This is a genomic window from Streptomyces sp. HUAS TT11, from assembly GCF_051553595.1.
Lineage (GTDB): Bacteria > Actinomycetota > Actinomycetes > Streptomycetales > Streptomycetaceae > Streptomyces.
In genome coordinates, this window is record NZ_CP196184.1 from 3,536,474 (window position 1) to 3,765,156 (window position 228,683).

200 protein-coding genes and 1 pseudogene (2 of these 201 running past the window's edge) are annotated in these 228,683 nt (G+C 71.0%); 85 read left to right on the top strand and 116 right to left on the bottom strand.

Annotated elements, in window-relative coordinates; all coding sequences use genetic code 11:
- A protein-coding gene (locus ACSHXN_RS15770; protein ID WP_355134398.1) for a succinate dehydrogenase/fumarate reductase iron-sulfur subunit crosses the window boundary here: on the top strand, window positions 1–300 show its end. The gene continues 471 nt to the left of window position 1, outside the view; only the last 300 of its 771 coding nucleotides appear in the window; its start codon lies off the left edge, out of view; its stop codon occupies window positions 298–300.
- Window positions 301–348: 48 nt separating this feature from the next.
- On the opposite strand, the gene ACSHXN_RS15775 is transcribed toward ACSHXN_RS15770, so the two are convergent.
- The gene (locus tag ACSHXN_RS15775; RefSeq protein WP_438306468.1) at window positions 349–1,383 is read right to left on the bottom strand and encodes a phosphotransferase family protein; all 1,035 of its coding nucleotides are present in this window, start codon (window positions 1,381–1,383) and stop codon (window positions 349–351) included.
- A 204-nt stretch (window positions 1,384–1,587) separates the two neighbouring features.
- On the opposite strand from ACSHXN_RS15775, the gene ACSHXN_RS15780 reads away from it, so the two are divergent.
- The 3 genes from ACSHXN_RS15780 to ACSHXN_RS15790 all read left to right on the top strand — a co-directional run bounded on the left by ACSHXN_RS15780 (window position 1,588) and on the right by ACSHXN_RS15790 (window position 7,193).
- Window positions 1,588–3,240 carry a TPM domain-containing protein gene (locus tag ACSHXN_RS15780; protein ID WP_355134400.1) on the top strand — a complete coding sequence of 551 codons (1,653 nt, stop codon included), beginning with the start codon at window positions 1,588–1,590 and terminating at the stop codon, window positions 3,238–3,240.
- 210 nt (window positions 3,241–3,450) lie between these two features.
- Window positions 3,451–6,330, top strand: a complete 2,880-nt coding sequence (locus tag ACSHXN_RS15785; protein WP_438303261.1) for a hypothetical protein — start codon at window positions 3,451–3,453, stop codon at window positions 6,328–6,330.
- 71 nt (window positions 6,331–6,401) lie between these two features.
- Window positions 6,402–7,193 carry an immunity 49 family protein gene (locus ACSHXN_RS15790; protein WP_356293374.1) on the top strand — a complete coding sequence of 264 codons (792 nt, stop codon included), beginning with the start codon at window positions 6,402–6,404 and terminating at the stop codon, window positions 7,191–7,193.
- A gap of 314 nt (window positions 7,194–7,507) precedes the next feature.
- Here the strand turns inward: ACSHXN_RS15790 and ACSHXN_RS15795 are convergent, their stop codons facing one another.
- The 6 genes from ACSHXN_RS15795 to ACSHXN_RS15820 form a co-directional block, all read right to left on the bottom strand.
- On the bottom strand, window positions 7,508–10,117 hold the full coding sequence (locus ACSHXN_RS15795; protein WP_355134650.1) for a SpoIIE family protein phosphatase: 2,610 nt from the start codon (window positions 10,115–10,117) through the stop codon (window positions 7,508–7,510).
- A gap of 272 nt (window positions 10,118–10,389) precedes the next feature.
- The gene (locus ACSHXN_RS15800) at window positions 10,390–10,797 is read right to left on the bottom strand and encodes an ATP-binding protein (protein ID WP_355134666.1); all 408 of its coding nucleotides are present in this window, start codon (window positions 10,795–10,797) and stop codon (window positions 10,390–10,392) included.
- 341 nt (window positions 10,798–11,138) lie between these two features.
- Entirely contained in the window at window positions 11,139–11,537 is a 399-nt protein-coding gene (locus tag ACSHXN_RS15805; protein WP_355134648.1) for a (deoxy)nucleoside triphosphate pyrophosphohydrolase, read from the bottom strand.
- Between the two features lie 54 nt (window positions 11,538–11,591).
- Complete coding sequence (locus ACSHXN_RS15810) at window positions 11,592–11,774, bottom strand: SPOR domain-containing protein (protein WP_355134646.1); 183 nt, start codon at window positions 11,772–11,774, stop codon at window positions 11,592–11,594.
- A 316-nt stretch (window positions 11,775–12,090) separates the two neighbouring features.
- The gene (locus ACSHXN_RS15815) at window positions 12,091–12,843 is read right to left on the bottom strand and encodes a GntR family transcriptional regulator (RefSeq protein WP_438303262.1); all 753 of its coding nucleotides are present in this window, start codon (window positions 12,841–12,843) and stop codon (window positions 12,091–12,093) included.
- Between the two features lie 146 nt (window positions 12,844–12,989).
- Window positions 12,990–14,177 (bottom strand): DUF4190 domain-containing protein, encoded by a 1,188-nt coding sequence (locus ACSHXN_RS15820; RefSeq protein ID WP_438303263.1) that lies wholly within the window; start codon window positions 14,175–14,177, stop codon window positions 12,990–12,992.
- Window positions 14,178–14,236: 59 nt separating this feature from the next.
- On the opposite strand from ACSHXN_RS15820, the gene ACSHXN_RS15825 reads away from it, so the two are divergent.
- Together ACSHXN_RS15825 and ACSHXN_RS15830 are read left to right on the top strand one after the other, a co-directional pair.
- Entirely contained in the window at window positions 14,237–15,490 is a 1,254-nt protein-coding gene (locus ACSHXN_RS15825) for a serpin family protein (RefSeq protein WP_356111593.1), read from the top strand.
- Window positions 15,491–15,526: 36 nt separating this feature from the next.
- Window positions 15,527–16,651, top strand: coding sequence for a threonine synthase (locus ACSHXN_RS15830; protein WP_355134640.1), 1,125 nt, complete (start codon window positions 15,527–15,529; stop codon window positions 16,649–16,651).
- Between the two features lie 73 nt (window positions 16,652–16,724).
- Here the strand turns inward: ACSHXN_RS15830 and ACSHXN_RS15835 are convergent, their stop codons facing one another.
- The 6 genes from ACSHXN_RS15835 to ACSHXN_RS15860 form a co-directional block, all read right to left on the bottom strand.
- Window positions 16,725–18,944, bottom strand: coding sequence for a DEAD/DEAH box helicase (locus ACSHXN_RS15835; protein ID WP_438303264.1), 2,220 nt, complete (start codon window positions 18,942–18,944; stop codon window positions 16,725–16,727).
- 72 nt (window positions 18,945–19,016) lie between these two features.
- A complete protein-coding gene (locus tag ACSHXN_RS15840; protein ID WP_438303265.1) occupies window positions 19,017–20,645 on the bottom strand; it encodes a serine/threonine-protein kinase in 1,629 nt (542 codons plus the stop codon).
- A 195-nt stretch (window positions 20,646–20,840) separates the two neighbouring features.
- On the bottom strand, window positions 20,841–22,265 hold the full coding sequence (locus tag ACSHXN_RS15845; protein WP_355134636.1) for an RtcB family protein: 1,425 nt from the start codon (window positions 22,263–22,265) through the stop codon (window positions 20,841–20,843).
- A gap of 75 nt (window positions 22,266–22,340) precedes the next feature.
- On the bottom strand, window positions 22,341–22,772 hold the full coding sequence (locus ACSHXN_RS15850) for a DUF2267 domain-containing protein (protein ID WP_355134634.1): 432 nt from the start codon (window positions 22,770–22,772) through the stop codon (window positions 22,341–22,343).
- Window positions 22,773–23,052: 280 nt separating this feature from the next.
- Window positions 23,053–23,469 (bottom strand): archease, encoded by a 417-nt coding sequence (locus ACSHXN_RS15855; RefSeq protein ID WP_355134633.1) that lies wholly within the window; start codon window positions 23,467–23,469, stop codon window positions 23,053–23,055.
- Window positions 23,470–23,512: 43 nt separating this feature from the next.
- Window positions 23,513–23,809 (bottom strand): hypothetical protein, encoded by a 297-nt coding sequence (locus tag ACSHXN_RS15860; protein WP_355134632.1) that lies wholly within the window; start codon window positions 23,807–23,809, stop codon window positions 23,513–23,515.
- Window positions 23,810–24,078: 269 nt separating this feature from the next.
- Between ACSHXN_RS15860 and ACSHXN_RS15865 the strand changes: the two genes are divergently transcribed.
- From ACSHXN_RS15865 to ACSHXN_RS15880, 4 genes are all read left to right on the top strand, one after another.
- On the top strand, window positions 24,079–24,225 hold the full coding sequence (locus tag ACSHXN_RS15865; protein ID WP_355134631.1) for a hypothetical protein: 147 nt from the start codon (window positions 24,079–24,081) through the stop codon (window positions 24,223–24,225).
- An 8-nt stretch (window positions 24,226–24,233) separates the two neighbouring features.
- Window positions 24,234–26,867 (top strand): amino acid permease, encoded by a 2,634-nt coding sequence (locus ACSHXN_RS15870; RefSeq protein ID WP_438303266.1) that lies wholly within the window; start codon window positions 24,234–24,236, stop codon window positions 26,865–26,867.
- A gap of 134 nt (window positions 26,868–27,001) precedes the next feature.
- Window positions 27,002–27,826: an enoyl-CoA hydratase/isomerase family protein gene (locus ACSHXN_RS15875; protein WP_355134630.1), complete on the top strand. Its 825-nt coding sequence runs from the start codon at window positions 27,002–27,004 to the stop codon at window positions 27,824–27,826.
- A gap of 532 nt (window positions 27,827–28,358) precedes the next feature.
- On the top strand, window positions 28,359–30,539 hold the full coding sequence (locus ACSHXN_RS15880; protein ID WP_361157812.1) for an ATP-binding SpoIIE family protein phosphatase: 2,181 nt from the start codon (window positions 28,359–28,361) through the stop codon (window positions 30,537–30,539).
- Between the two features lie 67 nt (window positions 30,540–30,606).
- Here ACSHXN_RS15880 and fumC read toward each other — a convergent pair whose 3' ends face one another.
- The 5 genes from fumC to ychF form a co-directional block, all read right to left on the bottom strand.
- Complete coding sequence (gene fumC, locus ACSHXN_RS15885; RefSeq protein ID WP_355134627.1) at window positions 30,607–32,091, bottom strand: class II fumarate hydratase; 1,485 nt, start codon at window positions 32,089–32,091, stop codon at window positions 30,607–30,609.
- Complete coding sequence (locus tag ACSHXN_RS15890) at window positions 32,088–33,758, bottom strand: NAD-dependent malic enzyme (RefSeq protein WP_355134625.1); 1,671 nt, start codon at window positions 33,756–33,758, stop codon at window positions 32,088–32,090. Before ACSHXN_RS15890 ends, fumC begins: the two co-directional genes overlap by 4 nt.
- Window positions 33,759–34,718: 960 nt before the next feature.
- The gene (locus ACSHXN_RS15895) at window positions 34,719–35,186 is read right to left on the bottom strand and encodes a hypothetical protein (protein WP_438306469.1); all 468 of its coding nucleotides are present in this window, start codon (window positions 35,184–35,186) and stop codon (window positions 34,719–34,721) included.
- The gene (locus tag ACSHXN_RS15900) at window positions 35,186–35,773 is read right to left on the bottom strand and encodes an ArsR family transcriptional regulator (protein WP_355134621.1); all 588 of its coding nucleotides are present in this window, start codon (window positions 35,771–35,773) and stop codon (window positions 35,186–35,188) included. Before ACSHXN_RS15900 ends, ACSHXN_RS15895 begins: the two co-directional genes overlap by 1 nt.
- A gap of 200 nt (window positions 35,774–35,973) precedes the next feature.
- Window positions 35,974–37,062, bottom strand: coding sequence for a redox-regulated ATPase YchF (gene ychF / locus ACSHXN_RS15905; protein ID WP_355134618.1), 1,089 nt, complete (start codon window positions 37,060–37,062; stop codon window positions 35,974–35,976).
- Window positions 37,063–37,409: 347 nt separating this feature from the next.
- Between ychF and ACSHXN_RS15910 the strand changes: the two genes are divergently transcribed.
- A complete protein-coding gene (locus tag ACSHXN_RS15910) occupies window positions 37,410–37,892 on the top strand; it encodes a DUF6542 domain-containing protein (RefSeq protein ID WP_355134616.1) in 483 nt (160 codons plus the stop codon).
- 49 nt (window positions 37,893–37,941) lie between these two features.
- On the opposite strand, the gene ppgK is transcribed toward ACSHXN_RS15910, so the two are convergent.
- Both ppgK and ACSHXN_RS15920 read right to left on the bottom strand, forming a co-directional pair.
- Complete coding sequence (gene ppgK, locus ACSHXN_RS15915) at window positions 37,942–38,688, bottom strand: polyphosphate--glucose phosphotransferase (RefSeq protein WP_355134614.1); 747 nt, start codon at window positions 38,686–38,688, stop codon at window positions 37,942–37,944.
- Between the two features lie 53 nt (window positions 38,689–38,741).
- On the bottom strand, window positions 38,742–39,746 hold the full coding sequence (locus ACSHXN_RS15920; RefSeq protein ID WP_355134612.1) for a 4-hydroxy-3-methylbut-2-enyl diphosphate reductase: 1,005 nt from the start codon (window positions 39,744–39,746) through the stop codon (window positions 38,742–38,744).
- Window positions 39,747–39,835: 89 nt separating this feature from the next.
- Between ACSHXN_RS15920 and xseA the strand changes: the two genes are divergently transcribed.
- Together xseA and ACSHXN_RS15930 are read left to right on the top strand one after the other, a co-directional pair.
- Window positions 39,836–41,044 carry an exodeoxyribonuclease VII large subunit gene (gene xseA / locus ACSHXN_RS15925; protein WP_355134610.1) on the top strand — a complete coding sequence of 403 codons (1,209 nt, stop codon included), beginning with the start codon at window positions 39,836–39,838 and terminating at the stop codon, window positions 41,042–41,044.
- A gap of 9 nt (window positions 41,045–41,053) precedes the next feature.
- Window positions 41,054–41,299, top strand: coding sequence for an exodeoxyribonuclease VII small subunit (locus tag ACSHXN_RS15930; RefSeq protein ID WP_355134609.1), 246 nt, complete (start codon window positions 41,054–41,056; stop codon window positions 41,297–41,299).
- Between the two features lie 292 nt (window positions 41,300–41,591).
- On the opposite strand, the gene ACSHXN_RS15935 is transcribed toward ACSHXN_RS15930, so the two are convergent.
- Window positions 41,592–42,113, bottom strand: a complete 522-nt coding sequence (locus ACSHXN_RS15935; protein ID WP_355134607.1) for a DUF4245 domain-containing protein — start codon at window positions 42,111–42,113, stop codon at window positions 41,592–41,594.
- Between the two features lie 126 nt (window positions 42,114–42,239).
- Between ACSHXN_RS15935 and glpX the strand changes: the two genes are divergently transcribed.
- Entirely contained in the window at window positions 42,240–43,274 is a 1,035-nt protein-coding gene (gene glpX / locus ACSHXN_RS15940) for a class II fructose-bisphosphatase (protein ID WP_355134605.1), read from the top strand.
- 229 nt (window positions 43,275–43,503) lie between these two features.
- On the opposite strand, the gene ACSHXN_RS15945 is transcribed toward glpX, so the two are convergent.
- Both ACSHXN_RS15945 and ACSHXN_RS15950 read right to left on the bottom strand, forming a co-directional pair.
- The gene (locus ACSHXN_RS15945) at window positions 43,504–43,875 is read right to left on the bottom strand and encodes a WhiB family transcriptional regulator (RefSeq protein WP_355134603.1); all 372 of its coding nucleotides are present in this window, start codon (window positions 43,873–43,875) and stop codon (window positions 43,504–43,506) included.
- Window positions 43,876–44,037: 162 nt separating this feature from the next.
- Entirely contained in the window at window positions 44,038–44,739 is a 702-nt protein-coding gene (locus ACSHXN_RS15950; protein WP_356111584.1) for a DUF1707 SHOCT-like domain-containing protein, read from the bottom strand.
- A gap of 364 nt (window positions 44,740–45,103) precedes the next feature.
- Between ACSHXN_RS15950 and ACSHXN_RS15955 the strand changes: the two genes are divergently transcribed.
- From ACSHXN_RS15955 to ACSHXN_RS15975, 5 genes are all read left to right on the top strand, one after another.
- The gene (locus ACSHXN_RS15955) at window positions 45,104–46,771 is read left to right on the top strand and encodes a fumarate hydratase (RefSeq protein WP_355134599.1); all 1,668 of its coding nucleotides are present in this window, start codon (window positions 45,104–45,106) and stop codon (window positions 46,769–46,771) included.
- 253 nt (window positions 46,772–47,024) lie between these two features.
- The gene (locus tag ACSHXN_RS15960; RefSeq protein ID WP_355134597.1) at window positions 47,025–48,410 is read left to right on the top strand and encodes a class II fumarate hydratase; all 1,386 of its coding nucleotides are present in this window, start codon (window positions 47,025–47,027) and stop codon (window positions 48,408–48,410) included.
- Between the two features lie 82 nt (window positions 48,411–48,492).
- Window positions 48,493–49,185, top strand: a complete 693-nt coding sequence (gene fomD / locus ACSHXN_RS15965; RefSeq protein WP_355134595.1) for a cytidylyl-2-hydroxypropylphosphonate hydrolase — start codon at window positions 48,493–48,495, stop codon at window positions 49,183–49,185.
- 274 nt (window positions 49,186–49,459) lie between these two features.
- The gene (locus ACSHXN_RS15970; protein ID WP_355134593.1) at window positions 49,460–51,577 is read left to right on the top strand and encodes a SpoIIE family protein phosphatase; all 2,118 of its coding nucleotides are present in this window, start codon (window positions 49,460–49,462) and stop codon (window positions 51,575–51,577) included.
- Between the two features lie 143 nt (window positions 51,578–51,720).
- Complete coding sequence (locus tag ACSHXN_RS15975) at window positions 51,721–53,184, top strand: catalase (RefSeq protein ID WP_355134591.1); 1,464 nt, start codon at window positions 51,721–51,723, stop codon at window positions 53,182–53,184.
- A gap of 51 nt (window positions 53,185–53,235) precedes the next feature.
- On the opposite strand, the gene ACSHXN_RS15980 is transcribed toward ACSHXN_RS15975, so the two are convergent.
- On the bottom strand, window positions 53,236–55,575 hold the full coding sequence (locus ACSHXN_RS15980; protein ID WP_356111578.1) for a transglycosylase domain-containing protein: 2,340 nt from the start codon (window positions 55,573–55,575) through the stop codon (window positions 53,236–53,238).
- 238 nt (window positions 55,576–55,813) lie between these two features.
- On the opposite strand from ACSHXN_RS15980, the gene ACSHXN_RS15985 reads away from it, so the two are divergent.
- The 5 genes from ACSHXN_RS15985 to ACSHXN_RS16005 all read left to right on the top strand — a co-directional run bounded on the left by ACSHXN_RS15985 (window position 55,814) and on the right by ACSHXN_RS16005 (window position 60,712).
- Window positions 55,814–56,746, top strand: a complete 933-nt coding sequence (locus tag ACSHXN_RS15985) for an SPFH domain-containing protein (RefSeq protein WP_355134587.1) — start codon at window positions 55,814–55,816, stop codon at window positions 56,744–56,746.
- A complete protein-coding gene (locus ACSHXN_RS15990; protein ID WP_383357765.1) occupies window positions 56,692–56,991 on the top strand; it encodes a hypothetical protein in 300 nt (99 codons plus the stop codon). The genes ACSHXN_RS15985 and ACSHXN_RS15990 overlap by 55 nt, the downstream gene beginning before the upstream one ends.
- Window positions 56,992–57,117: 126 nt before the next feature.
- A complete protein-coding gene (locus ACSHXN_RS15995) occupies window positions 57,118–57,642 on the top strand; it encodes a PadR family transcriptional regulator (RefSeq protein ID WP_355134583.1) in 525 nt (174 codons plus the stop codon).
- Window positions 57,639–58,328 (top strand): ABC transporter ATP-binding protein, encoded by a 690-nt coding sequence (locus tag ACSHXN_RS16000; RefSeq protein WP_355134581.1) that lies wholly within the window; start codon window positions 57,639–57,641, stop codon window positions 58,326–58,328. The genes ACSHXN_RS15995 and ACSHXN_RS16000 overlap by 4 nt, the downstream gene beginning before the upstream one ends.
- Window positions 58,329–58,414: 86 nt before the next feature.
- Window positions 58,415–60,712, top strand: coding sequence for an ABC transporter permease (locus tag ACSHXN_RS16005; RefSeq protein ID WP_438306470.1), 2,298 nt, complete (start codon window positions 58,415–58,417; stop codon window positions 60,710–60,712).
- Between the two features lie 154 nt (window positions 60,713–60,866).
- Here the strand turns inward: ACSHXN_RS16005 and ACSHXN_RS16010 are convergent, their stop codons facing one another.
- Entirely contained in the window at window positions 60,867–61,853 is a 987-nt protein-coding gene (locus ACSHXN_RS16010) for a LysR substrate-binding domain-containing protein (RefSeq protein ID WP_355134579.1), read from the bottom strand.
- Window positions 61,854–62,014: 161 nt separating this feature from the next.
- On the opposite strand from ACSHXN_RS16010, the gene ACSHXN_RS16015 reads away from it, so the two are divergent.
- Both ACSHXN_RS16015 and ACSHXN_RS16020 read left to right on the top strand, forming a co-directional pair.
- Complete coding sequence (locus tag ACSHXN_RS16015) at window positions 62,015–62,569, top strand: peroxiredoxin (protein WP_355134577.1); 555 nt, start codon at window positions 62,015–62,017, stop codon at window positions 62,567–62,569.
- 3 nt (window positions 62,570–62,572) lie between these two features.
- Window positions 62,573–63,106, top strand: a complete 534-nt coding sequence (locus tag ACSHXN_RS16020) for an alkyl hydroperoxide reductase (RefSeq protein WP_059129120.1) — start codon at window positions 62,573–62,575, stop codon at window positions 63,104–63,106.
- Between the two features lie 123 nt (window positions 63,107–63,229).
- On the opposite strand, the gene ACSHXN_RS16025 is transcribed toward ACSHXN_RS16020, so the two are convergent.
- From ACSHXN_RS16025 to ACSHXN_RS16040, 4 genes are all read right to left on the bottom strand, one after another.
- Window positions 63,230–64,546 (bottom strand): AI-2E family transporter, encoded by a 1,317-nt coding sequence (locus ACSHXN_RS16025; protein WP_355134575.1) that lies wholly within the window; start codon window positions 64,544–64,546, stop codon window positions 63,230–63,232.
- Between the two features lie 171 nt (window positions 64,547–64,717).
- Complete coding sequence (locus ACSHXN_RS16030) at window positions 64,718–65,422, bottom strand: lytic transglycosylase domain-containing protein (RefSeq protein ID WP_355134573.1); 705 nt, start codon at window positions 65,420–65,422, stop codon at window positions 64,718–64,720.
- Window positions 65,423–65,824: 402 nt separating this feature from the next.
- On the bottom strand, window positions 65,825–67,150 hold the full coding sequence (locus tag ACSHXN_RS16035) for a PhoH family protein (protein WP_355134571.1): 1,326 nt from the start codon (window positions 67,148–67,150) through the stop codon (window positions 65,825–65,827).
- 349 nt (window positions 67,151–67,499) lie between these two features.
- Window positions 67,500–68,273 (bottom strand): isoprenyl transferase, encoded by a 774-nt coding sequence (locus ACSHXN_RS16040; RefSeq protein ID WP_355134569.1) that lies wholly within the window; start codon window positions 68,271–68,273, stop codon window positions 67,500–67,502.
- 594 nt (window positions 68,274–68,867) lie between these two features.
- Here ACSHXN_RS16040 and ACSHXN_RS16045 point away from each other — a divergent pair.
- Window positions 68,868–69,203 (top strand): DUF192 domain-containing protein, encoded by a 336-nt coding sequence (locus ACSHXN_RS16045; protein WP_355796524.1) that lies wholly within the window; start codon window positions 68,868–68,870, stop codon window positions 69,201–69,203.
- A gap of 212 nt (window positions 69,204–69,415) precedes the next feature.
- On the opposite strand, the gene ACSHXN_RS16050 is transcribed toward ACSHXN_RS16045, so the two are convergent.
- The 16 genes from ACSHXN_RS16050 to ACSHXN_RS16125 all read right to left on the bottom strand — a co-directional run bounded on the left by ACSHXN_RS16050 (window position 69,416) and on the right by ACSHXN_RS16125 (window position 83,048).
- Window positions 69,416–70,186 carry a class I SAM-dependent methyltransferase gene (locus ACSHXN_RS16050; protein ID WP_438303267.1) on the bottom strand — a complete coding sequence of 257 codons (771 nt, stop codon included), beginning with the start codon at window positions 70,184–70,186 and terminating at the stop codon, window positions 69,416–69,418.
- A 106-nt stretch (window positions 70,187–70,292) separates the two neighbouring features.
- The gene (locus tag ACSHXN_RS16055) at window positions 70,293–71,165 is read right to left on the bottom strand and encodes an LLM class flavin-dependent oxidoreductase (RefSeq protein ID WP_438303268.1); all 873 of its coding nucleotides are present in this window, start codon (window positions 71,163–71,165) and stop codon (window positions 70,293–70,295) included.
- 40 nt (window positions 71,166–71,205) lie between these two features.
- The gene (locus ACSHXN_RS16060; RefSeq protein WP_355134561.1) at window positions 71,206–71,781 is read right to left on the bottom strand and encodes a dihydrofolate reductase family protein; all 576 of its coding nucleotides are present in this window, start codon (window positions 71,779–71,781) and stop codon (window positions 71,206–71,208) included.
- A gap of 98 nt (window positions 71,782–71,879) precedes the next feature.
- Entirely contained in the window at window positions 71,880–72,497 is a 618-nt protein-coding gene (locus ACSHXN_RS16065) for an OmpA family protein (protein ID WP_355134559.1), read from the bottom strand.
- A 6-nt stretch (window positions 72,498–72,503) separates the two neighbouring features.
- Entirely contained in the window at window positions 72,504–73,091 is a 588-nt protein-coding gene (locus ACSHXN_RS16070; protein ID WP_355134557.1) for a hypothetical protein, read from the bottom strand.
- Between the two features lie 15 nt (window positions 73,092–73,106).
- Window positions 73,107–73,715, bottom strand: a complete 609-nt coding sequence (locus tag ACSHXN_RS16075; RefSeq protein ID WP_356293424.1) for a pilus assembly protein TadG-related protein — start codon at window positions 73,713–73,715, stop codon at window positions 73,107–73,109.
- Complete coding sequence (locus tag ACSHXN_RS16080; RefSeq protein WP_355134555.1) at window positions 73,712–73,918, bottom strand: hypothetical protein; 207 nt, start codon at window positions 73,916–73,918, stop codon at window positions 73,712–73,714. The genes ACSHXN_RS16075 and ACSHXN_RS16080 overlap by 4 nt, the downstream gene beginning before the upstream one ends.
- A 105-nt stretch (window positions 73,919–74,023) precedes the next feature.
- Complete coding sequence (locus ACSHXN_RS16085) at window positions 74,024–74,788, bottom strand: response regulator transcription factor (protein ID WP_356111564.1); 765 nt, start codon at window positions 74,786–74,788, stop codon at window positions 74,024–74,026.
- Window positions 74,781–76,088 (bottom strand): sensor histidine kinase, encoded by a 1,308-nt coding sequence (locus ACSHXN_RS16090; protein WP_355134551.1) that lies wholly within the window; start codon window positions 76,086–76,088, stop codon window positions 74,781–74,783. The genes ACSHXN_RS16085 and ACSHXN_RS16090 overlap by 8 nt, the downstream gene beginning before the upstream one ends.
- Complete coding sequence (locus tag ACSHXN_RS16095) at window positions 76,085–76,975, bottom strand: DUF5936 domain-containing protein (RefSeq protein WP_355134549.1); 891 nt, start codon at window positions 76,973–76,975, stop codon at window positions 76,085–76,087. Before ACSHXN_RS16095 ends, ACSHXN_RS16090 begins: the two co-directional genes overlap by 4 nt.
- A gap of 10 nt (window positions 76,976–76,985) precedes the next feature.
- Window positions 76,986–77,933 (bottom strand): type II secretion system F family protein, encoded by a 948-nt coding sequence (locus tag ACSHXN_RS16100; protein WP_355796509.1) that lies wholly within the window; start codon window positions 77,931–77,933, stop codon window positions 76,986–76,988.
- Window positions 77,934–77,958: 25 nt separating this feature from the next.
- Entirely contained in the window at window positions 77,959–79,299 is a 1,341-nt protein-coding gene (locus ACSHXN_RS16105) for a CpaF family protein (protein WP_355134545.1), read from the bottom strand.
- 35 nt (window positions 79,300–79,334) lie between these two features.
- Window positions 79,335–79,649, bottom strand: a complete 315-nt coding sequence (locus ACSHXN_RS16110) for a TadE/TadG family type IV pilus assembly protein (RefSeq protein WP_383357717.1) — start codon at window positions 79,647–79,649, stop codon at window positions 79,335–79,337.
- A 74-nt stretch (window positions 79,650–79,723) separates the two neighbouring features.
- The gene (locus ACSHXN_RS16115) at window positions 79,724–81,334 is read right to left on the bottom strand and encodes an AAA family ATPase (protein ID WP_355134541.1); all 1,611 of its coding nucleotides are present in this window, start codon (window positions 81,332–81,334) and stop codon (window positions 79,724–79,726) included.
- A gap of 58 nt (window positions 81,335–81,392) precedes the next feature.
- Window positions 81,393–82,106, bottom strand: coding sequence for a Flp pilus assembly protein CpaB (gene cpaB / locus ACSHXN_RS16120; RefSeq protein ID WP_355134539.1), 714 nt, complete (start codon window positions 82,104–82,106; stop codon window positions 81,393–81,395).
- 81 nt (window positions 82,107–82,187) lie between these two features.
- On the bottom strand, window positions 82,188–83,048 hold the full coding sequence (locus tag ACSHXN_RS16125; RefSeq protein ID WP_438303269.1) for a hypothetical protein: 861 nt from the start codon (window positions 83,046–83,048) through the stop codon (window positions 82,188–82,190).
- A 327-nt stretch (window positions 83,049–83,375) separates the two neighbouring features.
- Here ACSHXN_RS16125 and ACSHXN_RS16130 point away from each other — a divergent pair, with 327 nt between their 5' ends.
- Window positions 83,376–85,076, top strand: a complete 1,701-nt coding sequence (locus ACSHXN_RS16130; RefSeq protein WP_355134535.1) for a chitinase — start codon at window positions 83,376–83,378, stop codon at window positions 85,074–85,076.
- Window positions 85,077–85,147: 71 nt separating this feature from the next.
- Here the strand turns inward: ACSHXN_RS16130 and ACSHXN_RS16135 are convergent, their stop codons facing one another.
- Window positions 85,148–85,537 (bottom strand): hypothetical protein, encoded by a 390-nt coding sequence (locus tag ACSHXN_RS16135; RefSeq protein WP_356111555.1) that lies wholly within the window; start codon window positions 85,535–85,537, stop codon window positions 85,148–85,150.
- A 136-nt stretch (window positions 85,538–85,673) separates the two neighbouring features.
- Here ACSHXN_RS16135 and ACSHXN_RS16140 point away from each other — a divergent pair, with 136 nt between their 5' ends.
- Both ACSHXN_RS16140 and ACSHXN_RS16145 read left to right on the top strand, forming a co-directional pair.
- Window positions 85,674–86,189 (top strand): SigE family RNA polymerase sigma factor, encoded by a 516-nt coding sequence (locus ACSHXN_RS16140; protein WP_438303270.1) that lies wholly within the window; start codon window positions 85,674–85,676, stop codon window positions 86,187–86,189.
- 46 nt (window positions 86,190–86,235) lie between these two features.
- Complete coding sequence (locus ACSHXN_RS16145) at window positions 86,236–87,486, top strand: hypothetical protein (RefSeq protein WP_355134529.1); 1,251 nt, start codon at window positions 86,236–86,238, stop codon at window positions 87,484–87,486.
- 106 nt (window positions 87,487–87,592) lie between these two features.
- Here ACSHXN_RS16145 and ACSHXN_RS16150 read toward each other — a convergent pair whose 3' ends face one another.
- The 5 genes from ACSHXN_RS16150 to ACSHXN_RS16170 form a co-directional block, all read right to left on the bottom strand.
- Window positions 87,593–88,159, bottom strand: coding sequence for a hypothetical protein (locus tag ACSHXN_RS16150; RefSeq protein ID WP_355134527.1), 567 nt, complete (start codon window positions 88,157–88,159; stop codon window positions 87,593–87,595).
- Between the two features lie 68 nt (window positions 88,160–88,227).
- Entirely contained in the window at window positions 88,228–89,709 is a 1,482-nt protein-coding gene (locus ACSHXN_RS16155; RefSeq protein WP_355134525.1) for a GntP family permease, read from the bottom strand.
- 127 nt (window positions 89,710–89,836) lie between these two features.
- The gene (locus tag ACSHXN_RS16160) at window positions 89,837–90,247 is read right to left on the bottom strand and encodes a RidA family protein (protein WP_355134523.1); all 411 of its coding nucleotides are present in this window, start codon (window positions 90,245–90,247) and stop codon (window positions 89,837–89,839) included.
- Window positions 90,244–91,005, bottom strand: coding sequence for an IclR family transcriptional regulator (locus ACSHXN_RS16165; protein WP_355134521.1), 762 nt, complete (start codon window positions 91,003–91,005; stop codon window positions 90,244–90,246). Before ACSHXN_RS16165 ends, ACSHXN_RS16160 begins: the two co-directional genes overlap by 4 nt.
- Window positions 91,002–92,084, bottom strand: a complete 1,083-nt coding sequence (locus ACSHXN_RS16170) for a sugar kinase (RefSeq protein WP_438306471.1) — start codon at window positions 92,082–92,084, stop codon at window positions 91,002–91,004. Before ACSHXN_RS16170 ends, ACSHXN_RS16165 begins: the two co-directional genes overlap by 4 nt.
- Window positions 92,085–92,212: 128 nt before the next feature.
- Between ACSHXN_RS16170 and ACSHXN_RS16175 the strand changes: the two genes are divergently transcribed.
- Entirely contained in the window at window positions 92,213–93,490 is a 1,278-nt protein-coding gene (locus tag ACSHXN_RS16175; RefSeq protein WP_355134519.1) for an amino acid deaminase, read from the top strand.
- A gap of 10 nt (window positions 93,491–93,500) precedes the next feature.
- Window positions 93,501–95,111, top strand: coding sequence for an N-acyl-D-amino-acid deacylase family protein (locus ACSHXN_RS16180; RefSeq protein WP_356111549.1), 1,611 nt, complete (start codon window positions 93,501–93,503; stop codon window positions 95,109–95,111).
- Window positions 95,112–95,129: 18 nt separating this feature from the next.
- Here ACSHXN_RS16180 and ACSHXN_RS16185 read toward each other — a convergent pair whose 3' ends face one another.
- Entirely contained in the window at window positions 95,130–95,996 is an 867-nt protein-coding gene (locus tag ACSHXN_RS16185; RefSeq protein ID WP_356111547.1) for a S1 family peptidase, read from the bottom strand.
- A gap of 401 nt (window positions 95,997–96,397) precedes the next feature.
- Here ACSHXN_RS16185 and ACSHXN_RS16190 point away from each other — a divergent pair, with 401 nt between their 5' ends.
- The 3 genes from ACSHXN_RS16190 to ACSHXN_RS16200 all read left to right on the top strand — a co-directional run bounded on the left by ACSHXN_RS16190 (window position 96,398) and on the right by ACSHXN_RS16200 (window position 98,978).
- Window positions 96,398–97,609 (top strand): pyridoxal phosphate-dependent aminotransferase, encoded by a 1,212-nt coding sequence (locus ACSHXN_RS16190; RefSeq protein ID WP_355134513.1) that lies wholly within the window; start codon window positions 96,398–96,400, stop codon window positions 97,607–97,609.
- A gap of 99 nt (window positions 97,610–97,708) precedes the next feature.
- A complete protein-coding gene (locus ACSHXN_RS16195; RefSeq protein ID WP_355134511.1) occupies window positions 97,709–98,131 on the top strand; it encodes a hypothetical protein in 423 nt (140 codons plus the stop codon).
- Window positions 98,132–98,390: 259 nt separating this feature from the next.
- A complete protein-coding gene (locus tag ACSHXN_RS16200; protein WP_356293404.1) occupies window positions 98,391–98,978 on the top strand; it encodes a tetratricopeptide repeat protein in 588 nt (195 codons plus the stop codon).
- A gap of 302 nt (window positions 98,979–99,280) precedes the next feature.
- On the opposite strand, the gene ACSHXN_RS16205 is transcribed toward ACSHXN_RS16200, so the two are convergent.
- Entirely contained in the window at window positions 99,281–101,104 is a 1,824-nt protein-coding gene (locus ACSHXN_RS16205; RefSeq protein WP_355134507.1) for a phosphoenolpyruvate carboxykinase (GTP), read from the bottom strand.
- Window positions 101,105–101,412: 308 nt separating this feature from the next.
- On the opposite strand from ACSHXN_RS16205, the gene trhA reads away from it, so the two are divergent.
- The 4 genes from trhA (at window position 101,413) to ACSHXN_RS16225 (ending at window position 105,264) form a co-directional block, all read left to right on the top strand.
- Window positions 101,413–102,126: a PAQR family membrane homeostasis protein TrhA gene (trhA, locus tag ACSHXN_RS16210; RefSeq protein ID WP_355134505.1), complete on the top strand. Its 714-nt coding sequence runs from the start codon at window positions 101,413–101,415 to the stop codon at window positions 102,124–102,126.
- Between the two features lie 159 nt (window positions 102,127–102,285).
- Window positions 102,286–103,851: an MFS transporter gene (locus tag ACSHXN_RS16215; RefSeq protein ID WP_355134503.1), complete on the top strand. Its 1,566-nt coding sequence runs from the start codon at window positions 102,286–102,288 to the stop codon at window positions 103,849–103,851.
- Window positions 103,848–104,507, top strand: coding sequence for a TetR/AcrR family transcriptional regulator (locus ACSHXN_RS16220; RefSeq protein ID WP_355134501.1), 660 nt, complete (start codon window positions 103,848–103,850; stop codon window positions 104,505–104,507). Before ACSHXN_RS16215 ends, ACSHXN_RS16220 begins: the two co-directional genes overlap by 4 nt.
- Before the next feature lie 25 nt (window positions 104,508–104,532).
- Window positions 104,533–105,264, top strand: a complete 732-nt coding sequence (locus ACSHXN_RS16225) for a Mut7-C RNAse domain-containing protein (RefSeq protein WP_355134499.1) — start codon at window positions 104,533–104,535, stop codon at window positions 105,262–105,264.
- Here the strand turns inward: ACSHXN_RS16225 and ACSHXN_RS16230 are convergent.
- From ACSHXN_RS16230 to ACSHXN_RS16250, 5 genes are all read right to left on the bottom strand, one after another.
- Window positions 105,261–107,636: a galactose oxidase-like domain-containing protein gene (locus ACSHXN_RS16230; RefSeq protein ID WP_438303271.1), complete on the bottom strand. Its 2,376-nt coding sequence runs from the start codon at window positions 107,634–107,636 to the stop codon at window positions 105,261–105,263. The genes ACSHXN_RS16225 and ACSHXN_RS16230 overlap by 4 nt on opposite strands.
- Before the next feature lie 47 nt (window positions 107,637–107,683).
- Window positions 107,684–108,925 carry a glycosyltransferase family 2 protein gene (locus ACSHXN_RS16235; RefSeq protein ID WP_355796474.1) on the bottom strand — a complete coding sequence of 414 codons (1,242 nt, stop codon included), beginning with the start codon at window positions 108,923–108,925 and terminating at the stop codon, window positions 107,684–107,686.
- Window positions 108,922–110,559 (bottom strand): ArnT family glycosyltransferase, encoded by a 1,638-nt coding sequence (locus tag ACSHXN_RS16240; RefSeq protein WP_438303272.1) that lies wholly within the window; start codon window positions 110,557–110,559, stop codon window positions 108,922–108,924. Before ACSHXN_RS16240 ends, ACSHXN_RS16235 begins: the two co-directional genes overlap by 4 nt.
- Window positions 110,556–111,833, bottom strand: a complete 1,278-nt coding sequence (locus ACSHXN_RS16245; protein ID WP_355134492.1) for a glycosyltransferase — start codon at window positions 111,831–111,833, stop codon at window positions 110,556–110,558. The genes ACSHXN_RS16240 and ACSHXN_RS16245 overlap by 4 nt, the downstream gene beginning before the upstream one ends.
- 193 nt (window positions 111,834–112,026) lie before the next feature.
- Window positions 112,027–114,066 carry a thioredoxin domain-containing protein gene (locus tag ACSHXN_RS16250; protein WP_438303273.1) on the bottom strand — a complete coding sequence of 680 codons (2,040 nt, stop codon included), beginning with the start codon at window positions 114,064–114,066 and terminating at the stop codon, window positions 112,027–112,029.
- A gap of 253 nt (window positions 114,067–114,319) precedes the next feature.
- On the opposite strand from ACSHXN_RS16250, the gene ACSHXN_RS16255 reads away from it, so the two are divergent.
- Window positions 114,320–117,517, top strand: coding sequence for a tetratricopeptide repeat protein (locus tag ACSHXN_RS16255; protein ID WP_356111535.1), 3,198 nt, complete (start codon window positions 114,320–114,322; stop codon window positions 117,515–117,517).
- A 70-nt stretch (window positions 117,518–117,587) separates the two neighbouring features.
- Here ACSHXN_RS16255 and ACSHXN_RS16260 read toward each other — a convergent pair whose 3' ends face one another.
- The gene (locus ACSHXN_RS16260) at window positions 117,588–117,860 is read right to left on the bottom strand and encodes a hypothetical protein (RefSeq protein ID WP_355134486.1); all 273 of its coding nucleotides are present in this window, start codon (window positions 117,858–117,860) and stop codon (window positions 117,588–117,590) included.
- A 12-nt stretch (window positions 117,861–117,872) separates the two neighbouring features.
- Window positions 117,873–118,745, bottom strand: a complete 873-nt coding sequence (mca, locus tag ACSHXN_RS16265) for a mycothiol conjugate amidase Mca (RefSeq protein WP_438303274.1) — start codon at window positions 118,743–118,745, stop codon at window positions 117,873–117,875.
- A gap of 157 nt (window positions 118,746–118,902) precedes the next feature.
- On the opposite strand from mca, the gene ACSHXN_RS16270 reads away from it, so the two are divergent.
- Together ACSHXN_RS16270 and greA are read left to right on the top strand one after the other, a co-directional pair.
- The gene (locus tag ACSHXN_RS16270; RefSeq protein WP_355134484.1) at window positions 118,903–119,301 is read left to right on the top strand and encodes a DUF4307 domain-containing protein; all 399 of its coding nucleotides are present in this window, start codon (window positions 118,903–118,905) and stop codon (window positions 119,299–119,301) included.
- A gap of 168 nt (window positions 119,302–119,469) precedes the next feature.
- On the top strand, window positions 119,470–119,970 hold the full coding sequence (gene greA / locus ACSHXN_RS16275) for a transcription elongation factor GreA (protein ID WP_355134482.1): 501 nt from the start codon (window positions 119,470–119,472) through the stop codon (window positions 119,968–119,970).
- A gap of 89 nt (window positions 119,971–120,059) precedes the next feature.
- Here the strand turns inward: greA and ACSHXN_RS16280 are convergent, their stop codons facing one another.
- The 3 genes from ACSHXN_RS16280 to ilvA form a co-directional block, all read right to left on the bottom strand.
- Window positions 120,060–120,917 (bottom strand): ABC transporter permease, encoded by an 858-nt coding sequence (locus ACSHXN_RS16280; protein WP_438303275.1) that lies wholly within the window; start codon window positions 120,915–120,917, stop codon window positions 120,060–120,062.
- The gene (locus tag ACSHXN_RS16285; protein ID WP_355134478.1) at window positions 120,914–121,924 is read right to left on the bottom strand and encodes an ATP-binding cassette domain-containing protein; all 1,011 of its coding nucleotides are present in this window, start codon (window positions 121,922–121,924) and stop codon (window positions 120,914–120,916) included. Before ACSHXN_RS16285 ends, ACSHXN_RS16280 begins: the two co-directional genes overlap by 4 nt.
- A gap of 194 nt (window positions 121,925–122,118) precedes the next feature.
- Window positions 122,119–123,348 carry a threonine ammonia-lyase gene (gene ilvA, locus ACSHXN_RS16290; protein WP_438303276.1) on the bottom strand — a complete coding sequence of 410 codons (1,230 nt, stop codon included), beginning with the start codon at window positions 123,346–123,348 and terminating at the stop codon, window positions 122,119–122,121.
- Window positions 123,349–123,511: 163 nt separating this feature from the next.
- On the opposite strand from ilvA, the gene ACSHXN_RS16295 reads away from it, so the two are divergent.
- The 3 genes from ACSHXN_RS16295 (at window position 123,512) to ACSHXN_RS16305 (ending at window position 125,043) form a co-directional block, all read left to right on the top strand.
- Window positions 123,512–124,018 carry a MarR family winged helix-turn-helix transcriptional regulator gene (locus ACSHXN_RS16295; RefSeq protein WP_355134654.1) on the top strand — a complete coding sequence of 169 codons (507 nt, stop codon included), beginning with the start codon at window positions 123,512–123,514 and terminating at the stop codon, window positions 124,016–124,018.
- Window positions 124,019–124,223: 205 nt separating this feature from the next.
- Window positions 124,224–124,727: a sigma factor-like helix-turn-helix DNA-binding protein gene (locus ACSHXN_RS16300; protein WP_355134474.1), complete on the top strand. Its 504-nt coding sequence runs from the start codon at window positions 124,224–124,226 to the stop codon at window positions 124,725–124,727.
- Between the two features lie 67 nt (window positions 124,728–124,794).
- Window positions 124,795–125,043 (top strand): hypothetical protein, encoded by a 249-nt coding sequence (locus tag ACSHXN_RS16305; RefSeq protein ID WP_355134472.1) that lies wholly within the window; start codon window positions 124,795–124,797, stop codon window positions 125,041–125,043.
- 10 nt (window positions 125,044–125,053) lie between these two features.
- Here ACSHXN_RS16305 and ACSHXN_RS16310 read toward each other — a convergent pair whose 3' ends face one another.
- Window positions 125,054–126,208, bottom strand: coding sequence for a cystathionine gamma-synthase (locus ACSHXN_RS16310; RefSeq protein ID WP_355134470.1), 1,155 nt, complete (start codon window positions 126,206–126,208; stop codon window positions 125,054–125,056).
- 348 nt (window positions 126,209–126,556) lie between these two features.
- Between ACSHXN_RS16310 and ACSHXN_RS16315 the strand changes: the two genes are divergently transcribed.
- From ACSHXN_RS16315 to ACSHXN_RS16330, 4 genes are all read left to right on the top strand, one after another.
- Entirely contained in the window at window positions 126,557–127,675 is a 1,119-nt protein-coding gene (locus ACSHXN_RS16315; RefSeq protein WP_355134468.1) for a hypothetical protein, read from the top strand.
- Window positions 127,676–127,801: 126 nt separating this feature from the next.
- Window positions 127,802–128,470 carry a peptide-methionine (S)-S-oxide reductase MsrA gene (gene msrA / locus ACSHXN_RS16320; protein WP_356111528.1) on the top strand — a complete coding sequence of 223 codons (669 nt, stop codon included), beginning with the start codon at window positions 127,802–127,804 and terminating at the stop codon, window positions 128,468–128,470.
- Window positions 128,467–129,060 carry a DUF3885 domain-containing protein gene (locus ACSHXN_RS16325; protein ID WP_356111526.1) on the top strand — a complete coding sequence of 198 codons (594 nt, stop codon included), beginning with the start codon at window positions 128,467–128,469 and terminating at the stop codon, window positions 129,058–129,060. Before msrA ends, ACSHXN_RS16325 begins: the two co-directional genes overlap by 4 nt.
- A 334-nt stretch (window positions 129,061–129,394) precedes the next feature.
- The gene (locus ACSHXN_RS16330) at window positions 129,395–129,988 is read left to right on the top strand and encodes a DUF4291 domain-containing protein (protein WP_356111524.1); all 594 of its coding nucleotides are present in this window, start codon (window positions 129,395–129,397) and stop codon (window positions 129,986–129,988) included.
- A gap of 330 nt (window positions 129,989–130,318) precedes the next feature.
- Here ACSHXN_RS16330 and ACSHXN_RS16335 read toward each other — a convergent pair whose 3' ends face one another.
- Window positions 130,319–130,966, bottom strand: coding sequence for an NADPH-dependent F420 reductase (locus tag ACSHXN_RS16335; RefSeq protein ID WP_438303277.1), 648 nt, complete (start codon window positions 130,964–130,966; stop codon window positions 130,319–130,321).
- Window positions 130,967–131,066: 100 nt separating this feature from the next.
- Here ACSHXN_RS16335 and ACSHXN_RS16340 point away from each other — a divergent pair, with 100 nt between their 5' ends.
- A complete protein-coding gene (locus tag ACSHXN_RS16340; protein WP_438303278.1) occupies window positions 131,067–131,444 on the top strand; it encodes a winged helix-turn-helix transcriptional regulator in 378 nt (125 codons plus the stop codon).
- A gap of 264 nt (window positions 131,445–131,708) precedes the next feature.
- The gene (locus ACSHXN_RS16345) at window positions 131,709–131,993 is read left to right on the top strand and encodes a hypothetical protein (RefSeq protein WP_438303279.1); all 285 of its coding nucleotides are present in this window, start codon (window positions 131,709–131,711) and stop codon (window positions 131,991–131,993) included.
- A 215-nt stretch (window positions 131,994–132,208) separates the two neighbouring features.
- Here the strand turns inward: ACSHXN_RS16345 and ACSHXN_RS16350 are convergent, their stop codons facing one another.
- Complete coding sequence (locus ACSHXN_RS16350) at window positions 132,209–132,670, bottom strand: hypothetical protein (protein ID WP_356111520.1); 462 nt, start codon at window positions 132,668–132,670, stop codon at window positions 132,209–132,211.
- Window positions 132,671–132,732: 62 nt separating this feature from the next.
- On the opposite strand from ACSHXN_RS16350, the pseudogene ACSHXN_RS16355 reads away from it, so the two are divergent.
- The 3 genes and pseudogenes from ACSHXN_RS16355 to ACSHXN_RS16365 all read left to right on the top strand — a co-directional run.
- Window positions 132,733–133,189: pseudogene (locus tag ACSHXN_RS16355) on the top strand (DUF4291 family protein); the annotation flags it as partial.
- A gap of 169 nt (window positions 133,190–133,358) precedes the next feature.
- Window positions 133,359–134,240 (top strand): hypothetical protein, encoded by an 882-nt coding sequence (locus ACSHXN_RS16360; RefSeq protein WP_356111518.1) that lies wholly within the window; start codon window positions 133,359–133,361, stop codon window positions 134,238–134,240.
- 168 nt (window positions 134,241–134,408) lie between these two features.
- On the top strand, window positions 134,409–135,515 hold the full coding sequence (locus tag ACSHXN_RS16365; RefSeq protein WP_438303280.1) for a serine hydrolase domain-containing protein: 1,107 nt from the start codon (window positions 134,409–134,411) through the stop codon (window positions 135,513–135,515).
- A gap of 52 nt (window positions 135,516–135,567) precedes the next feature.
- Here the strand turns inward: ACSHXN_RS16365 and ACSHXN_RS16370 are convergent, their stop codons facing one another.
- The 3 genes from ACSHXN_RS16370 to ACSHXN_RS16380 all read right to left on the bottom strand — a co-directional run bounded on the left by ACSHXN_RS16370 (window position 135,568) and on the right by ACSHXN_RS16380 (window position 139,958).
- Window positions 135,568–137,628 carry a restriction endonuclease gene (locus ACSHXN_RS16370; protein ID WP_438303281.1) on the bottom strand — a complete coding sequence of 687 codons (2,061 nt, stop codon included), beginning with the start codon at window positions 137,626–137,628 and terminating at the stop codon, window positions 135,568–135,570.
- Window positions 137,629–138,077: 449 nt separating this feature from the next.
- Window positions 138,078–138,341 (bottom strand): hypothetical protein, encoded by a 264-nt coding sequence (locus ACSHXN_RS16375; protein ID WP_438303282.1) that lies wholly within the window; start codon window positions 138,339–138,341, stop codon window positions 138,078–138,080.
- Between the two features lie 807 nt (window positions 138,342–139,148).
- Window positions 139,149–139,958 carry a helix-turn-helix transcriptional regulator gene (locus ACSHXN_RS16380; RefSeq protein ID WP_356111510.1) on the bottom strand — a complete coding sequence of 270 codons (810 nt, stop codon included), beginning with the start codon at window positions 139,956–139,958 and terminating at the stop codon, window positions 139,149–139,151.
- Between the two features lie 216 nt (window positions 139,959–140,174).
- On the opposite strand from ACSHXN_RS16380, the gene ACSHXN_RS16385 reads away from it, so the two are divergent.
- From ACSHXN_RS16385 to ACSHXN_RS16400, 4 genes are all read left to right on the top strand, one after another.
- Window positions 140,175–140,912 (top strand): SDR family oxidoreductase, encoded by a 738-nt coding sequence (locus ACSHXN_RS16385; RefSeq protein WP_355796438.1) that lies wholly within the window; start codon window positions 140,175–140,177, stop codon window positions 140,910–140,912.
- A gap of 240 nt (window positions 140,913–141,152) precedes the next feature.
- The gene (locus ACSHXN_RS16390) at window positions 141,153–142,427 is read left to right on the top strand and encodes an ATP-binding protein (RefSeq protein ID WP_355134436.1); all 1,275 of its coding nucleotides are present in this window, start codon (window positions 141,153–141,155) and stop codon (window positions 142,425–142,427) included.
- 658 nt (window positions 142,428–143,085) lie between these two features.
- Window positions 143,086–143,265 (top strand): hypothetical protein, encoded by a 180-nt coding sequence (locus tag ACSHXN_RS16395; RefSeq protein ID WP_345552865.1) that lies wholly within the window; start codon window positions 143,086–143,088, stop codon window positions 143,263–143,265.
- A 23-nt stretch (window positions 143,266–143,288) separates the two neighbouring features.
- Window positions 143,289–144,011, top strand: coding sequence for a DUF2637 domain-containing protein (locus tag ACSHXN_RS16400; RefSeq protein ID WP_355134434.1), 723 nt, complete (start codon window positions 143,289–143,291; stop codon window positions 144,009–144,011).
- A 115-nt stretch (window positions 144,012–144,126) separates the two neighbouring features.
- On the opposite strand, the gene ACSHXN_RS16405 is transcribed toward ACSHXN_RS16400, so the two are convergent.
- The 4 genes from ACSHXN_RS16405 to ACSHXN_RS16420 all read right to left on the bottom strand — a co-directional run bounded on the left by ACSHXN_RS16405 (window position 144,127) and on the right by ACSHXN_RS16420 (window position 148,696).
- Window positions 144,127–145,881: a S8 family serine peptidase gene (locus ACSHXN_RS16405; RefSeq protein WP_355134432.1), complete on the bottom strand. Its 1,755-nt coding sequence runs from the start codon at window positions 145,879–145,881 to the stop codon at window positions 144,127–144,129.
- A gap of 111 nt (window positions 145,882–145,992) precedes the next feature.
- On the bottom strand, window positions 145,993–146,418 hold the full coding sequence (locus ACSHXN_RS16410; protein WP_355134430.1) for a hypothetical protein: 426 nt from the start codon (window positions 146,416–146,418) through the stop codon (window positions 145,993–145,995).
- A 637-nt stretch (window positions 146,419–147,055) separates the two neighbouring features.
- A complete protein-coding gene (locus tag ACSHXN_RS16415) occupies window positions 147,056–147,442 on the bottom strand; it encodes a VOC family protein (RefSeq protein ID WP_355134428.1) in 387 nt (128 codons plus the stop codon).
- Window positions 147,443–147,655: 213 nt separating this feature from the next.
- A complete protein-coding gene (locus ACSHXN_RS16420) occupies window positions 147,656–148,696 on the bottom strand; it encodes an NAD(P)-dependent alcohol dehydrogenase (RefSeq protein ID WP_355134426.1) in 1,041 nt (346 codons plus the stop codon).
- A 167-nt stretch (window positions 148,697–148,863) separates the two neighbouring features.
- Between ACSHXN_RS16420 and ACSHXN_RS16425 the strand changes: the two genes are divergently transcribed.
- Window positions 148,864–149,787 (top strand): helix-turn-helix domain-containing protein, encoded by a 924-nt coding sequence (locus tag ACSHXN_RS16425; RefSeq protein ID WP_438303283.1) that lies wholly within the window; start codon window positions 148,864–148,866, stop codon window positions 149,785–149,787.
- Window positions 149,788–149,905: 118 nt separating this feature from the next.
- On the opposite strand, the gene ACSHXN_RS16430 is transcribed toward ACSHXN_RS16425, so the two are convergent.
- The 4 genes from ACSHXN_RS16430 to ACSHXN_RS16445 form a co-directional block, all read right to left on the bottom strand.
- Window positions 149,906–150,589 (bottom strand): ABC transporter ATP-binding protein, encoded by a 684-nt coding sequence (locus tag ACSHXN_RS16430; protein WP_355134422.1) that lies wholly within the window; start codon window positions 150,587–150,589, stop codon window positions 149,906–149,908.
- Between the two features lie 82 nt (window positions 150,590–150,671).
- Complete coding sequence (locus ACSHXN_RS16435) at window positions 150,672–152,159, bottom strand: ABC transporter permease (protein WP_356111506.1); 1,488 nt, start codon at window positions 152,157–152,159, stop codon at window positions 150,672–150,674.
- Window positions 152,160–152,358: 199 nt separating this feature from the next.
- Window positions 152,359–153,606: a L,D-transpeptidase gene (locus tag ACSHXN_RS16440; protein WP_355142367.1), complete on the bottom strand. Its 1,248-nt coding sequence runs from the start codon at window positions 153,604–153,606 to the stop codon at window positions 152,359–152,361.
- Window positions 153,607–153,842: 236 nt separating this feature from the next.
- Window positions 153,843–154,196: a hypothetical protein gene (locus ACSHXN_RS16445; RefSeq protein ID WP_355142369.1), complete on the bottom strand. Its 354-nt coding sequence runs from the start codon at window positions 154,194–154,196 to the stop codon at window positions 153,843–153,845.
- Between the two features lie 110 nt (window positions 154,197–154,306).
- On the opposite strand from ACSHXN_RS16445, the gene ACSHXN_RS16450 reads away from it, so the two are divergent.
- Window positions 154,307–154,624 carry a hypothetical protein gene (locus tag ACSHXN_RS16450; protein WP_355142371.1) on the top strand — a complete coding sequence of 106 codons (318 nt, stop codon included), beginning with the start codon at window positions 154,307–154,309 and terminating at the stop codon, window positions 154,622–154,624.
- A 154-nt stretch (window positions 154,625–154,778) separates the two neighbouring features.
- Here the strand turns inward: ACSHXN_RS16450 and hutH are convergent, their stop codons facing one another.
- The 3 genes from hutH to ACSHXN_RS16465 all read right to left on the bottom strand — a co-directional run bounded on the left by hutH (window position 154,779) and on the right by ACSHXN_RS16465 (window position 158,449).
- A complete protein-coding gene (gene hutH, locus ACSHXN_RS16455) occupies window positions 154,779–156,317 on the bottom strand; it encodes a histidine ammonia-lyase (RefSeq protein ID WP_438306472.1) in 1,539 nt (512 codons plus the stop codon).
- Window positions 156,318–156,400: 83 nt separating this feature from the next.
- Window positions 156,401–157,540: a GGDEF domain-containing protein gene (locus tag ACSHXN_RS16460; RefSeq protein WP_355142373.1), complete on the bottom strand. Its 1,140-nt coding sequence runs from the start codon at window positions 157,538–157,540 to the stop codon at window positions 156,401–156,403.
- Between the two features lie 102 nt (window positions 157,541–157,642).
- The gene (locus tag ACSHXN_RS16465; RefSeq protein WP_059129205.1) at window positions 157,643–158,449 is read right to left on the bottom strand and encodes an enoyl-CoA hydratase/isomerase family protein; all 807 of its coding nucleotides are present in this window, start codon (window positions 158,447–158,449) and stop codon (window positions 157,643–157,645) included.
- 231 nt (window positions 158,450–158,680) lie between these two features.
- On the opposite strand from ACSHXN_RS16465, the gene ACSHXN_RS16470 reads away from it, so the two are divergent.
- Window positions 158,681–159,292, top strand: a complete 612-nt coding sequence (locus ACSHXN_RS16470) for a hypothetical protein (protein ID WP_355142376.1) — start codon at window positions 158,681–158,683, stop codon at window positions 159,290–159,292.
- 53 nt (window positions 159,293–159,345) lie between these two features.
- Here ACSHXN_RS16470 and ACSHXN_RS16475 read toward each other — a convergent pair whose 3' ends face one another.
- Together ACSHXN_RS16475 and ACSHXN_RS16480 are read right to left on the bottom strand one after the other, a co-directional pair.
- Window positions 159,346–160,485 (bottom strand): adenylate/guanylate cyclase domain-containing protein, encoded by a 1,140-nt coding sequence (locus tag ACSHXN_RS16475; RefSeq protein ID WP_355142378.1) that lies wholly within the window; start codon window positions 160,483–160,485, stop codon window positions 159,346–159,348.
- A gap of 154 nt (window positions 160,486–160,639) precedes the next feature.
- Complete coding sequence (locus ACSHXN_RS16480; protein WP_438303284.1) at window positions 160,640–161,533, bottom strand: biotin--[acetyl-CoA-carboxylase] ligase; 894 nt, start codon at window positions 161,531–161,533, stop codon at window positions 160,640–160,642.
- Between the two features lie 146 nt (window positions 161,534–161,679).
- Between ACSHXN_RS16480 and ACSHXN_RS16485 the strand changes: the two genes are divergently transcribed.
- The 4 genes from ACSHXN_RS16485 to ACSHXN_RS16500 all read left to right on the top strand — a co-directional run bounded on the left by ACSHXN_RS16485 (window position 161,680) and on the right by ACSHXN_RS16500 (window position 164,412).
- A complete protein-coding gene (locus ACSHXN_RS16485) occupies window positions 161,680–163,263 on the top strand; it encodes an acyl-CoA carboxylase subunit beta (RefSeq protein ID WP_438303285.1) in 1,584 nt (527 codons plus the stop codon).
- A gap of 36 nt (window positions 163,264–163,299) precedes the next feature.
- Window positions 163,300–163,509 carry an acyl-CoA carboxylase epsilon subunit gene (locus ACSHXN_RS16490; RefSeq protein ID WP_115976141.1) on the top strand — a complete coding sequence of 70 codons (210 nt, stop codon included), beginning with the start codon at window positions 163,300–163,302 and terminating at the stop codon, window positions 163,507–163,509.
- Between the two features lie 131 nt (window positions 163,510–163,640).
- Window positions 163,641–163,769 carry a morphogenic membrane protein MmpB gene (mmpB, locus tag ACSHXN_RS16495; protein ID WP_355136196.1) on the top strand — a complete coding sequence of 43 codons (129 nt, stop codon included), beginning with the start codon at window positions 163,641–163,643 and terminating at the stop codon, window positions 163,767–163,769.
- Window positions 163,770–163,791: 22 nt separating this feature from the next.
- A complete protein-coding gene (locus tag ACSHXN_RS16500; protein WP_355136194.1) occupies window positions 163,792–164,412 on the top strand; it encodes a Maf family protein in 621 nt (206 codons plus the stop codon).
- Between the two features lie 21 nt (window positions 164,413–164,433).
- On the opposite strand, the gene ACSHXN_RS16505 is transcribed toward ACSHXN_RS16500, so the two are convergent.
- On the bottom strand, window positions 164,434–164,934 hold the full coding sequence (locus tag ACSHXN_RS16505) for a hypothetical protein (protein WP_355136192.1): 501 nt from the start codon (window positions 164,932–164,934) through the stop codon (window positions 164,434–164,436).
- A 364-nt stretch (window positions 164,935–165,298) separates the two neighbouring features.
- Between ACSHXN_RS16505 and ACSHXN_RS16510 the strand changes: the two genes are divergently transcribed.
- A complete protein-coding gene (locus tag ACSHXN_RS16510) occupies window positions 165,299–167,071 on the top strand; it encodes an acetyl/propionyl/methylcrotonyl-CoA carboxylase subunit alpha (protein WP_438303286.1) in 1,773 nt (590 codons plus the stop codon).
- 347 nt (window positions 167,072–167,418) lie between these two features.
- Here the strand turns inward: ACSHXN_RS16510 and ACSHXN_RS16515 are convergent, their stop codons facing one another.
- Entirely contained in the window at window positions 167,419–168,378 is a 960-nt protein-coding gene (locus tag ACSHXN_RS16515; RefSeq protein WP_355136188.1) for a DeoR/GlpR family DNA-binding transcription regulator, read from the bottom strand.
- Between the two features lie 189 nt (window positions 168,379–168,567).
- Complete coding sequence (locus ACSHXN_RS16520; RefSeq protein WP_355136186.1) at window positions 168,568–170,016, bottom strand: NAD(P)H-quinone dehydrogenase; 1,449 nt, start codon at window positions 170,014–170,016, stop codon at window positions 168,568–168,570.
- Between the two features lie 96 nt (window positions 170,017–170,112).
- Between ACSHXN_RS16520 and ACSHXN_RS16525 the strand changes: the two genes are divergently transcribed.
- The 4 genes from ACSHXN_RS16525 to ACSHXN_RS16540 all read left to right on the top strand — a co-directional run bounded on the left by ACSHXN_RS16525 (window position 170,113) and on the right by ACSHXN_RS16540 (window position 173,715).
- Window positions 170,113–170,550 carry a gamma-glutamylcyclotransferase gene (locus ACSHXN_RS16525; RefSeq protein ID WP_059128447.1) on the top strand — a complete coding sequence of 146 codons (438 nt, stop codon included), beginning with the start codon at window positions 170,113–170,115 and terminating at the stop codon, window positions 170,548–170,550.
- A gap of 53 nt (window positions 170,551–170,603) precedes the next feature.
- Window positions 170,604–170,882: a type II toxin-antitoxin system RelE family toxin gene (locus ACSHXN_RS16530; protein WP_355136184.1), complete on the top strand. Its 279-nt coding sequence runs from the start codon at window positions 170,604–170,606 to the stop codon at window positions 170,880–170,882.
- Window positions 170,883–171,015: 133 nt separating this feature from the next.
- A complete protein-coding gene (locus ACSHXN_RS16535; protein WP_059128535.1) occupies window positions 171,016–171,840 on the top strand; it encodes a purine-nucleoside phosphorylase in 825 nt (274 codons plus the stop codon).
- Between the two features lie 243 nt (window positions 171,841–172,083).
- Complete coding sequence (locus ACSHXN_RS16540; protein WP_355136182.1) at window positions 172,084–173,715, top strand: phospho-sugar mutase; 1,632 nt, start codon at window positions 172,084–172,086, stop codon at window positions 173,713–173,715.
- 378 nt (window positions 173,716–174,093) lie between these two features.
- Here ACSHXN_RS16540 and ACSHXN_RS16545 read toward each other — a convergent pair whose 3' ends face one another.
- The 11 genes from ACSHXN_RS16545 to ACSHXN_RS16595 form a co-directional block, all read right to left on the bottom strand.
- On the bottom strand, window positions 174,094–175,440 hold the full coding sequence (locus tag ACSHXN_RS16545; RefSeq protein WP_438303287.1) for a hypothetical protein: 1,347 nt from the start codon (window positions 175,438–175,440) through the stop codon (window positions 174,094–174,096).
- A 222-nt stretch (window positions 175,441–175,662) separates the two neighbouring features.
- Complete coding sequence (locus ACSHXN_RS16550; protein WP_438303288.1) at window positions 175,663–176,535, bottom strand: hypothetical protein; 873 nt, start codon at window positions 176,533–176,535, stop codon at window positions 175,663–175,665.
- Window positions 176,536–176,689: 154 nt separating this feature from the next.
- Window positions 176,690–177,577, bottom strand: coding sequence for a phosphate ABC transporter ATP-binding protein PstB (pstB, locus tag ACSHXN_RS16555; RefSeq protein WP_355136176.1), 888 nt, complete (start codon window positions 177,575–177,577; stop codon window positions 176,690–176,692).
- A gap of 21 nt (window positions 177,578–177,598) precedes the next feature.
- Window positions 177,599–178,546: a sortase gene (locus ACSHXN_RS16560; protein WP_356294514.1), complete on the bottom strand. Its 948-nt coding sequence runs from the start codon at window positions 178,544–178,546 to the stop codon at window positions 177,599–177,601.
- An 89-nt stretch (window positions 178,547–178,635) separates the two neighbouring features.
- Window positions 178,636–180,081 carry an Ig-like domain-containing protein gene (locus ACSHXN_RS16565; protein ID WP_438303289.1) on the bottom strand — a complete coding sequence of 482 codons (1,446 nt, stop codon included), beginning with the start codon at window positions 180,079–180,081 and terminating at the stop codon, window positions 178,636–178,638.
- 154 nt (window positions 180,082–180,235) lie between these two features.
- Entirely contained in the window at window positions 180,236–181,261 is a 1,026-nt protein-coding gene (locus ACSHXN_RS16570) for a hypothetical protein (protein ID WP_355136170.1), read from the bottom strand.
- Between the two features lie 170 nt (window positions 181,262–181,431).
- Window positions 181,432–183,909, bottom strand: coding sequence for a hypothetical protein (locus ACSHXN_RS16575; RefSeq protein ID WP_438303290.1), 2,478 nt, complete (start codon window positions 183,907–183,909; stop codon window positions 181,432–181,434).
- 41 nt (window positions 183,910–183,950) lie between these two features.
- Window positions 183,951–185,699, bottom strand: a complete 1,749-nt coding sequence (pstS, locus tag ACSHXN_RS16580) for a phosphate ABC transporter substrate-binding protein PstS (protein ID WP_438303291.1) — start codon at window positions 185,697–185,699, stop codon at window positions 183,951–183,953.
- Window positions 185,696–186,973: a phosphate ABC transporter permease PstA gene (pstA, locus tag ACSHXN_RS16585; RefSeq protein ID WP_355136164.1), complete on the bottom strand. Its 1,278-nt coding sequence runs from the start codon at window positions 186,971–186,973 to the stop codon at window positions 185,696–185,698. Before pstA ends, pstS begins: the two co-directional genes overlap by 4 nt.
- A 14-nt stretch (window positions 186,974–186,987) precedes the next feature.
- Complete coding sequence (gene pstC / locus ACSHXN_RS16590) at window positions 186,988–187,998, bottom strand: phosphate ABC transporter permease subunit PstC (protein ID WP_355136218.1); 1,011 nt, start codon at window positions 187,996–187,998, stop codon at window positions 186,988–186,990.
- Between the two features lie 109 nt (window positions 187,999–188,107).
- Window positions 188,108–188,494 carry a DUF1508 domain-containing protein gene (locus ACSHXN_RS16595; protein ID WP_355136162.1) on the bottom strand — a complete coding sequence of 129 codons (387 nt, stop codon included), beginning with the start codon at window positions 188,492–188,494 and terminating at the stop codon, window positions 188,108–188,110.
- 566 nt (window positions 188,495–189,060) lie between these two features.
- On the opposite strand from ACSHXN_RS16595, the gene ACSHXN_RS16600 reads away from it, so the two are divergent.
- Complete coding sequence (locus ACSHXN_RS16600) at window positions 189,061–189,825, top strand: calcium-binding protein (protein ID WP_356111991.1); 765 nt, start codon at window positions 189,061–189,063, stop codon at window positions 189,823–189,825.
- A gap of 508 nt (window positions 189,826–190,333) precedes the next feature.
- Here ACSHXN_RS16600 and ACSHXN_RS16605 read toward each other — a convergent pair.
- A complete protein-coding gene (locus ACSHXN_RS16605; RefSeq protein WP_355136158.1) occupies window positions 190,334–190,729 on the bottom strand; it encodes a hypothetical protein in 396 nt (131 codons plus the stop codon).
- Between the two features lie 752 nt (window positions 190,730–191,481).
- Here ACSHXN_RS16605 and ACSHXN_RS16610 point away from each other — a divergent pair.
- The gene (locus ACSHXN_RS16610) at window positions 191,482–194,952 is read left to right on the top strand and encodes a phosphodiester glycosidase family protein (protein ID WP_438303292.1); all 3,471 of its coding nucleotides are present in this window, start codon (window positions 191,482–191,484) and stop codon (window positions 194,950–194,952) included.
- Between the two features lie 926 nt (window positions 194,953–195,878).
- Here the strand turns inward: ACSHXN_RS16610 and ACSHXN_RS16615 are convergent.
- Window positions 195,879–196,541, bottom strand: a complete 663-nt coding sequence (locus tag ACSHXN_RS16615) for a PH domain-containing protein (protein WP_438303293.1) — start codon at window positions 196,539–196,541, stop codon at window positions 195,879–195,881.
- Window positions 196,542–196,688: 147 nt separating this feature from the next.
- Between ACSHXN_RS16615 and deoC the strand changes: the two genes are divergently transcribed.
- The 3 genes from deoC to ACSHXN_RS16630 are packed head-to-tail and all read left to right on the top strand — an operon-like array spanning window position 196,689 to window position 200,034.
- A complete protein-coding gene (gene deoC / locus ACSHXN_RS16620) occupies window positions 196,689–197,684 on the top strand; it encodes a deoxyribose-phosphate aldolase (RefSeq protein ID WP_355136216.1) in 996 nt (331 codons plus the stop codon).
- 6 nt (window positions 197,685–197,690) lie between these two features.
- Window positions 197,691–199,121 carry an aldehyde dehydrogenase family protein gene (locus ACSHXN_RS16625; protein ID WP_355136152.1) on the top strand — a complete coding sequence of 477 codons (1,431 nt, stop codon included), beginning with the start codon at window positions 197,691–197,693 and terminating at the stop codon, window positions 199,119–199,121.
- A complete protein-coding gene (locus tag ACSHXN_RS16630; RefSeq protein ID WP_356111985.1) occupies window positions 199,114–200,034 on the top strand; it encodes an aldehyde dehydrogenase family protein in 921 nt (306 codons plus the stop codon). The genes ACSHXN_RS16625 and ACSHXN_RS16630 overlap by 8 nt, the downstream gene beginning before the upstream one ends.
- An 80-nt stretch (window positions 200,035–200,114) precedes the next feature.
- On the opposite strand, the gene ACSHXN_RS16635 is transcribed toward ACSHXN_RS16630, so the two are convergent.
- A complete protein-coding gene (locus ACSHXN_RS16635) occupies window positions 200,115–200,516 on the bottom strand; it encodes a hypothetical protein (RefSeq protein ID WP_355136148.1) in 402 nt (133 codons plus the stop codon).
- Window positions 200,517–200,645: 129 nt separating this feature from the next.
- Between ACSHXN_RS16635 and ACSHXN_RS16640 the strand changes: the two genes are divergently transcribed.
- Window positions 200,646–201,281, top strand: coding sequence for a uridine kinase family protein (locus ACSHXN_RS16640; protein WP_355136146.1), 636 nt, complete (start codon window positions 200,646–200,648; stop codon window positions 201,279–201,281).
- A 184-nt stretch (window positions 201,282–201,465) separates the two neighbouring features.
- Here ACSHXN_RS16640 and ACSHXN_RS16645 read toward each other — a convergent pair whose 3' ends face one another.
- On the bottom strand, window positions 201,466–202,203 hold the full coding sequence (locus ACSHXN_RS16645; protein ID WP_355136144.1) for a SigE family RNA polymerase sigma factor: 738 nt from the start codon (window positions 202,201–202,203) through the stop codon (window positions 201,466–201,468).
- Window positions 202,204–202,465: 262 nt separating this feature from the next.
- On the opposite strand from ACSHXN_RS16645, the gene afsQ1 reads away from it, so the two are divergent.
- The 5 genes from afsQ1 (at window position 202,466) to ACSHXN_RS16670 (ending at window position 206,356) form a co-directional block, all read left to right on the top strand.
- Window positions 202,466–203,143 (top strand): two-component system response regulator AfsQ1, encoded by a 678-nt coding sequence (gene afsQ1, locus ACSHXN_RS16650; protein WP_181923142.1) that lies wholly within the window; start codon window positions 202,466–202,468, stop codon window positions 203,141–203,143.
- Window positions 203,140–204,705, top strand: a complete 1,566-nt coding sequence (locus ACSHXN_RS16655; protein ID WP_356111982.1) for a HAMP domain-containing sensor histidine kinase — start codon at window positions 203,140–203,142, stop codon at window positions 204,703–204,705. Before afsQ1 ends, ACSHXN_RS16655 begins: the two co-directional genes overlap by 4 nt.
- Window positions 204,702–205,316: a hypothetical protein gene (locus ACSHXN_RS16660; RefSeq protein WP_356294530.1), complete on the top strand. Its 615-nt coding sequence runs from the start codon at window positions 204,702–204,704 to the stop codon at window positions 205,314–205,316. Before ACSHXN_RS16655 ends, ACSHXN_RS16660 begins: the two co-directional genes overlap by 4 nt.
- 117 nt (window positions 205,317–205,433) lie before the next feature.
- Window positions 205,434–205,985, top strand: coding sequence for a VanZ family protein (locus tag ACSHXN_RS16665; protein ID WP_355136138.1), 552 nt, complete (start codon window positions 205,434–205,436; stop codon window positions 205,983–205,985).
- Between the two features lie 164 nt (window positions 205,986–206,149).
- Entirely contained in the window at window positions 206,150–206,356 is a 207-nt protein-coding gene (locus ACSHXN_RS16670) for a PspC domain-containing protein (RefSeq protein WP_355136136.1), read from the top strand.
- An 81-nt stretch (window positions 206,357–206,437) separates the two neighbouring features.
- Here ACSHXN_RS16670 and ACSHXN_RS16675 read toward each other — a convergent pair whose 3' ends face one another.
- Both ACSHXN_RS16675 and ACSHXN_RS16680 read right to left on the bottom strand, forming a co-directional pair.
- A complete protein-coding gene (locus tag ACSHXN_RS16675; protein WP_383358097.1) occupies window positions 206,438–206,788 on the bottom strand; it encodes an ATP-binding protein in 351 nt (116 codons plus the stop codon).
- Between the two features lie 129 nt (window positions 206,789–206,917).
- Entirely contained in the window at window positions 206,918–208,072 is a 1,155-nt protein-coding gene (locus ACSHXN_RS16680) for an adenosine deaminase (protein ID WP_355136132.1), read from the bottom strand.
- 113 nt (window positions 208,073–208,185) lie between these two features.
- Between ACSHXN_RS16680 and ACSHXN_RS16685 the strand changes: the two genes are divergently transcribed.
- Window positions 208,186–208,947 (top strand): alpha/beta hydrolase family protein, encoded by a 762-nt coding sequence (locus ACSHXN_RS16685; RefSeq protein ID WP_355136130.1) that lies wholly within the window; start codon window positions 208,186–208,188, stop codon window positions 208,945–208,947.
- Window positions 208,948–209,003: 56 nt separating this feature from the next.
- On the opposite strand, the gene ACSHXN_RS16690 is transcribed toward ACSHXN_RS16685, so the two are convergent.
- Complete coding sequence (locus ACSHXN_RS16690) at window positions 209,004–209,966, bottom strand: LysR family transcriptional regulator (RefSeq protein WP_355136128.1); 963 nt, start codon at window positions 209,964–209,966, stop codon at window positions 209,004–209,006.
- A gap of 63 nt (window positions 209,967–210,029) precedes the next feature.
- Here ACSHXN_RS16690 and ACSHXN_RS16695 point away from each other — a divergent pair, with 63 nt between their 5' ends.
- Complete coding sequence (locus ACSHXN_RS16695) at window positions 210,030–211,286, top strand: MFS transporter (protein ID WP_355136126.1); 1,257 nt, start codon at window positions 210,030–210,032, stop codon at window positions 211,284–211,286.
- Between the two features lie 155 nt (window positions 211,287–211,441).
- Window positions 211,442–212,449: a sigma-70 family RNA polymerase sigma factor gene (locus ACSHXN_RS16700; RefSeq protein ID WP_355136124.1), complete on the top strand. Its 1,008-nt coding sequence runs from the start codon at window positions 211,442–211,444 to the stop codon at window positions 212,447–212,449.
- On the opposite strand, the gene ACSHXN_RS16705 is transcribed toward ACSHXN_RS16700, so the two are convergent.
- The 9 genes from ACSHXN_RS16705 to ACSHXN_RS16745 form a co-directional block, all read right to left on the bottom strand.
- A complete protein-coding gene (locus ACSHXN_RS16705; protein ID WP_355136122.1) occupies window positions 212,342–212,728 on the bottom strand; it encodes an STAS domain-containing protein in 387 nt (128 codons plus the stop codon). The genes ACSHXN_RS16700 and ACSHXN_RS16705 overlap by 108 nt on opposite strands.
- 342 nt (window positions 212,729–213,070) lie before the next feature.
- Window positions 213,071–214,354 (bottom strand): thymidine phosphorylase, encoded by a 1,284-nt coding sequence (locus tag ACSHXN_RS16710; RefSeq protein ID WP_355801236.1) that lies wholly within the window; start codon window positions 214,352–214,354, stop codon window positions 213,071–213,073.
- Window positions 214,355–214,427: 73 nt separating this feature from the next.
- Window positions 214,428–214,829, bottom strand: coding sequence for a cytidine deaminase (locus ACSHXN_RS16715; RefSeq protein WP_383358094.1), 402 nt, complete (start codon window positions 214,827–214,829; stop codon window positions 214,428–214,430).
- Entirely contained in the window at window positions 214,826–216,088 is a 1,263-nt protein-coding gene (locus tag ACSHXN_RS16720) for an ABC transporter permease (protein WP_355136116.1), read from the bottom strand. Before ACSHXN_RS16720 ends, ACSHXN_RS16715 begins: the two co-directional genes overlap by 4 nt.
- Window positions 216,088–217,215, bottom strand: a complete 1,128-nt coding sequence (locus ACSHXN_RS16725; RefSeq protein ID WP_355136114.1) for an ABC transporter permease — start codon at window positions 217,213–217,215, stop codon at window positions 216,088–216,090. The genes ACSHXN_RS16720 and ACSHXN_RS16725 overlap by 1 nt, the downstream gene beginning before the upstream one ends.
- Window positions 217,212–218,873: an ABC transporter ATP-binding protein gene (locus tag ACSHXN_RS16730; protein WP_383358100.1), complete on the bottom strand. Its 1,662-nt coding sequence runs from the start codon at window positions 218,871–218,873 to the stop codon at window positions 217,212–217,214. Before ACSHXN_RS16730 ends, ACSHXN_RS16725 begins: the two co-directional genes overlap by 4 nt.
- 273 nt (window positions 218,874–219,146) lie before the next feature.
- Entirely contained in the window at window positions 219,147–220,193 is a 1,047-nt protein-coding gene (locus ACSHXN_RS16735; RefSeq protein ID WP_355136112.1) for a BMP family lipoprotein, read from the bottom strand.
- Window positions 220,194–220,613: 420 nt separating this feature from the next.
- Complete coding sequence (locus ACSHXN_RS16740; RefSeq protein ID WP_361158350.1) at window positions 220,614–221,645, bottom strand: BMP family lipoprotein; 1,032 nt, start codon at window positions 221,643–221,645, stop codon at window positions 220,614–220,616.
- Between the two features lie 312 nt (window positions 221,646–221,957).
- On the bottom strand, window positions 221,958–223,178 hold the full coding sequence (locus ACSHXN_RS16745; protein WP_355136110.1) for an amidohydrolase: 1,221 nt from the start codon (window positions 223,176–223,178) through the stop codon (window positions 221,958–221,960).
- Window positions 223,179–223,636: 458 nt separating this feature from the next.
- On the opposite strand from ACSHXN_RS16745, the gene ACSHXN_RS16750 reads away from it, so the two are divergent.
- The gene (locus ACSHXN_RS16750; RefSeq protein WP_355136108.1) at window positions 223,637–224,302 is read left to right on the top strand and encodes a class I SAM-dependent DNA methyltransferase; all 666 of its coding nucleotides are present in this window, start codon (window positions 223,637–223,639) and stop codon (window positions 224,300–224,302) included.
- 92 nt (window positions 224,303–224,394) lie between these two features.
- Here ACSHXN_RS16750 and pstB (ACSHXN_RS16755) read toward each other — a convergent pair whose 3' ends face one another.
- The 4 genes from pstB (ACSHXN_RS16755) to ACSHXN_RS16770 form a co-directional block, all read right to left on the bottom strand.
- Window positions 224,395–225,201 carry a phosphate ABC transporter ATP-binding protein PstB gene (gene pstB, locus ACSHXN_RS16755; RefSeq protein WP_355136210.1) on the bottom strand — a complete coding sequence of 269 codons (807 nt, stop codon included), beginning with the start codon at window positions 225,199–225,201 and terminating at the stop codon, window positions 224,395–224,397.
- Between the two features lie 68 nt (window positions 225,202–225,269).
- Entirely contained in the window at window positions 225,270–226,178 is a 909-nt protein-coding gene (locus ACSHXN_RS16760) for a sortase (protein WP_355136106.1), read from the bottom strand.
- A gap of 86 nt (window positions 226,179–226,264) precedes the next feature.
- A complete protein-coding gene (locus ACSHXN_RS16765; RefSeq protein ID WP_355136104.1) occupies window positions 226,265–228,244 on the bottom strand; it encodes an Ig-like domain repeat protein in 1,980 nt (659 codons plus the stop codon).
- A 131-nt stretch (window positions 228,245–228,375) separates the two neighbouring features.
- On the bottom strand, window positions 228,376–228,683 hold the final stretch of the coding sequence (locus ACSHXN_RS16770) for a hypothetical protein (RefSeq protein ID WP_356111973.1). Its footprint extends 2,326 nt past the window's final position; the window shows 308 of its 2,634 coding nt (coding positions 2,327–2,634); the start codon falls outside the window, past its right edge — the gene reads right to left on this strand; it ends in the stop codon at window positions 228,376–228,378.

A 228,683-nucleotide genomic window follows, 5' to 3' on the forward strand; every position in this document is an offset into this window, starting at 1 on the left:
GTGCGCGACCACGAGGAGAACAAGCAGGTCTTCGCGGGCCCCCGGTTCCTGATGCGGATGGCCGAACTGGACATGCACCCGCTCGACGCGGCCGACGACACGGGCCTGGACCGCAAGCGCGCCGCCCAGGACGCACACGGCCTCGGCTACTGCAACATCACCAAGTGCTGCACGGAGGTGTGCCCCGAGGGCATCCACATCACGGACAACGCCCTGATCCCGCTGAAGGAACGTGCGGTGGACCGCAAGTACGACCCGCTGGTGTGGCTGGGGTCGAAGATCAGGAGGCGGTCCTCGTAGCGGACGCCGGACCGTGCGGCCCCGCGACCTCGACGGCCGCGCGGGCCGTCATGGACCCGACGGCCGGGCCCGGCGGAGGCCGATGCCCGGCGGTCGGTCCTCCGGACCGTCCAGCACCCGCCGGAGGTTGTACTCGGCGATCGCCCGCATCGGCCCCCGGTCCTCGAAGTCGCCCTCCAGAAGGCGCAGCGGCCCCGCCACGAGCGACAGGTGCATGGCCAGCCGGTACAGCCGCAGTCGCTCCCCGTCCAGGTCCCGGGGCTTCAGGTCGGCGTGGCGCGGGCCGAGGCGAAGCTCCAGGAACACGTGCTCCCACTCGACGTCGAAGTACATGAGGCCTTCGATGTCGATCAGCACCGGACGGCCTTCGCCGTCCACCAGGACGTGGTCCGGACCGAGTTCGCCGTGGACGAGGCAGTGGCGGGTGCGCGGGGGGACGGCCGCGGCGAGCGCGTGCACGCGGTCCCTGAGCCGTTCCCGTACGGCCGCGACACGGGGCTCACGGTCCGCGGCCTCCTCGATGTGCCGTAGCGCGCGGTCCCGTACGACCGCCTCGCACGAGCCGCCGTACGCGCTGCCGCCGCGGTCGACGACGGCGACCTTGCCGAAGGCGGGGGCGGTGTGGCCGCGCATCGCGTCCAGCGCGCCGGCGAGCTCCGCCAGCGTGGCCGCCGCCGCGTACGGGTCGCGCTCCAGCAGTGCCTCCAGGCTGCCGCCGGGGACGTCCTCGACGACCGCCGCGTCGGCCGGGAGGTGCGTACCGGTGGGGTCGGCGAGCAGCAGGCGGGGCGTGCGGACGCCCACGGCCGCCAGGCGCTCGTACGCCGCGCTGAACAGGCCGAGGCCCGAGGCGTGCGAGAAGGGGTCACGGGGGTCGGCGGCCTGCTCGTCCCAGTAGTCCTCGTCCGGTGACCAGACATAGGCGACCGCGGTGGAGCCGTCGTCGAGGGCCAGGCGGTAGACGCCCTTCCTGCTGCCGCCGCGCAGCCGGCGCACCTCGGTGAGGACACGGCTGCGGCCGAGTGCCGCGCGGGCGAGGGGCGCCAGGTCGTCGCGGCCGAGGGCGGTCCGGGCGGGCTTCATGCGCACGCGCCGGCGCCGTGGCGGACCGGGACCGCCGGGACGGCGCCCGGCGAGATGATGTGCGGCATCACGCCCCCTCGACGTTCTCTCCCGATCATGGCACCGACGTCACGGAGGACCACATGCGTTTCCCGGAGGTTCGGGCATGCCGCATCGGGCGCACCCCGCTCGCGGTGCGGCGCCATCGGCCCTACGCTCCGAACTGTGACGCCGACCCACCGTCGACGCCGGCCGCGCCGGGCCGCCGTGTACCGCGCCGTGCGGAGGGTGCCGGTCGTGTGCGCCATGGTGCTGGTGCCGGCGGTCGTGGTCGCGGTGACCGGGACCGTACGGAACCCCACCTCCGACGCCGACCTGGTGCTCCCGCTGGTCGCCGTGGTCGCCGCCGTCGCCGTGGCGGGGTACGCATCCGTGCGGCGCATACGCCGTACGGCGACCCGCACGACACCGGGTGCGGCCGCCGTCGTTCCGCTGGACGAACTCGACCGCCGGGCACAGCGGTTGCTCGTCCGGACCGACGACTGCGTACGCACGAGCCGGGAGGAACTCGGGGCGGCCGAGGCCCTGTCGGGGAGCGAGGCGGTGCGTATGCCCGCCGAGGCACTGGAGTTCGCCGCAGCGGAACTGGCCCAGGCGTTCCTGGTACGCCGGCGGCTCGACGACGGGGAGGGCCGGGGGCGGGTGCTGCTCGAGGAGATCCTCGCGCGGTGCGAGGAGGCCGGGCTGCGGCTGGACACCGCGGCCGCCGGATTCGACCAGATACGCGCGCTGGAGCGCACCGCGCCCGAGACGCTGGAGCACACCGAGACACGGTTCCGGGAGCTGACGGCGCGGGTCGCAGAGGCGGACGGCACGCTCGCCGGGCTGCGCGAGCGCCGTGCTCTCTCCGCGTATCTGCCGGTGACGGGCCACGACGAGGAGGCGAAGGACCGGCTCGTCTTCGCCACGGCGTGCCTCAACCGGACCCGGCAGGCGCTGGACCGGGGCGGAACGGAGGAGGCGGTGGCCGCCCTGCGGGCGGCCGAGGCGGCCGTCGACCAGGCGGCGCTGCTCCTCGACGGTGTCGCCCGGCTCGCCTCGGACCTGAGCGCCGCGGCGGGGGAACTGCCCTCCGCCCTGGCGGACGCGGAGGCGGATCTGGCGGACGCCCGGACAGGGCTGGGCCAGGGGACGGCCCGAGCGGATCTGCGCGGCCGGATCTCGCACGGGGAGTCGGTGGTGGCGGCGGTGCGGGAGGAGAGGGGCGGCGGGAGTCCCGGCCCGAAGGGCGCGCCGGGCGCCCGTGCGCAGGACGACCCGGTCGACGCCTTGCGCCGGATCGAACAGGTGGCGACGGGGCTGGACCGGGCGCTGCACCGGGTGCCGGACGGGTCGCGCGCGCTTGCGCGGCTCCAGCGGGCCCTGCTCGTCGCCCGCGGCAGCGTGAGGGCCGCGTCGGACCAGGTGACGACCCATCGCGGTGCCGTCCACTGCGAGGCACGGACGTGCCTCGCCGAGGCGGAGCTGCGGCTGCGCGCGGCCGGGAACACCGGGACACCGCCCGTCCCGTCACCCGCCGACGCCCTCGCCGACGCCCGCGAGGCCGATACGCTCGCCCGGCGGGCCCGGCAGCTCGCGGAGCGGGACGTGCGGGCGTACGGGACCCCCTACGCAGAGGGCCTGTGGACGGGCGGCGCCGCACTCGGCGGCATCCTGCTCGACGCCCCTCACCGGACCGCCGACCGGCCCGGCCACCCGGGGGACGGTGGTCCCGCGAGCTACGGCGGACCGGGCACACGGGGGCGGCGTGACGGGGGTGAACTGTTCCGGCCGACACCACCGCAGAGCCCGCCCCCGGACAAGGCGAAAGCGTCCTAGTCGCACGGCACGGCGCGGCAGCCGCCCATGATCCCGAACGTGGCGGAGAGTTGCTGTTTCGGTTCGCCAATCCAGGGAATCACCAAGCGACTTGTGTGATGATGGGCGTTCCGACCGGGTTGGACGAAGTCCCCTGGGACAGCTGCGGGTCGACTGCCCGCGCAGCGCGTTCACAGGGGATGCACGGGGCGATACGGGGGTGCAGTCGGCGTGATCGATCCTGGGCAGATTCCGCAGTTCACGGGTGATCTGGCGCAGTTGGAGAAGGATTACGGTGATCTGAGGTCTGATGCGTCGCATGTGCGGTCGACGGGCCGGGATGTGCATGCGGGGTTTCAGGGGTTGTCGGCGTATTACACGGCTCCGGAGGCGGAGCGGTTGTTCGCGACGACGAAGCCGGTGGCGGAGCGGGCGGAGGGGTTCGCGGGCGATCTGGAGACGGTGTCGTCCGCGTTGTCGTCGTATGCGACGGAGATCCGGCCTTTGGTGGCGAAGCTGGCGCAGTTGAAGGTGGATGCGACGGCGTTCGTGGATTCGGTGGGGGGTGATGACGACTGGGAGTACGACGGGGACAAGGTCGATCGTCACAATCGGATCCGTGATGATGTGACGGCGGCGGTGGCGGCGTTCTGGGCTGCGGAGCGTACGTGTCACAACAAGATCACTGCGTTGTTCGGTGGGACGCAGATGGTGGCGGGGGACGGTTCGGAGCGTAAGGACCAGTACGGGTTCGATGCCGAGGACATGAAGAACGCGAAGCTTCCCTGGGGTGACCCGGTGGAGGAGAGACATCACTGGTACGAGGTCGGCCACTGGGTGAAGTCCTTTGTGTGGGACGGGCTGATCGTGGACGGTGTGTGGGGGACGATCAAGGGTCTGGGCACGCTGGTGGGTTTTGGTGGCTGGGAGGCGATGGGTCAGGCGTGGAAGGGTCTGGCGCAGTTGGCGACCGGTCTGGTGATTTCTTCGATGCCGGGTGCGGGGGTGTTGTTCTGGGCGTTGCCGGATGACAAGTTGCCGTCGTGGTTGCGTGATTCGCGTACGGCGATGAAGGAGACGGGCAAGGCGTTGGTGGCGTGGGACGAGTGGGGGAAGAATCCTGCTCGTGCTGCGGGTGCGGTGACGTTCAATGTGCTGACGACGGTGTTCACCGGTGGTGCGGGTGGTGCGGCGTCGGGTGCGGGCAAGGCGGGTGCGGTCGCGAAGGCGTTGTCGCTGGCGGGCAAGGCGGGCCGGGTCATCGATCCGATGACGTACATCGCCAAGGGTGCCGGTGCGGGTCTGTCGAAGATCGGTGACATCAGCAAGGCGCTGAAGGGCGTCGGCGCCATCGAGATCCCCAAACTCCCCGACAACGCGATCACGCTGCCCGAGGGTGCGCTGAAGCTGCCGGACGGCACCGTGCACCTGCCCGAGGGATCGGTGATCCCATCCGGCGCGGTCGAACTCCCCGACGGCACCTTCCAGTTGCCGCACGATGGGCCGGTACTGCCGGAGGGCAGCATGAAGCTGCCGACCGAGCACGGGGCGCCGGCGCAGTACATGGACCCGCACGGCAACATCCTCGACGAGCACGGCGACGTGCTGCACAGGGCCGACGACGGTCCGGGCGACATCGTGGACCAGCCCGACCTCGGCGACCCGCACGCCGGCTCGGACGTCCCGCACACACCGTCCCCGGTCAAGGAACCGGCCCTGGTCGGCGCCGGCACGCACACCGCGGAACAGGCCGGGCAGCACATCCGCCTGGGCGACAACGCAGGTCATGACCTCGGCGACGTGGGCCGCACCGGCGACCACGCCGCCGTCCACGCCGGCAACGACATCCCCACCGTCCACGCCGGCGGCGAGAACATCCCGACCACACACACCACAGACCACCTCCCCACCGGCCACACACCCGACAACCTCCCCGGAGGACACGCACCCGACAACCTGCCGACCAACAGCCTCGACACCCACACCCCGGCACACACCTCGGACCACGCGACACCCACCACCGCGCACGACCACCTGCCGGGCGGGCACGGCCACGAACCCGGCACCGGTGGCACCGGACACGACCTGCCGGGCGGCGGCACCGACACCCTGCCGGGTCACACCCCGGAAGTGCCGGGTGGCGGCCCCCACGAGCCTCCGTCACCGCACGGTGCGCACCCGGGCGCTGACGACGCGGCACATCGTGCGGAGTACGAGTCCGCCCGCGAGAAGCCCGCCGCCGAGCGGACTCCGGCCGAGCGGGCGGCCATCACCCATGAGCACGTCCGGCTCGCGAACGAGGATCCGGCCTGGCGCGCCGAGCACTACGACAAGTGGGGGTCGGGCAAGCGCAACAACGCGGAAGAACTGGTCGACGGCCAACTCCTGCCCAAGCTCGTCGAGAAGCCGGGCGGAGGCTGGATGGCCGCCCACGATCTGCCGTACGCGAACCCTGAGAAGTTCCGCCTCGACCCCTTGGAGAGGGGCAGGGACACGGTCGCTCCGCATGACCTCCATCACCTCGACGACGTCTCGGCCAAGCGAGTGGCGGGCATGGATCTGGCCAATGCCGAGAGGGCCTATCACGCCAACCCGACGGACGAGGCCGCACATGCGCTTGCCCAGGCGCAGGAGCACTTCGACCATACGGTCGGCGAGGGCGTCTCCAACAACAGCAAGCTGGGTGAAGCCCTCGGCGAGGAGTCCGCACGTCGCCACATGCTCCTGCAGCAGGAGTTCGACGGGTCGCACGAGATAACCGACCTCCCCGAGACGCCCAACGGCTCGAAGAGGTTCGACCAGCTCTGGCGTGACAAGGACGGCCACCTCGTCATCGTCGAGGCGAAGGGCCCCAACGCGCGACTCGACTGGCGCCAGGGCAACGGTGCACAGGACAGCGGCACCATGGTGAAACAGGGAACCATCGAATACGTCCGCACGATCCTTGCCGACATGGACGAGCGAGCCGCCTTCTCTCCGAACGACGCCAAGTACGCCAAGGAGATACGAACGGCCATCAAGAACAAGACGCTGCAGTACGTCCTCGTCCAGGCGACGGAGAACACCGGAAACTATGCTGGGGCCGAGCTCAGGCATTTCAAGATCTTCTAAGGAGAAGCGCGTTGGTCTCGATCATCAGCCGCCCCCCCTTGCCCACGGGGAACGCGGAAGAAGGCCTCGCAGTGCTCCAGGAGAACGCACAGGAGCTGATCGACGGTCTGGAGGAGGACTCCACCGATCTGGGTGACGCCCAGCGCATCACGCTCACCCTGGCGCAGTCGCGCTGCCTGGTGGATCCGCGGGCGGCGAACTACCCCACCTGGGATGCCTGGGTCAACGCGATGCAGGTCGGCTCCGCCGTGTTCGCCGCCGCGACCACGACCGAGGATCATGTGCAGTGCCGTATCGCGCACAAGGACCGCAGTCTTCGGGCCACCGGCCCGCAGTGGTACGTGAACCCGGGCTCCTGGCTCACGGCCTTCTACCTGGCCGTGGTGTGCCGGGAGCGGGACCGGATCACTGCTCTGTGCAACGTGCCCCTCTCCCTGCTGCGGGAGAACGGTTCGCGCTTCCAGGACTACCACTACGCGTGGATCGACACCCTCCAGACCTACTGGCTCGGCGGTCCCGACCTCGGCCCGAAGCTGGTGGCCGCAGTCGACGGCACCGACCCGGAAGCCGTCGCCGATCCGGAGACGGTGGGCAAGCTGCTGTACCCGCCGATGGAGATGTTCCACCGTTTCATCCGCAAGGACCACGCGGGGTTCAACCGGGCCCTCACCAACGCCCTCCAGTGGCACAAGGAGTACTGGAGCGAGGAGAGCCGAGCCCTCCAGGCCTCGGGTCTCGTCGCGCTCGCACCGCTCGCCATCGTCTGCTTCGCCCACGACGCGGGCGTCCCCGTCGAGGTCGAGTCCGAGTACCTGCCCGCCGTCCTCGTCGGACGCAACTGGTGCGGAGAGTTCCCCACGTAAGGCATGACCTCTCGTCTGCTCGGTCCGCCATGAGTTCGGCGCGGACACCGCGACCGCACTCATGGCGCCGATCGTCGAGAGCACCCGAGGGGTACCGGACCGCGAACGGGGCCCGCTCCCCCGGCGGCGGGCAACCGGTCGCCCTCGGCCCGACGCGTCTCGACCGGACGGCGTACGACGTGGGCGTGCCCGTCGAGGTCGGGTCCACGTACCTGTTCCGCGATCGTTCCCGGCCCCGAACCGCGACGGCGGTGCGGGAGAGGTGACGTGCCCTCCCACAACCGGACCGGTACCGCGCGCCGCGACGGACCCGCTCAGAACAGGCTCAGCAACGCCTCCGCGGGATCCGTGAGCCCGTTCTCGCCGTCCGGCAGCGGGAGTTCGAACCACACCGTCTTGCCGCGCGGCGTGCGGCGGGAGCCCCAGGCCGCGGAGAGCAGCCCGACGAGTTGGAGCCCCCGGCCGCCCTCGTCGGTGTCCCGGGCGCGGCGGCGGCGCGGCTGGACCAGTCCCGAGTCCCACACCTCGCACACCAGCGTCCGGTCGAGCAGCAACCGCAGTCTGATCTCCCCCTCGCCGTACCGCAGCGCATTGGTGACCAGCTCGCTGACGAGCAGCTCCGTCGTGTCCACCAGCGGCTCCAGGTCCCAGGCGAGCAGCTGGCCGCGCGCGTACTCCCGGGCCCGCCCCACACTGCGCGGCTCGCGCGGCAGTGTCCAGTCGCCGACCGACTCGGCCGGCAGCCCCTGGACACGTGCCATCAGCAACGCGATGTCGTCCTCGCCGTGGTGGGTGTCGAGGGTGTTGAGGACGTGGTCGCAGACGTCCTCCAGCGGCTGCGAGGGGTCGGTGAGTGCTCCCACGAACGCCTGCAGGCCCTCGTCCAGCGGATGGTCACGGGATTCGACCAGGCCGTCCGTGTAGAGCGCGAGCAGGGCGCCCTCCGGCAGTTCGACCTCCACCTCTTCGAACGGCTCGCCTCCCACGCCCAGCGGCATACCGGGCGGCACGTCCAGCATCAGCGCCGCCTCGCCGGGTTCGACGAGCACCGGAGGCAGATGACCCGCGTTGGCGAAGGTGCAGCGGCGGGTGACGGAGTCGTAGACCGCGTAGACACAGGTGGCCAGGTACACCTCGGACAGGTCAGCCTCGCGGGGCCGGCGGGCGGCGCGGGTGGCCTGCTGGACACCGCCGGGTGCGCCGAGGCCGCGTGCGATCTCGTCCAGCTGGGCGAGGACCTCCGCGGGTTCGAGGTCGAGCTGCGCCAAGGTCCGTACAGCTGTGCGGAGTTCGCCCATGGCGACGGCGGCGCGCAGCCCCCTGCCCATGACGTCGCCCACGACCAGCGCCGTGCGGTGGCCGGGCAGTTCGATGACGTCGAACCAGTCGCCGCCCACCTCGCTGGGGCGCCCGGTCGCCGCGTTGCCCGGCAGATAGCGGCAGGCGATGTCGAGACCGGAGGCCTCCGGGTCGCCCGGTGGCAGCAGGGACCGCTGGAGTATCAACGCCCTTTCGTGCTCGCGCCGGTAGAGCCGGGCGTTGTCGATGCAGACGGCCGCGCGCGCCGCGAGTTCCACCGCGAGCGCCCGGTCGCGTTCCCCGAACGGCTCGCTCCCCTTCGCACGGGAGAACTGGGCGAGGCCCACCACCGTGTCGTGCGCGACCATCGGGACCGCGAGCGTGGACTGGATCAGACCGCCGTCCTCGGCGGGGACGTGCCGGGGGCGCGCCGTGCGCAGGGCGTCCGCACAGGGCGAGTTGAAGGCGTAGTGGAACACGGCCCCGACGGACACGGGCGCGGTCCCGCTGCCGAAGGGGGCGTCCGAGACCGCGCTGGCGAACGCCACGCGGCGCAACTCGGCGCTGCCGTCGGCCAGTCCGGCGGGGGTCTCGTCGCCGACCAGGAGGCCCTGGTACAGGTCGACGGTGGCGAGGTCGCAGAAGCCGGGGACGACCACGTCGAGGAGTTCCCGCGCGGTGGTCTCCAGGTCGAGGGAGTTCCCTATGCGCGCACCGGCCTCGTTCAGCAGGGCGAGGTTGCGGCGGGCCGCGGCGGCCTCACGCGCGGCGGCACGACGGGCGGTGATGTCGGTCCCGAGCCAGGCGACGCCGATGGGGCGGCCGCTGCCGCTGTGCACGCGGTAGAGGTTGACGGACCAGTGCTTGCGCTCGTCGGAGCCCGGGACGAAGCCGGTGATGTGCATGTCCGTGATCGAATCGCCGGTCTTCAGGACCCTTCGCAGGGTCGCGGCGACACGCTCGGCCTCCGGGGACTGCAGATAGTCGTGGACGGAACGGCCTCGGTGGTCGTCCGGGGTGCCGCCGAAGGTGGACGCGAACCGCTGGTTGGCGCGCCGTACCCGCAGGTCGGGGTCGATCAGCAGGAATCCGAAAGGAGATTGACCGAAAATCGACTGCGAGGCGGCAAGGTCGGTCTCGATGCTGCGCAACGTGCGGACGTCGACGATGATGCACACGGCGGCCCGTTCGCCGTGCTCCGTTGTGGTGGGCATCACATAGACCTCGGCCAGGCCCTCGGTCCCCCGCCCGCCGGGCGTGCGGAACGGGATGACGCCGGTCCACTCGCGGCCGTCGAGGATCTCGGCCATCTTGCGCTGCCCGCGCTCGCGCAGCTGCGGCGTGATGAACGCCTCGATGGGGTCCAGTCCGACGGCCCGCTCGGCCGGGATGCCGAAGATGTTCTCCGCCCGCAGACTCCACTGCTCCACGTGCCCGTCGGGGCCGATGGAGAACGAGGCGACCTTGATGTAGTCGTAGATGGAGCCGGGCGGACTGCTCTGCCACATCGCGCCGCCCGCGGCGTCACGCGCCTCGGCGGCCGCGGCCGCATCGACCGCGGCCCCGTCCGTCGCGCCGCCCGACGGGTCCTCGGACTCCGTGGCCTTCGCTGGTATCTCGCTCACGCGAACCGTCCCCTCCAGCTCACCGCGCCCGGCACCGGTCACCGGGGGCGGCTGCCCGCAGTATCCAGCACTACGGTGCCGCACAACACGGTGTTCACGATCACAGGCCGGTCCCGATGCTTTTTGGACCGGCCGGGTCATACTCCCAGTCTTCTAACCAGGTGGTGCCCCCTCGAACCACAGAGATCCCTCACCGTCGGTGGCGCGATCCTGTCGGTCCGTCCGCGCACCGGGCCGCCCCGCCCGCAGCGCACCACCGGAGGAAGCCGCGGTCAACCGGGAACGGCGAGCTCGAACCAGACCGTCTTGCCGGAATTCGCCGGCCGGGTGCCCCAGCGACGCGAGGAGTGCGCGACCAACTGCAGCCCGCGGCCGTCCTCGTCGTCGTGGGCGGCGTCACGCTTCCGGGGCGGATCGGGGAGCGGGTCGGAGACCTCGACGAGCAGACTGGGGGCCGAACCGTCGTTGCGCACCATGCGCACACCTATGGGACCCGCGGCATGCCGCAGGGAGTTGGTCACCAGCTCGCTGACCAGCAGCGCGGCGACGTCCCCGAGCTCGTCGAGCCCCCAGGTGCGCAGCTGGCCCCGGACAACGGCGCGGGCGGTCCGTACCGCACCGGGGTCAGCGGGGAACGTCCACTCGGCGCTGTCGCCTTGAGTGTCGAGCACGCCGATCACTTCCCAGGCCCAAAAGCCCACCCATGTCCGGTTTCGTGGGGTTAATGGGCACATACCCGATATCACTGGCGCCTTACCGCGCACCAGGGCGCACTGTGGCACGATCGGCGTATGGGGCGCCAGCCCCTGGAACACCGCACGCCCCAGCCGCACCGGGACGGCCGGACGGCGGACCGGGATCCCGGTCGCGACCTTCCCGCACGTCGGACGCATGAAATCGGACCTGCGCGCCATCCGGTCCCGTGCACAACAACGGCACAGGCTTTACGGATTCCATACATACGTGCGGACCGCCGCACCGGGATCGAGCGCCCGTCCGGGGCTCGGGCACCCGGACGGGGTCAGTGCCGCTTCCAGACGGCGAGCACGGCGTGGACGGCCGCCACGTCCTGATCGAGCCAGTCCACGTCCCAGACCTCGCCGGGGGTCAGCCAGCGCAGTTCGTCGTGGTCCTCGAGCGGCTCGGGGTCACCCGTGAGGAGATGGGCGAGCCAGACCCGCAGCACGTACCCCGGCTTCAGCGGCCACTCCCCCGGCACCCGCTCGACGGGCTCCGCCGCCACACCCAGTTCCTCGCGCAGCTCACGCACCAGGGCCTGCTCCGGGCTCTCGCCGGGTTCGACCTTGCCGCCGGGCAGTTCCCAGCGTCCGGCGAGCTCGACCGGAGCGCTGCGGCGGGCGGCCAGAAGGCGGCCATCGTCCACCAGGGCGGCTCCGACCACCACGATCGGTTGCGTCATGCGCCGGAGCCTACGGGAGCGAACGGCGCACCGGGCTCCCGGGACGGACCCGCCTCACTTGGTCGCGTTCGGCCCGATGCGCTCGACCCAGTAGAGCTGTTTGTGACCGCGGTCCTCGAGGCTGTCCACGATCTTCTGGGCCTCGGCACGGGTGGCGTACCTGCCCACGCGGTAGCGGTTTCCGTTGTCGTCCTGCCGTATGACGAGCCAGGGAAGAGCGACCGTGCTGTCGTTCATGCCGGCCCTCCACTTCCCGTCCCCGGCGCTCGCCACGCCCCGACCACCAAGGAAACCGCACTGCGCATATGCCCGACCCTACGCCTAACCTTTACTCAGCGAATACGCCTTTTCACAAAGAGGTACGCAACCAGCCACGTCCGAAGCGGCGCGCGCCGTCGAATGCGCCGCCCCATACGCCCTGCGTGCGCGTATGGCGGGTCCCGGTCACGGCAGGGAGAACGGCTGGATTGCAACCGCCGTGAAGACCGGGCGTGTTGGCGGGAGAGGCGACCCGACCGGATGCGGCCGGGCGGGGCTCGAGGGGGTGGGCCCGCTACTTCACGGGCAGGTGGTACGCCACCCGGTAGCGGTCCGCCGGCACGACCACGTCCGCCGTCTCCACCGGGCGGCCCGAGGCGTAGTACGTCCGCTGGACGACGAGCACCACATGGCCGGGGACTCCGCCGAGCGCCAGCAACTCCTCGGCGAGCCCGGGGCGGGCGCCGACCTCCTCGGTGACGTTGTCCACGATCACGTCGATGGCCGCCATGCGCTCGACGACGCCCATACCGCCGAGCGGCCCCTCCTCGGGGAGCATCACGGGGGTGCGGCCGGTGACGGCGAGGGGCTCCCACGACGTGGAGAGCATCATCACCTCGCCCGCGTCCCGGTACACGTACTTGGTGCACATCACGCGGTCGCCCGGGTGGACGGCCAGCCGCTCGGCGATGGCGCCGCTCGCCTCCGTCCGTTCGCTGCGGGACTCCCAGGTGCCGCGCGCGGAGACCTCCGCCTGCTCCTGGCGGAACGGTGTGGCACCGCTCTCCGGCCGGAACCCCGAACGGGCCACCCGGCGGGGCACCGGCCGCTCCCGTACATAGGTGCCCGACCCGGAGCGGCCCTCGACCAGCCCCTCGGCCATCAGCACCTTGCGCGCCTCCAGGGCGACCGTGTCCGAGACGCCGTACTCCTCACGGATACGGGCCTGGGAGGGGAGACGGGTGTGCGGTGGCAGCAGACCGTCGACGATCTTCTTGCGGAGATCACCCGCGACACGCAGATACGCCGGCTGCTCACCGAAAGTCACTGGCCGCTCCCATCAGTTTGTACAGACAGCAACAGCGTGGCAACCGTGGGTTGTGCAGTGCAAGCACAGGCCAAAGAATCACTCGATGTGATTACTTGGGCGCGTCGGCGCCCTGCGCAGGCACTTTCTCCCCCCTTTCGTCGCCGTCACACCTTCTTTCCACCGTCCGAACCGGCGTCACCCCCCTCGGCGCCGTCGCCGGAGCGCGACGGAGGAGTCGTGGCGAGGCCCAGAGCTATGCGGGCGGTGACTGCCGCACGGCCTTCCAGAAGTGCGCTGCCCCGGTCGTAATGGGTGACGAATGTATCGGAATCGGTCGCCGTCGCCGCCTTCCCCCATTCCTCGTGGGCCCGGTCCAGAGCCGCGGTCCGGCCGGCGACGGCCCGCTGGGCGTCGCCCTGCCAGGCATGGGCACGCAGTGCCCGGGTCTGTTCGGCCAGCGCCGCGGTCACCCGGCCCGCCCACTTCGTGTGACCCGGCAGGTCGTCCTCCACGTACTCGGTGTCGGGAGCGCTGTCGAGTGCGTCGTACAGGACGGCGTCGGCCCGCAGATAGGCGAGCTGATCGACGGACAGGGTCGTGGCGTCGCTGCGCAGGGTGCCGGTGAGGGTGGCCTTCTCGTCGACGTTGCCGAACATGCAGACGACCTCGCGGTCACCGGAGGCCCAGGTCTCGCGGCTGGGCGTGACGTAGTAGACGTCGACGTCGTCCGGGACGGCCCAGGTGTCCATCGCGTACGAGCCCTCCAGCGCATAGCACTTGTCGCCGGCCGTCTCGTCGACCCGGGCGTCGCCCGGGTAATCACCCTCCGGCAGCCCGAAGTTCGCGAAGATCTCGGCCTGGTGCACGCCGCCGCAGGGCACCTTGCCCCAGTCGTAGGTGTCGCTGCCGAGCGAGCCGTTCGGCGCGTTGTAGCACTCGCCCTTCACCATGGAGAAGGTCACGCCGGCGCCGGGCGTCCCCCGCGCCCCCTTCTCCAGCCCCTCCCGGAAGTCGCGTACACCGCCCGTCGCGAAGGCCAGGACGATCAGGGCGAGTCCCAGCGAGGACATCACGATGCCGCCGACCGCGAGCCCTCTGCCGCGCTCGGCGCGCCGCTTGATCTGTGCGAGCGCGACCAGGCCGAGGACCAGGCCGACGCCGGGCAGGAAGCACAGGAAGCCGAGCACGAGCGCGGCGATCGCCGGCCCGTTGACCGGCGCCGGACGGTTGTACGGGGAGTATCCCTGCCCCCAGGGGCGGTACGGAGACCCGGGTCCGTAGGGCTGCTGGTAGGGACCCTGCGGATGTTGGCCCCCGGGCTGCGGTGGCCCGGGCGGCGGCGGTATGGACACGGGTACCGTGCTCCTCGTCGGAGTGCGCAGAACAGATGTACGGGCGCATGCTAGGGGCGATGGGGCCGGGGGGCGGCATGCGGGTCACCAGGGCGACGGTCGAGGCGGTCGCCGGACTGACGGCCCGGTGGTTCGGGGCGGTCGAGGACGGCACCGTCCTGTCGGCCGTCGGTGTCTGGCCGCTGCTCGCCTTCCTCGCGGACGGCGCCGGGGGCGCAGCCCGGGCCGAACTGGCCGAAGCGATCGGGCTGCCCGCCGATCGGGCGGCGCCCGCGGCCCGGGAGCTGCTCGAAGCCCTGCGCGCCATGCGCGGGTTGGACGCGGCACTCGGGCTGTGGACCGACCGGACCCTGGAACTGCGCGCCGCGTGGGAGTCGGGACTGCCCACGGACACGCACGGGGTGCTCACGGGCGACCTGGACACCGACCGGGGTGCGCTGGACGCCTGGGCCCGGAAACGGACCGGAGGCCTGCTGGACCGTATGCCGGTCGCCTTGACGCAGGACACCGAACTCGTCCTGGCGAGCGCGCTCGCCCTGCGGACCGAGTGGTTGCGCCCCTTCGAGGAGTGGCCCGTCACGCCGGAGCAGGGGCCGTGGCGGGACCGGACCCTGCTGGGACTGAGACGCGAGACCTCCCTTCTGGACCGGGTCGCCGTGGCGGACACACCCGAGGGGTCCGTCACCGAGCTGAGGGTGCTGGGCACCGGCGGCCTCGACGTCCGTCTGCTGCTCGGCGAGGAGCGGATGACGCCCGCCGCGGTGCTGAGGGCCGGAGTGGACGTCCTCCTCGGACGGCTGCCGTCCGTGAACGGCACCCGGCTGCCGTTCGGGGACGTGGGGCCGGGTCTGCGCGTACGGCGGGAGCGCTGTGTGAACCCGCGGCCGCCGACGCTCGAAGTGACCACCGCGGCCTACGACATGACCGCACATCACGATCTGCTGGCCCGGCACCGGCTGTTCGGCCTCACCGCGGCACGGGACTCCGCCCGCGGGCACTTCCCCGGCATCAGCGGCTCCCCGCTGGCGATCGGCTCCGCCGAGCAGTCGGCGACGGCACGCTTCGGCGCGCTGGGCTTCCGCGCCGCGGCGGTCACCGCGGTCGCCGCCATGCCGGGGGGGATGCCCGAGCGCCGGTATCTGACGACCACCGTCGAGGCCGACTTCGACCGCCCCTTCGGCTTCCTCGCCGTGCACCGCACCTCCCGCCTCGTCCTGGCGGCGGGCTGGGTCACCGACCCCGTGCCGCATCCCGAGTACGAGGACGAGCACGAGGAGGAGTGGGCGCACATCGCGGACGCCACGCACACCTAGCGCGATGTCCTGGTCAGGGCCATCTACGCTGCTCATATGACACCCTTGCCGGACTGTTACTGCCCGGTGGACGGCACACGTGTCGCCGCCGAATCCCTGGCCTGGTGCTGCCCCGTCTGCCGGGGCCCGCTGGACCTGGACTTCGCGCCGACCCCCGCTCCGCTCAAGTCCCTCGGCGGGCGGGTGAACTCGCTGTGGCGGTACGCGGAGGTGCTGCCGCTGCCCGCACCGTCGATCAGCCTCGGCGAGGGCCGTACGCCGCTCGTGGAACTGGAGGACGGCGTCTCGGCCAAGCTCGACTACCTGATGCCGACACTGTCCTTCAAGGACCGGGGCGCGGTGCTGCTGACCGAGCTGGCCCTGCGACTGGGGCCGCGGGAGGTGGTCGCCGACAGCAGTGGGAACGCGGGCACGGCGATCGCCGCGTACTGCGCCCGGGCCGGACTGCCCTGCACCGTGTACGTCCCCGCGGGCACGTCCGCCAAGAAGCTGGAGCAGATCGGGGCGCACGGGGCACGGGTGCACGTGGTGGACGGCGATCGCGAGGCGGCGGCGCGTGCGGCGCGCGAACGGGCCGACGAGCCGGAGGTGTTCTACGCCTCTCACGTCTTCAACCCGTTCTTCCTGCACGGCACGAAGACGTATGTCCATGAGCTGTGGGAGGACCTGGGCGGGCGGCTCCCGGAGGTACTCGTGCTGCCCGTCGGCAACGGCACGCTGCTGCTGGGCGCCGCCCTCGCCGTCGCCGAGCTGTACACGTCCGGCCTGATCGAGCGGCGGCCCGCGCTGTACGCGGTGCAGGCGCAGGCGGTCGCCCCGCTGGCCCACGCATGGCAGGAGGGCGCCGACGACCTGGTGGACGCCACCGCCACGGCCCCCACGTTCGCGGAGGGCATCGCGATCCCCCGGCCGCCCCGGGCCCGGCAGATCCTGCGCGCGGTCCGTGACTCGGGCGGCAGATTCCTCACGGTGACGGAGGATCAGATCCGTGCGGCCCAGCTGGATCTGGCGTCCCGTGGGCTCTATGTCGAATCGACCGGAGTGGTGTCCTGGGCGGCGGTGCGGGAGGCAGAACCCGGGGGGCGCGGCGCGGTGGTTCCGCTGTGCGGAGCGGGCCTGAAGACGGGACTGGCCGCGGGCACCGGTCCGTCCGGCGGCTGAGCCCGGTGCGCGCTACGGGCCCGCGCCCCGGCATCCGTGACACGGCCGAGCGGCGGTGCGGCGCGCCCGGCAGTCACACCGGCTCGCCCGCCAGCCTGAGCTGCTCCTCCTCGACGATACGGCGGGCCAGGGCCGCGTCCGAGACGTCCACCGCGTCGGGGGTGGCCTCCGCGACGTCGCTGCGCCGGGCGTAGGCGTCGAACAGGCGGTCCTTGTTCTTCAGAATGCCCAGCAGCTGTTCGTCCACGCTGTCCTGCGCCAGCAGCCGGTGCACCCGGACCGTGCGTACCTGCCCCATGCGATGCGCACGGGCCACGGCCTGGTGCTCCAGCGTCGGCTTGACCTGCGGCTCGCACAGGACGACCACGGAGGCCGACTGGAGGTTGAGCCCGGTGCCGCCCGCCTCGATCTGGGCGAGCAGCACCGCGTGTCCGTCGACGGCCGTGAACTCGTCGACCAGACGCTGTCTGCGGGCAGCGGGGACACCACCGCAGACCGTCCCGACCACCTCCTCCCCGAGGGCGGCCCGCACGGCGGAGAGCACCTCACGGAAGTACGAGAACACCACCACCTTCAGCCCGGTCTCGGCGGCCTCCGCCACCAGTTCGCGCAGCCGGTGCAGCTTGGCGGAGTGATCGGGGTCGGCGTACGCGGCCCGGCGTATCGCCATGAAGTTCCCCTCGGCCACCGCCCCGCGATAGGCGTCCAGATCGGCGGCGCTCAGCTCCTCCCACTCGTCGGTCTGCACCAGGGCGGGCAGTTCGGTGAGGACGTCCTCCTGGTTGCGGCGCAGATAGGCCGGGGCGACGGAGGCACGGAACGCCTGCGGTCCGGCCGCTCCCGTGCCCTGGCCGATCTCCGGCAGCAGTTCCGGGCGGAGGTGGCCGACCAGTGCGCGGAACTCGTCGACGCGGTTCTCCATCGGTGTGCCGGTGAGGAACAGCACACGCTCGCAGGCCCGCGTCCACACCGTGACGGCCTTGGCGCGGCGGGTGCCGGGGTTCTTCACGTAGTGCGCCTCGTCCACGACGAGCATGGCCGGCGGCGCGCCGTCCGGGGCGGGCAGGGTGTGCAGCGTGTCGAACGTGGTCACGGCGACGCCCCCGCGTTCGTGCCACTGCGCGTACGCGTCCAGCCGGTCGGGGCCGTGCACGGGCAGGGCGCGCAGGGCGCTGCGGACGCCGATCTCCCGGGTCCAGTTGATCAGGACGCTCGCCGGGCAGACCACCAGGAAGCGGCTGTGCCCCTCGGCGGCGAGATGGGCGAGGGCCGCGATGGCCTGGACCGTCTTGCCGAGCCCCATCTCGTCGCCGAGCACGACACGGCGCTGGGCGAGCGCGAAACGGGCGCCGAAGGACTGGTATCCGCGCAGCGAGACCCGGCGATGGGTGTCGTCCAACGGCTGGGCGCGCACCCGCTCGGCGACCTCGGCGGGCAGGAAGCCCTCCCCGGCCGCGGTGTCGGGGCGCTGCGCCGAGACCTCGGCGAGCAGGCCGTAGTACTCCGCCGGACGCAGCTCGAAGTCGACCCGGGCCTCGATGTCGGAGGCGGGACGGCGCAGCAGGTCGGCGGAGGCCTGGGCGAGCAGCAGCGGTACACCGCGGGCGAGGGCGTCGGCGACGAGGTCCCCGATCGCGGCCACCGCGCAGAGCGCGGCCTCCCTTTTGCCTCGTCCGGCGAGCGCCATCCGCAGCCGGCTCGCGGCGGGCCGGGCCGTCGGCAGCAGCGCTGCGAGCCGCTCCTCGAGCCGGGTGGCGGCGTCCAGCGCGCGGTGCAGCTCGGGACCCGCCTCGACGAGGGTGTGCAGGGCGACGAGCAGCGCGGTGGTGGGCGGGTCGGGCCGATCGACGTCGACGCGCACGGTGACGGTCTCCTCGACGGCCGCCGCGATCTGCCGGGCGGCGGCGAGCGCCCGGTCCGCGGTCTGCTCGCCCACTCCGGGCAGCTGCCGCAACTCGTACCGACTCGCCCGGTGGACGTCCTCGACGGAGGTGAATCCGGCCGCCTCGATCGCCGCGATCCTGAGCCGGCCCTCGGTGACGTCCTTCAGCCGGCCGACGGGTATCTCCGCCAGCTCCCGGGCGACGAGTTCCGCCCGCAGCGGCGCGAGAGCCGCGCGCACCGCGTCCAGCGCTCGGCGGTGATCGCCGAGCAGGGCGTGCGCGCCGTCGTGCAGCCGCGCGCCCTCGGCACACAGCGCCCGCGCCCTTCGCCCGGCCGACGCGGCCCCGTTCCCCACCGTCCCCACGCCGTCCCCCCTCGCGTACGCGTCCCGCCCCCGGAGTGCGCACATCCTTCCACGCGCGACCGACAGTGGCGGTCGCCCCGAAGGCGGCCCGGCCGTCCTCCCGAGGCGAGCCGGCCGCTAGGGCGCCCGCCAGACCGTCACGTCCGCGGTCACGAAGCTGCTCCCGCTGTCCGGCATCGCGGTCGACTTCTGCTGGATCACGACCAGCGCGACGTCTCCCGAGCGGTTCTCGACGCAGATCTGGCTGCCGACCGCCACCGCGTACATGGAGAGGCTGTGCCGTTTGATGCCCTTGACCATGGTGCGGCACTCGTCGAGGGAACCGGGCGTCCTGCCGTACAGGACGTTCATCCTGCCGGTGTCGCTCTCCAGCGAGCAGTCGGTCCGGGTGCAGTCCAGGCGGAGGTCGCCCTTGCGGTCCTTGCGGCTGATCGGGTCCTCCCCGAGGCTCAGCGAGCCCTTCTCGTCCAGAAACTGGATCGGATACGGATCGGGCCGCGGCGAGGTGGGCGTGCTCGGCGAGGGATCCGAGGCCGCCCCCTCCCGGTCGTCGCCCCCTGCGGCCGCCACGGAGCCCGGGGAGGACGCCGAGGACCGTGCGGATCCCGACGACCCCGCGGATGTGGTCGGACCGGACGTCGAGGACGTGGCGGCGACGCCGTGGCGAAGCCCGGCCGTGCCGTCCATGACCGCCCAGGCCAGAGCCGTCAGCAGCAGCACGGCCGCCGTCATGACCGCGCCCGTGATCACCGCGGTGCGGCGCGGGCGCACCCGCTGCGCGTCCGGCGCCGCCTGCTGCCCTCGCGCGGGCAACGGCGGCGTGTAGAGCGAGGTGGGGACGGGCAGGGGCGGCGGAACCGTCACCTCCGGCCCGGTGACCTCCCGCCAGACCGCAGGCCCCGCCCCCGCGTCGGCGTCCGGGCCCAGCTGCTGCCGGCATCGGTCGACGACCTCCGCCGGGGTGGCGCGCTCCGTCGGATCGGCGGCGAGGCACCGTGCGATCAGCGGACGGAGTTCGGCGGGCAGAGGGGACAGGTCGGGTTTCGAGTGCACGATCCGGTACAGCACGCCGGCGGAGGGGCCGTCCCCGTACAGGGGTTCGCCCAGTGCCGCGAACGCCGCCGTCTGGCCGAGCGCGAAGATGTCGGTCGCCGCCGTGACCTCACCCGCGGACGCCTGCTCGGGGGCCATGAACTGGGGGGTGCCGATGGCGTAGCCCGAGGCCGTGTGGGAGGTGGCGTCGGAGGCCTGCGAGATGCCGAAGTCGATCACCCGCGGGCCGTCGGCGGCCAGCAGCACGTTCGACGGCTTCAGGTCCCGGTGCACGATTCCCCCACCGTGGATGGCCTGCAGCGCCTCGGCCACCCCGGCCATCAGCCACAGCACCGCCGGCACCGGCAGCGGTCCGCGCCGGGCGACGGCCTCCGCCAGCGAGGGCCCGGGCACGTAGAGCGTGGCCAGCCAGGGTGGTACGCCGTCCGCGTCCGCGTCGATCAGCTCGGCGGTGTAGGCGCCCCGGACCCGCTGGGCCGCCTTGATCTCCCGGCGGAACCGCCGCAGGAAGTCCGGGTCGTCGGCCAGTTCGGGCCGCACCACCTTGATCGCCACCGGTCGGCCGCCCGGCGTGTGCGACAGATAGACCCGGCCCATTCCACCCGCGCCCAGCCGGGCGGCGAGGCGGTAACCGGCCACCAGGGGTGGATCGTCCGCCTGCAGCGGCTGGAACACCTCGGTCGCGTTGTTCATCGGCCCCCCGTCCCTTGGTCCCCCGAGTCGACCAACACCCCGTAGCGTAAAACGCGCCCCGGCAAACCCCGTTGGCAGCCCCGGCGCACCGTGCACAGCCCGGCGGCTGCCCGGAGCCGGGACGCCCGCACCCGTACCGGAGAGCCGGCCCGACCCGCACGATCCGCTGCCGGCGAACCGTTCCCGCCCGCGCCCCTAGCCCTTGACGACGCCGAGCGGGACCAGGCGGGCCACCGGCCGGGCGAGCCCCGCACCCTCGGCGGCGCGCACGACCAGGTCGACGTCCTTGTAGGCGTCGGGCGCCTCTTCGGCCAGGCCGCGCCAGGAGGACGGCCTGACGGAGATTCCCCGGGCCGCCAGCTCGTCGCGCAGTTGCTCGCCGCGGACCCGGTGCAGTGCCTGGTGGCGGCTCCAGACGCGCCCCGCGCCGTGGGCGGCGGACGCGAACGCTTCGTTTCCGGCGACACCGGCCATCACGTACGACGCCGTTCCCATCGTGCCGGGAACCAGCACGGGATGCCCGAACGCGGCGAGATCCGCGGGCAGGTCGGGGTGACCGGGCGGGAGCGCCAGGGTGGCGCCCTTGCGGTGGACGCACAGCCGGCGTGCCGCCCCGTCCACCTCATGGGTCTCGATCTTGGCGATGTTGTGGGAGACGTCGTAAACCAGATCGAGCCCCACCTGCGCGGCGGTGGCGAAGGCGCGCCGCGCCGCCTCGGTCAGCAACTGCCGGTTGGCCCGCCCGTAGTTGGCGGCGGCCGCCATCGCACCGAGGTAGGCGCGGCCCGGCGTGGAGACGGCGGGGGCACAGGCCAGCTGCCGGTCGGGGACACGGATGCCGAAGGCGCGCAGGGACTGGTCCATGACCCGGACATGGTCGCTGCACACCTGGTGGCCCAGACCGCGCGAGCCGCAGTGGATCATGACGCACACCTGGCCGGTGTGCAGGCCGAAGGCGCGCGCGGCCTCGGCGTCGTAGACGCGGTCCACCGCCTGCACCTCCAGGAAGTGGTTGCCCGAGCCCAGGCTGCCCACCTGCTGCAGCCCCCGGTCCACGGCACGCTGTCCGACCTGCGAGGGGTCCGCGTCCGCCAGCGCTCCGCCGTCCTCGCACCGCTCCAGGTCGCGCGCGACCCCGTGCCCCTGTTCGACCGCGTACCCGGCACCCGCCACCAGAAGCTTCTCCATCTGCGCCCGTCCGGACAGCTTCCACAACCCCCCGCGTCCCGCTCCGCGCGGGATCGTGTCGCCGAGCAGGTCCATCAGCCTGCGCATGCTCGGCGCCAGCGGCTCGCGGTCGATGCCGGCGCAGAGCAGGCGGACACCGCAGGAGATGTCGAACCCCACCCCGCCGGGCGAGACCACTCCCCCGGCGTCGATGTCCGTGGCGGCGACGCCGCCGATCGGGAAGCCGTACCCCCAGTGCATGTCGGGCATGGCGAACGACGCGCGCACCACACCGGGCAGCGTCGCCACGTTCGCCACCTGCTCCAGCGTTCTGTCCCCGGCCGACCGGGGCAGCAGGTCCGGCGTCGCGAAAACCACCCCGGGCACCCGCATGGCGCCGCACCGGTCCATGCGGAACCGGTACGGGCCCTCCGGCACCAGCGACATGTCCATCGCCGTCACCGTCCGTCGGGCGGCGGCCGTACCGGTGCCGGATCGGCCGCCCGCCGCCGTACGGTCAGCGGGCCGTCAGGCGGCCGGCTGGAGGAGGACGTCCCGGATGTCGTGCGGGACCTGTTCCAGCGCCGACTCCAGCGTCCCGGGCGAGACGTGCTCGCGTACGACCAGGGTGACCGCGGCCGCGATGCGGGGGACCTCCTCGGTGGAGATCCTGGCCTCGTGCGAGAAGCGGTTCAGATAGCCCGCGCGGTCGTACTTGATCGGCACGATGCTGGGGTCCCAGCCGTCGTAGTAGGCGCCTCGCAGCAACTCGGGGAGCTGCGCGGCGAAGTGCGCGGCCACATCCACGGTGAGCCGGTCCCGGAGTGTGTGCATCCAGGTGCGCAGCACCCGGTGGGCGAGGTGGCGGTCCTCGGTCCCCAGCCCCTCGCACACCGATTTCAGCCAGATGTTCGCCGTGTGGATGGTGCGCTCGAAGTCGGGCGGGTGTGTGACGGACATGAATCTTCCCTTCCGGTCTGTCGGCGGCGTCTCCGCGCCGGAAAGGAACCCGGCGCGGTGGCCGGGGCGGTGCGGTGTCCCACACCGCGACGACCAGGTGATGGAGAAGTCGACAGGTGTGCCTGCGTCTGCCGGGGACGGCCCGTGACCGTTGTCCCGGGGGGCGGTGGCGCGGCTGCTTGTCTTCGTCCCTGTCCTCTCACTCCATCGTAGGGCGGCGGAATCCGGTCGGCAGCCGCGCCGCAGGACGGCCGGCCGCCGGACGTACGGCGGCCGGCGCTCACACGTCGATCGTCACCGCGCAGGTCCAGCCCCGCGGCCCGTGGGCGACGGCCAGACCGTGCAGGGTGACCGCCTTGGGGGCGGCGCCCGTCACCGGGAGCGCGGCGGCGTCGGCCATGCGCAGACGGGCGCGCAGACCACCGGCGACGGGGGCCAGTTCCACCTCGACCGGGACCTCGTCCTCGGTGTCGAGCCAGTACACGACCTCCTCCAGCAGGGCCACGAGCACGTCCTCGTCGCGGTCGGCGCGCAACAGCACCTCCCGGGTGCGCCCGGCGACCGCTCCCGTCAGGTCCAGGAAGGACTCGCACACCCCCCGGACGGCCTGTGCCAGGCATTCCGCACGGGTCGGGCCCCACGCCTCGACGCGCAGATCCGCGGTGTGCGGAACGCCGCGGTGCCCACCGGGCCGCATCACGGGCCTCCGGCACCGGGCCCGAAGGTGCCGCCGACGGCGATCAGACCGGCCCACCCTCCGCCTGGTGCTGCGGGACGCAGGCACCGCCGCCGGCCCGCACGGCTTCCACCACTTCCTGATGCAGGTGCCGGCTCTCCTCCTCGGAGGGACAGGGCACCGGGCTTCCGGCGAGGGTGAACCACTGCGAACCGCCGCTGTACTGGACCGCCACATCGGCCTGCCGGCCGTCCCAGGTGGTGTGCACGGTCAGGTCGCCGGTCATGATCCCGTCCTCGTCGGTGCGGGCGCCCCCGCGCCCTGCGAACACCCCCGTCGTCGTCCACGATGCCCAGAGCATGACCATCAGCCCTTCCTCATGACCGCGGGCGCACTCTTCCGCTGCTGCACCCGCTACTCGGTATGGTCCGCCCGCCGCACCCGGAAGGACAGCGGGGACCGCGGTGGGGGGGCGGTGCCGCCCCTCCGGGCGGGCAGGCGCACGACGGCAGGCGGCCCGAAGTACCACGCAAAAAGCGCACTTGTTGTTAATCCGGGATGTACGGGGCAGGGTAGTGGCAGTGCTCCGCACCCGACTCGTCCCGCATTCCGGATCACGCAGGAGGGACCATGCCCGACGCACGCACGCGTGACCGGACCCGCCGGGACCAGGCCGTCGCGGCCATGTGCGGCGACCGGCCGGCGACGGACGCCGCACCGGACGTCCGCCTCCCCGGCCGCCCCGTGATGTTGCGGACGGGCGAGGCCGCGCGTTGAAATCAGGCGTGAGGCTCTTCGGCGGCGCCGCGTCCGCCGGCCGCCCCGCCCCCGGGTCCGGGGCCGGCCGGAAGGGGCTCAAGAACGGCGCCCTCGGGATGTTCTCCTCGGTGGTCATCGGGCTTGCCTCCACGGCCCCCGCCTACAGCCTCGCCGCCACGCTGGGCATCGTCGTGACGGCGGTCGGACTGCAGGCCCCGATCGTCACCATGCTGGCGTTCGTCCCGATGCTGCTGATCGCGTACGCCTACCGCGAGCTCAACGCGAGCAACGCCGACTGCGGGACGACCTTCACCTGGGCGACCCGCGCCTTCGGCCCGCGCACCGGCTGGATGGGCGGCTGGGGCATCATCGTCGCCGACATCCTCGTCATGGCGAACCTCGCCGAGATCGCCGGCATCTACGGCTTCCGGCTGGTGGGCTACGACGCACTGGCGGCGGACCGGCTGTGGACCACCGTGGCCGGCATCGTGTGGATCGCCGTGATGACCGCGGTCTGCTACGTCGGCATCGAGTTGTCCGCCGCGCTCCAGCGCTGCCTGCTGTGCGTGGAGGTGGGGGTGCTGCTCCTCTTCGCCGTCACCGCCCTGGTCAGGGTGTACACGGCCGGACCCGCGGAGTCGCTGCGTGTCTCCGCCTCCTGGTTCAACCCCTTCGAGGTGCCTTCGACGACGGCGCTGACCTCGGGCGTCCTCGCGGCGGTCTTCCTCTACTGGGGCTGGGACACCGCCGTGACGGTCAACGAGGAGACCGTCGACAGCCGGCGCATCCCCGGGCGGGCCGCGCTCGTCTCCATCGTGCTGCTGCTCTTCACCTACGGGCTGGTCTCCACCTCGGCGCAGTCGTTCGCGGGCGTCGGCACCTCGGGCACCGGGCTGGGCAACGCCGGCAACTCCGGCGACGTGCTCTCCGGTCTGGGCAACGCCGTGTTCGGGAGCAGCGACCTCGGGGTGTTCCTGTCCAGACTGCTGATCCTGATGGTGCTGACCTCGGCGCTGGCCTCCACCCAGACCACCATCCTGCCGCTGGCCCGGACCGTCTTCTCCATGGCGGTCCACAAGGCCGTACCCGCCCGGTTCGCCCGGGTCCACCGCAGGTTCCTCACCCCGACCTGGTCGACCGTCGGCATGGGGGCGGTCTCGATCGGCGTCCTGATCCTGCTGACCTCGTTCAGCCGGGACGTCCTGGCCGACTCGCTCAACTCGGTCGGTCTCGCCATCACGTTCTACTACGGGCTGACCGGCTTCGCCTGCCTCTGGTACCACCGCAAGGTGCTCACGCGCAGCGCCGGGGACATGGTGTTCAAAGGCATTCTGCCGGGGCTGGGCGGGCTGACGATGCTCTCCCTGTTCCTCTACGCGGCCTTCGACGTCTACGCGAACCCCCGGCACGGTGTGACCACCGTCGATCTGCCCCTGGTCGGACCGACGGGCGGCGCCACGGTCATCGGCCTGGGGGCCCTGCTGCTCGGCTTCGTCCTGATGCTGGTGATCACCCGAGGGCACTCGGCCGCCCTCAAACTCCAGCGGAGTCTGCTTCCGCACAACCTGCCGCCGCACACCGCCGTCGACACGGCGAGCCGCTATCTTCCCGCCGACAGCGGGACCGGTGTGGGCGGCGACTGGTTCGACGTGATCCCGCTGTCCGGCGCCCGGGTCGGACTGGTCGTCGGCGACGTGCTCGGCCACGGCCTGCGCGCCGCCGCCACCATGGGGCGCCTGCGCACGGGCGTGCGGGTCCTGGCCCGGCTGGACCTGGCCCCGGACGAGGTGCTCTCGCGCCTGGACGACCTGGTCGAGCAGACCGCGGACGAGAACGGATCCGGCCACCCCTCGGGCCCCGGTCGATCGCACGGTGACGAGGCCAGGGGGGTGACCTGCCTGTACGCGGTCTACGACCCCGTCTCCGGACGCTGCAGCCTCGCCCGGGCCGGGGAGTCGCCGCTGGTCGTCGTCGATCCGGACACGGACGCCGTCGACTGTCCGGAACTGCCGCCCGGCCCGCCGCTGGGAGTCGGCGGCCCGCCCTACGAGAGCACCGAACTCGAACTCCGGCCGGGCAGTCTCCTGGCCGCCTTCACACACGGCCTCCTCCAGGCCGTCGACAGCTACGACGCCGGACTGCACCGACTGGCCGACGCCCTCGCCGACCACCGGCAGCCCCTGGAAAAGCTGTGCGACCGTGCCGTGGCCGGCCTGCTGCCGGGGCCCGTGGACGAGGACGCGACACTGCTCCTGGCCCGCACCCGTCTGCTCGACCGCAACCAGGTCGCCCGCTGGGAACTGCCCGCGGACCCCGCGACGGTGGCCACGCTCCGCACCACGATCAGCAAGCAACTGGCCGACTGGGACCTGGACGACCTGGTGTTCACCACCGAACTGATCGTCAGCGAACTGGTCACCAACGCCATCCGCTATGTCGGCGGCACGATCCAGGTACGTCTGATCCGCGACCGGACGCTGATCTGCGAGGTCTCCGACACCGGGCACACGGCGCCCAACCTGCGCCACGCGGCGAGCGACGACGAAGGGGGCCGGGGCCTGTTCATCATCGCCCAGATGACCCAGCACTGGGGCACGCGCTACACCCCCGACGGAAAGATCATCTGGGCGGAGCAGGTCCTGCCGGGGTTCTCCGTCTAGGACGTGCGCCCACGAGGGCCCCGCGCGCGATGTCCGCGGCCGCGTGCGTGCGGGACCGGTTGGACAACGGCCGACTCGAACGACCCCAGCACCTGGATTGCATTTTTAAATCCAAGCCTCTAGGGTCCGAAGCCATGAGCAACGAAACCCAGTTCCGGACAGACGTGGTGTCGCCGTCCTACTGGAAGGTGACTTTCACGAACGGGCCGGTCAATCTCATCGATGCGGACACGATCGAGCAGCTCGCCGAACTGCTGACCCGCATCGAGCAGGATCCCGATCTGACCGTCGTCGTCTTCCGGAGCGAGAATCCCGACTTCTTCATGGCGCACTGGGACTTCCTGGCCGACACGGCCCGCGTGGCCGCCATGGAACCGGGCCCCGGCGGCCTCCACCCGTACGCGGACAACCTCCTCCGCCTCGGCAGGGTGCCGGCCGTCACGATCTCGGCGATCGACGGCCGCGTGCGGGGGGCGGGCAGCGAGTTCGTCCTGTCCACCGACATCCGCTTCGCCGGACCGAACGCCGTCCTCGGGCAGTTCGAGGTGGGCGTGGGCGCCGTGCCCGGGGGCAATCCGATGGGGCGCCTCGCCAGGCTGGTCGGGCGGGGCCGCGCGATGGAGATCCTGCTGGGGGGCGACGACTTCCCCGCGCAGCTCGCCGCCGACTACGGCTATGTGAACCGCGTCCTGCCCGAGGGCGAACTGGACGACTTCGTCGACACTTTCGCACGCCGTATCGCCGGCTTCGACAAGGTCGCGGTGACCGGTACGAAGCACCTCACCGACTCGGCCGCGCCGATACCGGCCGAGGAGTTCGGAACGGCCCTGACCACCTATTTCGCCACGGCGGGACGCCCCGAGAACGCGCATCGCGCGCAGCGCCTGTTCGAACGCGGCCTCCAGCAACCGAACGGCGCGGAGCTCGACCTCGGCAGGCAGATCGCCGACCTCGGCTGAGTCCCCAGGCGGATCCCGGCGGCGCCCCGCCCCCGGCGGAGGCGGAGGACCCGGCACCCGCCCCGCGGAACCGGCCGCGGGGCCGGCGCGCGTCCGGTACGGGCGGCCGCCGGGGAACGGCGGTCGATCAGCACGACTTCGCCGGTGACGACGGCACCGCCCAGCACCTCGTGGGTGCGGGGACCCTCGGACGGCCACCCGAACAAGACGACGACGGGCCACCGGCGGCACCGGACACGCTCAACGGCGGCCGGGCCACGGCGTGGTCCGAGACGACGAACCCCACGGCGGAGGGCGGAAGACCGGGATGCGCACCGCCCTCGGCCCCGTGGCCCGCACCCGTCCGCACCGTCAGCCGCAGCATCGACCGCGCGCGTTCGACGACCGGAACCTTCCCCACGAGCCCGAGGACCCCATGCCGTGCGCCCCGAGCCCCCTGCTCCGCACGGCGGGGCGCTCGGGGCGCACGGCATGCAAAGCAGAAGTAAAATGAGCCCACTATCCCGCCGACGGCAGTGGGGCGGCGAAAGAGATGGAACGGTACAGGCCCATCCCGCCGAGTTCGACACATGTGCCCCTCGCCGCGCAGGACCGGGAGCAGCTCCTGGTCACCGTGGCCGAGAGTCTCGTCGTCGACATGGGCGCGGCGGCGGCGGCCGTCTTCCTGAAGGTGCCGGGCGCCCCCGATCTGCGTGCCGCCGTCGTGGCGGTGACCACCACGGGAGTGGGATCGCTCGAGCACATCCCCCTGGGCGACATGAGCCTTCCGTCGTCACGGGCATGGCGGTCGGGCCGTGTGGAGACCGCACGGCATGTGGACATCGTGCCGGGCCATCCCAACCTGACGGTCCTGGCCCCCTTCCCGCTGGAGGCCGCGGCGGCGCCGCTCTTCTCGCCGACCCGCCGCTTCGGCACGCTCACGGCCTTCTGGCTGAGTGTGTGCGACGAGTCCGGTGAACGGGAGCGGGGACGACTGGCCGCCGCGGCCTCGGCGCTGGCCCGCGACCTGGACCGGCTGGCCGATCAGGGGGCGTCGATGGCTCCGCCCCGGATACCGCACGTCTTCGCGGTGGACGGCCGGGGCGCGGGAACCGAGAGCCTCACCCCCTCGACCACCCCGCTGATCTACCACCTGCACAAGCTCGCCACGTACCTGGCGACGACGGTGCACACCCGGGACGTCGTGGACCTCTCCATGGAACGCGTCATGGACGGATTCCAGGCCGGGGCCGCCGTCTTCGGCCTGATCGACGGGGACCGGCTCCGCGTGGCGAGCGCCTCGGGTTGCGCCAGGGAATTCGTACGCGCCGTGGACGGCTCGCTGCTCACCCGGCCGACGCCCGAGACGGAGGCGATCGACCGGCGGCACCTGCTCCTGTACGGCCCCGGGGACGCGGGACCGGCGGGCCGACTTCCCGAACCGCTGTGCGACCAGCAGTACTTCTGGGTGGTCCTGCCGCTGCTGGCCGAAGAGGGAGCGGTGGGCACCCTGTCGATGGCGTTCGATGTGCAGCGCGCTGACATCGCCTCCGAGCAGGGCACCCTCACGGCACTGGCCACCGCGGTCGGTCAGGCGGTGGAACGGACCCGGATGCACGAAGTCCAGCATGCGCTGGCCGACGACCTGCAGCACGCCCTGCTGCCACCCGTACTGCCCCAGCCGGCCGGCGTGGTGAGCACCAGCAGATACACGTCGGCGACCAGCGGGATCGAGCTCGGCGGGGACTGGTACGACCTCATCAGGCTGCCCGAGGGCCGGCTGGTGATGGTGATCGGGGACGTCCAGGGCCACAACACGGCCGCCGCCGTCGTGATGGGCGAACTGCGCAGCGGGGTACGTGCCTACGCGACCGAGGGGCACGACCCCGGTGTCGTGCTCGCCCGGGCGAACCAGTTGCTGATCGGCCTGGACACCGACCTCTTCGCCACCTGCTGCTGCGCCTGGCTCGATCCGGACACCGGCAGGGCCCAGATGGCCACCGCCGGGCATCCACCGCCGCTGCTGCGCACGGCCGACGGCCGTATGCCACCGTTGCGTCTCGACGCCGGAATGCCCCTCGGCATCGACCCCGGGACGACGTTCCAGGTGACGGATCTGCAACTCGAGCCGGGCACGCTGCTCGCCTTCTACACGGACGGGCTGGCGGGGCTCGGAGGCGACGTCGACCCGAGGACGGTGGGCGCGGCCTTCCACGACCCCGGGAACCTGGAGACCGTGGGTGACCTGCTCATCGGAGGCTTCGGCGAGTCACCCCAGCGGTGTCCGGACGACGCCGCCCTGCTCCTGGTGGCGTACGAAGGCCCCTCGGCCGAAGCCCAGCGCAACGTGCGTCAGTTGAGGATCCAGAGACGCGATCTTCAAGGAGCGCGGCGCACCCGCAGACTTCTGCGCGAGTGGCTGGCGGGGTGGGATCTGTCCTCCATGGCCGACGACGAGGAACTGCTTCTGTCGGAGATCGTCACCAACGGCCTGGTCCACGGTGACAGCGACGTGTACGTCTACGTCCGGAAGTATCCCGAGCGTCTGCGCGTGGAGGTCCGTGACAGCGATCCGCACCCCGCGAGGGCCGTGACCGTTCCGCGTGAGGAGGACCAGGCCGAGGGCGGACGCGGGCTGGTCATCGTGTCCGCGCTGGCCTCGGCCTGGGGCAACTCGCCGAGCGGGCGCGGGAAGACCGTGTGGTTCGAACTGCCGACGCCGAGCCCCCACTGACCGGGCGCCGGGGCACCGTCCCCGATCGGGGCCCGCGCCGCGCCGCCCGGAGCGCCCGGGAGCCGTGTCAGGTCTGACCGACCATGGCGGCCGGTCTGACGATGCGGTCGAAGTCCTCGGCGGTGATGTAGCCGGAGGCCAGTGCGGCCTCGCGCAGGGTGGTGTCCTCGTCGTCGGCCTTGTGGGCGATCGCGGACGCCCTGTCGTAGCCGATCACGGGCGAGAGCGCGGTGACCAGCATCAGGGACCGGTCGACGTACTCCTCGATCCGGTCGCGGTGGAGTCGGGTGCCCTCGATGCAGAACTCGCGCAGCTTGGTGCAGGCGTCCCCGAGGATCGTCGCCGAGTGCAGGAAGTTGTTGATGATGACCGGGCGCATGGCGTTGAGCTCGAAGTTGCCCTGGGTACCGGCGAAGGCGATGGCCTCGTCCTCGGACAGCACCTGGATGCAGACCATGACCATCGCTTCGCACTGGGTCGGGTTGACCTTGCCCGGCATGATCGACGAGCCCGGCTCGTTCGCCGGGAGGATGAGTTCGTCGAGGCCGCAACGGGGTCCGGACGCCAGCCAGCGGATGTCATTGGCGATCTTCATCAACGGCACGGCCAGGGCGCGCAGTCCGGCGGAGGCACCGACCATGGCGTCCAGGCCCCCCTGGGCGGCGAACTTGTTCCGCGCGGTGGTGAACGGACGGCCGGTCGCGGTGGCGATCTCGGCGGCGACCTGTTCGCCGAAGCCGGGCGGGGCGTTGAGGCCGGTGCCCACCGCGGTGCCGCCCATGGCGAGTTCGTACAGGCCCTCGGCGGATCTGGTGACCCGGTCGACGGCCTGCCCCAGTTGGTGGGCGTATCCGGACCACTCCTGTCCGACGGTGAGCGGGACGGCGTCCTCCAGGTGGGTACGGCCGATCTTCACCACGTCGTGCCACTGCTGCGCCTTCGTCTCGATGGCCCGCCGCAGTGCCTGCACGCTGGGCAGCAGATGCTCGTGGATCTCCTTGACCGCGGCGATGTGCATCGCCGTGGGGAAGGTGTCGTTGGAGGACTGCCCCATGTTGACGTGGTCGTTGGGGTGGATCGGCGACTTGCTGCCCAGTTCCCCGCCGACCAGCTGGATGGCGCGGTTGCTGATCACCTCGTTGGTGTTCATGTTGGACTGCGTCCCGGACCCCGTCTGCCACACGTACAGCGGGAAGTTGTCGTCCAGCCTGCCCTCGATGACCTCGTCGGCCACCCGCCGGATCAGGTCGGCCTTCCAGGCCGGGAGCCGCCCGGCACGCCCGTTGACGGAGGCGGCGGCCTTCTTGACGTGGCCGTAGGCGTGGTAGACGGCCTTGGGCATACGGTCGTCCCCGATCGAGAAGTGGATCAGCGACCGTTGGGTCTGGGCGCCCCAGTAGCGGTCCGCGGGGACGTCGACGGCGCCCATCGAGTCGGTCTCCCGCCGTGTGCCGACCGCGTGCAGTCCCACAGGGATGTCGAGGATCCTCGGGGCCCGGTCGTCGTCGGGCGGACCGGCCCGGTCCGCGGCGGAGTGCTGTCTGGCCATCATGTCGCTCCATCGGTGTAGACCGGCTGCCACATGGCCTCCCGGACGGCCTCCCCGATGTCCGTCGGTTTGCAGGTGGCCACGCCGTCCTCGAGCGCCGCCTCGACCACCGCGGTCGCCGTGATCGCCGAGGACTCCCGGAGGTTCTCCACGGACGGCAGCAGCGAGGCGCCCTCCCCCGACACGTCGACCTGGTCCGCGACCGCCCGCGCGGCCGCGAGCAGCATGCCGGCGGTCACCTGGGACGCCCCGGAGACGATCGTGCCCAGCCCCAGTCCCGGGTACAGCAGCGCGTTGTTGGCCTGCCCGATCCGGTAGGTCACTCCGCCGTAGTCCACGGGCGGGACGGGGATACCGGTCGCGACGAGCGCCTTCCCCTCGGACCAGGCGATGACATCGGCGGGCATGGCCTCGATCCGTGAGGTGGGGTTGGAGATCGGGAAGATGATCGGCCGGTCGGTCCCCTCGGCCATGGCCCGGACGACCTCGCGCGTGAAGGCGCCGTGCACGGTGGACGTGCCCAGCAGGATCGTCGGCTCGGCCCGCCGGACCGTCTCCAGCAGCGGGATCGCACCGCCGTCCCTCGCCCAGCCGGCGACCTCGGCCGGATCGCGTGCGTAGGTCCGCTGGAAGTCCCGCAGATCGGTCATGTCCCGGGTGAGCAGCCCCTGTTTGTCGATGAGCCACACCTGGGAGACGGCCTGCTCCGGCTCCGCACCGTCGCGGATCATCGCGTCGCGCAGTTGGTCGGCGATGCCCACACCCGCCGTCCCGGCGCCGAAGACGACCAGCCTCTGGTCCCGCATCCGCACACCGGCGACCTTGACGGCGGCCAGCGCGGCGGCGAGCGTGATGGCGCCGGTTCCCTGCATGTCGTCGTTGAAGATCCGGTAGCGGCCGCCGTACTGCTCCAGGATCCGGCGCGCGTTGCTGGGCCCGAAGTCCTCGAAGTGCAGAAGGGCGTCGGGGAACGTGGACGACGCCGTCTCCAGGTACTTCTCGATGAACGCGTCGTACTCGGCGCCGCGCGTGCGGGGATGCCGGTTGCCCAGGTACAGCGGGTCCTCCAGCAGCGACGTGCGGTCCGTGCCCACGTCCAGCGACACGGCGACGACACGGCTCGGGTCGATGCCCGCGGCCGCCGTGTACACCGCGAGTTTGCCGACCGAGATCTGGATACCGCCCACACCCCAGTCGCCGATGCCGAGGATCTCCTCCGCGTCCGTGCACACGATCAGGTCCACGTCCTCCGGCCCGAGTTGGAGCGTGGCGAAGGCCTTCTCCATGTCGTCGGGCCGGTCGATGGACAGGAAGACGCCGCGCGGGCGGCGGTACTCGTGGGAGTACTTCTCGATCGCCTCGCCCACGGTGGGGTCGTAGACGATCGGCAGCAACTCGGCCAGATGCTCGGTGAGAACCTTGAAGTACAGGGTTTCGTTGCGGTCGTGCAGCTGTTCCAGATAAACGTTCTTGGCCAGGTCGGTGCCCTGCATCTCCATCTGGTCGTAGGCACGCCGAGCCTGCTGGTCCAGGGTGAGCACCCCGGCGGGCAGGCGCCCGGTGAGACCGAGGGTCTCGCGTTCCTCCGGTACGAAGGCCACTCCGCGGTTGCGCAGCGGGTCCAGCAGGACGCCGGGGGTGGCCGGGGTCCGCGCGTGCCTCTCGGTCATCGGATTCTCCCTCTGTGAATGCCGTCCCGGTCCCGGCCGGGGCGACCACACGGGCCCGCTCCCTGCCACGGCCGCCGGCGGATCGAAGGGGCGGGGTGTGCTGCTCCGTGCCCGTCACGCAATTGCGCGGCTACGGACATCGCCGTACGGGTCGGCGCCGTCCTCGTCGGGCCGGAACCGGAACCATGCACCGGCCGGCCGCGAAGCGGGCTCTCGACCGCAGGGTGTGAAGGTCGCCACGGGGCCCCGGGGCCCGGCGGAGTATGAAGGTGTGACGCCGTCATCCCGATGGGGCCGGCCGTCGCTCGTGAACAGGGCCCACCCGCCGCCCCGTCGCCGGGGGCGCCGCATCGGTGCCACAGCGTGAATTTCAGGCTACCCACTGGCCGACGGGCCGCGCGACTTCACCCGTCACCGCGTCGGACCGTGCGCACCGGACCGGTCGTGTGTGCGCCGTTGCCCGCCGCCGGGCGACGGCGGGCACCCCGCGCGTCTCACACCCGCACCGGCTCCGCCGGACGCGGAAGGAGGATCTCCCCTCGGTGGCCGCCGAACCGGCGGGAAGCCGTCCCCGGACGCCGGTGTCCTGGACCTTCCGGCCGCCGGGAGGCCCCTGGGACGCCTCGACCCTCCAGGACTGCCGGAGCTTTCGGGAGGCCCCGCAGGACGGGGTTCGGCAGGCGGCCTTCGCCGCCTCGCCGTCCGCGGTGGCCGCGGGCAGCGCGCCGTCGACGTCCGTGCCGGCCACGGCGGCGACCCGGGCGGCGAGGCCGGCCGAAGGCGATCGCACGCGGGACGTACCGGCGGTGGGCGTCGACGCCGGAGTGCGCGGTCAGGTCTCAAGCCGATCCGGGCGCAGCGGCTCCCCAGCGAGCGGACAAGGCGCCGGGCTCACCGGAACCCGGCCCCTTCCGACCGGCTTCGGCCGGGAACCGGCACCGTGGAAGGGACGACCGGTCCTCAGTAGGCCGGCATGTTCGGGATTGCCTTCTCCGCGAGCTCGATGAGCGCCTCCACCTTGGACACGTCGGCTGCAACCTCCTCCGGGGTCACCGCGGGAGCCTCGGACGATCGGTACTCCACCTCATTGCGCCGCGCACGCATGCGGTTGAAAGGGCGCAGAACAGTTCCCAGCGGCGGATCGAGTTGTGCAAGGACGGCCTCATAGACCGTGGTGTGCCCGCCACGGCTCGTGGCACGCAGGCCCTGGTTCTGCAACACGGCCGCCAAGGCCCTGCGCGCGGCGTCGTACGCCAGTGTGTACGCGCCTTCCGGGTCCGTTGCCGTCAACCGCCGCGCAGAGCCCACATGCGTACGCGAGCGGACCAACTCCGCCTCGGCGGCCTGCCGGGAAGCGGGCACTCGCTCGAGCGCACCACCGCTGAGGAGCGCGTCGATCGTCGCCCGCCCTTGATTCCAGCGCGCCATCACGCCTCCCGCTCGAGGTTCAACCGGATCAGCGGACGCTCGCGAACGCTGGTGAGGAACGGATCGTCGGTGCGGGCGGACCACGCCTCGACCGAGACCCGGTGGATGTTGACCTCGCGACGTAGCCGCCGGGACGCCTCCTCGGCGAGATCAAAAAGAGTGTCGGGATCAGGGTCGCCCACGACGAGGACGTCGACGTCGGCGGGAGGTGGACCTGACTCGCCGTTGTACCGCGCGGCCCAAGAGCCGTAGATGAAGGCCTGCCGCACCCCTGCGACATCCGCCAACGTCTCGGAGAGCAAGGGCAAAGGCCCGAACGAGACGGACATGAGGTCACTCAGCGGGCGATACAGCGCGGTGTCCGTCCGCGCCCTGACGAGGCGGCTCCGCCCCACCCGCCGGTCCGTCAGAATGCCGCCGCCGATCAACCGGTCGACCTCGCGCAGGACGGTCGTGGGCGTCACACCGAAGTCTGCCGCGAGCTCGGTGATGTTGTACTCGCGTTCCGGATGCAGGAGGAGGAGGGCGAGGAGCTCGCCCTGCAGCCGGGAGCGCAGGACGGGAAGCAGACTCGGCGAAGCTTTCATTGGGCGCAGGATATCCTGCGCCCAATGAAAGTAACAACGGGCGACCGTTCGGTCACACGGGCGGCCGGCACGCCAGGGACAGGACACCCCGGCAGCCGGCACCGTCGTCGGCACGGGACGGCGAAGGGGTCGGATTCACCAGAACCCGACCCCTTGACCTGCGCACCCGACGAGCCGTCCGCCGCAAGGCGACGCCACGGTCACACGTTGAAGCGGAACTCCACCACGTCCCCGTCCTGCATCACATAGTCCTTGCCCTCCATGCGGGCCTTGCCGGCGGCGCGGGCGTCGGCGACCGAGCCGGTGGCGACCAGGTCGTGGAAGGAGATGACCTCCGCCTTGATGAAGCCCTTCTGGAAGTCGGTGTGGATGACACCGGCCGCCTCGGGCGCGGTCGCGCCCCGCTTGATCGTCCAGGCGCGGGACTCCTTCGGACCCGCCGTCAGGTAGGTCTGCAGGCCCAGGGTGTTGAAGCCGACCCGTGCCAGGGTCGCGAGACCCGGCTCGTCCTGGCCGACCGACTGGAGGAGCTCGAGTGCCTCGTCCTCGTCGAGTTCGGCGAGGTCCGCCTCCAGCTTGGCGTTGAGGAAGATCGCCTCGGCGGGGGCGACCAGTGCGCGCTGCTCGTCCTTGAAGGCGTCGTCCATCAGCTCGTCCTCGTCGACGTTGAAGACGTAGAGGAAGGGCTTGGTGGTGAGCAGGTGCAGGTCGTGGAGCAGCTCGGCGCGCTCGCTGCCCTGGACGATGCCGTGGGCGAAGAGCGTGTCGCCCTTCTCCAGGATCTCCTTCGCCTCCTCGACGGCCTTGACCTTCGGGCCGACGTCCTTCTTGATCCGCGATTCCTTCTGCAGCCTCGGGAGGACCTTCTCGATCGTCTGGAGGTCCGCGAGGATCAGCTCGGTGTTGATCGTCTCGATGTCGTCCTTCGGCGAGACCTTGCCGTCCACGTGCACCACGTTCTCGTCCTTGAACGCACGGATGACCTGGCAGATCGCGTCCGACTCACGGATGTTCGCGAGGAACTTGTTGCCCAGGCCCTCGCCCTCGCTCGCGCCCCGCACGATGCCCGCGATGTCGACGAAGTCCACCGTCGCCGGGAGGATCCGCTCCGACTTGAAGATCGCGGCCAGCTCGCCGAGACGGGCGTCGGGGACGCCCACGACGCCGACGTTCGGCTCGATCGTGGCGAACGGGTAGTTGGCCGCGAGCACGTCGTTCTTGGTCAGGGCGTTGAACAGGGTCGACTTGCCGACATTGGGCAGACCGACGATTCCGATCGTGAGCGACACGTTGCGACTTCCCGTACGTGAGGTGGAGGACCGGACCGGGGCGGTAGAAACCCGGGTCCGTCAGAAGCGGGTGTGGGACGATCCCCCAGTCTACGGCGTACCGGGCCCCACCCCGGCGGCGTATCGAACGCTTGGCCAAGGTCTCGCCATCGGCGTGTCTGAACGGTCATTCCACACATAAACCGACCTAAGTTGGTCCAGTGGAGCAACACAGGACGCGACCCCCTCACGACGGACCGCGACGCGGTGCGCCCCTTCCCCCGCAGGGCCGACGGGACGCGGCCGCGCCCGCGCGGTCCGGTCCCCCCGCCCGGGCCGGCGGCCCCGCATCGGGGGCCGGCCCCTCCGTGGCGCGTCAGGCCGACCACGGCGACATGCAGCGGCGGCAGGCGCCCGCGCGCCGGAACGCCCCCCCGCTCGTCCCGCCGGTACGGCGCCTGCCCGGCCCCCGGCTCACCGGTCTGGGCGGCGGGCTGTTCTGCGCCGCCGTGATGCCGGTGATCGGCGCTGTCGACCGGCTGCTGTTCGACTCGTCGCTCACGCTCTACGGCGTGCTGTTCCTGCCGGTGGCCGCGCTGACCGCGCTGTGGGTGCGGGCCGGCGACCTGGTGGCCGCGCCCGTGTCGGCGCCGATCGCCTTCGCCGTCGGACTGCTGACCGTGGCCGACGGGGGCGACGGGTTCAGCGGTCATCTGGTCGGGCTGGTGACCGGGCTCGCCACGCAGGCCGGCTGGCTGTACGGCGGGACGCTCGTCGCCGGTGTGATCGCGACCGTACGCAGGATGCGGATGCTGCGCCGCCGGGCGGCACAGCGCCGCCGGACGGCGTGACCGCCCCGGCTCCGCACCGCCGGACCGTCCGAGCACCCCGCCGCGGCGCTCACTCCTGCTTGGCCGCCCGCATCGCCGCGCCCACGATTCCCGCGTTGTTCTGGAGCTGGGCCGGGACGATCTCCGCCTTGATGTCCTCGATCAGCGGCAGGAACTTCTCGGACTTGCGGCTGACGCCCCCGCCGATGACGAACAGCTCGGGCGAGAACAGCATCTCCACGTGCGCCAGGTACTTCTGCACCCGGCGGGCCCAGTGCTCCCACGTGAGCTCGTGGTCCTCCTTGGCCTTCGTGGACGCGCGCTTCTCGGCGTCGTGGCCGTTCAGCTCCAGATGGCCGAGCTCCGTGTTCGGTACGAGCGCGCCGTCCACGAACAGCGCGCTGCCGATGCCCGTGCCCAGCGTCAGCACGATGACGGTGCCCCGGCGGTCGCGGCCCGCGCCGAACTCCATCTCGGCCACGCCCGCCGCGTCCGCGTCGTTGAGCACGGTCACCGCGAGCCCGCCCAGCCGCTCGCTGAACAGGGCGCGTGCGTCCGTGTCGATCCAGCTGCTGTCGACGTTCGCCGCCGTACGGATCGTGGAGCCGCCGGTGACGACTCCGGGGAATGTCACGCCGATCGGTCCCGTCCAACCGAAGTGGCCGACGACCTCCTTCACCCCGTCGGCCACGAGGTCGGGCGTCGCCGGGTGCGGGGTGAGCACTTTGCAGCGCTCCTCCACCAGGACGCCCCGCTCCAGGTCCACGGGAGCGCCCTTGATTCCGGATCCACCGATGTCCACGCCGAAGATCTGCATGGGCACCACGGTACGGCGTACGGGCTAAGCGTTCTTCCCGATCTTCCCGACCGTCAGTTGTCGCCGGTGGCGTCCGAGCCCAGCTCGGCGGCCTCCGCACGCAGGTCCCGCCGGAGTTCCTTGGGCAGCGAGAAGGTGATCGACTCCTCCGCCGCCTTGACGATCTCGACGTCCTCGAAGCCGTGCCCGGACAGCCACTCGAGGACCTGCTCGACCAGGATCTCCGGGACGGAGGCGCCCGAGGTCACCCCGACCGTGGACACGCCCTCCAGCCACGCCTCGTCGATCTCGTCGGCGAAGTCCACGAGGTACGCCTCCCGCGCGCCCGCGAGCTTGGCGACCTCGACCAGGCGCTTGGAGTTCGAGGAGTTCCGGGAACCCACCACGATCACCAGGTCCGCCTCGGCACCCATCTGCTTCACCGCGAGCTGGCGGTTCTGGGTGGCGTAGCAGATGTCGTCGCTGGGCGGGGAGATCAGCTGAGGGAAGCGCTCCTTGAGGGCGTCGACCGTCTCCATGGTCTCGTCGACGGAGAGGGTGGTCTGGGAGAGCCAGACGATCCTCGACGGGTCGCGCACCTCGACCTTGGCGACGTCCGCCGGGCCGTCCACGAGCTGGATGTGGTCGGGGGCCTCGCCGGAGGTGCCGATGACCTCCTCATGGCCCTCGTGCCCGATCAGGAGGATGTCGAAGTCGTCCTTGGCGAAGCGGACGGCTTCCTTGTGGACCTTGGTGACCAGCGGGCAGGTCGCGTCGATGGTGGCGAGCCGGCCCCGCTGCGCCTCTTCGTGGACCGTGGGCGCGACGCCGTGCGCGGAGAACATGACGATGTTGCCCGGCGGCACCTCCTCCGTCCGTTCGACGAAGATCGCGCCCTTCTTCTCCAGGGTCTGCACGACGTATTTGTTGTGGACGATCTCGTGGCGGACGTACACGGGGGCCCCGTACTGCTCCAGGGCCTTCTCGACGGCGATCACGGCACGGTCGACACCCGCGCAGTAGCCCCTGGGGGCGGCGAGCAGAACACGGCGGCCAGGCGAAGCGGTCATGCGCACCATCGTAAGGCCGTGTCCGGGCCCGCAGACCGCCTCCCCGGGGAGAGGTTGTGCCGACCGGCGATGTCGGTCCGGGCCGTTACCCTCGGCGCATGGCTGTCAACACGTCCGCGGAGTCACCCCTGCCCGTCGGTGAGGTGTCGCGGCTCATCGGCGGATGGATCGACCGGCTCGGAGCCGTGTGGGTCGAAGGACAGATCACGCAGCTGTCGCGGCGGCCCGGTGCAGGTGTCGTCTTTCTGACCCTGCGCGATCCGTCGTACGACATCTCCGTCGGTGTCACCTGCTACCGCCAGGTGTTCGACGCCGTCGCCGATGTCGTGAGCGAGGGCGCCCGTGTGCTCGTCCACGCCAAGCCCGAGTGGTATGCCCCGCGCGGACAGCTCTCGCTGCGCGCCGCGGAGATTCGGCCCGTGGGCGTCGGTGAGCTGCTGGCGCGGCTGGAGCAGCTGAAGAAGTCGCTGACCGCCGAGGGGCTGTTCGCCGCCGAGCGCAAGAAGCCGCTGCCCTTCCTGCCGCAGCTCGTCGGGCTCGTCTGCGGCCGGGCCTCGGCGGCCGAGCGGGACGTGCTGGAGAACGCCCGGCACCGCTGGCCCGCCGTCCGCTTCGAGGTGCGCAACGTCGCCGTGCAGGGGGTGCACGCCGTGCCCCAGGTCGTCCAGGCCGTGAAGGAGCTGGACGCGCTGGACGAGGTCGACGTGATCATCGTGGCCCGCGGTGGCGGCAGCGTGGAGGACCTGCTGCCGTTCTCCGACGAGCAGCTCGTACGGGCGGTGGCGGCCTGCCGCACCCCTGTGGTGTCGGCCATCGGGCACGAGCCGGACAATCCGCTGCTCGACCATGTCGCCGATCTGCGCGCCTCCACACCGACCGACGCCGCCAAGAAGGTGGTGCCCGACGTCGGCGAGGAGCTGCAGCGTGTGCACGCGCTGCGGGACCGGGCGCGGCGGTGCGTGCTGGCGTTCGTCGAGCGCGAGGAGCGGGGACTCGCCCATGCGCTGGCGCGGCCCTGCATAGAGGATCCGCACCGCATGGTCGACGAGCGGGCCGAGCAGGTGACCTCGCTGGCCGACCGCAGCCGGCGCACGCTGAGGCATCTGCTGGACCGGGCCGAGTCGGAGCTCACGCACACCCACGCACGTGTGGTGGCGCTCTCGCCGGCCGCGACGCTTCAGCGGGGCTACGCGGTGCTGCAGAGGGCCGACGGGCACGTGGTCCGGGCGCCGGAGGAGGTGTCGGCGGGCGAGGCGCTGCGGGCGCGGGTCGCCGAGGGCGATTTCACGGTACGGGCAGAGATCTAGGGTGGGCGCATGACCGGCAAGACGGACGAGGCACTCGGGTACGAGCAGGCACGGGACGAGCTGATCGAGGTCGTACGGCGGCTGGAGGCCGGGGGCACGACGCTCGAGGAGTCCCTGGCTCTGTGGGAGCGGGGCGAGGAACTGGCCAAGGTGTGCCGGACGTGGCTGGAGGGAGCCCGGAAGCGGCTGGACGCCGCCCTCGCCGAGGAGCGGGAGGACACGGACGGCGACGGGGGCACCGAGGGCTCCGGGTGACCGGGCCGGCGGTTTGTGCCGTCGGCCGTGGCCGGTGCCCTGCGAGCGGTGTGATGTGCCGCATCACACGCCCGTTGATTGAAGTTTGAACTTAATAGGGTTAGCGTTCATCTCGCAGGGGCTCACCGCCGAGCCGATGACCCGTCCGGACATCGAGGTCCGGAGATCGACCGGGGCGTCGGAACGGCCGAGCCGGCTGCGCACACATGAGGAGGGCCCCCGCCGATGACGCCGGGGGCCCTCCTCATGCGCGGGTCCGCGCGGGGCCGCCGCGGAGCGCGGCCCCACGGCCTCACTCGGTCTTCAGCGACTGCGCCATCTTCGCCAGCTGGGCGAACGACGCCGTCCCGGCCACCACGGTCGTGGAGCCCTTGTCCTTGAACACGAGCGCGTCGTAGCGGCCGCCCGTGTAGCGCTGCCAGGTACGGCCGCCGATGTTCTGGGTCACCTCGGTCCCGTGTCCGCCCTGGCTGGCCTCGTCGATGAATGCGGACGGCTTCTGAGTGGACTGCTCGATCGTCACGTACTGACCGGTCGGGTCCTGGAAGCCCAGGTGCCAGGCGTCGAAGGGTTCGCCCTGGAAGCGCACCGAGGTGGCCTTCCAGGTGCCCGGCAGGCCTTCGGGCGCCGCCACCGGGTAGGCCGCCGCGCGGCGAGCCGTGAGCAGCTCGACCCGGTAGTCGACCCGCTGGAGATCGGGAGCATGGTCGTCGTGCGGGAGGAAGAGGTAGACGACCCCCGCCATCAGCCCGACCACGCCCAGGGAGAGAAGCATGCCCCGGACCGTCTTCTGCTTGCCATTCGTACCTGCCACTCCCCTATCGTCGCAGGTACGACGGTCCGCTCATCCGTGGGCCCCCCTGCTCATTTTGTCTGCCCGGCGATAGAGTCGTGGGCACACCCTCATCCGGCCGTCGTCGTATCAGAAAGGTGCGCTCCGATGACCGAGAATCATCATCTGCCCTCCGAACTCGAAGTTCCCTCCGAGGCACCCGACCGCAACCTCGCCCTCGAACTGGTCCGCGTCACCGAGGCCGCCGCGATGGCCGCCGGCCGCTGGGTCGGCCGCGGGGACAAGAACGGGGCCGACGGCGCCGCGGTGCGTGCCATGCGCAACCTCGTCCACACCGTGTCGATGAACGGCATCGTCGTCATCGGCGAAGGGGAGAAGGACGAGGCCCCGATGCTCTTCAACGGGGAGCGGATCGGCGACGGGACCGGCGCGGAGTGCGACATCGCCGTCGACCCGATCGACGGCACCACGCTCACCGCGAAGGGCATGCCGAACGCGATCGCGGTGCTGGCCGCCGCCGACCGCGGCACGATGTTCGACCCGTCCGCCGTCTTCTACATGGACAAGCTCGTCACCGGCCCGGAGGCGGCCGACTTCGTCGACATCGACGCCCCGGTCTCGGTGAACATCCGCCGCGTCGCCAAGGCCAAGCGGTCCGCGCCCGAGGACGTCACCGTCGTCATCCTCGACCGGCCGCGCCACGAGAGCCTCATCCAGGATGTCCGGGAGACCGGCGCACGCATCAAGCTGATCTCGGACGGCGATGTGGCCGGCTCGATCCTGGCGCTGCGCGAGGGCACCGGCATCGACCTGCTGCTCGGCGTCGGCGGCACACCCGAGGGCATCATCTCGGCCTGTGCGGTCAAGTGCCTGGGCGGGACCATCCAGGGCAAGCTGTGGCCCAAGGACGACGAGGAACGACAGCGGGCCGTCGACGCCGGGCACGACCTCGACCGGGTGCTGACCACGGACGACCTGGTCTCCGGCGAGAACGTCTTCTTCGTCGCCACCGGCATCACGGACGGCGAACTGCTGCGCGGAGTGCGGTACCGCTCCGAGACCGCCACGACCGACTCGATCGTGATGCGCTCGAAGTCCGGCACCGTCCGCCGGATCGACTCCGTGCACAAACTGAGCAAGCTGCGTGCGTACAGCACGGTCGACTTCGACCGCGCGCAGTGATCGCGGCCCGGCTCGCCGGGCAGATCGGCTCGGGGCGCCCTCGGTGCGGAGAGGGCGCCCTCCGCCGTTTCCGGGGGCGGTGCGCGGGTGGTGGAAGCCGGGCGCGGAGGGCGTGGTGAGAGCCCGACCGTGCTCGGGCCTGCGTCGTCGGGCCCCGCACCGCGCGCTCTCACCCCGGGCCTGCCCTCGGCTCGTCGGCCGGCCGGTGGGCCACTGCTGGCGCGGGCTCCTAGCCGGCCGCGGCTATCGTCCCTCGTGCGGCCTTCTTCAGCTCCATGTCCCGGCGCCGGCGCCGGGCGAGGACCACACGGCGCTCGGCGGCCGTGAGGCCGCCCCAGACCCCGTACGGCTCGGGCTGGACCAGCGCGTGTTCCCGGCACTCCACCATCACCGGACAGCGCGCGCAGACCCGCTTGGCCGCCTCCTCGCGGGACAACCGGGCCGCGGTGGGTTCCTTGGAGGGGGCGAAGAACAGGCCGGCCTCGTCCCGCCTGCACACCGCCTCCGTGTGCCACGGGGCGTCCTGGTTCCTGTCACGCACCGGCACTCGCTGGTGCGGGATGCCAGCGACCTGCAGGGACGAATGCGGCGGTTGCAGCACGGTCTACTCCTGACGACGGCTTCGCGAGCGAGAGACGATGCAGCAAGGCCTACCCGCTGTGCGCACGCCTATGCACTGTGTCCCCGACGGCTGCTGTTGCAGGGGGTGTTCACGACTTGGGGATGCGTCCGGCCGGCCGGGGACGCGAGCGGGACCCGGGAGTCAGCGGTCGAGGTGCCTGCGCAGAGCCCTGTCGACCTTGTCCGACACACGATCGAGGATGTCGGCGACCAGCTTGCCCCGCTTGGGCCGCGCCTCCACGTTCCCGAGCACGGCGAGTCCGTCCACATGGACGACGGGTGCGTTCTGCTCACCGGAATCGAGTGGACTCACCTCGAAGTTGCCGAGGACGGCGCCGCCGGTGCCGCGCAGCGTGATGTTCTCAGGGACACGGATCGTCACGTCACCGAAGACCGAGATCGCCTTGATCACGACCTGCTGGTACTCGAAGATCGCCTCGCTGAGGTCGATCTCGACGCTGCCGAAGATCGCGTAGGCGTGCAGACGGCGGCCGGGGCGCCAGCGGCCCTTGCGGATGGCGCTGCTGAAGACCGCCACCACGTTCGCGTCGGGCTCGGTGGGCACCGTGCCCGGGGCGGGGCGACCCGGCGGGGCGTAGGCCGTGCCGGTGCGGCGCGCGTGCGCCGCGGGCAGGTCGCGGACGAACAGGTCCAGCTCCCCGACCGTCTTGGCGTTCAGCACGCCCTCGACGCGCTCGGCGTGCTCCTCCGCCGTGAGGCGCCCCTCGGCGAGGGCGTCGCGCAGGATGTCGGCGATGCGGTCACGGTCGGCGTCGGAACAGCGCAGCTCGGTCGCGGGCACGGGCCCGCGGGCCGTCGGGGCGGGGCTCTTGTGAAGGTCCACGGCAGCAGCGTACCCAAACGCGATAGATCGCGACTACCCCCCGGCACGGCCTGTGGAGAACCCGCCGGCCGGACCGGCCCCTTCCGCCCGGCCGACTGAGCCTTACCTCACAGGTTCACCGCGAGTGCCAGGTCCTACGCTGGTGAACGCTGCCAACGGAGGCCAGCCACGGCGAGTGAGCCGAGGGGCGCGCCTGCGCTGGGAGACCGAGGGTCCCCTGCTCGAGCAACCGAGAGCCCGGGGAAGCGCGCCGAGGCCCGACACGGAAGAGCCGGGTGCGGCCGGTCGCCCGGCACGGGTCCACCGCGCCCCGGAGGTGCATCACGCCACGAAAACCCGGCCTGTCTAGTGAGGAATGGGCGAGATGCCTGAGTTCGCGTACACCGATCTGCTCCCGACGGGAGAGGACACCACGCCGTACCGGCTGGTCACCTCCGAGGGCGTCTCCACCTTCGAGGCCGACGGGCGTACGTTCCTCAAGGTCGAGCCGGAGGCGCTGCGCAAGCTCGCCGAAGAGGCGATCCACGACATCCAGCACTACCTGCGGCCCGCGCACCTCGCCCAGCTGCGGCGCATCATCGACGACCCGGAGGCGTCCTCGAACGACAAGTTCGTGGCGCTGGACCTGCTGAAGAACGCGAACATCGCCGCGGCCGGCGTGCTCCCGATGTGCCAGGACACCGGCACGGCGATCGTGATGGGCAAGCGCGGTCAGCAGGTCCTCACCGGGGGCGAGGACGAGAAGGCCCTCTCCCGCGGCATCTACGACGCGTACACCCGGCTGAACCTGCGGTACTCGCAGATGGCTCCGCTCACCATGTGGGAGGAGAAGAACACCGGCTCCAACCTGCCGGCGCAGATCGAGCTCTACGCCACGGACGGCGGCGCGTACAAGTTCCTGTTCATGGCGAAGGGCGGCGGAAGCGCCAACAAGTCGTTCCTCTACCAGGAGACGAAGGCCGTCCTGAACGAGGCCTCCATGATGAAGTTCCTCGAGCAGAAGATCCGCTCGCTCGGGACCGCCGCCTGCCCCCCGTACCACCTGGCGATCGTCGTCGGCGGCACCAGCGCCGAGTACGCGCTGAAGACCGCCAAGTACGCCTCCGCGCACTACCTGGACGAGCTGCCGAGCGAGGGCTCCGAGCTGGGCCACGGTTTCCGGGACAAGGATCTGGAGGAGAAGGTCTTCGAGCTCACGCAGAGGATCGGGATCGGGGCGCAGTTCGGCGGCAAGTACTTCTGCCACGACGTGCGCGTGGTGCGCCTGCCGAGGCACGGCGCGTCCTGCCCGGTCGCGATCGCGGTCTCCTGCTCCGCCGACCGGCAGGCCGTCGCGAAGATCACGGCCGAGGGCGTGTTCCTGGAGCAGCTCGAGACGGACCCGGCGCGGTTCCTGCCGGAGATGACGGACGAGCACCTGGAGCAGGACGGGGACGTCGTCCGCATCGACCTGAACCAGCCGATGGACGACATCCTCGCCGAGCTGACCAGGTACCCGGTGAAGACGCGCCTTTCGCTGTCCGGACCGCTGGTCGTGGCGCGCGACATCGCGCACGCCAAGATCAAGGAGCGGCTGGACGCCGGCGAGGAACTGCCGCAGTACCTGAAGGACCACCCGGTCTACTACGCCGGCCCCGCCAAGACCCCCGAGGGGTACGCGTCGGGTTCCTTCGGTCCGACGACGGCCGGACGCATGGACTCGTACGTGGAGCAGTTCCAGGCGGCGGGCGGCTCCAAGGTGATGCTGGCGAAGGGCAACCGGAGCAAGCAGGTCACGGACGCATGCGCGTCGCACGGCGGCTTCTACCTCGGCTCCATCGGCGGCCCGGCCGCCCGTCTCGCCCAGGACTGCATCAAGAAGGTCGAGGTCGTCGAGTACGAGGAGCTCGGGATGGAGGCCGTCTGGAAGATCGAGGTCGAGGACTTCCCCGCGTTCGTCGTCGTGGACGACAAGGGCAACGACTTCTTCCAGGCACCCGCCGAGCCGCCCACCTTCACCTCGATCCCGGTCCGCGGCCCCGGGCTCGCGTAGTACGCCGGAGCGGGGGCGGTTCCGCCCCCGCCGCCGCGTCCTTCCCCGGGCCGGCGGTCCGTCCGGCGCATCGCGGGGACGGCTGCCCGCCCCCGCGGGACCCCGGCTCCCGCCCCTTCCGAACAACGCTCCCGGAAGGGGCGGCGCCGCCCGGCCGCGAGCGCTCCGGATCACCCGCGCGTTCGGCTCCACCACGGAACACGTTCGGCTCCACCAAGGAACAAGCGCACCCGGTGCCCGCGCTGTACCGGACATGAGCGAATACCGCATCGAGCACGACTCCATGGGCGAGGTAAAGGTCCCCGTCGACGCCAAGTGGCGGGCGCAGACCCAGCGCGCCGTGGAGAACTTCCCCGTGTCCGGACAACGGATCGAGCGCGCGCACATCGAGGCGCTCGCACGGATCAAGGGCGCTGCCGCCAAGGTGAACGCGGAGCTCGGCGTGCTCGACAAGGACATCGCCGAGGCGATCCGGGAGGCCGCCGCCGAGGTCGCCGAGGGCCGGTGGGACGAGCACTTCCCCGTCGACGTCTTCCAGACCGGGTCGGGGACCTCGTCCAACATGAACACCAACGAGGTGATCGCGACTCTGGCCACCGAGCGGCTCGGCAGGGACGTGCACCCCAACGACCATGTGAACGCCTCCCAGTCGTCCAACGACGTCTTCCCCTCCTCCCTCCACATCGCCGCCACCGCCGCCGTCGTCCGCGACCTCGTCCCCGCCCTCGAACACCTGGCGGCCTCCCTGGAACGGAAGGCCGGCGAGTTCGCCGACGTCGTGAAGGCCGGGCGCACCCACCTCATGGACGCCACACCGGTCACACTCGGACAGGAGTTCGGCGGATACGCCGCCCAGGTGCGCTACGGCGTCGAACGGCTGAACGCCTCGTTGCCGCGGCTCGCCGAGCTGCCGCTGGGCGGTACCGCGGTCGGCACCGGCATCAACACCCCGCCCGGCTTCTCCGCCGCCGTCATCGCCGAGGTCGCCCGGGCCACGGGGCTGCCGCTCACCGAGGCCCGCAACCACTTCGAGGCCCAGGGCGCCCGGGACGGCGTCGTCGAGACCAGCGGGCAGCTCAAAACCATCGCGGTCGGACTGACGAAGATCGCCAACGATCTGCGGTGGATGTCCTCCGGGCCGAGGACCGGACTCGCCGAGATCGCCCTTCCCGACCTGCAGCCGGGGTCGTCGATCATGCCCGGCAAGGTCAACCCGGTCGTCCCCGAGGCCGTCCTCATGGTTGCCGCGCAGGTCATCGGCAACGACGCGACCATCACCGCGGCGGGCGCCTCCGGCAACTTCGAGCTCAACGTCATGCTGCCGGTCATCGCGAAGAACGTGCTGGAGTCGATCCGCCTGCTGGCGAACGTCTCACGGCTGCTCGCCGACCGCACCGTCGACGGGGTCGTCGCCCACCGGGAACGCGCCCGTGAGTACGCCGAGTCGTCGCCCTCCGTCGTCACCCCGCTCAACAAGTACATCGGGTACGAGGAGGCCGCGAAGGTCGCCAAGAAGGCGCTCGCCGAGCGCAGGACGATCCGTCAGGTCGTCCTGGAATCCGGGTACGTGGAGCGCGGGGACCTGACGCTGGAGCAGCTCGACGAGGCGCTCGACGTCCTGCGCATGACGCACCCGTAGCCGTCCGTCGTTTCATCCGCCCGTGACGCGAACCGTGACCGGGACCGCAGCGTCGTATGCCCGAGGCACCTAATATCTGTGCATGGCAGACGGCGGAGCGGTGGGACGGACGGAAGCGGGCGGGCCGGCGACGCACTGGGCCCCGGGGGATCAGGTCCTCTGGCGGTACCGGGAGAACGCCGGCGAGCGCTTCCACATCGCTCGCCCCGTCACGGTCGTCAGGGACGACGAGGAACTGCTCGCGGTGTGGATGGCTCCCGGCACCGAGTGCGTCAAGCCCGTCTTCACCGACGGCACGCCACTGCACGCCGAACCGCTGGAGTCCCGCTACACCAGGCGGCGGACCGTGCAGCTCGACCGCTGGTTCGGCACCGGTGTGCTCAAGCTGGCGCGTCCCGGCCGCCCCTGGTCGGTCTGGCTGTTCTGGGATCCCGGCTGGCGGTTCAAGAACTGGTACGTGAACCTGGAGCAGCCGCTGGTCCGGTGGGCCGGCGGCGTGGACTCCGAGGATCACTTCCTCGACATCTGCGTCTACCCGGATCGCAGTTGGGGCTGGCAGGACGAGGACGAGTTCGCGCAGGCCCAGCGGGACGGGCTGATGGACCCCCGGCTCGCCGAGCGCGTACGGGCCGCGGGGCGGTCCGCGGTGGAGGTGATCGAGGCCTGGGGGGCGCCGTTCTCGGACGGCTGGCAGCACTGGCGGCCCGATCCGTCCTGGCCGGTGCCGCCCCTGCCGCGGGACTGGGACCGTACTCCCGCGTACATGACGTCATGAGACCCTTGTTGCGCCCCCGCGGTACAACCGTAGGATCGTCCTCCGCAAGGGCACACAACAGCAACTCCCGCAGAATGCGCTGGGCTTGACCGAACGTCACCGAGGGGCGGCAGGACGTGAGCGAGGGGTACGAGGGCCACACCGGGACGGCGCGCCCGACCCGTGGATCATGTACGGCGGGTGACCGCAGGGGAATTTCGTTCCTGGGACACGTATTCCGGGTATCGGCTTCTCGGCGGGACGAACTGCACGCACGGCGCGCAGCCCCGGACGGATGGACTCGACACGCGTGACGGAGCACCCGACCTCCCACAAGAGCCCGCAGCAGGGCGTCGGCCCTGCGGACCCCCGCGGGGCGCTCCTGCGTACCCCGGAACCGCTGCCCACCCCACCCGCCACGGCTTTACCGGCACAGACCCGGGCGGGTGACGAGGCGCCGTCGTCCGGCCCGCTGTCCTGCGCGAAGCAAGGTCCGTCGGGCAACCCGGGCGGCACCTCCTCCTCGTCGCCCGCGACGGGTGGCTCCGAACACTCCCAGCCGGCCGCCGAGGAGCCGGGCACGCACCGGCCGCGCCCGGCTCCGGAGGGCATCCCGGCGCAGCCCGGCGGTGAGCAGGACCGGGTGTCCGCGCCGCCCGGCGGCAAGGACCGGCGCACCGGCCAGAGCCCGCCGCCGCACGGCCCCATGCCCATGCGGCGTGACGGGGACCGGCTGCGTTTCGTGGGCGCCGCCACCCGGCGGATCGCCCGCGGCATCGACCTCGACGAGATCGTGATGGGCCTGTGCCGGGCCACCGTGCCCACCTTCTCGGACGCGATACTCGTCTATCTGCGCGATCCGCTGCCCGTGGGCGACGAGCGGCCCACCGGACCGCTCGTACTGCGGCTGCGGCGCACCGACCGGATTCCGCAGGAGCGGGACCTGGAGGACGGCATCCTCCCGGTGCCGGTACCGGAGAGCTCCGGCCTTCTGGCCCTGAGCAGCGAGCTGTGCGAGGTGCGACCCGGAGGTGCGCTCGCCGAGGTGCTGCGGGGGGTCCGTCCGGTCTTCGCGGACGCGCCCGCCGCCCGCGCCGCGCTGCCCGAGCTGCTCGGCGACGACACCATGGTCCCCGCGGGCCAGCGGGCGATCCTCGCACCGCTGCGCGGCCGCCGCAGGGTCATCGGCGCCGTGCTGTTCCTGCGCCGCCCGGACCGGCTGCCGTTCGAGGCGGACGATCTGCTGGTCGCCGCGCAGCTCGCCACGCACAGCGCGCTCGGCATCGACAAGGCGGTGCTGTACGGCCGCGAGGCGTACATCGCGGACGAACTGCAGCGGACGATGCTGCCCGAGACCCTGCCGAACCCGACGGGTGTCCGGCTGGCGTCGCGCTATCTGCCGGCCGCCGAGACCGCCCGTGTCGGCGGTGACTGGTACGACGCGATCCCGTTGCCGGGCAGCCGCGTGGCGCTCGTGGTCGGCGACGTCATGGGCCACTCCATGACATCCGCGGCGATCATGGGTCAGCTCCGGACGACGGCCCAGACGCTCGCCGGGCTCGATCTGCCGCCGCAGGAGGTGCTGCACCACCTCGACGAGCAGGCCCAGCGGCTCGGCACCGACCGCATGGCCACCTGCCTGTACGCGGTGTACGACCCGGTCGCGCACCGGATCACCATCGCCAACGCCGGCCATCCTCCGCCGGTCCTGCTGCACCTCGGCGGCCGGGCGGAGGTGCTGCGGGTCCCGGCGGGCGCTCCCATCGGGGTGGGCGGGGTGGACTTCGAGGCCGTGGAGCTGGACGCACCGGCCGGCGCGACCCTCCTGCTGTACACCGACGGGCTCGTCGAGTCGCGGCTGCGGGACGTGTGGACCGGTATAGAACAGCTGCGGGAGAAGCTCGCCGCGACCGCCCAGCTCACCGGCGCCGATCACCCGCCGCCGCTCGAGGCGCTGTGCGACGAGGTGCTCGACATGCTCGGCCCGGGCGACCGCGACGACGACATCGCGCTGCTCGCCGCCCGCTTCGACGGGATCGCGCCGAGCGACGTCGCGTACTGGGTCCTCGATCCCGAGGACGCGGCGCCGAGCCGGGCCCGGCGGCTGGCCCGCCGTGCGCTCGCCCACTGGGGCATGGAGGAGCTGACGGACTCGGTGGAGCTGCTGGTCAGTGAGGTCGTGACCAATGCGGTGCGCTATGCGTCACGTCCCGTCACGCTGCGGCTGCTGCGCACCGATGTGCTGCGCTGCGAGGTGGGCGACGACGTTCCGCAGCTGCCGCGGTTGCGGCAGGCCCGGGCGACGGACGAGGGCGGCCGCGGCCTGTACCTGGTCAACCGCCTGGCCCGGCGCTGGGGTGCGACCCGGCTGAGCACCGGGAAGGTGGTCTGGTTCGAGCTGAACAGGGGCTGAGCGGCGGGGACGGCCCGAGCGGCAGTAGAACGATGCCGGTCTTGGACTCAGTCCAAAAGTTGCCAACCTCCCGTCGTAGGAGTTGACTGCTGGGGTGAGCGAAGCGACCTGACCGACCCCTTTTGCACGACGGGAGGACGCTCGTGACGCAGGCACCCCAGTCGGTTCCTTACACCACCAGCAATGCGGGTATCCCGGTGGAGAGCGACGAGCACTCGCTCACCGTCGGCCCCGACGGACCGATCCTGCTCCAGGACCATTACCTCATCGAGAAGATGGCCCAGTTCAACCGGGAGCGGGTACCGGAGCGGGTGGTACACGCCAAGGGCAGTGGCGCGTACGGAACCTTCGAAGTCACCAACGATGTCAGCCAGTTCACCAAGGCCGACCTGTTCCAGCCGGGGAAGCGCACCGAGATGCTCGCACGCTTCTCCACCGTCGCCGGTGAACTCGGCTCCCCGGACACCTGGCGCGACCCGCGCGGATTCGCGCTGAAGTTCTACACCCAGCACGGCAACTACGACCTGGTCGGCAACAACACACCGGTCTTCTTCGTCCGTGACTCGCAGAAGTTCCAGGACTTCATCCGCTCCCAGAAGCGCCACCCGGTGACCGGGCTGCGCAACAACGACATGCAGTGGGACTTCTGGACCCTGTCCCCCGAGTCCGCGCACATGGTCACGTGGCTCATGGGCGACCGGGGCATCCCGAAGACGTACCGCAACATGAACGGGTACTCCTCGCACACCTACATGTGGGTCAACGGCGGCGGCGAGAGGTTCTGGGTCAAGTACCACATGAAGACCGACCAGGGCATCGACTTCCTCACCCAGGAGGCGGCCGACGAGCTGGCCGGCAAGGACGCCGATGTGCACCGCCGCGATCTGTACGAGGCGATCGAGCGCGGCGACCACCCGTCCTGGACGATGTACGTCCAGGTGATGCCCTTCGACGACGCGCCGGACTACCGGTTCAACCCGTTCGACCTCACCAAGGTGTGGCCGCACGGCGACTACCCGCTGATCGAGGTCGGCCGGATGACGCTCGACAAGAATCCGGAGGACTACTTCATCCATATCGAGCAGGCCGCGTTCGAGCCGTCCAACATGGTGCCGGGCATCGGCCCGTCCCCGGACAAGATGCTGCTCGGCCGGCTCTTCTCGTACCCGGACACGCACCGCTACCGCATCGGCCCCAACTACGCCCAGCTGCCGCCCAACCGCCCGCGTGTGGACGTGCGCTCCTACGCCAAGGACGGCCCGATGCGCTACGAGCCCGCGCGCACCGCGCGGCCGTACGCACCGAACTCCTACGGCGGACCGGCCGCGGACGTCCAGCAGTTCGGCGATCCCGCCGGCTGGCACACGGCGGGCGAGATGGTGCGGGAGGCCTATCGGCTGCACCGTGAGGACGACGACTTCGGCCAGGCGCACACGATGGTCCGCCAGGTCCTGGACGAGGCGGCCCGCGACCGGCTGGTCTCCAACGTCACCGGGCATCTGCTGCAGGGCGTGAGCCGCCCGGTCCTGGACCGTGCGCTGCAGTACTGGCGCAACATCGACAAGGAGATCGGCGACCGCATCGCCCACAACGTCAACGGCGACTGACGCACCGCACACGAAGGGAGCCCGGTGGCCTGTCCACCGGGCTCCCTCGTGCTACTGGCCCGCGTTGGGATCGAGCGGGTTCTTCGGGGTGCTCGGAGGCGTGGTCCCCGGAGGTGCCGGCGGGGTCGTCGTCGGCGGCTCGGACGTCGGCGGCTGGGTGGCCGGCGTCGTGGTGGGCGGAGTCGTCGGCGGCGCGGACGTCGCCGGCGCGGTGGTCGGCGTCGACGGCGGGCTCGTGGTCGGCGACTGCGAGAGGGTCGGCGACAGGGTCGGCTGGACCGCGGCGCCCTGCGTGGTGTCCAGGTCGAACTTGGCGACCTCGCCCATCGCCTCGAAGGTGTAGGCCGCCCATATCTGTGCCGGGTAGCCACCGCCGTTGATGCGGCCGGGGGCAGGGAGCAGGCCCGTGGCGCCCTGGAGGGTGACCTGGGCATGACTCTTGGCGTCCTCACCGAAGAGGCCGACCGAGGTGACCAGGTTCGGCGTGAAGCCGGTGAACCAGGCCGACTTGTTGTTGTCGGAGGTACCCGTCTTGCCCGCCACCTGCTGGCCGTCGCGTGAGGGGTTGTCCCGCACCGACACCTTGGCCGTACCGTCGTCGACCACGCCGGTGAGCACCGAGGTCACCGTGTCGGCGGCCTCGCGGCTGATCACCTGGTCGCCGATCGGGTCGGGCATGGTGACCGTGCGGTCCTTGTGCTCCGCCGACTTGATGATCGCCGGGGTGACCTTCCTGCCGTGGTTGTCGAGGGTCGCGTAGATGCCGGCCATCTCCAGCGGGCTCGCGCCCATACTGCCCAGGGTCTGCGCGGGCACGGCCTGCATGCCCTTGGTGTCCATGCCCAGGTCCTTGGCGGCCTTCATCACGTTGTCCATACCGACGTCCACGCCCATCTGCGCGAAGACCGAGTTCACGGACTGGTTCATCGCCTTCTGCACCGTGATGTCGCCGTAGTCCTGGTCGTCCTCGTTCGGCGGGGCGAAGGCGATCGCGCTGCCCTTGACCGGACGGCCGCTGGTTCCGTCGTAGATCGTGTTGGCGGTGATCGCCCGGTCGTCCTGGGTCTTGGCCTGCTCGTCCACGGCGGCGGCGAGTATCAGCGGCTTGAAGGTGGAGGCGGGCTGGTAGTCGCGGCGCGTGGCGTTGTTGGTGAAGTGCTTGAGGTAGTCCACGCCGCCGTACATGGCGAGCACGCGGCCCGTCTTCGGGTCCACGGACACGGCACCGGGCTGGACGTCGCCGTCGACCGGCCGCTTCTTCGGGTTCAGCTTGCTGGTCAGCCTGTCCTTGACGGCCTGCTCCAGCTGGGCCTGCTTCTTCTTGTCGACGTTCACGGTGATGGTCCAGCCGCCCGACTTCACGAGCGCCTCGGCGTCACCGATCGAGGCCGCGGTGCCCTGGGAGACGAGCTGCCGCTCCAGGGACGCGTTGGCCGCGTCCACCAGATAGCCGGTCTGCCCCTCCATGCCCGGCGCCCCCTTGGGCGCCTTCGGCACCGGGAACTTCATGGCCGCGCGCTTGCCCGCGTCCAGCCAGTGCTGGCCCACCATGTTGTCGAGCACGTAGTTCCAGCGATTCTGCACCAGCTTCTTGCCGGTGTCGGTGGCGACGGCCCAGTCGTACTGGCTCGGCGCCTGGAGCAGCGCCGCCAGATACGCGCCCTCCCCCACCGTGAGGTCCTTGGCGTCCTTACGGTAGTAGGCCTGCGCGGCGGCCTGGATGCCGTAGGCGCCACGACCGTAGTAGCTGGTGTTGATGTAGCCCGCCAGGATGTACTCCTTGGACTTCTGGCGGTCCAGCTTCAGCGCGATGACCAGTTCCTTCAGCTTGCGCGTGGCGGTCTGGTTCTGGTTCAGGTAGTAGTTCTTGACGTACTGCTGGGTGATCGTCGAACCACCCTGCGCGCCCTTGCCCGAGACGGTGTTGAGCAGACCGCGGGCCGTGCCCTTCAGGTCGACGCCCGCGTCCTGGTAGAAGGTCTTGTTCTCGGCGGCGACGAAGGTGTGCTGGACCTCCTTGGGCACCTGGGCGAGGTCGACGTTCTCGCGGTTGACCTCACCGGTGCGGGCCAGAATGCTGCCGTCGCTGTACTTGTAGACGTTGGACTGCAGCTTGGCGGCGGCGTTTCCCGCGGGGATCGGGGTCGTCACGTACATCAGGACGAACGCGCCCATGACCAGCAGCACGAAGCCGAACAGCGTGCCGAGCATCGACTTCCAGGTGAAGAACCTGCGTATGCCGCCCTTCTTGCTCTTGGCGGCGCTCGCACGCGCGGCGGCCCTGCCGCCGACCGACGGGGAGCCCGCCGTCCGCTCGGCTCCGGACGAGCGCTTGGGCGCCGCGCGGCGGCCACCGCGCTGCCGCGCTCGTCTCTCTTCCGCTCGTCCCATGGGTCGATCCGCTCCGCTTCGTTCTCGTGTGTCACACAGGGGCGTGGCTCGGGTCAGCTCAGAAAACTAACACCACGCGATATGACAAAGGCCCGCCGATCACGCCTTTTGCGGACGTGACAATCAGCACCTGCCCCATCCGAACCGACGATCGAACGGCATGGAAGGTTGTCATGACGGGTAATGTGATATCACTTAGCTAGAGCCGTGCTAGAGGATGAAACGGGGGATATCGCCCATGTCCACACAAGATGCTTCCACTGCCGGTGACATACCGGAGATGCCCGCGCCCCGGGTCCGCGAGTTCGCCGCGCACAGCATCGGCGGCGGGGCGTCGCTGCTTCTCGGACTCGTCGGACTGGTGCTGGGCGCGTGCCTGATCGTGCTGGGGGCGAACCTCGGCTCCGGCTCCGGGGCCGCACTGATCGTGGTCGGCGTCCTGCTCGCCCTGTCGGCGCTCGTCGCGATGGCCGGCCTGAACACGGTGGCACCCGGTGAGGCCAGGGTCGTCCAGCTCTTCGGCCGCTACCGCGGCACGATCCGCCAGGACGGACTGCGCTGGGTGAATCCGTTCACCTCGCGCACGAAGATCTCGACCCGGGTGCGCAACAACGAGACGACCGTCCTCAAGGTCAACGACGCCTACGGCAACCCGATCGAGCTGGCCGCCGTGGTGGTCTGGAAGGTCGAGGACACCGCGCAGGCCGTCTTCGAGGTCGACGACTACCTGGAGTTCGTCTCCACACAGACCGAGACCGCCGTGCGGCACATCGCCATCGAGTACCCGTACGACGCCCACGAGGAGGACGGGCTCTCACTGCGGGGCAACGCGGAGGAGATCACCGAGAAGCTCGCCGCGGAGCTGCAGGCGCGCGTGGAGGCCGCCGGAGTGCGGATCGTCGAGTCGCGCTTCACACATCTCGCCTACGCGCCGGAGATCGCCTCCGCGATGCTCCAGCGGCAGCAGGCCGGAGCGGTGGTCGCCGCGCGCCGGCAGATCGTCGACGGCGCGGTCGGCATGGTCGAGGCGGCACTCACCCGGATCGCCGAGCAGGACATCGTGGAGCTCGACGAGGAACGGAAGGCGGCGATGGTGTCGAACCTGATGGTGGTGCTCTGCGGGGACCGGGCACCGCAGCCCGTGCTCAACACCGGATCGCTCTACCAGTGACGGACCCCTCCGAAGGTCCGGCCCCCCGTAGTCGGCCGCAGCAGCGCAAGCAGGTGCTGCTGCGGCTGGATCCGTCGGTCTACGAGGCACTCGCCCGGTGGGCGTCGGACGATCTGCGCTCGGCCAACGCCCAGATCGAGTTCCTGCTCCGGCGCGCCCTCGCGGAGGCGGGCCGGCTCCCCCGCGGGACCACACCGATCCCCCGCCGCGGACGTCCGCCGGCCGCCGACGGCCCGGAGACCTAGACGGGCGCCCGAACCATGTAGCCGAACCGTGACAAACGGCTCCCACCTGGGAAGACGCGGTCCGGACCAAGATCTATACGCAGTATGTATACGTGGGGTGTATACGCCATGTGTACAGTGCTTGCCATGTCCATCGGTCACACTCTTCTCGGACTCCTGGAGTCCGGACCACGTCACGGCTACGACCTGAAGCGGGCCTTCGACGAGAAATTCGGTCACGACCGGCCGCTGCACTACGGCCAGGTCTACTCGACGATGTCCCGGCTGCTGAAGAACGGCCTCGTCGAGGTCGACGGCATCGAGCCGGGCGGCGGGCCCGAACGGAAGCGCTATGCCATCACCGACGCCGGGGTCACCGACGTTCAGCAGTGGCTCGCGACCCCGGAGAAGCCCGAGCCGTATCTGCAGTCGACCCTCTACACCAAGGTCGTCCTCGCACTGCTCACGCACCGCGACGCGGCCGACATACTCGACACGCAGCGTGCCGAGCACCTGCGCATGATGCGGATCCTGACCGACCGCAAGCGCAAGGGCGACCTGGCCGACCAGCTGATCTGCGACCACGCCCTGTTCCACCTCGAGGCCGATCTGCGCTGGCTGGAACTGACCGCCGCACGCCTCGACAGGCTCGCGGAGGCGGTGGCCAGGTGACTCCTCCCCCCGGTTCCCTGCTGACCGCCCAGGACCTGCGCAAGGCGTACGGTCCGACCGTGGCCCTCGACGGCGCCGAGTTCTCCATCCACCCGGGTGAGATCGTCGCCGTGATGGGTCCGTCCGGTTCGGGGAAGTCGACCCTGCTGCACTGTCTCGCCGGGATCGTGCCTCCCGACTCGGGCTCGATCCTCTACAACGGCCGCGAGATGGCCGGCATGAGCGACGCAGAGCGCAGCCTGCTCAGACGTTCGGAGTTCGGCTTCGTGTTCCAGTTCGGTCAGCTCGTGCCCGAACTGACCTGCGTCGAGAACGTGGCCCTCCCGATGCGTCTGAGCGGCACCTCGCGCAAGGAGGCCGAGCGGACCGCCCTGTCCTGGATGGAGCGGCTCGAGGTCGACGACCTCGCCGGCAAGCGCCCCGGTGAGATATCCGGAGGCCAGGGGCAGCGTGTGGCCGTCGCCCGCGCCCTGGTCACCAACCCGCGCGTGCTCTTCGCCGACGAGCCCACCGGCGCGCTGGACTCCCTGAACGGCGAGCGGGTGATGGAGCTGCTCACCGAGGCCGCCCGGTCCACCAACGCGGCCGTCGTGCTGGTCACGCACGAGGCGCGGGTGGCCGCGTACTCCGACCGCGAGATCGTCGTACGGGACGGCAAGTCGCGGGACATGGAGCGCGCCGTATGAGCACGCGATCGGAGCGGCTCCCGGCGCACGAGGGTACCCCCGCTCGAGCCGGGGCGGGAACCCTGGGGAGCTTCCGGGATCTGGCCATGGGGGTCCGGTTCGCCGTCACCGGCGGGCGGGAAGGGTGGGTCAGGCTCCTGCTGACGGCCGTCGGCGTCGGACTGGGGGTGGCTCTGCTGCTCCTCACCACCGCGCTGCCGAACGCGCTCACGGTGCGGCGCGAGCGCGAGGAGGCGCGTCTGGACTACACCTACAGCCGCACGGTCATGCCCAAGGCCGACGACACCCTCGTGATCGCGGACATCGACACCACGTACCGCGAGAAGGACGTGCGCGGGCGGCTGACGGAGCCCGAGGGTGCACGGGCACCGCTTCCACCGGGGGTGGACGGGTTCCCGGCGGTGGGCGAGATGGTCGTCTCCCCCGCGCTGAAGGAACTCCTCGCATCCGACGGCGGGAAGCTGCTGCGGGAGCGGCTGCCGTACCGGATCGTCGGGACCATCGGGGAGAGCGGGCTCATCGGCTCGGCCGAACTCGCCTACTACGCAGGGGCGGACGGCCTCGCCAAGAGGATCGACGGCTCGTCGGTTGCCCGGATCGACCGCTTCGGCAATCCGAACCCGACGACCGAGCGGTCGGACCCGGTGCTGGTCCTGCTGTCCCTCGTCGTCTTCGTGGTGCTGCTGACCCCGGTGGCCGTGTTCATCGCCGCGGCCGTGCGGTTCGGCGGTGAGCGGCGCGACCGCAGGCTCGCCGCACTGCGGCTGATCGGCTCCGACGGCGGGATGACCCGGCGGATCGCCGCGGGCGAGGCTCTCGCGGGTGCCCTGCTCGGGCTGGTCCTCGGAGCCGGGTTCTTCCTGGTGGGGCGTCAGGCGGCGGGATCGGCGGTGGTCCTCGACGTCAGCGTGTTCCCCAGCTATCTGAACCCTTCGCCGCTCCTCGCCGTGCTCGTCGCGGTCGCGGTCCCGGCGGCCGCGGTGCTGGTGACGCTGTTCGCGCTGCGCGGTGTCGTCATCGAGCCGCTCGGTGTGGTGCGCACGGCGCGGCCCGCGCGACGCCGGCTGTGGTGGCGGCTGCTGCTGCCGCTGGCCGGACTCGCGATGCTCTACCCGATGATCGGCAAGGGCCGGACCCACGGCGACTTCAACCAGTACCTGGTCACCGGTGGCGTCGTCCTGCTGCTGGTGGGCATCACCGCGCTGCTTCCCTGGGTCGTCGAGACCGTCGTCGCCCGGCTCGGCCGGGGCGGTGTCGCCTGGCAACTCGCCGTGCGCCGACTCCAGCTGAGCAGCGGCACGGCGGCCCGCATGGTCAACGGCATCGCGGTGGCGGTGGCCGGGGCGATCGCGCTGCAGATGCTGTTCGCCGGGGTCGAGAGCGACTACACCAGGCAGACGCAGAACGATCTCTCACGGGCGCAGATGCAGGTGAGCCTGCCGAGCGGAGTGGCGGTCGGCGCGGCTGCCGCGAAGCTCGACGCCACGCCGGGCGTACGGAAGGCCACCTCGCTGTCCGGCACCGGCATCGGCGAACGCCGCAAGGACCCCGAGGTCTCCAGCGACCTCAGCATCGGCGACTGCGCCGCCCTGCGCGAGCTGGCCACGCTGCCCTCGTGCCACGACGGTGACGTGTTCGTGCTGCGGGGCGCCGAGTACGACCTGGCCACGCCGAAGCTCGTCACACCGGGACGGACGCTCTACCTCGATCCCTCCTACGGAAGCGAGCACAGCGGCGAGGTGGCCTGGACCGTGCCGGCGGGACTGAAGCAGGCCCGGTCGATCGAGGACCCGACGGGAGTGCGGCGCGGCGGCGTCCTGATGACGCCGAGCGCGCTGCCCGAGCGGGCCGCGCGGATCGTCACCGGGGTGGTCTACCTGTCGCTCGACGAGTCCGTGCCGGATGTGCGCGAGTACGTACGGAACACGGCGGCGAAGATCGACGTGCAGGCGAATCCCATGGTCTGGGCGGCGTCCGAGCGGTCCCACCGGTTCACCTCCATCCGCACGGGGCTGTTCGTCGGCGCCACCTGCGTGCTGGCGCTGATCGGGGCGAGCCTGCTGGTGTCGCAGCTGGAGCAGCTGCGGGAGCGCAAGAAGCTGCTGTCGGCGCTGGTCGCCTTCGGCACCCGGCGCCGCACACTGAGCCTGTCGGTGCTGTGGCAGACGGCCGTCCCGATCGCGCTCGGGCTGGTGCTGGCCTCGGCGGTCGGCCTGGCCCTCGGGGCGGTCCTGCTGAAGATGACCGCCCAGAGCATCCGCGTGGACTGGGCCGGCGTGCTGTCGATGACGGGCATCGGCGCCGCGGTCGTCCTCGTCGTGACGCTGCTCAGCCTGCCGCCGCTGCTGCGGCTGATGCGGCCGGACGGACTGCGTACGGAGTGACCGACACCCTGCCGTGCGGGCCCCTCCCCCTGACCGGGAGGGGCCCGCACGCGTTCTCAGGGCGTACTCCGGGACGTTGAATGCTCGCGCCGTTCCCGGTGCGTCATCGGACCCATGAAGGACCGAGTACGTGTGCGGACCTGTCCGGGGATTCTCAGTCGTCGGGCCCCAACACCCTTACGGGCAGCGGGAGCAGCGCCTCGCGGAGCGCCCCGGCCAGCTCCTCGTACTCGGTCCCCCGCGCGGCACCCGCGCGCATCGCGAAGGCGACGCGCCGGGACGGCGCCGGATCGGCGAAGCGGCCGGTGAGGAGCCGGCTGTTGCGGGAGGTCTCCACCTTGAGGGCGGTGCGCGGCAACAGGGTCACCCCGAGCCCGCCGGCGACGAGCTGGACGAGGGTGGACAGCCCGGCGGCGGTCGTGGTCACCGGCGCGCCCCCCGCAGGACCTCGCCCCGCCCCGCTGATGCCGCGTCCGGCCTCCCGGCAGATGTCGAGGGCCTGGTCGCGCAGGCAGTGCCCCTCGTCGAGCAGCAGCAGGTTCAGCTCGCGCAGGGCCTGCCGGGGGATGCCCTCCCGGCCGCCGAGCCGGTGGTCGTGCGGGGTGACGAGCACGAAGTCCTCGTCGTAGAGCGGGAGTTCGACGACGCCCGGCACACCGAGCGGGACGGCGAGCAGGAGCAGGTCCAGACGGCCGCCGGTGAGTCCGTCGAGCAGGCCGGCCGTCTGCTCCTCGTGGACCTGCAGGTCGAGGTGCGGATAGCGGTCGTGGACGAGGTTGAGGACGGCCGGCAGCAGATACGGCGCGACGGTCGGGATCACCCCGAGCCGCAGCACCCCGGTGAAGGGCGCCCGGACGGCCTCGGCCTCCTCCATGAGCGCGCCGACCTCCGCAAGCACCGCCTTGGCCCGCACGGCGAGCCGCTCACCGGCCGGTGACAGGAGGACCTTGCGGGTGGTGCGCTCCAGCAGGGTGAGGCCGAGGACCTCCTCCAGGGCGGAGACCGCGCCGGACAGGGCGGGCTGGCTCATGCCGATCGCGGCGGCGGCGTCCCGGAAGTGGAGGTGCTCGGCGACGGCGGCGAAGGCGCGCAGCTGGGCGAGAGTGGGCTGGCGGCGCCCGTTCGTCCTGGTCCCACTCATTCCCCTGAACCCCCTACCGATAGTGACTGATAGCAGACATCGATCAACTGACCCGAGTGTAGCTATTTCTTGAATCAATGCACCCTGTGCCAGGATCGCAGACGTCCAACCCATGAGAAGCACTGTGTGTGCGTCGTGCTTCTGTGCTGCAAGGAGAGCGTGTGCTCACTGTCGGTGACAAGTTCCCCGAGTTCGAACTGACCGCCTGCGTCTCGCTGGAGAAGGGCAGGGAGTTCGAGGAGATCAACCACAAGACCTACGAGGGTCAGTGGAAGATCGTCTTCGCGTGGCCCAAGGACTTCACCTTCGTGTGCCCCACCGAGATCGCGGCCTTCGGCAAGCTGAACGACGAGTTCGCCGACCGTGACGCCCAGATCCTCGGCTTCTCCGGCGACTCCGAGTACGTCCACCACGCCTGGCGCAAGGACCACCCGGACCTGCGCGACCTGCCGTTCCCGATGATGGCCGACTCGAAGCACGAGCTGATGCGTGCCCTGGGCATCGAGGGCGAGGACGGCTTCGCGCAGCGCGCCGTCTTCATCGTCGACCAGAACAACGAGATCCAGTTCACCATGGTGACCGCGGGCTCCGTCGGCCGTAACCCCAAGGAGGTCCTGCGGGTCCTGGACGCCCTGCAGACCGACGAGCTGTGCCCCTGCAACTGGAACAAGGGCGAGAACACCCTCGACCCGGTCGAACTGCTGGCCGGTGAGTGAGCGATGTCCCTCGACTCCCTGAAGTCCGCCCTGCCGGACTACGCCAAGGACCTGAAGCTCAACCTGGGTTCGGTCATCGGCAACTCCGACCTGCCGACGCAGCAGCTGTGGGGCACGGTGCTGGTCACGGCGATCGCGTCCCGCTCGCCGATCGTGCTGCGCGAGCTGGCGCCGGAGGCGAAGGCGAACCTCTCGCCGCAGGCGTACACCGCTGCGAAGTCCGCGGCCGCCGTGATGGCGATGAACAACGTCTTCTACCGCACCCGCCACCTGCTCTCGGACCACGAGTACGGCACGCTGCGCGCGGGTCTGCGGATGAACGTCATCGGCAACCCCGGGGTCGAGAAGGTCGACTTCGAGCTGTGGTCGTTCGCGGTGTCGGCGATCAACGGCTGCGGGATGTGCCTGGACTCGCACGAGCAGGTGCTCCGCAAGGCCGGGGTCGACCGTGAGGTCGTCCAGGAGGCCTTCAAGATCGCGTCGGTGATCCAGGCCGTCGGTGTGACGCTGGACGCGGAGGCGATCCTCGCCGAGTAGCGCGCGAGGCCGTTCGGCTTCCGGGGCCCCGGTCACCTCCACGGTGGGCGGGGCCCCGAGCCCGTTCGCCCGGCCTTCGTGCTTCGGCCCGAACGGCCTCGCCCTTCCCCGCAGGACCGACGCTCACACGGTCGTCGGGCTGTCCTGCGGTGGCGGTGTCTCCGACTCCGGTACGGACGCGGGCTGGGGAACCGGGCGCGGCGCTCCGGAGGCCGCGTACGACCGCAGATAGCCCACCACCGTGTTCGTCACCGCCACCAGCGGTACGGCCACCACCGCGCCGCCGATGCCCGCCACCATGCCGCCGGCCGTCACGGAGAGCACCACCGCGAGCGGATGCACCCTCACGGCCCGGCCCAGGATGAACGGTTGCAGGATGTGGCCCTCGATCTGCTGGACGGCCAGGACCACGACAAGAGTCATGATCGCGGTGAAGACGCCCTGGGTCACCAGCGCCACCACCACCGCCAGCGCGCCGGACGCCACGGCGCCCACCAGGGGGATGAACGAGAAGAGGAAGATGAAGACGGCGAGCGGCACGGCCATGGGCACGTTCAGGAAGTAGATGCCGAGGCCGATGAAGGTGGCGTCGATCAGGGCGACGATCACCGTGCCGCGGACGTAGGCCGTCAGCGTGCGCCAGGCCCGGGGGCCCGCGCCGGCCACTCCCGGCCGCGCCGCCGCGGGCACCAGCTTCAGCGTCCACTCCCAGATGCGCCGGCCGTCGTACAGCAGGAACAGGGTGGAGAAGACCGTCAGGAGGATTCCGGTCAGTGCCTCGACGATGACCTGGACGCCCTCCAGGCCCGTCGAGGTGATCTGGTCGGCGTTCGCGCCGATCGCCTCGCGCAGGTTCTTGGCGATCTGGTTGATCTGCTTGTCCGTGACGTGGAACGGGCTGTTGAGCAGCCACTTGCGCAACTCGTCGATGCCGTCTTGGATCTGGTTGGACAGCGAGTCGATGTTCTCCATGACCTGCCAGGTCACGAACCAGCCGATGAGGCCCATGATGACGAAGCCCAGGATCGCGGTCAGCGCGGTCGCCGGACCGCGCGGCACACCGTGACGGGTCAGCCGCGCCACGGTCGGCTGCAGGAGCGCCGTGATGAGCAGTGCGCACACGAACGCCAGCACCACCAACTGGACGGCGCTGATGACCCGCATCAGCACCCAGAGCGTGCCCGCGAGCACGAGTACCCGCCAGCCGGCCTCGGCCGCCACCCGCACGCCCCATGGCACCGCTTCGACGGGATGCGGACGGGGCTGTGCGGGTACTGCGGGAGGATGCGCCGGGGGCGGCGGAACTCCGTCATGCACCGGGGCGGGCGCCGACTCGGTGTGGTGGTCCTTCTCGACCTCGGCACGGCGTTCGTCCAGCCGCTCCCCCACCTGGCTGAGTCCGGCGCCGAGCCGTGAGAGCCACCCTGGCAGTTGCGACATGATCCGTCCTCTTCCCCCGCGTCCCTGAGTGCTCCCCACCACTCCCCCCTGGAGTCGTCCCTTGCGACCGTACACGGCGGGGCCCCGCGGGCGTAAACGGCCGAAGCCCCTCACCGATAGACGGTGAGGGGCTTCGTGAGGTTGAGCGTCCGCCCGAAGCGGGGCCGCGGCTCAGTACCAGCTGTTGGCCTGCCAGAACGACCAGGCCTGGCACGGGCTGCCGTAGCGGCCGTTCATGTAGTTGAGGCCCCACTTGATCTGCGTGGCCGGGTTCGTCTGCCAGTCGGAGCCGACGGACGACATCTTGGAGCCGGGCAGGGCCTGGAAGAGACCGTAGGCACCGGAAGACGCGTTGACCGCACGGTAGTTCCAGCTGGACTCGTGGTCCACGATGTTGCTGAAGCACTGGAACTGGTCGGCCGCGACCATCTGACGCGCCATCGCCTGGATCTGCGCAACGGTGTAAGAGCTCTGGACCGCGAAGCTGGACGCGCTGCGGCTGGCCTTGGCCTGCTCCTCCTTGCGCGCCTTCGCAGCCTCTTCGGCCTTCTGCGCGGCCTTCTGCTTGGCGACCGCATCCGCGGCCGCCTGCTTGCGGGCCGACTCCTCGGCGTCCTTCTTCGCGCTCGCGTCCGCGGCGATGGCCTGTGCGTCGGCCTGCTGCGTCAGCGACGCGGTCTGGACCTGGGCCTGCTGACCCGTCGGTATGTCAGCGAGGAGCATCGAGTCGCTTGCCGTTGCCTCGGCGTCGCTCGAGGGCTGCCCGGTGCTGCCCGAGGCAACACCAGTGACGGCGCCGACAGCGGTGACCGCCGTGGCCGAGGCCACTGCGAATCCCCGGACCGAAATCCGGCTCACACGGTTTCCTTCCAGCATCGTCCGCTTGGGTGACCCTGGCGGACGCAATCGTGCCCCCTGACGCTGGCCTCCCAACTGCGGGGTCACGGGAGGCACGGGCCCGGTGGGCAACCCCCTGCCGGGGGCGACCGCGTGGTGCTCGGGCGGCATACGACGGCGCTATGAAGTTGGCCGTGGTGCTTTTGAGGTGCCGTACCGCTGGGGGTACAGGTGTGTCGTATGCGGGGCCTGACAGGAGTGAGACTCTGCCGTAACCGGACGCCGGGTGGCAATTCTGCGTTGAGTGTGAAAGCTCACATCCCGTTTGGCCCAGTGGATTCACGGAAACTCCCGCATGCGAAGGCGCCGCCCGGCTAGGCTCTAGGCCCTTTGCCGGACGGCGCCAACCCGCGAGTAACAACCTCGCGTTGAATGCCCGGGTCAGATCTGCCCGTCTTCGAGCATTTCGGTCACAAGGGCGGCGATCTGGGACCTCTCGGACCGCGTCAGTGTGACGTGGGCGAAGAGCGGATGCCCCTTCAGTTTCTCCACGACGGCGACCACGCCGTCGTACCTGCCCACCCGCAGGTTGTCCCGCTGGGCGACGTCATGGGTGAGGACCACCCGCGAATTGGCGCCGATCCGGGACAGAACGGTCAGCAGTACGTTCCGTTCGAGCGACTGCGCCTCGTCCACGATGACAAAGGCGTCGTGGAGCGAACGGCCGCGGATGTGGGTGAGCGGGAGGACCTCCAGCATCCCGCGTGCGGTGACCTCCTCGATGACCTCGCGGGAGGTGACCGCCGACAGCGTGTCGAAGACGGCCTGGGCCCAGGGGCTCATCTTCTCGGCCTCGGTGCCGGGCAGATAACCGAGCTCCTGGCCGCCGACCGCGTACAGCGGCCGGAAGACCATCACCTTCTGGTGCTGCCTGCGCTCCAGCACCGCCTCGAGGCCCGCGCACAACGCCAGCGCCGACTTGCCGGTGCCGGCCCGGCCGCCCATCGACATGATCCCCACGTCCGGGTCGAGCAGCAGGTCGAGCGCGATCCGCTGCTCCGCGCTGCGCCCCTTGATGCCGAACGCCTCCCGGTCGCCGCGCACCACGCGGACGTTGCCCTCGGCCGTGACGCGACCCAGCGCCTTGCCCCGCTCCGACTGGATCGTCAGGCCGGTGTGCACGGGCAGCTCGGCGGCCTCCGGAACGTATACGTGTCCCTCTTCGAAGAGGATGTCCACCTGTTCGCCGGACAGCGTCAGTTCGGACATTCCGGTCCAGCCGGTGGAGTCCGTGATGGCCAGTTCCGCGCGGTACTCCTCGGCCTGGAGCCCGACGGACGACGCCTTGATCCGCAGCGGCAGGTCCTTCGACACGACGGTGACGTCGAATCCCTCGGCCTGCAGATTGCGGGCGACCGCGAGGATGCGGGAGTCGTTGTCCCCCAGGCGGTAGCCGGTGGGCAGCACGCTGGGGTCCGAGTGGTTGAGCTCGACACGGAGGGTCCCGCCGAGGTCCCCGGTCGGGATGGGGGCGTCGAGTCGGCCGTACCGCACCCGGTAGTCGTCGAGCAGGCGCAGGGCCTGCCGGGCGAAGTAGCCGAGTTCGGGATGGTGCCGCTTGGCCTCCAGCTCGGTGACCACGACCACCGGGAGCACGACCTCGTGCTCGTCGAAGCGGGTCATGGCGTTCGGGTCGGCCAATAGGACGCTGGTGTCGAGAACATAGGTGCGCCGGTCTGGCTTGTGGCGCTTTGTGCTGGTCACCACGGAAGGACGTACCCCCTCGGATGAGGTCGGGGAGCGACGGAGTGGACCTGGACCGGTCGTCGGCCGCCATGCACGGGCCGAGAACCGGCCCTCCACTGCTTCCTCCGTGCCGAGACCGCACGGTGGCGCTGGTGCAAAGGGCCTCCCGGGCGGACGACCCCGAGCCGTCCGCTGAGATACGACACCCGTGGTTCGGGTGTCGACCTGTCTGGTCTTATGCCCTCGAACATGCGCCGCCATGCCAGGGCATATGACGGCGCCCCGATGAACTCCTTGTAACTTTTGCACCCGAGCGGGTGAATGCGTACCTCCGTACGACGGACGCCCGGCCGCCGCGGCGGGTGGTCTCTCAGCCGCCGTAGCGTCGGTGTCGCGCCGCGTAGTCACGCAGGGCGCGCAGGAAGTCGACCTTGCGGAAGGCCGGCCAGAAGACCTCGCAGAAGTAGTACTCCGAATGCGCGGTCTGCCAGAGCATGAAGCCGGACAGCCGTTGTTCGCCACTCGTGCGAATCACCAGATCGGGGTCGGGCTGGTCACTCGTATAGAGGTGTCTGCCGATCAGATCGACGTCGACGGACTCGGCCAGGTCCTCCACCGACGCACCCTTCTCATGGGCGTCGAGGAGCATCGAGCGGACGGCGTCGGCGATCTCCTGGCGGCCGCCGTAGCCGATCGCGACGTTGACGAGTATCCCGTCGATGTGCGCGGTGGCCTCCTCGGCCTCCTTGAGGACGCCCTGCATCTGCGAGGGCAGCAGATCGCGGGCCCCCACGTGGTGCACCCGCCAGCGGCCGTCGGCGGCGAGGGAACGGACCACGTCCTCGATGATGCCGAGGAGCGGGACCAGCTCCTCCTTCGGCCGGTCGAAGTTGTCCGTCGACAGCAGCCAGAGCGTCACGACCTCGACGTCCGTCTCGGCGCACCAGCCGAGGAACTCCTCGATCTTGTCGGCCCCGGCCCGGTGGCCCTGCGCGGTGGTCGAACCCGCGGCCTTCGCCCAGCGTCGGTTGCCGTCCATGATGACGCCGATGTGCTTGGGCACCTGAGCGTGGTCCAGGTGGCCCTCCACCCGGCGCGCGTACAGCCTGACGAGCAGGCCCCGCAGCTTGTCGCGCAGGTTCACGTGATGGTCAGCCCCTCCGTACGGATCAGACAGGTGCGGGCGTGCGCGATCCCCGTCAGATGTCGGTCCCCGGAGGCGAAGCCTACTCCCGGGAAACCCGGGCCCCGCCAAGGGGTGTCAGTGGTCTGTATCGGCTGCGTACCCGTGAACGGGGGCCGCATGACCCGGGGTTCCGGGTTCTGTGTCGGGTGCGGGAGACGCCCCCGCACGGGCGGCGGGCTCGGCGGGCGAGCCGGATCGGACCGCGGGACTCGGCCGCGGGGAAAGGAAAAACGGGCCGGTCCGTGGGGGGGGAGACGGACCGGCCCGAGGGGGGGTTTCCACCATAACCCTTCGTAAGTGATGCTGCGTGCATCGGCGTGCCACAACTACTCTCCGCAGTCGTGCGGCGACGCCACGATGACCCCGGAGGCGTTCATTCAGGGTGCATCCATGGCCGAAACACAGCGGATTCAAAGGGAATCCGGCTGAATCCTGAGGTATCCAAGGGGTTTGCGCGACCTTGCGGGACGCGCGGAGGGATGCCCCTATGTACTCCGGGCGGGTGATGGGCGCCGGGAGCGGCAGCTTGACGCCATCGCTAACGTCGCAGCCATGGCCATGCTCACCACGACGGGGATGCCCGCCCCGGTGCCACTGGAGATCGCCCGCTCGGCGGGAGCCCGGCGGCGTGGACTGCTCGGACGCACGGGGATCGAGGGCGCACTGCTGCTGAGCCCGGCAAGCGCCGTGCACACGCTGGGCATGCGCTTCGCGATCGACGTCGCCTATCTGGACACGGCATTGCGGGTGGTCGCGGTGCGGACGATGCGGCCGGGACGGTTCGGCCTGCCCCGGCTCCGTGCGCGCCACGTCCTGGAGGCCGAGGCCGGCGCCATGGAGCGGTGGGGGATACGGCGGGGGGTGCGGGTGCAGGTGCGGGACGCCTGACGGTGCGTCCGGTCGGCACCGGCGCCGCGCAGCCCCCTCCACTGCGCGATGCCGTCCGCGCAGCTTTGCTCACGCGATTTACCTTGGTCTGAACTTACGTGACACAAACATCCGGATCGAGCCGCTCTCGATAACGATGTGGAAACCTTGAGCCAACGTCTCGGAACACGGACGCCGGTCTCACATTTCGAGCACGGCGATGCGGTGCACGGTCAGCCGCGCGGCTTGCGCGCCTCGATCAGGAAGCGCGTGCTGTGGGCGACGAACGGCCCCTCGGACTCGATCCGCTCGTGCAGGGAACGGAGCCGGGACTCGTACCGCTCCACGGTGAAGTCGGGAACCATCCAGATCACCTTGCGCAGGAAGTGGACGACGGCGCCGATGTCGTGGAACTCCATGCGCAGCCGGGCCTCCTGAAGACCGGTCACCTCCAGGCCCGCCGCCTCGGCCTCGGCCCGCGCCCGCCCGGGGTCACGGGCCGAGCGGACCCCGGCCGGCTGCGGTCCGAGGAAGTACTCGACCACCTCGAAAGCGCTCGCCGGGCCGACCTGCTGGGAGAAGTACGTGCCGCCGGGGCGCAGGACACGGGCGATCTCACGCCAGTAGGTGCGCACCGGGTGCCGGCTGGTGACGAGGTCGAAGGCGGCGTCCCCGAAGGGCAGCGGCGCCTCCTCCGGCGAGGCGACGACCACGGCGCCGCGCGGATGGAGCAGGGTGGTGGCCCTCGCGACGTTCGGCGGCCAGCCCTCGGTGGCGACGGTGAGCGGCGGCAGCGTCGGCGCCGAGGCCAGGACCTCGCCTCCGCCGGTCTGGATGTCGAGCGCGGCCGACGCGTGCGCGAGACGCTCGGCCATCGAACGCGCGTACCCCCAGGAGGGCCGTTCCTCCGTGGCCCGGCCGTCGAACCAGGAGAAGTCCCAGCCGTCGACGGAGGCGTCGACAGCTTCCTTGACAAGCTCTTCGAAGGGGCGGCCGAGGGTCATGCGGCGATCGTCCCAATGCCGGAGAGGGATCGCGAACGAATTTTCTACGGGGCCGTTCGCCCGCACGAACATGCGGACGAACGGCCTCGTCACGGCCTGTCCGGCGCTACGGCAGCAGGGGCCGTACCTCGTGCGCCGCGAACCGCAGGAACGCCTCCGGGTCCGGCTCGTCCGCGGTCGGCTCGAGGACCACCGTGTCCGCGCCGGCGTCGGCGAGGCTCCGGACGGCCTTGGCGACCGTGCCCGCGTCGCCGGCCACCCCGTGCTCCGCCCTCGGGTCCTTCCCGCCCGCCGCCATGTCCGCGCTCAGCCGTGCGACGGCGTCCGGACCGGTGGCGGTGCGCAGATAGACGACGACGTGATGGGGGTCGGTGCGGCCGGTCGTCTCCCGTCCCGCGTCGATGAGCTGACGGGCCCTCCGTACGCCTTCGGGCGTCGTGGACGAGGTGAGGATGGTCCCGTCGGCCGCCTCGCCGGACAGCCTCAGCGTGCGCGGTCCGGTGGCCCCGGAGAGGATGCGGACCGCCTGCGCGGGCGGCCAGTCCAGCGCGACACCGTCCAGCCTCACGTACCGCCCGTCCGTGGTGACCCGCTCACCGCGCAACAGGGCGCGCAGGGCCTCGAGATGCTCGCGCAGCAGGGTCAGCGGCGAGTCGGCGCGGGCCCCGACCTGGGCCATCCAGCTCTGCACACCGTGCCCGACGCCGAGGATCGCCCGCCCCGGGAACAACCGATCGAGCGTCGTGGCCTCCATCGCGGTGACCGCGACGTTCCGCAGGGGCACCGGAAGCAGTCCGACGCCGATCCGCAGCCGCTCGGTCCAGGCGAGCGCGGCGGACGCGGCGGAGATCCCTCCTTCCAGGAAGCAGTCCTCCCACAGCCACAGTTCCTCCAGGCCCGAGTCGTCCGCGAGCCGCGCCATCGCACGCAGTCGCTCGGGAGGCAGTTGGGGCCGGAACACAGCACCGAGTCCAGTCATGCGGTCTTCCTACCGAGCGGACCGGGCCCGGACAACACCTTTACCGGTCGGCCGCTCCGGGGCGCTCGTAGTGCAGCAGCACAACGCCGTTGCCGAACCGGCGGAAATCGATCAGGCGAAGCGCGGTCAGGGCGTCGCTGTCGGGGAAGAGCCGCTGTCCCCGGCCGACGAGGATCGGGTGGACGTACACCCGCAGTTCGTCGACGAGGTCGAGCCGCAGGAACTCGGCCGCCAGGGTCGCTCCGCCGAGTGCCAGGTCGCCGCCGTCCTGGGCCTTGAGGGCGAGGATGTCGTCGACGACGACGTCCCGGACGACGGTGGTGTGCCAGTCGGCGTGCTCCAGGGTGCGGGAGAACACCACCTTGGGCATGTTCCGCCAGATCCGCGCGTACTCGATCACGGGACCCGAGCGATGGGGATCGGCGTCGGCGGTGGGCCAGAAGCCGGCCATCAGCTCGTAGGTCACGCGTCCGTTGAGGAAGGCGCCCATCTCCCCCAGCACGTCGTTGAAGTGCTGGTGCAGTTCGTCGTCCACGAGGTGCCAGTCGATCTCGCGGTCGGGGCCCTCGATGTAGCCGTCCAGGGACATGGACATCATCAGGACGATCTTTCTCATGGCAGCTCCCGGTTCCGACACCGACCGACTGGACGGCACGAGCATCGCGCAGCCGTGCCGCACGGGGGTGGAGGCGGCTCCGTCGAATGCGCGCACTCCTACGAAGACGAGTCTCCTCTGGGGAACGACACCTCCACGCGGCGGTTCTTGCGCCGGCCCTCCTCCGTGGAGTTGTCGGCGATCGGATAGTCCTCGCTGTAGCCCCGCACCTCGAAGGTGACGTTCCCGCCGAGGGTCGAGGCCAGCCGGTCGTGCACCGCCTCGGCGCGCTTCTTGGAGAGGACCAGGCCGTGGGCGTAGCTGCCGAGGTCGTCGGTGAAGCCGAAGACGCGGACGCTGCTCGTGTTCTGCTTCTTGATCTCCTCCGCGATGGCGTCGATACGGGAGCGGGCCTGCGGGTTCAGCTTGGAGCTGTCCTTGGGGAACAGCACCTCCGCCTGGAGTGCGAAGGTGACGCTCTCGTTGGTGTCCTCACGGCGCTCCTCGCCGCCGAGGTCCTCCACCACGGACTTGATGTCGAGCACCTTGGCGGGCGCGAGCGTGGCACCGTCGGCGAGCTTGAGCCCGGGACTGGTGGGGTCGACGGACGGCGGCGGCGAGGTGGCCACACTCCCGGGCGGCGCGCCGGGTCCGTCGTCGGCGAGGGCCTGGGGCATGGCGGTCAGGGTGAGAAGGGCGAGGGCGGAGACGAGGGTGACGCGGGGGGTGGGTGCCATGGTGGGTCACCCCTGGGAGATCTGGATCGGAGTGGGGGGCAGACCACCGACCTGGAAGTTCACCTGGGTCGTGGCGTCGGGCGGGGCGGGGAACTGGGCGAACCAGCTCGCCGAGTCGCCCGGCCGCAACCGGGAGAACTTGGTGCACAGACAGCGGCCCGTGGTGTCCCGCAGGACGAGGTACTTCTTCTTACCCTTCTCGTCGACCAGGTTCGCACCGGAGAGCGACCCGCCGTTGGCGGCCAACTCGGTCTCGTCGCTCTGCCAGTCGGCACCGAGCCAGGAGCCGTTGCCACCGTTCGTCACCTGACCCGCCACCGTGACGAAACCACCCGGGTCCCGTTGTGCGGAAGTGACCGTGACCGTGATGTCGCCGTCCCTGGCCGTGGCGAGCACCTTGTCCGCGGAATCCGTCGGCGATTCCTGCCCGCCGGCTCCGTCGTCCTTGTCCGGCGAGTGCGACGACGAGGAACTCGCCTTGGACTCACCCTGGTCTCCTCCCCCGCCACAGCCGGCCCCCGTGAGAAGCAGACCGGCCACGATCGCTGCAGCAGTCAGCACTCTGCGGCCCTTCATGGCGCACCGGAGATTCATCGGCACGGCTTCCTTTCACTCGGCCAGACGCACAGAGAACAGCACGGACGCGTCCGGAAGTTCGTCCGGACGGAAATCTCCGGGATCGATGTCTACGATCTCGCCGGCGCAGTCCAGTTCTACGGGCTTCTTCGCGTCGGCGTCCTCGGGAATGTGACAGCGGGGTTCGATGACGGCGGTGGCCTGAGCCCTGGCATGCTGCGTCTCGGTGCCCGGGATGATCGACTTCCCCACGGTGTAACGCGTTTCGACCGCCACTCGGTATCCGGGGAGCCCGTTCACGGTGGTGGGTACGGCTCCGCCCTGTACGCTCGCGTCGTTCTCGTCGGCGAGACGTTCCGCCGCAGCGGTCGCCCCCGTGCCCTTGAAGAGATCGCCCCTGAGCCAGTCCAGCCAGTCGTCGTCATGGCCGACCGCCCCCTCCAAGCCCGTCAGCAACTCCTCACGGGAGTCCTGGGCGGCCGCCAACGCAGCGGCGTCCGCCGCGGATTGAGCTCCATTCCGCGCGGACGCCGCTTGAGCGAAGACGAAGAACGCCAGGGCGACGAAGAGAAGAATCCCCGTCAGCCAGATGTACAGGGGGAGAATCTGTCCCCGGTCGCAGTATGGACGCCGGGCAATCAGCCACCGCCACCGATCACCCGGTCGACGGCATCGCCGATCGCTCCCGAAATCAGGCCGTCCAGGCCCAGTTGGTCGATCAGCGTGAAGATCCCGGCGATGATGATCATCAGGCCCGCGTACTCCACGAACCCGGCCCCCGCGTCCCGGCCCTTGCCCCTCATGCGGGAGACGAGGGTCTGCCTCCACCTGTCGAACCCGGTCATGGCGTCCGCCCTCCCGTCCGATCACACTGCCGACCTCAGCACGGTAGGCGAGAACGTGCGTACTCCGAGTGGGCCCAGGGGCCCAACTTCCCCCCGCCGCGGCCGTCACCCGCTCCACCCCTCTCGTGCCGTACCGAGCCAGTGGGCGATCGCTTCGCTGCGCGAGGAACTGTGCAGCTTCGCGAAGATGCGATTGATGTGGTTCTTGACCGTCTTCTCACTGATGAAGCAGGCGGCGGCGATCTGCCGGTTGTTCATCCCGGACGCGATGAGATCCATGACCTCCACCTCCCTCGAGCTGAGACCGAAGTCCAGCCACCCCGCGGCACGTCGCCGCAGGCTCCCCGTGCGGGCGGCCCCAGCCGTCGACGACTCTGACACAACTGGTTGCAGCTGCGAAGTGGTTTCATTCGGTTCGTAGGAAACGCCGAGCGAGGACAGGACAGGCCCGGACTGCGACGCGACCGCCGGGGAGACCGTCGGCCGTCCCCGTCTCAGCTCCCTTACCGCCGTGATCAGTTCGGCCGCCGTGAACTCGCCGTGCACCAGATAGCCGGAGGCCCCGCGACGCAGCGCCTCGGCCACGACGTCGGGTTCCCTGCTGTACGTCAGCATCATCACGAGGGACCGGCGGGCCAGTTCGGGCAGTGCGGTCAGTCCGTCCGTGCCCGGCATCCGCACGTCCAGGAGGACGACGTCGGGACGGTGCCGGGTGCTGAGGGCGAGCGCCTGCCCGCCGTCCGCCGCCTCGGCGACCACGTCGATGCCGGGGCGGGCGGACAGCAGGGCGGCGAGTCCCGCCCGCACGACCGGATTGTCGTCGGCCACGAGCACGCGCAGGGGCGGGTCGGGAAGCGCCTGGTCAGGCATGTGCGGCCTCCTCTTGGGGGGTGCGCGGAGCGGCCTGCGCGAGGGGCACGTGCAGATGGATCTCGGCGCCGCCGAGCGGGGAACGGCCCGGTCGGAGGCGGCCGCCCAGGCTCGCGGCGCGTTCCGTCATGCCCAGCAGCCCGAAGTGGCCGGTTTTCGCCAGGTCTCCGGGTGCGGTGCCCGGTGGCAGACCGACGCCGTCGTCCCCGATCCACAGATCGAGGGCGGTGTCCCCGGCGGTGTCGAGCGTGATGCGGATGCGGGTCGCCCGGGCGTGGCGGTGCGTGTTCTCCAGCGCCTCCGAGACGACCGCCAGGACGTGGTGCGCCGTCGCGTACGGCAGGAGCAGCGGCGCTTCCGGCTTGGCCAGCTCGACCTCGAGGCCCGCACGTCCGGCGAACTCGCGCCCTCGGAGCGCGAGTTCCGCCGAGACGTCCACCCGGGCCGCCCCGAAGTCCGTGCGGCGCCGCAGGCCCGACAGCAGGTCCCGGGACTCCGCCGCCGCCCTGCGTGCCGCGCCGGCCACCTGGTTCGCCTGGCGCTTGAGCGTCCCGGGGTCGGCGGCGTGGTCCGCCGACACCGCGAGCGCCTCCGCGGCCAGGGCGAGGCCGTGCAGGGTCTTGGCCACCGAGTCGTGCATCTCCCTGGCGAGGAACGCCCGTTCGGACTCGACGGCCTCCGCCGCGGCCAGGCGTGCGTTCGCCTCGGACAGCGCCTCCCCGGCGGCCCCGAAGCGGAACAGCAGGTTGCGCAGGGTCACCCCGATGATGCCGGCGGCGACGCAGAAGCCCGCGATCAGAAGGGTGCTGATGCCGGCTCCCGGGCGCTGCTCCCAGGCCCGGAACACCGCGACGATGACGACCAGTTGCAGGCCGGTGATGGCGCCCGCCCCCCGCCAGCCGTAGAGCAGGCCGGACAGCAGTGGAGTGCAGACGGTGGCGTACGCGAGGGGGGAGGCGGGGGACGCGGTGAGCAGCAGCGTGGCGACGAAGAGGAGGTCGAGCGCCATCAGGGAGGGATGGGCGAGCAGACGCGGTCCTACCCGGTCCCAGTCACGCAGCAGGGCGTACGACGTCATGACACCGAGGACGGCGGCCGCGAGGACGGCGTAGCGCGGCGCGCCGTCGGCGGTGTTGGCCAACGCGAAGGGCGCCCCGATCAGGACCAGGGCGAGTCGTACGGCGACGGTCTGACGGCACAGGGCCTGGAGCGCGCCGAGCTGGAGGCGGACGCTCGCCGGCGGCGGGGCGTCGTCCTCCAGATACCCGGGTGTGGGGCGCGGGGCACGGCTGCTCATCATCGGCCCAGGATCGATCCGAAGTCCGTCCCCGACCCGAGGAACATGCCCGTCGCGATGAGGATCATCGTGGCCGGGAGCATGAAGACCAGGGTGACCAGCGTGGCCTTGGGGATCGTCTTCGCCGCACGGCGGCGGGCGTTCTGCGCGTCGGTGCGCCGCATGTCCGTGGCCAGCTGGATCAGCGTCTCGGCGATGGGGGAACCGAGCTCCTCGCCCTGCTGCAGGGCCGAGACGAACTGGGCCACCTGCTCGGACGAGTTGCGCCGGCGCAGTTCGTCGAAGGCCTGGCGGCGGCTGACCCCCATGTCCATCTGGCGCAGGGTGATGCGCAGTTCGTCCGCCCAGGGTCCCTCGTACTTCTCCGCGACCCGGTCGAGCGCCTGGCGGAAGCCCAGCCCGGCGGAGACGACGACCGCGAGCACGTCCAGGAAGTCCGGCAGGGTGCGGTCGATGACCTCCTTGCGCTCGCGGATGGCCTGCCAGATCAGCGCGTCGGCCGCCAGCAGACCGAAGGCGAACGTGCCCACCGCGAGCAGCGGATGGCCGCCCGAGAGGAAGATCAGGCCCATCAGGCCGCCGAAGAGGCCGTACACCGCACGGCGTGCGGCGTAGCGGTCGAGGGTGAGGCCGTTCGGGTTGCCGGCCATGTCGATGCGGCGGCGCTTGTCGTCCACCCGGCGCGGACCCATCAGACGCAGGACGACGGGTGCGAAGCGGATGCCGAAGCGGTCGACCGCCGATCCGGTCCTGGACACACGGCCGGCCCCGACCTCCAGGGCGAGCTGCAGGTCGCTCGGCAGTTTGGCGTCCGCGCGGATCATGCGCACGCCGAGCAGGATCCCGGCGACCGCGACCGCCATCAGCAGGGCGAGGAGCAGTGACGTCATCGCGGCCCCCTCACACTTCGATCTTGCCGAGGCGGCGGATGACGAAGAAGCCGACCGTGTAGAGCCCGAGGGCGAGCAGTACCAGCCCCTGGCCGAGTGGTGAGCCGGTGACGCGGGCCAGGGCGCCTTCGTTCGAGGAGTTGACCAGGACGAGGGAGCCGAGGCCCAGCAGCGGGACCGTGAAGGCCGTCGCGTTGACCTCGGAGAGCATCGTGCGGACCTCGCGCCGGGTCTCCTTGCGGTCCTCCAGGGTCTGGGTGAGGTTGCGCAGCGAGTTCACCACCGAACCGCCCGCCTTGTTGGCCAGGACGAGCGTGGTGACGAGAACGATCAGTTCACGGGACGGGAGTCGTTCGGCCAGCTCGTCGAGGGCGTCGTCGACCGAGCGGCCCAGCGTCAGCTGATCGGCGACCCGGGCCAGTTCCTCCCCGGCCGGGGCCTCCAGTTCCTCCGCCGCCATGGCGAGGGCGGTGCGCAGGGCGAGGCCGGCGGCCGTGGCGTTGGCCAGGAGGCGGGCCACGTCCGGCAGCTGGTTGATGAAGGCCTCGATGCGCTTCTGCCGCTGCCAGTTGAGGAAGATCGCCGCACTCCACACCCCGATCAGCGCGGCGAGGGGCCCGAAGAAGGGGGCGAGGGTGGTCGCGGCGATCAGCCAGAGCGCCGCGACGACGGCGGTGACGTAGGTGAAGAACTCCCCTGCCGTCAGATCGAGTCCGGTCGCCGACAGGCGCAGCCGGATGGTGCGCCCGAGGCGGGTGCGGCGCAGCCGGCGGTCGATGCCCGTGAAACGACGTACCCGGCCGCTCGCGGTGCGGACCGGGCCCGTCGCCGTGCCGGACAGCCGGTCGACGACGGCCTGGCGCTGGGCGCGGCCCGAGGCGTACGTGTGCACGCCGGCCACGGTGAGCGTGCCGGTGAGGACGGTGGCGCCGAGGGCGAGGAGGGCGGGGTCGTTCATGGCGCGCTCCTTACATGGACGGGGGTCATCCGATGGCCTGCCTCGTGTGGAGGGCGTCCATGGCCTCGGCGACACCGAAGGCGGGCGGCAGCGGCTCGTTGGCGACATAGAGCTTCTCGGCGACGCTCCGGGGCAGCGGGAGGTGCTCGAAGCGGCCGCGGGCGATCCGGTCGGCGGCCAGCGGCTGGGGGACGAAGCGGGACACGGTGGCGACACGGAACTGTTCGCGTCCGCGCGACACCACGAGCGCGATCTCCACGACCTTGCGGGAGCCGTCGGCGTACCGGGCGAGCTGCACGACGACGTCCACCGCCGAGTTGATCTGGTCCTTGAGCGCCTCGAAGGGGATCAGCACCTCGGACATCGACCCGAGGGTCTGCAACCGCATCAGTGCGTCCTCGGCGGAGTTGGCGTGCACGGTGGCGAGGGAGCCGTCGTGCCCCGTGGACATCGCCTGGAGCATGTCGAGCGTCTCGCCGCCGCGGACCTCTCCGACGATGATGCGGTCGGGGCGCATCCTCAGGCTGTTGCGGACCAGGTCGCGGATGGTGATCTGGCCCTTCCCCTCGACGTTCGGCGGGCGGGACTCCAGGCGGATCACATGCTCCTGCTGGAGCTGGAGTTCGGCGGAGTCCTCGATCGTGATGATGCGTTCGCGGGCGGGGATCAGCCCGGACAGGGCGTTGAGCAGGGTGGTCTTGCCGGTGCCCGTACCGCCGCTGACGATGAGGTTGAAGCGGGCCCGGACGAAGGCGGCGAGCAGCATCAGCATCTGCTCGTCGAGGGACCCGAGCCCGATCAGCTCGGGCAGGGTGTACGCGCGCGGGAAGCGGCGGATGGTGAGGGTGGGGCCGGTCAGGGCGAGCGGCGGAATGATGACGTTGACGCGTTCGCCGGTGGGCAGGCGGGCGTCGACCATCGGGTTGGACTCGTCGACGCGGCGGTTGACCGTCGAGACGATCCGCTCGATCGTCTGCATCAGCTGCTCGGTGGAGGCGAAGCGGAGCGGAAGCTGTTCCACACGGCCGGCGCGCTCCACGAAGACCGAGTCCGGGCCGTTCACCATGATTTCGGTGATCGACGCGTCGGCCAGCAGCGGTTCGAGGACGCCGAGCCCGAGGGCCTCGTCGACGACTCTCCGGATCAGCTGGGAGCGTTCGGACGAGGAGAGGACCGGCCCCTCCCGGCTGATGATGTGTCCGAGGACGCGCTCCAGCCGGGCCCGGCGTTCGGCGGCCGCGAGGCCGGACATCTCGGCGAGGTCGATCTCTTCGAGGAGCTTGGCGCGGTAGACCGCGACGAGGTGTCCGTCCTCTCGGGCGGCTCCCCCGTCGTCGGGGGCGGCGATACGGGAGCGCAGGCTCATGTCGGTCGTCAACTCCTCTCCGTCGTACGGCTGGTTCAGTTGTCGTCGGGCATGGTGGCGTGGCGGGTGACGTCCCAGCCGTCGAACAGGGGGATCACGGCGGGGACGTGGACGGTGACGGTGGCGGTGGTGGTGCCGGCGCCCTTCGCCGGCGGCGGCACGTCGGGGGAGAGCCAGCCGCTGACGGCGGCCGCGCCCGCCGCCGAGCCGTCGCCGTCCTGGGAGGCGACCCGGGCGGCCGCGCGGGCGGCGGTGCCGGCCTGGTTGATGCCGTAGCCCACGAGACCCAGCTGGACGGCGGCCATGCCGATCACGAGCAGGACGGGGAGGTAGCCGGCGAACTCGAGCATGGAGACACCGCGGTCGTCCCGGCGGCGAGCCCGCCGTCTCGACGGGGCCGCCGCCCTGCTGCGCGCGGACGACCTCATCGGTCGTCCCCCTCCAGTGCCGCGCCCGCGCTCCCGTCGACCCGCCAGCCCGGGTTGACCCCGGGGAAGAACAGCGGGACCCGTGCGCGCACCGTCGCCCTCATCACCGGGCCGTCCGGGGCGCAGCTGATCTCCGCGCCGCTCCACGACCCCGTCAGATGCCGGGCTCCCGCCGACCGGCAGGCCCCCGACCAGTCCCCCTGCACGGCGTACGCCGCCGTCGCCGCCCGTGCCGCCTCGTCCGCCGCGTTGCCCGCCAGCGAGTACGTGTAGCCGAACAGGGCGCACTCCCACAGCAACGCCATCACGACCAGGACGAGCGGGAACATCCCGGCGAACTCGACGGTCACCGAGCCCCGGTCGCCCTTGCGCCACAGGCTCAGTGCTCCCCGGTCCGCGGATGCCTTGCGGCGCCGCCCGCCGCCTCCCTCCTGCGCCCGCACGAGGTCGAGCTCCCCGGCCAGCGACCACAGCGCCTGCTTCACGGTGGAGCGCGCGTCGAGGTCCTGGAGGCGTCCGGCGTCGACGACCGCCTGGAGTTCCTTGAAAGCGGCCGGGACGACGGCGCGGGCCACCCGGGTACCGGTGACGCGTTCGACGAGGGCGGGCTGGATCTCCGTACCGCGCGCGTGGCGGTTGACGACCGTCAGGGTCTCCTCGGCCTTGCGGATCTGGAGCCGGTCCCACAGGCGCACCATCCGTTTGGCCGCGCGGACCGCGACCACGTCCGGGGTGACCAGCAGCAGCGCGTGGTCGGCGACCTCGATCGCGGCGGCGGTGGCCGAGTTCATCTGGGAGCCGCAGTCGACGACCACGACGTCGTGGCGGGCCCGGAGCGCACCCAGGACCTGGCGGGCCACGCGGTCCGTGACCTCCTCGCCGCGTTCGCCGTCCGCCGGGGCGAGAAGCAGTCCGACGCCGCTGTCGTGGGTGTAGACGGCGTCCTGGAGGACACGGGGGTTGATGTCCGTGATCCCGGCGAGGTCGGCCACGGAACGCCGGAACTGCACGTCCAGGTAGGAGGCGACGTCCCCGGACTGCAGGTCGAGGTCGACCAGCGCGACGGTACGGCCCGACGCCCGGGCCGCGAGCGCCAGTTGGACGGCTGTGACCGTGGCGCCGACACCGCCCTTGGCCCCGGTCACCGTGACCACCGTCCCGCCGGCTCCGGAGTACAGCTCGGGGGTGGTGCTGCCCAGGTGGCGTCGCATGCCGACGGACCAGGCGGCCGCCGCCTGGACACGTTCGGCGAGGGCGTCGTAGCCGAGGGGCAGGGTGACGATGCCCCGGGCACCGGAGTCCATCGCCGCGGTCAGGACGCCCGTGCTCGTGTCGGCGGTGATGAGCACGACGCCGACGGCCGGGAACCGCAGCACCAGGTCGCGGACCAGCTCGAGCGCGGGGACCGGTCCGATCCGCTCGTGCACGAGGACGACCTCGGGCAGTTCGTCGAGGGACTCGCCGGCCAGCCGGGCGAGGGCGTCGAGCAGGGCCGTGGAGTCGTGGACGGGCGGGGCGGGCTCGGCGTCGGCGACCTGGCTCAGCAGGGTGGTGAGCGAGCGTGCCGCGTCGAGGTCGCCGACGGCGGGGAGGATACGGATGGTCATCGGCAGAACCTCGTGGGGACAGGCCCGCTGGGGACCGGGACGGACCTCATGGGGCCTCCTACTTGTCCTGGTCGAGGGTGTAGGTGCGGTCACCCGGCGCGACCGAGGTCGCGGAGCCGCCCGCGACCAGGGCGAGCCGGACGTGTTCGGCGAACGACTCGGCGTACGCCACGCGCTGTGCGTCGGCGGTGTCGAGGGCGAAGGTGATGGGCACGGCCTCGGTGGCGTTGCGCCGCCGGTCGTCACTGGACTGGCCCGGGTCCAGGGCGGTGAGCCTGCCGACGTCGAGGACGCGGGCGTCGGTCACGATGACCTTGGACTCGTCCCTGCTCTTTTCGTTGGCGGCCTTGAAGGTGGCGTAGATGTTGACCCGGGAGCCGGGGTCGATCTTGCCGGCGACTCCGGTCGACGCATCGATCATGATGGCGATCTCCTGCTGTCCCGACGCGAGTGCCGGCCGGTCGACGATCATGTCGGTCTGGAGCAGCGATCCCTTCTCCAGCCGGGTCACGGCGATCTTTCCGCGGATCTGTGAGAGGTCCGTGACGGCGGTCGCGGACAGCCAGCGCCGCGGCATGGAGATCCGCTGGAACTGATCGGCCGTGAGTTCCCTGTAGGGGGCGATGTCGGCCTTGAGCCGATACGCCGTGGCCTCCGGGCCCACCTTCGAGTTCACGTCGCGGATCACCGACAGCACTCCGGCGAAGGCGCCGACTGCGGCGAGGGCCGAGAGGACCAGCAGGATGACGCCGCGGCGCTGGCGTGAGTTCATGACGCGGACAACCTCGATCAGAAGGTGGGGACGACGGGTCGAGCGGTCGTGCGGTCGTGCTGTGGAGTTGTGGGTACGGGGTTACGTGCCCCCTCGTGGAAGCGCCCGGACGACGGCGGGCGGCGGCTGTCCGGAGGGCGACGGCAGGGGCGCCGCGCAGAACCCGCAGCGGTCCCCGATGAGTTCGAGGCCGCACCAGTGGCAGAGCTCGCGCCGCACGGACGAGACGAGTTGGTAGAGCACGGACACGTCGTGCAGTCCCGCCGCGAACTCGACGAGCCGGCCGGTCCCCCACCAGCGCACCGACTCCTCCGGCAGCGGCACGGTCGAGACCCCCTGGACACGCCAGGCGGGCGCCAGCTGCGCGGTCACCCAGTCCGACGGCGGCTGTCCGGCGGCGACAAGCATCCGGGTGCCGAAATCGGGGCCCGGCAGCTCCTCCTGCCCGATCCGCACGAGCTGCGGCCGCGGATTGGCGAGTACGCCGAACTGGGCCCCCGGCATCCAGGACTTGGCGTGGGAGGCGAGCGGGACGGGGACCTGGTCGAGTTTCGCGACCGAGCCGAGGACGGCGCCCGCGTAGATGTAGTGGGCCAGCAGCCGTGCGGAGGAGGCCAGCACTCCCGGGCTGAAGTCGCAGACGGACAGCTGCCGCAACTGCTGGGCGAGCAGGGCGAGTCCGAGCGGGGGCAGGGGGACGCCGAGCACCGCGATGCGGTCGCTCTCCAGGACGGAGCGCACGGTGCGCAGCCGCTGGACCGCCGGGCCGGCGCCGGAGGCGGCGTGGAGGGCGATGACATAGCCGTGCTGTTCGACGAGCGTGTGCATGGCGTTCAGGGACTGCTCGAGCGTGGGCCCGGGCTGGACGATGGCGGGCGGCGTCTGCCGGTCGAGCGGAGGGAGCACCAGATCGGGACTGGTGACTGCTATCGCGGTCGGCACGGCTGCACACCACCCCGTTCACTGCGGCAGGGTGGTCGACCCCCGCCTCAGTTGGCCCCTGTGACATCCAATTGCATCGTCCTGCAACAGCACCATATCCACGGCATGCCCCGCTCAACACAGAATCCGGAAGATCATCTCACGGAAGGTGCGGGCATGATCCACACAGAGTAGGCGCATATGCCTCAACTCGAGGATGCAGCAAGGGCGTTGATGCCTCCAGAGGTATTGACAACGCAATTGGTCTGGACCAAATTCTTTCGTCAGGCGGTGGCCACCGTTCCGCAATGCCCTCCAGCCCTTCCTCTCCCCCCATCGGAGGCCCCAGTGGACCGCGTACCAGGTTTGCTCCGCCCCAGACGGACACTCGCCGCGGCCGGCGTCGCCGCGCTCGCCCTCTCCTTCCTGGCCGCCGGCAACGCGGCGGCCGCGGACGTGAACAACGCCAGGAACGCCGGCTTCGAGTCGGGCCTCGGCAACTGGACCTGTTCGGGCGGCAGCGGCACCACGGTGTCGTCGCCGGTGCACGGCGGCACGGCCGCGCTCAAGGCGTCACCGGCCGGCCAGGACTACGCGCAGTGCGCACAGACGGTCAAGGTGAAACCCAACTCGACGTACACGCTCGGCGCCTGGGTGCAGGGCGGGTACACGTATCTGGGCGCGACGGGTACGGGCACCACCGACGTGTCGACCTGGACACCGGACTCGACGAGCTGGAAGCAGCTGACGACGACCTTCACCACGGGCGCCTCCACGACGTCGGTGACGGTGTACCTCCACGGCTGGTACGGGCAGGCGGCGTACTACGCGGACGACGTGTCGGTGTTCGGGCCGGACGGCGGCGGTGGCGGCGACCCGGCCCCGACCGTGCCCGCGGCCCCCTCGGGTCTCGCGGTGTCCTCCACCACGTCCTCCTCCGTCTCCCTGGCCTGGAGCGCCGTGTCGGGCGCCACGGGCTACAACGTGTACCGGGGCGGCACCAAGGTCGCCGCCGTGACCGGGGCATCGGCGACGGTGACGGGCCTGTCGCCCTCGACGTCGTACTCCTTCCAGGTGACGGCCACGAACGCCGCGGGCGAGTCGACGAAGTCCGCGACCGTGACGGCGACCACCGCCGCGACCGGCGGGGGCGGGACCGGAGGACTCCCCCGGCACGCGGTGACGGGGTACTGGCAGAACTTCAACAACGGGGCGACGGTCCAGCGGATCTCGGACGTCCCGTCGCAGTACGACATCATCGCGGTGGCGTTCGCGGACGCGACGGGCACACCGGGCGCGGTGACCTTCAACCTGGACTCGTCCGGTCTCGGCGGTTACACCGTGGACCAGTTCAAGGCGGACATCCGGGCCAAGCAGTCGGCCGGGAAGAAGGTCGTCGTCTCGGTGGGCGGCCAGAACGGCACGGTGGCGGTGAACGACTCCACCTCGGCGGCGAACTTCGCCAACTCCCTCTACTCGCTGATGCAGACCTACGGCTTCGACGGTGTGGACATCGATCTGGAGAACGGCCTGAACTCGACGTACATGTCGCAGGCGCTGAGGCAGCTGTCGACCAGGGCCGGCTCGTCGCTGATCATCACGATGGCCCCGCAGACGATCGACATGCAGTCGACGTCGAACGGGTACTTCCAGACGGCGCTGAACGTCAAGGACATCCTGACCGTCGTCAACACGCAGTACTACAACAGCGGTTCGATGCTGGGCTGCGACGGCAAGGTCTACAGCCAGGGTTCGGTGGACTTCCTGACGGCCCTCGCCTGCATCCAGCTCCAGGGCGGTCTGTCCCCGTCCCAGGTCGGCCTGGGCGTCCCGGCCTCACCCAGCGGCGCGGGCAGCGGCTATGTGTCGCCGACGGTGGTGAACAACGCGCTGGACTGCCTGGCCAAGGGCACCGGTTGCGGCACCTTCAAGCCGTCGAGGACGTACCCGGACCTGCGCGGCGCGATGACGTGGTCGACCAACTGGGACGCGGCGTCGGGCAACGCCTGGTCGAACGCGGTGGGCCCGCACGTGCACGCACTGCCGTGACGGCGCACTGAGGTGTCATCACGGGGACGGACGGTGCCCACCGTCCGTCCCCGTCCGCGTCCGCCGCGCCCTCAGCCCATCGGGCGGTAGTGCCCCAGCACGGTCGCCAGGTGGCCGAACCACTCCTGCAACTCCCCGCGTCTCGCGGCCACCACACACTCGAACACCCTGCCGTCCACCTGCACCACGGCCACCGTCAGCGACCTGCCGTCGGAGCTCGCGCGGTAGTGGACGCTGCGGACGACCTGCCACGGGAAGTCCGCCGACAGCCCGTGCGTCTCGAAGGCGACACCCGCCGCGTCCACCACCACCGAGTTGTGCCGGTCGGCGGCCAGGAAGTCGGGCCCCGGGGGAAGTCGGGGAGCCGCGGGCGGGTAGGACGGCGGGTACGCCGGTGGCGGCGGACCGAAGCCCTGCGGGCCCGCCGGCGGCGGCTGGTGGCCGTACCCGGGCTGATGCATCCTTGTCTCCCCCCTCGCCCGACGCTTGTCGGCGATCAGTATCCCGGTCCGCCCAACCCGGTTGAAACATTTCCGGGGGCCCACCGCATCAATGAGGTGAGGGCGTCATGGGACGGCACCGGGGCAGGGGGAGCACATGCGGCAGAGCCGGACCGAGGGATATCCCGAGTTCGCGGCGGCGCGCGCCGGGCATCTCTACCGCTCCGCCTGTCTGCTCACCGGCGGCGACACCCATCTCGCCGAGGACCTCGTCCAGGAGACCCTCGGCCGGGTGTACCTCCGCTGGGGCAGGATCTCGCGGCTCGACAACCCCGCCGGGTACGTCCAGACCGTTCTCACCCGTACCTTCCTCGCCCACCAGCGGCGGCACAGCAGCCGCAGGGAGCGCGCGACCGACGTGCTCCCCGAACTGCCCGCACCGGACCCGGCCGGTGACGCGCCGCTGCGGCTCACCCTCCTCGAGGCGCTCGGGCGGTTGTCCGCCAAGGACCGGGCCGTGGTCGTCCTGCGCTACTGGGAGGACCGCAGCATCGAGGAGACGGCCGCCGCCCTGAACACCAGCTCGGCCGCCGTCCGCACCCGCAGCGTCCGCGCCCTCGCGCGACTGCGCCTGCTCCTCGGCGACACCGTCGGCGAGTACGCGGCGCCCTGACCGACCCACCCGACCCATCTCTTTTCCGCAGAAAAGGCGGTTTGCCATGCCCCCGGAAGACCACGACCACTTCGAGGACCAGCTCGCCGCCGCGCTACGGCACACCGGCGGGGCCTTCGAGGCCGACCGGCACACTCTTGTCATCGGTGGCGAGGCACACGGCCGGCGGATCCGCCGTCGCCGAGCCGCCGTCGCGGGATGCGCGGCCGGTGTCGCGCTCGTGGGGCTCGGCGCGGCCCTGCTCCCGGGAGGCGCCGGTGGGGAGCAGCGGTCCGTCGCCGCCCCTCCCGTCACCTCCTCGCCCGCACTCTCGCACTCCCCCAGGCAACGACCCGTCGTGACGGGTGACGACCTCGTGCGCACCCTCAAGAAGCTGCTGCCCGGGGGGCGGTTCAGCCACGAGGAGGGACGCGGCACGGACAGTCGAATGCCGCTCGCCCAGGTCGTGTACGACGACGGTGGGGGCAAGGCCGCCGTCGCCGTCTCGCTCAGCCGTGTGCCGGCCGGCGGTCAGCAGGCGGCACAGGTCACCGAGTGCCCGGACAGGGTGTACGTCCCGTACGACGCCTGCACCCGTTCCACACTGTCCGACGGCTCCCGGCTCATGGTCCTGCAGGGGTACGAGTATCCCGACCGCCGTGTCGACACGAAGCTGTGGACGGCGGACCTCGTCACGCGCAGCGGGCAGCACATCAGTGTGCAGGAGTGGAATGCCGCCGCCGAGAAGGGCGCGCCCATCACCCGGGACCGGCCGCCCCTCTCCCCCTCCCGGTTGAAGGCGCTCGTCGGGGCCCGCGAATGGCGCGCCGCCGTGGACGCCATCCCGGTGGATCCTTCGAAGGCTGCGGTCGAGCCGGGCGGCACGCCGCTCGCATCCGGCCGTCCCGTCTCCGGCACACTCGTCTCGCTGCTGCCCAAGGGGCTCCACGTCGTCTCGAAGAGCGCTGCGGATCCGGGGTTCGGCTACCTCGTCCTCGACGACGGCCTGGGCGCGAGCCTGGTCCAGGTCAACGTCCAGACGTCCGTGCCGGGCGGCGAGGGCGGCGCCCTTGGCCCGGTCACCCGGACCCTGCCCGACGGCACCACGGTCGACATGCGTCAAAGCGGCGGTGACAAGGGCGTCGAGGGAACCGTCGTACGGACCGTCGACGTCCGGCGGCCCGACGGCTCCCGGGTGGTGATCAGCGCCTTCAACTCCGGCACCCAGCACACCTCCCCGACCCGCCCGCTACCCCCGCTCACCATGAGGCAGCTGGAAGCCATCGCCACGAGCCCGAAGTGGCACCCGATCGGCTGACCCGGAGCCGGCCGAACGGGCCCCGGCGGCCGGGGCCCTCGGCGTCACGTACGGGGCGAGGGGGCGCGTCCGGCACGCACCGGACCGCGATGGCGGACGGACCGCGTCAGTCGGCGACCTTCTCGAGGGCGTCCGGTGCCTCCGCGCCGTCCTCGAAGTAGGCGTCGAGGACCGCGTCGAGCCGGGTCTCCCACTCCTGGAAGCGCGAACGGGAGTCGGCCTCGATCTCTATGGGGTACCACCGGCGTTCGGGCGTGTGCACGGTGACCGTGAACCGCTTCCCGAAGCGGGCGGTCTCCGTCTCCACGGCGCCGATCTCGTCCCAGCGGAACTCGCACGCCTGGTCGTCCAGGCGGAGGCGGACGCCGCTGTGGTCCGCGACGATCCGGGCACGGCGGTCGGACGCCTCGAAGACGGGGCCGTCGGAGGCGGACTCCTCCTCGGGCTCCGCCTCCGGCTCGTCCTCGGCGTCCGGCTCGTCGTCCGCGTCCGCCGCGGCGGGTTCCTCTTCGGAGACCCGGTCCTCGACCGGACTCGTCTCCTCGGGCACGGTGTCGTCCTGCCTGTCCTCCGACTCGGCGGTGGACGCTGGGGAGGTGAGCCCGGGGATGAAGGCCGGGTCGACTCCGGCGCCGTCCAGGGGCTGGCTGCTCGAACCAATGCGCTGCTCCACAGCGGGCAGTATGGTCCAAGATCCTGTGTCCGGCACAGCCGACCCCTGCATCGTTATGGGAAACTGCGCTAAACGAAGACACTCACCACGGCGGCGACCGCGAAGCCGGCCACCGACAGGACCGACTCGAGCACGGTCCAGGTCCGCAGTGTGTCCCGCTCACTGATACCGAAGTATTTGGCCACCATCCAGAAGCCCCCGTCGTTGACGTGGGAGGCGAAGATGGAACCGGCCGAGATCGCCATGATGACCAGGGCCACGAAGGCCTGGGAGTGGTGACCCTCCGTCAGCAGCGGCGCGACGATGCCCGCGGTCGTGACGATCGCGACCGTCGCCGAGCCCTGGGCCACCCGCAGGACGAGCGAGATCAGGTACGACAGGACGATCACCGGCAGGCCGACGTTGTTGAAGGTGTCGGAGAGGGCCTGCGCGACACCGCTGCCCTTGAGGACCGCACCGAAGATCCCGCCCGCGCCGACCACCAGCAGGATGTTGCCGACCGGCTTGAGCGAGGCGGTGGAGACCGTCTCCAGGGACTTGCGGGACCAGCCGCGGCGGATGCCGAGCAGGTAGTACGCGAGCAGCAGCGCGATCGTCAGCGCCACGAACGGGTGACCGAAGAACTCGATCACCGACCGTCCGGTCGAGGGGTCGAAGGCGATCGAGGAGAAGGTGGCCAGCAGGATCAGGATCAGTGGTGTGCCGATGATCAGGAAGACCGTGGTGAGCGGCACCGGCTTCTCCGTCGGGGTCACTCCGGCCGCGCGCTGTTCCGCCGCGAGCGCCTCCTTGGCCTCCTGGGCGGCCTCGACCATGTCCTGCGGTACGGGCACGAAGATCCGCTTGCCGATCCAGGCCGACCACGCCCACGCGGCCAGCACCGCCGGGATGCCGCAGACGATGCCCATCAGGATGACCATGCCGAGGTCGACCTTCAGCAGTCCGGCGGCGGCCACCGGGCCCGGGTGGGGCGGCAGGAACGCGTGGGTCATCGACAGGCCCGCGAGCAGCGGGAGGCAGTACAGCAGGATCGACTTGCCACCGCGTTTGGCGGCCGCGTACACGATCGGCGCGAGCACGAAGATGCCGACGTCGAAGAAGACCGGGATACCGAAGATCAGACCGGTCAGGCCCATGGCCAGCGGGGCGCGCTTCTCCCCGAACAGGTTCAGGAGCCGGGACGCCAGCACCTCGGCGCCGCCGCTGACCTCGAGGACCGCGCCGAGCATCGTGCCCAGCCCGATGATGATGGCCACATGGCCGAGGGTGCCGCCCATGCCGGACTCGATGAGGGAGACGGCGTCCGAGCGCTGGACCGTGCCGAACAGTTCGGTGACCGACAGGCCCGCGCCGAGGCCGACGGCTATGGAGACGGCGAGCAGCGCCACGAAGGGCTGGAGCCGCACCTTGATGATCAGGACGAGCAGCAGCACGATACCGAGCGCCGCGACGGTGAGCAGGCCGGCGGTGCCGTGGACGAAGGCCAGCAGGCCTCCGGTGTGGGGTGGGGCGGGTGGGGTGCCGGCGGCCGCGAGGAAGGGCATGGACATGACAGGGGGACCTCTGGCTTCTCGTAGTGCCATAAAGCTTCGGGGTGAGGGGATCGCGGCACGACGCCCCGGGGGTGGGGGACGCCGTACCGCGACGGACTGCGCGGGTGGGTGAGCGGCCGCCGCGTCAGCCGAGGACGGCCAGCGCGTCGATCTCGATGAGGAGCCCGGCCGGGAGACCCACGTAGACCGTGGTCCGGGCGGCGGGCGGCTGGGTGAGGCCCTGCTCCTCGAAGTAGGCGTTGTAGATCTCGTTCATCTCCGCGAAGTGGTCCACGTCCGTCAGATAGACGCGGATCATCATCACGTCGTCCCAGGAGGAGCCGCCCTCCTCGAGGATCGCCTTGACGTTGGCGAGGGTCTGGAGGGTCTGTTCGCGCAGGGCCGGGCCCGCGGGCGTCGGGGGCCTGCCCTCCTCGGCGGGCAGGAAGCCGACCTGCCCCGCGACCTGGAGGATGTTGCCCTTCCGCACGCCGTGGGAGAACCTGGCCGGCGGCGTGGTGTGGGTCTTCGGGGTGAGGGCGATCTTGTCCGTCATACGGCGTCCTTTGCTGGGGTGTTGCCGGAGTACTCCCGGCTGATGGCGTCCGCGGTACGGCGCACCAGGGGGAGCAGCGTGAGGAGTTCGTCCGCGGTGACGACCACGTTGGGCGCGGAGACCGACATGGCGGCGACGGCCCTGCCGTCGGCGCCGCGGACGGGAGCGGCGACGCAGTTGATCGACTCCTCGTGGCCGCCGAGGTCGGTGGCCCAGCCCTGCTCGCGCACGATCGCCAGTTCCTTCAGGAAGGCGGCGGCGTTCGGCGTCGAACGGGCCGTGTACAGCGGGTAGTCGAGTTTGTCCACGACGGCGCGGCGCTCGGGGTCGGGCAGGTCGGCGAGGAGGAGCTTGGCGACGGCCGCGACGGTGATGGCCACCGGCTTCCCGATCCGGGAGTACATCCGCACCGGGTAGCGGCTCTCCACCTTGTCGATGTAGAGGACCTCGTTCTCCTCGTAGACCGCGAGATGGACCGTGTGCCCGCACTCCTCGTTCAGGCGCACGAGGTGCGGATGGGCGATCTCGCGGATGTCGAGGTTCTCGACCGCCTGCTGGGCGAGGGCGAAGAGCCGGGCCCCGAGGCGGTAGCGCTGGTCGGACTGCCGGTAGACCAGGCCGTGTTCGTGCAGGGTGCGCAGCAGGCGCAGGGCGGTGGACTTGTGCACACCGAGCCGGTCGGCGACCTGTCCGAGATCGGCGGGCCCCTCGGCGAGCAGCGGCAGGATGCTCAGCGCCCGGTCGACGGTCTGGCTCATGGCGTACGTACCTCCTCCTCGGCCCGTGTGTCGGCTTCGGTCCAGCCGGGGCCGAGTCGAAGTGTCCCCCACGCGGTGTCGTCGAGTGCGGCGAGGCGGTCGGCGTGGTCGCGCGCGGGAGGAGTGGCGAGATCACCGGGGGCGGTGAGCGCCGCGGCGGCCATGAGGTGGCCGTGGCGCAGGCGGTCGCGGACGGGGAGCCGGCGCAGGGTGGCGGAGAGGAAGCCGGCGGCGAAGGCGTCCCCGGCACCGACGGCCGCCACGACGTCGACGTTCAGGGCGGGTTCGAAGGTGGCGGCCTCCGTGGCGTCCCGACGGGCGCCGCCGGTGTCCCTGCCGAGCACCGTCGCCCCGTGGCCGCCCTGCTTGACGACCACGATCCCCGGCTCGGGCAGCGCCTGACGGATCGCGCGGGCGCCGTGCAGCCCCCACGCCTCGCGGGCCTCGTCGTCCCCGACGAACACGATGTCGGCCCCGCGCGCCAGCTCCAGCAGCACCCGGGGCCCCTCGGCGTCGCGCCACAGCCCGGGGCGGTGATTGACGTCGAAGGAGACGAGCGGTCGTCCGGCGCCGGGCGCCGTCAGCTCCCGCACGAGGTCGAGACAGTCCTCGGACAGCGCCGCGGTGATCCCGGACAGATGCAGGACCCGGCCGGCCCGCACCGCGTCCAGATCCGTGTTCCCCACCGCCATCGCCGAGGCGGCCGACCCCGCCCGGTAGTACGCCACCTCGTGGGCGTCGGTGGCGCGGTCCCCCGCCGTGCGGAAGTAGATCCCCGTGGGGCGCCCCGGGTCGCGCCGCACGGACCCGACGTCGACCCCGTACGCCCCGATCGACTCGACCAGATGGTCGCCGAAGCCGTCCGCCCCGACCCGGCCGACCCAGCGCGTGGAGTGGCCGGCGGCCGCCAGCATGCACACCACGTTGGACTCCGCGCCACCGATGGCGCGGTCGAAGGAGGGGACGTCGGCGAGGCGCCCGGGACGGGAGGGCAGAAACGTGACCATGGACTCGCCGAGCGCGACGACGTCCACGACGTCCGGGGCGATGGGCAGGCCGATGGCGGTCACGATGGTGATGGCTCCTCGTCGAGGGGAAGGGTCACGGCGATCCGTTGACCTCGCGTTGGCCGGGATGTTAGACAGCATCAAGCGAGATACGCAACGGTCGTTGCATATATTGCAACGCACTCCGCCAGGGAGGACCCATGGACGCCGCCACCTCCGCAGAACGCCTCGCCGCCCTCATGGCGGAGAGGGTCGACCACCGTTTCAAGGGCCTCCCGCCGGACGCGGCGGGCCTGACCCTCGCCGAGCTGGCGGGCGAGCGCCGCAACCTCTTCACGGACGGCTTCACCACCCCGCTGCTCTCCCTCTCCGCCGAGCGGCTCCGGCACAACCTCGACCTGATGGAGACCTACACGGCCCGCCACGGACTCGCCTTCGCCCCGCACGGCAAGACCTCCATGGCACCCCAGCTCTTCCACCGCCAGATCGAGCACGGCGCCTGGGGCATCACCCTCGCGGTCCCCCACCAGGTGTGGGTCGCGCGGCACTTCGGCATCCGGCGCATCTTCCTGGCGAACGAACTGGTCGATGCCGCGGCCCTGCGCCGGCTCGCGGCCGAACTCGCCGCGGACGAGGACTTCCGCTTCATCTGCTACGTCGACTCGGTGCGCGGGGTCGAGCTCATGGACGCGGCGCTGACGGGTGCCCCGCGCCCCGTGGACGTCGTGGTGGAGCTGGCGGCCGGTGAGGGCGCGCGCACCGGTGTCCGTACGGAGGAGGAGTGCGCGGCGATCGCGGACGCGGTGGCCGGCACACGGACGCTGCGACTGGTGGGCGTCGCCGGGTACGAGGGCGAGGTGCCGCAGGCGGACCCGGACCGCGTGCACGCCTGGCTGCGCCGGCTGACCGCGCTCGCGGCGGACTTCGACAAGGCGGGCCGCTTCACGGGCCTGGACGAGATCGTGGTGAGCGCGGGCGGCAGCGCCTGGTTCGACGCGGTGGCCGACGTCTTCGCGGAGATCCCCGAACTGTCCTCGCCAGTACTGAAGTTGCTGCGCTCGGGCGCCTACGTCTCGCACGACGACGGCCACTACCGCAAGCTGACCCCCTTCGGACGCGTCCCCGAGGAGGGCGCGCTGGAGCCCGCCTTCCGGCTGTGGGCCCAGGTGGTGTCCCGGCCCTCTCCCGAGCAGGCCTTCGCCAACGCCGGCAAGCGGGACGCGGCGTACGACCTGGATCTGCCCCTCGCCCAGGTGGTACGCAGGGACGGCCGGGAGCGGCCGGCCACCGGTGTCTCGGTGACCGCGCTGTCCGACCAGCACGCCTGGCTCCGTACGGCCCCCGAGGCGGACGTCGAGGTCGGCGACTGGCTCGGCCTGGGCCTGTCCCACCCGTGCACGTCCTTCGACAAGTGGCAGCTGATCCCGGTGGCCGAGGCGGACGGCACGGTCGTCGACTACATCCGCACGTTCTTCTAGGAGGCCTGGCGTGGAAGAGCTCGTCATCCGGGACGCGGACGTCGTGGACGGCAGCGGGGAGCCGTCCTACCGCGCCGACGTGGTCGTCGACGGCGGCAGGATCGTCTCCGTCGTCAAGGAGGCAGCGGCGGCCGGCTGCCAGCGGCCCGAGGCGCGCCGCGAGCTGGACGCGGAGGGTCTGGTCCTCTCCCCCGGCTTCATCGACATGCACGCCCACAGCGATCTCGCCCTGCTGCGGGACCCGGACCACAGTGCCAAGGCCGCGCAGGGCGTCACCCTCGAGGTCATCGGGCAGGACGGGCTGTCCTACGCCCCGGTCGACGACCGCACGCTCGCCGAGGTGCGCCGCGCGATCACCGGGTGGAACGGGTACGGCGACGACATCGACTTCACCTGGCGGTCCGTGGGCGAGTACCTGGACCGGCTGGACCAGGGCATCGCCGTCAACGCCGCCTACCTGATCCCGCAGGGCACGGTGCGGATGCTCGCCGTCGGCTGGGAGGACCGGGAGGCGACACCCGCGGAACTCGACCGGATGCGGCGGCTGGTCGCGGAGGGGATGGAGCAGGGCGCGGTCGGCATGTCGTCCGGCCTCACCTACACCCCGGGCATGTATGCCAAGGACGCCGAGCTCACCGAGCTGTGCCGGGTGGTGGCCTCGTACGGCGGCTACTACTGCCCGCACCACCGCAGCTACGGGGCGGGCGCGCTGGAGGCGTACGAGGAGATGGTGGCGCTGGCCCGGGAGTCCGGCTGCCCGCTGCATCTCGCGCACGCCACCATGAACTTCGGCGTCAACAAGGGACGAGCCCCCGAACTGCTGTCCCTGCTCGACGCGGCGCTGGCGGCGGGTGCGGACATCAGCCTGGACACCTACCCCTACACACCGGGCTCGACGACGCTGGCCGCGATGCTGCCGAGCTGGGCGAGCGAGGGCGGTCCGGAGAAGATCCTCGAACGGCTCCACGACGGTGCGGTGGCCGAGCGGATCCGGCACGGCATGGAGGTCCTCGGCTCCGACGGCTGCCACGGCGTGCCCATCGAGTGGCACACGATCGAGATCTCGGGGGTGAGCGACCCGGGGCTCGCGTCGTACGTCGGCAGAACCGTCCAGGAGTCGGCGGACCTGCGCCGCGAGGACCCGTGGACGACGGCCCGCCGCCTGCTGGTCGAGGACCGGCTCGGCTCCACGATCCTGCAGCATGTGGGCCACGAGGAGAACGTGCGGGCGATCATGCAGCACCGGGTCCACACCGGCGGCTCGGACGGCATCCTCCAGGGCACAAAACCGCACCCGCGCGCGTACGGCACCTTCCCGCACTATCTCGGCCGGTACGTACGGGAGTTGGGGGTGCTGTCGCTGGAGGAGTGCGTGGCGCACCTCACCGGGCGCGCCGCGGCCCGGCTGCGACTGCCGGACCGCGGTCTGGTCCGTGAGGGCTACCGTGCCGACCTGGTGCTCTTCGACCCGGCGACGGTCGCCGCGGGGGCCACGTTCGAGCGGCCGCGCGCGCTTCCCACGGGCATCCCGCACGTCCTGGTGGACGGCCGTTTCGTGATCGAGGACGGGCGCAGGACGGACGTGCTCGCCGGACGGGCGGTCCGCCGGACCGCGGTGTGACCGCCCGCCCGGCGCGCCCTACGGCTTGGGCAGGGTGCACCCGCTCGCGCTCAGGTCGAGCTGGTTGCCGGTGCCGAAGCACGCCGGGATCAGGTACGTCTGCTCGGCGTAGTTGATGCCCTGGCGGACGGTCACCTTGCCGTTCGCGTCCACCTCGCAGGGGTTGTTCACGGTGCAGGTCCCGCCGTCCTCATTACCGGTGTTGTTGACGGCGACGACCTTGCCGGTGGCGTTGTCGATCACGGGGGACCCCGACGTGCCACCGATGGTGTTGCAGGCGGAGGTGTAGCGGACCGAGTCCTTCCAGGTCCAGTCGCCCTCCTTCAGCCGGTACACGAACCCGTCGACGGCGCAGCTGTAGATCCGCTTCCAGTAGCCGGAGACGACCTTGACGGCGGTGCCGGCGACCGGGTGCGTGTCGGCGAGGGTGAGCGCGTTGATCCCGTACGAGCTCCTGATCTGCGCGTAGGTGCGGGTGAGCTGGTAGATCGTGACGTCCGTGTCGGTCATGGTCGAGTAGGCGACCTTGCTCGCGCGGAGCGTCGCGACCCGGGTGCCGGCCGAGTCGAGCAGGCCGAAGGAGCGGCTGGAGGCCTGTCCGACGACGACCTCGCCGGGCTCCGGGAAGCCGGTCTCCAGGCAGTGGCCGTTGGTGAGCACCAGCGCGGGATCGCCGTCCGCGGAACGCGGGAAGCGGACGACGGAGCCGGAGCAGTTGCTGAGCGAGACGGTGCCGGCGAAGTCGACGGCCTGGACGGTCGTCGTGCCGGAGGCGCTGGCCACCGTGTCGGCGCCGGTCGCGGACCGGGTCTCCGCGACCGCCGGTGCCGCACCGGCCCCGGCGATCACCAGAGCGAGAAGCGCGGCGGCGAGAGGCTTTCTCATGTGGGGGGTCCCCTCTCGATGAGGTTGCGATGACACGGCCGGCCGAAGATCCTCCGACCGGCCGTGTTTGTCATGCGCATTGTCAGCGGAGGGACATGTGCGGGCAAGGAGCTGTTTTCGGCCGGGCCGAGGCGGCTCGAGCGTGCGGCCGCCGGCCCCCCGGATCCCGGGTCCGCCACGCCCGATGCACTCCGACGGCGGTACGGACACCCATGGCGTCGCTCGCGGTGCCCGCACCGTGCGCCCCCGCCGCCGGACCGCCGGCGCCCGCCATGGCCTCGCGTTTCAGGGGTGGGGGCGATTCGGGTCGTGATCACCGGCGCCGGCCCGTCGCCCTCCCGCCGTCCCACGTGGCGGACAACACGGGGCGCGAGGCGTTACGCGGCCGTAAGCTCACGGACATGCAGGTGATCCAGTCCACGAAGCTCGCCAACGTCTGCTACGAGATCCGGGGTCCGGTTCTCGAGGAGGCGATGCGGCTCGAGGCGGCGGGGCACCGCATCCTCAAGCTGAACACCGGCAACCCGGCCGCCTTCGGCTTCGAGTGCCCGCCCGAGATCCTCGAGGACATACTCCGCAACGTCTCGTCGGCGCACGGCTACGGCGACGCCAAGGGGCTGCTCGCGGCCCGCCGGGCGGTCGTCATGCACAACCAGACCCTCGGCATCGAGACGGACGTCGAGCACGTCTTCATCGGCAACGGCGTCTCCGAGCTGATCGTGATGGCCATGCAGGGCCTCCTGGACGACGGCGACGAGGTGCTCGTACCGGCGCCCGACTATCCCCTGTGGACGGCCGCGGTGTCGCTCTCGGGCGGCACGGCCGTGCACTACCTCTGCGACGAGCAGTCGGACTGGATGCCGGACCTGGCGGACGTGGAGCGCAAGATCACGGACCGCACCAAGGCGATCGTGATCATCAACCCCAACAACCCCACAGGCGCCGTCTACGACGAGGCGATGCTCCGCGGCCTGACGGACATCGCACGCCGGCACAACCTCCTCGTCTGCTCCGACGAGATCTACGACAAGATCCTGTACGACGGCGCGCGGCACGTGCCGACGGCGGCGGTGGCCCCGGACCTGCTGACCCTCACCTTCAACGGCATGTCGAAGGCGTACCGGGTGGCGGGCTACCGGGTGGGCTGGATGTCGATCTCGGGCCCCCGGGCGCACGCGGCCTCGTACATCGAGGGCCTGACGATCCTCGCGAACATGCGGCTGTGCGCCAACATGCCGGGCCAGCACGGTGTGGTGGCGGCGCTCAGCGGTCGCCAGACGATCAACGACCTGGTACTGCCGGGCGGGCGACTGAAGGAGCAGCGGGACGCGGCGTTCGACCTGCTGACGCAGATCCCCGGTGTGACGTGCGTGAAGCCGAAGGGCGCGCTGTACCTCTTCCCCCGCCTCGACCCCAAGGTCTTCAAGATCAAGGACGACCGGCAGATGGTCCTCGACCTGCTGCGCCGCGAGAAGATCATGGTCGTCCAGGGGACGGGCTTCAACTGGCCCGAGCCGGACCACTTCCGCGTGGTGACACTGCCGAGCGTGGGTGACCTCACATCGGCGATCACCCGGATCGGCAGCTTCCTGGACGGTTACGGCCAGCCCTGACGCCCGGGTGAGCTCGCGGGGCAGTTTTGCGATCCGGCTCAACTTTTAGACGAAATCCAAGCTAAGATGGCTTCCTGTCAGAGCACAGGAGGCCGTCCCATGTACGAACCGATCCGCACCAAGTCGGTCCACACGACGGCCGGCACCACCCCCGACTTCCCGCACCGCTCACGCGAGGAGGAGCTGGACATCCAGCTCGCGGGCCATCTGGCCGCCCTGCTCGCGGTGACGGACGAGCTGCGCGCGCTGGAACCCTCGGCGGACCTGGACAGGGCCGCCGAGCGGCTCGCCGCGCAGGTGGCGCGGCTGAGGGGGGTGCCGCCGGTCCGTGCGGCGCGCACCGCGCCCATCGACGAACCCTGCATCGCAGCGCTCCACCGGCGCGCCCACACGCTGGCCGGCCGCGCCCTGGTCGTGGCGGCGTCCCGCGCCGACACGGCGGCGGCGATCCTCACCGCACAACGCATGGACGCGCACACCGCCGCGCTGGGCGAGCCGCGGGAACCCATCGCCGCCGGCTGAGCCCCGCGAGCCGGTCCACGCGGCTCCCGCAGTTCGGCCCCGGTCCGCGTGCACCGCAGCGACGCGCGGACCGGGCGCCATGGAAGCGCGCCCACCCGAACCGGGGTTCGGTGCGACTCCGTCCCGTCCGAGGGATTTCGTTCCGAACGAAATCCATTCGAGTGGTCCGCCGTGCCGAAGTGCCCGCCGAACGCCGGCGCTCCCGTGACTCCTCGTAACGTCTGCGGGAACGACGGCCCGTTCGACGAGATGTGACGCTATGAAGCGCAGGCTGTGGCGGGCGGCGCTCGCCGGTGCGGCGGCGGTCGCCGTCGGGGTGACGGTCTGGTCCGTGCAGTCCCAGCCGGTCACCCGGCAGTCCCGGGCCGACACGGCGGAGTCGAGGACCCGCACGGCGGACGCGCTTCTGATGGGCGCACTTGGCCGGCAGCAGGACCCGAGGAGTGCGGCCCGCACCTACCGGCACGTGCTGGAGCTCGACCCGCGGAACAAGCTCGCCTGGTACCACCTGGGGGTCATCGCGCAGCGCGACGGCAGGACCGCCGACGCACGCGCGGCCTTCGACGCGGCACTGAACATCGATGCGTCGTACGGGCCGGCCCTCTTCAACGAGGCGATGCTGCTGAGGTCGAGCGAACCCGACCGGGCCATCGGGCTCCTGAGACGCGCCGTCACCGCCGGGCCGAAGAACGCGGCGGCCCGTCTCCAACTCGGGCTGCTCCTCGCACAGAAGCACCGTGACGACGAGGCCGAGATCCAGTTCCGCCGCGCCGTCGCGGACGATCCTTCGCTGGGTTCGCAGGTGCCCGGGCCGTTCCGCAGGTCCCTGGGCCGCGTGCGCAGGTGAAGCGGCCGTGGCGGCGCCGCGGCCCGAAGCCCGAGCGCCGCGGCAGGTCGCGAACGGAACGACGCTCACCGGACCGTCCCTCGCCACACGGTCCGGGGCCCCCGTGGCAGCGGACGTGGACATGGTGCCGGCGACATGCACCGCACCACGGTCGACACGACGGGCATGGGGCCCGCACCCGTACGCCGTTGTACGGGGCGGGCCCCACGTCCCCTCGTACTGCCGTCGCCGCGGCCGGTCTTGACGACGTCGCAGGTCAGGGCAAAGCCGGACCGGCCGCGGAGTTCATGCGGAGGGGGACGTCAGCCGAGGCGCTGCACCAGCGCGCGGTACTCGTCCCACAGCTCCTTCGGCGTGTGGTCGCCGAAGGTGTTGAGGTGCTCGGGGACCAGGGCCGCCTCCTCGCGCCACACGTCCTTGTCGACGCTGAGCAGGAAGTCGAGGTCGGACTCCGACAGTTCCAGGCCCTTCGTGTCCAGCGCGTCCCTCGTCGGCAGGATGCCGATCGGCGTCTCGACGCCCTCGGCCCGGCCCGCCAGACGCTCCACGATCCACTTCAGGACCCGGCTGTTCTCGCCGAAGCCCGGCCAGACGAACGCGCCTTCGTCGTTCTTGCGGAACCAGTTGACGTAGTAGATCTTCGGCAGCTTGGACTGGTCCTTGTCCTTGGCGACGTCGATCCAGTGGGCCATGTAGTCGCCCATGTTGTAGCCGCAGAACGGCAGCATGGCGAAGGGGTCGCGGCGCAGCTCGCCGACCCGGCCCTCGGCCGCCGCGGTCTTCTCGGAGGCGACGTTGGCACCGAGGAACACACCGTGGTTCCAGTCGAAGGACTCCGTCACCAGCGGCACGGCGCTGGCGCGGCGGCCGCCGAAGAGGATCGCCGAGATCGGCACGCCCTTCGGGTCCTCCCACTCGGGCGCGATGATCGGGCACTGCGCGGCGGGGACCGTGAACCGGGCGTTCGGGTGGGCGGCCGGGGTCCCGGACGCCGGCGTCCAGTCGTTGCCCTTCCAGTCGGTGAGGTGGGCCGGGGTCTCCTCCGTCATGCCCTCCCACCAGATGTCGTTGTCGTCGGTGAGGGCGACGTTCGTGAAGACGGAGTTGCCCCACAGCGTCTTCATCGCGTTGGCGTTGGTGTGCTCACCGGTGCCGGGGGCGACACCGAAGAAACCGGCCTCGGGGTTGATCGCGTACAGACGGCCGTCCCGGCCGAACCGCATCCAGGCGATGTCGTCGCCGATCGTCTCGACCGTCCAGCCGGAGATCGTCGGCTCCAGCATGGCGAGGTTCGTCTTGCCGCAGGCGCTCGGGAAGGCCGCGGCCACGTACTTCGACTCGCCCTGCGGGGGCGTGAGCTTGAGGATCAGCATGTGCTCGGCCAGCCAGCCCTCGTCGCGCGCCATGACGGAGGCGATACGCAGGGCGTAGCACTTCTTGCCGAGCAGTGCGTTGCCGCCGTAGCCGGAGCCGTAGGACCAGATCTCGCGCGACTCGGGGAAGTGCGAGATGTACTTGGTCCGGTTGCAGGGCCAGGCGACGTCCTTCCGGCCGGACTCCAGCGGGGCGCCGAGCGAGTGGACGGCCTTGACGAAGAAGCCGTCGGGGCCGAGTTCGTCCAGGACCGGCCGGCCCATGCGCGTCATGGTGCGCATCGACACGGCGACGTACGCGGAGTCGGTGATCTCCACACCGATCGCGGAGAGCGGGGAGCCGAGCGGGCCCATGCAGAACGGCACCACGTACATCGTGCGCCCGCGCATGGAGCCGCGGAACAGGCCGTCCTTGCCCTGGAATATCTCCCGCATCTCGGCGGGCGCCTTCCAGTGGTTGGTCGGGCCGGCGTCCTTCTCCTCCTCGGAGCAGATGAACGTCCGGTCCTCGACCCGGGCGACATCCGTCGGATCGGATGCGGCGTAGTAGGAGTTCGGGCGCTTGATCGGGTCGAGCTTCCTGAACGTGCCCTTGCGTACGAGCTCCTCGCTGAGGCGCTCGTACTCGGCCTCGGATCCGTCACACCAGACCACGCTGTCCGGCTGGGTCAGTTCGGCGATCTCGTTGACCCACGAGATCAGTTCCTTGTGCTGGGTGGGGACGGTTGAGGGAGCCGCGTTCTCGCGCGCCACGATCGCTCCTAGATGAGGGGTTTTTTGTTGAGTGCCCCGTGGGGGCTGCGACCCGGATGCTTCGTAGCCGCTCATCCGGTGCCGACCGCACTCATTTGATCATCCGACGAGATTGCCCATCTGTCCAGAGGACGTCACACCTGAGCGGAGTGAGGATCGCCACCCGTGCCCGCACTCCTTTGCGTGCACGTAGAGTTCAGCTGAAGGATTTTTTGCGTGGCACACGTTTCGGCACAGGCCGGACAGCACGGGTGATACCGATCGCACTTTGATACGTAACTTACGGTTCCGTAGGTACGATGCAGCCCATGACTGCGTCCGTCCCCGACGCGCCCACGGACTCGCCGGCAGCCGGCCGCGGTCCCGTCGCGCTCTCCTTGCCCCACCCGGTCAAGCCGAAGCTCCGCGGCTGGCTGCACCTCGGGATGTTCCCGACGGTCATCGTCGCGGGCCTGATCCTCACCGCCCTCGCGAACTCGGCCCGGGGCCGAGTCGCCTGCGGCATCTACGTCCTGACGGCATGTCTGCTCTTCGGCGTCAGCGCGCTCTACCACCGCGGCAACTGGGGTCCGCGCATGGACGGGGTCCTGCGCCGCCTCGACCACGCGAACATCTTCCTGATCATCGCCGGCACGTACACGCCGCTGACCCTGCTGCTCCTGCCGGGCACCAAGGGCAGGTGGCTGCTGTGGGGCATCTGGGGTGCGGCGGCGGCCGGCATCGTCTTCCGCGTCTTCTGGGTCGGCGCCCCGCGCTGGCTCTACACCCCCTGCTACATCGCGATGGGCTGGGCGGCCGTCTTCTTCCTCCCCGACTTCATGCGCACCGGAGGCATCGCCGTTCTGGTCCTCGTCATCGTCGGCGGACTGCTCTACAGCGCCGGCGGCGTGATCTACGGGATCAAGCGACCGAACCCGTCACCACGCTGGTTCGGCTTCCACGAGGTCTTCCACTCCTTCACGCTCGCGGCGTTCGTCGTCCACTACGTGGGGATCTCGCTGGTGGCGTACCAGCACGGGTGACACCCGGCGACCAGCCTGTTCACCAGGGCCGCGGCTTTCGAGCCGCGGCCCTTTCGTGCGCCCGGAGCCGATTCGGCGGCCACGGGTCAGCCGCCCCGACACATCACGACAGTGACTCACCATTGACAGACGAATGCTTTTGAGAGTTACTCTCATTTCATGGCTGCTGTCATTCAAGACGCGGAGACACGGCGCGACCCGCGCCGCTGGTGGGCCCTGGGTGCCCTGGTCGCGAGCATGCTCGTGCTCGGTTTCGACATGACGATCCTCAACGTGGCGCTCCCGACGATGGCCCGGGATCTCGGCGCGTCCACCGGCGGGCAACAGTGGATGGCGGACGCGTACATCGTCGTCTTCGCCGCACTGATGCTCCCGGCGGGCCTGCTGGGCGACCGGTTCGGGCGGCGCCGGATGCTGATCGCGGGACTGGCGGTGTTCCTGGCCGGCTCGCTGGCCGGCGCGCTCGTCGACGACGTGACATCCGTGGTCGCCGCCCGTGCGGTCATGGGGATCGGCGGTGCGCTGGTGATGCCGCTCGCCCTGGCCGTCCTGCCCTCGCTGTTCGGGCCCGACGAGCGGACCAAGGCGGTCGGCGCCGTCTCCGCCGCGTCCGCGCTGGGCCTGCCGCTCGGACCGATCATCGGCGGCTGGCTGCTCGACCACTTCTGGTGGGGTTCGGTGTTCCTGATCAACGTCCCGATGGCGGCGATCGGCATCACCGCCTGCGTCCTGCTGCTGCCCGAGACCCGCGATCCCTCCGCCCCGAAGGTGGACGCCGTCTCCACCGCGCTCACCGCCGCCGGACTCGGCGTCCTCATCTACGCGATCATCGAGGCGCCCGACCGGGGCTGGGGCGACCCGCTGATCCTCGCCTTCTTCGCCGCCGCAGCGGTGCTGATCACCCTGCTCGTCGTGCGCGAGCGGCGCAGCGCCCGCCCGATGCTGGACCTGTCCCTGCTCGCCCGCCGGGGCTTCCTGGCCAACACGCTGGCCGCGACCCTGGTGATGTTCGTGCTGTCCGGACTGATGTTCGTGCTGCCGCAGTACCTCCAGGCGGTCCTGGGCCACGACGCCCTCGCCACCGGTGTGCGGATGCTGCCGATGATGGGCGGACTGCTCGTCGCCGCGCGGGGCTCGGCCCCGGTCGTCGCGCGGTTCGGTCCGCGCGCGGTGATCAGCTCGGGGCTGGTCGTGCTCGCCTTCGCCGCGTTCCTCGGCAGCCGGACGACGGTCCACGACGGGTACGGCTTCACCGCGCTGTGGCTGTCGATCGCGGGCCTCGGTTTCGGCTTCGCCGTGGTCCCGGCGATGGACGCGGCGCTCGGCGCACTGCCCCGCGACCGGGCCGGCAGCGGCTCCGGGCTGCTGATGACGGTCCGCCAGGTGGGCGGCGCCATCGGCATCGCCCTGCTCGGCTCGCTCCTGGCGAGCACCTACGCCGACCGGCTCGACACCTCCGCTCTCCCGCACCCGGTCGCACGCACCGCCGCCGACTCCGTGGTCGGCGCCCATGTGGTCGCCGGCCGGCTCGGTGACCGGGCCCTGGCCGCGTCCGCCGACGCCGCCTATGTCCACGGCATGGGGCTGGTGCTGCTCGTCAGTGGTATCGCCGCGCTGGTCACGGCGCTGCTCGCGGCGGCCCTGGTGCCGAACCCGAAGCCGGAGGCGGCCCTCCCGAATGACGTCCCCGACATGGTCACCGAGCCGGAGAATGCCCGACAATGACGACCATGGCCGCCACCGCACACAGCTCGCCCACCAGCCCCGAACCCCGGCTGGGGCTCCGCGAGCGGAAGAAGATCAAGACTCGTATGGCGATCCGCAAGGCGACGTACCGGCTGGTACAGGAGCAGGGGTACGACGCCACGACCATCGAGCAGATCGCGGAGGCGGCCGAGGTCTCCCCCTCGACGGTGTTCCGGTACTTCCCCACCAAGGAGGACATCGTCGTCACGGACGAGTACGACCCGATCCTGGAGGAGGAACTGCGGTCGCGCCCGGCCGACGAGCCGCTGTCCCGGTCCCTGCGGCATGTGATGCGCTCAGCGGTCGAGCGGAGCCTGTCGGGCGAGTACGAGACGCGCGAGGAGATGGCACTGCGCGGGCGCCTCATGGTCGAGGTGCCCGCGGTCCGCGCACGGATGAGCGAGAGCATGTCCGTCACCGGTCAGATGATGTGCCGGGTGGTCGCCGAGCGCACCGGGCGCGCCCCCGGCGACCTGGAGGTGCGCGTGTACTGCATGGGTCTTGTCGGCGCGTTGATGGAGGCCTCGCGCTACTGGGCCGAGCACGGGCAGCAGGGCGACATCGCGGAGTACGCCGAGCGCACCCTGGACGTGCTGGAGCACGGACTCACGCCGCGGAATTCGGAGGCCTCCTGAGCCGCCTACGTGCCATCCTGACCAGGTGAACGGACCCGAGATCCACATCGCGTTCGCCCCCGAGCTGGGCCTCTTCGTCCCGCACGGGCGGCGTGGGCCTGCCACCGAGGTCGTCACCGACGGCTCCTCGACGCTCGGGCATGTCGTCGAGTCGCTGGGCGTGCCGCTCACCGAGGTCGGGGCGCTCGTCGTGGACGGACGCGCCGCGGCCCCCTCGCATGTTCCGGCCGCCGGCGAGTCCATCGAGGTGAGGCCGGTCGAGCGGCCGCAGCAGGTGCCCGGCGCGCCGCTGCGCTTCCTGCTGGATGTGCATCTCGGCACCCTGGCGCGCCGGCTGCGGCTGCTGGGCGTGGACGCGGCCTACGAGTCCACCGACATCGGCGACCCGGCGCTCGCGGCCCGCTCGGCGGCGGAGCGGCGCGTCATGCTCAGCCGCGACCGTGGGCTGCTGCGCCGCCGCGAACTGTGGGCGGGCGCGTTCGTCTACAGCACCCGGCCCGAGGAACAACTCCGCGACGTGCTGCACCGGTTCGCACCGCAGCTGCGGCCCTGGACACGGTGCACCGCCTGCAACGGGCAACTCCGCGACGCCACCAAGGAGGAGGTCTCCGACCAGCTCGAACACGGCACCCGGCGGTCGTACGACGTCTTCGCGCAGTGCGGTGCGTGCGGGCGCGCCTACTGGAAGGGCGCGCACCACGAACAGCTGGAGGCCATCGTGGAGCGCGCCCTCACCGAGTTCCCGAGCCGGACCTAGCGCTTCGCCCTCACGTCACCCTTCGCACAGGCCACCCCGTCCTTGCTCGGGTCGAGGCCGAGGGGATCGTCCTTTCCGTTGACCTTCAGTCGTCCGTAGTCGTTCGCCGCGAGCCAGGCACAGCGTGCCGCCGTCGTCTTCCCCACCTGGGGCGGGAACACGGTCGGCACGCACACGTTGGCCGAGCCGTAGTGCCGGTCGCAGCCGGAGAGCGTCGTGCTGACCTTCTGCGACGTGCGCCTCTTCGCCGGGGCCGCGGTGCCGCCCGCCGGGGAGTCGGCGAAGGAGTGGACGTGCGCCGAGGCCGTGTCCGCGCTCAGCGCGGCCGGGCCCTGGAGGTGGACCCACTTCGCCACCGACGGGACGCCGTGGGCGTCGACCGCGAAGAGCATGTACCAGCCGGGCGGGGCCAGGTCGGGATTGCTCGTCACGTTCAGGTCGACGTTGTCCCCGTCCACCGACAACGGCAGGTCCACGAACCGCTGGTTGGGGTCCGAGGAGTGGGTGACCGCCGCGGGGCGGATCAGCTCCGCCTTCGCGATGGGCCGGTCGACGGTGATGCGCTGCGTGGTGCCGTACGTCCACTCGTCGTCGATCACGGAGGTGATCGTCGGTCGTGAGCCCTTGAACAGGTACGGCGGCGAGTAGATCGACACGTTGTGGTTCCACGTGCCGTTGCCGGGGTTGTCGCCGGTGGCCATGATGCGCCCGTCCGGCAGCAGGAAGGCGGAGGAGTGGTAGCCGCGTGACTCCGGGTCGGCGGCCACCGGGTCGAAGGCGGAGGTGTCCGGGTCGAAGATCGACGCCTCGTGGACGGGATCGGCGCGGTTGTGCAGGCCCCCGCCCGTCTCCAGGACCTTGCCGTCGGGCATGAGCACCGCGGAGACGTACATCTTTCCCTGGTCGCCGGTCTCGGCGACGGGGCCGGCGCCGAGGTCGACGGTGCCCTGCGGCAGCGGCGGCCCGGCGACGTACCGCGGGTCGGCCTGCTTGAGGTCGATGATGTCCGTCAGGCGGTTGGCGTCCGGGTTGGAGTCGATGTTGCCGCCGCCGATGGTCAGGACCCTCTGGTCCTGCGCCGGGGGCAGCAGCACGCTCGCCGACTGGTCCCGCTCGTCCTTGTTCTGCAGGCCCGGGATCTGCGTGACGGTGTTGGCGCCGTAGTCGTAGATCGCCGAGCCGGTGCCCGGGATGTTGTTGCCGAAGACGTGGCTGCCCGAGTAGAACAGGCGGCCGTCCTGCATCAGGATCATCGACGGGTACAGGCCCCAGTAGGACCAGGTCTGGTTGACCTTCCACAACGGCAGCCACTGCTGTTCGGCGTCCGACCAGTACTCGGCCGTCACCGAGCCCGTGGAGTCCTCGCGCAGCCCGCCGAAGGAGATCACGTCACCGCTGCCGAGTTCCGTCGCCGACGGGTACCAGTGCCCGTCGTTGAGGTCGTTGGTCCTGGTGTACGTCTCGGTCTTCGGGTCGAAGATGTACGAGTCCTTGAAGCCCTCGTAGCCGTGACCGCCCACCACCGGGTAGGCCTTGTTGCCGCTCATGACGAGCACACGCCCGTCCTGGAGCTGCACATGCCCGGCGCAGAACATGTCCTTCGGGGTCGGGATCACCTTGTACGAGCCGTTCGACGGGTCGTAGACCGCGCTGGTGAAGGTACCCGCGGCGAAGTTCTCCTCGCTGTTGCCGGAACCCGCGATCAGCAGGACCTTGCCGTTGTTGAGGACGACCGAGTGCATCGAGCGGACCGGGTTCTGCGTGGGCAGCACCGACCAGCTGCCGTTCGCGCACTGGTCCGGCGTCCCCGTGCACTGCGCGGGCGGCGGCACATCGGCCACCTGTTCCATCGAGTAGTCGTCCGTGGTCACGGACCCGGTGCCGTACACCGAGACACCCCAGGTGATCATGTCGGTCCCGGACGGCACCTCGGGTGTGCGGACGCTCGCCTGTGCCCAGCCCGCGCTGATGTCCAGCGTCTTGAGATCGGTCCAGTACTGCCAGCCCTCGCTCGCGTCGTGCCGGAACAGGGTGACCGCGGTGTCGGGGGTCGTCGATCTGTACCAGAGCGAGAGGTCGTACTGCTTGCCCGGCGTCACGACGGGCGCACAGCTCGCGGACTCGGTGATGAGCGCCTTGCGGTCGCCGTCGACACGCCGGGTCAGCTCGACCTTCATGGCCTTGCCGCCCGAGTGGGCGTCACCGGTGGTGGTGAAGGTGAAGTCGTTGTCCCCCCAGCCGGACTTCTCCCAGCAGTACGGCATCCCGTCGCTGCCGGCCGTCTCGAAGCCCGGGTTCTTGACGAGGTTCGCGGCCGACGCGGGCTGCGGCGAGGTCAGGATCAGGCCCATGGTCAGTCCGGTCACGGCCATCAGGGCGGTTCTGCGTCTGCGGAGAACACGGAGTCTTCCTGCGGTCTTCACCTGGACCTCCTGGCGCTGCGGCCCGCACCGACGGGCGCGGTTCGGCTGTGGGCCTTCGCGGCGCCCCGGCGCTTGCTGCCGCCCCGGCGCGGCAGATAGACGAGCGCTTCGGTCCCCACGAAACGCAGGACGAACGTCATCACCAGCGCGAGCGCGGTGGCGGACAGCGCTCCGATCCCCAACTCGTGCACCAGCAGCGCGATCAGCGGGATGCGCAGCAACAGGTCGGCGTTGGCGATGAGCGCGAATCGGCCCACCCGGTCCCACCAGCGGCGGTGCCTGCGGCGCTCGCGGAACAGCAGGTGCTCGATGAGCAGGAAGTTCCAGGCGAGGCCCAGCTGGTTGGCAAGGATCTCGGCCGGCACGTAGTGCAGACCGAGCTCGGTCAGCGCCCACAGGCCGAACAGGTTCGGTACGAAGCCGGTCGCACCGATCAGCCCGAAGGCCACCATGCGCGCCGCGGGCGAGGCGGTGCGCAGCCCGAGCAGATGGCGCAGGAAGCGGAAGCCCTCCTGTGCGGTCGACTTGGACTCGCCGGCGAACCGGTCCTGGAAGACGAACGGCACCTCGGTGACGCGGCGCGGTCTGCTGCGCACGGCCAGCTCGAACAGGATCTTGTACCCGAGCGGCTGAAGGATCTCCGCGGTGACCGCGCTGCGGCGGATGGCGAAGAAACCGCTCATCGGGTCGCTGATGCCGCGCAGCTTGCGTGGGAACAGCGACTTGGCCAGCCAGGTCGCACCGCGCGAGACAGCGATCCGGTAGCCGCCCGCGAGTCCGGCACGGCTGCCGCCCTTGATGTAACGGGAGGCCACCACGAGCCCGGCGTTCGCGCGCTCGCCGGTGCCGACCAACTCCGGTACCAGGGACGGCGGATGCTGAAGGTCCCCGTCCATGACCACGATCCAGTCGGAACCGGCCGCCTTGAAGCCCTCGACCACCGCCCCGCCGAGCCCGCCGGCCGGCTCCTCCCGGTGCAGCACGGTGACCGGGAACGGGCAGTCCTGCGCCTCTCGGAAGATCACGTCGGGGGTGTCGTCGGTGGAGTCGTCGACGAAGACGACCTCGCAGGGAAGCCTGCCGGGCACCGACTCGTTGATCCGCCGGAGCAGCTCCCGGATGTTCGCCGACTCGTTGAAGGTGGGCACGACGATGGTGACGGCGCCCGGCTCGGGCACCTCGGCGGCCCGTACGGCCGGATCGCCGAGCTCCCCGGGAACGGTGGATTCGTGCGTCATCGGTCGCCTCCCGCGGCCTGGTCGATCCTGCGGATCTCGATCCGGTCGTCCCCGGTGCCGAAGGTGGCGACCGGCGTGGAGTGCTCGATCGCGGCCTTGACGTTCGGCAGGTCGACCGCGTCGCGCCGTACCGTCGGGGAGGCGACGACGTAGTCCAGGGCGCGCCAGCCGCCCGGCATGGTCTTGGTGACCGCCGGGTCGAGGTCGGCCTTGTAGAACCAGATGACACCCAGCCCGGGGCGGTATCCGGCGTGGACGAGGTCGAGCCAGAGCGCGTCGTCGACCAGGACCCTGGTGTGCTCCGGGTCCGGCACCTTGTGGGTGAGCCAGCGGGAGGCACCCCGGTAGGGGGCGTTGGCGTCGGCGGTGACGGCGGTGCGGTCACCGTCGTACCAGCGCGGCACCACGTAGGCCCCGGCGGCGGCCACCAGCAGCGCCACCAGGGTGTACCGCAGCCAGGTGACGGAGCGCGACCCGGTCCGCCACCTGTTCAGCACCAGGTGGACGACGCTCGCGGCGCTGCCCGCCAGGACCAGCGCCAGGAACGGCAGGGCCTGGATGACGTACATCGCGGGCAGATAGCCGCTCGGCCGCATCGCGACCAGGGTGAGGATCGCGACCGCGAGCGCCGGCCCGGCCAGCGCGCGCGCCGTGACCGACCAGCGCCAGGCCAGCAGGATCAGCAGCGCACCGGCCAGCCCGCCGAGCGGCAGCACACGGTCGTAGTAGAGCCAGGAGTGCAGCACTCCGTACGAGCCGGAGCGGGGGTCGAGGATGAACCCGGACCCGGCCCTGCTCATCTGGTAGATGATGCCGTCCCACAGCGAGACATGGCCCGCACCCGGCAGCAACTCCCCCTTGAGCAGGGCGAAGAGGGGGTACGACAGGCCGATCAGGGCGCAGGCGGTGACCGCGCCGGTGAGCGCGAACTTCCGCGTGTCCCGGTGGCTGTGGCGCCACATGGTCAGGAAGACGGCGGGCAGGACGACGAGCATCGTCTCCTTGGTCAGGACGCCCGCCGCCGCGGCGAGGCCGGCACCGAAGTGGTGCCACAGATGGCGGCTCGGGGAGGCGGCCAGGGTGAACGCGAGGAGCATCCACACCACCGCGATGTTGTCGAGGAAGATCTCGCGCTGGAGCACCACCGACAGCGGGGAGAGCCCGAAGAGGACCATGGCGAGCCCGGCGGCCCACAGCGGCAGCAGCAGACGTCGGGCGAGGACATGGACAAGGACCGCGCTCACTGCGCTGACCAGCAGCATCGCGAACCGCATCGAGCCCACGGTCATGAGTTCGGGAGCGATGCGGGCGGGAATCCAGGTCAGCAGGGCGATCTGCACCCAGCCGAACGGCGGGTGGTCGTACCAGTACGTGTAATGGGCGAGCCCGTGGCCGTTCTGCACGGCCCACGCCTGGGCGAGATAGGTGCCCTCGTCGTCGCTGAGCGTCGGATAGGCGGAGATGTTCCAGCCCTGCACCGCGAGGATCGCCGCGAGCAGCAGTCCGCACACGATCAGATCGGGACGGGAGCTGCGGAAACGGAACGCGGGACGCGGCGCCGGGACGGTGACGGGGACACGTGTGTCCTGCGCGGGGACCTCGGTGCCGGTCGCCGCGGGAAGAGTGGAGGTCACGCAGCAACGTCCTCTCGGGACGGGCGGATCACGTCGGCCGCGGTCAGATGCGCGCCCACGTGGCTGGTCAGCTCCCAGTCGTTGCGGCCGCGCTGTTCGCGCCAGACAGCACGGACGGCCGCGCCTGCAAGGAGCACCTGGTAGAAGGGGCCGCCCACGATGAGCTTCACATAGTGGATGAAGCGGACACGCAGCCCGTACTGCTTGCCGAAGTCATGGAGCCCCACGACCTCGAAGACGAAGGTCACGGCGGCCGTGACGAGAGGAAGGAAGGTGAGGAAGGCGATGCCGACCGGAACGTCCAGGAAGAGGGCGATCGCGGCGTTGAGCGGAATGACGACACCCGAGAACGCCTGCAGGAACGGGGTCATCAGCGTGTAGCGGGCGAGCAGGCGCTGCCCGAAGCCGGAGAGCTGCTTCCAGTCCTTCTTGCGGTAGACCTGCAGAAAGCCCTGGTTCCAGCGGGTGCGCTGCTTGAGCAGCGACATCAGCGAGCCCGGGGTCTCCTCGCGGGTCACCATGTCGGAGTCGTAGGCGACGACCACCTTCTTCCCGACGCTGGACAGCCGCACTCCGAGGTCGCAGTCCTCAGCCAGGCAGTCGGGATCCCAGCCGTCGGCTTCCCGCAGGACGCCGGTCCGCACGAAGACGGTGTTGCCGCCGAGCGGGATGAACCCCTTCTGCGCATGCAGGTGCAGCCGGGAGCGGAACCAGAAGAAGTACTCCAGGCAGTTACGCAGGCTGTACCAGCTGGAATGGAAGTTGATGAGCTGCACCCCGCCCTGGACGACGTCCGCGCCCGTGGTGCGGAACGCGTGGTCGACGTGGGCGAGCAGTTCGGGATGCACCTGGTCCTCGGCGTCGAAGACCCCGACGACATCGCCGCGGCAGTGCGGCAGCGCCGTGTTCATGGCCTTCGGCTTGTTCTTCTTCTCGTGGTGGTCGACGACGACACACACGCGCCCGTCGCGGGCCGCGGCCTTCCGGGCGACCTCGGCGGTATCCGGGTCGTCGTGCCCCACGATGACGATGATCTCGAAGTCGGCGTGCGTGGACTCGAGCAGCCGCTGGATCGTGTGGTCGAGCACGGCCTGCTCGTGTCTCGCAGGCAGCAGCAGCGAGAAGGACAGGTGCTCACCGCCGTCCGGGCTGCCGAACCGGGTGGAGGCCAGCACTTCGGGCGTACGCCACGCGTGCATCTGCCACCACAGGGTGAAAGCCGCCATCCAGAACAAGGCCAGCGAAACAGCGGCTATGAAGACAGACGTCAGCAACAGATCCCCCCAGATCCCCAAAACCCCCTGCCGCGACAACGTGGCACGCCTGTCGCGGAACGATGGAGAGACTAGGTGGGAACTGTGAAGTCCTGGAGCTCTTCAGATAAATAGTGTGTTTCGGGATGGACGCCCTTCTGGTGCGATCTGCCCCGGAGCAGGACCGCTCGCGTCGGCGGAACCGGATCCTCCCTTATGCCTCTGCGCCGCTCAGAGCCCCGCGCAGCCGCTCCGGATCGGTGGTCGGGGCGTCGCAGGTGAAGTTGCGGCATACGTACGCGGCCGGTTCGTCGCCGACCAGGACCCGGTCGGCGAGGAGCGGCAGTTCCTCGCTCCCCGGAGTCCCCACCGCCACCACCGCGCCCGGGGCGGTACCCAGAAGTGCCGTGCGATGCAAGGTCCTTGTGGCCGGATCGTCGAGAGCCGGACCGACGACCGCGACCTCGCGGGGACCGTCGAGGAACGCCTCGGCGACGGCGAGCCCCCAGCCGACGAAGCGGGGCACACGCGGCCCGAGCGCCTTGACGACGCCCAACGCCCGCTCCGCCGCGGTGCGATGGGGTTCGGAACCGGTCTGCGCCGCGTAGGACAGCAGGGCACCGGCGGCGGCGGTCCAGCCGGACGGGGTGGCGTTGTCGGTGGGGTCCTGGGGACGGCGGATCAGCTTCTCCGCGTCGGCAGCCGTGTCGTACAGCGCACCGCTGTCGTCGGTGAAGCGGATCAGCACATGGTCCAGCAGGAACCCGGCGAACTCCAGCCAGACGCCCTCGCCGGTGACGGAGGCAAGCGCCAGGAAGCCCTCGGCGACGTCGGCGTAGTCCTCCAACACCCCTGTGTGGGAACCGACCTGACCGTCCCTCGACGTACGGGCCAGACGCGCGCGCTCGTCCATGTGCAGCCGCACGAGGAGGTCGGCGGCGCCGATCGCGGCCTCCACGAGGTCCGGGCGGTCGAAGTACGCGCCGGTCTCGGCGAGTGCCGCGACGGCCAGACCGTTCCAGGCCGCGACCACCTTGTCGTCCCGCCCCGGTGCAGGACGTTCCGCCCGGCTCGCGAGCAGACGACTCCGGATCGACGCGATCCGCCCGGCATCGACCACGCCTTCCTGCTGGGGCAGTTGGAGAACGGAGCTGCCGTGCTCGAAGGTGCCCTCGTCGGTGACGCCGAAGTAGCGGGCGGCGAGTTCGGCGTCCTCGGGACCGAGCACCTCCTCGAGCTGTGCAGGGGTCCACACATAGGCGGCGCCCTCGACGTGGCGGCCGCTTCCGTCGTCGCTGTCGGCGTCGAGTGCGGAGGCGAACCCGCCCTCCTTCGTGCGCAGTTCGCGCACCATGAAGTCGGCGGTCTCGACCGCGACCCGCCGGGCGAGCCCGGAGCCGGTGGCCCGCCACAGATGGGCGTACACGCGGCACAGCAGGGCGTTGTCGTACAGCATCTTCTCGAAGTGGGGCACGACCCAGTCGCGGTCCACGGAGTAGCGGGCGAAGCCGCCGCCGAGCTGGTCGTAGATCCCACCGCGTGCCATGCGCTCGCAGGTGTCCTGCGCCATCTGGAGGGCGCCCTCGGAGCCGGTGCGGGCGTGATGGCGCAGCAGGAACTCCAGCACCATGGACGGCGGGAACTTGGGAGCGCCGCCGAAACCGCCGCGCTGCGGGTCGTACTCGCGGGTCAGGCCGAGGAGCGCCTGAGCGAGCTCGTCCGCGGCGGGGGGCCGCGTGTCGCCGTACTCCAGCTCCCGGCCGGCGAGATCCCGGACGATCTTCCCGGCGACCTCCGCCACCTCCTCCTGCCGGTCGGCCCACGCCTGCCGGACGCCTTCGAGGACCTGGCGGAAGGCGGGCATGCCGTGCCGGGGGGCGGGCGGGAAGTACGTGCCGAAGTAGAAGGGCGCGGCCTCGGGGGTGAGAAAGACGGTCATCGGCCAGCCGCCCTGCCCGGTGGCGGCCTGGACGGCCTCCATGTACACGGCGTCGACGTCCGGTCGCTCCTCGCGGTCGACCTTGACGCTCACGAAGTGCTCGTTCAGATATGCCGCCGTCGCCCCGTCCTCGAACGACTCGTGCGCCATGACGTGGCACCAGTGGCAGCTGGAGTAGCCGACGCTCAGCAGTACGGGCACATCGCGCCGCCGCGCCTCCTCGAATGCCTCTTCCGACCAGGGCCACCAGTCGACCGGGTTGTCGGCGTGCTGGAGGAGGTAGGGGGACGTTTCATGAGCCAGTCGGTTCGGCATACCTCCATCCTGCCCGACACGGCCCGTTCGATCGCACCACGACGTGACCGTCTTCGAAGCGGCCGCACCCAGGAGTTCCACCGCGCGCCGAGATCCCCCACGAGGTGGCCCCCGGGACCGGCGGGACGGCCGCGCACACCACACGGGTGATGGGGCAACCGGACCCGAATCCTGATCGTCGGCACCCTCGCGCCGACGCCGTCCTCGAAGGACACTGAAAAACAATGGAGTTGACGCCGGAGGGGGACGTGACATGCGGGACAGCCATCGGGCTGAAGCCGAGCGGCTGTTGGCACGGGCCGTTGAGGAGGAGGTGCGGCGCTCGGGCGGCCGCACGGAGGGGACCGTCCTGCTGTCGCGGGCGCGCGGAGCCCTCGACGCGATGGCGCAGACGGCCTCGGAAGAGTACGAGGTGTACACGCGGGCCCTCGACGAGGCGGAGGCCGGCCGGCTGACGTTCGGGCAGCGGTACGCGAAGGAGGGTGCGGGAACGGCGCTCCTGGTGGCGGCCGTCGCCGCGGTCGCGGCCTGTGTCGCGGACCTCGCGCTGGGCACGGACGGCGGCACCGCGCTGGGCACCGGGGCGACCGTCGCGGTCGTGGGCGCCGCGGCCACGGTGGCCAAGGTGACGGCGTCCCATCTGCCGGCGGCCAGCCGGCGGGCCGGTGAGCTCGGTCGGCCGGGCGGCGCCGAGCAGCTGCGCCTGCAGTGGCTGACCGCCCTGGAGGTGCGCGGCATCCGCCCCTTCCTCGACCAGCAGAAGGTGCTCACCTCGACCACCCAGGCCAAGGCCTCGCCCCGGCTGCGCCGCACCGACAAGAGCGCTGCGGCGCTCAGGCGCACGGTGCTCGAGCAGTCCTTCGGTCAGCTTCCCGACCCCGTCGCCTCGTTCGCGGGCCGGCGCACGGAGCTGGCCAGGATCCGGCAGTGGGTACGGTCGGCCCGTGCGGGCACCGAGACCAAGCCGTCGGTGGTCGTGCTGCACGGCCCACCGGGCTCGGGACGCACATCACTCGCGATCCACGCCGCACACGACCTCAAGGACCACTTCCGCGGTGCCTGCGTGGTGGACCTGCGCGGGGACAGCACCGAGGAGCAGCCGCTGTCCACCCGCGACGCCCTGCTCCATCTGCTCAACCGGCTCGGCGCGCCCCGCGAGCAGCTCCTGTTCCGTGAGCGCTCCGCCCCCGACCACCAGGTCAAGCGACTGAGCGAGCTGTACCACCAGCATCTGACGGAGCTGCCCGTCACGATCGTGCTGGACGACGCCTTCGACCCGGAGCAGGTACGCACCCTCCTGCCCGAACGGTCCGAGAGTCTGGTGCTGGTCACCACCCGGGAGCCCCTGGACCTGCCGGAGGACCTGCCGGCCTACGTCCACCAGCTCCCGGTCGGGGGGCTGGACGCCGCGGGCGCCGAGGATCTGCTGAACGCGGCGGCCCAGGACGGCTCGGAACCGTACGACGCCGAGGCCGCCGACCGCACCAGGGAGCTGTGCGGCGGGCTGCCGCTGGCCCTGCGCATCGCCGGTTCGTCGCTCGGCCCGCGTTCCCCCCGCCGACTGGCCGCGGACCTCGCCGCCTACGGACCGGTGGGGCCGGTGGAGCGCGCCCTGTGGTTGCGCTACACCGACCAGCCGGAGGCGGCCCGGCGGCTGCTGCGACGGCTGGCGCTGGCGGGCCGTGCCTCCCTCGGCGCGGCCGCGGCGGCGGCCCTGCTGGCCACGGACGATCAGGACGCGGCCCGGTATCTGCAGACGCTGGCCGGCGCGGGCCTGATCGACCACGTGCGCGGCAACCGCTACCGCCTGCACGACCTGGTGCGGGGCTTCGCACAGGCACGGCTCCTCGACGAGGAGGAGCCGGCCGAGCGCACGGCCGCACAGGAACGCCTGATCGTGAACTACGCGGAGCTGGCGGACTCCGTGCTGCGACTGGTGGACGGCAATATGTCGACCCGCTCGGACCGCTTCGGACCGCACGGCTTCACCTCCCTGGACGCCGCGCTGCGCTGGCTCGACGACGAGTCGAGCTTCATCACCGCCACCCTGCGGCACGCGGAGGGCGTCGACCAGGCGGCGGTGCTGAACCTCCTGGGCGCCCTGTGCGACTACTGCCTGCTGCGCGGCGACCTCTACCGCCTGGGCGAGATCAGCGAGCTGACGCAGGCCGTCGACCAGGGCCTTCTGGTGCGCTCGGTGCAGTGGCGCACGGGTATCGCGGCACGCCAGCTGGGCGAGCTGGACAAGGCGCGGACGACACTGGCCGCGGTGGTGGACCTCTACTTCGAGGCACACCACGACGCCGGTGCCGCCAGGGCGCTGTGCTCCCTCGGCATCACCCTCCACCACCAGGGCAACCTCACCGAGGCGGCGGCGAAGCTCCAGGAGGCGATGGACCTCCAGGCCGCCCCCGAACTGGCGGCGGACCGGGCCTGGACGATGCACGCGCTCGCAGCGGTGGAGCGCGACCGGGCTCGGCTGAACCAGGCGCTGGAGCTGCTCACCGGGGCCCTGGTCCTGCACCGGGAGAACGAGTCGGTGCACGGCGAGGCCTGGGCGCACTTCCAGCTGGGCCAGCTCGCCCTGCGCATGGGGGACGTGCCGCGCGCGGAGAGCGAGCTGCGCACCGCGCTGGATCTGTACACCCGCACCCATGACGCCCGCGGCGAGGCCTGGGCACTGACCCAGCTGGCCCGCGCCCGCCTGTTCGCCGGAGACACGTCCGCGGCGGCCGAGGACCTGCGGCGGGCCGCCACGCGCCACCGGGAGAACGAGGACGCCCGCGGCGAGGCCTGGACGGTCTACTACCTCGGCCAGGCCCTCGAGGAAGCCGGCGACCTCGACCAGGCGGTCCGTGATCTGGAGCGCGCACGCACGATGTTCTCGCGGATGCGGGACGTCTACGGCCTGGCCTGCGCCCGGCATCACTCGGCTCGGGTGACCCGGGATCAGCGGGCGGCCAGGACCGGCTCGCTGCGCAACTCCGGCTTCGCCCGCCAGTTGCTGGTGGACGCGAAGGCGGACTTCCAGCGCATCGGCGTGGCCCACGGCGAGGCCTGGACGTGCCTGGAGCTGGCGGTCGTGGACGCCGGGAACGCCCGTACGCAGCAGGCGCTGGCCCTGTGCGACGAGGCGGTGGACCTCTTCACCTCCTACGGCGACCGCAGGGGCGAGGACTGGGCCCGTTTTCTGCGCTGCACCCTTCTGCCCTACGCCTCACCGGGTGGGGCCGAGGTGGGCACGGCCGTCGCCCAGGAGGAACTGGCCCAGCTCGCACGCGCGTACCACCCGGCGAGGGACGACAAGCTGGACGACTACCTGGCGGCGTACGGGCTGCTGCTGGAGCGGGGTGTGAGCCTGGAGGGCGGCTGGCAGGCGTGGCGCCTGGGGATGGTGCCGGGTCGGCATGCGCGCGAGGTCATGGGGGTGCCGATGACCGCCGGGCGCTGACGCACCACCCCCAACGGGGGCTGCGCCCGGCGTCCGCCGTGCACAGCCCCTGGGATACCCTGGTGGGCCCTCAGCCCCGCTGGGTCTTGGGCGCCCCGACCGAGCCGGGGTCCTTCCGGCCGGCCTTCTCGGCGCCGCCGGAGGTGTCGTCCTCGGCGTTCACCTGGAAGTCCACCTTGCCCATGTGCTTGTTCATGGACTTCATCAGGCGCCACACGGCCAGTGCCATCGCCGCGAAGACGATGAAGCCGAGGACACCGGGAGTGACCTTGTTCTGGTCCACCTCGGCGAAGGTGACGAGGTGCGTCATTGCCAGGCTTGCGCTTGCGCTCATGTCAGGCATTGTCCCTCAGGGCTAGCGGATGCCTGCAAAGAGGTCGTCCTCCGGGAGGGAGGTGTCCACGAGGGACTTCGCGAGCTCGTACTCCTCCGTGGGCCAGACCTCCTTCTGGAGGTCCATCGGGACCCGGAACCAGCCCCCGTCGGGGTCGATCTGAGTGGCGTGCGCGATCAGCGCCTTGTCACGGATCTCGAAGAAGTCCGCGCACGGGATGTGGGTGGTCAGCGTGCGCTCGACGCGCTCCATCTCGCTCCACCGCTCCAGCCACTCCCCGTACGGCGACTCGAGACCGCGGTCGAGCATCGCGTGGTGCAGCGCCTCGGTGCGCGGCCGGTTGAAGCCCTGGTTGTAGTACAGCTTCAGCGGCTGCCACGCCGGGCCGAACTCCGCCTCCGGGTACTTCTCGGTGTCCGCGGCACCCTCGAACGCCACCATCGAGATCTTGTGGGTCATGATGTGGTCGGGGTGCGGGTAACCGCCGTTCTCGTCGTAGGTGGTGATCGCCTGCGGACGGAACGCGCGGATCTTGCGCACCAGCTCCCCGGCCGCCTTGTCGATGTCCTCCAGGGCGAAACAGCCCTCGGGAAGCGGGGGCAGCGGGTCGCCCTCGGGCAGGCCGGAGTCGACGAAGCCGAGCCACTCCTGCTTGACGCCGAGAATCTCCCGGGCCTCGTCCATCTCCTTCTTGCGTACCTCGTGGATGTGCTCCTCGATGTACTTGTCGCCCTGGAGCTTCGGGTTGAGGATGGAGCCGCGCTCCCCGCCCGTGCAGGTCACCACCAGCACGTCCACCCCCTCGGACACGTACTTCGCCATGGTGGCCGCGCCCTTGCTCGACTCGTCGTCGGGGTGGGCGTGCACAGCCATCAGTCGCAGTTGGTCAGTCAAGACTCGATCCTCAGTAAGTCGTCAAGTGCGCGCCCTGGGTGATTCGGCGCGATGAGCGGCTTCTATAGTGACCGAATCGGAGGGTGAAAAATTCCGGGACCGGTCCCGGAACGCCCCGTCCGGGGCGTCTGTCCCGGCCCCTGCCGAGAGGACGATCATGAGTACGGCGAGCACGGAGCTGCCCCAAGGGCGCTACGGCCGCTCCGCGGACGAGCGCGCCGACCGCACACTCAAGATCGTCGGCAGTGTGCTGGGCGTGGTGCTGCTGCTGGTCGTCGGCCTGTTCGCGTACCACTACGTCTTCCAGAACAAGATCAGCGGCGAAGTGATCACCTTCCAGGCCTCGCAGGACGCGGTCGAGGTGCACCTGGAGGTCCGCAAGGACGCGGACGCCACCGGCTACTGCACCCTGCGCTCCCAGTCCGCGGACGGCACCGAGGTCGGCCGCGCGGATTTCCGGTTCGACGGACACGGCACACGCATCGACAAGGTCGTCACCCTGCGCACCACGTCCCGGGGAAGCACGGCGGAGCTGCTCGGCTGCCACACGGGCTGACGTCACCCGCCCCACGTACGCGCTGACCTGCGTTGACGTAATTCTGATGGCTTATGTCCTCCCCCTTTGGCCGTTGAATTGTTAGGCTCGTGGTTTCGCCCACTCGTGAAGGACCGTTCTTCTGGGTAGGGCGATGCTTTGTATTCCCAGTACCGACGAGGAGCACCTGTGACCCAGACCAGCGAGAACGTCACCTGGCTGACCCAGGAGGCGTACAACAAGCTCAAGGACGAGCTTGAGCACCTTACTGGTCCTGCGCGCACGGAGATCGCCGCCAAGATCGCGGCTGCGCGCGAGGAGGGCGACCTGCGCGAGAACGGCGGGTACCACGCGGCCAAGGAGGAGCAGGGCAAGCAGGAGCTCCGTGTGCGCCAGCTGACCCAGCTCCTGGAGAATGCCCAGGTCGGCGAGGCTCCGACCTCGACCGATGGCGCCGTGGCCCCCGGCATGGTCGTGACGATCGCCTTCGACGGTGACGAGGACGACACGCTGACGTTCCTGCTCGCCTCGCGCGAGTACGCGAGCGCCGACATCGAGACGTACTCGCCGCAGTCCCCGCTCGGCGCGGGCGTGCTCGGCCACAAGGTCGGTGAGGACGCGCAGTACGAGCTGCCCAACGGCAAGAAGGCCTCGGTGAAGATCCTGAAGGCCGAGCCCTACCAGGGCTGAGCCTTCCACACCTCGGCGATGCCCCCGGCGCCCGCGCGGCACCGGGGGCATCGCCGTCCCCGGGGCGGCGCCCCGGGGACGCGGTCGCGTCAGGCTGTCGCGGAGCGGTACTTGCGCACCGCCAGCGTCCGGAAGATCACGACGATCACGACCGAGTAGATCAGGGACGCCCAGACGGGATGGGCCATGGGCCAGGCGTCCGACGGCGAGACGCCGGGGTTGCCGAACAGCGTGCGGCAGGCCTGGACCGTCGCGCTGAACGGATTCCACTCGGCGACGTGCCGCAACCAGGGCGTCATATGGGTGGTGTCCACAAACGCGTTCGAGATGAACGTGACCGGGAAGAGCCAGATCAGTCCACCCGAGGTGGCCGCCTCCGGCGTACGCACCGACAGACCGATCAGCGCGCCGATCCAGGTGAACGCGTACCCCGTCAGCAGCAGCAGACCGAACGCGGCCAGCACCTTGCCGGCGTTGGTGTCGCCGTTGGAGCCCACACGCCAGCCGACCAGCAGGGCGACGATCGCGAGGACGAAGACGGTCAGCGCGGTCTGCACGAGGTCCGCGAGCGTCCGCCCGGTGAGCACCGCGCCCCGCGCCATGGGCAGGGAGCGGAAGCGGTCGATGAGTCCCTTGTGCATGTCGTCGGCGATGCCCGCGCCGGCGCCCGCCGTGGCGAACGTGACGGTCTGGGCGAAGATGCCGGCCATCAGGAAGTTGCGGTAGGCCTCGGGGCTGGTGCTGCCACCGATCTGCATCGATCCGCCGAAGACATAGCTGAACAGCACCACGAACATGATCGGCTGGATCAGCCCGAAGATCACCATCTCCGGAATGCGGGTCATCCGGATCAGATTCCGCTTCGCGACCACCAGCGAGTCCCGGACGGACTGGCTGATCGGGTTCGCCGGCGCCGCGGCGGTCACGGTGTCGGTGACTGCACTCACTTGGCGCTCTCCTTCGTGCGCTTGCGGGCCTTGGGGTTCTCGGCCTCGCCGCTGTCCTCGGACTTCTGCTCGGCCATGTGACCGGTCAGCGACAGGAAGACGTCGTCCAGGGTGGGACGGCGCAGCCCTATGTCGTCGATCTCGATTCCGTGGGTGTCCAGCTCCCGGATGACCTCGGCGAGGAGCTTGGCGCCGCCGGTGACGGGGACGGTGAGCTTGCGCATGTGCTCCTCGACCGTGGTCTCACCCTTGCCGAAGCCGCGCAGGACGTCGGTGGCGGTCGGGATGTCCTCGCGCTGGTGCACGACGACCTCGACGCGCTCGCCGCCGGTGCGTGCCTTGAGCTGGTCGGAGGTGCCGCGGGCGATGACGCGGCCGTGGTCGACCACGCAGATCTCGTGCGCCAGATGGTCGGCCTCTTCGAGGTACTGGGTGGTCAGCAGGAGCGTCGTACCGCCGGAGACGAGCTGCTTGATGACCTCCCACAGCTGCTGGCGGTTGCGCGGGTCGAGACCGGTCGTCGGCTCGTCCATGAACATCACGGGCGGACGGACCACGAGCGCGGCCGCGAGGTCGAGGCGGCGGCGCATACCGCCGGAGTAGGTCTTCGTGGGGCGGTCGGCGGCCTCCGTGAGGTTGAACTGCTCCAGCAGCTCCGCCGCCCGCTGCTTGGCCGCCTTCGCCTTCATCTGGTAGAGCTGGCCCACCATCTGAAGGTTCTCCCGGCCGGTCAGATACTCGTCGACCGCGGCGAACTGGCCGGACAGGCCGACCGAGCGGCGCACCGCGTCGGGATGCTTGAGCACGTCGATCCCCGCGACGGTCGCGGTGCCGCTGTCGGGGCGCAGCAGGGTCGTGAGGCAGCGGACCGTGGTGGTCTTGCCCGCGCCGTTCGGCCCCAGGAGGCCCAGCACGGTGCCCTCCGGGACATCTAGGTCGACGCCGTCCAGAGCCCTTACGTCACCGAAGGTCTTCACCAGACCTTCGGCATAGATGGCGCCTGGCATATCAGTTCTCCACGTCGTTGGAAATTCGGGCAATGAGGGTACGATTCGGGCTTCGTCCGCTCGATGGGTTTTCCGCCCGCGCGGCCGCGAACGGCCGCGCGTGGGCACGGACCGGCGAGACGCTCACACCATAACGCGATGTATCGCGTCTCTCAATGCATTTTTCCACCGGGTCACGACAACGCCCCCCGACCTCAGTCGATGACGGTGTAACCCGCCTCCCGCAGTGCCCGGCCCACCTCGGCGCAGTGCTCCGGGCCCATCGTCTCCAGGTGCAGCTCGACCTCCGCCTCCGTGAGCCCGAGCCGCGGGTCGGTCCGTACGTGACTCACATCGAGGACGTTAGCGTCGGCCACTGACAACACCCCGAGAAGCGTCGCGAGTGCCCCCGGACGGTCGGTCACCCGCAGCCGGACGGCGAGGTAGCGGCCCTGCGCGGCCATGCCGTGGCGCAGGATGCGCTGGAGCAGCACCGGGTCCACGTTGCCGCCGGACAGCAGCGCCACCACCGGCCCCTCGAAGGTGCCGGGACCACTCAGCAGCGCCGCCACGGGACTCGCGCCGGCCGGCTCCACGACCAGCTTGATCCGCTCCAGGCACAGCAGGACCGCGGCGGACAGGGCGTCCTCCGACACCGTGCGGACCTCGTCGACCAGGTCCTCGACGATACGGAACGGCACCTCGCCGGGCCGGCCCACCCTGATCCCGTCGGCCATCGTCGCCGGGTTCTTCACCGGCACCGGGCGTCCGGCCGCCAGCGAGGGCGGGTACGCCGCCGCGCCCTCCGCCTGCACGCCCACCACCCGCACATCCGGACGCAGCGCCTTCACCGCGGTCGCGACTCCCGCCGCAAGCCCGCCGCCCCCCATGCCCACGACGATGGTGCGCACCTCGGGGCACTGCTCCAGGATCTCCAGACCCACCGTCCCTTGACCCGCGACGACGTCGGGATGGTCGAACGGATGGATGAGGACCGCGCCCATCTCGGCCGCGTACTCCTGCGCGGCGGCCAGCGTGTCGTCCACCACCTGTCCGTGCAGCCGTACGTCGGCGCCGTACTCGCGGGTCGCGCTGATCTTCGGCAGAGGCGCGCCCTTGGGCATGAAGACGGTGGAGTGCACCCCCAGCAGCGAGGACGCGAGGGCCACTCCCTGCGCGTGGTTGCCCGCGCTCGCGGCGACGACGCCCGCCGCCCGCTCCTCGGGCAGCAGCCCGGCGATGCGCACATACGCGCCACGCAGCTTGAACGAACCGGTCCGCTGGAGGTTCTCGCACTTCAGGTGCACCGGTGTACCGACCAGCTGCGACAGGTACCTGCTGCCCTCCATCGCGGTGACGCGCGCGACGCCCGAGAGCATCTTCTGGGCGCCCCGGACGTCGTCCAGCGTCACCGCGGGCAGGGAGTCGGCCGTGCTGTAGTTCATGACCACAAGTCTCGCAGTTCACGCCCGTCCGCAGCGGGTGTGACCAAGCTGTGAAACGGGTTTGCGCAGCGCCGGTACGCCCCGCGTCCCGGCCGCGTACCCTGTCCCCCAACCCAGCTTCCACGCATGAATTGAGCCCCCGGCCATGCCCACAACACCTGAAATGTCGATGGACATGTCGACCGTCGGTGACCCCGGTCTTCTGGACACGCTGCAGCACGAGGTCGCAGTGTTCGCACGCCGCGCCGAACAGACGCGGCTCGGCGGGGTCGGGCAGGTGCGCAACTCGATGGACCGCGCCGCGTACCTCCTGCTCAACCGCCTCGACAAGGAAGGCCCGATGGGCGTCAAGGCGCTTGCGGCGAGCATGGGCATCGACTCGTCGACGGTCACCCGGCAGGTGGCCCCGCTGGTCGACACCGGTCTCGTCAAGCGGACCTCCCACCCGGAGGACGGGCGCGCGGTGGTGCTGCAGCTCTCCCCGCGCGGACTGTCGCGCCTGGAAGAGGTGCGCTCCTCCCGGCGGCAGCTCATGGCCGAACTGACGCACGACTGGACCCCCGCGGAGCGCCAGGAGTTCTGCTCGCTCCTCACGCGCTTCAACGTGGCCCTCTCGGCCCGCCAGACGGCACAGGTCCTTCCGGGGAACGAGTCCCAGCAGCCGTCCTGAGTCCCGGGCGCTCCGTCCGTAGTCTCCCGGCACGCACGCGTGCGAGCGCTCCCCGGCTCTTGACCCCGGGGGCGCCACCGGTCTCATATGAGACCGGGTCCCTGTCGTACGCGCTCCGGCATCCCGCACCCGCGCCGTGCGGGCCCGGCCGCCTCCGCACGGCGCGGTCCCGACCCTTCATGGTCGCCCTCAGTCGGGAGGCGTGGTGCGAGAACGGCATGCGTCCCAGGAGGCCCGCCGGGCCCGGGACTTCGAGGCCTTCGTCGCGGGCGCGGCCGGACGGCTGCTGCACGCGGCCACCCTGCTCACCGCGGAGACCCAGGACGACAACCCGCGCGCCCGGCGCCTGCTGACGCTGGCACTCGCCGAGACGTACGCCTCCTGGGACCGGCTGCGCGGCGACGACCCCTACGACCGGACGCGCCAGCGGCTCGCCACCCGCTTCGCACGCGAGGCCTGGCACCGGCACGGGACCTTCGGCCGGCAGCGCAGGGAGCGGGGCGGCATCCTCGCGGGGCTGTCCCCGCGGGAGCGGCTGATGCTCGTACTGAGGCTGTACGAAGGTGTGACCGAGGAACAGACCGGGGCGCTGCTGGGACTGCCCGCCGAGCGGGTACGCGCGATCTGCGCACGGGCGGTGGCGACGCTGCTGCACCCGCAGGCCCGGCCGGCGCCCACGCTGCCCGTGGCGAAGGTGGCCCCGTCGTGACCGGCCCGGGCCGGAGAACGGGCGACGGGCCGGCCGGCCGCCCCGCACACGGGAACCGAGGTGACCGATGAATCTGCGCGAGCGTGACGCCGCCGTACGGCGGATGCTGGAGCGGACACCGCCCCCGGTGCCGCCCGACCTGTACCCGGAGGTGCTGCGGCGCGGCACCCGGATGCTGCGCCGCCGGACGGCGGCGCGCCGCCTGCTGTGGCTCACGCTGCTGGCCGCGGCACTCGCCTTCACGATCTGGGCGTCCGTGGCCCGGCCCTGGGCGGAGCCGCCGTCCACGACGACTCCGCCCATCAGCGGCTGGTGAGAACCGTCGGCTAGCCGAGGGCCTGCTGCAGGTCCTCGAGGAGGTCGTCGACGTTCTCGATGCCCACCGAGAGACGGACCAGGTCGGAGGGGACCTCCAGGGCCGAGCCGGCCGCGGACGCGTGCGTCATCCGCCCCGGGTGCTCGATGAGCGACTCGACACCGCCCAGGGACTCGCCGAGCGTGAACACCTTGGCGCGGTTGCAGACCTCGACCGCCGCCTCCTCGCCGCCCTCGACCTGGAAGGAGACCATGCCGCCGAACGCCTTCATCTGCTTCGCGGCGATCTCGTGACCGGGGTGCTCCGGCAGGCCCGGGTACAGAACGCGCGTCACACGCGCGTGCCGGGTGAGCATGTCGGCGATCCTGGCGGCGTTCTCGCTGTGCCGGTCCATTCGGACCGCGAGCGTCTTGGTGCCGCGCAGCACCAGCCACGAGTCGAACGGACCGGCGACCGCGCCCATCGCGTTCTGGTGGTACGCCAGCTGCTCGCCGAGCTCCTGGTCGTTCACGATCAGCGCACCGCCGACGACGTCGGAGTGGCCGCCCATGTACTTGGTCAGGGAGTGCACGACGACGTCCGCGCCGAGCGCGAGGGGCTGCTGCAGGTAGGGCGTCGCGAACGTGTTGTCGACGACGAGCCTGGCGCCCGCGTCACGCGCGATCTGGGCGACGACGGCGATGTCGGTGATGCCGAGCAGCGGGTTGGAGGGGGTCTCCACCCAGACGACCTTGGTCTTCGGGGTGAGTGCGGCTCGTACCGCCGACGGATCCGAGGTGTCGGCGACGGACCATTCCACGCCCCACCTCGAGACGACCTTCGCGAACAGACGGAACGTGCCGCCGTACGCGTCGTTCGGGATGACCACGTGGTCGCCGGGGCTGAGCAGCGTACGCAACAGGCAGTCCTCGGCCGCCAGTCCGGACGCGAACGCGAGACCACGGCGGCCGCCCTCCAGGGCCGCGAGGTTCTCCTCGAGCGCGGTCCTGGTCGGGTTGGCGCTGCGGCTGTACTCGTAGCCGCCGCGCAGCCCGCCGACGCCGTCCTGCTTGTAGGTCGACACCTGGTAGATCGGTGGGACGACCGCGCCCGTGAGGGGGTCGGCGGTGTTCCCCGCGTGAATCGCGAGGGTCTCGAAGTGCTGACTGATGTGCCTGTCGCTCATGTGCACCGAGGGTAGTGCTCCGGCGGCGGGGATGACGGACCTCGGGGACCCGGGCGCCGGGCGGGCGAGCCGGACCCGGAGAGCACGGCCCCGGAGCACCAGGACCTGGAGTGCGCGGCCCCGAAGCGCCTGGACCCGCAGAGCCGGACCCGGAGAGCACGGGCGGGACCAACCGGAGCCGGAGAGCCAGAGAGCCGGATCCGGGGAGCCGGAGCCGGGCAACAGGGGTGCGAGGCGCTGGGCGCGGCGACCGCACCCGATGCCCGTACCGGGCGGTGCGTCAGTGGTTTTCCACAGGCCCGGCGACCGGGTTGGCCAAGTGTCCGACCCGTCTGGTTCGCTGGAGGCATGGCGATTCTCTGGGTCCTGATGGCGGCGGCCATGTTCTGCGTGGTCCTGCTGCCCGTTCTCATGCGCAGGCGCGCGCGCATCCAGCAGGTGGCGCCCGGCCACCCGGACGCGGCGGACCCCGCGAACTACGGCTTCGTCCGCCAGGAGGAGCTGGACGTCCGCATGCCCGGCCCCGACAAGGACCTGCTGGACGTCCTGGACGTGGTGCAGCACACGCAGGACTACCGCGCCGCCGCGCAGCTCCTGGCCGGCACGGAGGCGGAGGGCGAGACGCGCTGGCAGCGTGTGCAGGCCTTCGCGGGCTCCGCGTCCCTGGAGCTGCAGATGCGGCCCGGAGGAGTGAGCGAGATCCCGGGCGGCCAGTGGCTGCGGGTGTGGCGGACCGAGGCCCCGAAGGACGCGGGCGGCGCTGCCGTTCAGGCGGAGTTCCTGGTGCAGCAGGCCTGGCGCACGTCGACGCCGGGCACGGAGGAGTTCCGGATCATCATGGAGGAGGCGCAGTCGGCCTGCGCGGAGGCGGCACTGCTGGCCCCCGGTGACCCGGTCCCCTACATCATCGAGCTCTCGGTGGCCCGTGGCCTCGGCTACCCGCGGCCGGAGTTCGAGCAGCTGTGGCTGAAGATCCTGGACCGCGCCCCGGCCCACATGGGGGCGCATCTGGCGGCACTGCACTACTGGTGCGAGAAGTGGCACGGCTCGCGCGAGCTGGCGTACTCCTTCGCGGAGGCGGCGGCCGCCCGCGCCCCGCAGGGCTCGCTCCTGGCGGCGATGCCCCTGTTCGCGGTCTTCGAGCACCTCCCCGAGGTGAACCTGGTCAGCAGCTTCTACCGGAGCGAGGTCGTGACCAAGGCGATCCACGGCGCGCTCTTCGCGGTGCAGTCGGCCCGGTCCGACGACCCCATGCTGGCGCACGTCCGCCACCTCCTGATCTTCTTCCTGGTCCGCAGCGAGCGCTGGCCGGAGGCGATGGCCCAGCTGGTCCATGTCGACGGTCATGTGGGTGCGCTGCCCTGGACCCTGAGCGCCGACCCGGCCGCGGACTACGCGATGTACCGGGCCCTGGCGGTGGCGGGGTTCGAGGCGAACGGCGGCAGCCCGGCGGCCCTGCCGCACTGAGTCCGCCGCCCGCGCCGCACGGCGGCCTGTCCTTGCCGCGACCCCGGGTGTCCGCCCCGGAATTCCGGGGCGGACACGCACGTTGCGCGTCAGGCCCCACCCGTTCCGTGCCCTTGTGGAGACCACATGTTCCCGTACAGCCGCACGCCCCAGCTGCCCACGCCGGAGCAGGCCCTGAGCGGCCGCCCGAAGCCGATCTTCACGGTCCCCGAGCGGCACACGGTGCTCGGCACCCCCCTCCTCGGCCCCTACCCGGAGGGCCTGGAGATCGCGGACTTCGCCCTCGGCTGCTTCTGGGGCGCCGAGCGCACGTTCTGGCGGCTCCCGACGGGCATCCACACGACGCTCGTCGGCTATCAGGGCGGCTGGACCGAGAACCCCACGTACGAAGAGGTCTGTTCGGGCCTGACGGGCCACACCGAGGCGGTCCGTGTGGTCTACGACCCGCGGAAGATCTCCTACGAGCGCCTGCTGAAGGTCTTCTGGGAGTCCCACGACCCCACGCAGGGCTTCCGCCAGGGCAACGACGTCGGAACCCAGTACCGCTCGGCGATCCACACCCACTCCCCCGCCCAGACGACCGCGGCCCAGGCGTCCCGCGAGGCCTACCAGAAGGTCCTCACCTACTCGGGCCACGGCAGGATCACCACGGAACTGCTGCCCGCGGCGGACCGCGAGTTCTATCCGGCGGAGGGGTACCACCAGCAGTATCTGGACAAGAACCCGGGCGGGTACTGCGGGCTCGGCGGCACCGGGGTGTCCTGCCCGATCGGCGTGGCGCCGGCTGAGGGATGAGCAGCGACCTCGACACGGACCGCCTGTCCGCACTATGGCAGCACCAGTATCCGAAAGGGCCTCCCATCGCCCACGAACTGCGCACTGCCTACGGCGACCGTTGGGTGCGCTTCCACAGCCTGCCGGGCTCGAAGCGCTATCCGGAGACCGAGGACGAGTACACCGTCGTCCTCCACCGGTACAACACGGTCCTGGACGAACTCTTCAAGGGCACTGACGTCTACGTCATCACCGTGGCCTGGTCCTGGGAACCGGGCGGACCGGAACTCCCGCCAGAGCGGCACGAGGTGCACCCGCAAGGCGCCCGATGGACGACGCTCGCGTACGACGACGATCCCGACCCCGAACTCCACAGCTACACGCACCTCTACGCCGACCGCCGCCCCTGGCGACCAGGCACGGTCGACGACATCCTCCGCGGAGTGGCAGACGACGTACTCAGTGGAGTGATCATCACCGACAGCGGACTGAGCCGCATCCACCATCCATACGACGGCGGCGCAGACGTCATCGCAACGAGCTCCGCGGAACGCGACCGAATGCGTGACAGCCACCAAGACTGGCTGCCTCGAAACCCCGCCGGCCTTTGAAACGGCGATCGAGAGCTGGCACCAGCGGTACCCGTACAAGAACCCGGCGGGGTAGTGCGGGCTGGGCGGGACGGGGGGCTGAGTGACCCGTTCGAGTCGAACTGGGGCGTTGTGCCCGACGGGCATCGCGCCGGTGCCCGAGGCATCGGAGGAGTAGCCGAACCCGCCTGAGTCCCGTCCGACCGGCCGTGGCATCGGTCGCCGTTCGCGTCGCGCCACGGCCGCGTGGGCTGCGGCGTACGTGCTTTGCGCCTGGCGAGATCCGAGGACGCTGCCCGTTGCAGAGTCGAAAATCGATGGCCGACGGGCATCGGTCGGCCTGACCCTGTAGGCCATGGAAGAACCGCAACGCGGAATCCGTGCGCTCCACACGGCATCCACGATCACCGTCTATCAGGCGTACTCACCGGAGATCGGCATGCCTGCGGTTCGCCAGGGCCGTTTCCCCGCTGCATGGAAGCGGGACCGCATGACCTGGATCAAGCCGTCGTTCCTGTGGATGATGTACCGCTGTGGCTGGGGCACAAAGCCGGGACAGGAGACCGTACTTGCCGTCGAGATCACTCGCGAGGGCTTCGAGTGGGCACTGCGCAACGCGTGCCTGTCGAGTTACGTCCGTGGGCTGCACTCCGATCGCAGCACCTGGCAACGCCGGCTGAAGCGTGCATCCGCTCGCGTCCAGTGGGACCCCGAGCGCGATCTGCATCTGCAGCCCCTGCCGTATCGCTCGCTGCAACTCGGGCTCTCCGGCGAGGCCGTACGACGTTACGCGGACGAGTGGACGGTCTCCATCAACGACGTGACTCCGCTCGCCCGCGAGATCCACGCACTCGTCAGCAGCGGCGACCCGGCCTCCGCGACCCGACTGCTGCCCAAGGAGCGGCCGTACCCCGCCGAGGACGAACTGATGGCCCGCCTGAACTCATGACCGGGCACGCTCGTCCGGGGGCCGACTGCCGTCCACGCGGCACAGGGCAGCAAGGCTCGGCGGGACGGGGGTGTCGTGCCCTACGGGTATCGCTCCGACGCCGGAAGCCGGGGACAAGTAAGCCCGTGCCGTGCGCAAAGGTGCCTGAAGCCGGCCGTCGCGGCACCGGCAGCCCGCACGGTGCCGCGCCCGGCGCTCTCCTCCGCGGCGAACGGCAGTCGTAAATCAGTGGCTCCCCGAGGCGGCCACCCGGGCTGGTCGCCAGGAAAGAACCGCAACGCGGGATTCGTGCGGTCCACGCGGAATCCACGGCTGTCCCTGTGAGCCGGCTCATCTGCTGTTCGAGGGGATGTGAGGGAGGGCGGATCCAGGGTCGAAGCCTGCGAAGGCCAAACCGATGACAAAACCCGCCACCTCCTCCACCTGGCGCGCGCGATCCAGCGTCCCCAGGGTCGCCGGGACTCCGCCGACGTCACGGACCAGTTCGCCGACGACGTCCAGTGCCGTCGCGTCATCGCCGCACATCGCCACCGTCACACGGGACGCACCACCACCGGGCGCGCTCGTCCACTGGCCGGCGGGAAAGAGATGGAACGCCTTCACGACCCGGGCCCCCGGAGCCAGCCCGGTGATCCGCTCGGCCATCGACTCGCCGCGCTCGGTGAGCAGAGCGCCGACGCCATGGCTGACGGCGTTCGTGGGATCGATCAACGGAATCCCTTCGAACACGCCGTCGGACGCACCCACCGACTCCAGCATGTCCTCGACGCCGTCCCAGGACACGGCGAGCAGCACCGCGTCGCGCCCGGTGGCCGCCTCCCGTGGCGTGACAGCGAGCACCCCGAGACCCAGCCGCTCGGCGAGCTTCTCCGCTGTGACCTGCGACCGCCCGCCGATCGCCACCTCATGTCGCGCACGTGCCCAGCCCTCGCCCAGAGCCGCCGCCAGTGTCCCTGTTCCCAGGATTCCGATACGCATCTGTCTGTTCCTCTCCCACAGTGGTCGGTCGGGTGGCTACGGTAGGGAAGGCGTTACGCACCATTCGGTGCGTGGTCGACGCGCGATGATGGGCTGCGAGATGACTGATCACGACGCCCACTGCTACGAGTTGGTCGCCGATTGCCGTTTGCGCGCGGCCACCGATCTCTTCGCCCATACCTGGGACCCCGTTGTGCTGGCGGCGCTTCGCGGGGGACCGCGCCGACGCCGGGACCTGCGGGCCGCGATCGGCGGCATCAGCGACAAGGTTCTGAGCGACTCCTTGCACCGTCTGCTCGCGGGCGTACTGGTCGAGCGGCACGCACATGCCGAGGCGCCGCCGCGTATCGACTACGCCCTGACCGGCTTGGGGCAGAGCCTGGTCGAGGGCCCGATGATGGCGCTCGGACGCTGGGCGGTCGAACACGGTGACGAACTTCTCGAGGCCCAGGAGACAGAGCGGGGAAAAGGGCTGTGAGCGAGGCTCGACGTGAGTCATCAAGCCGCGTTTCCCAGCCTCCTTCGTGTTGCGGGCAGCCACCGGTCCAGGCTGCGCTGCTCCGCGTCGACGCCTTCTCGCGGCAGACGTGGGCAGGGCCGCGTGCCCGGGCCGGCTGTCGCCGTTCGGACCACCCGGGGCGGCCCTTCAGGTGATTGCCGGACGCCTCATGAGCCGGGCAGCCCTCGCAGGGGTACGACGTCTCAGCAGTGGACGGACCAGAACGCCGTGAGGAGCTTGGCGATGTACGCAGTAGTCCGGCGGTACGAAGGGGTGACCGATTCGGCCGAGGCCGCACGTCTCGTGAACGAGGGGTTCGTGCCGCTCATGCGCCAGGTCTCCGGCTTCGTGGCCTACTACTGGATCGATACCGGGGACGGAGTGATGGTCTCGACCAGCGTCTTCCAGGACCAGGCCGGTGCCGACGAATCGATCTCGAGGGCCGCGGACTTCGTACGGGACAATCTTGCGTCTCTGCTCCCCAACCCTCCCCGGGTCATGGCCGGCGACGTGGTGGCTTCCGCGTGACGGCGTCCGGTCCAGCCGTATGAGACGGCCCCCAGCGCCGTACCGGCCTGCAGTGCGCACGTGGTCGCCCTTCACAGCCGTTGATCCCGTCAGGTGCGTCGGCCGCGAAGGGGGGTGTGAACACGACTTGACATGGATCACCGTTGCCCTTCTCCATGTGTCGCCCGCCCGGGAAGGCCCACGCTGAGGGGGGACCGCTGTCTCCCGGCCTCCCCTCACCTCTCGACGAAGTAGGCGTATGGCGCCACCGAGACTCCTTCCGAGACCGTGCGTTCGTCGTGCTCATCGGCTTCGGGGTCGAGGTCAGGGGCCCACAGTGAGCGCATGGACCACACGGAGAATCCGGCATGAAAGTCATGGCCGATGTCTGAGGGCGTGCTCGTGTACCCCCGGGCGTGAAGGTCCGCGACGACGTCATCGAGGAAACGATGGGTCAATTGAACCCCGTCGTAGTGCGCTTCCGTATCGCCGCCTTCACCGCTGTAGTGGATCTCTACGAGTTCGACCGTCTCGTCTTCCGCGTAGGTGATCACCAGCATGGGTGCGGTGGTGTAGACGGCCCGCAGTCCGCCGGGGCCGTGATATGGCGGGCCGGTGCGCTCTTCGACCTGCGATCGCGGGTCACCGATCTTGACCACGTCGACGCCGAGTCCCGGAATGATCTCCATATCGGCCATCCTGCCAGGGAGGGCGAACACCCCCGTCGGCTGCTTGCCCGGAAAAGGTCCCTGGACCTGGCTTGACGTGGATCGAGCCGTCGTTCCTGTGGATGATGTACCGCTGCGGCCGGCCTGCGAAGGCGGGGCAGGAGACCGTCCTGGCGGTCGAGATCAGCCGAGACGGCTTCGAGAGGGCGCTGCGCCACGCGTGCCTGTCGCATTACGTCTGCGGAATGCATCCCGAACAAGTTCCCTGGCGGCGGCAGTTGAAGCGTGCGCCTGCTCGCGTGCAGTGGGACCCCGAGCGGCACCTGCAATCCAGCCCCTGCCGTACCGGTCCTTGCAGCTGGGTGTCCCGGTGCGGCCGTGCGACGCCACGGCGACGAATGGACGGTCGGCATCCGCGACGTGACCCCGGCCGCCCATGAGATCCACACCCTTGTCAGCGGTGGTGACGCGGACTCCGCCGCCCGACTGCTGCCCCAGGAGCGCCCCTGTCCCGTCGGAGGCGAACTCCTGGCCCGCCTACAGGCATGACGGGCCGGTTCACCCGACAGCCGGCCGCGGCCCACTGTGTTCGGGGAGATCCACCTGCTCCGGTGCCACCGGAGAGGTCCGGGCGCACCGAACGCAACCGTGGTCCGGTGCGTCGTAGGAGCGGTACACCGCGAGGCCTGTGCCGTCATCGTCGGACCCAGGGGGACCCATGCCCACACGCACCGCGCAACTGTTCCTCGCCCTCACCCTGCTTGCCGCGGCGGGTGGGGCCGTCGTCGGCTGCGACAGCGGTCGTGGCGCTCAGTCCCGCACCCCCGGCCACAACCCGAAGGCGGAGGCCCGCGCGCGTCAGGTGGCCGATGCCTGGGACGGCTCCGAGGCCGCCCGGGCTTGGCGCACGGGCTACTACCCGATCGGTGAGGCGGTCCAGGTGCCCGAGGACGCCTTCCACGACGAAGCCGACAAGCAGGCCTACGAGAGCGGGAACTTCGTCCTGCGCGGCCGGCTCCCCGCCGCGCCGCGGAAGAACGGCCTGGTGAAGTGGGATGGCGGGGGCTCGCTCACGCTGCCGCTGATGGAGGCACGGCAGGCGTACGAGGCAGTGGCCCGCGGCGGCACCAACGGACCGCAGTTGCCCGTGGTCGGGGCGAAGCTGGGTGAGATGACCCTGGCCACCAGCCGCGGCCCGGCCACCGTCCCGGCCTGGCTTTTCACCCTGGACGGCTACGACACTCCGCTCAAGTGGGCCGCCGTCCGTGCCTCGAAGCCTCCCACGCTGCCGATCGAGCCGGTCGCGGAGGGGCCCAGCGCCGCGCTGCAGCCGCTCCGGCGACTGGTCGGGACGGCGGGGGACGGCCGGTCCGTCACCGTTACGGCCGGCCACGGTGCCTGCGACGACGGTCCTGCCGTGGACGTGCTCGAGACGGACGGGAGCGTGGTGCTGTCCACGTCCGTCGTCGGGACGAAGGACGGTCCCTGCACCGCCCAGCTGCTCAGCAAGAGGATGACGGTGCGACTGGACCGGCCGCTCGGCGACCGCGTGCTCCTGGACGCGTTCACCGGTCGGCCGGTGCCGTACGGACGGCCGTAGGGAGCTCACCGAGTTGCAGCCGGGCGGGGGAGGTGACGGTGCCCGGGGCGGGCAGGTCGTGGTCCCCGGCGACCGGAGCCACGACCTGACCACCGCCGCAGGGGAACGCTCGCCCCGGTCCGGGAAATTCGATTGCCTCCGACCGGCCGATACGCACTAATACGGCACATGGCCGATATCCGGGGCACGTACGACGATCTGTTCACCGCGGTGCCGAATGCGCTGGCCGGGTTGCTGGACGAGGGGGACGCGGGTGCCTCGGTCGCGGTCTTCGTGGACGGCGAGTCGGTGGTGGACGTCTGGGGCGGATTCGCCGACGCGGACCGCACGACCCCGTGGCAGCAGGACACGATCACCAATGTCTGGTCCGTCACCAAGACGATGACGGCACTGTGCGCGCTGGTCCTGGCCGACCGCGGCGACCTCGATCCGGCCGCACCGGTCGCCCGGTACTGGCCCGAGTTCGCCGCGGCGGGCAAGGACAAGGTGCTGGTACGGCATCTGCTCGCGCACACCGCGGGCCTGCCCGACTGGGACGGGCCGATCGAGGAGCTCTACGACTGGCCTGCCGCCACGGCACGGCTGGCCGCGTCGGCCCCGCAATGGGAACCGGGAAGCGCGGCCGGATACCACTCGCTCACCCAGGGGTTTCTCGTGGGCGAGGTCGTACGCCGGATCACCGGCCGGAGCCCGGGCGAGTTCTTCGCGGAGGAGGTGGCCGGGCCGCTGGGTGCCGACTTCCACATCGGGCTGCCCGCCGAGGACGACCACCGGGTGGCGCTCGCCGTCCCGCCGTCGTCGCACGGCGAGGACTACGCCGCGAGCGCGCCCGGCCGCAGCGCGTCCCCGGCCACCGGCACCGCCGTACGGGTCCGTGACGGGAACAGCGTGGCGTGGCGTCGCGCGCAGATCCCCGCGGCGAGCGGCTTCGGCAACGCCCGCTCGGTCGCCCTGGTGCAGTCGGTGATGGCCTGCGGGGGAACGGTGCGTGGGGTGCGGCTGCTGTCGCAGGCGGGCTGCGACCGTGCGAGGGAGGAGCAGTTCAGCGGCGAGGACCGCCTCCTGGGCATGCCGGTCCGTTACGGGCTCGGCTATGGGCTGTTCGGCAACACCTTCGGGTGGGGCGGCTGGGGCGGTTCGCTCGTCATGATCGATCCCGAGGCCCGTATGGCGGTGGCTTACGTGACCCATCAGATGCGCGAACCCGCGGACGACAACCGGGGGCTGGAGCTGGTGATGGCCGCGTACGACGGGCTCATGGGGCTGCGGACGTGATCCGACGGCTGCGTCGTTCGGCGCAGTGGCATCACGACTCCACGTCCTCGGTCTACTCGACGTCGATACCGAAATCCTGAACGAGTTCCTCCAGGCCGCCCGGGTAGCCCTTGCCGCCCAGGACGAAGTCCCAGTCGCCACTCGATCTGCGGCGGAACGAGCCGAGCACCAAGGCGGTTTCGCGCGGGCGGCCGTCGGAGACCTCCAGACGTCCCAGCTCTGCCATCGTCGGGTCGAGCAGGCGGATACAGGCGTCCGTGAAGCCGGAGAGGTCGGCGTCTGGGTTGATCTCCGGGTCGATGGCGGCCACCAGTACGAACCGGTCCGCCTCGTCCGGCAACCCGTCGAAGGAGACGCACATCGCGGTCTTGTCGGGCGCAGTGGCGGGAAGAGTCCGCACGGAGCCGTCCGGTGTCTGTGGGTTGTTGAAGAAGACGAAGTGATCGTCACTGAGGACCCGACTGCCTCGGCAGACGAGAGCGCACACGTCCAGGGCGACACTTCCGGTCCACTGCATGCCCAAGACGTTGTAATCGTCGGGGAGTCGGGTGTCGGGAACCGACGGGGTGGCCGGTGCCGCACCTCGAGGGGCGCCGTCACCCAGGCGCCCGCGGAGTCCGTGCCGGTGGAGCAGGTCCACGAGTTCGGTACCCGAGATCAGTTCCAGCGGTTTGCCGTTGGCGAAGGTGTGGGAGCCGGGGCCGAACCCCGACGTCGTCACGAGGACACCCTTGTTGGCCCCGGCGTCCTGCACGGTTCCGTACAAGTCGCGTACAGCGGTGGGCGGCACCGTGTTGCGGTAGCGCTTCACCTGCACGACGATCTTGCCGCCTCGGATCGGTGTCGGATCCAGTGCGTCGACGTCCACGCCGCCGTCGTTCGAGCGCTGGGTGGTGACGGCCTGCATCCCCATGGCGCGAAACAGATCGGCAACGAGGTTCTCGAAGGCGATCGGATCCATCTCGTACAGGTCGGGGTCGTCGTCGCTGCCATGCGTGACCACACGGTTTCCGACGTCCTGTGGCCGGCGACCCGGTCGCACCGCCGTGAGTTGGTCGGGGCGGGCCGAGAGTTGCCCACGCAGTGCCTCGGCCAGGCAGCTTCCCGCGTCCACCTGGGCCAGGTGGAGTTCGCGGAACGTCGAGTGGGCGGCCATGACGGTTGCCAGGCATATACGTCCGGGTCGGCCCGTCGTAGGGTCGTGCCCGTCGACGAATCCGTTCAAGGTCACCGACTCGAGGGCGCCCTGCTCGTCCGCCGCGAAGAGTTCATGCAGGACCAGCAGCATGCACTGCGCCAGAACCTCCCGATACAGGGCCCGACGTTGGCCTGCCGGTCGTGGAGTCTCCTTGTCCTGGTCCACTCCGGGCATGTACCGGACGGACTTGGCCTCAGGGACGACGCTGTAGGCGGGCAGCTCCCAGTCCAGCACCAGCTGTCCGGCTGCCGAGTCGTAGGCCGCCGCCACCTGGCGCGGGAATCCCTCCGGCCACGCGGTCGAGGCGTAGAGAGCGGCGGAGAAGTACTCGACCACGGAATCCGGATCGCGGCGTCCGACTCCTTCGGTCAGATCCATGACGCCGGCGTTGTGCCGCCGCAGGTCGGTCAGCTGGGCATCGGCCCACTGCTGGTACTCCCGGTGGTACGACGCCAGTTGCTGCTGCCGCTGGACCTCCGCAGCCTGGGCCGCCTGCCGGTCCCGCTCGAAACGCGCCTGGGCTTCGGCCTGCGCCTGAGCCCGGCGGCCGGCAGTCCACCCGCTCTGCGTTCGGTAGTGATCGAAGTTCGGCATGGTTACGGGCTGTGCCAACGGTCCTGGGGCGAAGGGCTGGATCTCTTCGGACCGCATGAGAGAGGAAGCCCGGAAAGCCGGTACCCGACAACCCGAGGCGAGAAGCCCTTGCAGCGACGAAACCTGCGCGTCCAATTCCTCGGTGCGACGCAGCGCCTCTGCCTGCCTGTACTCGCGGTGACTCTGCGCAGCCCGCCGTTGATAGGCACGTGCCTGCTGCGCTTCCTGTCTCCGTCGTCGGGCTTCTGCCTCGATCTGGCGCTGCTGCTGCCTCTGCATCTCAGCCCAGACGCCGACCGAGCCACTGGAACGACGACTCATGTGCTGCAGGCCCTCCCCAAGGCGCTCTGGTTGTCCCCACAACCAGTTGTGACGGGACGACTCTAGTCAGCGATGACCGTCTCGCACATCCACTCGGCAAGAACAATTCCTTCAGCCGTCTCCGCAGGTCAACATGACTGGAAACAACTACGGCCGGGCTGGTCGGAATCCTCGACATCGCATGCAGCCGCGCTGCCGGTGCCTCGTGTGCCGCGTACCGCCGGGTCTGTGACCACGGCCTGGCATGAGTCATCGAGTCGCACGGCACCGCTCCTGCTCCGTGGCTGCCGAGCGGGTCTGCTGTCGCCGCGCCCGCCGCCGGAAGTCACGGACGGACGGTCGTCTCCGCGGTCGTGTCGTCGCCTGCCGGGAGGCCCCGCGGCCCGCCCCCGGCGTCCGCGAGCGGCAGCGGACGGCCCGCCCGGCCGGTGACGACGAGATCCGCGACGTCAGTCCTGGTCCTCGAGAACCGCCAGGTCGCGCTCGGCGTACATGCGGTGCCACCACTCCCCGTTGATGACGGCCAGCAGGCATTCGCGGAGCGGGAAGGTCTCACCCTCGTCCGGCCGGCCGGGGCCCACGAGCGGCTCGGTCCGGCTGTCGAGCTGCTCGTCGGTCAGGCCGTCGGCCACGCGTCGCATCATGGCCGTCGCCTCCCGCCGCAGGGCGAGCGCCTCTTCGAGCGGAGGACGCGCGTCCCGGTCGTGCGGCACCCCTGGCCGCGCCTCATCCGGTCCCACGGCAGGGACAGCGGGTGCCAAGGGCTGGGATCGCCCAGGATGCAGCGGCCGACCCATGACTCGGTTGCGAACGCCAGGTGACGCACGGTCCGGATGAACGACCACGCGCCGTCGACCGACTCGTGCAGCAGTTCCTCGTGCAGTCTGCGCGCCCGCGCGACGGTCGACTCCCCCAGCCGTTCGTCGAGGGGTCCCAGGTCTCCCGGAACCCCTCGGGGGTGGTCGGCCGGAACGTGCGGCGGTCGGGGTGCCTGCGGTCCAGCTCGGCCTCCACCAGCGGCACGACGTCGACCCCGTTGACCACGAGATTCCGGATCTCCCGTCGATGGTGGTGTTGATCATCTCGACGCCGCGCATGACGACCCCGTTGAGCTCACCTGCCCGGAACGTCGCCGCGTCCAGGTACACCGTGGTGAACCGCGCCCCCGTCATGTCCGCGCGCGCGAACTCCGCACCGCGCAAGCCGGGGAAGTCGCTGTCGCCCATGGCGCTCGGACCAGGCCCGGAGAGTTGCCCACCGGGGCCGCGAGGTGAGGGTCTTTCGCCGCCGCGGCCCCGGGCTGCGCGCGGACGTACAGGAGTCGGACCGCCTGCTCGTCCGCGAAGGAAGGAGGCAATACCCCAGGTCCACGGCAACGGCACGCGCCGCCCGCAGGCAGGCCGCCCGTCGGCGCCCGGCGCGGTACCGGACGACCACAACACGGCTCTCCTCGCGGGGACTTGCCCGGCACCCGTGCCGGGTACGGCGGCCCTTCGCAGCCGTGCCGTGGCCGGCTCCGCTCATGCCCTCGCGCCGGCCGTCCCCCTGTCGTCGTGGTAGACCACCAGCGTCAGTTCCGGCCGCTCTGCCAGGTGGAACGCGGTGTACGCGTACTCGATCGCTCCGTGTGCCGGGTGCCGCAGGCGTTTGCGTCCGCTGTGCCGCGGCTGCACCTCGTACTGGGGCCACCAGGCCCGCGCCTGCGGGCTGTTCGCGTTCAGATCGTCGATCAGCCGGGCGTAGCGCGGGTCGGCGGGATGGCGTGCGGCCTGTGTCCGCAGCCGGGCGAGCAGGCCGCGTGCCTCGGGTTCCCAGTCGACCAGGACGTCCCTGGCCACCGGCTCGAGGAACACCCAGCGGACGAGGTTGGCCGGCCGGTCCGCCCCGGTGATGAGCTTCGGGAACAGCTCCTCGGCCGCCCGGTTGTGGCTGAGCACGTCGTAGGTGCCGTCGATGATGTACGCCGGGTTCGGCTGGAGCAGCAGGGGGACGGACGCCACCTCGCCGGCGAGCGGGCGGTGCTCCTCGGCTTCGGCCGCGGGCGCGTGACCGGCGAGCCGGAAGAGGTGCTCCTGCTCGTGCCTGTCGAGCCGGAGCGCCTGGGCAAGGGCGGTCAGGACCTGCTCGGAGGCGCGGATCTCCCGCCCCTGCTCCAGGTACGTGTACCAGGTGGCACTGATCCCGGCCAGCAGCGCCAGCTCCTCCCGGCGCAGTCCCGGAGTCCGCCGTCGGCCGGTGCGGGGCAGGCCGACCTCGTCAGGGGTGAGGCGCTCCCTTCTGCTGCGCAGGAAGGCACCCAGGTCACTCCGTCGGTCCTGTCGCGTGGGCATGAGGGACACCTCTGATTCCAGAATAAGTGCATTCTGGATACCAGGCTAAGTCCGCCGCAGACTGATGTGCGAGCACCGGTCGCGGCGCCGCCGACGGCCTTGCACGGTCGTACCGGCCCGCGGCCGCCCGGTGCACGGCGGCTTCCCGGCACCCATGCGGAAGCCGCGCCACTCGGTACACGGCCATGACGCCGACGACGGGAGAGGACTGCCTTCATGCACGGGATCAGAGGCAAAGTGGTGGCGATCACGGGAGCCGGCAGCGGCATCGGTGAGGCGACCGCGCTGCTGCTCGCGGAACGCGGCGCGCGACTCGTGCTGGGCGCTCGCCGCTCCGAGCGCCTGGCGGCGGTGGTGGCGCGGATCGAGAAAGCGGGTGGCGAGGCCGTGCAGCTGCGCACCGATGTGACCCGGCGGGACGATCTGCGGGCCCTGGTCGCACTGGCCGGCGACCGCTTCGGCCGGCTCGACGTCCTCGTGAGCAACGCCGGGGTCGGTACGATCTCGCCGCTGGACGATCTGCGCGTCGACGAGTGGGACCGGATGGTCGACGTCAACGTGAAGGGCGTGCTGCACGGGATCGGCGCCGCCCTTCCGGTCTTCCGGGCGCAGGGCTCGGGTCATTTCGTCACCACCGCGTCCACGGCCGCGTTCCGCGTCGTGCCGAACATGGCGGTCTACGCCGGTACCAAGCTGGCGGTCCGGGCCATCTGCGAGGGGCTGCGCCAGGAAGCCGGCGACTCCCTGCGGGTGACCACCGTGTCACCCGGCGTGACGGCCACCGACTTTGCCGAGGCGTCGACCAACAGCCGGGTCAGAGCGGAGATCACGACGATGCGTGACCGCATCGCGATCCCGCCCGACGCGATCGCGCGGGCCATCGCGTTCGCCGTCGAACAGCCCCCCACCGTCGACGTGAACGAGATCGTCGTACGGCCCACCGCCCAGAGCTGAACTCCCCCGGCAGGGGTGCGCCTCCACGTCCACGCACTGCCCGCGGAAGCGCCCGGCAGATCGCCGCGGCGGGGACGGCCCTCGTCACCCCGGCCGCTCGTCACCCCCGGCCACTCGTCACCCCGGCCGCTCTCGGGCCACGGCTCCGGCACCCCGGGTTCCCGAGGCCGTACCGCTCCGGCGGCGGCCGGCGGGGCGCCGGGTGACAATGGAACACCCCGCACCTGCGAGGTGGTGGCGATGTCCGCATGGCATCTGCGCGACTACCACGATGACGATCTCGACCAGGCGATCCAGATCTGGGACCAGAGCCGGCCGGCCGACGAGCGCCCCGCCTTCCCGGTCTCCGAGGTGATGGCCGCGGTCGAGAGCGGTCAGACCGCGGTGGTCGCGGTCGTCGGTGACGAACTGGTCGGCATGGCCGTGGCGCAGGCGCACGGCAAGCGCGCCTGGATCCTGCTGGTCGCGCTCGCCGCCCGGTGGCGCGAACGCGGGATCGGCAGCGCCCTCCTGGCCGAACTGGAACGAAGGCTGCGGGCGCACGGCGTGCGCCGCATCAGCGCCCTGCTGCCCGCCGACGCCGCCGGGACGAAGGCGCTCGACCACTCCGGCTTCCTGTCCCGCGACGATCTGACCTACTACGAGAAGCTCGAGCCACGGGAATCGGCCGACATCGACGTGCTCCGGGCGCTGGGCGGCCGCATGCTGGCCGAGGGCCTGTGGAACCGGATGGCCGGGATGGAGCGGGAGAAGCAGGTCGTCGAACGGCGGATCGTGCTCCCGCTGACGGAGCCCGCGCTGGCCGACCGCTACGGTGTCGTCCCGCCGAAGGCGGTCATCCTGTTCGGTCCGCCCGGCACCGGGAAGACCAGCTTCGCCAAGGCCGTGGCCTCACGGGTCACCTGGCCGTTCGTGGAGCTCTTCCCGTCCCGGCTCGCGGCCGACGGTGAGGGGCTGGCCGCGGCTCTGCGGGAGGTCTTCGCCGACCTGGTGGAACTGGACTCGGTCCTGCTCTTCATCGACGAGGTCGAGGAGATCGCGGGGGTGCGGTCGGGGCGGGCCGTCGACCCCGGTCACGGGGTGACCAACGAGCTGCTCAAGCTCATCCCCAACTTCCGTGAGCACGATGCCCGGTTGCTGGTCTGCGCCACCAACTCGGTGCGTTCTCTGGACCCGGCGTTCCTACGGCCGGGCCGGTTCGACTACGTCATTCCGATCGGGCCGCCGGACCCCACGGCCCGCGCCGCCATCTGGGCCCGCTATCTCAGGGCCGCCATCGACTCCGTGGACCTCTCTCGACTGGTGGAGGCCAGCGAGCTGTTCACCCCGGCCGACATCGAGTTCGCCGCGCGCAAGGGGGCCCAGGCTGCCTTCGAGCGTGAGGTGACACACCGGCAGGGCGAACCGGCCACCACCGAGGACTACTTGGCCGCCATCGCCGACACACGGCCGACGCTCACCGCGCGGGCGATCGAGGAGTTCACCGAGGACATCGAGAAGTACAGCCGGCTTTGAAGGCGGTCAACTGCGTTGCCGGGCAGGCCTCGTGGACGGAGGAGGACTTTTCCGGGGCACATGAACCCGCGCCCTGGTCCAAGGCCTCGTGCCGGCCGACCTGGCGGGCGGCTCGATCCACCAGCAGGACCGAGTCCGTCAACAAGGCCCCCCAAACGGCGCGGAACCACCGGCAGGACCGAGCCCGCCGGCACGGCGGAGCCCGCCGACAGCCCACCGCCACGGCGGACGCGACCGGCGGGGAAGTGGCAACCGGCAGCAAGAAGGCACCCGCCGGCACGAGACTGCCGTCGGCGCGTGGCTGCCCGCCGCCACGAAGACTCCCGCCCGTGCACGGTCGCGGCGCCGCTCGCGACGGCCTCCTCAACCCTGGCCGAGAAGCGCCGTCGAAAGCCCCGTCAAGGAGTCCGGCCGACTCCGCTGCGACCCGCATGTCGCGTGCCCGGGCCCCCGCGCACGCGACGCCCCTCCGCGCTTCAGCCCTCCCACCGGGCTCACCTGGGACCCTCGCGGAGAGTGAAATGCTATTCACCGAAAGGTGATTGCACGCATTTTCTGAATTTCGCCGCCAGGGTACGGTCATCACATCGCAGGAACGATTCTTCAGCGATAGATTCCCCCGAATGCCGGATAGCTTCCTCCGTATGGCGCTCGTTAGGTGATCGTGACTTGGAACGAACCGGAAGATCAGATCCCTGTCGGACGTGGAGCCGCTTGGCAGGATCCGACGGGCGGTGAGGCACTCGCCAAGGGCTGCTCGGACCTTCTTGAAGACTTCCTCAAGGAGATCGGCGACATGGAAAGCGAATACCTGCGCGCCATGGACGGAGCGTCCTGAACGAGGGCGCGGAGGAGCTGGGAATGGACAGGCTTCAAGGCGAGCCAAGCCTCTACGACATTCAGTTCGACCTGAGAACGGATTACGACACGCCGGGGCGTCATCCTTACACCGTCGATCCTCTCGAGGTGCATCACGCCTGGGGCTCACCCGCCCCCGACATGGCGCCGAGCGGCTGGGATCCGGACGAGGAACTGGCCCAGATGCTGTCCACGGCGACCAGGGCGGACCCCGCTCCGCCCCCGATCGACGGGCATCACCGCCACCGGGTCGACCGCCGGCGCCCCCGGCCGGGTGCCCACATCCTCGACAACGGCCAGAAAGTCACCCCTGCCACGATCCTGGTCGCCACCATCGCCGCCTGCGCGGTGGCCATGCTCGGCTGGTCCGTCGCCTACTCGTACGCCCAGCTGCGCGCCATCGCCTCGACGGTGCTTCCGGCACCTCTGGCGCAATGGTGGCCCCTGACGGTGTACGGGCCGTGGTTCGTGGCGGCCCTCTCCGTCCTGCGGGCCGCCTTCCAGCACCGGACCGCCCGGCGGTCGTGGGTGGTCGTCCTCGTCGCCTCCGCCACGGCCGTGGCGCTGTGCATCGGCAACTCGGAACACAGCCTGCTGGCGATGGTGATCGTGGGAATCCCGCCGGTCACCGCGCTGGTCTGCTTCCGGGAGCTGGTCGGCCAGGTGTCGTACAAATACCGCCCCCGGCATGCGGCACCGAGCAAGGAGCAGTCGCCCGGCGGCTGACACGAGGACACGGCTTCCCCGCACCGCGGTGGCACGACACATGGAACGGCACCCGCACACGCGGCGGGTGCCGTTCCATGTGTCCGCGCCCTCGTCGGGCCCGTCCCGCGGGCCGTCAACCGGCCAGGGACGGGACGAACGGCGACAGGGCCGGAGCGAGCTGTACCCCTGGGGCCAGTCCGAGGGCGACGAGGGCGTCGGGCAGACCGCGTCCGACACGCGCCGCCTCCATCGTGCCGGGGGCGGCCAGACCGCGGCAGCTCGCGGCGATGATCTCGAACAGGTGCTGCACCCGCCCGGGACCACGCGGCAGCAGCTGGCCGTGGAAGTCCTCGTGGTGGGCGAGGACGAGGGCGGCGAGGCCCGCGACATGGGCCGAGGCCGTGCCGGTGCCGTCGAGGGCCGCGTATCCGCCTCCCGGCGCGCACGACAGGACCGCGACGCCCGGGGCGGCGGCGTCGACCCCGGGGCCGTAGCCGCTGAACGGCGCGGCGAACAGTCCTTCCGGTGTCAACGGCGGCCCCGTGTGGGTCGCTTGGGAGGTGTCCGGGGGGAACGAGCCGTAGACCCCCAGTGCACCCACCGCGAACACGGTGGGCAGCGAGCCGGGGAAGGCGACCGGCCCGCCCGTGTCACCCGCGGGGGCGACGCAGGCGATGCCCGCCGCGTTGGCGTCGGCCAGCTTGTGGGAGACCAGTGACGAGGGGTACGGCGTCGCCACGGCGATGTGGGCGATGTCGACGTCGCGATCGATGCAGTGGTCCAGGGCGGCGATCAGGTCGCTGAAGTGCCCGCCGGGCATCACCTCGCACACCTCGATCTCGGCGTCGACGGCGACGCCGATGACGCCCTTGCCGGTGTCGGCCCCGGCGATGATGCCCGCGGCGTGCGTGCCGCTGCCCATCTCGTCGTGGGCCCAGCCGTCCGCCGTACCGTGCACGAGATCGACTCCGGAACGCACCCGCTGCTTCAGGTCGGGATGGTCGGCACTGACGCCCGAACCGATGACCGCGATCCTGACGCCGAAGGCGCGGAAGGTGGGAGGCAGCCGGTCCAGGCGCATGGCCTGCTGGCCCCAGCCGTACTGCTGCCGCGCCTCCAGCTCCGGATACGCCTTGACCAGCGGCGCCAGCATGACCAGGTTCTCCTGGGTCTGCGACAGGTCGGGGCGGTGGATCCAGCGGTCGTTGTAACCGCCCGCGGGCCGTACGTACAGCGACCGAACGGACTCGACGGTGTCCGTCGCCAACGTCACGGTGGCCGTGCCGTCGGTCCCGGTGATGCCCTGGCCCGGCCAGGTCGCCCCGATCAGGAACACCGCGGCACCGGAGAGCGGTTCGCCGTCCGGGCCGCAGACGCGCAACGTGATCTCCACGGGGCGTCCCAGGGACAGGACCAGTCCCGGATCACGCAGCGGCAGGGTCCCCGCGGTGGGCATGGCGGCGGGACCGGTCCCGGACAGCGGCAGGTCCGGTTCGATGTGCACGTGCAGCGACCGCATCGCCGGCACCTGCGCCTCGGACGCCTCGACGACCGCGATCTCCGGGCAGGAGGGGTGCACCCCGGCCGACTGCAGCCTCTCCGCGGGCCGGAGTCTGCGGATCACCCTCACCTCGGGCATCCGCTCCAGCCGGTCGCACACCGCGTCCATGCCGAGTTCGGCCACCCCCGGCGGGAGCAGATGCTGCGGCAGCGGCGTCACCATGTACCGCTCCCGGCGCGGGTGCACCGCGATCGGTGACTGCGCGCCCTTCTTGCGCGGCGCCGCCTCCTTCCCCTCGGGCACCGACCCACCCGCTGCTGCCCCCTCGGACCCGCCCTCGCGGCTGTGTCCGGGCTTTTCCTTGACCATCACGTCCACCTTCACCACGGAAATGTCGTCCTTGCTCCTGATCCGGCGACGGGCGGCTCGCGCTTCCACGGTGATGCGGTGTGCCCGGGAACCGGTCCCTGGGCACACCGCATCGCGCGCCGCCGAGGGTCAGCCGATACCGAAGGGCTGACCCATCTGGCCGTAGCCGAAGCCGGGCTGCTGGTACTGCGGGAACGACTGGCCGAACGACTGCTGGCCGCCCCACTGCTGCATGCCCTGCTGGCTCTGCTGCAGCAGGGCCACGATGGCGGTGGGCAGCGCCTGCTGCACGGACTGCTCCACGGCCTGCCGGATGCCCGCGTGCAGCGTGTGGTGCAGCGCAAGAGCGAGGTAGGGATGCGCCTGCTGGGCCATACCCTGCTGCTGGAGCTGCTGCTGGACCTGCTGGATCTGCTGCAGCTGCTGCTGCATGCGCTGGGCGATCTGCTGGCTCGCCTGCTGACAGGCCTGCTGGATCGACTGCTGGACGATCTGCGTGATCTGCTGCTGCGAGCCGATCTGCTGCGTGGGCTGTGTTCCGGTCATCACCGACATGAATGCTCCATTCGCGGCATCATGGGGGAAGCCAACATACGAATCTATGTGGGCTTTGTCGGGAGAAGTCCGACGCCCTGAAGCTAAGTTGGCGCCGCCCCGACCGCAATCCGATGGGCACCCGGCGGGGGACACGCCGATCGAGGGCCACGGGCGAGCACGCCACACGGTTTCCCTGGCCCGGGCCGTTCCCGCGGTCCGCGGTCGCCCATGCGGGTGACTCCCGGAAGGTCGGGTGTGTCGCTCCTGGACCGCCCGCCAGCCGGGTGACGGCCACCCTCGCAAGGCGGGCTCGCCCGGTACGACGGCTCCGCGCGGCGGGCGGTGGCAGTCCGCGTCGGCGCCGCGTCCGCGTCGCACCGGCCGGGGTGCCGCGGCCTGTGCGTCGCCGGGCACCTCGAGTCACCCACGTCAGCCCGGCGGAGTACCTCGCGCCGGACAACTTCCGCTTCCCGCAGCGGAGTTCGCGGACAGCTCGCCGGGATTCCCGACCGCCGACGGGCATGACCGACGCCGTCGGGGAGGTGCCGCCGCACAGCGGCCGGACATCGCACCCGCGCTCCCGGACATCCGCGCCGAGGGTTGTCCGATACGCCCGGCAGTCGCGCGGCTTCCGCTCCGGGACCGCGATCGGGGATCAGCCCTCGCCGCTCCCGTAGGGCCTGGTGAGGATCTCCAGGTTGTGTCCGTTCGGGTCGTCGAAGTACGCCCCGCGGCCGCCGTCGTTGTGGTTGATCTCTCCCGGACGGTTGTGGTGCGGATCCGCCCAGTAGGTCAGGCCCGCGTCGCGGACACGGCCGAAGATCGCGTCGAAGTCGTCCTCGGAGACCAGGAACGCGTAGTGCTGCGGAGTGATCGAATCGTCGGAGTCCATGAAGTCCAGCGTCACGCCGTTCGGCATCTGCACCGGCATGAACGGGCCGTACTGCTGTTCCACCCGCAGACCCAGCAGATCCGCGAGGAACCGTGCGGATGCCGTCTTGTCGTGGGCGGCGACGATCGTGTGGTTGAGTTCTACTGCCATGGTCGGGCCTCCTTCCCCCTCGGTGCCGGGACCATTTCTCACGCTAGGCCGCCGCACGGCCGAAAACATCGGTCTCTGGTCCCGTCCCGCTCCGACCCGCGACCGAGGCCCGGACCACCGGACTCCGGTCGGGCATGCCCATGACGGTGGCCGGACACAGATGTGCGGCGCGAGGCGGCCGCGGGGCCGCCTCACGCCGTGATCACCGGTTTCTCAGATGGTGGCTGTGTCGATCACGAACCGGTACCGGACATCGCTGCTCAGCACCCGCTCGTACGCGTCGTTGATCTCGGACGCGCCGATCAGCTCGATCTCTGCGCCGATGCCGTGCTCGGCGCAGAAGTCCAGCATCTCCTGGGTCTCGCGGATGCCGCCGATGGCGGAACCGGCGAGGGTCTTGCGGCCCGAGATCAGCGAGAACAGGTTGAACGAGATCGGCTCCTCGGGCGCACCCACGTTCACCAGCGCGCCGTCCGGCTTCAGCAGCGAGAGGAAGGCACCGAAGTCCAGCGGCGCCGACACGGTCGAGACGATCAGGTCGAACGAGCCGCGCAGCTGCTCGAAGGTCGTCGGGTCGCTGGTGGCGTAGTAGTGGTCGGCACCCAGCTTCAGCCCGTCGTCCTTCTTGCGCAGGGACTGGGAGAGCACGGTCACCTCGGCGCCCATGGCGTGGGCGATCTTGACGGCCATGTGCCCCAGGCCGCCCATGCCGAGAACGGCGACCTTCTTGCCGGGGCCCGCGTTCCAGTGCCGGAGCGGGGAGTATGTGGTGATGCCGGCGCACAGCAGCGGGGCGGCCACGTCGAGGGAGAGGCCGTCGGGGATGCGGACGGTGAAGTTCTCGTCGACGACGATCTGCTCGGAGTAGCCGCCGTAGGTGGGCTCGCCGTTCCTGTCGAGGGCGTTGTACGTGCCGACATTGCCCTTCAGGCAGTACTGCTCGAGGCCGGCCCGGCAGTTCTCGCACTCACGGCAGGAGTCGACCATGCAGCCGACGCCCACCCGGTCCCCGACCTTGAACTTGGTCACGCCGGAACCGACCGCGGAGACGACGCCCGCGATCTCGTGCCCCGGAACCATCGGGAAGATCGCGTCGCCCCAGCCCTCACGGGCCTGGTGGATGTCCGAGTGGCAGATGCCGGCGAACTTGATGTCGATCAGTACGTCGAACTCGCCGACCTCGCGACGCTCGATCGTGGTGCGCTCGAGCGGGGCCTTGGCGGCGGGTGCGGCGTACGCAGCAACGGTGGTCATGCCGGATTTCTCCTTGAGGGTCGCGTGCCCGGCTGCCTTCCACCGGGCACGGCGTTCAGCCTGCCGGAGGGAACCGGCCTCACCCAGGCCACGGCTTTGTGTACGTCGGCCGTTCGTACCACTGAGGGGGTCAGGCTCATGGGCGTACGACCAGGAATACTGGACGTATGGACGTGACGCCCGGCTCCGTGCAGGGGCCCACCGCGGGGGCCGGACAGGCCCTGGACCGGCGTGTGGAGCTCAGCGAGTTCCTGCGCACCCGGCGGGCCCGGCTCAAGCCCGAGGACGTGGGCCTGCCGGACTTCGGCCGGCACCGGCGGGTGCCGGGGCTGCGGCGCGAGGAGCTGGCACAGCTGGCCGGGGTGTCCTTGGCGTACTACACGCGCCTGGAGCAGGGCAACGGACGGAACGTGTCGGCGGAGGTGCTCGACGCCATCGCCCGCGCACTGCGGCTGAGCGACGCGGAGCACGCGCATCTGACGCACCTCGCCAAACCCAAGGCGCACAAGAAGAAGCCCTCGGCTCGATCGCAGCAGGTGCGCTCCTCACTGCGTCAGCTGCTGGACACCTTCGACGCCGTCCCCGCCTACATCGTCGGGCGCCGCGCGGAGGTCCTGGCGTGGAACCGGATGGCCGCGGCCGTCTTCGGGGACTGGTCCCGGCTGCCCCAGCAGGAGCGGAACTGGGCGCGCATGGTGTTCCTCCAGCCGGAGTACCACGACCTGTTCGTGGACTGGGAGCAGAAGGCGATCGACATCGTGTGCCAGCTGCGGTACGAGGCGGGGTGCTACCCCGACGATCCGCGGCTGTCGGCGCTCGTCGGGGAGCTCTCGGTGAAGAGCGCGGAGTTCCGGCGGCTGTGGGCGACGCACGACGTCAAGGAGAAGAGCCACGGACTCAAGCAGCTGAGGCATCCGCTGGTGGGCGATCTCGATTTGCAGTTCGAGTCGTTCCGGCCGCCGAGCGACGGTGAGCTGTCGATGGTGACCTATCACGCCGAGCCGGGGTCGGCGTCGGCGGAGGCGCTGCGGCTGCTGGCGAGCTGGGGGACGGACGCGACCCGGGCGGCCACGACCGCGCCCGGCCACTGACCCGCGGCGGTACCGGCCCCCGCCCGTCTGCACGTCGACCCCCCGGAGCACGCGATGCGCCGGGGGGTCGCTCACTGCCTCGGAACCGCGGGGTACGACGCGCCGGGGTCCGTGCGGTCTACCGTGCGGCGTTCTCCTTGACCGTGATCCGCCCCTTGCGGATGGTCACGAGGCGCGGGGCCTTCTTCGCGATGGAGGAGTCGTGGGTGACCATGATGAACGTCAGCCCGTGCTCCTTCCACATGCGCTCGAGCACGTCCATGATCTCGTCCCGCATCGACTCGTCGAGGTTTCCCGTGGGTTCGTCGGCGAGCAGCACCTTCGGCTGCTTCACCAGCGCGCGGGCGATGGCCACACGCTGCTGCTGACCGCCCGACATCTCGCTCGGCAGATGTCCGAGCCGCTCGCCGAGACCGACGGACCGCAGCGCCTCGGCGGCCCGTTCGCGCCGCTCCCCGGCCTTCACCCCGAGCGGCACGAGGGCGGTCTCCACGTTCTCCTGGGCGGTGAGCGTCGGGATCAGATTGAAGGACTGGAAGACGAAGCCGATGTTCTCGCTGCGCACCTTGGTGAGCCGGGACTCGGACAGCTTCGCGAGGTCGACGCCGTCGAGCTCGACACTGCCGGCGGACGGCTTGTCCAGCGCGCCGAGCATCTGCAGCAGCGTGGACTTGCCGCCTCCGGTGGGGCCCTGGATGACCAGGCGGTCGCCGTCGCCGATGGCCAGGTCGACGCCGTCCAGGGCGAGGATGGTCTCCTTGCCCCGCGTGTAGCGCTTGGTGACGCCTCTGAGTTCGTACATGGGTGCAACTCCTGGGGTGGGATGGGGCCGGGGCCTGCCGTGCGGGCGGGCCCGGGGCCGCGCGAGGTGTGCGGTTCGGGTGCTACTCGACGCGGCGCAGGGCGTCCGCCGGACGCAGCCGTGAGGCGCGCCAGCCGCCGAAGGCGCCGGCGATCAGACCGCCGGCCACCGCCAGGGCGACCGCGAGGACGATGGTGGTGGCGCTGACCGGTGCCGTGAGAGCGACTTCCAGGCTCTTGGCGCTCTGCCGGCCGGGACCGCCGCCGAAGCCGCCGCCGCCTCCACCGAAGCCGCCGCCACCACCGCCACCACCGAAACCGCCACCACCACCGCTACCGCCACCGCCGAGCTGGGCCTGCAGCGTCGGGCTGATGGCGCTGACGACGTATGCGCCCGCCAGGCCGAGCGCGATACCGAGGGCACCGCCGACCAGGCCGTTGACGACGGCCTCGCCGACCACCTGCCGGGTCACCCGGCCCGACTTCCAGCCCAGCGCCTTGAGCGTGCCGAACTCGCGCACCCGGCGGGAGACCGCGGAGGAGGTGAGGAGACCGGCGACCAGGAACGCGGCCACGAGCACCGCGATGGAGAGCCACTTGCCCACGCTCGTGGCGAGGCTGGATGCGGTGGACAGCGAGCCGGAGACCGTGGAGGCGAGGTCCGAGGAGGTCGTGACGGTCGTCCCGGAGATGTTCTGCTGGATGGTCTTCTTGACGGCCGCGATCTGCTGGGAGTCGGTCGCCTTGACGTAGATCGTGGTGACCTTGTTCTTCGCGTCGGCCAGTGTCTGGGCCTGCTCCAAGGGGATGTAGAGGTTGGCCGCCGCGTCACCGCTGTCGGCCGTGGCGATGCCGATCACCTGGTACTTGACGTCCTTGACGGTGACGGTGCCGCCGACCTTGAGCTTCTTCTCCTTGGCGTACGCCGAGTCCGCGACGACGACCTTGGCGTCCGTCTCGGTGGTCTTGAACGTACGACCGCTGGTGATCTTGGACGAGGTCAGCGGGCCCAGGGCGGGCTTGGTGACGTCGGTGCCGTAGACGGAGTAGTTGTTGACGTCGAAGTTGGCGCCGCCGCCCTCGACGCGGCCCTCGGGCCCTTCGGTGGCACCGCCCCGGCCGCGCTGCCCGCCGCCGTTCCGGAACTGCCGGAACTGGCCTTGGGTGAACTGGCCGCTGATCTTGATGACACGCAGGCTCAGTCCGCCCACGGCGTCCGAGACCCCGCTCTGCGAGCCGACCTTGGCGACCGTGCCGTCGGCCAGGGTCTGGAATCCCTGGACCATCACACGGTCGCTGCTCTGCGTCTTGCCGGAGTCGTCACTGCCGGCGTCGAAGTTGAAACGCGGCCCCTGCGAGCCGCCCGACGGTGCGGCCGCGGCCTTCGTCACGGTCATGTCGGTGCCGAGACCGTACAGCGACTGCAGGACCTTGTCCTGTGCCTTCCCCATGCCGGAGGACACGGAGTTGACCACGATGACCAGAGCGATGCCCAGCGCAAGCCCGGAGGCGACGACGAGGGCCGCCTTTCTGCGGCGGCGCAGTTCGCGCCTCAGGTAGGTGAAGAACATGGCCGCAAGCTAGGGACGCACCCTGATGAACCCATAAGCCGGACATAAGAGAACCATGAGAAGCCCGCGCCGTCCCGGCCGCGGTTCCGCGGCCGGGCGATCTGTGGCGGTCCGTGAGACGACCGAGGCGCCCGCCGCCCCCGTGCGGGGGGCGGCGGGCGCCTCGGTGAAGTGGTGGTGCCGGCCGGGCCGTTCGGGGTCAGGCCGCCGAACCCGCCGTCCACTGGGACCAGCTCATGTTCCAGCCGTTGAGGCCGTTGTCGGGGGACACGGTCCTGTCGCCGGTGTTGCTCACGACCACGACGTCGCCGATCATCGAGTGCTCGTAGAACCACGCGGCCGGGGTGCCCGGGTCCTTCGCGCCCTTCTTGTCCTGGAGGCCCACACAGCCGTGGCTGGTGTTGACGCTGCCGAAGACGGAGGGCGCACCCCAGTAGTTGCCGTGGATGAAGGTGCCCGACGTGGTCAGGCGCATGGCGTGCGGCACGTCCTTGATGTCGTACTCGCCCTTGCCGTCCGAGTCCTTGAAGCCGACCGTCGCGCCGTTCATCCGGGTCTGGGTGAACTTCTCAGAGATCACCATCTGACCCTGGTAGGTGGTGTGGTCGGGCGCACCGGCGGAGATCGGGATGGTCTTCACGACCTTGCCGTTCTGGGTGATCTTCATCTGCTTGGTCTTCGCGTCGACGTACGAGACCTGGTTGCGGCCGATCTTGAAGGTGACCGTCTTCTGCTGCACGCCGTACACGCCGCTCGCGCCCTCGACGCCGTCGAGGTTGAGCTTCAGGGTGACGGTGGAGCCTTCCTTCCAGTACTGCTCGGGGCGGAAGTCGAGCCGGTTGGCGTTGAACCAGTGCCCGACGACCTGCTGCCCGCTGCTGGAGGTGACGGTGATCCCCTTCTGCACGGCGGCCTTGTTCGAGATCGCCTTGTCGAAGTTGATCGAGACCGGCATGCCGACGCCGACGGTCGATCCGTTCTCCGGCGTGAAATTGCCTATGAAGGAGTGGTCCGGGGCGACGGTCGTGAACGAGGCGTTCTCGTGCGCGCCACGGCCCTGGGAGTCCTCGGCGGTCGCGGTGACCTTGTAGGTGGTCGCCCGCTCCAGCTGGCCGCTGGGCGCCCAGCTCTTCTTGTCCGCGGATATCTGCCCGGAGACGGCGGTGCCCGACTCCGTGGTCATCGTGACGTTCGAGAGGGTTCCCTTGGCGACCGTCACCTTGGCCGCGTTGTTGATGGAGGCGTTGTCGGAACCGTCCGACGGTGTGATCGTGATCTCCGCCTCGGAGGCCTTCTGGGCGGCTGCCTCGTCGACCTTGGCCTGCGAGGTGGAGTCGCCACCCTTGTCGCCGGCCGCCTCGCTGCCCCCGCTGCACGCGGTGAGCACGAGCATTCCACCGAGCAGTGCGGAGGCGGCCACAAGACCCTTCCGCTTACTGTTCGTCATCACACGCTTCTCCATCGTTGCCGTAATTCCCAAAACCCCTTGAGTTCCCGTAAGAATCATCAACGGTACGACCGGCCGCCCCCGTTCCACATCCGGCGGATGTGTGGGCCACGCCACGTCGGTGCCACGGTACGAGGGGGGTGTCCGCGTCGTGCGGGACGCCTGGGAACGTCTCTGAAGACGACGGAACCCCGGGCGCCGGTTGCCGCCCGGGGTCACGATTTCCCCAAGACACGTCAGCGGAGTCCGACCTCCTCGTCGTCCTCTTCGCCATCCGTTTCATCATCCTCGCCGAGGACCCAGTCCGGCGAGTCCGCGTCGTAGTCGATTTCCTCACTGCTCCAGGAGGCCTGGGCGAGTTCCACCCCGGGCACGTCGCTGACCAGGGCGGACGGATCGACCAGGAAGGCGAGGGCCTCGGCTGTGTCCTCCGTCACTGCGCTCTCGGTGTAGGCGCGCTCACCGTCGGGCATATCCGCGTCATCCTCGATCCGGCGCAGGGCGGCCTTGGTGAGGGTGTCGGCGTCCTCGACCTCGAGGATCAGGTCCACACGAAGGCGCACAAAGCGTGATGTCTCAGAAGTGCTCATGGCGGGCAGCGTACGGCCCTGAGGGGGCGCGGCTTTCCCGCGACCCGCGCCTTTCACTAGCATCGCCCTGCACGGCCAATTCGCAAGCGCCACAGGGGGATCGGTATTTCGTGTCCGCCGCACGTCGATCGACGTCCACCACTCGCCGGACGTTGCTGACCGCCACCGCCGCGGGGACCCTGCTGGGGGCCCTGTGGTTCGTCCCGTCCGCCAACGCGACTCAGGACACACCGAGAGGGCAGACCTCGGTGTCCCTGCACACCTCCACCCGGACGGACACGGCCGAGGACGCCATGGGGGCCGACACCCAACTGGCCGACACGGGAGCCGTGAACACCACGCCCTACGTGATCGGCGGCACCCTTTTCCTGTGCCTGGGCGCGGGCTTCGTCGCCTACTCGGTGCGCCGGGAGCGGCTGGACCTCTAGTCGCTCGGCGGGCCCCTGCCGAACGACGTCCGGCACCAACGACTTAAGGAGCCGCGGATCCCGTTGCGGGCCCGCTCGGGCCGGTCGGTCGCATGCGTGGGGGGCCCTACCGGGCGGTAGGGCCCCCCACGCATGCGACCGACCGGCTCCCGCCCTACTGCAGCGCCCCGGTGACCGCCTCCACCGAGGCGACCAGCCGCCCGTCCCGCACGAAGGCGTCCGCGGCCGCCAGGTCGGGGGCCAGGAAGCGGTCAGGACCGGGACCCTCGGCGCCCGCCTCGCGCAGGGCGGTGATCGCCGCCCGGGTGGCGGGGGCCGGGGTCAGCCCCTCGCGCAGCTCGACGGCCCGTGTCGCCGCGTACAGCTCGATGGCCAGGACCCGGGTCAGGTTGTCCACCGCGGTGCGCAGCTTGCGCGCCGCCGACCAGCCCATGGAGACGTGATCCTCCTGCATCGCGGAGGACGGGATCGAGTCGGCCGAGGCCGGTACGGCCAGCCGTTTCATCTCGCTCACCAGCGCCGCCTGCGTGTACTGAGCGATCATCAGACCGGAGTCGACGCCCGGGTCGTCCGCGAGGAACGGCGGAAGGCCGTGCGAACGGTTCTTGTCGAGCAGGCGGTCGGTGCGGCGCTCGGCGATCGAGGCCAGGTCCGCCGCCGCGATCGCCAGGAAGTCCAGGACGTAGGCCACCGGGGCCCCGTGGAAGTTGCCGTTCGACTCGACGCGGCCGTCCGCGAGCACCACCGGATTGTCGACCGCGGAGGCCAGTTCACGCTCGGCGACCAGGCGGGCGTGCGCCAGTGTGTCCCGGCCGGCGCCCGCCACCTGGGGGGCGCACCGCACCGAATAGGCGTCCTGGACGCGCGGCGCGTCGTCCTGGTGATGGCCCGTCAGGCCCGAACCCTCCAGCACCGCGAGCATGTTGGCCGCCGACGCCCCCTGACCGGGGTGCGGACGGATGGCGTGCAGCTCCGGCGCGAGCACCTTGTCCGTGCCGAGGAGCGCCTCCATCGACAGTGCGGCCGTGACGTCGGCCGATTTGTACAGCTTGTCGAGGTCCGCGAGGGCCATGATCAGCATGCCGAGCATGCCGTCGGTGCCGTTGAGGAGGGCGAGGCCCTCCTTCTCGTGCAGTTCGACGGGGGCGATGCCGTGCTCGGCGAGGAGGTCGGCGGCCGGCCGTACGACACCGTCGGGGCCCTCCGCCTCGCCCTCGCCGAGGAGTGTCAGCGCACAGTGGGACAGCGGTGCCAGGTCGCCGGAGCAGCCGAGCGAGCCGTACTCGTGCACGACCGGGGTGATCCCGGCGTTGAGCACGTCGGCCATGGTCTGCGCCACCTCGGGGCGGACGCCGGTGTGCCCGGAGCAGACGGTCTTCAGCCGCAGGAACATCAGGGCGCGCACGACCTCGCGCTCCACCCGCGGCCCGATGCCGGCCGCGTGCGAGCGGACGATGTTGCGCTGCAGCTGCACGCGCAGTTCCTCGCTGATGTGCCGGGTGGCCAGCGCACCGAACCCGGTGCTGACCCCGTACACGGGTTCCGGCTTCGCCGCCAGCGCGTCCACGATCTCGCGGGCCGCCGTGAGGGCCGCCACGGCCTCCTGGGAGAGCTCGATCCGGGCGTCCGCGCGCGCCACGGCGAGAACGTCGGACACGGTGACCCCGCCCGTCCCGACCACCACTGTGTGCATATCCATATTCAGGAGCGTACGCAGTGAATTCTATGATGTCACTACTGGATGGCCGGTTGACCCCTTACCGTCGCCCGGCGCTCTCAGTGGCGTCCGCGGAACCGGCGGCGCTCGCCGCTCGGGGGCGGCGGCGCGTCCGCCAGGCGTACGACCGGGTCGTCCGGGCCCTCCCGCCCCGCGACCACGGGTTTGGCCGCGCGCACGGCCTTGGCGCGGTACTGGGCAGCGTCCGCGAGCCGGAAGAGCCGGCGGGCCGAGCGGACGGCACCGATCGGGTCCTGGGTCGAGGCGACCCCGCAGGCGACGCCGTCCCCGAGCTCCAGCCGGGCGGCACGGCGGCAGACCTCGTCGGCGACCCGGACCACCTCGTCGGCCGTCGGGCCGACCGCGAGGAGGCAGAACTCGTCGCCGCCGAGACGGGCGACGAGGGCACCCGGCAGCATCGCGCCGCACAGGGACAGGACGGAGCCGAAGCGTTCCAGCAGCCGGTCGCCGACGGCGTGCCCACGGGTGTCGTTGACCCGCTTGAGGCCGTTCAGATCGCAGACGACCAGCGAGACCACGACCCCGTCCTCGCGATACCGCTCGATCGCCTCCTCGAGGCGGACGTCGACGGCGCGGCGGTTGGCGAGACCGGTGAGGGCGTCGGTGAAGGCGAGGCGGCGGACCTCCTCCAGCCGCTCGGTCTGCGCGATACCGGCCGCGACCACCGAGGCGAGGACGGTGGCGAAGTCCGCGTCGGCGCCGTCGAAGACGGGAGCGCCCGCCTTGCGGGCGACATACAGCTCACCCCAGGCACGGCCGTGCAGCAGCACGGGAGCGACGACGCAGCAGCCGCGGCCGCGCCGGCGCAGGGCGGCGACCCGCTGATGGCAGTAGCCGGCGTGCCCCGCCGCCGGGCCCTGCGCGGTCTCCACCCAGGCGGTCGGCCCACCACCACCCGCCCAGCGCTCGTGCAGGAACTCCGTGATCTCCGGGAACTGGTGAACGGGATAGGTCTCCTGCTCCGGGAACTCCTCCTCCTCGACCGCCCGTTCCCCTACATTGACAAGGACACGCAGCCGCCCGCGCTCACGCTCCCAGACGGAGAGCGCGGCGAAGCTCCCGGCGAGCGCCCGGCACGCGCCGAGCGCGGCGGCCCGCCAGGACTCCCGCGGGTTGTGCGCCGCCGCCATCCCCTGCGCCAGCGCCACCACGGCTGTCAGCCGACTGTCCTCAGCCACGCCTCCAGGCTAGGGACGATCAGGACAATGTGAGACATCGGTGCGGCGATAGAGGTGCCCGCGCCGACGTGCGTCGGCACGGACGCCGCCGGTGTCCGGCGGCTACTCCCCCGGCCACTGCGGGCTGCGCTTCTCGTTGAAGGCCGCCACCCCTTCGGCACGGTCCCCCGAGAACGCCACGGACCGCCACGCCGCGTCCTCCACCTCGAGCCCGGCCCGCAGGTCGAGGCCGTGCCCGAGGCGCAGGGCACGCTTCGCGGCACGCAGGCCCACCGGGGAGTTCGCCGCGATACGGGCGGCGAAGGCAAGCGCCTCCTCCCGGTCCCGGCCCTCGGCCACGAGCTCGTCGACCAGACCCAGGTCCCGCGCCTCGGCCGCCTCCAGGCGCCGCGCCGTGAAGATCAGCTCAGCGGCGCGTGCCGCGCCCACCCGGCGGGGCAGCAGCTGGGTCCCGCCGCCGCCCGGGATCACCCCGACGGACACCTCGGGCAGTCCGACCACCGCGGTGGTGTCCGCCACGATCAGATCGCAGGACAGCGCCAGCTCGAAGCCGCCGCCCAGCGCGAAGCCGTGCACGGCGGCGACCGTCGGCATCGGCAGTTCGAGGACGCCGGTGTAGGCGCCGCGTGCGACCGGACGCTGGCGGACCAGGTCGGCGTCCGTGAAGGAGTTGCGCTCCTTGAGGTCGGCGCCCACGCAGAACGCCCGCTCGTGCGTCGACGTCAGCACCGTCACCCGGGCGTCCCGGTCGGCGGCGAGATGGGCGCACGCCGCCGTGATCGAACGCGCCATCTCGGTGGACACCGCGTTCATCGCCTTCGGCCGGTCGAGCGCCAGCTCCGCGACATACCCGTGCCGCCGCACGACCACGTACTCGCCGAACCGCCGCTCGTCCCCCTGCTCCGTCATGACACCCTCCCGGTTAACGCGGGTTAACTACGACGGCTCCGATCATCGCAGTCGAAGCGGCCCTGCGAAAGCCGCCGCGGAACCCCACCCGGCGCGGCCCAATCATCGCCTCCCCTCCCCGTTCGGGTGACATCCGGGCCGTCTCCCCATCACCCACCCCCAATCGCCACATAATCTGCCCACCGCTCGGGCGCATCGGGGGGCGTGCGGCCACACCGGGGAGGGATGAGCATGACGACCGACACAGCCACCACCACCGAGGCCACGACGACGACCCACGACGAAGCGGGCCGCTTCCGGCTCCGTCCCGCCGGCCGCCACCGCAAGCCGAGCCGGCGGCGGGTGGTCCTCGCCGTCGGCGGGTTCGCGCTCGCCGCCGGGGCCCTGAGCCTGGTCCGGCTCGCACCCGAGTCGGTCACGGGCGGAGGCGGGACCGCGGAGGCCGAACCCAGGATCGCCGCCACCGACACGGCGGCCACGGTCGAGACCGGGCCGGCCACGGACGGCGGGCACCCCTCCGGGACGACCCGCGCGGAAACCACGACCGCGGTCTCGTCCGCGACGGCGATGGGCGCCACGAGCACGTCCGCGGGCCCTTCCGCGCAGCAGTCCTCGGCAGCCGCACGGGGCACCGACCCCGCCACCGGCATCCCCGAAGCGCCGTCGGCCCCGACGCCGTCCCGTACGGCCTGGCCCCCGACGGACACGACTCCGGCCGCGCCCGGGCCCACCCCGTCCGCGACCGCCACCACGCAGGTGCCGGTACCGGAGCAGGACCCGCCCGGCCTGTGCGTTCCGATCGTCGGACTGTGTGTCAGGGGCCTGCCGATCCTCGGCCCTTGATCCGATCCTCATCGGCCGTCGGCGGGCCGCGCGGCCGGACGCCCGCGCAGGGACTACGCCGAGCCGCCCCGCCGGGCCAGCAGCCAGGGCTCGATGACGCCGAGGCCGCGCACGGGGCGCTGCCACATCGGCTGGAGCGCGAAGCGGTAGGAAGGCGGCTCCTCGCCCTCCTTCTCCGCGGCGGCCGCGGCCTCGGAGGCCTCGGCCTCGGAGGCGGGCGCCTCGCCCGTGCGGATCAGCTCCTCCGCGAAGGCACCGTCGACCAGGACCGAGTCCCGGGGGGCTATCGAGGTGAGGCGGCTCGCCAGGTTCACCGTCGTGCCGAACACATCGCCCATCCGGGTGGTCACCGTGCCGAAGGCGATGCCCACGCGCAGTTCCGGCATGGTCTCGTCGTTCGCCATCGTCTCGATGAGGCGCAGGGCGATCTCCGCGGCCGTGCCGGCGTCGTCCGCCGCGTACAGCACCTCGTCGCCCAGCGTCTTGATGAGCCGCCCGCCGTGCGCGGCCACCAGGTCGGCCGCGGTCGTCTCGAACGCCTCGACGAGTTCGCCGAGTTCCTCCTCCTCCATGCGGCGGGTGAGGCGGGTGAAGCCGACGAGGTCGGCGAAACCGACCGCGAGACGGCGGTCCACCATCTCGTCGTCGTCCCCGGCCTGGACGACCCGGCCGGTCGCGGCGGCGAGCTGGCGCCGCCACACGTACACGAGGAACTCCTCCAGCTCCGGCAGGAGCAGCTCCACCAGGGGGTAGGTCACCTCGGTACGGGTCATCCCGGGCTCGGGGGGCTCGGTGAGGCCCTCGAGGAAGGAGTCGATCTGCCACTCGGCCAGGCGGGCGGTGGTCTGCCCGGTCGACCGGGCCACCTGCACCGCCATGGCCTCGCTCAGCAGGCCCGCCTCCACCAGTCCGGCGAGCCGCCGCAGGGCCAGCACATCGGCCTCGGTGAGCGCCTTGGCCTGCCCTATGTCCGCGAAGCCCATCGCCCGCCAGAAGCGGGACGCGAGCTCCATGGACACGCCTGCGCTGCGCGCCGCCTGGAAGGGGGTATAACGACGCTCCGCCCCGAGGATCAGCTGCTCGAGCCGGAGTGCCAGGGGGTTCTCGTCGGACTCGGCCTGTGCGTCCCGCCCGGGTTCACCGTCGGCGGCGGGGTGTACGCCCGTGCCCGAGCCCGTGTCGTCGACGGTCACGCGTGCTGCCCTTCCGATCTGCCGCGGTCAGGTATCGACCGCGGTCAACTCTACGGCAGGTGTGCGGTAGCTCACTCCTCAGCGGCATCGTCGACCCCACGGCACCCGGGCGGCCGCCCCGGCCGCGCCCACCCGCCCTCGCATCCGCCGGCGCTCAGGCCGGCCGCAGGTGCACGATGTCTCCCGCTCCCACCGGCTCCTGCATCCCGTTCTCCGTCGCCAGGACGAGGCGGCCGTCGCCGTCGATCGCCACGGCCTCTCCGGTGACGGACCGGTCGCCGGGCAGCTCGGCCCGTACGAACCGGCCCAGCGTCGCGCAGCCGGCCGCGTAGGTCTCCTGAAGGCCGCTCGCCACCGGGTCGCCCTCCGCGGCGCGCCACCGGCCGTACTGGTCCTCCAGGGAGCGCAGCACGGCACGCAGCAGGGGGTCGCGGTCCGTGCCGCGGGCTCCGGCGAGGACCAGGGACCCCGCCGAGGGAACCGGCAGCTCGTTCTCACGGAGCGTGACGTTGATGCCGATGCCGACGACCACGCCGTCGTCCCCGGCGCGCTCGGCGAGGATCCCGCCGGTCTTGCGCTCCTCGTCGCCCACGGTGACCAGGAGGTCGTTGGGCCATTTGAGTGCCGTGTCCACACCCGCGGCCCGCGCGAGCCCCGTCGCCACGGCCACGCCGGCCAGCAGCGGCAGCCAGCCCCAGCGGGCGACCGGCACCTCGCGGGGCCTCAGCAGGACGGAGAAGAACAGTCCGGACCGGGCCGGGGCGGACCAGGTGCGGTCCAGTCGCCCGCGCCCGGCGTTCTGCTCCTCGGCCACCAGCACGGTGCCCTCGGCGGCCTTGCCGGACGCGGCGAGTGCGACAAGATCGGTGTTGGTGGACCCGGTGCGCTGCACCACCTCGAGCCGCGTCCACAGCGCGCCCTCGCGCACCAGCGCCCGGCGCAGCGCGTCGGCGTTCAGGGGCGGGCGCTCCAGGTCCGACCAGCGGCTGCCGCCGCCGGAGGAGCCGCTCGACCGGTCGTTCGCGTCTGAGGCATCTCGGGGCATCATGCAAGCCACCCTAGGTGTGGTCAACGCCGCACTGCCGATCGGTAGGCACACCACTACGCTACGGATGAGTAACCGTTCGTTCTTCTGAGCATTCTCGTACCACTCACTCTCACGTCCCCACTGAGCAGGCAGGGAGCCGCATCCCGATGTCCGAGCCGGAAGAGATCGACATTCACACGACTGCGGGCAAGCTCGCGGATCTGCAGCGCCGTGTGCAGGAGGCGACGCATGCCGGCTCGGAGCGTGCCGTGGAGAAGCAGCACGCCAAGGGCAAGCTGACCGCCCGTGAACGGATCCTGCTGCTGCTGGACGAGGACTCCTTCGTCGAACTCGACGAGTTCGCCCGCCACCGCTCGACCAACTTCGGCCTGGAACACAACCGCCCCTACGGAGACGGCGTCGTCACCGGCTACGGCACCCTCGACGGCCGCCCCGTCGCCGTGTTCTCCCAGGACTTCACCGTCTTCGGCGGCGCCCTCGGCGAGGTCTACGGACAGAAGATCGTCAAGGTCATGGACTTCGCCCTCAAGACAGGCTGCCCCGTCATCGGCATCAACGACTCCGGCGGCGCCCGCATCCAGGAAGGCGTCGCCTCCCTGGGCGCCTACGGCGAGATCTTCCGCCGCAACACCCACGCCTCCGGCGTCATCCCCCAGATCAGCCTGGTCGTCGGCCCCTGCGCAGGCGGCGCCGTCTACTCCCCCGCCATCACCGACTTCACCGTCATGGTCGACCAGACCTCCCACATGTTCATCACCGGCCCCGACGTCATCAAGACCGTCACCGGCGAAGACGTCGGCTTCGAGGAACTCGGCGGCGCCCGCACCCACAACACCGCCTCCGGCGTCGCCCACCACATGGCCGGCGACGAGAAGGACGCCATCGACTACGTCAAACAACTGCTGTCCTACCTGCCCTCCAACAACCTCTCCGAGCCCCCCGTCTACACCGAGCACGCCGACCTCACCGTCACCGACGACGACCGCGAACTCGACACCCTCGTCCCCGACAGCGCCAACCAGCCCTACGACATGCACACGGTGATCGAACACATCCTGGACGACACCGAATTCTTCGAGACCCAACCCCTGTTCGCCCCGAACATCCTCACCGGCTTCGGCCGCGTCGAAGGCCACCCCGTCGGCATCGTCGCCAACCAGCCCATGCAATACGCCGGCTGCCTCGACATCAACGCCTCCGAAAAAGCCGCCCGCTTCGTACGCACCTGCGACGCCTTCAACGTCCCCGTCATCACCTTCGTCGACGTCCCCGGCTTCCTCCCCGGCGTCGACCAGGAACACACCGGCATCATCCGCCGCGGCGCCAAACTCATCTACGCCTACGCCGAAGCCACCGTCCCCCTCATCACCGTCATCACCCGCAAAGCCTTCGGCGGCGCCTACGACGTCATGGGCTCCAAACACCTCGGCGCCGACCTCAACCTCGCCTGGCCCACCGCCCAGATCGCCGTCATGGGCGCCCAGGGCGCCGTCAACATCCTCCACCGCCGCACCATCGCCGAAGCCGACGACCCCGACACCACCCGCACCCACCTCATCCAGGAATACGAGGACACCCTCCTCAACCCCTACATCGCCGCCGAACGCGGCTACATCGACGCCGTCATCACCCCCTCCGACACCCGCCGCCACATCACCCGCGGCCTGCGCCAGCTCCGCACCAAACGCGAAACCCTGCCCCCCAAGAAACACGGCAACATCCCCCTCTGAAAACCACCCCACCCCACCCCACCCCAGGGACACGACATGACCATCAAAGTCGTACGGGGCAACCCCACCCCCGAGGAGCTCGCCGCCGCACTCGCGGTCGTCCGAGCCCGCGCCGCGGCGGCAACCACACCACCGCCCGGCGCGGCACGGCAGCGTGACTCCTGGGCGGACCCGTCCCGCATCGCCGCCCATCGGCTGCCCCAGCCGGGGCCGACGGCGTGGAGCCGCACGTACTGGCCCGGCTAGGCCACGCCTCGTCGCTTTCACGGGCCGGTCACGCAGCGCCGGACCGGCCCGCCGGGGGCGAGCGGCTCCCCGGCCGAGTTGAGTACGCGTACTCAGGCGCCGCGGCGGGTCACCGGCGCACGATCGAGGGCATGCTGTGGTCCGACCCCGAGAACGAACCGCCGGAAGAACTCCGCGACACGCAGGCGATGTTGCGGCGGCTGGGGGTCCTCATGGCGTTGGCGACGGTGCTCGCGATGATCGTCATCGGCATCGGGTGAGCTGCGCCGATACGCTGAAGCCATGACCGATCAGCCGCGTCGCCGCCTTGTGCTCGCATCCCAGTCCCCCGCCCGGCTCGGACTGCTCCGGCAGGCCGGGCTCGATCCCGAAGTCGTCGTCAGCGGGGTCGACGAGGATGCCGTCAGCGCCCCCACCCCCGCGGAACTCGCGCTCGCCCTCGCCGAGGCGAAGGCCTCCGTCGTGGCGGCCAAGCCCGAGATCAAGGGCGCTCTGGTGATCGGCTGCGACTCGGTGCTCGACCTGGACGGCCAGGCCCTCGGCAAGCCCGCGGACGCCGAGGAGGCGACGGCCCGCTGGAAGGCGATGCGCGGCCGGGCCGGCACGCTCCAGACCGGTCACTGCGTCTACGACACGATCACCGGCCGGTACGCCTCCGCCACCGCGTCCACCGTGGTCCGGTTCGGGGAGCCCACGGACGAGGAGGTCGCCGCGTACGTCGCCTCCGGCGAACCCCTCTACGTCGCCGGGGCATTCACCCTCGACGGCCGTTCGGCGCCCTTCATCGACGGCATCGACGGCGACCACGGCAACGTCATCGGCATCTCGCTGCCGCTGGTCCGCCGGCTGCTGGCCGAACTGAACGTCCGCATCACGGACTTGTGGGCGCCCCCGACGGCCTGAGGGCCGACCGGGACGAGGCCGTCAGGGGGTGACGGGTGCGGGGCCGCCGTTCTCCGGGGTCCCGCCCTGCTCCGCGGTCCCCTCGTCCCCGCCCGGGGCACCGTCCTCGGGCGGGGCGCCGACCGGCCTCTCCGCACGGTCGTACGTCATGAGGGTGAGCAGGATGAGCCCGAACACCACCATCATGAACGCGAACGCGCCCCAGCCCACCAGACCGACCGTGAAGGCGCCGAGCAGACCGTGCACCACGGCCGCGGTGATCAGGATGATGCGCCAGAAGCCGGCGGGTGAGCGGTCACGCAGGGCGACGAGCAGTGCGGCGACCCCGCACAGCGCGAAGTACAGCCCGAAGACGACACCCCCCGCCTTCGACGAGACCGACATCGTGTCGGGGTCGAGACCGGCGAGGGACATGTCCTGCCGATCCACGACGACCCCGAGGAACCAGTTCAGCAGTGCGATGCCTATCGCCTCCACGAAGAGAACGATCGCAACGAGCCATGCCACCGGTCTGCGGACCACCGGTCCCCACCCACCTTCGCGCGTGCTTGCGTGTTACTCGGAGTACGTTCGAGACATCGTGAACGCTACTAACGGGTAAACCTCGGGACAAGAGGTCCGGCAGGGGCAAAGATTCGTTGGGCCATTAGTAGGGACTCCACAAAGAAACACGACCCGTGGCAGGACTACTTCATAGAGACCTTGACCACATCTGAGGGCTAGGGTTTTCCGGTGGATTCCCATGTGCGGCGGTGCGACAAGGGTTTTCGCAGGTTGAGTGAGCCTGGCTTCACGCTCCGTGTGGGCAAGCTCACCACTGGGGACGGGTCGAAACGTCGTGTCGGCAGTCCCTAAACTCGGCTTGTTTCAAGGAGAGGGAGCCATCGTGCGCAAGGTGTTGATCGCCAACCGTGGCGAAATCGCTGTCCGTGTCGCCCGGGCCTGCCGTGACGCCGGGATCGCGAGCGTGGCCGTGTACGCCGACCCGGACCGGGACGCCCTGCACGTCCGTGCGGCGGACGAGGCGTTCGCCCTGGGCGGCGACACCCCCGCCACCAGCTACCTGGACATCGACAAGGTCCTCCAGGCCGCCAAGGACTCCGGCGCGGACGCCGTCCACCCCGGCTACGGGTTCCTCTCCGAGAACGCGCACTTCGCCCAGGCCGTGCTGGACGCCGGCCTGGTCTGGATCGGCCCGCCGCCGCAGGCCATCCGCGACCTGGGTGACAAGGTCGCCGCCCGGCACATCGCCCAGCGCGCCGGCGCCCCCCTGGTCGCCGGTACCCCCGACCCGGTGTCCGGCGCCGACGAGGTCGTGGCCTTCGCCAAGGAGCACGGCCTGCCGATCGCCATCAAGGCCGCCTTCGGCGGTGGCGGGCGCGGCCTGAAGGTCGCCCGCACCCTCAACGAGGTCCCCGAGCTGTACGAGTCCGCGGTCCGCGAGGCGGTCGCCGCCTTCGGTCGCGGCGAATGCTTCGTCGAGCGCTACCTGGACAAGCCCCGCCACGTCGAGACCCAGTGCCTGGCCGACAGCCACGGCAACGTGGTCGTGGTCTCGACCCGTGACTGCTCGCTCCAGCGCCGCCACCAGAAGCTGGTCGAGGAGGCCCCGGCGCCGTTCCTGAACGAGCAGCAGATGGCCCAGCTGTACTCCGCGTCGAAGGCCATCCTCAAGGAGGCCGGCTACGTCGGCGCGGGCACCGTGGAGTTCCTGGTCGGCAACGACGGCACGATCTCCTTCCTCGAGGTCAACACCCGCCTCCAGGTCGAGCACCCGGTCACCGAGGAGGTCGCCGGCATCGACCTGGTCCGTGAGATGTTCCGCATCGCCGACGGCGAGGAGCTCGGCTACGGCGACCCCGAACTGCGCGGCCACTCCTTCGAGTTCCGCATCAACGGCGAGGACCCCGGCCGCAACTTCCTGCCCGCCCCCGGCACGGTCACCACCTTCGCCCCGCCGTCCGGACCCGGTGTGCGCCTGGACGCCGGCGTGGAGTCCGGCTCCGTGATCGGCCCGGCCTGGGACTCTCTGCTGGCCAAGCTGATCATCACCGGCCGGACCCGCAAGGAGGCCCTGGAGCGGGCCTCCCGCGCCCTCAACGAGTTCCAGGTCGAGGGCATGGCCACCGCCATCCCCTTCCACCGCGCGGTCGTCACCGACCCGGCCTTCGCCCCCGAACTGACCGGCTCCGGCGACCCGTTCACCGTGCACACCCGGTGGATCGAGACCGAGTTCGTCAACGAGATCAAGCCGTTCGCCTCCCCCGCCGACACCGAGGCCGAGGAGGAGGCTGACCGCGAGACCGTCATCGTCGAGGTCGGCGGCAAGCGTCTCGAGGTCTCGCTGCCCGCTTCCCTCGGCATGTCGCTGGCCCGCACCGGGCTCGCCGCCGGGGCCAAGCCGAAGCGGCGCGCGGCCAAGAAGTCCGGCCCGGTCGCCTCGGGCGACACCCTTGCCTCCCCCATGCAGGGCACCATCGTCAAGGTCGCCGTCGAGGAGGGCCAGGAGGTCAAGGAGGGCGACCTGGTCGTCGTCCTGGAGGCCATGAAGATGGAGCAGCCCCTCAACGCGCACAAGGCCGGCACCATCAAGGGCCTCAGCGCCGAGGTCGGCGCCTCCATCACCTCCGGCGCCGCCATCTGCGAGATCAAGGACTGACGCACACCGACGTCGACGAGGCGCCCCGCGGACCGCAGCAGCCGGCCGGCGGGGCGCCTCGGTGTTGTTCCGGGTCGCTGCCGCCGACGGGCGCACAGGGTGTGGCGGCGGGCCACGGCCGTTCGTTCGAGGTGCCACGAACCGTCTCGGCTGCCTGTGCGCCGTTCGGACCGGTGCACGGGGGGGGCGGAGGCGGGTCGTGGGGACCGTCCGGGAGATGCCGGACCGGCTGTCACCGGGTGCCCGCGGGGCCGGGCACCGGTATCGCACCGCCTGCGAGGATGATCGACGGGCCGGGACGAGGACCGTCCTCGACCCGCGCGGCGGGCCCGATGCCCGCCGGGTCGCTATCGGCGGCGCAGGTCCGCCACGCGTGCGCGCTCTCCCGTGGGCGGCTCACCGAGCACCGTCGCGGCACGCAGCTGCGGGCCGGCCGGGATCTGGCTGCGCCGCGGGCCCGGCAGGGGCACGTCCCGCCGGGGCGGGCGCCCCGGGACCGCATCACCCCCGGCCGAACCTCCGCCCGACGCCCCCGCGATCGCGACCTGCACCCCCTGATCGGCCAGGGCCTGCAGTTCGGTGGCCGCGCGGTCGTCGTGTGCGGGCGGCTCGTCCGTCACCAGCCGGGTGATCACGTCCGTCGGCACCGTCTGGAACATCGTGTCCGTGCCGAGCTTGGTGTGGTCGGCGAGGACCACCACCTCCGCCGCCGCCTGCACCAGCGCGCGGTCGACGGACGCGGACAGCATGTTGGACGTGGACAGCCCGCGCTCGGCGGTGAGTCCGCTCCCCGACAGGAAGGCTCTGGAGACCCGGAGCCCCTGGAGCGACTGCTCGGCGCCACTGCCCACGAGGGCGTAGTTGGAGCCGCGCAGCGTGCCGCCGGTCATCACGACCTCGACGCGGTTGGCGTGGGCCAGCGCCTGGGCCACCAGCAGGGAGTTGGTGACGACGGTCAGCCCGGGCACCCGTGCGAGCCGGCGGGCCAGCTCCTGGGTGGTGGTTCCCGCCCCGACCACGATGGCTTCGCCCTCTTCGACGAGGCCCGCGGCGAGATCGGCGATGGCCGTCTTCTCGGCGGTCGCGAGATGTGACTTCTGCGGAAAGCCGGACTCCCGCGTGAACCCGCCCGGCAAGACCGCACCGCCGTGCCGGCGGTCGAGGAGTCCTTCTGCCTCCAGTGCGCGCACGTCCCGCCGTACGGTCACTTCGGAGGTCTGGACGACGCGGGCGAGCTCACGGAGCGACACGGCCCCGTTCGCTCGCACCATTTCGAGGATCAATTGACGACGTTCTGCAGCGAACACGAAACTGACAGTAACCCCAACGACCGTCTGCTTTCAGCAGTTTGCGCCGAATAACAGAAGTTGTTCGCACGGCAGGGCGGAAGGTGGTATACGTGCCTACTCTTTCCGCCTATGCCGCACGCATCGTCGGACACGCCCCGTGACCGGCGGTGGGGCGGGCTCCGGACGGCAGGCGCCCGGGTGCGGCCGTCAGGCCTCGACGCCCGCCTTGCGGGTGTGCAACTGCCGTGCCACCTCGGCGATCGAGCCCGACAGCGACGGGTACACGGTGAAGGCGTTGGCGATCTGCTCGACCGTCAGGTTGTTGTCGACGGCGATCGAGATGGGATGGATCAGCTCGGAGGCGCGCGGTGCGACGACCACTCCGCCGACGACGATCTCGGTGCCCGGACGGCAGAAGATCTTGACGAACCCGTCGCGGATGCCCTGCATCTTGGCGCGGGGGTTGCGCAGCAGCGGCAGCTTGACGACCTTGGCGTCGATCTTCCCGGCGTCCACGTCGGCCTGGGTGTACCCGACGGTGGCGATCTCGGGGTCCGTGAAGACGTTCGAGGAGACCGTCTTCAGGTTGAGCGGGGTCACCGCGTCGCCCAGGAAGTGGTACATGGCGATGCGTCCCTGCATGGCGGCGACGGACGCGAGGGCGAAGACGCCGGTCACGTCACCGGCGGCGTAGACACCGGGGGCGGTGGTGCGGGAGACCTTGTCGGTCCAGATGTGCCCGGACTCGCGCAGCTTGACCCCGGCCTCCTCCAGGCCCATCCCGCTGCTGTTGGGGACGGCGCCCACGGCCATGAGGCAGTGCGAGCCGGTGATCACGCGCCCGTCGGCGAGGGTGACCTCCACCCGGTCGCCGACGCGCTTGGCGGACTGCGCGCGCGAGCGGGCCATGACGTTCATCCCGCGGCGGCGGAAGACGTCCTCGAGGACGGCGGCGGCGTCCGGGTCCTCGCCGGGCAGCACCCGGTCGCGCGACGAGACGAGGGTGACCTTCGACCCGAGGGCCTGGTAGGCGCCGGCGAACTCGGCACCGGTGACACCGGATCCGACGACGATGAGCTCCTCGGGCAGCTCGTCGAGGTCGTAGACCTGGGTCCAGTTGAGGATCCGCTCGCCGTCGGGCTGTGCGTCGGGCAGCTCGCGCGGGTGACCGCCGGTGGCGATGAGCACCGCGTCGGCGGTGAGGGTCTCCTCGCTGCCGTCCGCGGCCCGTACGACGACCTTGCGCGAGCCGTCCAGGGCCTGCATGCCCTCCAGCCGGCCGCGCCCCCGCAGGACCCGGGCACCGGCGCGTGTGACGGATGCGGTGATGTCGTGGGACTGGGCGAGCGCGAGCCGCTTCACCCGTCGGTTGACCTTCCCGAGGTCGACCCCGACGACCCGCGCGGCCCGCTCCAGGGGCGGGGTGTCGTCGGCGACGATGATGCCGAGCTCCTCGTACGACGAATCGAAGGTGGTCATCACCTCGGCCGTCGCGATGAGGGTCTTCGACGGCACGCAGTCGGTGAGCACCGACGCCCCGCCCAGACCGTCGCAGTCGACGACGGTCACCTCCGCGCCGAGCTGCGCGGCCACCAGCGCCGCTTCATATCCGCCGGGTCCGCCACCGATGATCACGATCCGAGTCACGTACTCCATTGTCCCGCACCGTTCGGATGCCGCTCCCCCGGGGGCCGTACGGTGCTCCGGCCGTTACGGAAGAGGCGGGCGGGGTGCTGCCGTACCCTCGACAGCATGTCGCTCTACGCCGCGTACGCCGGCAACCTCGATGCGCGGCTGATGACCCGCCGCGCACCCCACTCGCCGCTGCGCGCCACAGGTTGGCTCAACGGCTGGCGGCTGACCTTCGGGGGCGAGCACATGGGCTGGGAGGGCGCTCTCGCGACGATCGTCGAGGACCCGCTCACACAGGTCTTCGTCGCGCTGTACGACGTCGCGCCCATGGACGAGGAGTCCATGGACCGCTGGGAGAGCGTGGGCCTGGACGTCTACCGCCGGCTGCGTGTGCGCGTCCACACGCTGGACGGCGAGGAGATGGCCTGGACCTACGTCCTCAACGGCTACGAAGGGGGTCTGCCGTCCGCCCGCTACCTGGGCGAGATCGCGGACGCCGCGGAGTCGGCCGGGGCACCGCACGATTACGTGATGGAGCTGCGCAAGAGGCCCTGCTGACCGGATCCGGGCCGTAAAATCGGTCGATCGACGCGCGAACGGAAGAACGTGCCATGGCCCCCATCGCCACCTACGACGTCTATTACACCGAGCAGGCCGCGGCGGCCCGCGACCGGCTCGACGACCAGCAGCGCCCCGCGTTCGACAAGGGCATCGCCCTCCTGGCCCGCGACCCCTTCCTTTCCGTGTCCCGCCCCATAAGTTCCACCGGGGACGACCGCACCATCCGCCTCACGCAGAACATCCTGGTGGAGTACACGGTCAGCCGGGGCCGGCTGCTGATCTTCATCGTCGAGGTCTTCAACGACAAGGACGTCCTCGTCACGGACTGAGGACCCGCCGGCCGTGGGCCGATCCCACCGAGCCGCCCGAACAACGCCTCGTCGGAAACGACAAGACAACGATCGCATTGCCGTGACCTCCGTCATCTACGCGCGTAGGCCCGGACCGGCTACCCTCTTGCGCGTGAACGCATCTCTTCTTCCGGACGACATCCAGGGCGACCCCTACGCCGCCGCCGACGCCGCCGCCGCACGGCTGCGTGAGCTGACGGGTGCCGAGACCCATGACGTCGCCCTCGTGATGGGCTCCGGGTGGGCCCCGGCCGTCGACGCCCTCGGCGAGGCCGACGCGGAGTTCCACGTCACCGAGCTGCCCGGCTTCCCGCCCCCGGCCGTCGAGGGCCACGGCGGCAAGATCCGTTCGTACCGGATCGGCGAAAAGCGCGCCCTGGTCTTCCTCGGCCGCACGCACTACTACGAGGGGCGCGGTGTCGCCGCCGTCGCGCACGGTGTCCGCACCGCCGTCGCCGCCGGCGCCAAGACCATCGTGCTCACCAACGGCTGCGGAGGCCTGCGCGAGACCATGCGTCCCGGGCAGCCGGTCCTGATCAGCGACCACATCAACCTGACCGCGACCTCCCCGATCGTCGGCGCCAACTTCGTCGACCTGACGGACCTGTACTCCCCGCGCCTGCGCACGCTGTGCAAGGAGATCGACCCCTCCCTCGAGGAAGGCGTCTACGCGCAGTTCACCGGCCCGCACTACGAGACCCCGGCGGAGATCCGCATGGCCCGCGCCATCGGCGCGGACCTCGTCGGCATGTCCACGGTCCTCGAGGCGATCGCCGCGCGCGAGGCGGGCGCCGAGGTCCTCGGAATCTCCCTGGTCACCAATCTCGCCGCCGGGATGACGGGCGAACCCCTGAACCACGAAGAGGTGCTCCAGGCGGGCCGCGACAGCGCCACGCGCATGGGAGCGCTGCTGGCCCAGGTGCTGAACCGGCTGTAGGGCGCGCCCCGAACCCGACGGGCGCCGGCGGTCGCGCCCGGCCCGGACCGGGCTGTGCCGGACCGGTGCCGACCGCGCCGAGCGGTGCTGGACTGGACGCGGACACGCGACGCCCGCACGGCCCCGGCGCCCTGACCACCGGACGACTCTTCCGGACGGGGGAAGGACAGCTTCGAGGGGGCCGCACGAGGGCCGGGCGGCGCGCGGCCACCGCACGAACACACAACGAGAGGTTGATCCGACGTGCACGACGAACTCATCGCACGGGCCACGGCGTGGCTGGCCGAGGACCCCGACGCGGAGACCCGTGAGGAGCTCGCCAAGCTCATCGACGCCGAGGATCACGTCGAGCTCGCCGCGCGCTTCAGCGGCACCCTCCAGTTCGGCACCGCCGGTCTCCGCGGCGAACTCGGCGCCGGCCCCATGCGCATGAACCGTGCCGTGGTCATCCGCGCGGCCGCCGGTCTCGCCGCGTACCTCACGGCCGAGGGGCAGTCGGGCGGGCTCGTCGTCATCGGCTACGACGCCCGCCACAAGTCCGCCGACTTCGCCCGGGACACCGCGGCCGTCGTGACCGGCGCGGGCCTGCGCGCGGCCCTCCTTCCGCGCCCCCTGCCCACGCCCGTCCTCGCGTTCGCCGTCAGGCACCTCGGCGCGGTCGCCGGCGTGGAGGTCACGGCCAGCCACAACCCGCCCCGCGACAACGGCTACAAGGTCTACCTCGGCGACGGTTCCCAGATCGTGCCGCCCGCCGACGCCGGGATCGCGGCCGGGATCGACGCGGTCGACAGCCTCGCCGAGGTGCCCCGCCCGGACAGCGGCTGGAAGGTCCTCGACGACGGCGTCCTCGAGGCCTACCTCGCCCGCACGGACGCCGTCCTCGCCGAGGGCTCCCCGCGGACCGCGCGGACCGTCTACACCGCGATGCACGGCGTCGGCAAGGACGTCCTGCTCGCCGCCTTCGCCCGGGCCGGTTTCCCCGCCCCGGCCCTCGTCGCCGAGCAGGCCGAACCGGATCCGGACTTCCCGACCGTCGCCTTCCCGAACCCGGAAGAGCCCGGCGCCATGGACCTCGCCTTCGCGAAGGCCCGCGAGACGGACCCCGACCTCGTCATCGCCAACGACCCCGACGCCGACCGCTGCGCCGTGGCGGTCAAGGACGGCGGGGACTGGCGCATGCTCCGGGGCGACGAGGTGGGCGCCCTCCTCGGTGCGCACCTCGTGCGCGGTGGGGCCACCGGCACTCTCGCGGAGTCGATCGTGTCCTCCTCGCTCCTGCGCCGTATCGCGGAGAAGGCGGGCCTTCCGTTCGTGGAGACCCTCACCGGCTTCAAGTGGATCGCCCGCGCCGAGGGCCTGCGCTACGGCTACGAGGAGGCGCTCGGCTACTGCGTCGACCCCGCGGGCGTGCGCGACAAGGACGGCATCACCGCCGCGCTCCTGGTCACCGAGCTGGCCTCGGTGCTGAAGGAGGAGGGCCGCACGCTCCTCGACCTCCTCGACGACCTTGCCGTGGAGCACGGCGTGCACGCCACGGACCAGCTCTCGGCCCGGGTCGAGGACCTGTCGGTCATCGCGGACGCGATGCGGCGCCTGCGCGAGCAGCCGCCGGTGCGGCTCGGCGGTCTGCCGGTGACGGCGGCCGAGGACCTGACGCGGGGCACGGCGACGCTCCCGCCGACCGACGGGTTGCGGTACACCCTCGACGGTGCCCGGGTCGTCGTCCGGCCGAGCGGCACCGAGCCGAAGCTCAAGTGCTATCTGGAGGTCGTCGTGCCGGTCGGCTCCCGTGCGGAGCTCGGCGCGGCGCGCGCCAGGGCCGTGGAACTCCTCGGTGCCGTCAAGCGGGATCTCGCGGCGGCCGCGGGGATCTGAAACCGCGGACGTGAGGCGCCCGCCACCGACGGCCTCCGGTCCCCCGGGCGGGCGCCTGCCGCACGGCACGCGGTGCAGGGGGGCGCGCACCCCAGTCCGCCGCACTGCGGCGGCTCCGTGCTCCCGATGCGCTCCGGCGCACCCCCGGGCGGACGAACCACCCCAGTTCACCGGGAGTTGGCGCGGCGAAGGCACCTCGGTCGCCCTGCACGACGTGTCCTGCCCCACCATGAGAACGGCGTCGGCACTTCCCCGAACCCCCCAGTGGGAGCCGTCGACGCCGTGTGCCCCGCTACCCCCCCTGCGTGGGCACCCGGACCGGACACGGTTCGCCCGACGGGGCGCTCCGTGTCCGGCCCTCAGCCTGCCCCGTGCCGCTCAGCCGGCCGGTGTGGCGGTGGTCCCGTCCGCCGGCGTCTCCTCGGGAGCCGGGCACTCGGTGCCGGACGGGGTGGCCTCAGGGGTCTCGGTGGGCGTGGGCGAGGCCGTCGCGCCGGGGCACGCCGGGTCGTCGGCCGACGGCTCCGGGTCCGGGTCCGGGGTGGTCGCCGGGTCGCCGGGGGTGGTTCCCCCGTCGGTGGGAGTTGCGGCCGGGGTCTCGACAGGGGTCGCGGTGGGGCTTTCGGTGGGCGTGGGCCCGGGGGTCGGTTCCGCGGTCGCCGAGGGGCTTGCGCTCACGGACGGTGACGGGGAGGGCGACCGGGTGGGCCCGGCCGGCGACGGCGTGGCACCGGCGTCGTGCGCGGGGCCGCCGGCAGAGCCGTTCTCGCCACCCGCTCCCGCGCTCCCCCGTGCCGCTCCGCCCACCGGCCGGGTGGCCGGGGTGTCGCTGCCCGCACCGGGGCTGCGCGGAACGACGCCCCTGCCGTCGGGGACGGTGTGCACGCCGCGGAGGTAGAACTCCATCCAGCCGAGGACCAGGTTGAGGTAGTCGCGCGAGTAGTTGTAGCTGAGGATCCCGCGCTCCAGGCCCGCCGCGGTGCCGAGGTCGCGCTCGCCGGCGCACAGGTAGTGGCCCGCGGCCAGGGCGGCATCGTAGATGTTGTTGGGGTTCGCGGTGCCGTCGCCGTTGCCGTCCGCGCCCCAGGTCTTCCAGGTGGACGGCAGGAACTGCATGGGGCCCACAGCGCGGTCGTAGACCGGGTCGCCGTCCCACACGCCGCCCTCGCTGTCGAGGATCAGGGCGAAGCCGTTGCCGTCGAGTGCGGGCCCCGTGATCCGGGTGAGGGTGTCCCCGTCGGCGTCGACGGCACCGCCGCCGGCCTGTCCCGACTCGACCTTGCCGATCGCGGCGAGCAGTTGCCAGCGCAGACGGCAGCGCGGATCACTGCGCCCGATCGACGTCTCGGCGTTCCGGTAGGCGGCGTAGACGCTCGCCGGCAGCCCGGACTCGGCCGCGACCCGCTGCGTGGAGGGGTGGGCGGCCGCGTCGTCCCAGAGCTTCCCGCCCGCCGATGCGCGCTGTAGAGGCGGCAGTTCGACGTGGTACGAGTCGTCGCCCTGCGAGGGGACCTCCGGGAGCGGGGTGTCGGCGGGGACGAATCCGCCGGGGACGCTCATGCCGTCGTCGTGCCGGGACGCGTCGACGAATCCCGGGGCCTGGGAGCCGGTGAGCAGGACCGTCGTGACCGTGGCCACCGCGACGGCGGCGGTACCGCGCAGGCCGCGGCGGGAACGCAGCCGTGCGCTCACGGTATGGAACGGTCTTGTGAGCGGACGGGACATGAGGACTCTCCTGACAGTCGGCCGGTACGGGACATCAGTGCCGGTGGGGCAGCGGCTGCTCGGGGGGCAGGGCGGTGCCGGGCGGGGCGTCGGGGGCGCACGGGGTTCGAGGGATCAGCTCCGGTTGCGGCCGACGCTAGCCAGCGGGCGCCGGGGCCGGGGCGCCTGGCCGACTCCGCGGGGCGAAGCGGAGGTGAACATCGCGGTTGCCCGTCGGCCGTGTCACTCCCGCACGAGGTAGCTGAAGCCCGTGTCGGAGCCGACGCAGGACTGGAGGGTGAGGTCGCCCCAGTACAGGCCGTGGGACGGGGTGCCGCGGCCGGGCGCGACGTGGCGGGCGTACACGCGGTACGTGAACGTGCCGCGCGGCGTCGTGGCGGTGACGGTCGTGCCCACCGGCAGCCTGGCGAACTGCGCGAATCCGCAGTAGTCGTGACCGACGATCACGGCGGTACGCAGCGCGTAGCCGTCCTCGGTCCCGAGCTCGGGCCCCTCCCACTGCACCGCGTCGCGGCAGGCGTCCACCGTCTGCTGCCCGCCCCGTACGACCCGGGCCGACCAGGAGCCGACGTGCAGGGTGGTCGAACCGTCGCGGCTGCGCAGGCCGTACGGGGTTGCGCGGGAGGCCTCCGACGGCTCCGGCGGCGGCTCGGCGGGCGTGGTGAGGGGGCGCGGCGAGCCGGACGGGGGTGCCGTACGCGTCGGGGCCGGGAGCTTCGCCTTCGGTGACGCGGTGGGCTTGCCCGAGGTCGGTGCGGTCTCAGGGGCGGGGCCGCCGGCGGGTGCCGTCGCTGTGGGTTCGGGGCGGGCCGCCTGCGCTCCGCCGGGTGCCGTCTGGGCCTGGGCCGTGGCCGGGATCCGCGGGCCGGCAGCGCCCTCGGCCTCCTGCTCGGGGCGTGAGACCGGGGTGGGCGCAGACGGGCTCGCCAAGGGCTTCCCGGCCGTCCCGGGGACGGCGCATCCCACCAGGGCGACGGACGCGACGACCCCCAGGAGGGCCACGCCCGCCGCCCGGCGACACGGCTGTCCGCGTGCCGCGGCACGAGCCTGCGCACCGACGGACCGGGCCGGGTGGGTACGGAGGTTGCCGGTCATCGGACACATCCCTTCATGGACCGGTGGGAGGGGTTGTTCCGATCGATCGGCCCGAAGGACGGGTGCGGGACGGACACGGGCCGCGCATCGGGGCCGGGCACCCGCCGATGCCCGGCCCCGATGCGGGCGTTCTAGATCCGCGGGGCGAACGCCGTCATCCGAACCGGCCGTTCACGTAGTCCGTCGTGCGCTGGTCCTGCGGACTGTTGAACATCGCGTCCGTGGGCCCGTGTTCGACGATCACGCCCGGGGTGCCCTGCTCCGCGAGGAAGAACGCGCACTGGTCGGAGACCCGGGCCGCCTGCTGCATGTTGTGGGTGACGATCACGATGGTGACCTCTTCGGACAGCTCGTGGATCGTCTCCTCGATGCGCCGGGTCGAGGTCGGGTCGAGGGCCGAGCAGGGCTCGTCCATGAGCAGGACCCTGGGCCGTACGGCCAGCGAACGCGCGATGCACAGGCGCTGCTGCTGGCCGCCGGAGAGCGCGCCGCCGGGCTGCCGGAGGCGGTCGCGGACCTCCTTCCACAGGCCCGCCTTGGTCAGGCACTCCTCGACCAGTCGGTCCTTCTGGTCACGTCCGGCCTTGACACCACTCATCTTCAGTCCGGCGGTGACGTTGTCGTAGATCGACATCGCCGGGAAGGGGTTGGGCTTCTGGAAGACCATGCCGATCTGGCGGCGGGCGTGGGTGATGCGGCGGCCCCGGTCGTAGATGTCGTCGCCGTCGAGCAGCACCCGGCCCGCGAGGGATGCGGAGCCGACCAGTTCGTGCATGCGGTTGAGGATCCGCAGGAAGGTGGACTTGCCGCAGCCGGACGGACCGATGAGCGCGGTCACCCTGCGGGCGGGCATGGTGAGCGAGACGGCCTCGAGGACCTTGTGGTCACCGAACCAGGCGGAGATGGAGTCGGCCTCCAGCGTGGCCGGGTCGCCGCCCGCGACGGCTCCGCCGGGCCGTTCGGCCCGTATCGCCTTCACCTTCCGTGTCGGGTCGAGGATTTCGTCGACGAGTGTGTCGGTCGTGTCGGTGGTGTCGGACATGATGGCTGGACTCCTCGTCGGTCAGAGCAGGTTGGGCAGCAGTCGGGCGGCGGCCCCGGAGACGGCGAGGCCGAAGGCGGCCAGGACGGGTGCGCCGACGATCCAGGTCTGCCATCGGCCCCACGCGCGGTACGCGGCCATGGAGAGCAGGGCGGCCAGGAGCAGTCCCTGGGACCAGAGGAACACCGACAGCCAGGCCGCGTCCTCGGTGCCCAGGGCCTGCTCGGAGTCGTCGATCCAGCCGAGAGCGAGCGGGCGCGGCGGGGCGGGCTGTACGTCACCGGTCAGGGTCGCGTCGACGCGCAGGGTGCCGGAGGGGGTGTAGGGGCTGCCCTCGGCGGTGATGAGCGTGAGCCGGCCCTCGTTCTCCTTCAGGGCGGGAGGCAGCGGGTCGCCCTTGTGGCGAATGGCGGTGACCTTGTACGTGGCCGTGCCCTGACCGGTCGTCAGCCGGATCTCCGTACCGACGGGCATCTTGTGCAGGGCGTTGAACGGGCTGCCGTACCCCCACTGGCGGCCCATGATCACGCTGGTGCCGGCCTGCCCGGGCAGCGGGGTGTCCCGGCGGTGGCCCGGACCGGACATCAGCACACCCGAGGTCGTGCCCTCCCCGACGACCTCCTTCAGGCCCAGGGCCGGGATGCGCAGCAGGGCGACGGGCGCGCCCGGCTCCAGCATCTTGCCGTCGTACGTCTGCTGGCCCACCGGCGCGATACCGAGGGCGAGTTGGCGGCGGAACTCGTCGTACGCGGTCTGCTGGTCGCGGGAGTGCTGGAGGTGGCCGACGATCGTGAGGTTGGCGGCGAAGCCGAGCATCAGCGCAGCCAGCAGGCACAGCGCGGCTCCGGTGAACGCGAAACCGGCGCGTTCCGCCCGCGGCGCCCTCGAGCTGGACTCGGGCTGGGGCTCGGGTGAGGGCTCCGGCGCCGGCGGCGCCACGGCCGGCGGGGGCGGGGTCAGCACGGTCACGGGAAGCGCTCCTGTGGAGAGGTGTCGAGTGGAGAAACGGAAGGCGCGGACGGCGGGGTGGGGGCCCGCCGCCCGTGCTCCGTCTGCCGTTACGAGCGGGGCTCGCCGAAGGTCAGCAGCCCGTTGCGCCGGCCGTACCGCACGAGGGCGATGCCCGCCCCGGTCAGGACGACGGCGCCGATGCCGGAGAACAGCGCGATCTGGCCACCGGTGGAGGCGAGGCCGCCGGAGGTCGAGGCGCCGCCGGAGGTCGACGTGCCGCCGGAGGTCGACGTGCCGCCGGAGGTGGACGTGCCGCCGGAGGTGGAGTCACCGCCGGTGGTGGAATCGCCGCCGGTCGACCCGGATGTGGTGCCGGACGTGTCGCCCGAGGGATCGTCGCTCGGCTCGCCGCCGGGGTCGTCCGACGGGTCGCCGGAGGGATCGTCCGACGGGTCGCCGCTCGGGGACTCGGAGGGCGGAGCGGGCACCGTGAACGGCACTGCGTCCAGGTTGCTCTCGGCAGCGCCTGGGCACACCGGGCTGATCTTCCACGCGCTGATGCCTTCGACCGCGTCGTCCGGAACGGTGAGTTCAGGCCAGGTCGCGGTTCCGTCCGCGTCGGACGTGGCGCCGGGGAAGGTGCCGTCGTTCCGATCCATGGCGAGGGTGAACGCCGTGTTCGGCTCGCACCTGCGGATGATGAGCTTCACCGTCTGGCCGCGCTGCAGTTCGGGGGTGCCGGGCAGTCGCTTGCCCGAGTCGTCCAGCATCTCGAACTGCGCCGGCCGCACCCGCACCGTGAAAGGTTCGGATGCAGAGGGCACGAACTTGGTGGCGTCCGTCGGGGTGAACCGAGCGACGACGTCGTGGACCCCCAGGGGCAGCGTCGTCGTCTTGAACTCGGCCTTCCCCTCGGCGACGGGGGCCTCGCCCAGCCTTGTCTCGCCGTCCAGGAACGTCACGGTGCCGGCCGCCTCCGCCGGCGTGATCGTCGCGGTGAGCGTCACCTCCTGGTCCTGCTCGACATTGGGGGGAGAGGCGATCAGTGCGGCGTTCGTGGCCTTCGCACCCTCCCCGACCACCCAGTCGTCGCCGGTGACGGTGATCTTCTGGGACCAGTAGGGATCGCCCGGCGCGACCGTCTCCGGAGCAGGACTCCAGGAGAAATTGTCCACGCACCGTACGCGCAACTCGTACGTTCCGTTGCCCGTGATGACGCTCGACAGACTCTGGAACACCACATCCGGGTTGTCCGCCGCGGCCAGCGACACCGTCGAGGTCGCTTCGGTGTAGGGCGCCTGGTTGGTGATGCCTTCCTGCACCCTCGCCTCGGTGCCGTCGGCCCTCACCACGATCATGGTGAGAACGCTGTTCCAGTTGAGATCGGGTTCGCCGCCGTCAGGGCACTTGCCCGGGATCTCCAGGGAGCCCGAGAAGGGCTGCGGGTCGGTCAGCTTGCCGCTGCCGGGCGTCAGGGTGAACTCACCGACTGAAGCCGCCCGGGCGGGCTGGGACTGCGACGCCACCAGGGCGACGACGCTCAGGGCGAGCACGGCGCAGGCCGCCACTATGGCGGCCGCTCTTCGGAACGGGTGTAGCACTCTCATTGCGATGGCCCCCGGGGGACTTCGATGGATGGATACGGAGACAGCACGTGGGGCCGGGCACCTGGAAGGTGCCCGGCCGTCACGCGGGATCAGTCGACGATCACGAGTTCAGGCCGCCCGTGAGCGTGCGCGCGTTGCAGTTGGAGATCGTGCCGAACCCGTAGGTCTTGATGGTGTTGCTCGCCGCGCAGATGTCCGAGAGCGCCTCGGAGATCGCGGCCTCGTTCAGCCGGGACGTCTGGACGACGTTGTAGACGTCCCGGGAGAAGATGAAGGTCGGGTTGAGGGCGAGCGAGGAGCCCGAGCCGGCGGTGGGGGACTGGCCTTCGATCTTGCGCAGGAAGGACTCACCGCGACGGTTCGGGACCTCCGCGATGCCCTTGCCCTGGGCGATCCACTGCGCGACCGAGTACGGCATCAGCTGGTTGGCGGCGGTGATCGCCGTGCCGTCGTGCTCCTGGACGGTGTCGTTGACGCACGCGCCCGGCGCGGTGACACCGATGGAGTCCAGCCAGTACTGCCGGGTGCCCGAGCCGGCCTGCGGCAGCAGCGGCGCCACCGTGTGCGTACCCGTGGCGTCCGTGTAGGTGCAGTTCGTGTAGATGCTGGCCAGCTGCGCCTTCGTCAGGTTCGCCGGCACGGTGCTGTTCAGGTCGGTGGCGTAGGTCACCGCGTCCCGGGCGAACGGGACGTAGGTGAGGTCGGTGCCGGGCACGGAGGCCTTCGGACCGCGCGAGGAGCGGGCGAAGTCGATGCAGGTGGTGCCGCCGTTGGTGATGTCCTCGGACAGCCGGGCGATGCCGTTGCTGGAGCCGTTGGTGTTGGCGCGGGTGTACTGGCACTCCGTCGACGTCGCGGGCGTGGGCTTGGTCTTGTACGGGTCACCGAGGCCACCGACGGCGTTCCACGACGCGACGATCTTGTTGCCGCCGGTGCCGACGACGACGTCGGTGCCGTTGGCCAGGCCGTTCATGACGTACTGCGTGGTGTCCGAGCCGACCGCGGCCAGGGTGCGGTAGTCGGTCAGCGAGGACGGGTCGGCCGAAGCCGGGGTGGTCAGGATGCCGAGACCGAGAACCGCGGCGCCGACAGCGGCACCGACCTTGGCGTAAGACTTGACGTTCACTTCTGAACCCCTTGGTTTCTGGATTTTCGAAGACTGGACGTTCAAGCTGAATCCGGATTTTCGCACTGCCGACCCGTCGGCCGGCCACCGCTTACATTTCCAGAATTACGTACGGTAGCCAACCAATTCCCTGCGATGGAAAGGTTACGGGGAGGCTTCTTAGGTGTCTCCTAGGGAGTCCGGCGTTGCGCATAGTGAAGCATTGCCGGACCTGCGAGTCCTGCCGCTCCAGCCACAAAAAGCACGCCGAGCAGGACCCATCGAATGATGCCGAGAACCTCTCCCTGCGTGATTCCCTGCCTGGCTTGGGCGATATTCTGCTGCGGCCCCGACGAAGGAGAGGCCGAGCCGTTCGGAGCGGCTGCCTCCGACGCCGGCGCGCTGGTTTCGCCGCCGCCACTCCCGCCTGCGGCCGCTCCACCCGCCGCCCCTCCCCCACTGCTCGCGCCGGACGAGGTCCCACCGATGCCCGCTCCTGCGGCGGCTCCCCCCGAGCCCTGCGCGTTCGGGCCGTCGGACGACGGATCGCTCCCGGAGCCGCCCTTCTCGAGATCGTCGGCCGCGACTTCGGCCTGCATGCGCAGCCTTTCCGGCAACGGTGCATAACCGGGGGGAAGTTGGCCCGCCGCCCGGCCCTGCGTCTGGCCCGGTCCAGCGGCGTACCTCATGAAGTCCGCGTACGCCTTGCGATCCTTCGGGGCCTGGTCCACCGAGGCCGCGGCGTAGCTCACCACGGTCAGCGGGTACGCCTGGCCCTTGGCCCGTCCCGGATCGGGCTTGAGCACGGCGGAGTCGTCCGCCCACGGCCGCATGTCGTCGACACCCGCCCGAAGTGTGTCGACCGAGGGCTTCACGAACTTTCCGTCCGCGTTGCGCAGGGCCGCGACCTGGAGGCCGTAACGCTCCGCCGACGCGGTGTCGGTGATCGCGATCACCGTACGGTCGCCCGGCGAGGGAGCTCTGTTGACGAGCCTGGCCGGAGCTGTGCCGTCCGCGAGCTGGTACCAGGGGGTCTGCCCGTCGTTGCCCCTGCGGGTCTTCAGGGCCCCGTCATGCAGATCGGCCGTGTACGGGTCCAGGTCAAGGATCGTGTAATCGAGTGGATTCTTGAAATCCACTTGCCAGCCGGGCGCTGTCGTCGGGTCCGGCTTGGAGAATTCGTTCAGGTCGGTGTTCCCCACCGGATCCACGTCCTGGAAATAACGATTGACCCGCATTCCATAGGGGTCCGGCGTCCCGGACAGAAAGTCCCTGGCCTCCTTGTCGGACCGAAGCCAGTTCCAGAGCACCCGCGAGGTGTCGGAATTTCCCTGCGGGACCATGAGACTCATCGGCCTACGTTGTTCGTCGCGGCCGATGTCGGTGAATTCCGGATTGAGCTTCAAGAACTCCGGATCCTGGGTGTAGTACAGCGGATTTCCCCTGAGATGCTCGGGTGGGGCCGGCTCACCGGGCGAGCACGGAGGAGGGTCGCACTTGTCCGCCCAGGGAACGTCTCGCACATAGGAATGGGTGAGCATCTTGGCCACGAGCCTCGGCGTCAGTTTCATGTCGTGCAGCTCACCGCTCGCTCCTTCGACGAAGAACCCGATCGCGAGCCCCGACACGGCCACCGGCGCATGGACCACACGTGGCCCGTCTCCCGGCTGAGCCACCGGATCGACGGTGACGCCCATCGCGGGCGTGTCCTCCGTCGCGCTCAACACCTCGTTCCTGGCGGAGTCCTCCGGACCGCGCACGAAGCTGAAGTTGTTCCCGGTGGACGTGCACAGCTTCGGCGCCCACAACGAGACGGCGTCGTCCGCGAGTTCGGAGCCGGGTACGGCCCGCTCGGGCTGGCCCTGCGGGCAGAAACTGTCGACCAGCTGGAAGTCCAGCCGAAAGACGATCCGCTGGGCCCAGTTCGTCGTGGACAGCGGCGAGGTCCGGAGCGGATCGCTGTCGGGGTTGGTGTCCTTCGTGCCGTTCGCGTAGTGGTCGCCGCGCGGCACGACGACCAGCCAGCACGAACGCGCGACCGGGGTCCGGCCGGCCGGCGCCGTGTTCAGCCCGCAGCCGAGATGGTCCGCCTGGATCCCGTCCTGCACCTCGAACTCGGTTTCACCCGTGCCGCCTGCGAAGGTCCGCACGGCTTTCTGCTCGTTGGTGTCCAGAGGACCGAAGTAGGTGTAGTCGACGGAGGACGTGGTGGACGGCTCACCGTTGGCGGGCCGGAACGGGATGAATGTCGCCCCGGGGTCCTCCGCCGGGTCCACCGCCGCCGGGTTGCCGGAGTCGGCCGGCCCGTACACAACGGTCCGGCCGCTGCCGGCGCCATCGGTGGTCCCCGCTCCAAAAGCACACTGCTCCCGGTCGGGACCGGACGGATCGTCTCCCCAGCACTGCATGATCTGGAGGTAGTTGACGTTGAACGCGGTGCTCGGCAGGGTCGGCGCCCCGCCCTCCCAGCTCACTCGCACACCCTGCGAGTGCAGGTTCTTCGTCTGGTGGACGGTCACCTTCAGCCTGGAGAAGTCGTCGTACGGCCCCTTCGTCCCCGACTTCGTCACCGCCGAGTCCTCGGCCCCGCTGTCCGCCGCCACGGCGGGCGTCGTGGCCGGCGGCACCGGCAGCAGCGCCACCACGAGCGCGGCCAGCAGACAACTCATGGCGATGAGAATCCGCGGTCGGGGACGCCTCAGTGCCTGTGTCATGCCGCACCGCCCTTGCGACGCGTCCGGCCCGCCATCACACGCGCGACGACCGGTGGTCCGACAACAACGCCGACCAGCAGCGCGGCCGACAGCGCCATCAAGGCGGTGCGCAGGCCGAGGGAGTCGTCCGCGCCCAGGGAGACCGGGCCGGCGGCGACGGAGGTGTCACCGGCGGCCTGGTCGCCGCTGATCACCTCGCCGGTGTCGGGGTCGACGACGCTTCCGCCGCCGGTCCCGCCCGCCCCGCCGGTTCCCGCCGTACCGCTGCCGGAGCCGCTCGTCGCGCCGCCCGACGCCCCCGCACCGGAACCGCCCGAGCCGGAGCCGCCGGACGCCCCCGTACCCGAGCCGCCGCCCGAACCGGAGCCGCCCTTCGAGCCGGAACCGCCGTTCGAGCCGGAACCGCCGGAGCTGCCGTTGCTGACCGGCGTGGTGTTCTTGTTGCCGCCCGTGCCGGTCGCGCACTGGTCCGGGCCCTTCTTGTCGCACGCCTGCGGGTAGGGGGCGTTCTGGATCAGCGGGTTCCGTCCGCCGGAGAACGTCGGGTTGTTGCACTTGTTGACATCGATCCTGGTCGCGTCGGCACCGGGGATCTTCCGCGTCTGCGCCATCGCGGCTTCCACCAGGTTCTTCGGCAGCGGCGAGTAGCCGAGCCGGTCGGCCTGCTGCTGGCCGTCGCAGAGGAAGTAGTTGTTGAACGCGCTCAGCGTCTTCCCCTTGGCCTTGGTGAAGCCGTTCTCCTCCTTGGTGGGGATGATCATGTAGCTGTAGCTGGAGAGGGGATAGGTGCGCCGGTCCCCGAAGGTGTAGACGTTGTCAAGGTTCTGGGTCAGGTAGTTCGCGGAGAGCGGGTTGTTGTTGATCTGGGCCTTGGTGAGGGCGACCGCCACGCTGGAGGCGGTGGGCTCGACGTAGTAGCCGGCCTGGTTGAGGACCTTGGCCACCGGGAAGCCCGCGTTCCTGGCGTACGAGTACTCGACGTAGGTGATGGCGCCCTCGGCCTGGGACTGCTTCGTGTAGCCCGCGACGCCGAGGGAGCTGGACTGGGCGACGAAGCCCGCGCCGGGGATCACGGGGAAGTACGACGTGAGGCCGCACGGCGTCTGCTTGCCGGCCCGGCGGCAGTAGTCGTTCCACAGGGAGCCGTACCGCTTGGACATCCACAGCGTGAACTGTGCGGTCGTACCGGAGCCGTCGGAGCGGACGACCGGGACGATCCGGCGGGCCGGCAGGGCCAGCTTGGGGTTGTCCGCCTTGATCTCCGGCGCGTTCCACATCGTCAGCTTGCCGGTGAAGATCCTGGTGAGGACGTCACCGGACAACCGGAGGTTGGTGACCTGCCTGCCGCCGATCTTCAGGTTGTACATGAACGACGTACCGCCGGCCACGATCGGCATGTAGGCGTACTTCCGGGTGGGCGGAGGATCCTGCTGACCGAGGTCGTTGAGGCCGTAGGGGATCTCGGACACACCGAAGTCGGAGGTGCCGTTCTTGAACTGCTGACGGCCTACCGAGGAGCCGACCGACGCGTAGTTCACGGTCATGCCCTGCTGGCGGACGTTGCGCCGCCACTGCTCGATGGCGTTGGCGCTCCAGGTCGAGCCGGAGCCGCTGATCTTCGTGTAGCTCTCCGCGAAGGCGTTCGGCGGGTGGACGGCCAGCAGCGCGCAGACCGCGGCGACGAACAGCGCCAGCGCCTGGTACACGCGCGTGGCGCGCGGACGTCGGACAGGTGCGGGTATCACGGGGTGCTCCTCGTCGGTGCGGGTCTTTCTGACGACTGGTCGGCGGAGGCGTACGCCTCGAAGCGCTTGGCGTCATGGCGGGAGGCCCGGACCCGGCGGTGTTCCTGACGCCTGGTCAGCTGACCCGGTCCGCGGCCGCCGAGGACGCGGGCCATCACGAACAGGACGAGCACCAGCACGAGAAGCACCGCCGCGGTGCCGAAGCCGCGTGCGATGTAGGTGGGTTCGGGGGACTTGACGAGTTCGAAGGCCGCCAGCGGCAGCGACACCATCGGGTCGTGCAGCGGATCGGCGTTGAGCTCCGCCGTGTAACCGGCGGTCAGCAGGACCGGCGAGGTCTCGCCGACACCGCGGGCCGTGCCCAGGATGATCGCCGTCGTGAGACCGGAACGGGAGGTGGGCAGCACCACGTGCCACACCGTGCGCCATCGAGAGGTGCCGAGCGCGTACGACGCCTCGCGCAGGGTGCCGGGGACCAGCCGGATCACCACGTCCGACGCGCGGATGATGATCGGCAGCATCATCACGGAGATCGCGAGCGCGGCGGCGAGCCCGGAGCGCTCGAAGCCCAGCGCCAGGATGAAGGTCGCGTAGATGAACAGGCCGGCCACGATGGACGGCAGCGCCGTCATCGCCTCCACGATGGTGCGGACGAACCGGCTGAAGGCGCCCGGGACTTCGTTCAGGAAGACCGCGCAGACCAGCCCGGCCGGGATGCAGATCACCAGGGCGATGGAGATCTGCCACAGCGTGCCGACGATCGCGTGCAGGATGCCACCGACGCTGAGCGGCTCGATCGGGCCGGCGTCGGCCATCGATTCGGTGTAGAAGTTCAGGTGCGGCAGCGCGTCGCGGCCCTCGTAGAGCGTGTAGACGACCACGAACGCCAGCACGGCCAGCATCACCAGGCCGAGGCTCTGGACGACGGCGGCGGCCACCCGGTCTCGTACCGCCGGCCCGTCCTCGTCGAAGGAGACCAGCAGCGCGTACAGGCCGAGGAAGAGGACGTAGGCGATGACGACGAAGCCCAGCGCGCCGTTGAAGGGCAGCATCCGGTCGAACAGCAGCCAGGTGATGCAGAGCGACGCGGCGGCGGCGCCGAGCATCGCGTAGACGTCGGTGGCGCGCAGCGTGGCCAGGTTGCGGCGTGATTCGGTGCGCGGCCGGCTGCGGCCGGGCAGGGTCGTGGCCGGTACTGGCGGTTTCGCCGACGCCGCGGGACTCGTCTGCGGCCCCTGGTCGCCGGGCGGGCTCTGTGCGGTGGTGACGGTCATCCGGCTCGGTCTCCTCAGGAGTCACTCGCCGCGCCGGAACGGCTGCGGGCGACGATCGACGACGCGACGAAGTTGACGACGAGGGTCATCAGGAACAGCGCGAGGCCCGCGGCCATCAGCGCCGACATGCCCATCTCGCTCGCCTCGCCGTAGCGCAGGGCGATCAGCGAGGAGACCGAGCTGGTGCCGTTCTGCAGGATGTGCGGCTGGATCACGAAGACCGGCGAGATGATCAGGTACACGGCGATGGTCTCGCCCAGCGCCCGGCCCAGGCCCAGCATGGTGCCGCCGATCACGCCGCCCTTGCCGAAGGGCAGAACGACGCTGCGGATCATGCCCCAGCGGTTCGCGCCGAGCGCGTAGGCGCCCTCCCGCTCGCCGACCGGAGCCTGGGAGAACACCTCCCGCACCACCGAGCAGATGATCGGCGCGACCATCAGGGACACGACCATGCCGGCGATGAAGGTGGAGGAGGTGAAGACGGTGGCGGTGGCGAGCGGGTCCCGTGGATCGGCGCCGTCGACCTCGAAGATCGGTATCCAGCCGAAGTACGTGGAGATCCAGCGTGACAGCGTGACCACGTGCCCCTGGAAGAAGAACAGGCCCCACAGGCCGTAGACCACCGACGGCACGGCGGCCATCAGGTCCACGACGCTGATGAGGGTCTGGCGGATCGTCGGGGGGGCGTACTCGGATATGTAGAGCGCGGCGCCGAGCGCCATCGGCACCGCGAAGACGATGGCGACGAGCGCGATGAGGATCGTGCCGACGAGTACGGCCGCGATACCGAACCTGCCCCCGTCGGGCTCCCAGGTCTCGGTGGTGATGAAGCCCCACTTCGCGACCGACAGCGCCTGCCAGGCCCGGTACGTCAGAAAGCCGCCGACGAGCAGCATGATCGCGAGCACGAAGGCACCGCCGCCGCGCAGCACGCCCCGGAACGCGCGGTCGGTCAGGCCCGGGTCCGGGTACAGACGTCTCGGAGGCTCGGCCGCCGGCGCCTCCGGCCGCTCAGATATTCGCATCGTCACGTGCCACGAGGCTTCTGGGGCGGGTTGGACACCACCGCACACGAATGTGAACGAGATGCCCCCTAGGGGCAACTTCCGGTGACGTACACGTAGTGATCCCGCGTCACTCTGCGTCGTCCCACAGGGTCGTCCGTCCCGATCCCACTTCGGCGAGGAGCAACCGGAACCGGTCGTACGCCGTCTGGCACGTCGAGTGCCGCTCATAGGGCCGCGGGGACACGGCCACGACCCCGCCACTGCGGTCGCGGAGCCGCCAGGCCCAGCCGGCGCCGTCGGACGAGTGGTGCAGCTCCCCCTGTAACTCCTCTATGTCAGCGCACAGTTGCTCTAATCCGGCACGACACTCGCCGTGGTCCGCGTACGGCCTGGCGGACACGGCGATCACCCGCCCGTTCGACGCGGTGAGCCGCCAGGAGCAGGACCCGTCGGTGTCGGTGTCCATGTGGCAGCGCGTGCCACGTACGGCCGCGCCCCCCTTCGGTGCTGCCATCCCCACCCCTGTTGCCTCATATCGGGAAACGTTGCATGTGTTGTTCGCAGTTGCGCGCTTACGCAGCACACGCAGGGTAAAGAGGCGAGAGTGATGCGTGGTCACTCCGGTTGGGTGTGCAGGGCATGGTTCGCGCGGAAGTTGCCCCGCGTTCACTCAGCGGGCGCATGCGCGGCTCGGTGAACCCACACCTCTTGCCGGCCGGCCGGACGGGCCGGGCTCACTACGGTCCCGGACGCCCGGGCTGGACCGACGGAGGGGCTCCCCGGACACACACCGGGCACGCGGTCTCGGCCGCACGGACGCGGGGCGCGGCGCCCTCGGGCGCGGTACGGGTCCGTGGCCGCCGAGTCGACTGAAATTCGGATCGAATTTCTCCTTCGGTTTCCCGAAAAATCGAAACACCGGATATTCGGCATTGTTTCCTTGGAGGGTGAATCCGCAGCTCACTCCATTCTCTTGAAGAAAGCGTTCCGAAATCTCCACAGAATGACTACGCTGCACACGTCATTCGGGCCCGCCGCGGGGAGATCGGCGGGCCGTGGCACTCACCTTGGGGAATTCGCATGCGTATCAGTTCAGCCGTCGCCGCTGCGTCCGGCGTCCTGGCCCTGTCCGCCCTCGCCGTCCCAGCCGCTCACGCGGACGAGAGGTTCGGCGACACCGACATCACCAGCGTGGTCGTCAACGACGGGCGGCCCGTCGTCGTCGGCACGACCGAAAGAGTCGTCACCGTCGAGGTCACCGCGACGGACCCGGCCGGCCTCCAGCAGATCGACGCCACCCTGTACCACGGCTCGTACGCCGACCAGGACGCCACGGTGCCCTCGTCGGCGGCCTGCGGGCCCACCACCGACACCACCACCACCTGCACCCTGACGTTCACTCTCAAGCCCGGGATCGCCCCGGCCGACGACTCGCTGGCCGGCACCTGGAGCCTCAGCGCCTACGCGATCTCTCTCGACAACGACGGGGTGGGCCTGGACAACGCGGCCACCTTCCCCGTGCAGCGCGACACCCAGGTGACCGTCGACGCCACCCCCGAGCCGGTGAAGCGGGGCAAGACCCTCACCGTCAAGGGCGGCGTGCAGCACGCCGACTGGGCGACCGGCGCGTACACCGCCGCCGAGGCGGGCCGGCCCGTCCAGCTGCAGTTCCGCGCCGAGGGCTGCCACAACTACACCACCGTCAAGACCGTCCGCACCACCACGAACGGCACCGTCTCCACCACCGTCCGCGCTGCGTCCGACGGCTCCTACCGCTGGGTCTACGCCGGCACGGCCGACACCGCGGCCGCGGTCTCCGCGGCCGACTTCGTCGACGTGCGCTGAGTCCCGAACAAGCGGCGCCGGGCACCCGCGCGGGCTGTCCGGCGCCGCACCCGCACGGGGTCACCCGAAGGGGCGAGTAAGAGGTTCCCGGCGAGCGAATTCGCGATGAATCCGCTCTGCGGAAGAACACGTCCCGGGATACATGCGCGGGTGACGATTATCGTGGGCACGCCGCACCGAATTCTGCTGCGGCGTGCCGTTCGCGTTTTCCGGGCACGGTTCTCACGGCGATGCCACGGCCTTTCCGGGACCCGGTCACGCAAAAAGCCGGCGGGCCCGGTCGCATGCCGACCCGACTCGCCGCGAAAAAGCCGCCCATATTCCGTGCGGGCGAGGATCCCTCGTGTGCCCCGGCCGTGCACGACGGGGAGGGCGCCGAAGGTCCACCCGGGGCCGCCGCAGCGCAGCGCCGCCTCCACCGAGCGGTCCGGAGGACCGGGGTCGGCGGGCAGCGGCGCGTCCCTTTATGGTTTACGTGGGCATGCCAACCAATTCGCCCGGACCACGCTCAGGTCTCCCCCCATAACTCCGGCCCGACCGCGGCCAGTTCGGGAACCATCGCCCGGAAGCGCTCGTACGAGGAACGGCATGTGGCATGACGTTCGTACATGCGAGCCGAGCGGGCCAGATGACGGCCCGAGGCCTCCCAGAGCACCCACACCCAGCCCCCGCCCTCGGCGCTGTGCTGGATCCCCCCGGCGATGCCGGCATGCCGTTCACACAGCCGGACGAAGGCGGCGCGACAGCGCGCATGCGTGTCGTACGATCCCGCCGAGACGGCGACCGGGCGACCGTTGGACGCCACCAGCCGCCAGCCGTACCGGCCCTCCTCGTCGAGGTCCGTCAGGCATCTCATTCCCAGTACGGGCGCGGCGGATCGCGCCGCTCCCCCGGACTGCCCCATGTCCCCACCCCCGCCGCCCATCGAAGAGTAAAAAACGCAGGTACGGCCTTGCGGGGCGGCACCAGCAATCTACTGAGCCGCAGGTGAGCCCTGACAGGGGAATCCGTCCGCAAGCAGCGCACTTCACACCAAAGTGGTCCCTAGGAAACCCCTAGGAAAGGCAAAGAGAAAGCGCTCGCTGCACTTGGCCGGACAACGTTGCCAAATGAGGGCGGACCCGGCCTCATGCCGCGGGAAGGACATGACGACCGCATCGTGCCCTGGGACGAGGGACGATCGCGTACCGGATCCCCGTGCACACGAGGTGTCATGAGCGGTGCCGCGGCGGCTCGCCGCCTCTCACTCCCGAGCGGCCCCGCTTCGTGACACGTCCGGCGGGAGAGCGGCAACTCGGCTGCTCTCGGGCGCGGTCGGGCCGTTCGGCCGACCGACGGCGGCCGTGCCCGCGGTGCGGCCGGCACGGACACCCGTACAGGATCCCCGAGTTGCCGCGATCGAAGGCCGCGCGCCGTTGACGCGCACCGGCTCCGCCGTTCCTGACGCCGCATCACCTTGCTGTCAGGCCCGGCGAACGTGTCCGGAGACCGGCCGCCCGCCGCAGCTCCACAGCCAGGGTTCATGACGCGCTCGTGACGGTGTCATCCACATTCTTTGGTCGATCCCTGTAATCGGGCGGGCGCCCGTGAGAAGCGGGCGCAGCGGAGGCGTTGTCTCCGGCTTCCTCCTCCTGATCCGAGGTTGCAATGAAGTTGATGGTCGTGAACCATCTGCGCGCGAGACCCCTGTTGGTGGTGCTCGCCACGGCGACCGCACTGGCGGCCGCACCCGCCGTCGCATACGCGGACGGCGGTCGACCCGCGCCGGTCACCGGCGGAATTCCCCTGGTCAACACGGACGAGAAGATCGGTCCGGGGATCGACCTCCAGCATGTGAAGGCGCTCGACCAGAAGGGCTGGTACGACGCGCAGTATCTGACCGTGGACCTGTCCGACCGCGCGGTCGGCACGGATCTGCTGACCTCCGGACCGGTCGCATCCGGCGGGCCGCTCAGCGAGGCCGCCGGCACGGCCGGCGCCGTCGCGGGCGTCAACGGCGAGTTCTTCGACATCGGCAACTCCAACGCGGCGCTCGGCGGTGAGGTCCAGGACGGCAAGCTGGTCAAGTCCGCCGACATCGGCGGCCGCCAGCACGTCGGTGTCAGCAAGAACGGCATCGCCCAGCTCGTGGACCTCACGGTCGACGCGACCGCCCACTTCCCGGTCGCGGACCACAAGGTGCTGTCCATCAACGCCGCGAACGGCGGCGGGGTCCCCGCGGACGGCCTGATCGCGTTCACGTCCGCGTGGGGCGACTACAGCCGCAACCGCGGCCTGACGGGTGTGGCCGACGACCAGATCGCCGAGGTCCTCGTCCGGAACGGCTCGGTCGTGTCGGTCACGCCGACCGGTCCCGCGGGGTCGGGGACGATCCCGGACGACGGCTTCGTGCTCGTCGGGCGCGGCGCCGCGGCGACCGCGATCCGCGCGCTGCAGCCCGGCGACCCGGTGAAGCTCGACTACCAGCTCGCCGACAACGCGGCCAGGACCATGAAGTTCGCACTCGGCCACGGCGGCACCATCGTCACCGGCGGGCAGGTCGTCAAGGGGCTCGACACCTCGATCGCCCCGCGCACCGCACTCGGCTTCAAGAACGGCGGCAAGACGCTCGTGCTCGCCACCTGGGACGGTCCGGGTGGCACCGGCAAGGGCGGCGTCGGGATCGACAAGGAGGCGCGCGACCTCGCCGCGATGGGCGTGGAGACCGCGGTCAACCTCGACGGCGGCGGCTCGACCACCATGGTCGCCCGCGCGCTCGGCGAGGACACCGCGACCGTCCGCAATGTGCCCTCCGACGGCCACGAGCGCAACGACCCGAACGGCGTGGGTGTGTTCGTCGCCAAGGGGGACGGCCGACTGCACCGTCTCCTCGTCAAGCCCGCACCGGGTGCGGCGGCGGCCGACGGGAGTGTGAAGGTCTTCCCCGGGATGCACCGCGCGCTCGTCGCGCAGGGCGTCGACAACCACGAGACGCCGGTGACGGTCGACCCGAGGTCCGTACGGTGGTCCGCGCACGGCGCGCCGGTCGAGGCCGGCACCCTCAGGGCCCCGGCCGAGGCCGACGGCACGATCACGGTCGACGCACACGTGGGTCCGAAGAAGGCGCACGAGAAGGTCACCGTCCTCGGTCCGGTCGACGGCGTGGAGCTGTCGTCGCAGCGGCTGTCGATCGCCGACGCGACACCCGACAACGCTGTCACCGTCTCCGTGACCGGCCGCGACGCCGAGGGCTACACGGCTCCGCTCGACCCGCGGGACCTCTCGCTCGACTACGACCACGGCGTCGTCGACATCAAGTCCGTGAACGGCAAGCTGAAGATCACTCCCCTCACCGCCGCGGGCACGATCCTCACGGTCTCGGCCGGCGGCAGGTCGGTGAAGCTGCCCATCACGGTCGGCGTGCAGACCAGGACCGTCTACGACTTCGACGACGACGTGCTCGCCCGCTGGCGCAACAACAGCACCGCGGCCACGCAGTTCTCGGCGGACCCCGACGGCCTGCGGATCGACTTCGACGCGATGCGCAACGTGGGCATCGCGGCGGCGTCGTCGGCCCAGCGCGTCCCGGTGCCCGGCCAGCCGCTGCGCGTACGGGTGCGGATCAAGTCGAGCATCAGCGTGCCCAGCGGTCTGACCTACCTGGGCTATGTCGACGCGGCCGGCAAGAGCGGCGGCGTCTACGGCACCGCCCTGACGGCGGGCAGCGACTGGCAGTACGCGACGTTCGCACTGCCGGCGAACACGGCCTTCCCGATCTCGATCTCGGGCTTCCAGGGCATCAACACCAACGTCGCCCAGCAGAAGGCGGGTACGTTCGTCCTCGACCGCATCGAGGCCGACGTCCCGACGTCGATCGACCTGCCCGCCCGTCCCGACCTGCGGCCCGACCCGCTCGTCTCCGACGACGGCTCGCTGCCCGACGGCCGCGGCACATGGCGGTTCGCCACCCTGTCGGACGTACAGTTCACGGCCGACAACCCGGCGCTCACCCAGGTCGCGACGGCCGCCGTCCAGCGGATCCGCACGACCCGTCCGGACCTGATCGTCCTGAACGGCGACATCACCGACCGCGGTCTGCCGCAGGACCTCACGCTGGCCCGCAAGGTGCTCACCGACGCCGGGTGCGACCTCATCGGTGTCGGCCAGGAACCGGCGGAGGACAGCACTCCGGACCCGAAGGCCGGCTCCGTCCCGTGCTACTACGTGCCGGGCAACCACGAGTCCTACGGCCTCGACAACGTCCAGTCGGACCTGACGAACTTCACCAACGAGTTCGGCAGGCCGTACCGGACGTTCGACCACAAGGGCACCCGGTTCATCCTGCTCGCCAGCTCCCTCGGGTCGCTGCGCGGCACGGCATGGGACCAGCTCCCGATGCTGCAGCAGGCCCTCGCCGACGCCGAGAAGGACCGGTCCGTCAGCAATGTCATGGTGTTCGCCCACCACCCGGTGGACGACCCCGGCGACGCGAAGTCCAGCCGGCTCGGCGACCGCGACGAGGCCGCGCTCGTGGAGCACATGCTCACGGACTTCCGTAACTCCACGGGCAAGGGCGCCGCGATGGTCGGCTCCCACGCCCAGATCGCCGACGTGCACCGGCTCGAGGGCGTGCCGTACATGGTGCTGCCGTCGTCGGGCAAGGACCCGTACGGCACGCCCGACCGCGGCGGTTTCACCGGGTGGGTCGACTGGTCGGTCGACTCCCGGCGGACCGCGAAGCAGCAGTGGGTCGAGGCCGATGTGCACGCCTTCGCGCAGTCCATCACGCTCAACACCCCGGACTCCCTCGAGATCGGCGGGACGGCGCAGCTCTCGGGCAGCATCGTGCAGCCGCAGGGGGTGTCGGCGGGCACGCGTACGGTGCCGCTGCGGTACCCGATGTCGGTCGACTGGAGCGGCTCGTCCGACCTGGCGATCGGCAGCGGGAAGGAGGCCGTCGAAGCGGCCCGCCACAAGGGCAAGGTCGCGATCTTCGACCCGCGGACCCGGACGCTGACGGGCCTGCGCCGCGGCTCGGTGACCATAACGGTGACGAACGACTCGATGCGTCCCTACACCGACGAGAGCTCGCTCGCGCCGATCACGACCTCGAAAACCGTCCAGGTCGTGCCGGGCTCGCACCACTGACCGTCGTGCGACCGCTGTGAATCGGCTCCCGCGCCGTCCGGCGCGGGAGCCCCTCCGACCGAGGGCCGGCACCCGGGTGCCGGCCCTCGGCATGTCCCGCCGCGACGGGGGGCACCCCGTGAACGCGACCCGGGGCGCGAAAAACCCACGGCCACCCAGCCATGAGTTCGCCGGACCGCCGCCCGACCACCACCCGCGGCGGCCACGGCCCCGCCCACCGCCGTCCGGCACCGGCCCCCGGCACATCCCGCCCACACCGGCGGCGAAGCCACGCCGATCCTCACACCGGAGCGCCCGGCCGGGCACGGGCACCCCGTGGACACGACCCGGAACGCGAAAAACCCACGGCCACCCAGCCATGGGCTCCCCGGACCGCAGCCCGACCACCACCCGCGGCACCCACGACCCCGCCCACCGCCGAGCAGCACCGCGGCGCCGGCCCTCGGCACATCCCGCCCACACCGGCGGCGAAGCCACGCCGATCCTCACACCGGAGCGCCCGGCCGGGCACGGCCAGCCCGTGAACGCGACCCGGAACGCGGAGATCCCACGGCCACCCAGCCATGGGCTCCCCGGACCGCAGCCCGACCACCACCCGCGGCGCCCACGGCCCCGCCCACCGCCGAGCAGCACCGCGGCGCCGGCCCTCGGCACATCCCGCCCGCACCGGCGGCGACCGTCATCCGTCGCCCGCCCGGCGCGGGAGCCCTTCCGGCCCGGGCCCGCCGCGCAGGTGCCGGCCCTCGGCCGTTGCTCGTACCGGAGCACCCGGACGGCCATGGCCACCTCATGAACACGGCCCGGAACGCGAAAAACCCACGGCCACCCGACCGTGGGTTCCCCGTGGACCACCACCCATCGGCGCCCCCCCGGGCGCCCGCGGCCTCGCCGTCCGGGCCCGGACACGCACCCGGCAGCGGACGCCGTCAGCCGATCGCCAGCAGGACCGCCAGCAGGACCGCACCGGCCACCGCCGGGCCGATGATCTCGTACGCCCAGCGGACGCTCGGTTCCCCCTGGGCACGCTCGGACGCCCCATGGGTATCGAGCAGTTCCCTCAGTTCGTCCATGACCTGGTCGGTCTGGGCGCGGGTGGGCTTGTCCGGGACGGCGGACCGCCCGCGCGAACGGCCGCCCGATGCCGCGGCGGCCGCACGCGCGGCGGCCATGCTCTGCTGCCGCGCCGCCTTCTTGCGGGCGCGCAGTGAGACGGGAATCGCCCACAGCTGGAACTTGGTACCGGACGTGTCGACGACCTCGTTCGAGTAGCCGGACTGGAGCGACGCCACCGAGCCCCAGGGCAGCACGATCACCCGGAGCGGGTTGCGGATGCGCAGCCGCTCGTCGTTCGCGAAGACGGCCGGGCGCACGGTGAAGGCGGCGAACGTCGGCAGCACCAGGATCAACGCGGCCAGTGCCAGCCAGGGTGTGCGGCCGTGGGCCGAGACCAGTGCGTCGATGCCGAGCCAGAGCGCGATGGCGAGCAGCAGCACACCGGCCGCGATGCCGGCAGGCGACCGGTAGACGCGGTCCCGGGACTCGGGTGCCGAGTGGTCCGGCGCGGGCGGTTGGTGTTCCGGGGTCGTCATGAAACCGATTCTGCCCGACGGTCCCCCCGTACCCCCCAGCCGGTCCTGGGCGCGGCACGACATGATGCGGGCCCGTGTCCGGTCCGTATCCGGGACCTCCGGGGGCTGTACAGCCGCTACGCGCGTAGATATGCTCGGCTGGTGACCATGCCCACCTCTGCACCCTCCCCCAAGCTCTCGGCCCCGCGCGAGCAGGGTGGTACCCCCACCGCTCCGGCGGACGTCACCGCGTCCGACAGCACGCTGCGCCGGTTCCTGCACGGGCTGCCCGGCGTCGACGCGGTCGGCCTGGAGGCGCGCGCCGCCTCGCTCGGCACCCGTTCCATCAAGACCACCGCGAAGGCGTACGCCATCGACCTCGCCATCTCGATGGTCGACCTGACGACGCTGGAAGGCGCGGACACCCCGGGCAAGGTCCGGGCGCTCGGCGCCAAGGCGGTCCACCCCGATCCGACGGACCGCACGGCCCCCACGACCGCGGCCGTCTGCGTCTACCCCGACATGGTGGCCGTCGCGAAGGAGGCCGTCGCGGGGTCCGGCGTGAAGGTCGCGTCCGTCGCCACCGCCTTCCCGGCCGGCCGCGCCGCGCTCGAGGTGAAACTGGCCGACGTGCGCGAGGCCGTGGCGGCGGGTGCGGACGAGATCGACATGGTCATCGATCGCGGGGCGTTCCTCGCGGGCAGGTACCTGAAGGTGTACGACGAGATCGTCGCCGTGAAGGAGGCCTGCGGGACCTCCGCCCGGCTGAAGGTCATCTTCGAGACCGGCGAGCTGTCGACGTACGACAACATCCGTCGGGCGAGCTGGCTCGGCATGCTGGCCGGGGCCGACTTCATCAAGACCTCGACGGGCAAGGTGGCGGTGAACGCCACGCCCGCGAACACCCTCCTGATGCTGGAGGCCGTCCGCGACTTCCGCGCGCAGACCGGCGTGCAGGTCGGCGTGAAGCCGGCCGGCGGCATCCGCACCTCGAAGGACGCCGTCAAGTTCCTGGTCCTGGTCAACGAGACGGCCGGCGAGGACTGGCTGGACAACCACTGGTTCCGCTTCGGCGCCTCCTCCCTCCTGAACGACCTGCTGATGCAGCGCCAGAAGCTGGCCACCGGCCGCTACTCCGGTCCCGACTACGTGACGGTGGACTGATCCTCCATGGCTTTCGAATACGCACCCGCACCCGAGTCCCGCGCGGTCGTCGACATCGCGCCCTCGTACGGCCTGTTCATCGACGGCGAGTTCACGGAGGCGGCCGACGGCAAGGTCTTCAAGACCGTCAGCCCGTCCACCGAGGAGGTCCTCTCCGAGGTCGCCCAGGCGGGCGAGGCGGACGTGGACCGCGCGGTCAGGGCCGCCCGCAAGGCCTTCGAGAAGTGGTCGGCGCTGCCCGGCTCCGAGCGCGCCAAGTACCTCTTCCGTATCGCCCGCATCATCCAGGAGCGCAGCCGTGAGCTCGCGGTCCTCGAGACGCTGGACAACGGCAAGCCGATCAAGGAGACGCGCGACGCGGACCTGCCCCTGGTCGCCGCGCACTTCTTCTACTACGCCGGATGGGCCGACAAGCTCGGCCACGCGGGCTTCGGCTCCGATCCGCGGCCGCTGGGCGTCGCCGGGCAGGTCATCCCCTGGAACTTCCCCCTGCTGATGCTGGCGTGGAAGATCGCCCCGGCGCTGGCGACGGGCAACACGGTCGTGCTGAAGCCCGCGGAGACCACCCCCCTGTCGGCCCTGTTCTTCGCGGACATCTGCCGCCAGGCGGGCCTGCCCAAGGGCGTCGTCAACATCCTTCCGGGATACGGCGACGCGGGCGCCGCGCTCGTCGCGCACCCCGACGTGAACAAGGTCGCCTTCACCGGATCCACGGCCGTCGGCAAGGAGATCGCGCGTACGGTCGCGGGCACCCGCAAGAAGCTCACCCTCGAACTGGGCGGCAAGGGTGCCAACATCGTCTTCGACGACGCACCCGTGGACCAGGCCGTCGAGGGCATCGTGACGGGCATCTTCTTCAACCAGGGCCAGGTCTGCTGCGCGGGCTCCCGCCTTCTGGTCCAGGAGTCGATCCAGGACGAGCTGCTGGAGTCCCTGAAGCGCCGGCTGTCGACCCTGCGGCTCGGCGACCCGCTGGACAAGAACACCGACATCGGCGCGATCAACTCCGCCGAGCAGCTGGCCCGGATCACCGCGCTCGCCGAGCAGGGTGAGGCGGAGGGCGCCGAGCGCTGGTCCCCCGCGTGCGCACTCCCCTCCTCCGGCTACTGGTTCGCTCCGACGCTCTTCACGAACGTCACCCAGGCGCACACCATCGCCCGCGACGAGATCTTCGGCCCGGTGCTGTCCGTCCTCACCTTCCGCACGCCGGAAGAGGCCGTGGCCAAGGCCAACAACACCCAGTACGGCCTCTCCGCCGGTATCTGGACGGAGAAGGGCTCCCGGATCCTGGCCGTCGCGAACAAGCTGCGCGCCGGTGTCGTCTGGTCCAACACGTTCAACAAGTTCGACCCGACATCGCCGTTCGGCGGTTACAAGGAGTCGGGCTTCGGCCGCGAGGGCGGTCGCCACGGCCTGGAGGCGTACCTCGATGTCTGAGAAGTCCGAGAAGAGCGAGAAGTCCGAGAAGTTCGAGCGGCTCTCGGTCTTCAAGACCTACAAGCTGTACGTCGGCGGGAAGTTCCCGCGTTCCGAGAGCGGCCGGGTGTACGAGGTGGCGGACTCCAAGGGCAACTGGCTGGCGAACGCACCGCAGTCCTCCCGCAAGGACGCCCGTGACGCGGTGGTCGCCGCACGCAAGGCGTTCGGCGGCTGGTCGGGCGCGACGGCGTACAACCGCGGCCAGATCCTGTACCGCGTCGCGGAGATGCTGGAGGGCCGCAAGGACCAGTTCGTACGCGAGGTCGCCGACGCCGAGGGCCTGTCGAAGGCCAAGGCCGCCGCGGTCGTCGACGCGGCGATCGACCGCTGGGTCTGGTACGCGGGCTGGACCGACAAGATCGCCCAGGTGGTCGGCGGCGGCAACCCGGTGGCGGGCCCGTTCTTCAACCTCTCCTCCCCCGAGCCCACGGGGGTGGTCGTGGTCCTCGCCCCGCAGGACTCCTCGTTCCTGGGACTGGTCTCGGTGATCGCCCCCGTGATCGCGACCGGCAACACGGCGGTGGTGATCGCGAGCGAGAAGTCCCCGCTCCCGGCTCTCTCCCTCGGGGAGGTCCTGGCCACCTCCGACCTGCCGGGCGGAGTCGTCAACGTCCTCTCCGGCCGTACGGCGGAGATCGCGGCCCCGCTCGCCGCCCACCAGGACGTCAACGCGATCGATCTGGCCGGCGCCGACGAGGTGCTGGCGAAGGAGCTGGAGATCGCCGCGGCGGACAACCTGAAGCGCGTTCTTCGTCCACAGCCTGTGGATTACTCGGCGACCCCGGGCACCGAGCGGCTGACGGCCTTCCTGGAGACGAAGACGGTCTGGCACCCCACGGGGTCGCTGGGCGCGTCCGGTTCGTCGTACTGACGCCCGACAACCGCAGAGCCGCGCTTCCCCGCCGCCTCGGGGAAACGCGGCTCTGCGTCGTCCGGACCGCGCACGACCGCTCAGTGCACCGCGCCGAGCACCTGCCCGAGCAGCGGCACACCGCCCAGCGACGGCGCCTGCGCCACCGGCCGGGTCAGAGCCTGTGAGGACAGCGGCGCGAAATCGGCGACCTGGGTGGCGACTCCGTTGTCGAGCGGGTCGACTCCCGTACCCGCCAGCGGGTTGGGCTTGAGGCCCGCGACCGGACCCGTCGCGTGCCCCACGGTCCCGGTCAGCGCCGACAGCGCCGCCTGCGGGTCGGTGTGCCCGAGCGACGCGGGCCGCGCGGCCACCCCGCCCAGGACCGGAGCGGAGTCCGCCGACGCCGTGGCCGCACCCGCCGCCAGTGCGGCGCCCGTGGTCGCCAGGGCGACGAGAGTCCGCCGGACGGTGGGGTTCCTGGGGGAAGCGTGTCGTGCCATGGCTGCTGCCACCTTCTCCGTGCTCAAGGTAATCATGTCGGCACACAGGGTAGTTGAGGTGTGATCTGTGCTCCAAACGTCGACCCGCGGGGTCGGCCAGGTGGACGCAATGCGTCAGACTGGTGTCTCGTGAGTCCTCATCCCCCGGCCCCCGCCCGCGTCGTGCTGCTCTGCGGCCCCTCCGGTTCCGGCAAGTCCCTCGTCGCCGCCCTCTCCGGGCTCCCCGTGCTGCGGCTCGACGACTTCTACAAGGAGGGCGACGACCCGACGCTGCCCCTGGTGGAGGGGAGTTCGGACATCGACTGGGACCACCCCCGCTCCTGGGACGCGGACGTCGCGATCGCGGCCATCGCCGAACTGTGCGCCACGGGCCGTACGACGATCCCGGTGTACGACATCGCGCTCAGCGCGCGCACGGGCGAGGAGACACTGCACATCGACCGCACGCCGGTCTTCGTCGCCGAGGGAGTCTTCGCCGCCGAGGTCGTGGAGCGGTGCAGGGAACTCGGCCTCCTCGCCGACGCGCTGTGCCTGACCCGCGGATCCGTCACCACGTTCCGCCGCCGCTTCGTGCGCGACCTCAAGGAGGGCCGCAAGTCGGTCCCGTTCCTGCTGCGTCGCGGCTGGCGGCTCATGCGGGCGGAACGGTCGATCGTCGCCCGCCAGACCGACCTCGGCGCCCACGCCTGCGGCCGGGACGAGGCACTGAGCCGGCTGGCCGCCGCGGCCGCGGGACGCCGCGCATCGCTGCGCACGGCCGCCTGACGCGCCGTAAAGAAAAACGGGACTGGACGGACCCCCCGGCCCTCCAGTCCCGCTCCCCCCCCGTGCTTCCCCCGTGGTGGAACTTCCCCCGTGGTCCCCCGTGACCCCGTTGTTCCCCCCAGCGGTCCCCCGGCACCGCTCCCCCGTGTTCCCCCCTGCGGGGCTCCCCCGAGCCCCTGATCCCTCAGGCGACTAGCTCCCCGAAGGACTCCTCCTCGTCACGGCCGAAGCTGAGGACCTCGTCCTCGCGCAGCCGGCGGAGCGACCGCCAGATGCTCGACTTCACCGTGCCGACACTGATGTCGAGGATCTCCGCGATCTCCGGGTCCGTGCGGCCCTCGTAGTAGCGCAGGACCAGCATGGTGCGCTGGAGTTCGGGCAGTCGGGCCAGCGCCTGCCACAGGACGGCGCGCAGTTCGGTGCCGCGCATCGCGTCCGTGTCACCGGCGGTCTCCGGCAACTCCTCGGTCGGGTACTCGTTCAGCTTGCGGCGGCGCCACGCGCTGATGTGCAGGTTGGTCATCGTCCGCCGCAGATAGCCCCCCACTGCGGCCTTGTCGCTGATCCGGTCCCAGGCCCGGTATGTCGAGAACAGCGCGCTCTGCAGCAGGTCCTCGGCCTCGAAGCGGTCACCGGTCAGGTGGTAGGCGGTTGCGTACAGGGAGGCGCGGCGCTCCTCGACATAGGCGGTGAACTCCGCTTCCGTCGCCGAACGACCCTCCCCCGAGGCCTCCCCGTACGCGGTTCCCCCGTGCGCTTCCCCCGTGCGTGCGTCAACCACCGTGATGTAACCGGTGTGCTGACGCCCGGTGCCGCGAGCGCACCCCCGCCCGCTCACGGCACCGGACTTCTCGGTGTTCCGGATGACATCGTGCAGACGCGTGACAACTGCGCCCGTGCTGGTGCTGTGCAGCGTGTCCATCTCGCGCCCCCCCGTCGTGGAGTCCCCGGTCATCCGTGCGGCCTTGCTTGTGTCGAAAAGCCTGCCCGGCCCACTTCATCGCCGTGTCCGCCGACTGTCACAGACCTGTCACAGGGGCGGTGCGCAGCGACACCTCGGCACGAACACGGAGGAGAGTCGCGCGGCTACGCAACCGCGCCGCGGTCGGCGCCCCGGGGTACAAGACGAGCGGGAGCGCTCCAACGGTCGAAAGACGGCCACGGCATGGGCCAGAATGGCCCCCGTGCCTTCCCTGTTGCTGATCGAGGACGACGACGCCATCCGAACGGCCCTGGAGCTCTCTTTGACGCGCCAGGGACACCGTGTGGCCACCGCTGCCACCGGAGAGGACGGTCTCAAACTGCTGCGCGAACAGCGGCCGGACCTGATCGTGCTGGACGTGATGCTGCCCGGCATCGACGGGTTCGAGGTGTGCCGGCGCATCCGGCGCACCGATCAGCTGCCGATCATCCTGCTGACCGCGCGCAGCGACGACATCGACGTCGTGGTGGGCCTCGAGTCCGGCGCGGACGACTACGTCGTCAAGCCCGTGCAGGGCCGGGTGCTCGACGCCCGGATCCGGGCCGTGCTGCGCCGCGGCGAGCGCGAGTCCAGCGACTCGGCGACGTTCGGCAATGTCGTCATCGACCGGTCGGCGATGACGGTCACCAAGAACGGCGAGGACCTCCAGCTGACCCCGACCGAGCTGCGGCTGCTGCTGGAGCTGAGCCGTCGGCCCGGCCAGGCGCTGTCCCGCCAGCAGTTGCTCCGGCTGGTGTGGGAGCACGACTACCTGGGCGACTCCCGGCTCGTCGACGCCTGCGTGCAGCGGCTGCGTGCCAAGGTCGAGGACGTCCCGTCGTCCCCCACGCTGATCCGTACGGTCCGTGGCGTCGGCTACCGGCTGGACGCCCCTCAGTGACGGATCCACAGGGGGGACGCCGCGGCTGGTCCGCGGCACGCAGGACCGTACAGTCACGCATCCGCTTCACGAGCCTCAGGCTGCGGCTGGTCGTCGTCTTCGGGCTTGTGGCGCTGACCGCCGCCGTGTCGGCGTCCGCCATCGCGTACTGGCTCAACCGCGAGGCCGTCCTCACCCGCACCCAGGACGCGGTGCTGCGCGACTTCCAGCAGGAGATGCAGAACCGGGCGAGTTCACTGCCGGTGCATCCGACACAGGACGAACTGCAGCACACCGCCGGACAGATGGCGAACAGCAGCCAGCGCTTCAGCGTGCTCCTGGTCGCGACCGACGAGCAGGGCAGGACCGTCGTCGGCAACTCCGACCTGGACACCTTCACGCTGGAGGACGTGCCGAAGTCCCTGCAGAAGGCGGTGAACAAGCAGCAGACGGTGTCGTCGCCGGGCCATCACGCCTACCACCTCTACTGGCAGCGGATCGTCGACGGCGGCAAACCGTACCTGGTGGGCGGCGCGAAGGTGATCGGCGGCGGCCCGACCGGCTACATGCTCAAGTCCCTGGAGCCGGAGGCCAAGGACCTCAACTCCCTCGCCTGGTCGCTCGGCATCGCCACCGGGCTCGCGCTCATCGGCTCGGCCCTGCTCGCGCAGGCGGCCGCCACGACGGTGCTCAAGCCGGTGCACCGCCTCGGCATCGCGGCCCGGCGCCTCGGCGAGGGCCAGCTGGACACCCGGCTGCGCGTCTCGGGCACCGACGAACTGGCGGAGCTGTCCCGGACGTTCAACAGCGCCGCGGAGTCGCTGGAGAAGAAGGTCGCGGACATGAGCTCCCGCGAGGAGGCCTCCCGCCGCTTCGTCGCCGACATGTCCCACGAACTGCGCACGCCCCTCACCGCGATCACGGCCGTCACCGAGGTCCTGGAGGAGGAACTGGACGCCGGGACGGGCGGTCTCGACCCGATGATCGAGCCGGCCGTACGACTGGTGGTCAGCGAGACCCGCCGGCTGAACGACCTCGTCGAGAACCTGATGGAGGTCACCCGCTTCGACGCGGGCACGGCGCGGCTGGTGCTCGACTACGTGGACATCGCCGACCAGATCACCGCGTGCATCGACGCCCGCGCGTGGCTGGACGCCGTCGAACTGGACGCCGAGCGCGGCATCATGGCCCGCCTCGACCCGCGCCGCCTCGACGTGATCCTGGCGAACCTGATCGGCAACGCGCTCAAGCACGGCGGTTCGCCGGTGCGGGTCGCGGTGCGCGAGGAGGGCGAAGAACTCGTCATCGAGGTGCGCGACCACGGTCCCGGCATCCCCGAGGACGTCCTGCCGCACGTCTTCGACCGCTTCTACAAGGCCAGCGCCTCACGGCCGCGCTCCGAGGGCAGCGGCCTCGGCCTGTCCATCGCCATGGAGAACGCGCACATCCACGGCGGCGAGATCACGGCCGCCAACTCCCCCGAGGGCGGGGCGGTGTTCACACTGCGCCTGCCGCGCGACGCGTCGCCGCTGGTCGAGGAGGAGAAGCGGAACGGGAACGGCACAAAGGGGAACGCCCGATGAGAAGACGTGGCGTGCGCCCCTGGCTCGCCGTTCCGCTGCTGGCCGCGCTGCTGGCCGGCTGCGGCATCCGCTCCACCCAGGTGCCGACGGACTTCGGCCCCGCGCCGTCCCGGATGCCGTGCGCGCTGTCCGGCGAGGATCTGTCCAACCGGACGGGCCACGGCATCCCGGTCCAGGTCTTTCTGCTGTGCGCCTCGCAACTGGTGACGGTGGACCGTTCGGTACGCATCCCGGACGGCACGGCCGAGGCCGAGCGGCGGGTCCTGGTGGCCCAGGGACTGCTCGACCAGCTCGCCGCGAAGCCGTCCGCCGCGGAGAAGCAGGCGGGATACACGACGGACGTCTCGGAGGGCGTCAAGGTGAGCGGGCCGCGCGGCAGGGACCCGGAGGACACCTTCCGGCTGAGCACCCGTGTGCAGGACCTCACCCCCTTCGCCCTGGCTCAGATCGTGTGCACGTTCGCCGACTCCGAGGCCACCGCCGCCGACGACGGGACGGTCGTGCTCGGCGGATCCGACGCCCAGCCGCTGCGCCGCTACGAGTGCACGGCCGACGTGCGTTCCCACCCGGGCGAGAAGCAGCCGCCGTCCACCGAGGTCACCGCCCCCTGAGCGACCGCGCCGGCGTCCTCCCTCCGCTTCCTCGCACGGGGATCGTGTGAGGAACCGTTCATATGCCCGGCGGCGTGACGCGGAACCGGAGGCACCGGAGGTGGCGTCTTGGGGGGCGTGCAGCGTCAAGGCTCGATCGGCGGCAGCGCCGTGATCCGCATCCGTGTGGCAGGGGGTGTCCTCCTCGTCGCACATCTCGTGCTCGTCGCCTGGATCACACTGCGCCCGCTGGACGTGCCCTGGGTGAGGCCCGCCAACCTCCATCCGTTCGCCGGCATTCGAGCCGACCTCGTGCTGGGCTGGCCGGAGGCCGCCCGGCGCATCGGGAAGGGGCTCGCGCTGCTCGCGCCGCTCGGGGTACTGCTGCCCATGGCGGGCGGCCGGCTCCACGTCTCGCCGTTCGCCTCGCTGGCCCGGACGGTCGCCGCGGGCAGTCTGATCTCCCTGGGCATCGAGCTGGTGCAGACCGGGGTCCCCGGCCAGGTCGTGGACATCGACACGATCCTGCTCGGCACGGTCGGGGTGGCGCTCGCCCACCTGCTGGTCGTCCCCGCGGCGCGGTACCGGCTCCGTCGTCTGGCCGAGCACCGGCGCCGGTCCGCCCACCCGAGGGAGGAGCCGTCCCAGGGGCGGACCCCGACGATTCCCAGGGTCGGGATAGCTCCGTAGAGTGACGCTTCGCCCCCGTTCGTCCCCGTAGCGTGAAGGACATCGAAAGCGACGAGGAAGCCTCACCGCCGAAAGCACGGACGGCGTCGGGGACCCGGACGCGATCGGCCGACCCGGCAGCCGCCGGGACCGGATTCCCGGCTATGGTTCGCGAAGGAGCCACCATGACCGCCCTGGCCCGCCCCACTCACGGACGGATGATCGGCGGAGTGTGCGCAGCGCTGGCACGGCGCTTCGGCACCTCCGCCACCACGATGCGCGTGATCTTCGTGCTGTCGTGCCTGCTGCCCGGCCCCCAGTTCGTGCTCTACATAGCCCTGTGGATCCTGTTCCCCTCGGAGGAGAAGGCGGGCGCACACACGGCCTGGTGACGGCCGGTGCCCCGGCACCGCATGCACGCGAAGGGGCGCCCCTGGTCGGGGTGCCCCTTCGCGTGCGTCGAACCCGTCGTCTCAGCCCAGCGGGATGCCGTTCAGCGGCAGGCCGTGGGTGGGCAGTCCCTTGACCGGCAGGCCACCGAGCAGCCCGGTGACCGGGGCCGCCGGACCGCCGGAGACGGCCTGGTGGGCGGCCGGCTGCGCGGCGCTCACCGCCCGGCCGAGCGCGCTCCGCCCCTGTCCGAGGGCCTCACCCGCGCCGGGCACCATCCCGACGACACCGCCCACCGGCAGCGCCTGGGAGACGGTGTCGGGCCCGGTGACATCGGGCGTGGCCGGGGCGGCGCTCGCCACACCGGCGCCCGCGGCGGCGAAGGCGGCACCGAGAGCGGCGACACCGAGGGTCTTGGCAGCAGACTGCTTCATGATGAACGCGTCCTTGGTCCGTTGACGGAGATGTGAGCGGTCCAGAACCGTAAACACGTGAATCGGCGATCCGCAAACATCGGAAAGCGGCCGGGAAAATGACTCCCGACCGCCCCGAAAACGAGCCCGTCAGTCCTCGGACTCCGCAGAACCGCTGGTGGAAGCGGTCTGCTGGAACAGCCATTCGGACTTCAATTCGGCGTATCCCGGCTTGATGACGTCATTGATCATCGCCAGCCGTTCATCGAAAGGAATGAATGCTGACTTCATAGCATTGACAGAGAACCATTGAAGATCCTCGAGCGTGTAACCGAATGCCTCGACCAGATGGTCGAATTCGCGGCTCATGCTCGTCCCCGACATCAGACGGTTGTCCGTGTTCACGGTGGCACGGAAGTGCAGCCGCCGCAGCAGCCCGATGGGGTGGTCGGTGTACGAGTCGGCCGCACCGGTCTGCAGATTGGAGCTGGGGCACAGTTCGAGCGGGATGCGCTTGTCGCGCACGTACGAGGCGAGGCGCCCGAGCTTCACCGAACCGTCGTCGAGGACCTGGATGTCGTCGATGATGCGCACTCCGTGCCCGAGCCGGTCGGCACCGCACCACTGAAGCGCCTGCCAGATGGACGGCAGCCCGAAGGCCTCTCCGGCATGGATGGTGAAGTGGTTGTTCTCGCGCTTGAGGTACTCGAAGGCGTCCAGGTGCCGGGTGGGCGGGTAACCGGCCTCGGCACCGGCGATGTCGAAGCCGACCACACCGAGATCCCGGTAGCGGTTCGCCAGTTCGGCGATCTCCAGGGCACGGGCCGCGTGCCGCATGGCGGTGAGCAGGGCGCCGATCCGGATGCGGTGCCCGTTGTCCCTGGCCCGCCGCTCGCCCTGGCGGAAGCCCTCGTTGACGGCCTCGACGACCTCCTCGAGGCTGAGCCCGCCCTCCAGATGCTGCTCGGGCGCATAGCGCACCTCCGCATAGACGACGCCGTCCTCGGCGAGGTCCTCGGCGCACTCGGCGGCCACCCGCACCAGCGCCTCGCGGGTCTGCATCACCCCGACGGTGTGCGAGAAGGTCTCCAGGTACCGCTCCAGCGAACCCGAGTCGGCGGCCTCGCGGAACCACACGCCGAGCTTGTCCGGATCCGTCTCGGGGAGGTGCGCATAGCCCGTGTCCCGGGCGAGTTCGACGATCGTCCCGGGGCGCAGGCCCCCGTCGAGATGGTCGTGCAGCAGGACCTTGGGAGCCCGGCGGATCTGATCCCAGCTCGGGGTGTTCTGGTGCTGGCTCGTCATTGCCGCACCATAGCGCCTACGCGCGTAGAGCACGAAGAACGGCGATACGTCGATACCCAAAGGTGACCACCGGGACGGGTTTCGTACACCGCTGCTTCTGACACTGTTCTGTCATGGCAGATCAAGCGACGCCGGTTCGCGCGGCCCGGCTGGGGAGACCGCTCGGCCCGGAACCGGCGACGGTGAACGGAGCGGTGCTGCTCCTCCCGGGAGGCGACGAGATCTCCGCCCGCAGGCCCTCCCCCCTGATGGCCGCCGCCTCGGTCCGCGCCCTCGGCCGCCGGCTGGCACGCGCGGGCCGCGGCGAGGGACTGGTCATCCATGTGGTGCACTACCGCTACCGGGGCTGGAACGGCAGCGAGGCACATCTGTCGCAGGACGCCGGCTGGGCCGCGGACGAGATCGTACGACGCCACGGAGACGTGCCCGTCTGCCTCGCCGGCGTGGGCATGGGCGGCCGGGCGGCGCTGCACGCCGCCGGGCACACCGCCGTCGGCTCCGTGCTCGCGCTGGCCCCTTGGCTGCCCGAGGACGACATGGCCGCGTCGCCCGAACCGGTGAAGCAGCTCGCCGGGCGGCAGGTGCTGATCGTGCACGGCACCAACGACGAACGCACCGATCCGGAGCTGTCGTTCAGGCTGGCGGAGCGGGCCAAGAAGGCCAATCGCGACGTCTGTCGCTTCGAAGTGCACGCGGACGGCCACGGGTTGCACCAGTACCGGTCCGAAGTGCAGGCGCTGGCCGAGGACTTCGTGATGGGCACGCTGTTCGGGCTGCCCTTCTCCCGCCCGGTGCAGGATGCGCTGGCGGCTCCGCCTCCCCTGGGTCTGAGGATGCCGCTGGCGGCCGGGTTCGGGCGGTCGCTGCGCCGGTGAGGGGCGCCGTGCGCGGCCGTGTGCCGCTCACGGGCCGGCCCGGCCGGCTCGCCCGGTCAGTCGGGCAGGAGCTGTCCTCTCCGTGACAGCAGGAAGCTCTTGAACGCGGCCACCGGCGGTGTGTCGACATGCCCCTCGAGCCAGGCGACACCGATCTCCCGTACCGCGCGCGGTGCCGTGACGGTGAGTTCGACGACCCCGGGCCGGGGCACGGCGGGCGGCGGCAGCAGCGCGACGCCGAGCCCCGCCGCCACCAGGCCGCGCAGCGTCTCGGCCTCCTCGCCCTCGAAGGAGACCCGCGGAGTGAACCCGGCCTCGCGGCACAGGTCGTCGGTCATGCGGCGCAGCCCGTAACCGGGTTCGAGGGTCACGAAGGTCTCCTCGGCGGCCTCGGCGAGCCGGATGCGCCGGCGGCCCGCGAGCCGGTGGTCGGCGGGGACGACCAGCCGCAGCTTCTGCTCGTCGAGGCGGCGCGCGACGAGGTCGGGGGCGTCCGGCACCGGCGAGGTGAGACAGAGGTCGAGTTCCCCCGCGCGCAGCTTCTCGAGCATCGCCTCGCCGTAGTTCTGGACGAGGCTGAAGCGGACGCGCGGATGGCCGGCGCGGAAGGCGTGGATCAGGCCGGGCACGGTCTCGGCGCCCATCGTGTGCAGAAAGCCGAAGGCGACCTTGCCGGTCGCGGGGTCGGCGTCCGCGCGCACCTCCTCGGCGCCCCGCTCGATCTCCACGAGGGCGCGCTCCACGGATGCGAGGAACGTACGTCCGGCCGGGGAGAGCGAGACCGTGCGACCGCGCCGGGCGAACAGCTCGACACCCAGGTCGTGTTCGAGCCGGACCAGCGCGCGGGACAGGGTGGACTGCGGGACCTGCATCTCCTGCGCGGCCCGTGTGACGTGCTCGGTCCGCGCGACACCCGCGAAGTACGCGAGGCGCGGCGCGAGCAGGGTGACGATGTCTGCTGCGTCACTTGTGTCACCGGATGATGACAGGCCCGTCGCTGACCTCTGCTGATGCACCATGGGAACGATTATGGGGTTTCTGTGCATTGGACGCATGAAGACCCGGGTCCGTACGTTCGAGGCATGCCTGCTGCCGATACCGGGGCGTCCACCGTCGTGGGCGCCGACGCCGTCACCGCCGACTCCCGTATGCGCCCGGGCGGGCCGGGCTACCGCCGGGTGAGTCTCGCCCTCTTCCTCGCCGGCGTGGCGACCTTCGCCCTCCTCTACTCCACGCAGGCCCTGCTGCCGCTCGTCTCCCGCGACTTCGGGGTGACGGCGAGCGCGGCGAGCTGGACCGTGTCGGGCGCGACGGGCGGACTGGCGCTGTTCGTCCTGCCCATGAGCGCGCTCTCCGAGCGGTTCGGACGGCGCACACTGATGACGGCGTCACTGGCGGTCGCGGTGACGGTCGGCCTGCTGGTGCCCTTCGCCCCGTCGCTCGGCACGCTGATCGCACTGCGCGCGGTGCAGGGTGCGGCGCTGGCCGGGCTGCCGGCCTCGGCAACCGCGTACCTGGCCGAGGAGGTCACCCCCAAGGCCCTGATCACGGCGATCGGCCTGTTCGTCGCCGGCAACAGCGTCGGGGGCATGAGCGGCCGGGTGATCACCGGCTGGGTCGCGCAGGAGTGGGGCTGGCGGGTCGCCGTCGGCACGATCGGTGTGATCGCGGTCGCCTGCGCGCTGGCCTTCCGGCTGCTGCTGCCGGAGCCGAAGCACTTCAAGGCCGGCTCACTGCACCCGCGCGTCCTGGCCGGCACCGTCCGCGACCACCTCGCCGATCCGCTGCTGCGTCGGCTCTACGCCATCGGCGCGCTGTTCATGACGGTGTTCGGCGGGGTCTACACGGTGATCGGCTACCGCCTGACGGACCGGCCGTTCGGCCTGCCCCAGGGCGTCATCGGGTCGATCTTCCTGGTGTACCTGGTCGGTACGGTGACGGCCTCGACGGCCGGCCGGCTGGTGGGCCGGCTGGGCCGCCGCGGGGCGCTGTACCTGGCGGCCGGCACCACGACGGCGGGACTGCTGCTGTCCCTGGCGACCACCCTGCCCCTGGTGCTGCTGGGCCTGGTCCTGATCACCGCGGGCTTCTTCACGGGCCACGCTGTGGCGTCCTCGGCTGTCAGCCACACCGCGAAGCGGGGCCGGGCCCAGGCCTCCGCCCTCTACCAGTCGGCCTACTACATCGGCTCCAGCACGGGCAGCACGCTGGGCGCGACGGCCTTCCACACGGGCGGCTGGGCCGGAACCGCGGGTATGGGCGTGCTGGCGGTGCTCGGCGTCGTGACCATCACCGTGTTCGGTTCGAGGGCGGCCCGTCCGGCGGTCCGGGTGGCGTAGCGCGCGGTGCGGCGGCGGTCGTACGCAAGATCGCAGAAGCCGTCCTCACCTGCCCTTTTCCCCACTCCGGGGGTCGTTGTCAGTGGGCTGCGGTAGCTTCCGCAGTGCTGGGGCGCGACGACGCGCGACGGGAACGGCCGCTGAGTGGGTGGACCATGGGTGACGGCACGGCGACGGCGGAGGACCTCGACGTCCTGCTGGAGAAGCACCGGGTCGAGCTGACCGGTTACTGCTACCGGATGCTCGGCTCCTCCTTCGAGGCGGAGGACGCGGTGCAGGACACGATGGTCCGCGCCTGGCGGAGCCACGCGAAGTTCGAGGGCCGCTCCTCACTGCGCTCCTGGCTGTACCGGATCGCGACCAACGTCTGCCTGGACATGCTGAGCGCGGGCAACAAGCGCGCCCGCCCCATGGACCTGACCGAGTCCACACCGCTCGCCCGGGCCGCCCTCGCCCCGCGTCCGGACCACACCTGGCTGGAGCCGGTGCCGGACACCCGCGTACTGCCCGCGGTGACCGATCCGGAGGAGGCCGCGGTGGCGAAGGAGTCGGTACGGCTCGCATTCATGGCCGCCCTGCAGCAACTGCCGTCCAAGCAGCGCGCGGTGCTCATCCTGCGCGAGGTGCTGGCCTGGAAGGCGAGCGAGGTCGCCGAGCTGCTCGGCACCTCGGTCCCCTCGGTGAACAGCGCGCTGCAGCGGGCCCGCGCCACGCTGGCGGAGAGAGGCGGCGAGGGTGCCGACGCCGCCGTCTCCGATCCTCTGGATCCCGAGCAGCAAAAGCTCCTCGAGCGCTATGTGGCCGCATTCGAGGGGTACGACATGGAGGCGCTGACGGCCCTGCTGCACGAGGACGCGGTGATGACGATGCCGCCGTTCGACCTGTGGCTGCGCGGCCCCTCCGACATCACCGGCTTCATGACGACGCTCGGCTCCGCCTGCGAGGGCTCCCGGTTGGTGCCGGTCGCGGTCAACGGCCTGCCGGGCTTCGCCCAGTACAAGCCTGACCCGGACACCGGCGGCTTCACGGCCTGGTCCGTCCAGGTGCTGGAGATCTCAGACGGCCGGCTCACCGGGTTCCACTTCTTCCTCGACACGAAGCGCTGGTTCCCGCTGTTCGACGTCCCCCTCCGTCTCGAAGGGGAGGCCGACGAGGGCGAGTAGGGCACGCAGCGCGGGGGCCGGGTCGCGCAACCGGATGCGGCCTCCGGCGCGGCGGGCGGCCAGCTGAAGCCTGGCCAGTACGTCCACCGAGGCCAGTGTGACGGGCCTGAGCGCCGCGACGTCGCACACGACGACTGCGGCTCCGGTGTCCTTCATCAGCGCCCTCATCTCCTCGCCGAGCCGCGCCACGTCGTCCCGTGTGACGGGCCCGGTCACCACGAACAGGGCGGGTGTCTCGGCATCCACGGTCGGTAGACCGGCCGGGCGCCCGGTACTCATCGGCGCCGGATCCGCGCGGGGCGGCTGCGCCGACGGCGCCTGTTGTCGTTCGGATCAGGTCGGCTCAGCAAGGCTGCGCCTTTCGGTCGACGCCGGCACGGTCCCCACGACAGGCTTCGGTCGACGGGGACTCGCCGGCGTTGATGACGGCGTGGAAAGGCGCGGGAAGCGTGACGGCCCACCGAACCCGGCGTGCTCAACGGGCGGTGGACCTCGCCCTCGGATTGTCCGTGGAGCGCGGCGGCCGGACCGTTCGGAGCCCGGCGGGTCGACCGGGAGACATGGTGAACGGGACCGGCGACGGTCCGCCGATCCCGTTCACCCGAAAAGGAGAACGCCTGGTCAGGCGATACGTTCCAGCACGACCGGCCCGGCCGCGAACTCCGTGCCCGGCGCCGCGACGTCGTACGCGCCCTCGATCGCCTCCAGCGCGTACGCGAAGCGCTCGGGGGTGTCCGTGTGCAGGGTCAGCAGCGGCTGGCCCTCCGTCACCGTGTCGCCCGGCTTGGCGTGCATCTCGACGCCCGCCGCCGCCTGCACCGGGTCCTCCTTGCGGGCGCGGCCGGCGCCGAGGCGCCAGGCGGCGACACCGATGCCGTAGGCGTCCAGACGGCTGAGGACTCCCGAGGACGGGGCCGTGATCACGTGCTGCTCGCGGGAGCTGGGCAGCGGGGCGTCCGGGTCGCCGCCCTGGGCCGCGATCATGCGGCGCCAGACATCCATCGCGGAGCCGTCGGCCAGGGCCTTCGCCGGGTCCGCGTCCTTCAGGCCCGCCGCGTCCAGCATCTCCCGCGCCAGGGCGATCGTCAGGTCCACGACGTCCGCGGGACCGCCGCCCGCGAGGACCTCGACCGACTCGCGGACCTCCAGCGCGTTCCCCGCCGTCAGGCCCAGCGGGGTCGACATGTCCGTGAGCAGGGCGACCGTCTTCACCCCGTGGTCCGTGCCCAGGCCCACCATCGTGGAGGCGAGCTCGCGGGCGTCCTCGAGGGTCTTCATGAAGGCGCCGGAGCCGACCTTCACGTCCAGGACCAGCGATCCGGTGCCCTCGGCGATCTTCTTCGACATGATGGAGGAGGCGATCAGGGGGATCGCCTCCACCGTGCCGGTCACGTCCCGCAGCGCGTAGAGCTTCTTGTCCGCCGGTGCCAGGCCGTCGCCCGCCGCGCAGATCACCGCGCCCGTGGTGTCGAGGACGTGCAGCATCTCCTCGTTCGACAGCAGCGCGCGCCAGCCGGGGATCGACTCCAGCTTGTCCAGCGTGCCGCCGGTGTGGCCGAGCCCACGGCCCGACAGCTGGGGGACCGCCGCGCCGCAGGCGGCGACCAGCGGGGCCAGCGGGAGCGTGATCTTGTCGCCGACGCCGCCCGTCGAGTGCTTGTCGGCCGTCGGGCGGGACAACGACGAGAAGTCCATGCGCTCGCCCGAGGCGATCATCGCGGCGGTCCAGCGGGCGATCTCCCGCCGGTTCATGCCGTTGAGCAGGACAGCCATCGCGAGGGAGGACATCTGCTCGTCGGCGACCTCGCCCCGCGTGTAGGCGTCGATGACCCAGTCGATCTGCTCGTCGCTGAGCTCATCGCGGTCCCGCTTGGTGCGGATGACGGAGATGGCGTCCATGGCCATGGCTTCCTTCCGAGGTTCGAAGGTGTGCGGCCCCCGCGCACCACAGGCGTGGCACGCAGGGGCCGCACGGGAGTCACTTGGTGAGATGGTCCGGCCCGAAGGCCTGCGGCAGCATCTCGGAGAGCGGCAGGATCCCGGCCGGGGTCTCGAGCAGCAGGCCGGGGCCGCCGAACTCGTAGAGCAACTGCCGGCAGCGCCCGCAGGGGACGAGGATCTCGCCGTCGCCGTCCACACAGGTGAAGTGCGTCAGCCTCCCGCCCCCGGTGTTCTGCAACTGCGAGACCAGCCCGCACTCGGCACACAGGCCGAGGCCGTACGAGGCGTTCTCGACGTTACAGCCCGTGACGACCCGCCCGTCGTCGACGAGGGCGGCCGCGCCGACCGGGTAGCCCGAGTAGGGGGCGTAGGCGCGGGCCATCGTGGTGCGCGCCTCCTCCCGCAGGGCCGCCCAGTCGACCGTCGCGGGCGGGGTCACTTGCCCTGCCCCTTCCGGTACGGCAGACCGTCCGCCTTCGGCATCCTCAGGCTCTGCGCGGACAGCGAGAGCACCAGCAGGGTGACGATGTACGGGGTGGCGGTCACCAGCTGCTTGGGGACCTCGTTGGTGCTGACGTACCAGACGAACATCAGGGCCGAGACGACGGCCGTGATCAGCGCGGGGAGGTACCGCCTACGCCAGGCCAGGTACGCGGCGCCGAACACCAGCAGGATCGCGAGCAGCAGGATCAGCGCGTGGACGTTGGTGGTACCGCCGCGCAGGTTGAGGCTGTCGGTGTAGCCGAACAGGCCCGCGCCGAGCGCGAGACCGCCCGGCATCCAGTTGCCGAAGATCATCGCGGCCAGACCGATGTAACCACGGCCGGCCGTCTGGCCGTCCAGGTACACGTTGGACGCCACGATCGACAGGAACGCACCGCCGAGGCCCGCGAAACCACCGGAGATGATCACGGCGATGTACTTGTACTTGTAGACGTTGACGCCGAGCGACTCGGCCGCCACCGGGTTCTCGCCGCAGGAGCGCAGCCGCAGACCGAAGGCGGTGCGCCACAACACCCACCAGGTGACCGGGACGAGGGCCACCGCGATCACGGTGAGCGGCGACAGGTCGGTGAACAGGCCGCCGACCAGGCCCGCGATGTCCGACACCAGGAACCAGTGTTTCTGGTTCAGCGTGTCCAGCCAGCTGGACAGGCCGGGGATGTCGAAGGTGCCCAGTGAGTCGATCGGCGGGGACTGCTTGGAGGAGCCCTGCGGCTGGTCCTCGAAGGTGAACTTCGACAGATAGCGCGTGACACCGAGGGCCAGGATGTTGATGGCCACACCGGAGACGATGTGGTTCACGTTGAAGGTGACGGTGGCGATGGCGTGCAGGACGGCGCCGAGGGCGCCTCCGATGATGCCGAAGACGACACCCGTCCACGGGCCCCACTGGTAGCCGGCCCAGGCACCGAACCAGGTGCCGAGGATCATCATGCCCTCGAGGCCGATGTTGACGACGCCGGACCGCTCGGACCACAGGCCGCCGAGGCCCGCGAGGCCGATCGGGACGGCCAGGCGCAGGGCGGTGGACATCTGCCCGGTCGAGGTGATCCCCTCCGCGCCGCTGATCAGGCGGACGATCGAGGTGAGCACCAGCACACCCGCGATGACGAGCAGGAGCACGGGGAGAGAGACACGGCGGCTGCCCTTGCCGGGCTGCTGCGCCTTCGGCTTCGCGACGGTCGCGGTGGTCATCAGGCAGCCACCTCCTTCTTGTGGTTGTTGTTGCCGGCGGCCGCGGCGGCCAGCTCCGCGCCGACCCGCTTCTGCTGGCGGCGCAGGCCCCACTGGCGCACGGCCTCGTAGGAGATGACGACCGCGAAGACGATCAGACCCTGCATGATCGTGGCGATCTCCTTCTCGTACGCCACCGGGGTCGCGTAGTCGAGAGCCGGGGACGCCTTGTCCAGGAAGGCCCACAGCAGCGCGGCGAGCGCGATACCGCCGGGGTTGTTGCGGCCCAGCAGGGCGATGCCGATGGCGGTGAAGCCGAGACCGGCCGGGAAGGTCAGGGCGTAGGTGTGGGAGTCGCCGAGCAGCAGCGGCAGGCCGGACAGACCGGCGACCCCACCGGAGATCAGCATCGCCGTGAAGACCATCTTCTTGGCGTCGACGCCGGAGGCCGCGGCGGCGGTCTCGGAGGCGCCGGTGGCCCGCAGGTCGAAGCCGAAACGCGTGCGGTTCAGGACGAGCCAGTAGCCGATGCCCAGGAGGATGGCGAGGAAGACCAGGCCGTAGATCTCGCCGACGTCCGCGCCGAGGTTGATGCCGGGCACCCAGCCGGACTTCTTCATCACACCGGTGGTGATGTTGTCACCGACCAGCACACCGAAGTTGTCCGTGAGGGTGAGATAGCCGATCACGCTGGTGGCGATGGCGTTGAGCATGATCGTCGAGACGACCTCGCTGACACCCCGGGTGACCTTCAGGAGGCCCGCGATGCCGGCCCAGAAGGCACCGGTGAGCAGACCGACCAGCAGGAGCATCGGGACCTGCAGGACGGACGGCAGGGCCACGTGCGCGCCGACGACGGCGGTCATCATGGCGGCCAGCCGGTACTGCCCGTCGACACCGATGTTGAACAGGTTCATACGGAAGCCGAGGGCCACCGCGAGAGCGGCGATGTAGTACAGCGACGCCTGGTTGATGATCAGAACCTGGATGTCGGAGTACCCCACCTGCTCCAGCATCAGCCGGTAGGGCTCGAACGGGTTCTTGCCCGAGGCGATCAGCACGATCGAGGTCAGCACGATCGCCGCGACGAGCGCGAGGACCGGACCGGCCACCGCGAGGAGCGCGCGCTCCTTGTCGAACTTCTTCATCGGGCCTCGTCCTCCGGGGCGGCTGCTTCCTCGACGTGTTCCAGATGACCGGACGCGGCGCCGGTCATGGCCGTACCCAGTTCCTCCGGAGTGATGGTGGCGGGGTCGGCGTCGGCGACCAGCCTGCCGTTGTAGATCACCCGCAGGGTGTCGGACAGGCCGATGAGCTCGTCCAGGTCGGCGGAGATCAGCAGTACGGCCAGGCCCTCGCGGCGGGCCGCGCGGATGTGGTCCCAGATCGCGGCCTGCGCGCCGACGTCCACACCGCGGGTGGGGTGAGCGGCGATCAGGAACTTCGGCGCGTGGCTCATCTCCCGGCCGACGATCAGCTTCTGCTGGTTGCCGCCGGAGAGGGAGGCCGCGGTGACGTCGATGCCGGGGGTGCGGACGTCGTAGTCCTTCACGATCCGCCGGGTGTCCTCCTGGGCGCCCTTCGGATCGATCCAGAAGCCCTTGGCGTTGGGGCGCTCGGTGACGTGTCCGAGGATCCGGTTCTCCCAGAGCGGGGCCTCCAGCAGCAGGCCCTGGCGGTGCCGGTCCTCGGGGATGTACCCGATGCCCTTCTCCCGGCGCCTGCGGGTGGCCCAGGAGGTGATCTCCTCGCCGAGGAACGCGATGGTCCCGGAGTCGGCGTTCTTCAGGCCGATCAGCGCCTCGATGAGCTCGCTCTGGCCGTTGCCCTCGACGCCGGCGACGCCCATGACCTCGCCCGCGTGGATGGTGAAGGTGATGTCGTCCAGGACGCGGCGCACACCGTCGGCCTCCGACACCTCCTCCGTCAGCAGACCGGTGCCCGCGGGCTCGGCGAGCTCTCCCAGGGAGGCGCCCCCGCTCGCGTAGACCGTGAGGCCCTTGACCTCGACGACGGGCTTGTCGGTGACCGTGGACTCGGCGGTCTCCGGGGTGGGCAGTTCGCTGCCGACCATCAGCTCGGCGAGCTGGCGGGGGGTGGTCTCGGCGGGGACGGCGGTGCCGACCGTCGTGCCGCGCCTGATGACGGTGATCTCGTCGGCGACCGAGAGGACCTCGCCCAGCTTGTGGGAGATGAAGATGACGGACAGGCCCTCGGACTTCAGCTCGCGCAGGTTGGCGAAGAGCGCGTCGACCTCCTGCGGGACGAGCACGGCGGTCGGCTCGTCCAGGATCAGCGTCGTGGCGCCGCGGAAGAGGACCTTGAGGATCTCCACGCGCTGGCGGTCGGCGACACCGAGGTCCTCGATGAGGACGTCGGGTCGGACGTTCAGCCCGTACCGGTCGGAGATCTCCTTGATCTTCTTGCGTGCGGTCGCGCCGATGCCGTACAGCTTCTCGCTGCCGAGGACCACGTTCTCCAGGACCGTGAGGTTGTCGGCGAGCATGAAGTGCTGATGGACCATGCCGATGCCGCGCGCGATGGCGTCGGCCGGGCTGTGGAAGGCGACCTGCTCACCGGCGACGGTGATGGTGCCCTCGTCCGGCTTCTGCATGCCGTAGAGGATCTTCATCAGCGTCGACTTGCCGGCCCCGTTCTCGCCGACCAGGGCGTGCACGGTGCCCTTGCGGACCGTGAGGTGGATGTCATGGTTGGCAACGACACCCGGGAATCGTTTGGTGATTCCCGCCAGCTCGACCGCGATCGTCGACGGTGCGGTGAGCGGAGGGCTGCTGGACGCGTCGATGGCGCACTCCTCTTGGAAAAGGGGCCCCTCTACGCGCGTAGCGCCCCTGCCTTAAATAGTGCTCGGACCTGACCGGTTCCGATCGTTCCGAGCATTGTGCCGCGCGAACGGGGTGCGGGTCGGACTTCCTTCCCACACCCCGTTCCCTGGCCTCAACGCTGCCATTACGACGACGCCTTGACCATGGCCTGTTATGGCCTCTTGTCCTGGACGTCCCGGCACCGTGACGTCGGTGCCGGGACCCGGGGGTTGTACGTCAGCGCAGGCGGACGGTCAGGACGTCTTGACGGTGATCGAGCCGTCCTTGATGCCCTGCTCGGCCTTCTTCAGCGCGGCCTGCAGGTCGGCGTTGTTCTTGAACGCCGGGTTGGAGTCGGCGAGGCCGACGCCGCCGTTGTCGAGGCTGCCGCGGATGTCGCCGGACAGCGGCTTGTGGTCCTTGATGACCGACTTGGCGAGGTCGTAGACCGCACCGGAGACGTTCTTCAGGGCCGAGGTGAGGATGGAGTCCTTGTACGCCGCCAGAGCACCCTGGCTGTACTGGTCGGAGTCCACGCCGATCGCCCACACCTTGTGCGCGGCGGCGGCCTTGATGACACCCTGGCCGGACAGGCCGGCGGCGTGGTAGACGACGTCCGCACCGGCGTCGATCTGACCGTTCGCGGCGTTCTCACCCTTGTCGGGGCTGGAGAAGCCGCCCTCCTGGGCCGTCTGCGTCAGGTACTGCGACTCGATCTTGATGCTCGGGTTGACCGACTTGGCGCCCTGGTCGAAGCCCGCCTCGAACTTGTGGATGAGCGGAACGTCCACACCGCCGATGAAGCCGATGTGGTTCTTCTTGGTGGCCTTGGCGGCGGCGACACCGGCCAGGTAGGAGGACTGCTCCTCGTGGAAGACCAGGTCGGCGACGTTCTTCGCCTGGATCGTGTTGTCGTCGATGATGCCGAAGCTGATCTTCGGGTACTTGGCCGCGGCCTCCTTGACGGCGGGCGCGTAGGCGAAGCCGACACCGATGACCGGGTTGTAGCCCGCCTTGGCCAGCGTCTCCAGGCGCTGCACCTTGTCCGCGTCGGACTCGCCGTCCTGCGGCTCGATGTCCCGGCCACTGACGCCGAAGTCCTTCTCGGCCTTCTGGAAACCGGCGTACGCTGCGTCGTTGAAGGACTGGTCGCCCTTGCCGCCGACGTCGTAGGCCAGGCCTATGCCCTTGCTGGCGCCGCTCCCGGCGGACCCTGTGGACGAGCTTCCGCAGGCGGAAACGGTGACGGCAAGTGCTGCGGCTGCAGCACCGGCAACGGCGAAGCGGGACACCCGGCGCATGGAACGTGACTCCTTTGTGCGTGCGCCCGTACCAGGCGCTGGTTCCGCGGCAGCGTAACGCGCGTAGACCAGACGGAAAACCCCTTCTGTCCGGTCCGTTATCGAGATGTGGCCACAGACACAGGACAGGTCACGGAGAGCGGTGCGCCGCTTGCGGGAGGCGAGGACCGGGGTGCCACGAGGGCCGTGGGAAGACCGTCGGCACCCAGGGGGCCCATGAGGAAGCCGGGGGTCGCCCCCTGCCGTCGGTACACGCGCAGGACGGTGACACGCACGCGTCGCGGCCACCCCACGACGGGGGCGTGTGGCCGGCCCGGACCGCCCGGCGGCAGGGAGCGGCTCGGGCGCCGGACGTGAGGGCGCCCCCGGCCGATGTGTTCCGGCCGGGGGCGCCCTCACGTCGGGGAACGACCCGCGCGCCTACTTCGTGTTGACGGTGATCTTGCCGTCGATGATGTCCTGCTTGGCCTTGTCGACCGCGGCCACCACGTCCTTCATCGCCTGGTACTTCGGGTTGGAGTCCGCGAAGCCGACACCGCCGGACTTGAGGTCGCCGCGCTGCTCACCGCTCAGCGGCTTGCCGTCGACGACCGACTTGGTCAGGTCGTAGACCGCACCGCCGACGTTCTTCAGCGCCGAGCCGAGGATGTAGTCCTTGTACTTGGCCAGCGCGCTCTGCTCGTACTGGTCGGAGTCGACACCGATCGCCCACACCTTGTGGGCGGCAGCGGCCTGGATCACGCCCTGGCCGGACAGACCCGCCGCCTGGTAGATGACGTCCGCGCCCGCCTCGATCTGGCCGTTCGCCGCGTCCTTGCCCTTGTCGGGGCTGGAGAAGCCACCCTCCTGCGGCGTCTGGGTCAGGTACTGCGACTCGATCTTCAGGTTCGGGTTGACCGACTTGGCGCCCTGGACGAAGCCCGCCTCGAACTTGTGGATGAGCGGGATGTCCACGCCGCCGATGAAGCCGATGTGGTTCTTCTTGGTCGTCTTCGCCGCCGCGACACCCGCGAGGTAGGAGGACTGCTCCTCGTGGAAGACCATGTCGGCGACGTTCTTCGCCTGGATCGTGTTGTCGTCGATGATGCCGAAGGTGACCTTGGGGTACTTGACCGAGACCTCCTTGACGGCGGGCGCGTAGGCGAAGCCCACCCCGATCACCGGGTTGTAGCCGGACTTGGCCAGCGTCTCCAGACGCTGCACCTTGTCCGCGTCGGACTCGCCGTCCTGCGGCTCGATGTCCCGGCCACCGAGCTTGAATTCGCTCTCGGCCTTCTGGAAGCCGGCGTACGCGGCGTCGTTGAAGGACTGGTCGCCCTTGCCACCGATGTCGTACGCCAGGCCGATGCCCTTGCCCGAGTAGCCGGAGGAGTTCTTGTCCGAGCTGCTGCTCGACTCCGAGCTGGACTTGCCGCACCCGGCGGCCGCGAGGGCGATGACCGCGACGGCCACCGCAGCGTGGGAGAACCTCGTCCTCCGTGAGATCAGACGCACAGCAAGCACCCCTTTTTCCCCACGGCACCGTCACCGGTCCGCATTCCCCAATGCGCCGCCACCGCGGCGATTTCGGCGCACAGTAACGCGCGTAGAAGGGGAGAGGAACGGGGTTCCACGTGGCCGTTACCGATTCGTGCCGACACCGGGTTACGTTTGCGTGCCGGCCGTGACGCACACGTGACGCGAACGGATGAAGGGGTGCCAATCGGGCACCCCTTCCGACCACATGGAGAGCACCTTCCGGCCAACTCGCCGGGGTGCGCGCGCCTACCGCTCCGCGTCCAGCAGCGCCGCCGCCGTGAACAGTTCCACGCCGACCGTGATGGCGTGCTCGTCGACGTCGAAGTCGCCCTGGTGGAGGTCGCGGACGAGGCGCTCGCCGGGACGGCGGACCCCGAGGCGGGCCATCGCTCCGGGCACGTGCTCCAGATACCAGGAGAAGTCCTCGCCGCCGAGGCTCTGTTCGGTGTCCTCGACGGAATGGCTGCCGCGGCGCGCGGTCATGGCCTCGCGCAGCAGCTCGGTGACCACCGGATCGTTGACGACGGGCGGCACCCCGCGGATGTAGTTGATCTCCGACTTCGCCTTGTACAGGTTGGCGATCTCGTCGATCGCGGCGTGCACGAGGTCGGGAGCCTGCCGCCAGGCGTCGAGGTCCAGACAGCGCACGGTCCCGGAGAGCTCGGCGTGCTGCGGGATGACGTTGGGGGCGTGCCCCGACTCGATGCGGCCCCAGGTGACCCCGAGTCCGCTGCGGGCGTCCACACGGCGCGCGACCAGTACCGGCACCTCGGTGGCGACGCGTGCGACGGCCGTGACGAGGTCGGTGGTGAGGTGAGGGCGCGCGGTATGGCCGCCCGGGCCGTCGAGACCCACCTCGAGCCGGTCGCAGGCGGAGGTGATGGGGCCGTGCCGCAGCCCGATCCGCCCGGCGTCGACCTTCGGGTCGCAGTGCACGGCGATGATCCGCCCGACGCCGTCGAGGACACCCGACACGATGGCGTCGGCGGCGCCGCCGGGCAGAACCTCCTCGGCGGGCTGGAAGAGAAGCCGCACGGGCTGTGGCAGCCGGCCCTCGCGGTGCAGCTCGGCGAGGACGAGCCCGGCGCCGAGGACGACCGTGGTGTGCACGTCGTGACCGCAGGCGTGGGCGCGGTCGGGCACCGTCGAGCGGTAGGCGCAGTCGGTCTTGGTGTCGGGGATGGGGAGCGCGTCGATGTCGGCGCGCAGGGCGAGCATGGGCCGTACGCCGTCCACGTCGCCGATGTCACAGACGAGCCCGGTGCCGCCGTCGAGGACGCGCGGGACGAGTCCGGCCTGCTCCAGGCGGGCCTTGATCGCGGCGGTGGTGCGGAACTCCTGGTTGCCGAGTTCCGGATGCATGTGCAGGTCGCGGCGGAAGGCCACGAGTTCGGCGCGCAGCGCCTCGGGCAGCGCGCCCGGGAGCACGGCGTTCCCCGGGTTCTCGGCCTCGGACTCTCTGGACATCACGTGGTTCACCCTTTGAAGGGTAGGGCGATCGGGCGGCCGACCTCCCCGCGATCACAAAACTTCAGCCCGTCAGGCGAAGAAAAGTCGGCCGCACGCCGCATGGTCGGCGGGCGTAATGGGTATGCTCACCCGTCTTTCGGGCGTCGGGACCTCGACGGTGTCCTGGCCGGGTCCGCCGGGGTGACCGCGGAGCCGTCCGGCGCCACGGGGGCGTCCGGTGATCCCTGCACGGGTCCACTCCCCTGTCCGAGCGACCCGTGACGGCAACGCCCGGAGCACCCGAGCCATTCCCGTACCCCACGGATACCACGTCATGGCCCGGTTCCTCTCCCGTAAGCGCCGGTCCACGCGCTGGTTCGCCCCGCGGCACCGACGGCCGACGTTCACATGGCGGGACGATGAACCCTGGAAAGCAGCCGCCGGGGCCGCACCTCCGGCGAGTAGCGTGCGCCGACGTGAACCACCAGGAACCCGACTACATCCGTACCGCACGACTCGCGTACGACGCCATGGCCCCGGACTACCACGCACACCACCCCGACACCCCGGGGAATCGCCCGCTGGACCTGGCCCTGGTCGGAGCCCTCGCGGATCTCGTACGGGGGAACGGTCCCGCCCCACTGGCCGACCTCGGCTGCGGCCCCGGGCACGTCACGGCCCGCCTGCAGGACCTCGGCGTCCCCGTCTTCGGGGTGGACGTCTCCCCCCGGACGGTGGACCTGGCCCGCCGCACACACCCCGGTGTCCGGTTCCACGTGGGCACGATGACGGCCCTGGACCTGCCGCCGGACACCCTGGGCGGCATCGCGGCGCTCTACGCGGTCGACCATGTGCCCGGGGAGCATCTGGCGACGGCGTTCGACGAGTTCCACCGGGTGCTGACCCCCGGCGGCCACGTCCTCGTGGCGTTCCGTACGGGTGACGACGAGCACACGCGGACCACGGTGGGCTCCGGGCAGGGGACGGCGCTCGACCAGCACTGGCACGCGCCGCAGACGGTCGCGGACCACCTCGCGAAAGCGGGCCTGCCCCTCCGGGCGCGCACGCTTCTGGAACCGGACCCCGGCGAGCACCGGCCGCGCGCGTTCCTGCTGGCCCGCAAGCCGGGCCGCCCGGGCTGAGGGCGCCGGCCGCTCCCCCGGAAACCGCCGGCCGGCCCTTCCGCCATTCGGGGGCCCCGCGACCCGGCGGCGCGGGACGCCCGCCGGGCCCGTCAGCCGAACCGCCCTGCCACGTAGTCCGCCGTGCGCTGGTCCTTCGGGGTGCCGAAGATGTCCTGCGTGGGCCCGTGCTCGACGATCCCGCCGGGGGTTCCCTGTTCGGCGAGGAAGAACGCGCACTGCTGGGAGACCCGGGCGGCCTGCTGCATGTTGTGGGTGACGATCACGACGGTCACCTGATCGGCGAGTTCGTGGATCGTCTCCTCGACGCGGCGGGTGGAGGTGGGGTCGAGCGCCGAGCACGGTTCGTCCATGAGCAGCACCCGGGGCCGCACGGCCAACGCGCGTGCGATGCACAGGCGTTGCTGCTGGCCACCGGAGAGTGCGCCACCCGGCTGGCGCAGTCGGTCCCTGACCTCCTTCCACAGGCCGGCGCGGGTCAGGGACTCCTCGACGAGTTCGTCCTTCGTGCGGCGGTTCGCGCGCGTTCCCGTCAGTCGCAGGCCCGCCACCACGTTGTCGTAGATCGACATGGCGGGGAACGGGTTGGGTTTCTGGAAGACCATGCCGATACGGCGCCGGGCGTCGGTCAGGCGTCGCTCGGGGGCGTAGATGTCCTCGCCCTCGAAGAGCACCTCACCCGCCAGCTGCGCGGCCGGAATCAGTTCGTGCATCCGGTTCAGGGTGCGCAGGAAGGTGGACTTGCCGCAGCCGGAGGGGCCGATGAGCGCGGTGACCCGGCCGGCCGGCATCGTCAGGGAGACCCGGCTGAGCACCTGGTGGCTGCCGAACCAGGCGGACACCGAGCGGGCTTCGAGGGTGGCGGGAGCGGGGACCGCGACCGTGGGCAGGGGCGGCATTGCTTCGGTGTCGATCAGGGTGTCGGTCACGTCGGGTACCTCGGTTCGGGGCGGGGCCGGTGCGGCGGTCACAGCAGGTTGGGCAGCAGTTCGGTGGTGCGTGTGGCGACCTGGAGGCCCAGCACCGCGACCAGGGGGGCGAAGACGATCCACGTCTGGTGGCGGCCCCAGCGGTGCCATGCCCACACCGCCGCGACGGACACGAGCAGCAGCGCCTGCAGCCACATCACCAGCGGCCACGGCACTCCGGCGGGGCGGGCGAGGGGCTCTTCGGACTGCGGCAGCGTGCCGGAACGGATGACGGCCGCCGGGGTCTGGAAGGGCGCGGAGACCAGGTCGGCGTCCACACGCAGGACGCCCCCCGGCATGTAGTCCGGGCCGGTCGCCGTGACCAGCACGAGCCGGCCCTTGCCCGCCGACAGGGGCGCGGGTGCCGGGTCGCCGGCCCGGCGCACGCCGAGGACCTGGTACGTCGCCCTGCCCTGGCCGGTGACGACCGTGAACCTGGTGCCCTCCTGGAGCCGGGCCAGTCCGGCGAACGGGCCGCCGTACGCGGCCGCCCGGCCCATCAGCACGCTCGTGCCCGTCTGGCCGGGCATCGGGGTGTCCCGGCGGTGTCCGGGGCCGTCCGTCATGACCGAGGAGTCGGTGCCCTCGAGGACGACCTGGGTCATGCCGAGCGCGGGGACGTCGATCAGCGCGACCGGGGTGCCGGGGGCCAGCAGCCGGCCCTCCTGGTCGGTCTGAGCCACCGGAGCGGTGCCCAGGGCGAGTTGGTTGCGCAGCTCGTCGAACGCGGTGTGCTGTGCGGAGTGTTCCTGGATGCCGCTGACCACCAGCAGCTGGGCGGTGATGCCGAGCAGCAGGGCGGCCAGGCTGAGCAGGGCGCCGCGGGCGAGGTGGCGGACGGCGGTGACGCTGCGGGCACGCGCCCGCAGCGCGGCCGGAGCGAACGTGGTCGGTACGGCGACGGTCACGGCGGTCCGCCTCCTTCGATGGTGATGAGGGTGTTCGGATACGGCCGGGGAGACCGCGGCGGCCGCGGTCTCCCCGGCAGAGGGCGTCAGGTGGACTTGATGGTGAAGTTGACGCCGTTCCTGGAGTTCACGGTCGAGGAGCCCGTGTAGTACGCGTGCATGGTGTGGTTGCCGCGGCTGAGCTTCGGCAGGGTGAGGGTCACCTTGCCGCTCTTCAGCGTGCCGGTGGCGATGACGTGCGAACCCGCGTAGATGCGCACGGTGCCGGTCGGGGTGGTGCCGGTCGCGGTGACCTTCACGGTGACCTTGGCACGGGAGGTGTGGCTGACCGACTTGGGCGCGGAGGTGCTCACCGACGGGGTCGCCTTGGTGATCGTCAGCTTGACGGTCGTGGAGGACGTGTTGAGCTTGCTGCTGCCGCCGTAGGAGACGGTCAGGGTGTGTGTGGCGACCTTGAGGTGGTTCGACAGGCCGATGGTGACCTTGCCGGAGCGGTCCAGGGTGCCGGTGCCGACGGTGGTGCTGCCGTCCTTCAGCGTCACCTTGCCGGACGCGACGGTGCCGTGCGTGCCGGTGACGGTGACGGCGACCTTCGGCGTCCTGCCGTACGCGGTCTTGGCGGCGGTCGCCTTGGTGGTGCTCGAGTACTTCACAGCGCCGGTCCACGTCGCGAGGACGCCGGAGCCGTTGAGGTTCGCGGCGCCGACCGAGGCGGTGTAGGTGCCGAGTGCCAGACCGCTGAAGGTGTACGACGTGGCGGTGGCCGGGACGTCCTTGACGGCCACGACGGCGCCGTCCGCACCGGTCAGCGTCACGCGGTAGTCGGTGACGGGCAGGCCGGTGGGGGCCGGAGCGGTCCAGCTCAGCTTGACGGACGCGTCACCGGGGGTGGCCTTCAGCGCGGGCTTGCCGGGCGTCTTGGCGTCGAAGGTCGACCCCTCGAGGCCGCCGAACTTCGCGTGCTTGCTCGGGTTGATCGAGCCGTTGTACGACTCGTTCACGAAGCCGAAGGCGGCGATGGTCTTCTCGGCGTCGTCGGACGCCAGCGCGGCGGTGTGGCTGCCGTTCGTGACAAAGACGTCGTAGAGGTCCTTGTCGAAGAAGATGCTGGTCGGGTCGATCGCCCGGCTGGGCACGACGTTGTAGACGTCGCGGCCGAAGGTGGCGTTCTCGTAGTAGCTGTTGAGGGGGACGAGGTGGCCGTTGGACGTGCTCACCGGCTCGGTCTCGCCGGTGTCGCCGGGCAGCTGCACCGCGGCCAGGTAGGCGCCGGCCGCGGCGGCGGCCTTGCTGTGGTCCGGGGCCACGCCGTTGTTCTGGGCGATCCAGCTGCCCACGGAGAACGGGACGAGGGCGCCGTCCTCGGTGACGGCGTCGTCGGCCTGGTTCTCCTGGACGGTCGGGATGGTCGGCGCGATCGTCGAGTCGCTGAGGCCGATCGCCGACAGGAAGAACTTGCGGGTGCCGGAGCCGCTCTGCGGGATCTTCGGGTGCACGGTCTGGCCGTCCACCACCGTGAGCGTACCGGCGTAGATGTCGTGCAGCTGATCGACCGACAGCTTGTGCAGGGCCGAGCCCTTGACTGCGACGCCGACCGCGTCCCGGGCGAACGGGATGTAGGTGAGTGCGGTACCCGAGGTGCTGGGGCCGCCGGAGGAGCGGGCGAAGTCGACCTGGCCCTTGATGGTGGTGCCGGTGCTGTTGGGCCACTTGTCGCCGGTCAGCGCCATCGTCAGCGCGATGCGGCCGTTGCCGGAGCCGTTGGGCCGCAGGAAGGACGGGCCGCCGGACCGGGTCCGGATCGAGGACGTGATGGAGCCGGTGCCGGGCTCGACCGCGTCGTAGGAGGCGATGCCGGCACCGCTCGGCGCCTTCACCGGGGCGTAGCCGACGGCGTCACCGGCGAGGGCGTTCAGCACGTCCTGCGTGGTGTCGGAGCCCACGCCGACGAGCTTGCGGAAGGTACCTGCGGGAGCGGGGTCGGCGGACGCCGGGGCGGCGAGGGCCAGGCCGCCGGCCACCACGGCCGCGGCTACAAGCGCCGCCGTAGAGCGCGTTCTGCGCATCGAGAGTCTCCTGACAGTTGTGCGCGGGATGCGTCGAATGGATGTGGCAGGGTGGAGCGAGCCGTCCGCCCCGACTGCCTTTCGGGGCGGGCGGCCGTCTGTGGGGAGCGCCCGGCGGGCGCTCCGGTGGGTCAGTCCCGGCCCGGTGGCAGCAGCTTCCGCAGCCGTTCGGGCAGGGTGACCGCGGGCACGACGGTCACGGTGCGGCCGCCGGGGAGCCGCACCCGCAGCGGCAGGCGCAGCCTGCTTCCGCCGGCGAAGGGGGCACCGACGGCCGCGACCGCACCGAGCGCGGCGCCCACCGGGACGGCGTAGCGCAGCGCGTTCGCCGGGTCGGCGGGAGTGGTGCCGAGGGCCGTGGTCTGCAGGGCCTTGCCGCCGCCGTACGAGGGCGCGCCGCTGGGCGTGGCGCTCGCGCCGGTGCCGGCCGGGGCCGCGG

What these genes read in the sequence shown, in the direction of transcription:
- ACSHXN_RS15775 (WP_438306468.1), bottom strand. Translation starts at nt 1,383, where the DNA reads ATGAAGCCCGCCCGGACCGCCCTCGGCCGCGACGACCTGGCGCCCCTC.
- ACSHXN_RS15805 (WP_355134648.1), bottom strand. Translation starts at nt 11,537, where the DNA reads ATGACGCAACCGATCGTGGTGGTCGGAGCCGCCCTGGTGGACGATGGC.
- ACSHXN_RS15810 (WP_355134646.1), bottom strand. Translation starts at nt 11,774, where the DNA reads ATGAACGACAGCACGGTCGCTCTTCCCTGGCTCGTCATACGGCAGGAC.
- ACSHXN_RS15825 (WP_356111593.1), top strand. Translation starts at nt 14,237, where the DNA reads ATGGGGCCGGGGGGCGGCATGCGGGTCACCAGGGCGACGGTCGAGGCG.
- ACSHXN_RS15830 (WP_355134640.1), top strand. Translation starts at nt 15,527, where the DNA reads ATGACACCCTTGCCGGACTGTTACTGCCCGGTGGACGGCACACGTGTC.
- ACSHXN_RS15835 (WP_438303264.1), bottom strand. Translation starts at nt 18,944, where the DNA reads ATGTGCGCACTCCGGGGGCGGGACGCGTACGCGAGGGGGGACGGCGTG.
- ACSHXN_RS15840 (WP_438303265.1), bottom strand. Translation starts at nt 20,645, where the DNA reads ATGAACAACGCGACCGAGGTGTTCCAGCCGCTGCAGGCGGACGATCCA.
- ACSHXN_RS15845 (WP_355134636.1), bottom strand. Translation starts at nt 22,265, where the DNA reads ATGGACATGTCGCTGGTGCCGGAGGGCCCGTACCGGTTCCGCATGGAC.
- ACSHXN_RS15850 (WP_355134634.1), bottom strand. Translation starts at nt 22,772, where the DNA reads ATGTCCGTCACACACCCGCCCGACTTCGAGCGCACCATCCACACGGCG.
- ACSHXN_RS15855 (WP_355134633.1), bottom strand. Translation starts at nt 23,469, where the DNA reads ATGCGGCCCGGTGGGCACCGCGGCGTTCCGCACACCGCGGATCTGCGC.
- ACSHXN_RS15860 (WP_355134632.1), bottom strand. Translation starts at nt 23,809, where the DNA reads ATGCTCTGGGCATCGTGGACGACGACGGGGGTGTTCGCAGGGCGCGGG.
- ACSHXN_RS15865 (WP_355134631.1), top strand. Translation starts at nt 24,079, where the DNA reads ATGCCCGACGCACGCACGCGTGACCGGACCCGCCGGGACCAGGCCGTC.
- ACSHXN_RS15875 (WP_355134630.1), top strand. Translation starts at nt 27,002, where the DNA reads ATGAGCAACGAAACCCAGTTCCGGACAGACGTGGTGTCGCCGTCCTAC.
- ACSHXN_RS15880 (WP_361157812.1), top strand. Translation starts at nt 28,359, where the DNA reads ATGGAACGGTACAGGCCCATCCCGCCGAGTTCGACACATGTGCCCCTC.
- fumC (WP_355134627.1), bottom strand. Translation starts at nt 32,091, where the DNA reads ATGATGGCCAGACAGCACTCCGCCGCGGACCGGGCCGGTCCGCCCGAC.
- ACSHXN_RS15890 (WP_355134625.1), bottom strand. Translation starts at nt 33,758, where the DNA reads ATGACCGAGAGGCACGCGCGGACCCCGGCCACCCCCGGCGTCCTGCTG.
- ACSHXN_RS15895 (WP_438306469.1), bottom strand. Translation starts at nt 35,186, where the DNA reads ATGGCGCGCTGGAATCAAGGGCGGGCGACGATCGACGCGCTCCTCAGC.
- ACSHXN_RS15900 (WP_355134621.1), bottom strand. Translation starts at nt 35,773, where the DNA reads ATGAAAGCTTCGCCGAGTCTGCTTCCCGTCCTGCGCTCCCGGCTGCAG.
- ppgK (WP_355134614.1), bottom strand. Translation starts at nt 38,688, where the DNA reads ATGCAGATCTTCGGCGTGGACATCGGTGGATCCGGAATCAAGGGCGCT.
- ACSHXN_RS15920 (WP_355134612.1), bottom strand. Translation starts at nt 39,746, where the DNA reads ATGGTGCGCATGACCGCTTCGCCTGGCCGCCGTGTTCTGCTCGCCGCC.
- xseA (WP_355134610.1), top strand. Translation starts at nt 39,836, where the DNA reads ATGGCTGTCAACACGTCCGCGGAGTCACCCCTGCCCGTCGGTGAGGTG.
- ACSHXN_RS15930 (WP_355134609.1), top strand. Translation starts at nt 41,054, where the DNA reads ATGACCGGCAAGACGGACGAGGCACTCGGGTACGAGCAGGCACGGGAC.
- glpX (WP_355134605.1), top strand. Translation starts at nt 42,240, where the DNA reads ATGACCGAGAATCATCATCTGCCCTCCGAACTCGAAGTTCCCTCCGAG.
- ACSHXN_RS15955 (WP_355134599.1), top strand. Translation starts at nt 45,104, where the DNA reads ATGCCTGAGTTCGCGTACACCGATCTGCTCCCGACGGGAGAGGACACC.
- ACSHXN_RS15960 (WP_355134597.1), top strand. Translation starts at nt 47,025, where the DNA reads ATGAGCGAATACCGCATCGAGCACGACTCCATGGGCGAGGTAAAGGTC.
- fomD (WP_355134595.1), top strand. Translation starts at nt 48,493, where the DNA reads ATGGCAGACGGCGGAGCGGTGGGACGGACGGAAGCGGGCGGGCCGGCG.
- ACSHXN_RS15970 (WP_355134593.1), top strand. Translation starts at nt 49,460, where the DNA reads ATGGACTCGACACGCGTGACGGAGCACCCGACCTCCCACAAGAGCCCG.
- ACSHXN_RS15980 (WP_356111578.1), bottom strand. Translation starts at nt 55,575, where the DNA reads ATGGGACGAGCGGAAGAGAGACGAGCGCGGCAGCGCGGTGGCCGCCGC.
- ACSHXN_RS15985 (WP_355134587.1), top strand. Translation starts at nt 55,814, where the DNA reads ATGTCCACACAAGATGCTTCCACTGCCGGTGACATACCGGAGATGCCC.
- ACSHXN_RS15995 (WP_355134583.1), top strand. Translation starts at nt 57,118, where the DNA reads ATGTCCATCGGTCACACTCTTCTCGGACTCCTGGAGTCCGGACCACGT.
- ACSHXN_RS16005 (WP_438306470.1), top strand. Translation starts at nt 58,415, where the DNA reads ATGGGGGTCCGGTTCGCCGTCACCGGCGGGCGGGAAGGGTGGGTCAGG.
- ACSHXN_RS16010 (WP_355134579.1), bottom strand. Translation starts at nt 61,853, where the DNA reads ATGAGTGGGACCAGGACGAACGGGCGCCGCCAGCCCACTCTCGCCCAG.
- ACSHXN_RS16020 (WP_059129120.1), top strand. Translation starts at nt 62,573, where the DNA reads ATGTCCCTCGACTCCCTGAAGTCCGCCCTGCCGGACTACGCCAAGGAC.
- ACSHXN_RS16025 (WP_355134575.1), bottom strand. Translation starts at nt 64,546, where the DNA reads ATGTCGCAACTGCCAGGGTGGCTCTCACGGCTCGGCGCCGGACTCAGC.
- ACSHXN_RS16030 (WP_355134573.1), bottom strand. Translation starts at nt 65,422, where the DNA reads ATGCTGGAAGGAAACCGTGTGAGCCGGATTTCGGTCCGGGGATTCGCA.
- ACSHXN_RS16045 (WP_355796524.1), top strand. Translation starts at nt 68,868, where the DNA reads ATGGCCATGCTCACCACGACGGGGATGCCCGCCCCGGTGCCACTGGAG.
- ACSHXN_RS16050 (WP_438303267.1), bottom strand. Translation starts at nt 70,186, where the DNA reads ATGACCCTCGGCCGCCCCTTCGAAGAGCTTGTCAAGGAAGCTGTCGAC.
- ACSHXN_RS16055 (WP_438303268.1), bottom strand. Translation starts at nt 71,165, where the DNA reads ATGACTGGACTCGGTGCTGTGTTCCGGCCCCAACTGCCTCCCGAGCGA.
- ACSHXN_RS16060 (WP_355134561.1), bottom strand. Translation starts at nt 71,781, where the DNA reads ATGAGAAAGATCGTCCTGATGATGTCCATGTCCCTGGACGGCTACATC.
- ACSHXN_RS16065 (WP_355134559.1), bottom strand. Translation starts at nt 72,497, where the DNA reads ATGGCACCCACCCCCCGCGTCACCCTCGTCTCCGCCCTCGCCCTTCTC.
- ACSHXN_RS16070 (WP_355134557.1), bottom strand. Translation starts at nt 73,091, where the DNA reads ATGAATCTCCGGTGCGCCATGAAGGGCCGCAGAGTGCTGACTGCTGCA.
- ACSHXN_RS16080 (WP_355134555.1), bottom strand. Translation starts at nt 73,918, where the DNA reads ATGACCGGGTTCGACAGGTGGAGGCAGACCCTCGTCTCCCGCATGAGG.
- ACSHXN_RS16085 (WP_356111564.1), bottom strand. Translation starts at nt 74,788, where the DNA reads ATGCCTGACCAGGCGCTTCCCGACCCGCCCCTGCGCGTGCTCGTGGCC.
- ACSHXN_RS16090 (WP_355134551.1), bottom strand. Translation starts at nt 76,088, where the DNA reads ATGATGAGCAGCCGTGCCCCGCGCCCCACACCCGGGTATCTGGAGGAC.
- ACSHXN_RS16095 (WP_355134549.1), bottom strand. Translation starts at nt 76,975, where the DNA reads ATGACGTCACTGCTCCTCGCCCTGCTGATGGCGGTCGCGGTCGCCGGG.
- ACSHXN_RS16100 (WP_355796509.1), bottom strand. Translation starts at nt 77,933, where the DNA reads ATGAACGACCCCGCCCTCCTCGCCCTCGGCGCCACCGTCCTCACCGGC.
- ACSHXN_RS16105 (WP_355134545.1), bottom strand. Translation starts at nt 79,299, where the DNA reads ATGAGCCTGCGCTCCCGTATCGCCGCCCCCGACGACGGGGGAGCCGCC.
- ACSHXN_RS16110 (WP_383357717.1), bottom strand. Translation starts at nt 79,649, where the DNA reads ATGCTCGAGTTCGCCGGCTACCTCCCCGTCCTGCTCGTGATCGGCATG.
- ACSHXN_RS16115 (WP_355134541.1), bottom strand. Translation starts at nt 81,334, where the DNA reads ATGACCATCCGTATCCTCCCCGCCGTCGGCGACCTCGACGCGGCACGC.
- cpaB (WP_355134539.1), bottom strand. Translation starts at nt 82,106, where the DNA reads ATGAACTCACGCCAGCGCCGCGGCGTCATCCTGCTGGTCCTCTCGGCC.
- ACSHXN_RS16135 (WP_356111555.1), bottom strand. Translation starts at nt 85,537, where the DNA reads ATGCATCAGCCCGGGTACGGCCACCAGCCGCCGCCGGCGGGCCCGCAG.
- ACSHXN_RS16140 (WP_438303270.1), top strand. Translation starts at nt 85,674, where the DNA reads ATGCGGCAGAGCCGGACCGAGGGATATCCCGAGTTCGCGGCGGCGCGC.
- ACSHXN_RS16145 (WP_355134529.1), top strand. Translation starts at nt 86,236, where the DNA reads ATGCCCCCGGAAGACCACGACCACTTCGAGGACCAGCTCGCCGCCGCG.
- ACSHXN_RS16155 (WP_355134525.1), bottom strand. Translation starts at nt 89,709, where the DNA reads ATGTCCATGCCCTTCCTCGCGGCCGCCGGCACCCCACCCGCCCCACCC.
- ACSHXN_RS16160 (WP_355134523.1), bottom strand. Translation starts at nt 90,247, where the DNA reads ATGACGGACAAGATCGCCCTCACCCCGAAGACCCACACCACGCCGCCG.
- ACSHXN_RS16165 (WP_355134521.1), bottom strand. Translation starts at nt 91,005, where the DNA reads ATGAGCCAGACCGTCGACCGGGCGCTGAGCATCCTGCCGCTGCTCGCC.
- ACSHXN_RS16175 (WP_355134519.1), top strand. Translation starts at nt 92,213, where the DNA reads ATGGACGCCGCCACCTCCGCAGAACGCCTCGCCGCCCTCATGGCGGAG.
- ACSHXN_RS16185 (WP_356111547.1), bottom strand. Translation starts at nt 95,996, where the DNA reads ATGAGAAAGCCTCTCGCCGCCGCGCTTCTCGCTCTGGTGATCGCCGGG.
- ACSHXN_RS16190 (WP_355134513.1), top strand. Translation starts at nt 96,398, where the DNA reads ATGCAGGTGATCCAGTCCACGAAGCTCGCCAACGTCTGCTACGAGATC.
- ACSHXN_RS16195 (WP_355134511.1), top strand. Translation starts at nt 97,709, where the DNA reads ATGTACGAACCGATCCGCACCAAGTCGGTCCACACGACGGCCGGCACC.
- ACSHXN_RS16200 (WP_356293404.1), top strand. Translation starts at nt 98,391, where the DNA reads ATGAAGCGCAGGCTGTGGCGGGCGGCGCTCGCCGGTGCGGCGGCGGTC.
- trhA (WP_355134505.1), top strand. Translation starts at nt 101,413, where the DNA reads ATGACTGCGTCCGTCCCCGACGCGCCCACGGACTCGCCGGCAGCCGGC.
- ACSHXN_RS16215 (WP_355134503.1), top strand. Translation starts at nt 102,286, where the DNA reads ATGGCTGCTGTCATTCAAGACGCGGAGACACGGCGCGACCCGCGCCGC.
- ACSHXN_RS16220 (WP_355134501.1), top strand. Translation starts at nt 103,848, where the DNA reads ATGACGACCATGGCCGCCACCGCACACAGCTCGCCCACCAGCCCCGAA.
- ACSHXN_RS16230 (WP_438303271.1), bottom strand. Translation starts at nt 107,636, where the DNA reads ATGGCCGTGACCGGACTGACCATGGGCCTGATCCTGACCTCGCCGCAG.
- ACSHXN_RS16235 (WP_355796474.1), bottom strand. Translation starts at nt 108,925, where the DNA reads ATGACGCACGAATCCACCGTTCCCGGGGAGCTCGGCGATCCGGCCGTA.
- ACSHXN_RS16250 (WP_438303273.1), bottom strand. Translation starts at nt 114,066, where the DNA reads ATGCCGAACCGACTGGCTCATGAAACGTCCCCCTACCTCCTCCAGCAC.
- ACSHXN_RS16255 (WP_356111535.1), top strand. Translation starts at nt 114,320, where the DNA reads ATGCGGGACAGCCATCGGGCTGAAGCCGAGCGGCTGTTGGCACGGGCC.
- ACSHXN_RS16260 (WP_355134486.1), bottom strand. Translation starts at nt 117,860, where the DNA reads ATGCCTGACATGAGCGCAAGCGCAAGCCTGGCAATGACGCACCTCGTC.
- ACSHXN_RS16270 (WP_355134484.1), top strand. Translation starts at nt 118,903, where the DNA reads ATGAGTACGGCGAGCACGGAGCTGCCCCAAGGGCGCTACGGCCGCTCC.
- ACSHXN_RS16285 (WP_355134478.1), bottom strand. Translation starts at nt 121,924, where the DNA reads ATGCCAGGCGCCATCTATGCCGAAGGTCTGGTGAAGACCTTCGGTGAC.
- ilvA (WP_438303276.1), bottom strand. Translation starts at nt 123,348, where the DNA reads ATGAACTACAGCACGGCCGACTCCCTGCCCGCGGTGACGCTGGACGAC.
- ACSHXN_RS16295 (WP_355134654.1), top strand. Translation starts at nt 123,512, where the DNA reads ATGTCGATGGACATGTCGACCGTCGGTGACCCCGGTCTTCTGGACACG.
- ACSHXN_RS16305 (WP_355134472.1), top strand. Translation starts at nt 124,795, where the DNA reads ATGAATCTGCGCGAGCGTGACGCCGCCGTACGGCGGATGCTGGAGCGG.
- ACSHXN_RS16310 (WP_355134470.1), bottom strand. Translation starts at nt 126,208, where the DNA reads ATGAGCGACAGGCACATCAGTCAGCACTTCGAGACCCTCGCGATTCAC.
- ACSHXN_RS16315 (WP_355134468.1), top strand. Translation starts at nt 126,557, where the DNA reads ATGGCGATTCTCTGGGTCCTGATGGCGGCGGCCATGTTCTGCGTGGTC.
- msrA (WP_356111528.1), top strand. Translation starts at nt 127,802, where the DNA reads ATGTTCCCGTACAGCCGCACGCCCCAGCTGCCCACGCCGGAGCAGGCC.
- ACSHXN_RS16325 (WP_356111526.1), top strand. Translation starts at nt 128,467, where the DNA reads ATGAGCAGCGACCTCGACACGGACCGCCTGTCCGCACTATGGCAGCAC.
- ACSHXN_RS16330 (WP_356111524.1), top strand. Translation starts at nt 129,395, where the DNA reads ATGGAAGAACCGCAACGCGGAATCCGTGCGCTCCACACGGCATCCACG.
- ACSHXN_RS16335 (WP_438303277.1), bottom strand. Translation starts at nt 130,966, where the DNA reads ATGCGTATCGGAATCCTGGGAACAGGGACACTGGCGGCGGCTCTGGGC.
- ACSHXN_RS16340 (WP_438303278.1), top strand. Translation starts at nt 131,067, where the DNA reads ATGACTGATCACGACGCCCACTGCTACGAGTTGGTCGCCGATTGCCGT.
- ACSHXN_RS16345 (WP_438303279.1), top strand. Translation starts at nt 131,709, where the DNA reads ATGTACGCAGTAGTCCGGCGGTACGAAGGGGTGACCGATTCGGCCGAG.
- ACSHXN_RS16350 (WP_356111520.1), bottom strand. Translation starts at nt 132,670, where the DNA reads ATGGCCGATATGGAGATCATTCCGGGACTCGGCGTCGACGTGGTCAAG.
- ACSHXN_RS16360 (WP_356111518.1), top strand. Translation starts at nt 133,359, where the DNA reads ATGCCCACACGCACCGCGCAACTGTTCCTCGCCCTCACCCTGCTTGCC.
- ACSHXN_RS16365 (WP_438303280.1), top strand. Translation starts at nt 134,409, where the DNA reads ATGGCCGATATCCGGGGCACGTACGACGATCTGTTCACCGCGGTGCCG.
- ACSHXN_RS16370 (WP_438303281.1), bottom strand. Translation starts at nt 137,628, where the DNA reads ATGAGTCGTCGTTCCAGTGGCTCGGTCGGCGTCTGGGCTGAGATGCAG.
- ACSHXN_RS16380 (WP_356111510.1), bottom strand. Translation starts at nt 139,958, where the DNA reads ATGCCCACGCGACAGGACCGACGGAGTGACCTGGGTGCCTTCCTGCGC.
- ACSHXN_RS16385 (WP_355796438.1), top strand. Translation starts at nt 140,175, where the DNA reads ATGCACGGGATCAGAGGCAAAGTGGTGGCGATCACGGGAGCCGGCAGC.
- ACSHXN_RS16390 (WP_355134436.1), top strand. Translation starts at nt 141,153, where the DNA reads ATGTCCGCATGGCATCTGCGCGACTACCACGATGACGATCTCGACCAG.
- ACSHXN_RS16400 (WP_355134434.1), top strand. Translation starts at nt 143,289, where the DNA reads ATGGACAGGCTTCAAGGCGAGCCAAGCCTCTACGACATTCAGTTCGAC.
- ACSHXN_RS16410 (WP_355134430.1), bottom strand. Translation starts at nt 146,418, where the DNA reads ATGTCGGTGATGACCGGAACACAGCCCACGCAGCAGATCGGCTCGCAG.
- ACSHXN_RS16415 (WP_355134428.1), bottom strand. Translation starts at nt 147,442, where the DNA reads ATGGCAGTAGAACTCAACCACACGATCGTCGCCGCCCACGACAAGACG.
- ACSHXN_RS16420 (WP_355134426.1), bottom strand. Translation starts at nt 148,696, where the DNA reads ATGACCACCGTTGCTGCGTACGCCGCACCCGCCGCCAAGGCCCCGCTC.
- ACSHXN_RS16425 (WP_438303283.1), top strand. Translation starts at nt 148,864, where the DNA reads ATGGACGTGACGCCCGGCTCCGTGCAGGGGCCCACCGCGGGGGCCGGA.
- ACSHXN_RS16430 (WP_355134422.1), bottom strand. Translation starts at nt 150,589, where the DNA reads ATGTACGAACTCAGAGGCGTCACCAAGCGCTACACGCGGGGCAAGGAG.
- ACSHXN_RS16435 (WP_356111506.1), bottom strand. Translation starts at nt 152,159, where the DNA reads ATGTTCTTCACCTACCTGAGGCGCGAACTGCGCCGCCGCAGAAAGGCG.
- ACSHXN_RS16440 (WP_355142367.1), bottom strand. Translation starts at nt 153,606, where the DNA reads ATGACGAACAGTAAGCGGAAGGGTCTTGTGGCCGCCTCCGCACTGCTC.
- ACSHXN_RS16445 (WP_355142369.1), bottom strand. Translation starts at nt 154,196, where the DNA reads ATGAGCACTTCTGAGACATCACGCTTTGTGCGCCTTCGTGTGGACCTG.
- hutH (WP_438306472.1), bottom strand. Translation starts at nt 156,317, where the DNA reads ATGCACACAGTGGTGGTCGGGACGGGCGGGGTCACCGTGTCCGACGTT.
- ACSHXN_RS16465 (WP_059129205.1), bottom strand. Translation starts at nt 158,449, where the DNA reads ATGACGGAGCAGGGGGACGAGCGGCGGTTCGGCGAGTACGTGGTCGTG.
- ACSHXN_RS16470 (WP_355142376.1), top strand. Translation starts at nt 158,681, where the DNA reads ATGACGACCGACACAGCCACCACCACCGAGGCCACGACGACGACCCAC.
- ACSHXN_RS16480 (WP_438303284.1), bottom strand. Translation starts at nt 161,533, where the DNA reads ATGATGCCCCGAGATGCCTCAGACGCGAACGACCGGTCGAGCGGCTCC.
- ACSHXN_RS16485 (WP_438303285.1), top strand. Translation starts at nt 161,680, where the DNA reads ATGTCCGAGCCGGAAGAGATCGACATTCACACGACTGCGGGCAAGCTC.
- ACSHXN_RS16490 (WP_115976141.1), top strand. Translation starts at nt 163,300, where the DNA reads ATGACCATCAAAGTCGTACGGGGCAACCCCACCCCCGAGGAGCTCGCC.
- mmpB (WP_355136196.1), top strand. Translation starts at nt 163,641, where the DNA reads ATGCTGTGGTCCGACCCCGAGAACGAACCGCCGGAAGAACTCCGCGAC.
- ACSHXN_RS16500 (WP_355136194.1), top strand. Translation starts at nt 163,792, where the DNA reads ATGACCGATCAGCCGCGTCGCCGCCTTGTGCTCGCATCCCAGTCCCCC.
- ACSHXN_RS16520 (WP_355136186.1), bottom strand. Translation starts at nt 170,016, where the DNA reads ATGGAGTACGTGACTCGGATCGTGATCATCGGTGGCGGACCCGGCGGA.
- ACSHXN_RS16525 (WP_059128447.1), top strand. Translation starts at nt 170,113, where the DNA reads ATGTCGCTCTACGCCGCGTACGCCGGCAACCTCGATGCGCGGCTGATG.
- ACSHXN_RS16530 (WP_355136184.1), top strand. Translation starts at nt 170,604, where the DNA reads ATGGCCCCCATCGCCACCTACGACGTCTATTACACCGAGCAGGCCGCG.
- ACSHXN_RS16545 (WP_438303287.1), bottom strand. Translation starts at nt 175,440, where the DNA reads ATGTCCCGTCCGCTCACAAGACCGTTCCATACCGTGAGCGCACGGCTG.
- ACSHXN_RS16550 (WP_438303288.1), bottom strand. Translation starts at nt 176,535, where the DNA reads ATGACCGGCAACCTCCGTACCCACCCGGCCCGGTCCGTCGGTGCGCAG.
- pstB (WP_355136176.1), bottom strand. Translation starts at nt 177,577, where the DNA reads ATGTCCGACACCACCGACACGACCGACACACTCGTCGACGAAATCCTC.
- ACSHXN_RS16575 (WP_438303290.1), bottom strand. Translation starts at nt 183,909, where the DNA reads ATGAGTTGTCTGCTGGCCGCGCTCGTGGTGGCGCTGCTGCCGGTGCCG.
- pstA (WP_355136164.1), bottom strand. Translation starts at nt 186,973, where the DNA reads ATGACCGTCACCACCGCACAGAGCCCGCCCGGCGACCAGGGGCCGCAG.
- pstC (WP_355136218.1), bottom strand. Translation starts at nt 187,998, where the DNA reads ATGCGAATATCTGAGCGGCCGGAGGCGCCGGCGGCCGAGCCTCCGAGA.
- ACSHXN_RS16595 (WP_355136162.1), bottom strand. Translation starts at nt 188,494, where the DNA reads ATGGCAGCACCGAAGGGGGGCGCGGCCGTACGTGGCACGCGCTGCCAC.
- ACSHXN_RS16600 (WP_356111991.1), top strand. Translation starts at nt 189,061, where the DNA reads ATGCGTATCAGTTCAGCCGTCGCCGCTGCGTCCGGCGTCCTGGCCCTG.
- ACSHXN_RS16605 (WP_355136158.1), bottom strand. Translation starts at nt 190,729, where the DNA reads ATGGGGCAGTCCGGGGGAGCGGCGCGATCCGCCGCGCCCGTACTGGGA.
- ACSHXN_RS16610 (WP_438303292.1), top strand. Translation starts at nt 191,482, where the DNA reads ATGGTCGTGAACCATCTGCGCGCGAGACCCCTGTTGGTGGTGCTCGCC.
- ACSHXN_RS16615 (WP_438303293.1), bottom strand. Translation starts at nt 196,541, where the DNA reads ATGACGACCCCGGAACACCAACCGCCCGCGCCGGACCACTCGGCACCC.
- deoC (WP_355136216.1), top strand. Translation starts at nt 196,689, where the DNA reads ATGCCCACCTCTGCACCCTCCCCCAAGCTCTCGGCCCCGCGCGAGCAG.
- ACSHXN_RS16625 (WP_355136152.1), top strand. Translation starts at nt 197,691, where the DNA reads ATGGCTTTCGAATACGCACCCGCACCCGAGTCCCGCGCGGTCGTCGAC.
- ACSHXN_RS16630 (WP_356111985.1), top strand. Translation starts at nt 199,114, where the DNA reads ATGTCTGAGAAGTCCGAGAAGAGCGAGAAGTCCGAGAAGTTCGAGCGG.
- ACSHXN_RS16635 (WP_355136148.1), bottom strand. Translation starts at nt 200,516, where the DNA reads ATGGCACGACACGCTTCCCCCAGGAACCCCACCGTCCGGCGGACTCTC.
- ACSHXN_RS16645 (WP_355136144.1), bottom strand. Translation starts at nt 202,203, where the DNA reads ATGGACACGCTGCACAGCACCAGCACGGGCGCAGTTGTCACGCGTCTG.
- ACSHXN_RS16660 (WP_356294530.1), top strand. Translation starts at nt 204,702, where the DNA reads ATGAGAAGACGTGGCGTGCGCCCCTGGCTCGCCGTTCCGCTGCTGGCC.
- ACSHXN_RS16670 (WP_355136136.1), top strand. Translation starts at nt 206,150, where the DNA reads ATGACCGCCCTGGCCCGCCCCACTCACGGACGGATGATCGGCGGAGTG.
- ACSHXN_RS16675 (WP_383358097.1), bottom strand. Translation starts at nt 206,788, where the DNA reads ATGAAGCAGTCTGCTGCCAAGACCCTCGGTGTCGCCGCTCTCGGTGCC.
- ACSHXN_RS16680 (WP_355136132.1), bottom strand. Translation starts at nt 208,072, where the DNA reads ATGACGAGCCAGCACCAGAACACCCCGAGCTGGGATCAGATCCGCCGG.
- ACSHXN_RS16685 (WP_355136130.1), top strand. Translation starts at nt 208,186, where the DNA reads ATGGCAGATCAAGCGACGCCGGTTCGCGCGGCCCGGCTGGGGAGACCG.
- ACSHXN_RS16690 (WP_355136128.1), bottom strand. Translation starts at nt 209,966, where the DNA reads ATGGTGCATCAGCAGAGGTCAGCGACGGGCCTGTCATCATCCGGTGAC.
- ACSHXN_RS16695 (WP_355136126.1), top strand. Translation starts at nt 210,030, where the DNA reads ATGCCTGCTGCCGATACCGGGGCGTCCACCGTCGTGGGCGCCGACGCC.
- ACSHXN_RS16700 (WP_355136124.1), top strand. Translation starts at nt 211,442, where the DNA reads ATGGGTGACGGCACGGCGACGGCGGAGGACCTCGACGTCCTGCTGGAG.
- ACSHXN_RS16705 (WP_355136122.1), bottom strand. Translation starts at nt 212,728, where the DNA reads ATGAGTACCGGGCGCCCGGCCGGTCTACCGACCGTGGATGCCGAGACA.
- ACSHXN_RS16710 (WP_355801236.1), bottom strand. Translation starts at nt 214,354, where the DNA reads ATGGCCATGGACGCCATCTCCGTCATCCGCACCAAGCGGGACCGCGAT.
- ACSHXN_RS16720 (WP_355136116.1), bottom strand. Translation starts at nt 216,088, where the DNA reads ATGACCACCGCGACCGTCGCGAAGCCGAAGGCGCAGCAGCCCGGCAAG.
- ACSHXN_RS16725 (WP_355136114.1), bottom strand. Translation starts at nt 217,215, where the DNA reads ATGAAGAAGTTCGACAAGGAGCGCGCGCTCCTCGCGGTGGCCGGTCCG.
- ACSHXN_RS16735 (WP_355136112.1), bottom strand. Translation starts at nt 220,193, where the DNA reads ATGCGCCGGGTGTCCCGCTTCGCCGTTGCCGGTGCTGCAGCCGCAGCA.
- ACSHXN_RS16745 (WP_355136110.1), bottom strand. Translation starts at nt 223,178, where the DNA reads ATGTCCAGAGAGTCCGAGGCCGAGAACCCGGGGAACGCCGTGCTCCCG.
- pstB (WP_355136210.1), bottom strand. Translation starts at nt 225,201, where the DNA reads ATGCCGCCCCTGCCCACGGTCGCGGTCCCCGCTCCCGCCACCCTCGAA.
- ACSHXN_RS16765 (WP_355136104.1), bottom strand. Translation starts at nt 228,244, where the DNA reads ATGCGCAGAACGCGCTCTACGGCGGCGCTTGTAGCCGCGGCCGTGGTG.